General features: G+C 53.9%; 233 protein-coding genes, 8 tRNA genes and 3 pseudogenes (2 of these 244 running past the window's edge). 148 read left to right on the forward strand and 96 right to left on the reverse strand.

Translation table 11 applies throughout. The features are described from left to right. From IPM31_12510 to IPM31_12530, 5 genes are all read left to right on the forward strand, one after another. Positions 1-1,466: the 3' portion of an adenosylcobalamin-dependent ribonucleoside-diphosphate reductase gene (locus IPM31_12510; GenBank protein ID MBK9007805.1), read on the forward strand. It extends 2,479 nt beyond the left edge of the window; the window shows 1,466 of its 3,945 coding nt (coding positions 2,480-3,945); its start codon lies off the left edge, out of view; its stop codon occupies positions 1,464-1,466. Positions 1,467-1,537: 71 nt separating this feature from the next. Continuing rightward, positions 1,538-1,912, forward strand: a complete 375-nt coding sequence (locus IPM31_12515; GenBank protein ID MBK9007806.1) for a nucleotidyltransferase domain-containing protein — start codon at positions 1,538-1,540, stop codon at positions 1,910-1,912. Continuing rightward, a complete protein-coding gene (locus IPM31_12520) occupies positions 1,896-2,285 on the forward strand; it encodes a HEPN domain-containing protein (protein ID MBK9007807.1) in 390 nt (129 codons plus the stop codon). Before IPM31_12515 ends, IPM31_12520 begins: the two co-directional genes overlap by 17 nt. A gap of 122 nt (positions 2,286-2,407) precedes the next feature. Beyond that, the gene (locus tag IPM31_12525) at positions 2,408-2,659 is read left to right on the forward strand and encodes a type II toxin-antitoxin system prevent-host-death family antitoxin (GenBank protein ID MBK9007808.1); all 252 of its coding nucleotides are present in this window, start codon (positions 2,408-2,410) and stop codon (positions 2,657-2,659) included. Continuing rightward, positions 2,659-3,069: a type II toxin-antitoxin system VapC family toxin gene (locus IPM31_12530; GenBank protein ID MBK9007809.1), complete on the forward strand. Its 411-nt coding sequence runs from the start codon at positions 2,659-2,661 to the stop codon at positions 3,067-3,069. The genes IPM31_12525 and IPM31_12530 overlap by 1 nt, the downstream gene beginning before the upstream one ends. Before the next feature lie 22 nt (positions 3,070-3,091). Here the strand turns inward: IPM31_12530 and IPM31_12535 are convergent, their stop codons facing one another. Beyond that, on the reverse strand, positions 3,092-4,492 hold the full coding sequence (locus IPM31_12535) for a LysM peptidoglycan-binding domain-containing protein (GenBank protein MBK9007810.1): 1,401 nt from the start codon (positions 4,490-4,492) through the stop codon (positions 3,092-3,094). Positions 4,493-4,763: 271 nt separating this feature from the next. Between IPM31_12535 and IPM31_12540 the strand changes: the two genes are divergently transcribed. From IPM31_12540 to zwf (IPM31_12565), 6 genes are all read left to right on the forward strand, one after another. Beyond that, positions 4,764-5,570 (forward strand): SDR family NAD(P)-dependent oxidoreductase, encoded by an 807-nt coding sequence (locus tag IPM31_12540; protein MBK9007811.1) that lies wholly within the window; start codon positions 4,764-4,766, stop codon positions 5,568-5,570. A 123-nt stretch (positions 5,571-5,693) separates the two neighbouring features. After that, positions 5,694-5,954 (forward strand): hypothetical protein, encoded by a 261-nt coding sequence (locus IPM31_12545; protein MBK9007812.1) that lies wholly within the window; start codon positions 5,694-5,696, stop codon positions 5,952-5,954. Positions 5,955-6,055: 101 nt separating this feature from the next. Beyond that, positions 6,056-6,322 carry a DUF4404 family protein gene (locus IPM31_12550; protein MBK9007813.1) on the forward strand — a complete coding sequence of 89 codons (267 nt, stop codon included), beginning with the start codon at positions 6,056-6,058 and terminating at the stop codon, positions 6,320-6,322. A gap of 415 nt (positions 6,323-6,737) precedes the next feature. Continuing rightward, entirely contained in the window at positions 6,738-7,364 is a 627-nt protein-coding gene (locus IPM31_12555; protein ID MBK9007814.1) for an HAD family phosphatase, read from the forward strand. Between the two features lie 53 nt (positions 7,365-7,417). Continuing rightward, entirely contained in the window at positions 7,418-9,151 is a 1,734-nt protein-coding gene (locus tag IPM31_12560) for a molybdopterin-dependent oxidoreductase (GenBank protein ID MBK9007815.1), read from the forward strand. 118 nt (positions 9,152-9,269) lie between these two features. Next, on the forward strand, positions 9,270-10,703 hold the full coding sequence (zwf, locus tag IPM31_12565; protein ID MBK9007816.1) for a glucose-6-phosphate dehydrogenase: 1,434 nt from the start codon (positions 9,270-9,272) through the stop codon (positions 10,701-10,703). Positions 10,704-10,755: 52 nt separating this feature from the next. Here the strand turns inward: zwf (IPM31_12565) and IPM31_12570 are convergent, their stop codons facing one another. Continuing rightward, positions 10,756-11,493: a hypothetical protein gene (locus IPM31_12570; protein ID MBK9007817.1), complete on the reverse strand. Its 738-nt coding sequence runs from the start codon at positions 11,491-11,493 to the stop codon at positions 10,756-10,758. A 103-nt stretch (positions 11,494-11,596) separates the two neighbouring features. On the opposite strand from IPM31_12570, the gene IPM31_12575 reads away from it, so the two are divergent. The 6 genes from IPM31_12575 (at position 11,597) to vanZ (ending at position 17,560) form a co-directional block, all read left to right on the forward strand. After that, a complete protein-coding gene (locus tag IPM31_12575; GenBank protein ID MBK9007818.1) occupies positions 11,597-12,745 on the forward strand; it encodes a cysteine desulfurase in 1,149 nt (382 codons plus the stop codon). Positions 12,746-12,805: 60 nt separating this feature from the next. Then, complete coding sequence (gene mnmA, locus IPM31_12580) at positions 12,806-13,891, forward strand: tRNA 2-thiouridine(34) synthase MnmA (protein ID MBK9007819.1); 1,086 nt, start codon at positions 12,806-12,808, stop codon at positions 13,889-13,891. Between the two features lie 224 nt (positions 13,892-14,115). Further along, positions 14,116-16,026 (forward strand): S9 family peptidase, encoded by a 1,911-nt coding sequence (locus IPM31_12585; protein MBK9007820.1) that lies wholly within the window; start codon positions 14,116-14,118, stop codon positions 16,024-16,026. Positions 16,027-16,168: 142 nt separating this feature from the next. Beyond that, a complete protein-coding gene (locus tag IPM31_12590) occupies positions 16,169-16,447 on the forward strand; it encodes a hypothetical protein (GenBank protein ID MBK9007821.1) in 279 nt (92 codons plus the stop codon). A 76-nt stretch (positions 16,448-16,523) separates the two neighbouring features. Further along, the gene (locus tag IPM31_12595) at positions 16,524-17,183 is read left to right on the forward strand and encodes a DedA family protein (protein MBK9007822.1); all 660 of its coding nucleotides are present in this window, start codon (positions 16,524-16,526) and stop codon (positions 17,181-17,183) included. Between the two features lie 17 nt (positions 17,184-17,200). After that, positions 17,201-17,560, forward strand: coding sequence for a VanZ family protein (gene vanZ / locus IPM31_12600; GenBank protein MBK9007823.1), 360 nt, complete (start codon positions 17,201-17,203; stop codon positions 17,558-17,560). Here the strand turns inward: vanZ and IPM31_12605 are convergent. Further along, positions 17,557-18,192 (reverse strand): FMN-binding negative transcriptional regulator, encoded by a 636-nt coding sequence (locus IPM31_12605; protein MBK9007824.1) that lies wholly within the window; start codon positions 18,190-18,192, stop codon positions 17,557-17,559. The genes vanZ and IPM31_12605 overlap by 4 nt on opposite strands. A gap of 67 nt (positions 18,193-18,259) precedes the next feature. Beyond that, a pseudogene (locus IPM31_12610) lies at positions 18,260-19,401 on the reverse strand (ISAs1 family transposase). A gap of 146 nt (positions 19,402-19,547) precedes the next feature. Between IPM31_12610 and IPM31_12615 the strand changes: the two are divergent. Next, the gene (locus IPM31_12615; protein ID MBK9007825.1) at positions 19,548-21,098 is read left to right on the forward strand and encodes a fused MFS/spermidine synthase; all 1,551 of its coding nucleotides are present in this window, start codon (positions 19,548-19,550) and stop codon (positions 21,096-21,098) included. A 500-nt stretch (positions 21,099-21,598) separates the two neighbouring features. Here the strand turns inward: IPM31_12615 and IPM31_12620 are convergent, their stop codons facing one another. Then, positions 21,599-22,396, reverse strand: a complete 798-nt coding sequence (locus IPM31_12620; protein MBK9007826.1) for a hypothetical protein — start codon at positions 22,394-22,396, stop codon at positions 21,599-21,601. 81 nt (positions 22,397-22,477) lie between these two features. Further along, positions 22,478-22,684, reverse strand: coding sequence for a helix-turn-helix transcriptional regulator (locus tag IPM31_12625; GenBank protein MBK9007827.1), 207 nt, complete (start codon positions 22,682-22,684; stop codon positions 22,478-22,480). A 129-nt stretch (positions 22,685-22,813) separates the two neighbouring features. On the opposite strand from IPM31_12625, the gene IPM31_12630 reads away from it, so the two are divergent. The 10 genes from IPM31_12630 to IPM31_12675 all read left to right on the forward strand — a co-directional run bounded on the left by IPM31_12630 (position 22,814) and on the right by IPM31_12675 (position 33,152). Further along, complete coding sequence (locus tag IPM31_12630) at positions 22,814-23,491, forward strand: TIGR01906 family membrane protein (GenBank protein MBK9007828.1); 678 nt, start codon at positions 22,814-22,816, stop codon at positions 23,489-23,491. Positions 23,492-23,606: 115 nt separating this feature from the next. Further along, complete coding sequence (gene fabG / locus IPM31_12635) at positions 23,607-24,365, forward strand: 3-oxoacyl-[acyl-carrier-protein] reductase (GenBank protein ID MBK9007829.1); 759 nt, start codon at positions 23,607-23,609, stop codon at positions 24,363-24,365. A gap of 57 nt (positions 24,366-24,422) precedes the next feature. Beyond that, entirely contained in the window at positions 24,423-24,782 is a 360-nt protein-coding gene (locus tag IPM31_12640; protein MBK9007830.1) for an Asp23/Gls24 family envelope stress response protein, read from the forward strand. Beyond that, positions 24,779-25,210 (forward strand): transcription antitermination factor NusB, encoded by a 432-nt coding sequence (gene nusB / locus IPM31_12645; GenBank protein MBK9007831.1) that lies wholly within the window; start codon positions 24,779-24,781, stop codon positions 25,208-25,210. Before IPM31_12640 ends, nusB begins: the two co-directional genes overlap by 4 nt. Continuing rightward, positions 25,211-25,615, forward strand: a complete 405-nt coding sequence (locus IPM31_12650; protein MBK9007832.1) for a hypothetical protein — start codon at positions 25,211-25,213, stop codon at positions 25,613-25,615. Further along, positions 25,608-26,495, forward strand: coding sequence for a twin-arginine translocase subunit TatC (tatC, locus tag IPM31_12655; protein ID MBK9007833.1), 888 nt, complete (start codon positions 25,608-25,610; stop codon positions 26,493-26,495). Before IPM31_12650 ends, tatC begins: the two co-directional genes overlap by 8 nt. Before the next feature lie 21 nt (positions 26,496-26,516). Continuing rightward, positions 26,517-29,018 (forward strand): hypothetical protein, encoded by a 2,502-nt coding sequence (locus tag IPM31_12660; protein ID MBK9007834.1) that lies wholly within the window; start codon positions 26,517-26,519, stop codon positions 29,016-29,018. Positions 29,019-29,164: 146 nt separating this feature from the next. After that, positions 29,165-31,723: a penicillin acylase family protein gene (locus IPM31_12665; protein MBK9007835.1), complete on the forward strand. Its 2,559-nt coding sequence runs from the start codon at positions 29,165-29,167 to the stop codon at positions 31,721-31,723. 96 nt (positions 31,724-31,819) lie between these two features. Next, positions 31,820-32,341 (forward strand): hypothetical protein, encoded by a 522-nt coding sequence (locus IPM31_12670; GenBank protein MBK9007836.1) that lies wholly within the window; start codon positions 31,820-31,822, stop codon positions 32,339-32,341. Between the two features lie 136 nt (positions 32,342-32,477). After that, positions 32,478-33,152 carry a 50S ribosomal protein L25 gene (locus IPM31_12675; protein ID MBK9007837.1) on the forward strand — a complete coding sequence of 225 codons (675 nt, stop codon included), beginning with the start codon at positions 32,478-32,480 and terminating at the stop codon, positions 33,150-33,152. Positions 33,153-33,205: 53 nt separating this feature from the next. Here the strand turns inward: IPM31_12675 and IPM31_12680 are convergent, their stop codons facing one another. The 5 genes from IPM31_12680 to IPM31_12700 all read right to left on the reverse strand — a co-directional run bounded on the left by IPM31_12680 (position 33,206) and on the right by IPM31_12700 (position 37,858). Further along, positions 33,206-33,802, reverse strand: a complete 597-nt coding sequence (locus IPM31_12680) for a CoA pyrophosphatase (GenBank protein MBK9007838.1) — start codon at positions 33,800-33,802, stop codon at positions 33,206-33,208. A 140-nt stretch (positions 33,803-33,942) separates the two neighbouring features. Continuing rightward, entirely contained in the window at positions 33,943-34,488 is a 546-nt protein-coding gene (locus IPM31_12685; GenBank protein ID MBK9007839.1) for a hypothetical protein, read from the reverse strand. A gap of 3 nt (positions 34,489-34,491) precedes the next feature. Then, positions 34,492-35,334 (reverse strand): tRNA (adenine-N1)-methyltransferase, encoded by an 843-nt coding sequence (locus IPM31_12690; GenBank protein ID MBK9007840.1) that lies wholly within the window; start codon positions 35,332-35,334, stop codon positions 34,492-34,494. Positions 35,335-35,355: 21 nt separating this feature from the next. Next, positions 35,356-36,579: a peptidylprolyl isomerase gene (locus IPM31_12695; protein MBK9007841.1), complete on the reverse strand. Its 1,224-nt coding sequence runs from the start codon at positions 36,577-36,579 to the stop codon at positions 35,356-35,358. A 4-nt stretch (positions 36,580-36,583) separates the two neighbouring features. Continuing rightward, positions 36,584-37,858: a hypothetical protein gene (locus IPM31_12700; GenBank protein ID MBK9007842.1), complete on the reverse strand. Its 1,275-nt coding sequence runs from the start codon at positions 37,856-37,858 to the stop codon at positions 36,584-36,586. A 323-nt stretch (positions 37,859-38,181) separates the two neighbouring features. Here IPM31_12700 and IPM31_12705 point away from each other — a divergent pair, with 323 nt between their 5' ends. The 10 genes from IPM31_12705 (at position 38,182) to IPM31_12750 (ending at position 48,174) form a co-directional block, all read left to right on the forward strand. After that, positions 38,182-39,447, forward strand: coding sequence for an efflux RND transporter periplasmic adaptor subunit (locus tag IPM31_12705; protein ID MBK9007843.1), 1,266 nt, complete (start codon positions 38,182-38,184; stop codon positions 39,445-39,447). Between the two features lie 10 nt (positions 39,448-39,457). Then, complete coding sequence (locus IPM31_12710) at positions 39,458-40,144, forward strand: ABC transporter ATP-binding protein (protein MBK9007844.1); 687 nt, start codon at positions 39,458-39,460, stop codon at positions 40,142-40,144. Continuing rightward, positions 40,141-41,394 (forward strand): ABC transporter permease, encoded by a 1,254-nt coding sequence (locus IPM31_12715; protein MBK9007845.1) that lies wholly within the window; start codon positions 40,141-40,143, stop codon positions 41,392-41,394. Before IPM31_12710 ends, IPM31_12715 begins: the two co-directional genes overlap by 4 nt. A gap of 128 nt (positions 41,395-41,522) precedes the next feature. Then, positions 41,523-42,464 (forward strand): hypothetical protein, encoded by a 942-nt coding sequence (locus IPM31_12720; GenBank protein MBK9007846.1) that lies wholly within the window; start codon positions 41,523-41,525, stop codon positions 42,462-42,464. Between the two features lie 17 nt (positions 42,465-42,481). After that, entirely contained in the window at positions 42,482-43,978 is a 1,497-nt protein-coding gene (locus tag IPM31_12725) for a carboxypeptidase M32 (GenBank protein ID MBK9007847.1), read from the forward strand. Between the two features lie 69 nt (positions 43,979-44,047). Further along, complete coding sequence (locus tag IPM31_12730) at positions 44,048-44,959, forward strand: hypothetical protein (GenBank protein ID MBK9007848.1); 912 nt, start codon at positions 44,048-44,050, stop codon at positions 44,957-44,959. 49 nt (positions 44,960-45,008) lie between these two features. Continuing rightward, a tRNA-Pro gene (locus tag IPM31_12735) sits at positions 45,009-45,082 on the forward strand. Positions 45,083-45,328: 246 nt separating this feature from the next. After that, entirely contained in the window at positions 45,329-46,150 is an 822-nt protein-coding gene (locus IPM31_12740) for a class II aldolase/adducin family protein (GenBank protein ID MBK9007849.1), read from the forward strand. 75 nt (positions 46,151-46,225) lie between these two features. Continuing rightward, positions 46,226-46,663 carry a CBS domain-containing protein gene (locus IPM31_12745; GenBank protein ID MBK9007850.1) on the forward strand — a complete coding sequence of 146 codons (438 nt, stop codon included), beginning with the start codon at positions 46,226-46,228 and terminating at the stop codon, positions 46,661-46,663. Next, positions 46,663-48,174, forward strand: coding sequence for an amidase (locus tag IPM31_12750; GenBank protein MBK9007851.1), 1,512 nt, complete (start codon positions 46,663-46,665; stop codon positions 48,172-48,174). The genes IPM31_12745 and IPM31_12750 overlap by 1 nt, the downstream gene beginning before the upstream one ends. Before the next feature lie 2 nt (positions 48,175-48,176). Here IPM31_12750 and IPM31_12755 read toward each other — a convergent pair whose 3' ends face one another. Then, entirely contained in the window at positions 48,177-48,863 is a 687-nt protein-coding gene (locus tag IPM31_12755) for a TVP38/TMEM64 family protein (GenBank protein MBK9007852.1), read from the reverse strand. A gap of 136 nt (positions 48,864-48,999) precedes the next feature. On the opposite strand from IPM31_12755, the gene IPM31_12760 reads away from it, so the two are divergent. The 3 genes from IPM31_12760 to fdhF are packed head-to-tail and all read left to right on the forward strand — an operon-like array spanning position 49,000 to position 53,691. Then, positions 49,000-50,673: an NAD(P)H-dependent oxidoreductase subunit E gene (locus IPM31_12760; GenBank protein MBK9007853.1), complete on the forward strand. Its 1,674-nt coding sequence runs from the start codon at positions 49,000-49,002 to the stop codon at positions 50,671-50,673. Positions 50,674-50,723: 50 nt separating this feature from the next. Continuing rightward, positions 50,724-51,419, forward strand: a complete 696-nt coding sequence (locus IPM31_12765) for a (2Fe-2S)-binding protein (GenBank protein ID MBK9007854.1) — start codon at positions 50,724-50,726, stop codon at positions 51,417-51,419. A gap of 55 nt (positions 51,420-51,474) precedes the next feature. Beyond that, positions 51,475-53,691, forward strand: coding sequence for a formate dehydrogenase subunit alpha (fdhF, locus tag IPM31_12770; GenBank protein MBK9007855.1), 2,217 nt, complete (start codon positions 51,475-51,477; stop codon positions 53,689-53,691). A gap of 206 nt (positions 53,692-53,897) precedes the next feature. On the opposite strand, the gene zwf (IPM31_12775) is transcribed toward fdhF, so the two are convergent. The 3 genes from zwf (IPM31_12775) to pgl all read right to left on the reverse strand — a co-directional run bounded on the left by zwf (IPM31_12775) (position 53,898) and on the right by pgl (position 57,166). After that, positions 53,898-55,358, reverse strand: a complete 1,461-nt coding sequence (zwf, locus tag IPM31_12775) for a glucose-6-phosphate dehydrogenase (GenBank protein MBK9007856.1) — start codon at positions 55,356-55,358, stop codon at positions 53,898-53,900. A 79-nt stretch (positions 55,359-55,437) separates the two neighbouring features. Continuing rightward, positions 55,438-56,346, reverse strand: coding sequence for a decarboxylating 6-phosphogluconate dehydrogenase (gene gnd, locus IPM31_12780; GenBank protein ID MBK9007857.1), 909 nt, complete (start codon positions 56,344-56,346; stop codon positions 55,438-55,440). A gap of 55 nt (positions 56,347-56,401) precedes the next feature. After that, positions 56,402-57,166 (reverse strand): 6-phosphogluconolactonase, encoded by a 765-nt coding sequence (gene pgl, locus IPM31_12785; protein MBK9007858.1) that lies wholly within the window; start codon positions 57,164-57,166, stop codon positions 56,402-56,404. Between the two features lie 317 nt (positions 57,167-57,483). On the opposite strand from pgl, the gene IPM31_12790 reads away from it, so the two are divergent. After that, complete coding sequence (locus IPM31_12790; protein ID MBK9007859.1) at positions 57,484-59,565, forward strand: elongation factor G; 2,082 nt, start codon at positions 57,484-57,486, stop codon at positions 59,563-59,565. A 98-nt stretch (positions 59,566-59,663) separates the two neighbouring features. On the opposite strand, the gene IPM31_12795 is transcribed toward IPM31_12790, so the two are convergent. Next, on the reverse strand, positions 59,664-60,509 hold the full coding sequence (locus IPM31_12795; GenBank protein MBK9007860.1) for a hypothetical protein: 846 nt from the start codon (positions 60,507-60,509) through the stop codon (positions 59,664-59,666). A gap of 574 nt (positions 60,510-61,083) precedes the next feature. Between IPM31_12795 and IPM31_12800 the strand changes: the two genes are divergently transcribed. The 7 genes from IPM31_12800 to IPM31_12830 all read left to right on the forward strand — a co-directional run bounded on the left by IPM31_12800 (position 61,084) and on the right by IPM31_12830 (position 66,163). Next, positions 61,084-62,082, forward strand: coding sequence for a cysteine synthase family protein (locus IPM31_12800; GenBank protein ID MBK9007861.1), 999 nt, complete (start codon positions 61,084-61,086; stop codon positions 62,080-62,082). Positions 62,083-62,088: 6 nt separating this feature from the next. Next, positions 62,089-62,520 (forward strand): M67 family metallopeptidase, encoded by a 432-nt coding sequence (locus IPM31_12805; protein MBK9007862.1) that lies wholly within the window; start codon positions 62,089-62,091, stop codon positions 62,518-62,520. Further along, entirely contained in the window at positions 62,520-62,765 is a 246-nt protein-coding gene (locus tag IPM31_12810) for a sulfurtransferase TusA family protein (protein ID MBK9007863.1), read from the forward strand. The genes IPM31_12805 and IPM31_12810 overlap by 1 nt, the downstream gene beginning before the upstream one ends. Positions 62,766-62,890: 125 nt before the next feature. Then, positions 62,891-63,415, forward strand: coding sequence for a DsrE/DsrF/DrsH-like family protein (locus IPM31_12815; GenBank protein ID MBK9007864.1), 525 nt, complete (start codon positions 62,891-62,893; stop codon positions 63,413-63,415). A 120-nt stretch (positions 63,416-63,535) separates the two neighbouring features. Then, positions 63,536-63,808 carry a MoaD/ThiS family protein gene (locus IPM31_12820; GenBank protein MBK9007865.1) on the forward strand — a complete coding sequence of 91 codons (273 nt, stop codon included), beginning with the start codon at positions 63,536-63,538 and terminating at the stop codon, positions 63,806-63,808. A gap of 79 nt (positions 63,809-63,887) precedes the next feature. Beyond that, the gene (gene moeB / locus IPM31_12825) at positions 63,888-65,039 is read left to right on the forward strand and encodes a molybdopterin-synthase adenylyltransferase MoeB (protein ID MBK9007866.1); all 1,152 of its coding nucleotides are present in this window, start codon (positions 63,888-63,890) and stop codon (positions 65,037-65,039) included. A gap of 140 nt (positions 65,040-65,179) precedes the next feature. Beyond that, positions 65,180-66,163 carry a hypothetical protein gene (locus IPM31_12830; GenBank protein MBK9007867.1) on the forward strand — a complete coding sequence of 328 codons (984 nt, stop codon included), beginning with the start codon at positions 65,180-65,182 and terminating at the stop codon, positions 66,161-66,163. A 146-nt stretch (positions 66,164-66,309) separates the two neighbouring features. Here IPM31_12830 and IPM31_12835 read toward each other — a convergent pair whose 3' ends face one another. Together IPM31_12835 and IPM31_12840 are read right to left on the reverse strand one after the other, a co-directional pair. Next, positions 66,310-66,708, reverse strand: a complete 399-nt coding sequence (locus IPM31_12835; GenBank protein ID MBK9007868.1) for a type II toxin-antitoxin system VapC family toxin — start codon at positions 66,706-66,708, stop codon at positions 66,310-66,312. Further along, positions 66,705-66,947: an Arc family DNA-binding protein gene (locus tag IPM31_12840; GenBank protein ID MBK9007869.1), complete on the reverse strand. Its 243-nt coding sequence runs from the start codon at positions 66,945-66,947 to the stop codon at positions 66,705-66,707. Before IPM31_12840 ends, IPM31_12835 begins: the two co-directional genes overlap by 4 nt. A gap of 117 nt (positions 66,948-67,064) precedes the next feature. Between IPM31_12840 and IPM31_12845 the strand changes: the two genes are divergently transcribed. The 8 genes from IPM31_12845 (at position 67,065) to ltaE (ending at position 74,150) form a co-directional block, all read left to right on the forward strand. Further along, positions 67,065-68,474: a pyridoxal-phosphate dependent enzyme gene (locus IPM31_12845; GenBank protein ID MBK9007870.1), complete on the forward strand. Its 1,410-nt coding sequence runs from the start codon at positions 67,065-67,067 to the stop codon at positions 68,472-68,474. A 176-nt stretch (positions 68,475-68,650) separates the two neighbouring features. Continuing rightward, positions 68,651-69,436 carry an NACHT domain-containing protein gene (locus IPM31_12850; GenBank protein MBK9007871.1) on the forward strand — a complete coding sequence of 262 codons (786 nt, stop codon included), beginning with the start codon at positions 68,651-68,653 and terminating at the stop codon, positions 69,434-69,436. A 180-nt stretch (positions 69,437-69,616) separates the two neighbouring features. Then, positions 69,617-69,925 (forward strand): RNA-binding protein, encoded by a 309-nt coding sequence (locus tag IPM31_12855; GenBank protein ID MBK9007872.1) that lies wholly within the window; start codon positions 69,617-69,619, stop codon positions 69,923-69,925. Positions 69,926-70,010: 85 nt separating this feature from the next. Continuing rightward, a complete protein-coding gene (locus tag IPM31_12860; protein ID MBK9007873.1) occupies positions 70,011-70,490 on the forward strand; it encodes a GNAT family N-acetyltransferase in 480 nt (159 codons plus the stop codon). A 43-nt stretch (positions 70,491-70,533) separates the two neighbouring features. After that, positions 70,534-71,631 (forward strand): alanine racemase, encoded by a 1,098-nt coding sequence (gene alr / locus IPM31_12865; protein MBK9007874.1) that lies wholly within the window; start codon positions 70,534-70,536, stop codon positions 71,629-71,631. Positions 71,632-71,666: 35 nt separating this feature from the next. Further along, positions 71,667-72,179: a signal peptidase II gene (lspA, locus tag IPM31_12870; protein MBK9007875.1), complete on the forward strand. Its 513-nt coding sequence runs from the start codon at positions 71,667-71,669 to the stop codon at positions 72,177-72,179. 1 nt (position 72,180) lies between these two features. Continuing rightward, positions 72,181-72,984: an RluA family pseudouridine synthase gene (locus IPM31_12875; GenBank protein ID MBK9007876.1), complete on the forward strand. Its 804-nt coding sequence runs from the start codon at positions 72,181-72,183 to the stop codon at positions 72,982-72,984. 128 nt (positions 72,985-73,112) lie between these two features. After that, positions 73,113-74,150: a low-specificity L-threonine aldolase gene (gene ltaE, locus IPM31_12880; GenBank protein MBK9007877.1), complete on the forward strand. Its 1,038-nt coding sequence runs from the start codon at positions 73,113-73,115 to the stop codon at positions 74,148-74,150. A 577-nt stretch (positions 74,151-74,727) separates the two neighbouring features. On the opposite strand, the gene IPM31_12885 is transcribed toward ltaE, so the two are convergent. Next, positions 74,728-77,262: a GAF domain-containing protein gene (locus IPM31_12885; protein MBK9007878.1), complete on the reverse strand. Its 2,535-nt coding sequence runs from the start codon at positions 77,260-77,262 to the stop codon at positions 74,728-74,730. Positions 77,263-77,386: 124 nt separating this feature from the next. Here IPM31_12885 and IPM31_12890 point away from each other — a divergent pair, with 124 nt between their 5' ends. The 10 genes from IPM31_12890 to IPM31_12935 all read left to right on the forward strand — a co-directional run bounded on the left by IPM31_12890 (position 77,387) and on the right by IPM31_12935 (position 88,347). Then, entirely contained in the window at positions 77,387-78,223 is an 837-nt protein-coding gene (locus IPM31_12890; GenBank protein ID MBK9007879.1) for a purine-nucleoside phosphorylase, read from the forward strand. A gap of 9 nt (positions 78,224-78,232) precedes the next feature. Next, positions 78,233-78,910, forward strand: a complete 678-nt coding sequence (locus IPM31_12895; protein MBK9007880.1) for a hypothetical protein — start codon at positions 78,233-78,235, stop codon at positions 78,908-78,910. A 14-nt stretch (positions 78,911-78,924) separates the two neighbouring features. After that, entirely contained in the window at positions 78,925-79,458 is a 534-nt protein-coding gene (locus tag IPM31_12900) for a GNAT family N-acetyltransferase (GenBank protein ID MBK9007881.1), read from the forward strand. A gap of 3 nt (positions 79,459-79,461) precedes the next feature. Beyond that, positions 79,462-81,387 carry a hypothetical protein gene (locus tag IPM31_12905; protein MBK9007882.1) on the forward strand — a complete coding sequence of 642 codons (1,926 nt, stop codon included), beginning with the start codon at positions 79,462-79,464 and terminating at the stop codon, positions 81,385-81,387. Positions 81,388-81,394: 7 nt separating this feature from the next. Beyond that, positions 81,395-83,596: a DNA translocase FtsK gene (locus IPM31_12910; protein MBK9007883.1), complete on the forward strand. Its 2,202-nt coding sequence runs from the start codon at positions 81,395-81,397 to the stop codon at positions 83,594-83,596. Positions 83,597-83,652: 56 nt separating this feature from the next. After that, positions 83,653-84,303 carry a CDP-alcohol phosphatidyltransferase family protein gene (locus IPM31_12915; GenBank protein MBK9007884.1) on the forward strand — a complete coding sequence of 217 codons (651 nt, stop codon included), beginning with the start codon at positions 83,653-83,655 and terminating at the stop codon, positions 84,301-84,303. Further along, positions 84,300-85,115, forward strand: coding sequence for a prolipoprotein diacylglyceryl transferase (lgt, locus tag IPM31_12920; GenBank protein MBK9007885.1), 816 nt, complete (start codon positions 84,300-84,302; stop codon positions 85,113-85,115). Before IPM31_12915 ends, lgt begins: the two co-directional genes overlap by 4 nt. Before the next feature lie 98 nt (positions 85,116-85,213). Then, the gene (locus tag IPM31_12925) at positions 85,214-86,152 is read left to right on the forward strand and encodes an ABC transporter ATP-binding protein (GenBank protein MBK9007886.1); all 939 of its coding nucleotides are present in this window, start codon (positions 85,214-85,216) and stop codon (positions 86,150-86,152) included. Then, on the forward strand, positions 86,142-87,578 hold the full coding sequence (locus tag IPM31_12930; GenBank protein ID MBK9007887.1) for a stage II sporulation protein M: 1,437 nt from the start codon (positions 86,142-86,144) through the stop codon (positions 87,576-87,578). The genes IPM31_12925 and IPM31_12930 overlap by 11 nt, the downstream gene beginning before the upstream one ends. Positions 87,579-87,591: 13 nt before the next feature. Then, positions 87,592-88,347 carry an MBL fold metallo-hydrolase gene (locus IPM31_12935; GenBank protein MBK9007888.1) on the forward strand — a complete coding sequence of 252 codons (756 nt, stop codon included), beginning with the start codon at positions 87,592-87,594 and terminating at the stop codon, positions 88,345-88,347. Between the two features lie 32 nt (positions 88,348-88,379). On the opposite strand, the gene IPM31_12940 is transcribed toward IPM31_12935, so the two are convergent. Further along, positions 88,380-88,883 carry an HNH endonuclease gene (locus IPM31_12940; GenBank protein ID MBK9007889.1) on the reverse strand — a complete coding sequence of 168 codons (504 nt, stop codon included), beginning with the start codon at positions 88,881-88,883 and terminating at the stop codon, positions 88,380-88,382. A gap of 94 nt (positions 88,884-88,977) precedes the next feature. On the opposite strand from IPM31_12940, the gene IPM31_12945 reads away from it, so the two are divergent. The 3 genes from IPM31_12945 (at position 88,978) to IPM31_12955 (ending at position 91,885) form a co-directional block, all read left to right on the forward strand. Continuing rightward, a complete protein-coding gene (locus tag IPM31_12945; GenBank protein MBK9007890.1) occupies positions 88,978-89,868 on the forward strand; it encodes a TIGR01777 family protein in 891 nt (296 codons plus the stop codon). 13 nt (positions 89,869-89,881) lie between these two features. Beyond that, positions 89,882-90,547, forward strand: a complete 666-nt coding sequence (locus IPM31_12950; protein MBK9007891.1) for a hypothetical protein — start codon at positions 89,882-89,884, stop codon at positions 90,545-90,547. Positions 90,548-90,685: 138 nt separating this feature from the next. Next, positions 90,686-91,885, forward strand: a complete 1,200-nt coding sequence (locus IPM31_12955) for a tyrosine--tRNA ligase (GenBank protein MBK9007892.1) — start codon at positions 90,686-90,688, stop codon at positions 91,883-91,885. Positions 91,886-92,028: 143 nt separating this feature from the next. Here the strand turns inward: IPM31_12955 and IPM31_12960 are convergent, their stop codons facing one another. From IPM31_12960 to IPM31_13000, 9 genes are all read right to left on the reverse strand, one after another. Further along, on the reverse strand, positions 92,029-95,283 hold the full coding sequence (locus IPM31_12960; protein MBK9007893.1) for a GAF domain-containing protein: 3,255 nt from the start codon (positions 95,281-95,283) through the stop codon (positions 92,029-92,031). Positions 95,284-95,473: 190 nt separating this feature from the next. Further along, positions 95,474-95,544: transfer RNA gene (locus tag IPM31_12965), tRNA-Cys, on the reverse strand. Positions 95,545-95,556: 12 nt separating this feature from the next. Beyond that, positions 95,557-95,628, reverse strand: a tRNA-Gly gene (locus tag IPM31_12970). Between the two features lie 23 nt (positions 95,629-95,651). After that, a tRNA-Phe gene (locus IPM31_12975) sits at positions 95,652-95,724 on the reverse strand. A 127-nt stretch (positions 95,725-95,851) separates the two neighbouring features. Next, complete coding sequence (locus tag IPM31_12980; protein ID MBK9007894.1) at positions 95,852-98,275, reverse strand: FtsW/RodA/SpoVE family cell cycle protein; 2,424 nt, start codon at positions 98,273-98,275, stop codon at positions 95,852-95,854. Beyond that, positions 98,272-99,141, reverse strand: a complete 870-nt coding sequence (gene mtnP / locus IPM31_12985) for an S-methyl-5'-thioadenosine phosphorylase (GenBank protein MBK9007895.1) — start codon at positions 99,139-99,141, stop codon at positions 98,272-98,274. Before mtnP ends, IPM31_12980 begins: the two co-directional genes overlap by 4 nt. 15 nt (positions 99,142-99,156) lie before the next feature. Continuing rightward, the gene (locus tag IPM31_12990) at positions 99,157-99,606 is read right to left on the reverse strand and encodes an FHA domain-containing protein (GenBank protein MBK9007896.1); all 450 of its coding nucleotides are present in this window, start codon (positions 99,604-99,606) and stop codon (positions 99,157-99,159) included. After that, positions 99,603-100,472: an FHA domain-containing protein gene (locus tag IPM31_12995; protein ID MBK9007897.1), complete on the reverse strand. Its 870-nt coding sequence runs from the start codon at positions 100,470-100,472 to the stop codon at positions 99,603-99,605. The genes IPM31_12990 and IPM31_12995 overlap by 4 nt, the downstream gene beginning before the upstream one ends. Before the next feature lie 109 nt (positions 100,473-100,581). Further along, the gene (locus IPM31_13000; GenBank protein MBK9007898.1) at positions 100,582-101,169 is read right to left on the reverse strand and encodes a zinc ribbon domain-containing protein; all 588 of its coding nucleotides are present in this window, start codon (positions 101,167-101,169) and stop codon (positions 100,582-100,584) included. A 75-nt stretch (positions 101,170-101,244) separates the two neighbouring features. On the opposite strand from IPM31_13000, the gene IPM31_13005 reads away from it, so the two are divergent. Together IPM31_13005 and IPM31_13010 are read left to right on the forward strand one after the other, a co-directional pair. Further along, a complete protein-coding gene (locus IPM31_13005; protein ID MBK9007899.1) occupies positions 101,245-101,823 on the forward strand; it encodes an SH3 domain-containing protein in 579 nt (192 codons plus the stop codon). Continuing rightward, a complete protein-coding gene (locus IPM31_13010) occupies positions 101,820-102,446 on the forward strand; it encodes an SH3 domain-containing protein (protein ID MBK9007900.1) in 627 nt (208 codons plus the stop codon). Before IPM31_13005 ends, IPM31_13010 begins: the two co-directional genes overlap by 4 nt. Before the next feature lie 43 nt (positions 102,447-102,489). On the opposite strand, the gene IPM31_13015 is transcribed toward IPM31_13010, so the two are convergent. After that, entirely contained in the window at positions 102,490-102,894 is a 405-nt protein-coding gene (locus IPM31_13015) for an iron-sulfur cluster assembly accessory protein (GenBank protein MBK9007901.1), read from the reverse strand. A 265-nt stretch (positions 102,895-103,159) separates the two neighbouring features. Here IPM31_13015 and ffh point away from each other — a divergent pair, with 265 nt between their 5' ends. Continuing rightward, a complete protein-coding gene (ffh, locus tag IPM31_13020) occupies positions 103,160-104,485 on the forward strand; it encodes a signal recognition particle protein (GenBank protein MBK9007902.1) in 1,326 nt (441 codons plus the stop codon). 104 nt (positions 104,486-104,589) lie between these two features. Here the strand turns inward: ffh and IPM31_13025 are convergent, their stop codons facing one another. The 7 genes from IPM31_13025 to IPM31_13055 form a co-directional block, all read right to left on the reverse strand. Further along, positions 104,590-105,255: a hypothetical protein gene (locus tag IPM31_13025; protein ID MBK9007903.1), complete on the reverse strand. Its 666-nt coding sequence runs from the start codon at positions 105,253-105,255 to the stop codon at positions 104,590-104,592. A gap of 139 nt (positions 105,256-105,394) precedes the next feature. After that, positions 105,395-105,580, reverse strand: a complete 186-nt coding sequence (locus tag IPM31_13030) for a hypothetical protein (protein ID MBK9007904.1) — start codon at positions 105,578-105,580, stop codon at positions 105,395-105,397. Positions 105,581-105,593: 13 nt separating this feature from the next. Next, positions 105,594-105,854 (reverse strand): Txe/YoeB family addiction module toxin, encoded by a 261-nt coding sequence (locus tag IPM31_13035; protein ID MBK9007905.1) that lies wholly within the window; start codon positions 105,852-105,854, stop codon positions 105,594-105,596. Further along, the gene (locus tag IPM31_13040; protein ID MBK9007906.1) at positions 105,851-106,105 is read right to left on the reverse strand and encodes a type II toxin-antitoxin system prevent-host-death family antitoxin; all 255 of its coding nucleotides are present in this window, start codon (positions 106,103-106,105) and stop codon (positions 105,851-105,853) included. The genes IPM31_13035 and IPM31_13040 overlap by 4 nt, the downstream gene beginning before the upstream one ends. A 70-nt stretch (positions 106,106-106,175) precedes the next feature. Next, the gene (locus IPM31_13045; GenBank protein MBK9007907.1) at positions 106,176-106,523 is read right to left on the reverse strand and encodes a hypothetical protein; all 348 of its coding nucleotides are present in this window, start codon (positions 106,521-106,523) and stop codon (positions 106,176-106,178) included. Further along, positions 106,516-106,869 (reverse strand): hypothetical protein, encoded by a 354-nt coding sequence (locus tag IPM31_13050; protein MBK9007908.1) that lies wholly within the window; start codon positions 106,867-106,869, stop codon positions 106,516-106,518. The genes IPM31_13045 and IPM31_13050 overlap by 8 nt, the downstream gene beginning before the upstream one ends. Next, positions 106,842-107,129 carry a hypothetical protein gene (locus tag IPM31_13055; protein ID MBK9007909.1) on the reverse strand — a complete coding sequence of 96 codons (288 nt, stop codon included), beginning with the start codon at positions 107,127-107,129 and terminating at the stop codon, positions 106,842-106,844. Before IPM31_13055 ends, IPM31_13050 begins: the two co-directional genes overlap by 28 nt. Before the next feature lie 134 nt (positions 107,130-107,263). Between IPM31_13055 and IPM31_13060 the strand changes: the two genes are divergently transcribed. From IPM31_13060 to IPM31_13130, 15 genes are all read left to right on the forward strand, one after another. Further along, positions 107,264-107,662, forward strand: coding sequence for a hypothetical protein (locus IPM31_13060; GenBank protein MBK9007910.1), 399 nt, complete (start codon positions 107,264-107,266; stop codon positions 107,660-107,662). Positions 107,663-107,770: 108 nt separating this feature from the next. Beyond that, complete coding sequence (locus IPM31_13065; GenBank protein ID MBK9007911.1) at positions 107,771-108,457, forward strand: response regulator transcription factor; 687 nt, start codon at positions 107,771-107,773, stop codon at positions 108,455-108,457. 160 nt (positions 108,458-108,617) lie between these two features. Then, entirely contained in the window at positions 108,618-109,751 is a 1,134-nt protein-coding gene (locus tag IPM31_13070; protein MBK9007912.1) for a HAMP domain-containing histidine kinase, read from the forward strand. 22 nt (positions 109,752-109,773) lie between these two features. Beyond that, positions 109,774-110,070 (forward strand): BrnT family toxin, encoded by a 297-nt coding sequence (locus IPM31_13075; GenBank protein ID MBK9007913.1) that lies wholly within the window; start codon positions 109,774-109,776, stop codon positions 110,068-110,070. Continuing rightward, the gene (locus IPM31_13080) at positions 110,054-110,401 is read left to right on the forward strand and encodes a hypothetical protein (GenBank protein ID MBK9007914.1); all 348 of its coding nucleotides are present in this window, start codon (positions 110,054-110,056) and stop codon (positions 110,399-110,401) included. The genes IPM31_13075 and IPM31_13080 overlap by 17 nt, the downstream gene beginning before the upstream one ends. A 171-nt stretch (positions 110,402-110,572) precedes the next feature. After that, positions 110,573-110,905 (forward strand): 30S ribosomal protein S16, encoded by a 333-nt coding sequence (gene rpsP, locus IPM31_13085; protein ID MBK9007915.1) that lies wholly within the window; start codon positions 110,573-110,575, stop codon positions 110,903-110,905. A 75-nt stretch (positions 110,906-110,980) separates the two neighbouring features. After that, positions 110,981-111,217, forward strand: coding sequence for a KH domain-containing protein (locus IPM31_13090; GenBank protein MBK9007916.1), 237 nt, complete (start codon positions 110,981-110,983; stop codon positions 111,215-111,217). Then, positions 111,217-111,750, forward strand: a complete 534-nt coding sequence (rimM, locus tag IPM31_13095; protein ID MBK9007917.1) for a 16S rRNA processing protein RimM — start codon at positions 111,217-111,219, stop codon at positions 111,748-111,750. Before IPM31_13090 ends, rimM begins: the two co-directional genes overlap by 1 nt. A gap of 198 nt (positions 111,751-111,948) precedes the next feature. Next, positions 111,949-113,055: a DNA-protecting protein DprA gene (dprA, locus tag IPM31_13100; GenBank protein MBK9007918.1), complete on the forward strand. Its 1,107-nt coding sequence runs from the start codon at positions 111,949-111,951 to the stop codon at positions 113,053-113,055. Between the two features lie 177 nt (positions 113,056-113,232). After that, a complete protein-coding gene (locus tag IPM31_13105; GenBank protein ID MBK9007919.1) occupies positions 113,233-114,324 on the forward strand; it encodes a mannose-1-phosphate guanylyltransferase in 1,092 nt (363 codons plus the stop codon). Positions 114,325-114,434: 110 nt separating this feature from the next. Then, positions 114,435-116,756, forward strand: coding sequence for a type I DNA topoisomerase (gene topA / locus IPM31_13110; protein ID MBK9007920.1), 2,322 nt, complete (start codon positions 114,435-114,437; stop codon positions 116,754-116,756). Between the two features lie 8 nt (positions 116,757-116,764). Next, the gene (locus IPM31_13115) at positions 116,765-116,944 is read left to right on the forward strand and encodes a hypothetical protein (GenBank protein ID MBK9007921.1); all 180 of its coding nucleotides are present in this window, start codon (positions 116,765-116,767) and stop codon (positions 116,942-116,944) included. Continuing rightward, entirely contained in the window at positions 116,922-118,328 is a 1,407-nt protein-coding gene (locus tag IPM31_13120; protein MBK9007922.1) for an SAM-dependent methyltransferase, read from the forward strand. Before IPM31_13115 ends, IPM31_13120 begins: the two co-directional genes overlap by 23 nt. A 181-nt stretch (positions 118,329-118,509) precedes the next feature. Further along, on the forward strand, positions 118,510-119,538 hold the full coding sequence (locus tag IPM31_13125) for a hypothetical protein (GenBank protein ID MBK9007923.1): 1,029 nt from the start codon (positions 118,510-118,512) through the stop codon (positions 119,536-119,538). A 50-nt stretch (positions 119,539-119,588) separates the two neighbouring features. Then, positions 119,589-119,795: a hypothetical protein gene (locus tag IPM31_13130; protein MBK9007924.1), complete on the forward strand. Its 207-nt coding sequence runs from the start codon at positions 119,589-119,591 to the stop codon at positions 119,793-119,795. Between the two features lie 905 nt (positions 119,796-120,700). Here the strand turns inward: IPM31_13130 and greA are convergent. The 4 genes from greA to IPM31_13150 all read right to left on the reverse strand — a co-directional run bounded on the left by greA (position 120,701) and on the right by IPM31_13150 (position 123,255). Beyond that, a complete protein-coding gene (gene greA / locus IPM31_13135; protein MBK9007925.1) occupies positions 120,701-121,162 on the reverse strand; it encodes a transcription elongation factor GreA in 462 nt (153 codons plus the stop codon). 13 nt (positions 121,163-121,175) lie between these two features. Then, positions 121,176-122,327: a deoxyguanosinetriphosphate triphosphohydrolase gene (locus tag IPM31_13140; protein ID MBK9007926.1), complete on the reverse strand. Its 1,152-nt coding sequence runs from the start codon at positions 122,325-122,327 to the stop codon at positions 121,176-121,178. Positions 122,328-122,385: 58 nt separating this feature from the next. Next, positions 122,386-122,469 (reverse strand) — tRNA-Leu (locus IPM31_13145). Between the two features lie 21 nt (positions 122,470-122,490). After that, positions 122,491-123,255: a TIGR02206 family membrane protein gene (locus IPM31_13150; GenBank protein MBK9007927.1), complete on the reverse strand. Its 765-nt coding sequence runs from the start codon at positions 123,253-123,255 to the stop codon at positions 122,491-122,493. A 231-nt stretch (positions 123,256-123,486) separates the two neighbouring features. Here IPM31_13150 and IPM31_13155 point away from each other — a divergent pair, with 231 nt between their 5' ends. The 3 genes from IPM31_13155 to IPM31_13165 are packed head-to-tail and all read left to right on the forward strand — an operon-like array spanning position 123,487 to position 124,673. After that, positions 123,487-123,819 (forward strand): cupredoxin domain-containing protein, encoded by a 333-nt coding sequence (locus IPM31_13155; protein MBK9007928.1) that lies wholly within the window; start codon positions 123,487-123,489, stop codon positions 123,817-123,819. Then, positions 123,782-123,892, forward strand: a complete 111-nt coding sequence (locus IPM31_13160) for a hypothetical protein (protein MBK9007929.1) — start codon at positions 123,782-123,784, stop codon at positions 123,890-123,892. Before IPM31_13155 ends, IPM31_13160 begins: the two co-directional genes overlap by 38 nt. A 16-nt stretch (positions 123,893-123,908) precedes the next feature. After that, positions 123,909-124,673, forward strand: coding sequence for an RNA methyltransferase (locus tag IPM31_13165; protein MBK9007930.1), 765 nt, complete (start codon positions 123,909-123,911; stop codon positions 124,671-124,673). A 62-nt stretch (positions 124,674-124,735) separates the two neighbouring features. Here IPM31_13165 and IPM31_13170 read toward each other — a convergent pair whose 3' ends face one another. The 5 genes from IPM31_13170 to IPM31_13190 form a co-directional block, all read right to left on the reverse strand. After that, on the reverse strand, positions 124,736-124,960 hold the full coding sequence (locus IPM31_13170) for a hypothetical protein (GenBank protein ID MBK9007931.1): 225 nt from the start codon (positions 124,958-124,960) through the stop codon (positions 124,736-124,738). Positions 124,961-124,974: 14 nt separating this feature from the next. After that, a complete protein-coding gene (locus IPM31_13175) occupies positions 124,975-125,406 on the reverse strand; it encodes a vitamin K epoxide reductase family protein (GenBank protein MBK9007932.1) in 432 nt (143 codons plus the stop codon). Between the two features lie 6 nt (positions 125,407-125,412). Continuing rightward, positions 125,413-126,348, reverse strand: a complete 936-nt coding sequence (locus tag IPM31_13180) for a molybdopterin molybdotransferase MoeA (GenBank protein MBK9007933.1) — start codon at positions 126,346-126,348, stop codon at positions 125,413-125,415. After that, entirely contained in the window at positions 126,345-126,656 is a 312-nt protein-coding gene (locus IPM31_13185; GenBank protein MBK9007934.1) for a hypothetical protein, read from the reverse strand. Before IPM31_13185 ends, IPM31_13180 begins: the two co-directional genes overlap by 4 nt. Before the next feature lie 94 nt (positions 126,657-126,750). Continuing rightward, the gene (locus tag IPM31_13190; protein ID MBK9007935.1) at positions 126,751-128,976 is read right to left on the reverse strand and encodes a bifunctional (p)ppGpp synthetase/guanosine-3',5'-bis(diphosphate) 3'-pyrophosphohydrolase; all 2,226 of its coding nucleotides are present in this window, start codon (positions 128,974-128,976) and stop codon (positions 126,751-126,753) included. Between the two features lie 161 nt (positions 128,977-129,137). On the opposite strand from IPM31_13190, the gene IPM31_13195 reads away from it, so the two are divergent. Further along, positions 129,138-129,611 (forward strand): Cys-tRNA(Pro) deacylase, encoded by a 474-nt coding sequence (locus IPM31_13195; protein ID MBK9007936.1) that lies wholly within the window; start codon positions 129,138-129,140, stop codon positions 129,609-129,611. A gap of 118 nt (positions 129,612-129,729) precedes the next feature. On the opposite strand, the gene IPM31_13200 is transcribed toward IPM31_13195, so the two are convergent. From IPM31_13200 to trxA, 3 genes are read right to left on the reverse strand one after another with little or no spacing between them, the layout of a single operon-like run. Next, positions 129,730-130,974 carry a hypothetical protein gene (locus IPM31_13200; protein ID MBK9007937.1) on the reverse strand — a complete coding sequence of 415 codons (1,245 nt, stop codon included), beginning with the start codon at positions 130,972-130,974 and terminating at the stop codon, positions 129,730-129,732. 31 nt (positions 130,975-131,005) lie between these two features. Further along, a complete protein-coding gene (locus IPM31_13205) occupies positions 131,006-131,662 on the reverse strand; it encodes a hypothetical protein (protein ID MBK9007938.1) in 657 nt (218 codons plus the stop codon). 16 nt (positions 131,663-131,678) lie between these two features. Continuing rightward, positions 131,679-132,083: a thioredoxin gene (trxA, locus tag IPM31_13210; protein MBK9007939.1), complete on the reverse strand. Its 405-nt coding sequence runs from the start codon at positions 132,081-132,083 to the stop codon at positions 131,679-131,681. 16 nt (positions 132,084-132,099) lie between these two features. On the opposite strand from trxA, the pseudogene ftsY reads away from it, so the two are divergent. The 6 genes and pseudogenes from ftsY to IPM31_13240 all read left to right on the forward strand — a co-directional run bounded on the left by ftsY (position 132,100) and on the right by IPM31_13240 (position 138,763). After that, positions 132,100-133,013, forward strand: a pseudogene (gene ftsY, locus IPM31_13215) (signal recognition particle-docking protein FtsY). Between the two features lie 119 nt (positions 133,014-133,132). Beyond that, positions 133,133-134,164: pseudogene (gene prfB / locus IPM31_13220) on the forward strand (peptide chain release factor 2). Between the two features lie 131 nt (positions 134,165-134,295). Further along, a complete protein-coding gene (locus IPM31_13225) occupies positions 134,296-135,708 on the forward strand; it encodes a hypothetical protein (GenBank protein MBK9007940.1) in 1,413 nt (470 codons plus the stop codon). After that, entirely contained in the window at positions 135,672-136,814 is a 1,143-nt protein-coding gene (locus IPM31_13230) for an SGNH/GDSL hydrolase family protein (GenBank protein ID MBK9007941.1), read from the forward strand. Before IPM31_13225 ends, IPM31_13230 begins: the two co-directional genes overlap by 37 nt. An 18-nt stretch (positions 136,815-136,832) precedes the next feature. Continuing rightward, positions 136,833-137,081 carry an acyl carrier protein gene (locus tag IPM31_13235; protein ID MBK9007942.1) on the forward strand — a complete coding sequence of 83 codons (249 nt, stop codon included), beginning with the start codon at positions 136,833-136,835 and terminating at the stop codon, positions 137,079-137,081. After that, on the forward strand, positions 137,078-138,763 hold the full coding sequence (locus IPM31_13240; protein ID MBK9007943.1) for an AMP-binding protein: 1,686 nt from the start codon (positions 137,078-137,080) through the stop codon (positions 138,761-138,763). Before IPM31_13235 ends, IPM31_13240 begins: the two co-directional genes overlap by 4 nt. 37 nt (positions 138,764-138,800) lie before the next feature. On the opposite strand, the gene IPM31_13245 is transcribed toward IPM31_13240, so the two are convergent. From IPM31_13245 to IPM31_13255, 3 genes are all read right to left on the reverse strand, one after another. Beyond that, positions 138,801-139,208: a DUF4332 domain-containing protein gene (locus tag IPM31_13245; protein ID MBK9007944.1), complete on the reverse strand. Its 408-nt coding sequence runs from the start codon at positions 139,206-139,208 to the stop codon at positions 138,801-138,803. Between the two features lie 279 nt (positions 139,209-139,487). After that, positions 139,488-140,255 carry a S1 RNA-binding domain-containing protein gene (locus IPM31_13250; protein MBK9007945.1) on the reverse strand — a complete coding sequence of 256 codons (768 nt, stop codon included), beginning with the start codon at positions 140,253-140,255 and terminating at the stop codon, positions 139,488-139,490. Between the two features lie 72 nt (positions 140,256-140,327). Further along, positions 140,328-140,597, reverse strand: coding sequence for a hypothetical protein (locus tag IPM31_13255; GenBank protein ID MBK9007946.1), 270 nt, complete (start codon positions 140,595-140,597; stop codon positions 140,328-140,330). 45 nt (positions 140,598-140,642) lie between these two features. Between IPM31_13255 and IPM31_13260 the strand changes: the two genes are divergently transcribed. The 18 genes from IPM31_13260 (at position 140,643) to IPM31_13345 (ending at position 162,390) form a co-directional block, all read left to right on the forward strand. Beyond that, positions 140,643-141,137, forward strand: coding sequence for an Lrp/AsnC family transcriptional regulator (locus IPM31_13260; GenBank protein MBK9007947.1), 495 nt, complete (start codon positions 140,643-140,645; stop codon positions 141,135-141,137). A 193-nt stretch (positions 141,138-141,330) separates the two neighbouring features. Then, positions 141,331-142,629, forward strand: coding sequence for an aspartate aminotransferase family protein (locus IPM31_13265; GenBank protein MBK9007948.1), 1,299 nt, complete (start codon positions 141,331-141,333; stop codon positions 142,627-142,629). A gap of 82 nt (positions 142,630-142,711) precedes the next feature. After that, positions 142,712-144,040 (forward strand): aminotransferase class III-fold pyridoxal phosphate-dependent enzyme, encoded by a 1,329-nt coding sequence (locus IPM31_13270; protein MBK9007949.1) that lies wholly within the window; start codon positions 142,712-142,714, stop codon positions 144,038-144,040. A gap of 30 nt (positions 144,041-144,070) precedes the next feature. After that, positions 144,071-144,829, forward strand: a complete 759-nt coding sequence (locus IPM31_13275) for a hypothetical protein (GenBank protein MBK9007950.1) — start codon at positions 144,071-144,073, stop codon at positions 144,827-144,829. Positions 144,830-144,877: 48 nt separating this feature from the next. Beyond that, positions 144,878-146,344 carry a CoA-acylating methylmalonate-semialdehyde dehydrogenase gene (locus IPM31_13280; GenBank protein ID MBK9007951.1) on the forward strand — a complete coding sequence of 489 codons (1,467 nt, stop codon included), beginning with the start codon at positions 144,878-144,880 and terminating at the stop codon, positions 146,342-146,344. 212 nt (positions 146,345-146,556) lie between these two features. Beyond that, positions 146,557-147,027 (forward strand): endonuclease domain-containing protein, encoded by a 471-nt coding sequence (locus IPM31_13285; protein ID MBK9007952.1) that lies wholly within the window; start codon positions 146,557-146,559, stop codon positions 147,025-147,027. 81 nt (positions 147,028-147,108) lie between these two features. Next, positions 147,109-148,464 (forward strand): aminotransferase class III-fold pyridoxal phosphate-dependent enzyme, encoded by a 1,356-nt coding sequence (locus IPM31_13290; protein MBK9007953.1) that lies wholly within the window; start codon positions 147,109-147,111, stop codon positions 148,462-148,464. A 97-nt stretch (positions 148,465-148,561) separates the two neighbouring features. After that, positions 148,562-149,674 (forward strand): spermidine/putrescine ABC transporter substrate-binding protein, encoded by a 1,113-nt coding sequence (locus IPM31_13295; protein ID MBK9007954.1) that lies wholly within the window; start codon positions 148,562-148,564, stop codon positions 149,672-149,674. 12 nt (positions 149,675-149,686) lie between these two features. Then, positions 149,687-151,096 (forward strand): APC family permease, encoded by a 1,410-nt coding sequence (locus tag IPM31_13300; GenBank protein ID MBK9007955.1) that lies wholly within the window; start codon positions 149,687-149,689, stop codon positions 151,094-151,096. Between the two features lie 14 nt (positions 151,097-151,110). Beyond that, on the forward strand, positions 151,111-151,536 hold the full coding sequence (locus IPM31_13305) for a universal stress protein (protein MBK9007956.1): 426 nt from the start codon (positions 151,111-151,113) through the stop codon (positions 151,534-151,536). 247 nt (positions 151,537-151,783) lie between these two features. Continuing rightward, a complete protein-coding gene (locus IPM31_13310; GenBank protein MBK9007957.1) occupies positions 151,784-152,896 on the forward strand; it encodes an ABC transporter ATP-binding protein in 1,113 nt (370 codons plus the stop codon). Between the two features lie 4 nt (positions 152,897-152,900). After that, the gene (locus IPM31_13315) at positions 152,901-153,824 is read left to right on the forward strand and encodes an ABC transporter permease (GenBank protein ID MBK9007958.1); all 924 of its coding nucleotides are present in this window, start codon (positions 152,901-152,903) and stop codon (positions 153,822-153,824) included. After that, positions 153,821-154,714 (forward strand): ABC transporter permease, encoded by an 894-nt coding sequence (locus tag IPM31_13320; GenBank protein MBK9007959.1) that lies wholly within the window; start codon positions 153,821-153,823, stop codon positions 154,712-154,714. The genes IPM31_13315 and IPM31_13320 overlap by 4 nt, the downstream gene beginning before the upstream one ends. Before the next feature lie 101 nt (positions 154,715-154,815). Further along, positions 154,816-155,976, forward strand: a complete 1,161-nt coding sequence (locus tag IPM31_13325) for a spermidine/putrescine ABC transporter substrate-binding protein (GenBank protein MBK9007960.1) — start codon at positions 154,816-154,818, stop codon at positions 155,974-155,976. 425 nt (positions 155,977-156,401) lie between these two features. Continuing rightward, entirely contained in the window at positions 156,402-157,604 is a 1,203-nt protein-coding gene (locus IPM31_13330) for a saccharopine dehydrogenase NADP-binding domain-containing protein (protein MBK9007961.1), read from the forward strand. Positions 157,605-157,867: 263 nt separating this feature from the next. Continuing rightward, positions 157,868-159,310 carry a gamma-aminobutyraldehyde dehydrogenase gene (locus tag IPM31_13335; GenBank protein MBK9007962.1) on the forward strand — a complete coding sequence of 481 codons (1,443 nt, stop codon included), beginning with the start codon at positions 157,868-157,870 and terminating at the stop codon, positions 159,308-159,310. A gap of 120 nt (positions 159,311-159,430) precedes the next feature. Continuing rightward, on the forward strand, positions 159,431-160,855 hold the full coding sequence (locus IPM31_13340) for an aldehyde dehydrogenase family protein (protein ID MBK9007963.1): 1,425 nt from the start codon (positions 159,431-159,433) through the stop codon (positions 160,853-160,855). A 92-nt stretch (positions 160,856-160,947) separates the two neighbouring features. Next, positions 160,948-162,390, forward strand: coding sequence for a gamma-aminobutyraldehyde dehydrogenase (locus IPM31_13345; protein MBK9007964.1), 1,443 nt, complete (start codon positions 160,948-160,950; stop codon positions 162,388-162,390). A 113-nt stretch (positions 162,391-162,503) separates the two neighbouring features. On the opposite strand, the gene IPM31_13350 is transcribed toward IPM31_13345, so the two are convergent. Further along, positions 162,504-164,078 carry an aldehyde dehydrogenase family protein gene (locus IPM31_13350; protein MBK9007965.1) on the reverse strand — a complete coding sequence of 525 codons (1,575 nt, stop codon included), beginning with the start codon at positions 164,076-164,078 and terminating at the stop codon, positions 162,504-162,506. Between the two features lie 270 nt (positions 164,079-164,348). Here IPM31_13350 and IPM31_13355 point away from each other — a divergent pair, with 270 nt between their 5' ends. From IPM31_13355 to IPM31_13400, 10 genes are all read left to right on the forward strand, one after another. Further along, complete coding sequence (locus tag IPM31_13355; protein ID MBK9007966.1) at positions 164,349-165,596, forward strand: aminotransferase class III-fold pyridoxal phosphate-dependent enzyme; 1,248 nt, start codon at positions 164,349-164,351, stop codon at positions 165,594-165,596. 84 nt (positions 165,597-165,680) lie between these two features. After that, positions 165,681-165,935, forward strand: coding sequence for a hypothetical protein (locus IPM31_13360; protein ID MBK9007967.1), 255 nt, complete (start codon positions 165,681-165,683; stop codon positions 165,933-165,935). 10 nt (positions 165,936-165,945) lie between these two features. Continuing rightward, a complete protein-coding gene (locus IPM31_13365; GenBank protein MBK9007968.1) occupies positions 165,946-166,182 on the forward strand; it encodes a DUF2283 domain-containing protein in 237 nt (78 codons plus the stop codon). 31 nt (positions 166,183-166,213) lie between these two features. Continuing rightward, positions 166,214-166,423: a DUF2281 domain-containing protein gene (locus IPM31_13370; GenBank protein MBK9007969.1), complete on the forward strand. Its 210-nt coding sequence runs from the start codon at positions 166,214-166,216 to the stop codon at positions 166,421-166,423. Positions 166,424-166,433: 10 nt separating this feature from the next. Continuing rightward, positions 166,434-166,736 carry a hypothetical protein gene (locus IPM31_13375; GenBank protein MBK9007970.1) on the forward strand — a complete coding sequence of 101 codons (303 nt, stop codon included), beginning with the start codon at positions 166,434-166,436 and terminating at the stop codon, positions 166,734-166,736. Next, positions 166,733-167,086, forward strand: coding sequence for a hypothetical protein (locus IPM31_13380; protein MBK9007971.1), 354 nt, complete (start codon positions 166,733-166,735; stop codon positions 167,084-167,086). Before IPM31_13375 ends, IPM31_13380 begins: the two co-directional genes overlap by 4 nt. Positions 167,087-167,103: 17 nt before the next feature. Then, a complete protein-coding gene (locus IPM31_13385; GenBank protein MBK9007972.1) occupies positions 167,104-168,462 on the forward strand; it encodes an aspartate aminotransferase family protein in 1,359 nt (452 codons plus the stop codon). Between the two features lie 34 nt (positions 168,463-168,496). Further along, complete coding sequence (locus IPM31_13390) at positions 168,497-168,790, forward strand: ribbon-helix-helix protein, CopG family (GenBank protein ID MBK9007973.1); 294 nt, start codon at positions 168,497-168,499, stop codon at positions 168,788-168,790. Next, on the forward strand, positions 168,771-168,992 hold the full coding sequence (locus IPM31_13395) for a hypothetical protein (protein ID MBK9007974.1): 222 nt from the start codon (positions 168,771-168,773) through the stop codon (positions 168,990-168,992). Before IPM31_13390 ends, IPM31_13395 begins: the two co-directional genes overlap by 20 nt. Then, the gene (locus tag IPM31_13400; protein MBK9007975.1) at positions 168,989-169,516 is read left to right on the forward strand and encodes a hypothetical protein; all 528 of its coding nucleotides are present in this window, start codon (positions 168,989-168,991) and stop codon (positions 169,514-169,516) included. Before IPM31_13395 ends, IPM31_13400 begins: the two co-directional genes overlap by 4 nt. Positions 169,517-169,597: 81 nt before the next feature. Here IPM31_13400 and IPM31_13405 read toward each other — a convergent pair. Then, a tRNA-Thr gene (locus IPM31_13405) sits at positions 169,598-169,670 on the reverse strand. 112 nt (positions 169,671-169,782) lie between these two features. Here IPM31_13405 and IPM31_13410 point away from each other — a divergent pair. Beyond that, positions 169,783-171,018, forward strand: coding sequence for a glycosyltransferase (locus IPM31_13410; protein MBK9007976.1), 1,236 nt, complete (start codon positions 169,783-169,785; stop codon positions 171,016-171,018). A gap of 55 nt (positions 171,019-171,073) precedes the next feature. On the opposite strand, the gene IPM31_13415 is transcribed toward IPM31_13410, so the two are convergent. Then, positions 171,074-171,676 (reverse strand): DUF3267 domain-containing protein, encoded by a 603-nt coding sequence (locus IPM31_13415; GenBank protein MBK9007977.1) that lies wholly within the window; start codon positions 171,674-171,676, stop codon positions 171,074-171,076. Between the two features lie 17 nt (positions 171,677-171,693). Here IPM31_13415 and IPM31_13420 point away from each other — a divergent pair, with 17 nt between their 5' ends. After that, entirely contained in the window at positions 171,694-171,891 is a 198-nt protein-coding gene (locus IPM31_13420; GenBank protein ID MBK9007978.1) for a hypothetical protein, read from the forward strand. Between the two features lie 211 nt (positions 171,892-172,102). Here the strand turns inward: IPM31_13420 and IPM31_13425 are convergent, their stop codons facing one another. The 7 genes from IPM31_13425 to IPM31_13455 form a co-directional block, all read right to left on the reverse strand. Further along, positions 172,103-172,969 (reverse strand): NAD-dependent epimerase/dehydratase family protein, encoded by an 867-nt coding sequence (locus IPM31_13425; protein ID MBK9007979.1) that lies wholly within the window; start codon positions 172,967-172,969, stop codon positions 172,103-172,105. Between the two features lie 495 nt (positions 172,970-173,464). Next, positions 173,465-174,475: an alpha/beta hydrolase gene (locus IPM31_13430; GenBank protein MBK9007980.1), complete on the reverse strand. Its 1,011-nt coding sequence runs from the start codon at positions 174,473-174,475 to the stop codon at positions 173,465-173,467. 12 nt (positions 174,476-174,487) lie between these two features. Continuing rightward, positions 174,488-175,246 carry an NYN domain-containing protein gene (locus tag IPM31_13435; protein ID MBK9007981.1) on the reverse strand — a complete coding sequence of 253 codons (759 nt, stop codon included), beginning with the start codon at positions 175,244-175,246 and terminating at the stop codon, positions 174,488-174,490. A 68-nt stretch (positions 175,247-175,314) separates the two neighbouring features. Beyond that, a complete protein-coding gene (locus IPM31_13440) occupies positions 175,315-175,983 on the reverse strand; it encodes a hypothetical protein (GenBank protein MBK9007982.1) in 669 nt (222 codons plus the stop codon). Between the two features lie 63 nt (positions 175,984-176,046). Further along, on the reverse strand, positions 176,047-176,310 hold the full coding sequence (locus IPM31_13445; GenBank protein MBK9007983.1) for a glutaredoxin family protein: 264 nt from the start codon (positions 176,308-176,310) through the stop codon (positions 176,047-176,049). A 102-nt stretch (positions 176,311-176,412) separates the two neighbouring features. Then, positions 176,413-176,640 carry a hypothetical protein gene (locus IPM31_13450; protein MBK9007984.1) on the reverse strand — a complete coding sequence of 76 codons (228 nt, stop codon included), beginning with the start codon at positions 176,638-176,640 and terminating at the stop codon, positions 176,413-176,415. Positions 176,641-176,824: 184 nt separating this feature from the next. After that, positions 176,825-176,900, reverse strand: a tRNA-Arg gene (locus tag IPM31_13455). Between the two features lie 218 nt (positions 176,901-177,118). Between IPM31_13455 and IPM31_13460 the strand changes: the two genes are divergently transcribed. From IPM31_13460 to IPM31_13470, 3 genes are read left to right on the forward strand one after another with little or no spacing between them, the layout of a single operon-like run. After that, positions 177,119-178,099, forward strand: coding sequence for a MoxR family ATPase (locus tag IPM31_13460; protein ID MBK9007985.1), 981 nt, complete (start codon positions 177,119-177,121; stop codon positions 178,097-178,099). Continuing rightward, entirely contained in the window at positions 178,096-179,418 is a 1,323-nt protein-coding gene (locus IPM31_13465) for a DUF58 domain-containing protein (GenBank protein ID MBK9007986.1), read from the forward strand. The genes IPM31_13460 and IPM31_13465 overlap by 4 nt, the downstream gene beginning before the upstream one ends. Then, on the forward strand, positions 179,385-180,290 hold the full coding sequence (locus IPM31_13470) for an MBL fold metallo-hydrolase (GenBank protein ID MBK9007987.1): 906 nt from the start codon (positions 179,385-179,387) through the stop codon (positions 180,288-180,290). The genes IPM31_13465 and IPM31_13470 overlap by 34 nt, the downstream gene beginning before the upstream one ends. 29 nt (positions 180,291-180,319) lie before the next feature. Here IPM31_13470 and IPM31_13475 read toward each other — a convergent pair whose 3' ends face one another. From IPM31_13475 to IPM31_13515, 9 genes are all read right to left on the reverse strand, one after another. After that, on the reverse strand, positions 180,320-181,000 hold the full coding sequence (locus tag IPM31_13475; GenBank protein ID MBK9007988.1) for a DUF805 domain-containing protein: 681 nt from the start codon (positions 180,998-181,000) through the stop codon (positions 180,320-180,322). A 214-nt stretch (positions 181,001-181,214) separates the two neighbouring features. Further along, positions 181,215-181,775, reverse strand: coding sequence for a dihydrofolate reductase (locus IPM31_13480; GenBank protein ID MBK9007989.1), 561 nt, complete (start codon positions 181,773-181,775; stop codon positions 181,215-181,217). A 159-nt stretch (positions 181,776-181,934) separates the two neighbouring features. Beyond that, on the reverse strand, positions 181,935-182,822 hold the full coding sequence (locus IPM31_13485; GenBank protein ID MBK9007990.1) for a hypothetical protein: 888 nt from the start codon (positions 182,820-182,822) through the stop codon (positions 181,935-181,937). Between the two features lie 167 nt (positions 182,823-182,989). Next, positions 182,990-183,409 (reverse strand): hypothetical protein, encoded by a 420-nt coding sequence (locus tag IPM31_13490; GenBank protein MBK9007991.1) that lies wholly within the window; start codon positions 183,407-183,409, stop codon positions 182,990-182,992. 18 nt (positions 183,410-183,427) lie between these two features. Then, entirely contained in the window at positions 183,428-183,724 is a 297-nt protein-coding gene (locus IPM31_13495) for a class I SAM-dependent methyltransferase (GenBank protein ID MBK9007992.1), read from the reverse strand. Positions 183,725-183,810: 86 nt separating this feature from the next. Then, on the reverse strand, positions 183,811-184,233 hold the full coding sequence (locus IPM31_13500) for a DUF1801 domain-containing protein (protein ID MBK9007993.1): 423 nt from the start codon (positions 184,231-184,233) through the stop codon (positions 183,811-183,813). A 207-nt stretch (positions 184,234-184,440) separates the two neighbouring features. After that, complete coding sequence (locus tag IPM31_13505; protein ID MBK9007994.1) at positions 184,441-184,863, reverse strand: DUF1801 domain-containing protein; 423 nt, start codon at positions 184,861-184,863, stop codon at positions 184,441-184,443. A 226-nt stretch (positions 184,864-185,089) separates the two neighbouring features. Beyond that, on the reverse strand, positions 185,090-185,716 hold the full coding sequence (upp, locus tag IPM31_13510) for a uracil phosphoribosyltransferase (GenBank protein ID MBK9007995.1): 627 nt from the start codon (positions 185,714-185,716) through the stop codon (positions 185,090-185,092). 348 nt (positions 185,717-186,064) lie between these two features. Further along, positions 186,065-186,715, reverse strand: coding sequence for a TetR/AcrR family transcriptional regulator (locus IPM31_13515; GenBank protein MBK9007996.1), 651 nt, complete (start codon positions 186,713-186,715; stop codon positions 186,065-186,067). A 331-nt stretch (positions 186,716-187,046) separates the two neighbouring features. On the opposite strand from IPM31_13515, the gene IPM31_13520 reads away from it, so the two are divergent. The 11 genes from IPM31_13520 to queA all read left to right on the forward strand — a co-directional run bounded on the left by IPM31_13520 (position 187,047) and on the right by queA (position 196,976). Then, entirely contained in the window at positions 187,047-187,733 is a 687-nt protein-coding gene (locus IPM31_13520; protein MBK9007997.1) for an ABC transporter ATP-binding protein, read from the forward strand. Further along, on the forward strand, positions 187,730-188,911 hold the full coding sequence (locus tag IPM31_13525) for an ATP-binding cassette domain-containing protein (GenBank protein MBK9007998.1): 1,182 nt from the start codon (positions 187,730-187,732) through the stop codon (positions 188,909-188,911). The genes IPM31_13520 and IPM31_13525 overlap by 4 nt, the downstream gene beginning before the upstream one ends. A gap of 331 nt (positions 188,912-189,242) precedes the next feature. After that, positions 189,243-191,675, forward strand: a complete 2,433-nt coding sequence (locus tag IPM31_13530; protein ID MBK9007999.1) for an ABC transporter permease — start codon at positions 189,243-189,245, stop codon at positions 191,673-191,675. Positions 191,676-191,895: 220 nt separating this feature from the next. After that, positions 191,896-193,062 (forward strand): efflux RND transporter periplasmic adaptor subunit, encoded by a 1,167-nt coding sequence (locus IPM31_13535; protein ID MBK9008000.1) that lies wholly within the window; start codon positions 191,896-191,898, stop codon positions 193,060-193,062. A 130-nt stretch (positions 193,063-193,192) separates the two neighbouring features. Further along, positions 193,193-194,212, forward strand: a complete 1,020-nt coding sequence (gene ruvB, locus IPM31_13540; protein MBK9008001.1) for a Holliday junction branch migration DNA helicase RuvB — start codon at positions 193,193-193,195, stop codon at positions 194,210-194,212. Between the two features lie 51 nt (positions 194,213-194,263). Continuing rightward, positions 194,264-194,539, forward strand: coding sequence for an AbrB/MazE/SpoVT family DNA-binding domain-containing protein (locus IPM31_13545; GenBank protein MBK9008002.1), 276 nt, complete (start codon positions 194,264-194,266; stop codon positions 194,537-194,539). Further along, on the forward strand, positions 194,526-194,915 hold the full coding sequence (locus IPM31_13550) for a type II toxin-antitoxin system VapC family toxin (protein MBK9008003.1): 390 nt from the start codon (positions 194,526-194,528) through the stop codon (positions 194,913-194,915). The genes IPM31_13545 and IPM31_13550 overlap by 14 nt, the downstream gene beginning before the upstream one ends. 4 nt (positions 194,916-194,919) lie before the next feature. Next, positions 194,920-195,147 (forward strand): DUF2905 domain-containing protein, encoded by a 228-nt coding sequence (locus IPM31_13555; protein MBK9008004.1) that lies wholly within the window; start codon positions 194,920-194,922, stop codon positions 195,145-195,147. A 72-nt stretch (positions 195,148-195,219) separates the two neighbouring features. After that, positions 195,220-195,465, forward strand: coding sequence for a hypothetical protein (locus IPM31_13560; protein ID MBK9008005.1), 246 nt, complete (start codon positions 195,220-195,222; stop codon positions 195,463-195,465). Positions 195,466-195,467: 2 nt separating this feature from the next. Next, on the forward strand, positions 195,468-195,875 hold the full coding sequence (locus IPM31_13565; protein ID MBK9008006.1) for a type II toxin-antitoxin system VapC family toxin: 408 nt from the start codon (positions 195,468-195,470) through the stop codon (positions 195,873-195,875). 36 nt (positions 195,876-195,911) lie between these two features. Further along, positions 195,912-196,976: a tRNA preQ1(34) S-adenosylmethionine ribosyltransferase-isomerase QueA gene (queA, locus tag IPM31_13570; GenBank protein MBK9008007.1), complete on the forward strand. Its 1,065-nt coding sequence runs from the start codon at positions 195,912-195,914 to the stop codon at positions 196,974-196,976. Here the strand turns inward: queA and IPM31_13575 are convergent. Beyond that, positions 196,924-197,919, reverse strand: coding sequence for a patatin-like phospholipase family protein (locus IPM31_13575; GenBank protein MBK9008008.1), 996 nt, complete (start codon positions 197,917-197,919; stop codon positions 196,924-196,926). The genes queA and IPM31_13575 overlap by 53 nt on opposite strands. Positions 197,920-197,944: 25 nt before the next feature. Between IPM31_13575 and IPM31_13580 the strand changes: the two genes are divergently transcribed. The 5 genes from IPM31_13580 (at position 197,945) to ndk (ending at position 204,812) form a co-directional block, all read left to right on the forward strand. Continuing rightward, positions 197,945-198,631, forward strand: a complete 687-nt coding sequence (locus IPM31_13580; GenBank protein MBK9008009.1) for a uracil-DNA glycosylase — start codon at positions 197,945-197,947, stop codon at positions 198,629-198,631. A 30-nt stretch (positions 198,632-198,661) separates the two neighbouring features. Continuing rightward, positions 198,662-199,696: a cysteinyl-tRNA synthetase gene (locus tag IPM31_13585; GenBank protein MBK9008010.1), complete on the forward strand. Its 1,035-nt coding sequence runs from the start codon at positions 198,662-198,664 to the stop codon at positions 199,694-199,696. Between the two features lie 79 nt (positions 199,697-199,775). Then, positions 199,776-201,071 (forward strand): thymidine phosphorylase, encoded by a 1,296-nt coding sequence (locus IPM31_13590; protein ID MBK9008011.1) that lies wholly within the window; start codon positions 199,776-199,778, stop codon positions 201,069-201,071. Between the two features lie 33 nt (positions 201,072-201,104). Continuing rightward, on the forward strand, positions 201,105-204,299 hold the full coding sequence (locus IPM31_13595) for a tetratricopeptide repeat protein (GenBank protein ID MBK9008012.1): 3,195 nt from the start codon (positions 201,105-201,107) through the stop codon (positions 204,297-204,299). A 60-nt stretch (positions 204,300-204,359) separates the two neighbouring features. After that, complete coding sequence (gene ndk, locus IPM31_13600) at positions 204,360-204,812, forward strand: nucleoside-diphosphate kinase (protein MBK9008013.1); 453 nt, start codon at positions 204,360-204,362, stop codon at positions 204,810-204,812. A gap of 137 nt (positions 204,813-204,949) precedes the next feature. Here the strand turns inward: ndk and IPM31_13605 are convergent, their stop codons facing one another. From IPM31_13605 to IPM31_13665, 13 genes are all read right to left on the reverse strand, one after another. After that, entirely contained in the window at positions 204,950-205,855 is a 906-nt protein-coding gene (locus IPM31_13605) for an EamA family transporter (protein MBK9008014.1), read from the reverse strand. Continuing rightward, entirely contained in the window at positions 205,852-206,598 is a 747-nt protein-coding gene (locus IPM31_13610; protein ID MBK9008015.1) for an SGNH/GDSL hydrolase family protein, read from the reverse strand. The genes IPM31_13605 and IPM31_13610 overlap by 4 nt, the downstream gene beginning before the upstream one ends. Positions 206,599-206,680: 82 nt before the next feature. Then, complete coding sequence (locus IPM31_13615) at positions 206,681-207,367, reverse strand: esterase (protein ID MBK9008016.1); 687 nt, start codon at positions 207,365-207,367, stop codon at positions 206,681-206,683. After that, positions 207,364-208,083, reverse strand: a complete 720-nt coding sequence (locus IPM31_13620) for a glycerol-3-phosphate acyltransferase (protein ID MBK9008017.1) — start codon at positions 208,081-208,083, stop codon at positions 207,364-207,366. The genes IPM31_13615 and IPM31_13620 overlap by 4 nt, the downstream gene beginning before the upstream one ends. Then, complete coding sequence (locus IPM31_13625; GenBank protein ID MBK9008018.1) at positions 208,080-210,503, reverse strand: hypothetical protein; 2,424 nt, start codon at positions 210,501-210,503, stop codon at positions 208,080-208,082. Before IPM31_13625 ends, IPM31_13620 begins: the two co-directional genes overlap by 4 nt. Beyond that, positions 210,500-213,085 carry an FtsX-like permease family protein gene (locus IPM31_13630; protein ID MBK9008019.1) on the reverse strand — a complete coding sequence of 862 codons (2,586 nt, stop codon included), beginning with the start codon at positions 213,083-213,085 and terminating at the stop codon, positions 210,500-210,502. The genes IPM31_13625 and IPM31_13630 overlap by 4 nt, the downstream gene beginning before the upstream one ends. 100 nt (positions 213,086-213,185) lie before the next feature. Further along, complete coding sequence (locus IPM31_13635) at positions 213,186-213,941, reverse strand: ABC transporter ATP-binding protein (GenBank protein ID MBK9008020.1); 756 nt, start codon at positions 213,939-213,941, stop codon at positions 213,186-213,188. Positions 213,942-213,944: 3 nt separating this feature from the next. Further along, positions 213,945-215,327: a BCD family MFS transporter gene (locus tag IPM31_13640; protein ID MBK9008021.1), complete on the reverse strand. Its 1,383-nt coding sequence runs from the start codon at positions 215,325-215,327 to the stop codon at positions 213,945-213,947. A gap of 15 nt (positions 215,328-215,342) precedes the next feature. Further along, the gene (locus IPM31_13645; protein MBK9008022.1) at positions 215,343-215,642 is read right to left on the reverse strand and encodes an antibiotic biosynthesis monooxygenase; all 300 of its coding nucleotides are present in this window, start codon (positions 215,640-215,642) and stop codon (positions 215,343-215,345) included. A gap of 121 nt (positions 215,643-215,763) precedes the next feature. Continuing rightward, the gene (locus IPM31_13650; protein ID MBK9008023.1) at positions 215,764-216,810 is read right to left on the reverse strand and encodes an efflux RND transporter periplasmic adaptor subunit; all 1,047 of its coding nucleotides are present in this window, start codon (positions 216,808-216,810) and stop codon (positions 215,764-215,766) included. Between the two features lie 41 nt (positions 216,811-216,851). Beyond that, entirely contained in the window at positions 216,852-217,169 is a 318-nt protein-coding gene (gene rsfS, locus IPM31_13655) for a ribosome silencing factor (protein MBK9008024.1), read from the reverse strand. 78 nt (positions 217,170-217,247) lie between these two features. Then, complete coding sequence (thpR, locus tag IPM31_13660) at positions 217,248-217,859, reverse strand: RNA 2',3'-cyclic phosphodiesterase (GenBank protein MBK9008025.1); 612 nt, start codon at positions 217,857-217,859, stop codon at positions 217,248-217,250. Positions 217,860-217,863: 4 nt separating this feature from the next. Further along, positions 217,864-218,235: a response regulator gene (locus IPM31_13665; protein MBK9008026.1), complete on the reverse strand. Its 372-nt coding sequence runs from the start codon at positions 218,233-218,235 to the stop codon at positions 217,864-217,866. Between the two features lie 98 nt (positions 218,236-218,333). On the opposite strand from IPM31_13665, the gene IPM31_13670 reads away from it, so the two are divergent. After that, on the forward strand, positions 218,334-218,840 hold the full coding sequence (locus IPM31_13670) for a DUF1684 domain-containing protein (protein MBK9008027.1): 507 nt from the start codon (positions 218,334-218,336) through the stop codon (positions 218,838-218,840). Between the two features lie 214 nt (positions 218,841-219,054). Here IPM31_13670 and IPM31_13675 read toward each other — a convergent pair whose 3' ends face one another. The 11 genes from IPM31_13675 to IPM31_13725 form a co-directional block, all read right to left on the reverse strand. Next, complete coding sequence (locus tag IPM31_13675) at positions 219,055-219,345, reverse strand: hypothetical protein (protein MBK9008028.1); 291 nt, start codon at positions 219,343-219,345, stop codon at positions 219,055-219,057. 37 nt (positions 219,346-219,382) lie between these two features. Continuing rightward, positions 219,383-220,021 carry a sigma-70 family RNA polymerase sigma factor gene (locus IPM31_13680; protein MBK9008029.1) on the reverse strand — a complete coding sequence of 213 codons (639 nt, stop codon included), beginning with the start codon at positions 220,019-220,021 and terminating at the stop codon, positions 219,383-219,385. A 154-nt stretch (positions 220,022-220,175) separates the two neighbouring features. Continuing rightward, positions 220,176-220,249: transfer RNA gene (locus tag IPM31_13685), tRNA-Val, on the reverse strand. 88 nt (positions 220,250-220,337) lie between these two features. Further along, complete coding sequence (locus IPM31_13690) at positions 220,338-221,471, reverse strand: peptidoglycan DD-metalloendopeptidase family protein (protein MBK9008030.1); 1,134 nt, start codon at positions 221,469-221,471, stop codon at positions 220,338-220,340. A 75-nt stretch (positions 221,472-221,546) separates the two neighbouring features. Then, a complete protein-coding gene (locus IPM31_13695; protein MBK9008031.1) occupies positions 221,547-222,815 on the reverse strand; it encodes an MFS transporter in 1,269 nt (422 codons plus the stop codon). Between the two features lie 147 nt (positions 222,816-222,962). Further along, on the reverse strand, positions 222,963-223,634 hold the full coding sequence (locus IPM31_13700; protein ID MBK9008032.1) for an SOS response-associated peptidase: 672 nt from the start codon (positions 223,632-223,634) through the stop codon (positions 222,963-222,965). Continuing rightward, positions 223,634-225,529, reverse strand: coding sequence for a selenocysteine-specific translation elongation factor (gene selB, locus IPM31_13705; GenBank protein MBK9008033.1), 1,896 nt, complete (start codon positions 225,527-225,529; stop codon positions 223,634-223,636). The genes IPM31_13700 and selB overlap by 1 nt, the downstream gene beginning before the upstream one ends. A 105-nt stretch (positions 225,530-225,634) precedes the next feature. Beyond that, a complete protein-coding gene (locus tag IPM31_13710; GenBank protein ID MBK9008034.1) occupies positions 225,635-226,831 on the reverse strand; it encodes a hypothetical protein in 1,197 nt (398 codons plus the stop codon). Between the two features lie 40 nt (positions 226,832-226,871). Beyond that, positions 226,872-228,362, reverse strand: coding sequence for a hypothetical protein (locus IPM31_13715; protein MBK9008035.1), 1,491 nt, complete (start codon positions 228,360-228,362; stop codon positions 226,872-226,874). Next, entirely contained in the window at positions 228,359-228,952 is a 594-nt protein-coding gene (locus IPM31_13720) for a hypothetical protein (protein MBK9008036.1), read from the reverse strand. Before IPM31_13720 ends, IPM31_13715 begins: the two co-directional genes overlap by 4 nt. Before the next feature lies 1 nt (position 228,953). After that, a protein-coding gene (locus IPM31_13725; protein MBK9008037.1) for a hypothetical protein crosses the window boundary here: on the reverse strand, positions 228,954-230,089 show its 3' portion. It continues 424 nt past the right edge of the window; the window shows 1,136 of its 1,560 coding nt (coding positions 425-1,560); its start codon lies beyond the right edge, outside the window — the gene reads right to left on this strand; the stop codon is at positions 228,954-228,956.

Raw genomic sequence — 230,089 nt, forward strand, 5'->3', positions numbered from 1 at the left:
TTCCGCAATTGACAGAAGCCGCGCACAAGGCGCGTCGCATCGGGCTTGGCATCATGGGTCTCGCGGACTTGATGTATCACGTCGGCGTGCGATACGGATCGAAGGAGGGGCAGGAGTTCGGCGCGCAGGTGATGGAGTTCGTCCGTTATCACGCGATGGTCACGAGCGTCGAGTTGGCGAAAGAGCGCGGCGCGTTCCCTGCCATCGAAGGAAGCATCTACGACAAGAAAGATATGAAGTGGGCTCCGCCGAAGAGTTTGGTCAACTATCAGAATAACTGGAACAAGCCGCCCGTCGAGTGGGACGCGGTGGTGGATGGAATCCGCAAACATGGAATCAGAAATGCCGCGCAGACCACCGTCGCTCCAACAGGCACGATCGCAACCGTCGCGGGATGTGAAGGTTATGGCTGTGAACCCGTCTTCGCGCTCGCGTATATTCGTCATGTCAATGATAACGGCAAAGATCTGAAACTCGCGTATGCCAGCCCGCGCTTCGATGAGGCGTTGAAAAAATTGGGGCTCGGCGAAGAGAAGCGGCAGGAGATCGTCGAGCAGGTGATGCGCGAAGGCACGTGCCAGCACATCAAAGAAATTCCGCAAAGCGTGCGCGATACGTTCGTTGTGTCGGCGGACATCACTGCCGATGAACATGTGCGCATGCAAGGCGCGTTGCAAGCGTTCGTGGATAATTCGCTGTCGAAAACCGTGAACTTCCCCGAGGGCGCAACCGAAGCGGATATTGCCACCGCGTACATGCTCGCGTGGGATCTCGGATGCAAAGGCATCACGGTGTATGTGACGGGCTCGCGCGATAAAGTGGTGTTGGAGACGAACGCCACTGCGGATAAAAAGACGCCTCAATCCCAGCCGACAGTTGATTCTGTTTCGAAACCCGAACTCGCCCCGACGTTTTCTCACGACCCGAAGAAACCGCGTCCCCGCGCGTTGACGGGAAAAACGTACAACGTCGAGACTCCCGTCGGCAAGGCGTTCATCACCATCAACGAAAACGGAGGCGAGCAACCGTTCGAGGCATTCATCAACACCGCGAAGGCTGGCTCTGAAACTGCCGCCGTCTCCGAAGCGATCGGCAGACTCATTTCGTACATCCTGCGAATGACCTCAACAGTGAAACCAACAGACCGAATGCGCGAGATCGTGCGTCAACTCATCGGCATCGGCGGCGGTCGCTCGCTGGGATTCGGTCCCAACCGCGTGCGGTCACTGCCCGATGGGATCGGTCAAGTGCTCGACACGTACCTGCGCGAAAAAGACGGATTGAAAACCGACTTGGATGAAAAGAAATCGAACGGCAACGGCGGTCACACGATTGAGGAAGAAGTTAGCGCAGCACAAGCGCCCAAAATGAAGATCGGCGACCTGTGCCCCGAGTGCGGAGAAGCGGCCGTGGTGAATGAGGAGGGTTGCAGGAAGTGTTATGCGTGTGGGTTTAGTGAGTGTTAATGTTGTATGAAATGTTCCGCCCGCAGTTTAACTGCTGGCGGAACAGATAAAGCGGATGGTAAAATGAAATTATGAATCGGACAATGACCTCCGTCAAAACGAAAATTCGCCCGGTTGGGTTTCCGCCTGTGGCAAGCACGTTGCCGCTGGCAATTCAACGGATTGTTTCCGAACTCAAACCAGAAAAGATCATTCTGTTCGGTTCGTATGCGTATGGGAATCCTACACCGGACAGTGACGTGGACTTACTGGTCATTATGAACACGAAGGAGAAAGATGTTGACCGGTATGTGGCTGTCTCGAACTTGCTTTATCCGCGCCAGTTCCCGGTGGACATTCTGGTCAAGACGCCGAAAGAAATCGAAACGGAAAAGAAGAAGCGGGGAAATTTTTTCCTGCGCGAGATTTTGACCAAGGGGAAGGTATTGTATGAGCGACGCGGATGACGCCCTGGAATGGGTGAAGTACGCCGAAGAAGATTTGATTCTGGCGAAAAGCGCGCTGAGGCGGAGCAAGCCGCTTACCATGGGCTCTTGCTTTCACAGCCAGCAATGCGCGGAGAAGTATCTCAAAGCGATTCTGGTTTCAAAAGATGCTGAATTTCCGAAGACGCACGACTTGTTGATCCTTGATGGGCTTTGCAAGGCGGCAGGTATTCTCACAGGATTTACCAAAGAAGATTTGGGCAGGTTGTCGGGATATGCAGTGCGGACTCGATACCCGGGAAACCAGCCTGTTCCAAAAGAGGCAAGAGAGGCGCTTGAGATTGCGATGCAAATTCGCCGTTTTGCTCGGGCTTTCCTTGGGTTGAAGAGATGAAGATCGGCGACCTGTGTCCAGAGTGCGGGGAAGCCGCAGTTGTGAATGCGGACGAGGAGACTCGTCCGCTTTTTGTTATGCTATAATGTATCCACAATTGTAGGCACAGACAGGAGATTAAAATGGTCACTGTTGGAATTCGAGAACTGAAACAGCAAGCCAGCGAACTTGTCCGTGTGGTGCGTGAGACAGGGAAAGAAGTGCAGATCACGTATCATGGGGAAGTGGTCGCGTTGTTGATCCCCGTCAAGAGCAAACGAAAAAAAGATGACGCGAAGGCTTGGGCGAAGCTCGACCATCTTGCCGCGGAAATCGGCGCGCGCTGGCCCAAGGGCGTCTCTGCCGCGCGTGCGGTATCTGAGTCGCGGCGATAATGTTTATCGTCCTAGATGCCAGCGTTTGGGTGGCTCGGCTGGTCTCTGAAGATGTTTTCTATGAGCCTGTGAAGAAGTGGATGTCTGAACGCATCGAAGCGGAAGATCAGTTCCTTGCGCCGTCGCTTCTTCTGGCTGAGGTCGGTGGCGCGATCAGTCGTCGCACATCCTCATCATTAGGATTGGAAGCGGTTGGGCAATTACAGAACCTATCAAGTTTACAGTTGATTGAAATGGAACATTCCCTGATACAGGAAGCGGCTCGACTCGCGGCGGATTTGGGTCTGCGCGGAGCCGATTCTGTTTATGTGGCAGTCGCGGCGCGGTTAGGTGTTCCGCTGGCGACACTGGATACAGAGCAAAGAGAAAAATCTGTTTATCAAATCACATTGTTGGATATCCCCTCATGATGCTTGTTACTTTGTAACGACCTTAATTCTTCCGCCCAAACCTCCACCACAACAACCCGCCGACCAAAATAATTCCCAAAACCAAAACAATACCCAACCCAGAACCGCCCGTGGATTCTTCAACAGGGACAACTTCTGTCGCCGCGATCTCGGTAGGCGGCGCCGATGTCACGGACGGACTCGGCGCCAACGTAACCGTCGCTGGCGCGAGTGTGGATGTCGCTGTCGCAGGCGGCGTGACGCGCAACAGCAATTTCTGATTCGGGATGATGACCGATGCCGCGCCGAGTTCGTTCCAGTTCATCAAGTCTGCGAGCGGCACGTCGTATAAGTTTGCGATGCCCGAAAGCGTTTCTCCGCTTTGCACAACGTGATAATAATTACCGCTCGCGTCTGGCGTGAGTTTTTGGATCGCGCTCAACGTGGGGCTTGGCGTCACATTGCCTGGCGAGATCACAAGTTTCTGCTCGATCTGCAGGGGCACATCCGCTTGAAGACCGTTCAACTGCAAGATGCGATCTACTGAAACGCGATACGCCTCGCCGATGGTAAACAGCGACTGATACGGCTGAACCACGTGGACGATCTTTCCGTCCGCGTCGGGAGTTTGCGTTACCACCATCCCGCGCGGAGTCGGCGTGGCGAATCCCGCCGTGTTTTTGTTCGGAATGAACAATCGTTGACCCGATTGCAAAGGCGTGTCGCGCGTGATGTTATTCCACGTTTCGATATCTTGAATGGTCACTTGATACGCGACCGCGATTGCCCAGAACGATTGTCCCGCCTGCACCACGTGAAAAATTTTCCCGTCCGCATCAGGCGTGGCGATCTTTACGGGGAGGATCAATTGCGAGACAGGATTCGGAACCGTGCTTGTTCCTGGAGTCCCGCCCGATGGGGAGGAGGAAGTTGTACTCCCACATGCCTGCCCCGAAACATACGCGGCTTGCAGAATGAAATACGTTTTGCCATTGACTGTCGCAACCCCCGCGCCGACATGACAATACTCAGGCGTGACGGCTGGTCGCATATGATCGGGGTCTGCCCAAACTGCCATGATCTCGTCAATGCCCATGCCGCCGTTCCAGCTCACGGCGAAATTTTCAGTCGCCCAGACTGTCCCGCCTCCGCCGTATCCCGCCGCCGCGATTCGTCCGCGCACATCGCCGATATGCCACGACATATTATTTGCCGCCATCGTCTGCGCCGTAGATTGGGCGACCGCATTGATGATCGGGTCTTCGATGAGCGCGGGTAGTCCGTATGAAACGCGCAAGGTGTTCATCGCGAGAATTAATTCAAACGCGCTGACTTGGGCGGCAGGCGCGTGAATCGCATTCGCGCGAACGGTGTGAGGGGGAGTGAAAATTCCCACGCCAAGCGCGAGGAGAATGATACGAGTGAGTAAGCGGTTAAAACGCATGCGATGATTATAATTCTGACTCGTTGGCGCCTGTATTTTCCAAATAAGATAAAAATAAGTGACTTTCGCAGGATAAAAGTCACTAAGCAGTAACGGAGGACATGGTATCCTAATTTTAGGTACAGAACTTACGTAGTTGGCGGGCAGTTGTACTGCCGCCGCCGCAGTGCAACTACGGCGCAACAGGTTCACCTGCGTAAGTTCCAAGGTAGTTGAGTCAAATCAAAACTGCGAGATGTAATCTCGTTGTCAACATAAAGGAGTGAACATCATGAAGGTGCAAAACAAAGTGATCGTTGTGACCGGAGCAGGCAGCGGCATGGGACGCGAGATCGTCTTGAACCTGCTTTCCAAAGGCGCGAGCGTGGCGGCTCTAGATATGAACGAGAAAACCTTGCAGGAAACAGCGAATCTTGCGGGTGACAAAAAAGAGAAACTGGCTGTATTCGTTTTGAATGTCACAGAGAAAGAGGCTGTGGAAGCGCTTCCCGACAAAGTGATCGCCCGCTTCGGCGCGGTAGACGGCATTATCAATAACGCCGGCATCATCCAGCCCTTCGTCCGCTTGAACGACCTGAAATTCGAAGCCATCGAGCGCGTGCTGGATGTGAACTTATATGGAACGTTGTACATGGTAAAAGCGTTCCTGCCGCATTTGCTCAAACGTCCCGTCGCGCATGTTGCGAACGTTTCCAGCATGGGCGGTTTCCTCCCGGTGCCCGGTCAAACTGTCTACGGCGCAAGCAAGGCGGCGGTCAAACTCCTGACCGAGGGCTTGTACGCCGAACTCCTGAACAGCAATGTCAAAGTGACGTTGGTCTATCCCGGCGCGATTGCCACGAACATCACCACCAACTCAGGCGTTTCGATTGCCGCCTCAACCGACACTAAGTCTTCTTCTTTCAAAGCCTTGCCCGCCGACAAAGCCGCGGAGATCATTGTGGATGCCATCGAAAAGGATCGCTACAGTGTGCTGGTCGGTTCGGATGCCAAGTTTATGGACTTTATCTACCGCTTGAATCCGAAAGGCGCGGCGGGCTTCATCTATAAACAAATGAAATCGCTGTTGCCCGCCTAGCCGCTCGAGTTCGCGTACTGAATCCGACAGCCTCTCACCTCGCCATGAGAGGCTGTTCTTATCGAGTATGAATCCTTATAATGCGATGGACTTCGACTATCAAGTGAAAGAGGAACCCCAACCATGCCCAAACTCATTCCCGCGCCGGAACGCCTCCTCCGCGCCCGCAAGCTGATTCAGCAGGCGCGAGATTTGCCCGTCCCTTCGACCGGGCTCGGCAAATCCGATTTCTCCTACATCGCCGAGGTCAAAGACTTGTTTCGTCAGGCAAAAGATATGGTGAAATTCATCCCTCAAACCGCAGGGGTTTCAGCCGAAATGAAAGAGGAAGTGAAAAAGGTTTACGAAGAAGTCGAGCAAGCCAATCGCGACATCTTGTATTGATGGCAAGGTAGGCGTACAATCGAAATACAAAAGCGTAGTAACGACTTTAGTCGTTTGGTTGTATATGACTGAAGCCGCTACTACAAGAACCGCGAGGCAACATGGCAGATAAAAAACTCACCAAACTACTCGAAGAATTGCACACCACCCTCGACGCCACCGAAGCCGTGGACGAAAAAGGACGCGAACTTCTGCGCGCGCTCAACGAAGACATCAAGGAACTTCTCGAACGCTCCGGGGATGCCGACGCTGACGACTCAGTTCTCGGGCGGATGCGGGAAACGATGAGTTACTTCGAGCGCACCCATCCCGAGATGGCTTCGGCGCTATCCAATTTGCTGACCACGCTCAGCAACGCGGGAATATGATTGACTTAAAAGCCCCTTCGTCTAAAAACGGCGAAGGGGTTTTTATTGACAGGCTCAGGACAATATCTGCGGACTGATTACCTTACGCAATGGCTTTGGGACGCAGACCGCGAAGCGCGCTGGTTTTCGCTGATTCAGAAAGAAAAATCTGCGTTTTCAGCGTAAATTAGGGTCCCGATTTTGAATATAAGGTAATCAAACCTGCGGAATATTCTGCGGAAGGCGAGTTACCGCTCGCCCGCCCCATTCGCGTTAAACTTTCCTGGCTTTACAAAAGCCATGGAAGAGTGTGTGATCGCGGCGATTCCCAGAAACCCTGAAAATTCCAATCGTCTGCTTTGGGTGTATACTTTTCAAAGCGAAGAGAAACTATGATGACAGAAAAAATTGCGCCACAAGATGAATGGGGAAGCGTATGACCCTGCCTCTGGTCATCACAACGTTATTTCTGGATATCGGCGGCGTTCTACTGACAAACGGCTGGGACCGCAAAGCGCGAGTCCGAGCGGCGGAAAAATTCGGTTTGGACTATGACGAGACGGACGAACGTCATCACCTGACCTTCGATACATATGAGGAGGGCAAACTCAGCCTCGATGAATATTTGAACCGGGTGGTGTTTTACGAAAAACGCCCCTTCTCGCGGGAAGAGTTCAAGAGTTTCATGTACGCGCAATCACAGCCTTTTCCAGAGATGATCGAACTGATGAAGAGCCTCAAACGGCAATATCACCTTCGAATCGCTGTTGTCAGTAATGAAGGGCGCGAACTCACCACGTACCGGGTACGGCAATTTCAATTGAACACATTCATAGATTTCTTCGTTTCATCCTGCTTTGTCCATTATCGCAAGCCGGATGCCGATATCTACCGCATGGCGTTGGATATTGCGCAGGCGAGTCCGGAACAGGTAATTTATGTTGATGATCGTCCTTTGTTTGTAGAAGTTGCCCAGGGACTTGGGATTCGCGGCGTCATCCATAAAGAATACAAAACCACACAGAAAGCAATGGAGGGATTTGGGCTGTCACTGACACGTTGATGTTTCGCGCGCCGGTCGGAAGTCGGGGGCGTCCATTGTGATTGGAGCAAAATATGAAAAGCACGCAAGCAAGTCAAATGTTAAAGTCCGCCATCGAGTCGAATTTGAGCGGCGCGGAGGACAGTGTCAGACTGGGGCATTGGATGCCGTATCACGCCGGCATCGTGCCGCAAGTCCGCATCGGCAAACGCTGGTTCAGCGTGTTATGGGCAATCCCCATCGCCTTTGCGGCGTTCCTCTTTGCTGTTGCCATCGCCCAGCAACTACGAACGCTTCCAGCCGTGCAAGAGTTCATCCTCCGTTACCCGGGAGACGCGTCTCCGATTTCGGTCACATCGGGCTTTCCGTTGTGGCTTCGATTGCAACATCTATTCAACGCGTTCTTCATGTTGTTTATCATCCGCGCCGGTATTCAAATCCTTGCGGATTTTCCGCGCCTGTTTCTTCGGCGAAATTGCACACCGGGAGAAGAATGGTTTCGTTTTCAGCGCGATGTTCCGACAGACCGTCTCTGGACTTCGAAAGACGATTCGGTGACGATACCGGGCTGGCTCGGCGTCCCCGGCGTTCGTCACTCAGTTGGGCTTGCCCGCTGGTGGCATTTCACCTTCGATCTGTTATGGGTACTGAATGGCTTGCTCTATTACGTTTTACTTTTTGCCACAGACCAGTGGCAACGAGTGACGCCAACTAGTTGGACAGTATTTCCAAACGCGCTCTCGACCATGATCCAGTACTTGTCGTTAAATTTTCCCGTCGAGCATACATGGACGGTGTACAACGGCTTACAGCAATTGACCTATTTCATCACCATCTTCGTCGCCGCGCCTCTGGCATTCATCACCGGTGTGATGCAAGGACCTGCGTTCTCGAACAGGTTGGGCGGCTTTGCAAAATTCTTGAACCGCCAACTCGCCCGCACGATCCATTTCGCCGTGCTGACCTGGTTTCTCTTCTTCATCTTTACGCACACTACTCTCGTGTTTATCACAGGCTTGCGCAAAAACCTGAACTACATGTTTGCCGGCGTCAATGACAGTTCGTGGGCAGGTGTGCTGATTTATATTCCAGTGATGCTCCTGCTGATCGCCGTCTGGCTCGCGCTAACGCCTCTTACGATCAAGTATGCTCGCGTGGTTCAGATGACCGGCGAGAGATTCGTGGGATACATCAAATCCTGGGCTGAACTTTGGGATCCGCATACCCAGTATAGCGAAAAAGACATCTCACCGTATTTTTGGGTCAATGGAACCTTGCCTGTCTCCGAGGAATACAACCGGCTCAAGGAAGGCGGGTTTGCCGATTACAAGATCGCCATTGGCGGGCTGGTGGAAAAACCGCAAGAACTTTCGTACGCGGAACTCAAAGCAATGCCAAAGCAGGAACAGATCACCAAACATTTCTGCATTCAGGGCTGGTCAGGCGTCGCAAAGTGGGGAGGCGTTCCCGTGCGAGACATCCTGAAGCTTGTCAAGCCGAGGCCTGAGGCTCGTTATGTGGTCTTTTACTCGTTCGCAGAAGGAGCGGACGGAGGTATCTATTATGACGTTCATTCCCTTCGCAATATGCGTCATAAATTATCGCTCCTCGCCTACGAAATGAACGGTGAAACGCTCAATTTTCTTCATGGGGCTCCGCTTCGCCTGCGCTGTGAAAATCAGCTGGGTTTCAAGATGGTCAAGTGGATACGGGCGATCGAGCTGGTGAGTGATTTCAAACATCTCGGCGCGGGGCATGGCGGCTATAATGAAGATCATGAATTTTACGGGTACCGGATGCCGATCTAAAAACTGATGTTGCGCTGGCTGACCCCAGAGTCGCGGAGAAAAAAATAAACAAAGGAATTCTCTCAGCCTCTCTGTGACTCTGTGGCAAATTTTATATGGTGAGTTAACAAGTGAAACTATGACAACAAATCGCAAACAAACAGTCCGCTCCGATGCGCTGGCGCTCTTTGGCATGACCGGCGACCTCGCGTACAAGATGATCATCCCCGCGCTGTATGCGCTGGTCAAGCGAGGCGTTCTCACGATTCCAATTGTCGGCATTGCCCTTGAAAAATGGGATATGGCGCAATTGCGCGCGCGCGTAAAAGACAGCCTTCAGCGTAGCGGAGGCATAGACGACAAAAAGGCATTCGATAAACTCCTTTCCCTTCTTCGGTATGTCAGCGGAGACTACGCTCATCCGGAGACCTTTACAGCCATCAAAAAAGCCTTGGACGGCGCTCAGAGACCGGCTCACTATCTTGCCATCCCGCCGTTTCTCTTTGAAAATGTTATCCAGGGGTTGGGGTCTGCCGGCTTAGCCAAAGACGCGCGCGTGATTGTCGAAAAACCGTTTGGGCGCGATCTCGCTTCGGCGCGCGAACTCAACCGCGTGGCGCATGCCGTCTTCCCGGAAGATGCGATCTTTCGCATTGATCACTACCTCGGCAAGGAAGCGATCATGAACATCCTCTATTTCCGATTCGCCAATTCGTTTCTCGAGCCGATCTGGAACCACAACTATATTTCCAGCGTGCAGATTACATTGGCGGAGGATTTCGGCGTCAAAACACGCGGCGCATTTTACGACACTGTGGGTTGCCTGCGCGACGTGATTCAGAACCATCTCTTTCAAATTGTTGCCCTGCTGGCGATGGAGCCGCCGACGCGTCAAGACCCCGACGCGGTGCAAACAGAAAAGGTCAAGGTTTTTCGCGCGATGCGTCCGCTCGCGCCCGGCGATTTGATCCGTGGTCAGTACACCGGCTATCGGAACGAACCGGGTGTGGCAAAAAAATCGGATGTGGAAACTTTTTGTGCCCTGCGGCTCTTCATTGATTCGTGGCGTTGGGAAGGGGTGCCGTGGTATCTGCGGTCAGGCAAAAATCTGGCGCGAAGCGTAAACGAGGTGATGGTCGAACTAAAGCCGCCGCCGCAAAAACTGTTCGAGGATTCACCGGCAGGCGCCGGGCAGACAAACTATCTGCGCTTTCAACTTGCTCCACATTCCAGCATTGGGCTGGCGGCGCGGGTGAAGCAAAAGGGTAAAAAATTCATCGGCGATCAAAAAGAACTCTTTGTCATCGAAGAGGAGCCGGGCGAGCAGTCGCCGTACGAAAGGCTTTTAGGAGACGCCATTGCGGGTGATCGCACGCTCTTCACGCGCGAGGATGCGTCGGAGGCGGCTTGGGCTGTGGTTAATCCGGTGCTCAAGAAACACCCTCCCTCGCTTCTCTATCGACGGGGTAGCTGGGGACCCAAAGCGGCAAATGCGCTGATTGCAAAAGACGGTAGTCGTTGGCATAACCCGCCATTAGAGTTGAAAAAGGCTGGGCGATCGCGTTCGGCATAGCGCAACTTGATATGAAAAATCCTTCGCCGTGATTGACGAAGGATTTTTAGTTTTACGGGGAGGATGGAGGACTTGTCGTTCCATCCGCTGTAACGGTGACGGCGGGCGTGATTGTCGCGGTTGCAGTGACGGTTGCTGTCGATCCCGAGCCCGTCGTTGCTGTGCCTGTTACCGCGCTACCGCCGACAACGATCTGCACATACACCTCATCGCCGAAGAACTGTCCGCCTGCGGTTTGCATGCGCCAGTTGCCGCGTAATTTTCCCGTTTTCGCAGGCGCGATCATCGCCACTGAAATATCCAGCGTCGCATTAGGTGGAACCGCCGACGGGAGCGTGAATGTCACGCCGCTCATCTGCTCTCCGCCGACAAACACGAATTTGAATCCCGCGTCCCATGCGCACGTGCCGGAATTAAGTACCTTCCATGTCTTCGTAAAATTCTGTCCGGGAGTCACCGCCGTATCGTCAGGGATTGACACATCGTTGGCAAACGTCATCCGATAGCACGAGTTCACGCCGCCGCTTGTTGTCGCGGATGCAAGCGGTAGCGCGCCTCCCGTGCTGGTGACAAACGGTTCGAACGTAGCCGACGCGGTCAAAGTGGGGAAGGGAGTCTCCGAGGGTGCGGCAAGCGCGGTCTGCGTAAGAGCCGCTGAGAAAGTCTCGATGGCGAGCGCTTGGATTTCATCCACGCTGAGTGTGTTTGTCGGCGTGGCTTCCGCTTCTCCTCCGCCGCACGATGCGATTAGCAACGCGCATAATCCTACAACGATCAATTGTTTTTTCATTATTCTCCTTTCAGCGAGCCGCAATTTTACTTGCTTTCGCCCGACAGTTAACGGACGATTGCCCTACGAAGTTCCTATTCTCATCATGCTATAATCTGCCGCGATGATTTACTTGGATTATTCCGCAACAACGCCTGTGGATTCTCGCGTCGTGGACGCGATGACTCCCTTCTTCAACGCTTCTTTCGGGAACCCTTCGTCTGTTCACCGCTTCGGACAGATCGCCGAATCTGCGATCGATTCGTCGCGCGAATCGGTTGCGCGTGTGTTGAATTGCAAGCCCGATGAGATTGTTTTCACCTCCTGCGGCTCCGAATCGGACAACCTTGCGATTCGCGGCGCGGCATACGCGATGCGCGAAAAGACCGGCGCAAAATGGATTCTCGCCTCGCGCGCCGAACATCCCGCAGTGACGAAGACTCTTGAGCATCTTGGGAAATACGATGGCTTTCTCATCGAATGGCTCGATGTGGATGAGCGCGGCATGGTCACGCCAGAGACTGTTGCAAAAACGATCTGCGGAGACACCGCAATTGTCTCTGTGATGTATGCGAACAACGAGATCGGTACGATTAACCCAATTAAAGAAATTGCCGAAATATGCCGCGCAAATAATATTTTGTTCCACACGGACGCGGTGCAAGCCGCCGCGTATCTGCCAGTGGACGTGAACGAACTCGGCGTGGATATGATGTCGCTCGGCGCGCACAAATTTTACGGACCGAAAGGCGTCGGCGCGTTATACGTCCGCAAAGGGACGCCGCTCGTTCCGCATCTTACCGGCGGAGGGCAGGAGTTCAACCTCCGCGCGGGAACTCAAAACGTGCCATACATCGTCGGCTTTGCAGAGGCGTTACGGCTGACTCACGAAGAGCGCGAACAACGTGTAGCGCACGTCCAGCCATTGCGCGATAGAATCATCGGCGCGGTTTTAGAATCAATTCCTGATTCTCAACTCACTGGTGATATGCAGTCGCGTTTGCCTCACCACGCAAGTTTCGTCTTCAAAGATGTAGATGGAAATTTATTGCTCACGCTGTTAGATTCGGCAGGATTCGCCTGCTCGTCTGGCTCTGCCTGCAAGACTGGCAACCCCGATCCCAGCGAAGTGATGAACGCGATCGGTTTGTCACGCGAGTGGGGACTTGGATCGTTGCGCGTGACTCTCGGAAAAGATTCTCTGCCTGAGCATGTCGAATCGTTTTTAACCGCTTTGCCTACCTTGGTTGAAAAAGCGCGCCGATTGAAATAATTTCATGCTTAATCGTTTACATATTTACCTGTCTACGTGTCTACTTGTTCACCCCCGCCCATGACAAAAGCCGTCGTTGCCATGTCTGGAGGAGTGGACTCCTCCGTTGCCGCCGCCTTGCTCAAAGAGCAGGGCTATGAGGTTATCGGCATGATGCTCCGTTTGTGGAGCGAGCCTGGCAAGGAAGAGTCGAATCGCTGTTGCACGCCCGACTCGATGGCGCAAGCGCGGCGCGTGGCGGCACTATTGGATATTCCATTTTATGTGATCGATGCGAAAGATGTCTTCCGCGAAACCGTTGTGGAATATTTCCTCGAGGGGTACGCGCGCGGCGAGACACCGAATCCATGCCTGGTCTGCAACCGCAAGATCCGCTGGACGTTTTTGCTCGATCACGCGCTTGCTCTCGGAGCGGATTTTATGGCGACGGGACATTATGCGAGAGCGAGGAAAGTGGAAAGCGATGTCCTGAGCCTGTCGAAGGGTGGAAAGGTGGAATTACTTCGAGCCGTTGATCGAAACAAGGATCAATCCTATGTTCTGCATGTGTTGGATCAGGAAAAGTTGAAGCACGCATTGTTCCCTGTCGGTGAATATACCAAGCCGGAGATTCGACAGATTGCTGAAAAGCACGGACTGCCAACCGCCTCGCGAAAAGACTCGCAGGATCTGTGTTTTCTCGCGGGCGAGGATTATCGCAACTTCCTGCAACGCAACGCGGCGGATATGCTCAAATCTGGCGAGATCGTCACGCGTGAAGGTGTAGCGATTGGCTCGCACAACGGACTTGCGAACTACACCATTGGTCAACGCAAAGGGTTAGGAGTCGCGTCACCCGTTCCGCTGTACGTCATTACGAAGGACGCAGTACGCAATACGTTAATCGTTGGCACGCAAGATGAACTTGGTTCGATAGAATTGACTGCGCGCGATGTCAATTGGACTTCGGGCGAAATACCGCGTGAGCCGTTCCGCGCGGAGGTGAAGATTCGCTACACTGCGAAAGAGGCTGAGGCGTGGGTCAAGCCAAATGGGGAGGAACAGGTACAAGTCACGTTTGACGCGCCGCAACGTGACATCACAGCAGGTCAGGCGGCAGTCTTCTATCAAGATGATGTAGTCATTGGCGGCGGGATTATCCTCTAATTTCCTGCGCGTAGCCAATTTGGTTGATTGAGTATTGAGTCAAGGATTTGAAATTTTTCAAATGATCCTCGTAACGCGACATTCATGTCGCCCTTGTGTTTGTACAACCTTATTTACGAGACGGCAAATCATCACACATTGCAATCTTTGAGTCACCCAGAGGACGTCGCGTTCTTGCCAATCAAAGTAAAATAAATAAATCAAATTTCAAGAGGAGCCTTGCCATGTCGTATCGTGTCGAATCGTTGATGTCTGCCCGATTGTTCGTTGTGCCGCAATATGCCGACAAAAAAGTTTTCTTTTTGAGCAACCTGTCTGGGCATTTGAGTTTGTATGCGATGAAGTTCGGCGGAAGCGTGCCTGAGCCGTTGTTGCCGCCGCACATCGCGTTGCAGAATCCGCATTTGATCGGCGGGTTATCGTTTTATGTTTTTTCCAAACTCAAGAAAATCCTTGTGATGATAGATAAAGACGGCGATGAAAATTATCAGCCGATGTTGATCCCGCTGGACGGCGGTTTTCCTGAACCTGCGTTCGGCAATTTCTTTGCATCGTATCGCGTTCATTTAGGCGAATGCGATGCGGAAAAGGGATTTGTGTACTTGGGCGCGGAACGGCGTGACATTGCCTTGATCGAAACTTATCGCGGCGATTTGAAGACAGGCAAGTTGACCAAGATCGCTGAGTATCCATTTGGCTTGGGCGTCGGCGCGCATAGCAAAGATCACAACAAGTTATTGCTCGGCACAGGGTATGAGGTCGGCGATAGTGTGTTTCGTTTATGGGAAAAGGGCAAACAAAAAACTCTCTACGGAAAAATGATGGAAGATCGCGCCGAAGGCGAGAACGTTCCGCTCAACGGACTCGGCTCTGCAGTGTTCTCTCCAAGTGAAAAAGGCGCGGTGGTTGTCTCTTCGGTTTTTGAAGACACATACAGTCTCGGCTATCTCGATCTTTCAAAACCAGGCGAGCTTGAGCGCGTGCAATTGAAAGGGGTAAAACACAAAGGCGTTGGCGAACTTGTCGAAGTCGCGCATCTTGGCAAAGATCGCTATTTGCTTCAGTTCAACATTGACGGCTGTTCGTGGGTGTATGAAGGCGTGTTCGATGAAAAGAAAAGATTGATGACCCTCGCGCATGTTTTGGTCGGCGCGAAACCGCTCGACGGCGGAATGCTCGAGCGCGTTCACTACGACTCCAAAGCGGACTCGTTCACCTTCTCATTCTCAACCGCCACATCGCCGACACAGCTCTACACGGTCAGCGGCAAAAAACGGAATGTGGTTACAAAGCATACCAGCGAAAAGATTCTTGGGATTCCCGACTCGCTTCTTTCAAAAGGGGAGGACGCTTCGTTCCTCTCGCACGACGGACTGCGCACCTCCGCGCGGCTTTATCTCCCCGCCAAGGGACTCGGCTTCAAGGGCGCGCGGCCCGTTGTCTATTACATTCACGGCGGTCCGCAGGGACAAGAACGCCCCGACTTTGCGTGGTTCTCAATGCCGTTGATCCAATATCTCACATTGCGCGGATTTGCGGTCTTTGTGCCGAACGTGCGCGGTTCCACGGGTTATGGACTCTCCTACACCAAACACGTTGACCGCGACTGGGGCGGGCAGGATCGCCTCGATCATGCGTATGCGATGACGAAGGTATTGCCAAAAGATAAACGGCTGGATGTTTCCCGCGCGGCGGTAGTTGGTCGCTCGTATGGCGGCTACATGACGTTGATGCAGGCGGGACTGCATCCCGACTTGTGGAAAGCCTCATGCGATATGTTCGGTCCGTATGACTTGTTGACGTTCTCGGAACGAATCCCCGCGACATGGAAGCCCTATTATAAGATCGCGTTGGGCGACCCCGAAAAAGCGGACGAACGCGCCTTCCTCGTTGACCGTTCGCCGAAGACGCATCTGCACAACATGTCCGCGCCGATGCTCGTCATTCAAGGACGCAACGATCCGCGTGTGGTCGCCGCCGAATCCGAAGACCTCGTGCGCGAGTTAAAGTCCAAAGGCAAAGATATCGAACTGCTCGTCTTTGAAGATGAAGGTCACGACGTCTTGAAATACGAGAACCGCGTGACCTGCTACAATGCGATCACCGATTTCTTTGCGAAGTATTTGAAACCGTAGAGAGTAAACAAGGAAACACGTAGATAGGTAAACACGGAGCGAAAATTCTCTAATTCTCTAATTCTCTAATTCTCTAATTCTCTAATTCTCTAATTCTCCGATCTCTAATCTCCAGTCTCCAATCTCTTCTCTTTCCCGATCCATGACTATCCCCTCCCTCCTCTTCGCCCTCCTCATCGCCGTGCTCCTCGGCTCGCTTTATCATTTGATTCGCGGCGGAGGTTTTTGGCGGTTCATGTTGTATCTCGGCTTGAGCGTTCTCGGTTTCGCCGCAGGTCATCTCGTTGGTCTGTGGCAGGGATGGGTATTGTTCCCTCTTGGTTCGCTTAATATAGGTATGTCTTCGTTGGGAAGCATTATCATTCTTGTGATCGGAGACTGGCTCAGCCGAATCGAGCCGAAAGAGGAAAGCACGGTATAATCTGCGCCTGTTGAATACCCAAAACTTCGGAAGTCGAATATAGACTTCCGAAGTTTATATCTGAAAAGAAAGCGCCATGGAACAAATAAAATTTTTAATTGACTTCATCCTGCACATTGACGATCACTTGAGAAACATCATCATGGATTACGGCGTCTGGACGCACGGCATCCTGTTCGCGGTGATCTTCATCGAGACAGGCTTGGTCGTCATGCCGTTCCTGCCCGGCGATTCGTTGTTGTTCGCGGCGGGCGCCTTCGCGGCAGACGGCTTGCTGAACGTTTGGGGCTTGATCGTTTTGCTGATCATCGCGGCAGTGTTGGGAGACGCGGTGAACTATTCCATCGGTCATTATCTCGGCGAGCGCGCATACAGCATCAAATGGATCAAAAAGGAATACATCGAAAAGACCCACGCCTTTTTTGAAAAACATGGCGGCAAAGCGATCTTCCTTGCGCGCTTTGTTCCCATCGTCCGCACATTTGCGCCGTTCGTCGCGGGCGTCGGAAAAATGTCGTATGCTTATTTCGCCACGTACAACATCGTGGGCGGTATAACTTGGGTTCTGCTATTCACCTTGCTCGGTTACTTCTTTGGCAGACTCGAATTTGTGCAAAAGCACTTTGAACTGGTCATCATCGTCATCGTTCTGATGTCCGTCGTTCCAATGTTTGTCGAGTGGTGGAAGGCGCGGCGCGAATCGAAAATGGAAAAGGCAAACGCAGAGACGCCCTAAGGCGTCTCTTTTTTCATATGAAATGGCTTGCGATTCTTTTCGCGCTCTTCATCGCCCTCATCATCATTCTTGCAGACACTGGGAATCTTGGCATCCTCGGATTCATCAACTCGATTCCCTATGGCGATAAAGCGGGACACTTCATCCTCTTCGGGATTCTTACCCTGCTCCTCGACCTGACCTTTCTCCGCTCGCTTCCAAACCGTGACCCGAAACTGGTCGCAGTTTCAATCGGCTTGACCCTCGCCCTCGTCATCGGCGCGGAAGAATACTCGCAACAATTTTTCCACAGCCGCACATTCTCTTTGCTCGATCTCGCCTTCAGTTACCTCGGCGTGCTTTTCTTTTCGTGGGTGGCATTAAGAATCAAACGTTAGGGGCGGGGGCTTCGTCTCCGCGTTTGTCTATTGCTCTTCATCGCCTCCGCCACTTCGTGCGACATTTCATCCTCTCGTTCTTCGAGCATCTCAACGATATTTTGGTAATCCTCGTCGTTGCGATTCTGGCTCAACTTGTAATTCGCTTCGATTTTAGTCACCTCGATTTGAAACGCAACGATGCCCTTGATCTCCTTCGCCACAAAATCTTGCGGGAGAGTTTCCAACTTGTAATGGCTTGCCGTCTCGTGACGATCGGTCAGCCGTTTGAGAATTTGATACGCCTCATCATAGTCTTCGACAATGCGCAGCTTGCCATACACATGCACCGCCTGATAATTCCACGTCGGCACGTTGACGTGGTTGTACCACGTCGGCGAAATGTACGTGTGCGGTCCGTGAAAGATGGCCAACACCTCCGCGTTCTTCTCAAACGTCTTCCACAACGGATTCGCCCGTGACATGTGTCCATTGATGAAAAGTTTTTCGCCCTCCTCAAATATCTCAACCAACAAATGGCTTGCCGTCGGCTTCTCGCCATCGTACGTCACCAGAATCGCAAACTCATTCTGTCGCAGAAACTTGATAATTTTGGCGCGGTCTTCCTCGCGATACAACTTCGGTGTATACATTTTTCTCCTTTGAGCAATAAAAGTATATCACCCCACTTCCAGAACAATCTCTATAGGGCAATCGCATCTAAATCGGTGAGGCGAGGACTTTGAGGAGGTAATCCTGGTTCCAAGCGGCTTGGAGTTGCTTGGCATGCATACCGCCTTTGGCGGTTTTCTCCTGTTTGAGCAGATTGAGCGCAATGTGGCGAAGGACGGCGAAGTTTTCAGGAGCTTGATCTTTACGCACACGACTATGGTCTTCCCGCAAAGCCACATCCAAGACCCAGTGCAGTTCATTTTCAATCGCCCAGTGTCTGCGCACCAGATGTAACAATCGTTTCGGGTGACTGGGCAGGCTGGAGATATAGTAGCGTACTGTTTTGGTTTCCTTGCCAGCCACGTTCCGCGTGCACACGAGCATGACAATGCTTTGCAGACCAGGCCAGTTTTCTTTGTTACGAATCAAGTTTAGATAGGCAGGATCAGAGGTACTCCAGCATTCTCGAATTTCTATGCGCCCATGTCCCTTATTCGCTGTCTTGTCATAGTCCAGGAAGCATATTTGAAGTTGTGGGCTTGATCGACCGCAAACACGACCGAAATATCTTCAAACAGACGCCCCTGGTTCTCTTTCACACTCAAAACATAATCTGCCTGAGCTGCGACGATGGTTTGGGCAATATTGGTTTGGGTTCCTATGGCATCTATGGTCACAATACAGCCTGCAAGCGCCAGAATCTTGAGTAATTCGGGGATGGCGGTGATCTCGTTCGACTTTTCGTCCACTTTACGCTGTCCCAGAACAATCTCGTTTTCTTCCGCCCAAGCGCTGACCATATAAATGGCTCGTTTGCCCAGTAGCCGATCCTGCGAGCCACCCAAACGCTTCCCATCAATATTGATGATTTGCCCTGGGATGATCTCATTGACTGCCCAGACCCATTCGTAAAACGCCAACTGGAACTGTTGGGCATCCAACTTCGAGAAGACCCGACCAAAAGTGTCATGCGACGGGATACCATTCGGCAATTCAAGAAACGTGCTCAGCCAGACTATCTTGCTATGCCCAAAATGCTCAATGTCCGTCCAGCCTTCCGCTCCACAGATCACCGCACATATGGCGATGCTGATCAAATCTATGAGTTTATGTTCCTTCGTTCGATCCACCCGCGGATCGCTCACTTTGCTAAAATGCTCGGCGATCGCCTCCAATGGCTTCTTTGTCATGGCTATCTCCTTCAAGATAGCCCTTTTTTACCTCAATTTAGATGCAATCGCCCTAACAATCTCTAGTCTCCAGTCTCTAATCTCTGCTCCTCAAATTCTCTAATTCTCCCAATTACCATCCCCGTCAAACGGTATAATCCTCCCCAATGAAAAAATACCTCCTCTTCACCGTCTTCATCTCAGGCATGACCACCCTCGCCGCCGAACTCGCGGCGGGACGACTCATCGGCAACGTGTTCGGCACGAGCAACATCGTCTGGGCAAGCATCATCGGACTGATCCTCATCTACCTCACGCTCGGATATTTCCTCGGCGGCAAATGGGCGGATGCGAACCCGACTCCCGCCGCAATGTATCGCGTCCTCGCGTGGGGCGCGTTCACGCTGGGACTCGTCCCCTACATTGCGAGTCCCGTTTTGCGAGCCGCGGCAACTGCGTTCGATTCACTGCAAGTGGGAATCCTCGGCGCGTCGTTCATCGCGGTGTTGATTCTGTTCATCGTTCCCATCACTTTGCTCGGAACAATCTCTCCCTATGCGATTCGACTAACCGTTGACGACACCTCCCGCGCGGGACAAATTTCGGGACAAATTTATTCGATCTCGACTCTCGGCTCATTCATCGGGACGTTCCTGCCCACCCTCGTCACCATCCCCGCGATTGGAACGAAAAACACGTTTCTATTATTCAGCATGATCCTTTTGTTGGTCGCGCTCATTGGGTTGGCGCGGTTTGCTAGTCAACGCGACATGCTCAAGCATGTTTGGATGCCGTTCATACTAGTTGCGCTTGCTCTGCTTACCGCGAATCAATCCATGAAGGCGAGCGCGGCGCAAGTCTACGAAACTGAATCCGCGTACAACTACATCGAGGTGTTGAATCAAAACGGCTTCACGGTCCTGCGTCTCAACGAGGGACAGGGCGTTCACTCGATCTACAGCCCCAACACGCTTCAATACAACGGGCCGTGGGATCAATTCCTCGCCAGCCCGTATTTTTATGCAAATAAAAAACCATCGGACGTTAAGCGCGTCGCTATCGTTGGTCTCGCGGCGGGGACAACTGCCCGGCAAATGACCGCTGTGTACGGCGACATTCCCATTGACGGCTACGAACTCGACCCGAAGATCGTCGAAGTGGGGCGCAACTATTTTGACATGAACATGCCCAACCTAAATGTCATCATCGGCGATGGTCGTCTCAACCTCGAACGAAGCGAACAAAAATACGACATCATCGCCGTGGACGCGTACCGCCCGCCGTACATTCCTCCGCACATGACGACGCAAGAATTCTTCGAGATCTGCGCCTCCCACCTGACGGAGAACGGGGTGCTCACCATCAACTCTGCCTCCGTCCCCGGCGACCGCCGCCTCATCAACGGACTCGCCACCACGATGGCGACTATTTTCCCTTCCATATATACAGTGGATATTCCCGGCTCGTTGAACACGATGATCTTCGCCACCAAGCAGAAAACCATCCCTGAGAATTTTGCGATGAACTTGTTGGCGTTATCAAGTGACTCCACAGTCAATCCACTGCTAATCACAACCATGACTGTGACATTTGCCAACCTCAATACGGACTACGAGCCAGCCACCGTCTTCACCGACGATCACGCGCCTATCGAATGGATCGTCAATGATATGGTGATTCGATTTATTCTCGAGGGTGGGACGGAGTATTTGGAGTAAAAAAGCCCCGAATGGAAATTCGGGGCTTTTTGGTTTCATTGAGACATTCAGCGCCTTCTAGTAATGTATCTCGTAGCGATTTACAGTGGGGCGCCACGTATTATTTATCGTTTTAAAATCATGTTGACCAAGGTCTTGCAATTGTATCGAGGATGTGCAACCGGCATACGCTATACCCGCAAAGGATCGCTGAAATGAATTTGCGTTGGTGTTTACTGCGCCTACTGACGATTGAAAACGGGTAGTATATGCGTTAGAAGGAGCGCAATATTGCCGAACTGTCCACCACGTATAACCAATTTGCCCTATTCCAAGATCACACTGGCTTCTTACGTACGCAGTCCAAGTAGACCCTTGCGTGATGGTTTTCGAAGCCGTGCAATTGGCATCCCCTACTCCACCGTTCGTCGAAGATGTTCCTGCAAGAACACCAACTGGAATTAATACGCTTGTGATTATGACCAATAGAATAGCAAGATGGAAATTTCGCTGGAGCGATATCATTGTTGCGCCTCCCGATTTTCTTTTAGGGTGAAATACTCAAGGACGTCGCTGGGTGGCTCGTAATCAAGTCTTATCTCTTCGATTTGAAGATTCATTAATACACGCCGAGATCCGTCTTCTAAGTTTACAGTGCTCATTTCGCTAACGATAAAACCTGTGGTGGCGTCAAACACAAATTCATATTCCATGGAAAGAAGTTTTTTTGAATAATCCAGCATTTTCAAAGGTTGCTTCTCGACATATTTAATTTTGAACTGGATAGATTCTTTTCCGTCCTTGTCGATTTGTTCGCTTTTGAGGTCGGGGAATTTTAGATGATAGGCTAATCCATAATCAGGCACAAGTATATAAGGTTCGGTTGGGATAATCTCATCTACTGTCGTATTCCATGCTGTACCATTACTAAACATGCCTACCTGGATAACTTGGCCATCCTCTGTCCTTTGAATGCTTATTGACTTCTCCACCATACCTGCGGCGTTGATGTACCACCACGATTCCGATCTAGAGTTTACAAGAGGCAGGACATCTTTCTCTGTAGGAGCATCAACATCATATTGAACATGCTCGCGAATATAGAACCATCCTTCCTTGATTATATTGTTGAGTACTTTTATTTTCAATTGATCGTAGAGCGCTTTATTTGGCGATAAAAGCGAGTCTTCGCTAGTCTTCACCGCCTTTCGTGCAGAAACCTCGCTGATATTGGTATTCACCGCAACAGCGCTGCTTATGACAAGACTTACCGCTACTAGGGCGACCATCATTATCAGAATCAGCCTTGATATTTTCATATTTACTCCTTTAAATAATCGTGAACATTTTAGATCATATCAGTGTAGGGTTTGTTGTCAACTACGGATTCCCGAATCTTGTTACTTTTTGAACAAAGTAATGAGTTTCAACACTGCTTCGGTTCGAGAACATACCTCCAACTTTTCATAAATATGGGTCAGGTGGTGTTCAACTGCGCGCGTCGAAACGCCAAGTTGCAAGGCAATCTCTTGTGTGCTTTTGCCTTCGAGCAACAGGTGAATTACTTCTACTTCCTTATCGGTAAATTGGCGCTGTTGATTTTCCATATCACTGCCTCCTCCAATGAATTAAAACTTCCCTATCAGCAAATTTTCTTATACCACAGTGTTTTTTTTTTTTTTTTGCATAGCCTATTTGTACCCACAACTTGGAATTTGTCTTACAATAAGACAAAAATGAAAACAAAAATGTTCCCTTTTTTCTCCTGGCTCGTTACTATTCTCGTCCCCCTCGTCCTCATCGGGCTGGGACTGCGGTTACTGTTAACTACTGCCTTCCTCCAAGTCGAATACAACATGCCGTACTTTCCGCGTGATGAATACGGCTTCACAAAAGAAGACCGTTTGAGGTGGGCGCCATACGCGTTGAAGTTTCTCATCAACAGCGCGGAAATTTCGTATCTTGGCGATTTGAAATTCGATGATGGGACTCCCTTGTACAACGAGCGCGAGTTAAGTCACATGGAGGATGTCAAGCAGGTGACAAAGGGCGCGTTGAATCTGTGGTATGCGACCCTGGCGATCTTGCTCGGGCTGGGGATTTGGTCAAAGGTTTCCCACTGGGAGCAGGCATACCGTCAAGGCTTGATGCGAGGTGGATGGTTGATGGTTGGGTTGGCTGGTGTCATCGGGTTGATCGTTGCGATCGGTATTGTTATCAATCCAAATGTCTTTTGGGGTTTCTTCACGGCATTTCACAAATTATTTTTCGTTGGCGACTCGTGGTTGTTTCTGTATTCGGATACCTTGATCCGCCTGTTCCCCATCCGTTTTTGGCAGGATGCGTTCTTGCTCGCGGCAGTCATCGCGCTGGGGGGAGGGGTTGCGTTGGGCATGGGGTTGAAAGGCAAATAGTGAAGCCGTGCTGGTTACTGCGTATTGCGTACTACATAGTACGCAATACGCAGTATGGAAAACGCAGTACGTAATACAAAGTACAGTGTATAATTTCGCGCGAGGAGACTCATACATGGCAGAATCGTTATCGCTTGAAAACAAAGTTGCGGTGGTGACGGGCGGTTCGCGCGGGATCGGTCGCGCGGTGGCGCTCGAGCTCGCGGCGCGCGGCGCGGCAGTGGTCGTCAACTACAACAAATCCTCCGATGCGGCGGATGAAGTGGTGAAAGCCGTGCAATCGTCGGGAGGAAAAGCCGCCGCGTTTCAAGCGGACGTGTCCGACTTCAAACAAGCCGAGGCGTTGATCAAGTTTGCGATTGACACATTCGGCGACCTGAGCATCCTCGTCAACAATGCAGGCATCACAAAAGATACTCTCATCATGATGATGTCTGAATCCGATTGGGACTCGGTCATCGCGACGAATCTCAAATCCACGTTCAATTGTTCGAAAGCCGCGGTCAAACATATGATGCGAAAACGCGCGGGACGCATCATCAACATGGCTTCGGTGGCTGGGCAAATGGGGAACCCGGGTCAGGTAAATTATTCCGCATCCAAAGGCGGGCAGATCGCGTTCACAAAATCATTGGCGCGCGAAGTTGCGGCGCGAAATATCACCGTCAACGCGATTGCGCCCGGGTTTGTGGACACAGAAATCCTCGACGCGATGTCGCCGGAAACGCTCGAGGCGTCGCTGAAATTAGTCCCGCTGGCGCGCAAAGGCAAGCCTGAAGAGATCGCCTATGCGGTCGCGTTCCTCGCCTCCGACCAAGCCGCGTTCATCACCGGTCAGGTGTTGGGCGTGGATGGCGGCATGGCGATGATGTGAGAAGAACAGAGATTAGAGACTGGAGATTGGTCGCCAGTCTCTGTTTGTGGAGAATCTATGACAGACTTACCCTCCCTCGATAAAACCACCATCGCTCCCGATGTGCTTGTGACCATCGTGAGATTATCCGCGTTGGGGACGCCGGGCGTCAGCCGTATGGCAGGCGTCACGGGCGGAGTGAACCGTCTGTTCCGTCGCGGAGTCCATGATGGAGTGCGGATCGAAGTCGAAGATAATTTGGTTGTCATCGACTTGCATTTGATCCTCAAACGCGATGTGAATATCCGCGAAGTGAGCCGTAACGTGCAGGAACAGGTGACGCGGGCGGTGACCGAAACGGTTGGCATGGATGTGGGCGCGGTGGATGTGCATGTTGAGAATATCGATTACGAAGATGGAGAGGCTGGTCTGGCATGAAATCCCGCACCAGGGCGCGTTCGATCGCCCTGCAAGTACTTTACGAAGTGGATATTGCAAATCATATTCCGGGCGATGTGTTGAAATTGCGGCTGGAAGATTTTCCGCTGTCGGACGATCTCTCGGAGTTCACGCGCAAGATCGTCTTTGGAGTGCTTCCGCTCTCATCTAATTTAGACCTGCTGATCTCGAAGTATGCGCCGGAATGGCCCCTCGACCAGATCGCGGCGATCGACAGGAACATCTTGCGGATCGCGCTGTGGGAGTTTGCGGTCTTTCACGAAACGCCGATCAAAGTTGCCATTAATGAAGCGGTGGAACTGGCGAAACTCTACGGCTCCGATTCCGCGCCGCGTTTTGTGAATGGGGTGCTTGGCGCGTTGGCAGATCACCAGCACGAGATCAAACAAATCCTGCAAAAGGCATAAATGGAAATTTTAGGCGTTGGACCTTCCGAGTTCTTTTTTATCGTTCTCATTGCCATCATTGTTCTTGGACCGAAAAACATGAAGCAGGCGGGGCGCACCATCGGTCATCTCCTCAACCGTTACGTTACTTCCGACGCGGGGAAAGTGATCGCGAACACCTTCAAAGAGGTTACCAATCTTCCACAGCGGTTGATGCGCGAAGCAAACCTTGAAGACTTTCAAAAGGAAGCGGATTTGACAAACGTCATCGCTCCGCCGGCCGCCAAACGCTCCCCGACTTCCACGATGAAAGCGCCTCAAACCAGAAAACCGCCAGCGCCGAAAAAGCCCCAAGCCACCGATTCGGTTTCGCGCAACTCTACTGAGACAATTGAGGAACGGGCAGACGAAACAAAACATGAGTAAATTTTTTAATCGGTTGTGGCGGGCGCTGACGTTCCCGTTTGTTCTTCTGTACAAGATCATCCTCTTTCCTCTTCAAGCCCCGGCGCGGGCGTGGAAATACCTCAACACCGACCCGGATGAGACCTCGGAAAAAACGCTGATCGATCACGTGGAGGATTTCCGCGCGCACCTGCTGTGGATATTGGTCATCATCGCCGTGGCTGTGGGAGTGTCTTTTTATTTCACCATCCCGTTGATGGAATACCTCGCCATTCCCGTGGGCGGGCTTACGAAATTGCAGGCGATTGAGGTGACCGAAGAGATCGGCGTTTATATGAGGGTGGCATTGACCAGCGGCTTGACGATTTCCATTCCCTTCATTGCTTTTGGTTTTTGGCAGTTTGCCGCGACCGGGTTGAAGGCTCGCGAGAAGAAATTCAGCCTGCTTGCCATTCCGGTCGCCACGATCCTTTTTGTGGGCGGAGTCTGGACGACCCATCGTCTTTTGATTCCAGCCGCCCTGCCGTTTTTAGGCGGATTTACCGAGATCGCCCAAGTGTGGACGGCAAAGGAATATTTTGGTTTTATCACAGGCTTGATGTTATGGATCGGACTGTTCTTCGAATCGCCGCTGGTGATTTTTGCCCTTACGTATGTTGGCATTGTCCAACCGAAAGTATTAGTTGAACAATGGAGACTTGCCATTGTGATCATTGCCATTCTTGCCGCCGCGGTCACGCCAACCATCGACCCGGTCAACATGGGTTTGGTGATGTTGCCGATGACCCTGCTTTATTTTTTCAGCATCCTGTTGAGCTACTTTGCCGCGGCGTTGCGCGGGAGAAGCGCGAGGGCTGTGGAACCTGTTGAGGAGTTCGGAGCAGGCAAACCCGTCGGATGAAGCGATAGATCGAGGAGAGAAATGAACGCGCGTATTCCCATATCCCAGCGGATGCTTCTTGTGATGACTGTTTTGGCGTTGGTCAATCAAGCCTGCGCCATTTCATTGATCAAGTGGCCCACGTTTCCGACGGCAGTCGTCAACACGCCGCTCCCCGGCGGACCAACCGCCACGCCCGCGCCGCGCGCCGATGTGACCTTTACCGTGCGCGTGCCAGACCCGCTTCTGCCGGGGGAAAAGGTTGTGATCCGCGTGTTGGATGAAGTTGCCGGGCTGGCATACAACCCGGTGGATTATGAACTCAGCCCGATCGATACCGTTACCTATACGCGGACCTTGCAGATCCCCGATCAGGCGGTGATCCGTTATGTTTATGTTCGCTACCCATCCGCCACGCAAGAAGACACGAATCTCGACCAGCCCATTCGCTACCGGTTGTTTTACGCCAGCGGAAATACGCAGATCATCGACACGGTCAGCAGTTGGACGGACAAGCCGGTCAACACGCTTTCGGGGAGTATTTTCGGCGCTGTAGTGAACGCCGACACCAACCAGCCGATCCCCGATATTCTTGTAACCGCCGGTGGCGAACAATCCTTGACCGACTCAGCCGGGCGGTTCCTGCTTTCCGGTTTGCGCGCCGGCACGCACAACCTCGTCGCCTACGCGTTGGATGGTTCGTACCAGGTCTTTCAGCAAGGCGCGGCAGTGGCAGATAACCAGGTCACCCAAGCCGCCCAGATTCGACTCAAGCAACTGCCGCAAGTGAACGTGACGTTCATCGTCTCCATCCCGCAGGGGACTCAAGGCGCGCTTCGCATCGCGGGAAGCCTGCTTCAGTTTGGCAACACCTTCGCCGACCTGCGCGGCGGACTCAGTACCGTCGCCGACCGGATGCCGATTCTGCAACTCGGCGCGGACGGCAGATACACCACCACGATCCGTCTCCCTGTTGGCGCGGATGTGCAATACAAATACACCATCGGCGATGGGTATTGGAATTCGGAATTCACTTCGGAGGGGAGGTTCGTCACGCGCCGCATCCTTGTCGGCTCGCAGGATATGACCATTCAGGATGCCGTTCACTCGTGGCAAAACGGGCCGCCCAACGCGCCGATCCTTTTTGATGTGACCGTGCCCGCCAATACTCCGCCGGGCGATATCATCTACATCCAGTTCTCGCACAATGGCTGGACTCCTCCCATCCCCATGCAAAACGCCGGTGGAAACCACTGGACGTTCAAGTTATACGGTCCGCTCCGCGACAGTTCGACGTTCGCCTATCGTTACTGCCGCAACGCCCAATGCGACTCGGCGGACGAATCGAAACAAGTCGGTCCCACAGCGCATGGGCGCAACATCTCGGGCACGATCACGCCGCAATTCCTCACCGACACGGTCGATGCGTGGGCTTGGCCCCAGGTTGCCGGCAGCGCCACCCTCGTGCAAACCAACATCCCGTCGCGCGGAGCCGGGTTTATAGCGGGCATCGAATATCAGGCGTATTACGATCCCAACGTCCCGCGCTTCAATGATGCCGCCCTCCAAAACATCAAAGGCATCGGCGCGAACTGGGTGATCTACACTCCCTCGTGGACGTACGAACGGGTCAGCCCGATCGTGTTCGCGCAACAGCCCGGCAAAGACGCGTTTTGGAAAGACACCCTCGACGCGGTCACCCAAGCGCGCGCGCAAAGCCTCAACGTTGCCATATTTCCACAACCCCGTTTCGCTACGAACGCCGCCGATTTTTGGAGCAAAGCCCCGCGCGATGGAACCTGGTGGAACGACTGGTTCGACCACTATCGCGCCTTCGCCATCCATTTTGCCGACCAGGCAACACAATCTGGCGCGCAGGGCTTGATCATCGGTGGAGATTGGATTCTCCCGGCTCTTCCCAACGGGAAGCTTGCCGATGGCTCCCCCAGCGGAGTCCCAGCCGACGCGGACGCCCGTTGGAAATCGATTATCGCGGAGATTCGCCAGCGCTTCCGCGGAAACCTGCTTTTTGCAATCCCATACAACACCACCGATTTCACGCCGCCGGTGACGGTCTTGCAAGACACCGACGCCGTATACCTGTTGTGGTTCGCAAAAATAAGTTCGCTTGCCGCCCCCAACAAGACAGATATGATGAATGAGGCTGGCAGACTCCTCGACCAGAATATTGCGCCGTGGCAACAACAGATCGCCAAACCATTTGTGATCGCGCTATCGTACCCGTCTGCGACAAATTCAGCCACAGGATGTATTCCCAGCGCGAGCGGGACCTGCCTCGATTGGACCGCCCTCAGCCGCCCCAACGCAGACCTCGCCACCGTAAACATCGACCTGCAACAACAAGTGGATATCTACGATGCCATCTTCAACGCCCTGAATGCGCGCTCATGGGTGAGCGGGTTGGTCAGCCGCGGATATTTTGCGCCGGTTGAGTTACAGGACAAATCCGCGTCGGTGCATGGCAAGCCCGCGCGGGATGTGTTATGGTATTGGTTCCCAAGATTGTTGGGAATTACACAATAGACCTCTGGCGAAAATCATTTTCGCCGCAGAGATCATAGAGAAAAGAGCATTTCTCAAAGGTTCCTGCGAATTGCGTGGCTGAACAAATAAAACCCATCGAGCCGAGGTGAAAGATTCGCCTCGATACATTACATATGGAGGCTACCATGTCAAAAACAAAGACCATTCTCAAACGCGCGGGCTTGGGCGCTTTGATTCTCGCCGTGCTCCTTGCCGGAGGCGGCGGGTTCTATTTCAAAAGTTATCTCCCGAACACCGTCGCGCCGAAATCGTTCCCACAAATTGATGGGGAGATTCAACTTGAAGGGCTTGATGGACCTGTGGATGTGTATCGCGATAGCGTGGGCATCCCTCATATTTATGCGACCACCCAGCACGATTTATTCTTCGCGCAGGGATACATCCACGCGCAAGACCGTTTCTGGCAAATGGACTTCTGGCGTCATGTGGGGTCCGGCAGAATTGCCGAAATGTTCCCATCGCAAGCCGATACCGACGCGTTCCTGCGCACGCTGGGCTGGCGCGTCACTGCCGAACAGGAGTATGAACTGCTCGACGCCGAGTCGAAAGCGCTGGTGAATGCCTACACGGCCGGCGTCAACTCCTATATCGAAGGCAAAGACGCTGTTGACCTCAGCCTCGAATATGCCCTTCTGGGTTTGCCCATCCTTGCGCCGGATTACAAGATCGAACCGTGGACGCCGGTGCATAGCCTGACCTGGGGCAAAGCCATGGCATGGGATTTGCGCGGCAACATGGGCGAGGAAATCGAACGGGCAGTGTTAATGAAGACGCTTACGCCCGAGCAGGTTGCCGAACTATTCCCTGAATACCCGTCGGATCATCCGGTGATCGTCAACAAGATCGGCGGCGAGACGGTTGCTCGCAATGCGACTCCTGCCGCGGCGTTCAACATCCCTGACGATGTGCTCGCCACTCTTCAGAACAACGTGTCATTGTTAGACGTTGCGCTGGGTCCGCTGGGGGATGGGGTTGGGTCAAATTCCTGGGCGGTGTCCGGAAGCCTTACCTCTACCGGTGAGCCGTTCCTCGCCAATGATCCCCATCTTGGTATACAGATGCCGTCCATTTGGTATCAGGTTCACTTGGAATGTAGACCGGTCTCCGATGCCTGTCCGTATAATGTGGCGGGTTTCTCGTTCCCCGGCGTTCCCGGTGTGGTGATCGGGCATAACGAGCAGATTGCCTGGGGTTTCACCAATGTGGGTCCCGATGTGATGGATTTGTATATCGAACGGGTCAACCCCGAAAACCCGAATCAATATGAGGTCAATGGCGAATGGGTCGATTTCGAAACCCGCGAGGAAATCATCCACGTGGCGGGCGGCGAACCGATCAGCCATACGGTGAGACTGACACGTCACGGTCCCGTGATCTCTGACGATTACGGTCCCTTGAAAGACAAAGGGGAAGCGGGCGACGAGGAATTTGTGCCCTTTAAAGATCGCGCCGGTGTGGATTTACCGGAACAATATGTGATCGCCCTCCAGTGGACGGCGCTTGCCCCCTCCACGCCTTTCAAAGCCATCTGGGGGTTTGACAAAGCGAAAAACTGGGATGAATTTCGAGAAGCGGCAAAGGATTTCCACGTGCCGCCGCAAAACTTGATCTATGCCGATGTGAATGGCAACATTGCCTACCAAATGCCCGGCGACATTCCGATTCGAGCCAAAGGAGATGGGACGCTCCCCGTTCCCGGCTGGACGGATGAATACGAGTGGACGGGCTATCTTCCCTTTGAAGAATTGCCTTATACGGTGAACCCGGACGAGGGATATATTGTCACTGCCAACAACCGCGTCCCGCCGTTCGATTACCCCAATTGGATCACCTATGATTGGGATTACGGGTTTAGGGCGCAACGCATCGTGGATATGATTCAGGACGCGCCGGGAAAAATCGACATCGCTTATATTCAACAGATGCAAGGCGATTCGTTCGATGCTGTCGCCGCCCAGTACGTCCCAATTCTTTTAGAGACGGAAGGGCTGTCCGAAAAACATGCCAGCTTGCTGACAGGTTGGGATTATCAGGACAGTATCGACTCCTCCGCGGCGGCGATGTTCAACGCCTTTTGGCGGCGCATGCTCAAAAACACATTCAACGATGAGATGCCCGAGGAACGTTACTACCCGGACGGCGGCTCGCGCTGGAACGAAGTGATGCGCCACATGGACGAATCGAGTCGCTGGTGGGACGATACATCCACTACCGAGGTTGTAGAAACACGCGAAGAGATCATCAAAAAATCCTTTGCCGAAGGAGTGTCTGAACTGGAAGAGAAGTTTGGCAGTGACACATCGAAATGGAAATGGGGCGATATGCATGCCTCCACATTCCGTAATGGCACTTTGGGCGAGTCCGGTATCGGTCTGATCGAAGACCTGTTCAACCGCGGACCTTTCCCGACAGGCGGCGGCGAGGCGATTGTCAACGCCACCGGCTGGTCGGTGCGCGATGGGTACGAGACCAATTGGCTGCCTTCGATGCGTATGATCGTGGATTTGGGTGTATTGAGCAATTCGGTTACCGTTCATACCACTGGGCAATCTGGTCACGCGTATCACCCTCACTACATTGATCTCGCCCCGCTTTGGGCAAATATAGAATACTATCCCATGTTGTGGGAACACTCCGCGATCATCGCGGATACCGAAGGGCATCTGGTGTTGACTCCGAAATAATGACGGCAGGGCAGGGGCAGGCATGTGGCTTGCCCCTGTTGTTGAGCGGTTTCGTGATCGTTAGGCAAGGTTTCTTGTGGTAAAATCTCGCCCGCTATGGTCGAACCCGAAGAACTTCCTGAATTCGAATCGCCACAGGTGACGAACGTCATGCACGCCGATGTGAAATCCGTTCATGCGGAATTGGTGCGGATGCGCCAGGCGGACGCGGAATTCATCCGCGCCGAGGAAGTGGAAATGCAAAATAGCGCGGCGGCGAATGTGAAAGCCAACCAAGTTACCACGCGGCAGTCTGCGTTAGGAATGGTGAACGCCACCGAGGCGCAGTTGGAGAACACGGCAACGGGGATCGTCCAAGCGGAGAACGTGTCGATCAGCGGGTATACAGCCGTAATCGGCGCGGGAAGTGCGGATATCCATCACAGCACGGTGGGCTATCTGGCGGCGCAGGAAGTCCACGCGCAGGATGTGCGCGCGGTTGTCCTGCTGGCGCGAAATGTGAATGGAAACGTCATTACCACCCTCGATACGCGCGGCGTGGTGATTGCCGGGCTGATCGGCGGTTTGTTTGGCGGGTTGATGTTGCTGTTGGGTCGGTTTTTGATCCGGCGAAGTTAAATGTAGTAGCGACTCAGTCGCTTTAAAGATGACGAATGAATTCGTCACTACAGAAAATCATTTCATAGAGCGAAGGTAATCCGGAGCGCGGGCTTCAGTCCGCAACCGACGGGTGAGAGGCGCTCAAGGAGTAACGATGGAGAAAGTTGTACTAAAAGCGGAAAAGCGGGGAGTGGTTGGCAAGCAAGTGAAGGCATTGCGGCGCGAGGGGAAATTGCCGGCCGTGATCTATGGTCGTCACACAGACCCGATCAACATCAATCTGGAGGCGCACTCCGCTTCGCTGGCATTGGCGAGGGCAACCTCCTCCAGCCTGGTAACGATCGATGTGGAAGGCACGCAACATCTGACGCTCGTGCGCGAAAAACAACGCGATTTCATCAAGAACCGTTTACTGCATGTGGATTTTCTCGCGGTTTCGATGAGCGAAAAACTTCGCACAGCGGTTTCGATCCATTTTGTGGGCGTTTCTGGCGCGGTGAAAGATCATGGCGCGGTGATGGTTCATAACCTGGAACAACTACACGTGGAATGTTTGCCCGCCGACCTGCCCGAACGCATCGAGGTCGATATTTCCAGCCTCGCCAAAATCGGCGACGGCTTGCGTGTGCGCGATGTGGTCGTTTCAGACAAGGTGCGCGTGCTCGAAGACCTCGACACAATGGTTGCCGTGGCGACCATGCCAAAGGTCGAAGAGGAAGCGGCGGTACCGGGCGCAGAAGGCGCGGTGGCGGCTGTCACCCCGACCGAACCCGAACTCTCGGTGGAGCGCGGCAAGAAGGAAGAAGAAGCCTCCGACGAGAAGAAGTAAGAATCGTTTCGAACAACGCAGGGGCGAGTTTCAGACTCGCCCCTGCAAGTTTTTTAAAACCCCAACACCTTCAACAAATCGACGGTCATACGCGCCGTCGCGCCCCAGAGCAACTCGCCATCGTAGGGATGATACGCGATGACGGAACGCTTCTTTTCCCCTATTTCAAATTGCCACCGGTTGGACGCGTTCGCCAGCCACCCCAGCGGGATCGTGAAAACACGCGCCACTTCATGCTCGCCTACGCGGAACACAGTGGGCCATTTCACCACGCCCACCACCGGCGTAACCCGAAAATAGGAAATGGTGATGAGGTTGGCAAGCCGTCCTAAAATTTTCACATTGCCGGGGCGTATCCCGATTTCTTCCTCAGCCTCGCGCAGGGCTGTTTGCTCCGGCGTGGATTCGCCCTCGTCGCATGCGCCGCCGGGGAAGGAGACCTGCCCCTTGTGTGATTCGACGTGGTCGGTGCGGCGGGTGAAGAGCAGATGCCATTCGTCATCCTGCCGCACCAGCGGCGCCAGAACCGCCGCGCATTTCAGACGCGTTTCGTCTGTGAGTTCCAATTCCGCGTACCCATCGGAGGATGTGCCTGCGGATTGAAGCGCCTCGCACAGTCGCTGGGAGATAAATTCTTCAGTGAGGTTCATTTCGCGCATTGCAGCACAAATTAAGGGTCGGTAAATTAATAACTTGTATGTTTGTTCGCAGTTGCACTGCGAACGGGATGCACGATTTGCCAAGCAAATCGAACTGCATCCCTAACTGTTCGACAAAGTGGAACTTTGTCTTACGAATCTGCTTCCCTCACCGGGCTTCCGCAATACCCGCACTCGGCGGTGATCTCGTCCAGCCACTCCACTTCATCGGGTCGCAGAACCGCGCCGCATTGCGGGCAGTGCGTGGGCAGGACGGGCTTTTTACCTTGTGGTATTTGGGTATCCAGTTCGGAGGATTCGGGGGAGATCGATTTCAGCCATGAGTCGATGGCGGCGGCTTCCTCGTGCAACCCGCGTTCTTTCAATTCGGTGAGCGCGCGGCGTCGCGCTTGAAGCAGGCGTTGAAATTGTCCTCGCTCAGCCAGCAGGGACAGCCCGCGTTTGATCGAAGGGATAGCCAACGCTGTTTGCCCGGCGTATATCCGCGCTCGCCCAGCCTGAAGATGAAAGAGCGGCGCGCGCGGACCGCCGCGCGCATCGGCGGTTTGGGCGATCTGTTCAAAGAGTTCTCCAGCGCGTCCATACTCGCCTTTATCAAAAGCAAAATTGGCTTCCTGCAAAATTGGCGGGATGTGCCCGGCTCTCTTTTTGGCTTGGCGGCGAAATAGGCGGCGCATTGGCTACGAATCTCCTTTTTCTATTTCTTCGTTGAGTTCCCTCCCGCGCGGATCTTCACTGGGTTCGATCTTTCTGCCGAAGAGCAAGAAGCCGGTGTGCGCCACCATGCGGTCGGTCGGGCGCAGGCGCGTCGGTTCGGGTTTGTAGTAGCGCAATAAAATTTCACACACTTCGATGAACGCAAAGTTCGTCTGGCGCAACGATTGCAGGGTCTTCTCCACTTGATTAAAGGTGGGGATCAAACAACACAAGAATCCACCGGGTTTGAGCGCGGCGCGGATTTGTGAGATGTAATCGTACGGGTTGGGCACATCGAGGAAAAATGAATCTGCGTTGGTTTCGTCGAAGCCTTCGCCGATGTCGCGCAATTTGAACTCTACGCGGGTATCGAGCCCAAAGCGGGCAAGATTCTTGCGGGCAAGGTTTTGCATGTCCGGGCGGATTTCATACGAGATCACGCGCCCCTCCGCGCCGAGGGCGTAGGCAAGGGCGGTCGTCATCGAACCGGAGCCGGAGCCAGCCTCCATCACGGTCTGACCGGGTCCGACGCCCATCGTCACGAGAATGAAGCCGATATCCTTCGGATACATAATCTGCGTGGTGCGCGGCAGGTTGGTGAGCAGGTCGCCGAGCGAAGGCTGGAGGAGAAAGAATGGCGAGCCGAGGTGGCTGAAAACCTGCGTGCCCCATGCTTTGCCGATCAGGTCGTCGTGTTGCAAGACGCCGCGATGCGTTTCAAATTTTGCGCCGGCTTGCAGGTTGAAGATGAAATGTTTGTGGCGCAAGCCGACAAGTTGAACGAGGTCGCCATCGCGCGCGGTGGAGGAATAGGTATTGAGAGGCATGAGAGGTATCTTACCATAGCCTTATTTTTCTTCGATTTCCACGCTGAGCAGTGTGTCGCCTGGCGGAGTGTCGCTTCCCGGTTGAGCGTCGCGCGGGTTGAGCGAAAGTAGAACATCCATGCCGGTGAGTAATTGACCGAAGATCGTGTATTTTCCATTGTATTGCGCGATTGGAGTGAAGGTGATGAAGAATTGTCCGTCGCTGGCGTTGGGACCGGCGTTGGTCATCCCCACCACGCCGGGACGGTTGAATTGCAGGGATGGGTCGAATTCGTTGATGATATAGTAGCCGGGATTGCCGTCGCCGGTGCCGCTTGGGTCGCCGGTTAACGCGAACAGGTCGAGAATGACGCGATGAAAGGTAATGCCGTCGTACCATCCATTGCGCGCGAGAAAGATGAATGAATTCACAGTGACGGGCGCTTTGTCCGCAAAGAGTTCGAGCGTGATGTCGCCTCTTTCGGTGCGCAGAGTGGCTATATATTGCCGGTCGGGTTGAACGGTTAACGGAGGGCAGGATGTGAACTGACGCTTGCCCATGAGGATCAACGCGATGATATCCCTGAGACTGCCATGATCGCGCGGTCCGCCGTAGATTTGCCCGTTGATGAGGACAAGCGGCGTGCCGGGGATGCCGATGGATTTTCCATCGTCGGCATATTTTTGGACTTGCGCGACGGTTTCCCCGCTTTTGAGATCGGATTGGAACTGCTCAACGTTCATGTCCAACGTGGAAGCTTGCGCGGTGACCCACTGCTCGAAATCCACCGCCGACAAGTTTGCCCAGTTCTCGTGTTGCGCGAACAGCAGGTTGTGCATATCCCAGAATTTGCCCTGTCTGTTTGCGGCTTCGATGGCTTGCATGGCAAGGGCAGATTTGTCGTTTACGTCCACAAGCGGGAACGGGCGGAAAGTGAACCGCGCGTCTTTCGGGAATTCTTCGAGCAATTGATTCGCCACGTCGACAAAAAAATCACTGCGCGAATCTTGATAGTCGATGTAGACGATGAACGAAACCGTCGCTTCGCTGGCTCCCAGCGAGCGGTCGGTTGCATTCTCAGGCGGGAACAAGGATGGAGCCTCCGGTCCCGGCGTGGGTTCGATGTTGACCGTGGCGCAGGATGGCTGGGTGGGAGCCACAAGATCGAAAGAAGGGGTGAGGTGGATCGTGGGGGTGGCGGGGGCAGGCGAGCAGGCGGTTGCCCATAGGCATAGAAGAAATAGCGATGAAGTTTTTTTCAGCATGAGGTTAATGTTGTATGGCGCGTTGCAGTTCCTGAAAGGACGTCATCTGCGCGATGGTATTAATGAAATCTGCCAGCGAGTCGCTTTGTTCGCGCAGTTCTCGGACGGCGGGACCGACCGGGTCTTCTCCCGCCGCGCCGCCGGGCATATCGGCATACGCGCCATGAAAAGCGAAGTATGCCTGATTGAGTTTGCGGAGCAAATACCCGTTTTGCCAGAAAACCTGACGGCGTTCTTCCATGTAGGCTTCTGCTTCTTCGATTTTCCCCTGGGCGAGCAGTTCGTCGGTGGTGACGCGCGTCTCGCGCATTTCGGCGCGGAAGTCGAATGGGGGCGGGTCGTCGTGATTGCCGAGGGTGGGAGGCGTTTGAGGAAAGACGACCAAACCGAAATGGGGATTCGAAGCGAGCAGTTCGGGGTAATAGTTTTCGATGAGGAAAGTCCCCACCTCGTTGCCCGCGATGGACGCGGTCGTTTCGTTCATCGTGCGTAGTTCGGGAGTTGTGCTGTAATTGATTCCCAGCGGGCGGATGTTGAGATAATTATGCGTCCATTCGTGCGCGATGGTTTCAAGCAGCCACCGCAGGTCGGTGGTTTCGGTGACCATGGTGGGATACACGCCTACGCCGCCAATGGGGACGATGAGCGTGGAGACATCCAGCGCATCTGCCACGTTGTTTTCGAGTTTGATCTGTTCGTCGATGGTGAGGGTGGGGAGGATTGAAATGTTCGCGATCTGTTCGATCGCATCGCGGCGCGAGACGACGAGAGCGAGCGGTGTGGGGGAGGTGTGATATAAGACAGGCGGAATGGGCTGGCCGCCGCTGGTAAGGTTGAGTTCTGCCAATGCTTCGGAGATTTGACCTTGCAAGGTTGCCTCAGCCAGCGGAGCCAGCGCCTCCTGCCGTTTGAGCAGGATATCTCTGTTGGCGCGGAGTTGCGCGCTGGCAGTTTCTTTGTCGGTGACGGCGGGGTCGGCGATGACGAGTTCGAGGGAATACTCGGTCTGCATCAATTGTTGTGTGGCGCGCAGGTATTCGAAAACAATCTGTTTGTTTGCGCCGCGATCGAAGAGGTAGGGTAAGCCAATCACATTTTGTTCGATCTTTATCCATGTGGCATTCCACACCCAGTTTGGGTAATCGAACTCGATCTCGCGCGTGTAGAGGCGCGCGCGGTCGGTTTGACCGGTCAGGCGCGGCGCATCGCCTGAGACCGCAAAGATGACGAGGAGTGTGATGGCGAGGAAGTCGAGGATGCGCGCGATTCGATATAACACAGGAAAATTATATCAGCACGGATGCGCTGGAACACGAGCGGACGGGTTTCCTTTGTTTGTCAAAGAGAGCGATCCTGCTCTGGTTTTCTACGGTGGCGCCTGTAAGCCGTTCAGCGGTCGTCGGAGAAACTTCGGCTTCATAGTTGCGTATATCTCGTTGAGTAATTCGCCTTACGCGAAACGACCCGAAGGCTCTCGCGCAATACGCCTATTTTTCAACCCATCCTTCGGGACGGCGCGGAATATCACTTAAGTAATTCATTGGCAATTCATATTTGTCGGGTAGAATTTTCCCGGCTTTAGAATTTTGTTGGAGGAACCTCATGCGTGATTTTTTCAAGAAACGAAAATGGTTGTGGATCGTACTGCTGATCTTGATCTTGGGAGTGGGCGGGTCTTTCTATCTGCGCAATTCCCAGCCAGACACTGCCAGCCAGTTCCAAACCGCTTCGATCGAACGGGGAAACCTGGTTGCCACCATTGGCGCGACGGGAACCGTCCGCGCGAAACAATCGGCGACCCTGATCTGGCAGGCGGCAGGCACAGTGGATGTGGTGAATGCGAAAGTGGGCGATAACGTCCCCGCGGATTTCGTGCTTGCCTATCTCGAGAAGACCTCCCTGCCGCAAAGCATCATTCTGGCTGAGGCAGACCTCGCCAGCGCGCAACAAGCATTGGACGATCTCACCAATTCTGATACCGCGCTCGCCCAGGCGACGATCAATTTGCGGGATGCGCAGGCAGTGTACGACAAAGCCGCCAACTGGCGGAAAGAATTGAACGGAAAAATTCACATCAAGGAAATCATCTACAAAACATTTGGCAACCGAAAAATTCCAGTCCTGAAGGAATATCGCGGTTATGCCGGCGCCGAAGCCATCGCCAAAGCGGACGAGGACCTTGCCCTGGCAAAAGCAAAGCTAGACGATGCCCAACGCGAATTTGACCGGCTGGCGGGGGGTAACCTCACCGAAATCGCCGCCGCGCAAGCCCGCGTGGATGCGGCTCAAGCCACCCTCAACCTGGCTCGAGTGTCCGCGCCGTTTGCCGCCACGATTACCGAAGCCAACCCGCTCCCCGGCGATCAAGTCAGCGCGGGCGCGACGGCTTTCCGTCTCGATGATCTGACCAGCCTGCTCGTGGATGTCGAAGTTTCTGAGGTGGATATCAACAGTGTGGCAGTCGGTCAACCCGCCACGCTTTCGTTCGACGCCATCCTTGACAAGGATTATCACGGCGAAGTGGTTGAAGTTGCCAAAGCCGGCACAAATGTCAATGGCGTGGTGAATTTCAAAGTCACCATCGAATTGACCGATGCCGATGCGGAGGTGAAGCCCGGCATGACCGCCGCTGTCAATATCACGGTGGAGCAGATCGACGACGTGATTTTGATTCCGAATCGCGCGGTGCGTTTGCTGGATGGGCAACGCTATATTTATTTGATGGTGAATGGCATACCGCAAAAAACCGAGGTCAGCCTGGGCGCCTCCTCCGACACGATGAGCGTGCTGGTTGGCGGCGATGTCTCGGAAGGCGCTTCGATCATTCTCAATCCGCCGGTCGAAGTTGGAGGTCCATTTGGAGGCTAGCATGGATTGGGTGATTCAAACCCACGATCTACGCAAGGTCTACCAGATGGGCGAAGTGGAAGTGGAGGCATTGCGCGGCGTATCGTTCAATATTCGGCGCGGCGAAGTGGTGGCGATCATGGGTCCCTCGGGTTCGGGCAAATCCACATTGATGAATACGCTCGGCTGTTTAGACCGCCCCTCCGCCGGAGAATATGTGTTGGACGGCGAGACGGTCGCCAACTTGAACGACGATCAATTGGCGGATATTCGCAATCGTAAAGTGGGCTTTGTCTTTCAAAGTTTCAATTTGCTGTCGCGGCAGACTGCCATCACCAACGTGGAACTTCCACTGCGGTATTCGAGTAATTCCAAATACGCCGGGAACGCGAGGGGCAGGCGCGCGCGGGCGATAGAGGCGTTGAAAGCCGTCGGTTTGGAAAATCGGATGACGCATCGCCCCGCCGAACTCTCCGGCGGACAGCAACAACGCGTGGCAATCGCGCGCGCCATCGTCAACGACCCAGCCATCATCATGGCAGACGAACCGACGGGCAACCTCGATTCGAAAGTCGGCAAAGAAATTATGAATTTACTGCTCGATCTGAACAAAGAGAGCGGAACCACGTTGATCATCGTCACTCACGACCCAACAGTTGCCGAACAAACCCAGCGCGTCATCCGCTTGCGCGATGGGCTACTGGATGGCGCCACATGAGCATTGCGCAAGCCTTCCTGGAGGCGCTCGAATCCATCAGCGGGAACAAGTTGAGGTCCGGTCTGACCGTGCTGGGGATCGTGATCGGCGTCGCCGCGGTGATCGCCATGTTGGCGGTGGGCAACGGCGCGGAGGCGTCCATCACCGGTTCGATCAGCAGTATCGGCACGAATTTATTGTTCGTGTTTCGCGGCAGTCCTGAAAGCCAGCAAGAAGCGCCAGATCGAAGCAGCGCGCGGAACGACCGCCCGTTGACTCTCGCCGATGCCGAAGCGCTTGCCGACCCGTTTGCCGCGCCTTCGGTGGCGGTTGTCGCGCCGGCGATTCAAGGCAATGGGATCATCACCTTTGCCGGTGAAAACGCGTCCACCACGATCACCGGCGTCACCCCCGAATATTTTTCCGTTCGCAACCTGGAACTTTCAGAAGGCGAGTTTATCAACCAGGAGCATTTGCTGGGGCGCATGTCGGTTGTGGTGCTTGGTCCCGAAGCCGCCGATGTGATCATGGGCAGGCATGACGGCATTGTGGGCGAAACGATCCGCATTGAGGGACAGCCCTTCCGCATTATCGGCGTGTTGGTGGCGAAAGGGGGCGGCGCGTTTGGCAGTGAGGATAACAGCGCCTACCTCCCGTTTACCACCGCGCAGGCGCGTCTGCTCAAACGTAACGCGCGCGATGAAGTGGATGTGATCTTCGTGCAAGCCACAAGCGGAGAGACCGTTCCCCAAGCCTCGGAGGAGATCGCAAACATTTTGCGCCAGCGCCATCGCACGCCGATCGGCAGTGACGATTTCACCGTGTTTACCCAGCAGGATTTTCTGCAAACGTTCGCCGCCATTACCGGCGTGCTCACCATCTTCCTGGGCGGCATCGCGGGAATCTCCCTGCTCGTGGGCGGCATTGGCATCATGAACATCATGCTTGTTTCGGTCACCGAACGCACGCGCGAGATCGGCTTACGTAAAGCGCTCGGCGCGCGCAGGCGCGATATTTTGATTCAATTTCTCACCGAGTCTTCTTTGTTGAGTCTCATCGGCGGGATCATCGGCATCCTACTTGGCTGGGTGATCGCCTACGCAGTGGGGCAGATCGCCGCGGCAAACGGCACAGACTTCATCCCGGTCGTCACGACCGATGCGGTGGCGCTTGCCACGATCTTTTCGGCGGCGGTCGGATTATTCTTCGGCATCTACCCCGCCAACCGCGCGGCGAACCTCGAGCCGGTCGAGGCGTTGCGATATGAATAGTCCTCGTTCATGCGGCAGTTCAACTGCCGCATGAACGAGACTGCCGCCTGAACAGGGGGCGTTCGCCCAACAGTTCAACTGATGAACGAACAGAGATAGCATCTCACCCTACGTGATAAAATTCGAGTATGACACCATTAAAAATCCTCATTACGGACGGACTCGACCAAAGCGGTTTGAATGTTTTGCGCTCCCACGCGGATGTGGATGATCGCCGCGATATTTCAGCGGACGACCTCCTCAAAGCGATTCCCGATTACGATGGACTCATCGTTCGCGGTCGGACGAAGGTGACTGCCTCTGTTGTGGAAGCGGGCGCCCGCCTCAAAGCCATCGGCCGCGCCGGCGTCGGCGTGGACAACATCGACCTCGACGCGGCAAAAAAGCGCAACGTCGTGGTGGTCAACGCGCCGATGTCCACTTCGATCGCCGTTGCCGAATTAACCTTCGGGTTGATGCTTGCCCTCGCCCGCGAAATCCCCCGCGCCGATGCGGGCATGAAGCAAGGCAAGTGGCTCAAAAAAGACCTCGAAGGGGTGGAGTTGAACGGTAAAACGCTCGGCGTGATCGGCTTTGGGCGCATCGGCGTGGAGTTGGGCAAACGCGCCGCCGCCTTCGGCATGAATGTGATCGCCTACGACCCGTTGATCTCGGAAGATGAAATTTCAAAACGCGGAGCGGAGCCTGTCTCGATACAAGATCTGTACGGGTGGTCTGATTTCATCTCCTTGCATCTGCCGCTCAACGTGCAAACGCGCGATATGATCGGTCCGCTGGCGTTTTCACAGATGAAAGACGGCGCGCGCATCGTGTGCGCGGCGCGCGGAGGCATCATCGACGAAACCGCGTTGGTTGCCGCGTTGAACAGCGGCAAGGTCGCTGGCGCCGCGCTGGACGTGTACGCGGCGGAACCGCCCGGGGAAACTGAAGCAGTCCTCCACCCAAAAGTGATCGCCATACCTCACATCGGGGCGCAGACTGCCGAAGCGCAATCCCGCGCCTCGGAGGATATCGCCAACGAGGTTTTATCCGCCTTGCAAAATAAACCGCTTCGTTGGAAGGTCAATTAAAAATTTCAGGAGTTGCCGTGTCTGAGAAGCTTATTCGCTTGAAAGAGATACTTGGGGAGGTTTCCGATCTCGCTAGAGCCACATCGGTGCTGGATTGGGATCAGCAGGTAAACATTCCGCCGATGGGCGGAGACGCGCGCGGTCAACAATTGGCGACGCTGGGAAAGATCAGGCAAGAGAAATTCACATCCGATGAGGTGGGACGCTTGATCGATGACCTGAAACCCGAATTTGCCGGCGTAGATTCGGATGACGCCGCGATGATCCGTGTTGCCGCCCGAAATTACGATAAGGCGAAGCGCGTTCCACCGTCTTTCGTGGCGGAACAGGCAGTAGCCACTTCGAAATCCTTTGAAGCGTGGGTGGAAGCAAAGGGAAAATCGGACTATTCGATCTTTCTGCCACATCTGCAAAAAATGGTAGAACTTGTTCACAAGTACATTTCATTCTTTCCGCCTGCCGACCACCCCTACGACACACTGCTGGATGATTATGAACCCGGCATGAAGACCGCCGATGTGAAAGCCATCTTTGAGGGATTGCGCCCCAAGCAGGTGGAGTTGATCAAAGCCGTAAGCGAGGCAAAACAAGTCGGCGATGGTTTCTTGCGGAAAAAATATAACGAGAAAAAATTGTGGGATTTTGGCGAAGAGGTCGTCAAAAGTTTCGGCTACGATTTCAGCCGCGGCAGGCAGGATAAAGCCGCGCATCCGTTTGAAACCACGTTCAGCGTGAACGATGTCCGCATCACCACGCGTTTTGAAGCCGACAACCCGCTGGCGATGATCTTCAGTACCATGCACGAAGCGGGACACGGCATGTACGAGCAGGGCGTGAACCCCGCGTACGAACGCACCGCCTTGGAAAGCGGCGCATCGCTTGCCGTTCACGAGTCGCAATCTCGCCTGTGGGAAAATCTTGTTGGGCGGTCGCTTCCGTTTTGGGAACACTTCTACCCGAAACTCAAAAAGACTTTCCCGAGGCAACTCGATGGCATCGGGCTCAAGGCATTCTATAAAGCCGTCAACAAGGTTGCGCCTTCGCTCATCCGCGTCAATGCCGATGAAGCCACGTACAACCTGCACATCATGCTCCGCCTCGAGCTCGAGATCGCCATGGTCGAGAACAAGATCGACCTCAAACACCTGCCTGAAATTTGGAACACAAAGATGCGGGAATATCTCGGCGTCACTCCGCCGAATGACGCGCAGGGCGTGTTACAGGATATTCACTGGTCGGCCGGGTTGGTCGGATACTTTTCCACATATGCGCTGGGTAATCTCATTTCTGCCCAGTTGTGGGAAAAGATCAACAAAGATATTCGCAACCTCGACGATCAATTTCGCGCGGGTAAATTCGATGCCCTGCTCGGCTGGCTTCGAGAGAACATCCACCAACATGGTCAAAAATACGATCCGCAAGATCTCGTCCGGCAAGTCACCGGTTCAAAGATCACAGCGGAGCCATATGTTCGCTACCTGACGAAAAAATATAGCGAGATATACTCTTTGTAAATGTGTCTGGTGCGTATAGAAACAAGTCCAATGATTCTTTCATGGGTCATTGGACTTGTTCATGAATAAATGAAATTTCGACTCCTACTCATCGCCTCTCTTCTCGGACTTGCGGCCGGTTGCGCCTCCCCGGCCTCAAGCCCCATCCCGACCCCGATTCCGCCTGAACAACTACCCCTTGTCATCGCTCAAACTGCGGAAGCGGCGAACCTCGCCGCCACGGAAACCCACCTCGCGTCTCTTTCCACACTGGCGCCCACAATGCCTCCCGCGCCAACGTTGACCATCACGCCGGGTCCATCTCCTACCGCAACCAGCATTCCCGGGCACGACCGCGCGGAGATCGAGATCAGTTCGCCGGGTCCGTTTTCGAAAGTGATCTCGCCGATCACCCTCAAAATGGATATTACGACCGGCGCGAGCGAAATTGTGCAAGTGGACCTGTTCGGCGAAGATGGGCGATTGATCACGCGCCTGCTCAAAAAGAATGTGCCCACCTCCAACAACGGCATCCAGCAGACCATCAAAGTCGCATTTGAGATTCCCGGCGCGGCGGAGGTGGCGCGGCTTACCGTCAGCACCTTCGATGAATTTGACCGCGCGCAAGCCGTAAATTCCGTTCGGCTGTTGTTGCTCTCCTCGGGGGAAAATGAGATCACCACGCCGGGAAATCCCTCTGAGCCGATCCGCGTCTTTTTCCCAACCAAAAAAGATTCCGCGTCGGGCGGCAATCTCGCCGTTCGCGGGGATGTCTGGCCCTTCAGTGTGGAGCCGATCATCCTCGAGTTGATCACGCCGGATGGAAAGTCGCTGGGGTTGCGCGTGCTGAATATCGCACAAGCCTCGCCGCAGTTGTTTGAAACGACAATACCCTATCGAGTTTCGGAGCCGGTCACCGCCCGCCTGACCATCCATCAAGAAGATGACCGCATTCCCGGTGTGTTTTATGTGTTCACTCAGGAAGTCCTGCTCAACCCGTAACTTGTCAATTCACAATCCGGTGTGTATAATTCGCACGCTTTGCAGTAATCGGGGTGTGGCTCAGACCGGTAGAGCGCACGGTTCGGGTCCGTGAGGTCCCGAGTTCAAATCTCGGCACCCCGACAAAACAAGACTCCCGAAAGGGAGTCTTGTTTATTAATTGCAGGTAAGCGCAAGACATTGAGCTTTTCTCTACCGTACATCTGCACCGCTAAGTGTCGCCATGCGACACCCGCAAAGAACGCAAAGAAAACCTTTTTAACTTGGCGGTCTTAGCGTGCTTTGCGGTAAAAGTCTTCTCATGTATGGTAGAGAAGAATCTGAAAAATCTTGCAATCCTGAACGGGGTGAGTGATAAAATCGCTCCAAATGGCAGATCATACCGCGCTCGAACTTGACACTATTCTCTATCACCTGGGGCAGGCAGGCTTGCGGCTGGCTGAGATCGGCGCGGCTGAGGGGGCGGCGGGCAATATTTCGGTCTGCCTGCGGAAGCCGCTGGAGGTTCGCGCCCAATTCCCTCAAGAGCAGGAGATCGAGTTGCCTCATGCCTCCCCTGAATTGGCTGGGATGATGCTGATCGTCAGCGGATCAGGCAGAAGGTTGAGAGAGATCGCCGAATCTCCGTTGGGAAACCTTGCCTGTGTCACGGTCGACCCTGGCGGGCGGACCGGTAAGTTGCACACATCGTCCCGGCGCCAGTTTCAGCGGGTGACGAGCGAATTCAACTCCCATCTCGGCGTCCACGCGGACCGGATGCGCTCGACAGATGTCGCCCTTCATGCCGTCATCCACGCCCAGCCCGTGCATCTCACGCACCTCAGCCACCTCGAAGAATATCAGGATGAGAAAACGCTCAGCCGGCGGTTGCTCCGTTGGCAACCCGAAGCCATCCTCAACATGCCGGAGGGGATCGGGGTAGTCCCTTTCCTGTTACCCGGCTCCGCTCAGTTGGTGGTGGAGACCAAACTCTCGCTTCGAACTCACCGAGTGGTGATTTGGGCGCGTCATGGGGTGATGGCGCGCGCCGATCATTCGATTTTGAGCGCCTCCGACCTGATCGAATACGCGGAAACCGCGGCTCACTACGAGACCTTGAACCGGTTCGCCGACTCGCCGGGCGGCGGGCTTAGCGCGGAGGAGATCCGCGAAATCGCCAAATCGTGGAATGTGGCGCAGTCGGTTTTTTGACGTGTTTCCTTGTCAGCGCGGGCGTTTGAGCCTATACTTTGACCTATCTTCCAAGACGCGAAAGGAGAGCGAACCATGGCTACTGTGCAGGATATGATCCGTAAAAAAGGAACAGAAATCTTTATGATTACGCCTTCGGCTACCGTGCTGGAAGCCATGAAATTGATGGAAACGCACAATACCGGCGCGGTTTTGGTCATGGATGGCGGAGAGGTGAAGGGGATATTGTCTGAGCGAGATTGCGTTCGGAAGTTGGAACTTTCGGGGAAACAGGCAACGGACACGAAGGTCGATGAGATCATGACGGGGAAGGTCATTGCCATCGATACGAACGAGGAACTCGAAACCTGCATGGCTCTGATGCTGGAGAAAAATATCCGTCACCTGCCTGTGTACTCTGAGGGAAAACTCGAGGGGTTGATCTCGGTGCGCGACGTGCTCCGCGAGGTGGTGGAAGTGCAGAAGTCGATGATCTCTCAGCTGGAACATTACATCACCGGGGGGGGACGGTAATGATCCTGCCAGAGTGGACAATCGCCGACCTAAAGCAGAAATTCGAAGCCGACGAACTGACGGCGCGTCAGGTGGCGGATCTTTATTTGTCGCGCATCGAGGCGGTGGATAAGAACGGTCCTCACGTTAATTCGATCATTGAATTGAACCCGGACGCGCTGGAGATCGCTTCCGCGTTGGACGCCGAGCGGAAAAAGGGGAAGGTGCGCGGCGCATTGCATGGAATCCCGGTTTTGTTGAAGGATAATATCGACACACACGACAAAATGCAAACGACCGCCGGGTCGCTTGCTCTTGAGGGGAACTATGCCGCGCGGGATGCGTTCATTGTGAAGCAACTTCGCAAAGCGGGCGCGGTGATTTTGGGCAAGACCAACCTCAGCGAGTGGGCAAACTTTCGCGGAAAGAATTCGGTGAGCGGATGGTCCTCGCGTGGCGGCTTGACACGCAACCCGTATGCGTTGGATCGCTCCGCGTGCGGGTCGTCCTCCGGATCGGGGGCGGCAATTGCGGCGAATTTATCCGTCGGGGCGGTGGGCACCGAAACCGACGGCTCGATCATTTGCCCCGCGCAGACGAATGGAATTGTTGGAATCAAGCCGACGCTTGGTTTGTTGAGCCGCAGCGGAATCATTCCCATCGCGCACAGCCAGGATACGCCCGGTCCCATGACGCGGACGGTCGCCGACGCCGCGATCCTGCTCGGGGCGATGACGGGAGTCGACGCGGGCGACTCAGTTACACGTCCGAGCAAGAAGCGGGGCTTGTCCAATTACGCAAAGTTTTTCGATCTGGATGGACTCAAAGGCGCGCGGATCGGAGTCGCGCGGAATATGGCGGGCTCGAATCCGCGCGCGCTCAAGATTTTGGAAAATTGTATCGACGTGATGAAACATCTTGGCGCGATCGTGATCGATCCTGCCGATGTGAAAAACATCGATAAGTTTGCGGAAACAGAACGCGAGGTGTTGTATTACGAATACAAGGCGGATTTAAACGCGTATTTGAAATCGCTTGGCGCGGAAGCGCGCGTTCATTCCATGGAAGATGTGATCAGGTTCAACGAAGAAAACCGCGATCTTGTCCTGCCGTATTTTGGTCACGAACGGATGACGACCGCCCTGGAAAAAGGCTCGCTGAAAGCAAAAAAATACAAAGATGCCTTGAAGAAGAATTTGCGCCTGACGCGAAAAGATGGGATCGACGCAACCTTGAAGAAATATAAGCTCGATGCCATCGTCGCCCCTTCAGGCGGGCCAGCGTGGATGATCGACCTCGCCAACGGCGACGCGATCAACTGGGATATGGAATCGACCTCTGCCGCGGCTGTGGCGGGGTATCCGCACATCACAGTCCCTGCGGGGTATGTGTTCGGTTTGCCGGTGGGCATTTCATTTTTCTCAACCGCCTGGCAGGAACCGACATTGATCAAACTCGCCTACGCCTTCGAACAAGCGACGCAATACCGCCGCCAGCCGCGTTTCCTCCCGACGGCGATATTGAATGTGTAGAATTATTTCATTTTGAGCTTGTGTTTGCGCGCATAGATCACCCATGCGGCGTAGAGCCCAATCACTGTCAATAGGACGACCACCCAGAACGCGGGCGGCAGAGTCAGCCCATAGGCTCCCACCATCACGGTGAAGACGGTTGAAACGGTTCGACCGAAAAGATTCGCGATAAAAAAGCGCCGCGCAGAGATGGACGCCAACCCCGCCACGTAGCACATCGCATCGGAGGGAAAGATAGGCAGGTTAAACGCCAGGAAATAAAAAAAGATCCCCTGATTTTTCGAGATCGATTCCCAGCGGTCGATTGCCCGTTGCGTTGCCAGCCGATAGGCGAGAGGCCGCCCATAACGACGAGCAAGATAAAACGCGACCTGGCTTCCGATCACAGCGACGGGAATGGTGATGAATAAAGATTTCCAAAACCCGAAGACATAACCGCCCGCAAACACGAGCGCCTGCCCGGGCACAAATGCGACAATCAACTGCAACACCAACAGCGCGGAGTATACTGCAACCCCCCAGTTTCCATACTCTTCGATCAAGCCGGCAACAGCCTCCCGGTTGCCGAACCAACCGATAAACTCGACGAACGGTTCGCGCCACCACCAAAACAACAACACACAGATACCGCCGATCAGTATCGTTTTCCATGTTTGATGAACGAAGCCTGTTATTCCGCTTGGTTTCACTCGTCTGCTCCGATGGAGATTAGGGCTATCGCCTCGCGTGAGTATACCCGAATGAAGTTTGCGTGGTGATTTTTGTCCTCCAAACGTCACTGTGCCGGTGTAATCATTTTAGGCTATACTTCTGCGCGGAGATTTCATGGCAGACCATACCCTTGCTTCCCTCAAACCTGCAATCGAATCCTACCTCCCGATGGGCCGCGCGGGGCTGTTGCCAGCCTTGCATGCGGCTCAAAAAATATATGGTTGGATCTCCGAGCCTGTCGCGGCAGAGATCGCCCGGTCGTTGCGCGTGCCTCTTGCCGATGTGCACGGCGTGATCGAGTTTTATTCCCTCTTCTATAACGAACCAACCAGCCGTCGCGTTATTCGCGTGTGCGCGGATGTGGCGTGCGCGCTCAAAGGCGGAGACAAGGTGTTGGAGCAATTGTGTTCGCAACATGGACTCAAACCGCGTCAAACGACGGGCGACCTGTCTCTAACCATCGAGCCGAGTCCCTGCCTGGGGCTGTGCGAACACGCGCCAGCGGTATGGACGATGGACGAAGGGCGATCGACGACCGGAGATGGAACGAAAGCGGAAAGTCGTCCCTTGTCCATGGTCTATGGCTCAATTCGTATGCTCACCGCAAACTGCGGCAACGGCACAACATCACTCGAAGCATACGGCGACTATGTTGCCCTGAAAAAGGCATTCACGATGAAACCCGAAGAGGTTGTCGCGGAAGTCAAGGCTTCAGGCTTGGTGGGGCGCGGCGGCGCGGCATTCCCGACAGGAATCAAATGGGAGGGCGCGGCAAAAGCGGCAGGCGACCAGAAATACATCATCTGTAACGCGGACGAATCCGAGCCGGGCACGTTCAAAGATCGAATCTTGTTGCTCGACGACCCGCATCGCACCATCGAAGGGATGCGCATTGCCGCGTTTGCCATCGGCGCAACGAAGGGATACATTTACATTCGTGGAGAGTACCCGTACATTGCGCCGGTTTTGGAAAACGCTTTAACCGAAGCGCGTTCTGCCGGGTACCTGAACGAAAAATTCGATATCGAAATCCGTGTCGGCGCGGGCGCCTACATTTGCGGCGAGGAGACCGCGCTGTTTGAGTCCATCGAAGGCAAACGCGGCTTTCCGCGCATCAAGCCGCCCTTCCCAACGACTCACGGCGTGTTCGGCAAACCGACCGTCGTCAACAACGTTGAATCGCTCTGCAATATCCCGTTAATCATCGGGTTGGGCGCCTCCGCATATCGAAAGATCGGAACTGAGAAATCGCCGGGACCCAAATTGTTCTGCGTTTCCGGTGACGTGACGAAGCCCGGGTTGTACGAAGCCCCGTTTGGCATGACTTTACGCGAACTGCTTGACCTGGCGGGCGGTGTTGCGAATAACAAGAAGTTGAGATCCGTCTTGTTCGGCGGCGCGGCGGGAGCGTTTGCCACATCCGAACACCTCGATATGAAAATGACCTTCGAAGATTTGCGCGCGGCTGGCTTGCCTCTTGGTTCCGGCGTGGTGATGGTCTTCGATGAAACGCGCGACATGCGGGCGGTGTTACAGAGCCTCGGTCACTTCTTCGCGCACGAATCATGCGGCAAGTGTTATCCCTGCCAGATGGGCACACAGCGTCAAATGGAAATTTTAGATCGCGTTGCGGCGGGGAAAACTCTCGACGGCGATTTGATCCGCTTGCAGGATGTCGGCTGGACGATGACGGATGCGAGTTTATGCGGCTTGGGTCAGACCGCGGCAAGCGCCACCCTCTCTGCAATGAAGTTATGGCCAGAATTGTTTGAAGGTTCGAAAGATTGAACGTTGAAAGTTTTCAACTTGCCGACTTTCGCCTTTCAAACGGAGTATCTATGGAAATCAAATTAACGATTGACAACCAGGAAGTCACCGCCGAACAAGGGAAAACCCTGTTAGACATTGCCCGCGAAATCGGGGCGGATGTGCCGACGATCTGTTATCACGACGCCACGACGGCAAATGGGTTATGCCGAATGTGTGTTGTGGAGGTGGAGGGGCAAAGGACGCTTCAGCCGGCGTGCGTTGTTCAGGCGGGGGAGGGGATGAAGGTCCGCACGCGAAGCGAGAAGGTCGTCCGCGCGCGCAAGACGATTCTGGAGATGCTCGACTCTACGATGGACTTGTCTGAAGCGGACGAAATCCAAGGAATGCTGAAGACGTATGGCGCGGAGGCGAATCGCTTCCCCGATGCCGAGCGCCGCGAGTCGGGCGTCAAAGACGACAACCCGATGTACATCCGCGATTACTCGAAGTGCCTGTTATGCTGGCGTTGCGTGCAAGTCTGCGCGGAGGACGCGCAATACACATACGCCATCAACTTTGAGGGGCGCGGGTTTGAAACGCAGATCGGCACCTTCTTCGATAAAACCATCCCTGAAACAACATGCGTGTTGTGCGGTCAATGCGTGGCGGTGTGCCCGACGGGCGCGTTGAAGCCGAAGCGCGAGTATTTGTTGCAACAGGGGATGAGCCCGAGCGAGATCAGCGTGTTGAATACGGGAAGAAAAAAGAGAAAGGTCAAAAGTTGAGAGTCGCAAGTCATCCGACTTGCGACGGTAGACCTTTGACGCGATTGGAGAGACTATGATCAAACCCGACCGCATGACCACCACCACCTGCCCCTACTGCGGCGTGGGATGCAATTTGCAGTTGCACATCAAAGACGACTTTATTTACAAAGTCACCTCGCCGTTCGATTCGCCTGTCAATCAGGGAAATTTGTGCGTGAAGGGACGCTTCGGCTACGACTTTATCTATCATCCCAAGCGTGTGACGACGCCTCTTGTGCGAAGATACCTGCTCGAAGGCAAGCCGAAACCCGCAGGGCGCGAACAAGTCTTTGCAGTCAGCGTCGACGGCGCGCCAATCACTGATTCGCAAATCTCCAATCTTTGGGATTGGGTCGTCACAGACTGGGAAACGGCATTAAACATCACTGCCGATCACCTCGCGCGCATCTACAAACGCGACGGCTCGGACGCGATGGCGGTTTATTGTTGCGCCAAAGCCACCAACGAAGATAATTATCTCCTGCAAAAAATGTGGAGGGCGTTGTTCCGCACGAATAATGTGGACCATTGCACGCGCCTATGTCATGCGGGGAGCGTGGTTGCCCTGCTTCAGGCGCTGGGAACGTCGGCGATGAGCAACACAGCCTCACAGGTGGCGTTGAACGACGTGTTCATCGTCACCGGCTCGAACACGGGCGAGAATCATCCGATCATCGCCCTGCAAATGAAAGAAGCGGTCAGGAAAAACGGCGCAAAGATGATCGTTATCGACCCGCGCCGCATCGACCTGGTGGATTTCGCAGAGTTATGGCTCCCGCTCAAGCCCGGCACAAACGTTCCTGTTTTTTCCGCGATGGCGCATGTGATCGTCAAAGAGAATCTCATTAACGCAGAGTTCATTGCCAATCGCGCCGAAGGGTACAACGAATTCGTCGAGTCGCTCGAAAAGTTCACGCCTGAATTTGCGGAGGCAATCTCCGGTGTGCCCGCCGAGGATATTCGCAAAGCGGCGCGTTTATACGCCACAGCAAACAATGCCGCAATCTATTGGGGCATGGGTATTTCGCAACTTTCACACGGCACGGCATCGGCGCTTGGGCTTGTGAACCTTGCGTTGCTCACAGGGCATATCGGGCGCGATGGAACGGGGTTGAATCCGTTGCGCGGGCAAAACAATGTGCAAGGCGCGAGCGATATGGGGGCGATGCCGTTCTTTTATCCCGGCTATCAGCGCGTGGATAATGAGGAACTCGCGGCGAAATGGGAAAAATTATGGAATATCGAACCCAATGGGCTTTCGCGCAAGCTTGGGCTCACCACCACCGAGATTTTAAGTCACGCGCATGAAGGCGGCGTGCGCGCGCTCTTCATCATGGGCGAGAACCCGATGATGTCTGAGCCGAATCTCAACGAGACGCGCAGACACATGCAAGAGTTGGAATTCCTCGTCTCGCAGGATATTTTCATCAACGAGTCCGGCGCGTTTGCCGACGTCTTCCTGCCTGCGACTCCGTTCGCCGAAAAAGATGGAACATTCTCCAACACAGACCGTCGCGTGCAACGCGTGCGTACGGCTCAACCTCCGCGCGGAGATTCGCGCCCTGATTGGAAAATTCTCTGCGACTTGGCGCTTCGCCTCGAATCTCGACTGGGGGTTGCTACAAGCCATTGGGCATATTCCCACCCCGAGGAGATCCTGCGCGAGGTTGCCTCCTTGAGCAAAGATTATGCCGGCATTACCTACGAACGCATCGAGAAAGTCGGCTTGATCTATCCCGTGCCGACGCTCGACCACCCCGGCACCCCGACGCTGTTCAAGGAAACCTTCCCGCGCGGCAAGGGTAAATTCATCGGCGTGGATTATGTGCCGGTAAAGGAACCTGTGGATGACGAATATCCGTTCATCCTCACCACTGGTCGCCTGCTCGAGCATTGGCACGGCGGCACAATGACGCGCCATTCGGCGATCGACGAGGTGTACCCGGAGGCGCGAGTCGAAATCCATCCTGCAGACGCGGAGATGCATGGCATTGCGAATAACATGCCTGTGCGCGTCACCTCGCGCCGCGGCGAGGTGGTCGCCCGCGCCACCGTCACCGAAAAGACCACAGTGGGCGTGGTGTTTATTCCCTGGCATTTCCACGAAGCCGCCGCGAACCTGCTGACGAATGACGCGCTCGATCCGCAGGCAAAGATTCCCGAATTCAAAGCGTGCGCCGTGCAGGTATTCCCGGCGCGGGAGAGCGAGTTGGCGAATCCGGAGAATGTTTTGGCTAGAGGGAGATATTAGGGTTCGTAAAAATATAAATTCCCTGGTGAGGATGCAGTTCGATTTGCTTGGCAATTCGTGCATCCCGCTCGTAGTGCAACTGCGAGCGAACAAACATAGGGGAAGTTATTAATTTATCGACCCTTAGCTTGGCGTCCAAAAATCAAACTGTCAAACGGCGGGTAAAATCAAAACTCGGAGATTTTGAAAATCTCCGAGTTTTTTCGCTACTCCTTCCTCCCATCTAACATAGACCAAATCCTTCCATCCCGCGCCAGCAACGCGTCCGCTTTGGCGGGACCCCACGAGCCGACATCGTATGCGGCGAGGGGTTGACTTGTGGACTTCCACGCTTCGAGGATCGGGTCAATGAGTCCCCAGGCGGTTTCTACTTCGTCGGCGCGCGTGAATAAAGAGGCGTCACCAGTGATCGTGTCGAGTAAGAGGCGTTCGTAGGCTTCGGGGATTGCCGCCTTGCCGAACGAGTCCGCGTAGTGGAATTCCATGTCTACTGGGCGCGTCTCTGAAATTGTATCGGGGACTTTCGCCTCAAATCGCCAATGCACGCCTTCATCGGGTTGCAGAAAGAGGACGAGCATGTTCGGGTTGAGACCGCCATCGGACGCGTTGAACAACATGTGTGGCGGTTCTTTAAACTGGACCGTGATCTGACTCACCTTTTCTTTCAACGCTTTCCCCGACCTCAAATAGAACGGGACTCCCTGCCAGCGCCAGTTGTCCACTTGTAGTTTGAGCGCGGCAAACGTGGGAGTTTTGGAATCGGGGTTGACGCCGTCCTCTTTCAAGAATCCCTTGTATTGCGCGCGGACGGCATTCTGCGCGACCGCCTCCGAGTTCATCGGGCGGATCGAACACAAGACTTTAACTTTTTCGTTTCTCAGCGCGTTCGCCTCGAACGACGAGGGCGGCTCCATCGCAACGAGCGAGAGTATTTGCAAAAGATGATTCTGGAACATGTCGCGCATCACGCCGACGCCGTCGTAGAAACGTCCGCGATGTTCCACGCCGACTTTCTCCGCGACGGTGATCTCGACATGGTCAATGTAGTTGCGGTTCCACAACGGCTCGAAGATGGTGTTGGCAAAGCGCGTGACCAAAATATTTTGCACGGTCTCTTTGCCGAGGTAGTGGTCAATGCGATAGATCTGATTCTCGTTCAAGGTTTTGTGAATTTGCTCATTGAGTTTCCGCGCCGAGTCGAGGTCTATGCCGAACGGTTTCTCGATGACGACGCGCCGCCAACCGCCGTTTTCTGTCAACTGTTCGGTGATGCCCAACAGGTCAATGATGTGTGGGAAAATCCCCGGCGGCGTTGCCATGTAGTAAATGCGATTTCCCGCGTCGCCCTCCCATTTGGTGGTGGCTTCACTAAGTTTTTCGAAGTCGTCGAGTGTGTCGTAATTGCCTTGCAGGTAAAAAAGATGCGGCGCGAAATCTGCCCACTGTTCAGGCTTGAACTCGAACGAAGCGAACTTTTTGACGCCCTCTTCAAGATGCGCGCGAAATGCTTCGTCGGTGAACGCAGTTCCGCCGTAGCCGATGATGCGGAATTGTTTGGGCAGCCGTCCCTTGCGGCAGACGTTGAACAGCGACGGGATGAGTTTGCGCTGGGTGAGGTCGCCCGACGCGCCGAAGATGATGATGGAAGTGGGGAGTCCGTTTGCCATTGAATCCTCGTTTTGCCACAGAGACACAGAGTCGCGGAGAAATTATTTTTTCTCTGTGTCTCAGCGACTCTGTGGCAGATCACTCTGCTTTCTTAATTGCATGCCCGCCGAATTGATTGCGCAACGCGGACAACATACGCGCGGTGTAGTTCTCTTCATCGCGGCTGGCGAGTCGCATTTGCAGCGCGAGAGTCAGCACGGGCGCAGGCACATTGAGGTCAATTGATTCGAACACCGTCCAGCGCCCCTCGCCCGAATCAGCCACCCACGGTTTGATCTCTGAAAGGCTCGCGTCCTCGTCCAATGCGCGCGCGGCGAGGTCGAGCAGCCACGAGCGGACAACGCTTCCGTATTGCCAGATGTGCGAGATCTGCGCGAGGTCCAAGCCAAACTCCTCTTTCGCTTTCATTACGCTGAACCCTTCCGCGTATGCCTGCATCATGCCGTATTCGATTCCATTGTGAACCATTTTGACGAAATGACCCGCGCCATGCGGACCGACTCGTCCCCAGCCTTGATCGGCGGCGGGAGCCAACGTCTCGAAAATAGGACGCATCTTTTCCACGACTTCGGGCTTGCCTCCAACCATCAGGCTGTATCCCTCCTTCAAGCCCCACACCCCGCCGCTTGTGCCGCTGTCAATGAATTCGATTCCCTTCGCTTCGAGCAACTCCGCGTGACGGATCGAATCTTTGTAATTGGAGTTTCCGCCGTCAATGACGACATCGCCCTTTGAAAGTAGTTCCGACAATTCTTGAATCGTATCGTCCGTTGGTTTCCCAGCGGGAATCATCGTCCACACTACACGCGGGGCTTTCAATTTCCCTACTGCTTCTTTCAATGAACTTGCGCCGTCCGCACCGACTTTTTTCGCCTCTTCGACATTCGCGGCTGTGCGGTCATATCCCACCACGCGATGCCCTCCTCCGATGAGACGTGTCGTCATATTCAACCCCATCTTCCCAAGTCCGATCATTGCGAGTTCCATTTTTTCTCCTCTTTTCAGACCTCACAGGTCTTAAAGACCTGTGAGGTCTTTTATATCAACCTTCACAAATCTTCAATCCCTTTAACTTCCTCGGCAACTTGCTCGCCGCGGATTCGTCCACTAACCAAATCAATTGACCATCTTTCGGGTCAATGCGTTGCGCGGGATATACCTCGGGATTATATCTTTCGCTCAACACATGCGCCAACGCTTCAGCCTTCTTCTCGCCTGTCGCCATGAAGACGATCATCCGCGCTTGGTTGAAGACGAGTTGAGTCAGCGTCACGCGGTTGGCGGGGCGGTCTTGATACTTCGCAGTGACTGCAATCACAGGCTCATCCACTTGCACAAGCGAGTTGGGAAACAACGACGCGGTGTGCCCATCTTCGCCCATGCCGAGGTAGATGAGATCGAAGCGCGGAAAATCTAAATTTGAATCGGCGAATGTTTTCAATGTTCCAGCATATTTTTTCGAAGCAGAGGCTGGGTCGAGTTCGCCCAACACGCGATGGATATTTGATTCAGGGATCGCCACCTTGCTCAACAAAAGTTCATCCGCTTGACGAAAGTTGCTCCCCGCATCGTCGGGCGGGACACAGCGCTCATCGCCCCAAAAGACATGAACCTTGCTCCATTCAACTTGATCGCGATAGTCGGAGGCGAGAAGTTGAAAGAGGCGTGTTGGTGAATTGCCTCCGTTTAATGCGACGAGGAAACGAGTCTGTTCGAGGAGGGCGCGATGACTTTGCTCAACGAACAGATTCGCGGCATGTCGGCTGAGTCGTTCGGAATCGTGGAAGATGCGGAGTTCGGGTTTCATGTTTTCTTACCGCTAAGAACGCGAAGAGCGCAAAAGTTATAGGTTTTCTTGGCGAACTTCGCGTGCTTTGCGGTTGATAAAGTTGTATCGAGTAGAAGTCACTAAAAGCGTGACCTACATAAGACTGGTAAGGAAAAGCGAATTTCGCGGTTCAAAGAGGAGAAAAAGGACGAGGGGGAGAAAATGTTGATCGAAGCGTGAACAGGCAGAGGCGGCGAGAGATGCGATGCACTTCATCCTGCTTTGACAATTCAATTGAGTTTGTTTACAATCATGCGACTTGCATCACATCCCATCTGCATAGGAAGGGCTTTTCGATGAAAGAGTATACCACTGAGTTTTTACGTAACGTTGCGCTGGTGTCGCATGGCGGCGCGGGGAAAACCATGTTGGCGGAATCGTTTTTGCATGTAACGGGGGGGACCACACGGCTTGGAAAAGTGGAAGACGGCGCGACAGTCTCCGATTATGACGATGAGGAACATCGTCGAAAAATTTCAATTTATTCCAGCGTTATCCCAATCGAACATCGCGATCACAAGATCAATATCATCGACGCGCCGGGCTACACCGATTTCGTGGGCGAAGCAATTTCCGCGTTGAGTGTTGCCGATGGCGCGATCATTGTCGTGGACGCGGTTGCCGGCATCGAGGTCGGCACCGAGTTAGCGTGGCGTTATTGCGATGAGTTCAACCTGCCGCGCTTTTTTGTGATCAACAAGATGGATCGCGATAACGCGGACTTTCAAAAGACATACGACGCCATCAAAGAATTTATAGAAGTGCATGGCAAGCGCGTGGTGCAAGTGCACATTCCCATTGGTGAGAAGCAAAATTTCAAAGGCGTGGTGGATGTCATCGGCATGAAAGCATACATGGGTGACGGCAAAACAACGGCTGACATCCCCGCTGAATTAAAAGAAGCGGCAGATGCGGCGCACTTTGCGATGGTGGAAGACGCGGCGGAGGGTGAGGACGAACTGATGGAAAAATATCTCGAGAACGGTTCTCTCTCGGACGAAGAGATGGTTCGCGGACTTGAAGATGTTGTCTACGCTGGAAGTTTTGTCCCGGTCTTCTGCGCGGCAGGCGCGCGGGAGATCGGAACGATTGCCCTGCTCAACGACATCATTGACCTGATGCCGCCTCCCGCGCAGGGACCGAAACGAGTTGCGCAAGGGAAGGATGGCGAGGAAGAATTGAAACCGTCTGATTCTGAACCGCTCGCCGCGTATGTGTGGAAGACGACTGCTGACCCGTTCGTCGGCAAGATGACGTACTTCCGCGTGTTGCAAGGTTCGATCCAAGCCGACGCGCATGTGTGGAATCAAAACAAAGGCGCGGACGAACGCATGTCGGGCTTGCATTTTCAGCGCGGCAAAGAAGTCATCCCTGCGAAGGTTGTCCACGCGGGAGACATCGCCGCCGTCTCAAAGTTGAGCGTCACCGCGACAGGCGACACGTTCTGCGACAAGGGACATCCGCTCATGGTTGCCAAGCCGCATTTCCCCGCCGCGTTGTATCGCGTGGCAGTGACTCCCAAGACGCAAGCCGACGCCGCGAAGATCTCGCCAACGCTCACCAAGTTGTGTGAAGAAGATTTGACGTTGACCTGGCAGAATGATCCCATCACTCACGAAACCGTGTTGCAAGGCATGGGCGATCAGCACATTGACGTGGCGATCAACCGCGCGCAGACGAAATTCCAAGTGGGGCTGGGAACGCATCAACCGAAGATTCCATATCGAGAAGGAATCACGCGCAAAGCATCCGCGCAATATCGCCACAAAAAACAGACAGGCGGCGCGGGCCAGTTTGGCGAAGTGCATCTGCGCATCGAGCCTCTGCCCTCCGCCGATTTTGAATTCGACGATGAACTCGTGGGGATGAATCTTTCCAAGTCCTATTTGCCGCCCATCGAAAAGGGAATCAAAGCCACGATGGAGCGCGGCGCGTTCGCAGGCTACCCGATGAGCAATGTAAAGGTCATCGTGTTCGACGGCAAAGAACATGAAGTGGATTCAAAACCTGTCGCGTTCGAGATCGCGGGACGCGAAGCGTTCAAACTCGCCGTGCAGGATGCGGGTCCCGTGTTGTTCGAGCCGATCATGAATGTCCGCGTCACCATCCCTGATGCAAACATGGGCGATGTGATGAGCGACCTCAACACCCGCCGTGGGCGCGTCCAAGGCACCGATTCGGAACGCGGCAACACGGTCATCGTGGCGCACGTCCCAATGGCGGAGATGACGCGCTACACCACGCAACTCCGCTCGATCACAGGCGGGCGCGGTTACTTCACGATGGAACTCGATCATTACGATGTTGTCCCGACCCATGTGGCGGGTGCGATCATCGAAGCGCATAAGAAGGAAATGGAGGGGAAGAAGGAGGAGTAGACCAGAGATTAGAGGCTGGAGATTAGAGATTAGAATCCCCTGAAGCAATTGTTTCAGGGGATTTTGTTTACGTGTCTGCTTGTGTACTTGTTTACGTTCTACTTCGGGTTGAACAGAATATCCTCAGGCGGCGTCTTCAACTGGATTCGCCGTCCGCTGATCTTCATCAAGTCTGCGAGCGAATCTTTCTTTGTCCCATCCCAGAGTTCGAGTTTGTCCTTTTGCCGTTTCATGTAATCGCTCAACATCCCAAAATCGGAGTTGTTGTCGAAGAATTTCACGAGCCTGCGGAACAACTTGGGCAGGATCAAAATATCTTCCTGCAAAGTGCGGATGTCGTACAGAGTGAAATCCGAAGTGCGGTCAATAGACCAGATGCCGCGCTTGGTCTTGCGCGCGCGTGCCACCACGGCGCGAATCTTTTCGGCGAAGGCGCGATCTGTGCCGATGTAAAACGTGGGGTAGACCAGTCCCTCGCGCGCGAGTTCAAAGTTGAGCGAATCTTCGATAGGCAAACTGTTTGAGTCCATGATCGCGCCGTCTGTCAGGTTGGCTGACTTGGGGAAGAGATAACTCACGGGTCGCCCGAACGGGTCAATGGACGCGGAGGCGATGAAACCAGATTTACCATCGTCTGCATCCACGATTTTTGTCTGACTCAAACTGTAGATCACATTTTTGATGCCGATCATCTCCAGGAGTGACTCGAGCGCGGCGAGCGCGAACGTGCGTGGCTGGTGATAGCCCTCGTAATGAGTCTCCAGCGCGTCAATCGACTCCACGCGGAGTTGTTTGCGTTTGTCATCCTTTTTTGCGGCGGCTTCCCCTTTCCATGTAAAAAACTCCCAGTGGCTTTGATCCTTCGCCTGAAAGCGGATCGAATCGCCGTCGGGCGAAAATCCCTTCACGTGGAATGTCCCTGCGATCACTTTGTATTGAGCCATATCTGCCTCCGTTGGTTGAATTCATTATAGAGATTTCTTGATGCAAATGCAACAGTAAAAATGATCGAAGTGTCCAAAGTCAAACACATCACCATCATGTCACCCTGAGCGTTAGCGAAGGGTCTCTGAGACGGTCGTGGAGATTCTTCGCCGCAAAGAGCAAGAGCGCGGCTCAGAATGACATAGAATTTAGTGTGTCTTTTGTGTTGGACACACGTAAAATGAACTGCAAAGAGCGCGAAGAACTTCTTGCTTTTCTTGGCGGACTTAGCGCGCTTCGCGGTAAAAACGAACGAAAGCGATATTTGTCTGACAAGTCTTCACGAACGCTGTACAAATTTAACTTGACAATCTCGGTAAGAACTGTAAAATAGCGAGCATCTGATTGCCAAACTATGAAAACACTTAACTATTGCTTGTGTCTACGGCGGGGCTCGTAACCACCGCCTGAGACACAGACCGCAGTCAACGACTTACTCAGAACGGTGGACGACTCCCGCGTGCTTCATTCCGCGAGGCGTTTGTTCGCCGTTCTTTTATTTTGTCTGTTGACTGCTTTTGATTTAAGGATGCAATGACTCTACTCGATTACAAAATTCCTCAGACCGATTCGGATTCGACGGGAGACATCACGTCGCTTGTTGGGGATACGCCTCTCATCCCGCTTCGCCGCCTCAGTGGAGGCTTGCCTCAGGCGGTGAGAGTTTTTGCTAAGGGCGAATGGTTCAACCCGAGCGGCTCCGTCAAAGATAGACCCGCGCTCAACATCATTCAGTCCGCGCTTGCGGATGGCGACCTCGGAAACGGAAAGCGATTGCTCGATTCAACGTCGGGCAACATGGGCATCTCGTACGCAACCTTCGGCGCGGCGCTTGGGATTCCCGTCACATTGACCATCCCTGCCAGCGCCAGCCCCGAACGACTCGCCATCTTGCGCGCGCTCGGCGCGGAGCTGATCCTCACCGATCCTAGCGAAGGTTCAGACGGCGCAATTGTTGAAGCGCGGAAGTTGGCAATCGAAAATCCGAGCCTGTTTTGGTATGCGAATCAATACATTAATCCCGCCAACTGGCAGGCGCACTACAAGTCAACGGGACCCGAAATCCTTGCCCAGACGAACGGCGAGATCACGCATCTGGTCGTCGGGCTCGGCACATCAGGGACGTTGATGGGCACAGGCAAATATTTGCGCGAGCAATTGCCCGATGTGAAAATTATCGCATTTCAGCCTGATGCCGCGTTTCATGGATTGGAAGGACTCAAGCATATGCCGTCGGCGATCAAGCCGGGGATTTACGATGAAACATTTGCCGATGAGACTCTTGAAATCAAAACCGAAGACGCGCGTGAAATGGTCGCGCGGCTGGCGCGGGAGGAAGGTCTGTTTGTCGGCATCTCGTCTGGGGCGGCGGCGGTTGCGGCATTGCGAGTCGCTGAACGATTGGATGAAGGTGTTGTCGTCACGGTCTTCCCCGATTCGGGCGATAAATACTTGAGCGACAAAAATTTATGGGAGTCAACGCAATTCCGCGCTGAGCGGCGCGACAGCGAAGTCGAAGCGGGGAGAGGGTGAGGCAATATGTTGAAGATTTCGAATGACCTACTCGTTCGCATCAACGCGCATTTGGAAGCGGCATATCCCGATGAAGGCGCGGGATTCTTGCTGGGCGAGGAAGGCGAAGTGAAAGAGATTCTCACATTGCCCAACGCGCGCGAAGACGGAGCGCGGCACAATCGCTTTTTGATCACGGCTGAGGAGTACATGAAGGCTGAGGTGAGGGCAGACAGCCTCACCCTGAGTCTGATCGGCGTCTTCCACTCGCATCCCGATTGCCCCAACGTCCCATCCGAATATGACCGTGAGTGGGCGCAACCGTTCTTCTCGTACATCATCACGCGCGTGGACGATGGCAAGGCGGTCAGCCATCGCTCGTGGAGATTGACGGAAGATCGCTCGAAGTATGACGAAGAAGAAATTTATATTTTTGAAAACGAACAGGAGAAAAAATAATGGAAGCGTTTGAAGTGATCAAAGAAGATCGGCTGTTGGATTGCAGTGATCTGTTGTGTCCGATGCCGATCGTGAATACGACGAAGGCGATGAAGGAATTACAGCCCGGTCAAATTTTGAAGATGGTCTCCACCGACGCGGGTTCGCCGCCTGACATCGAAGCGTGGAGTCGGCAAACTGGTAATGAGTTGTTGCTTTCGACCGTCGAAGGCGGCAAGTTTGTATTCTTTTTAAGGAAGAAATAATTTTCTTACCACAAAGGACCCGAAGGTCACTAAGGTTGGATGAGTGACGAGCGAATCGCCTTTCTGTAGATTTTCTCTTTGTGTACTTTGTATCCTTCGTGTTGGAAAGTTTTGGAGAATTTACTATGTCTAAATCAAACCCGAACGCGCCGAAGAGGCTCGCGTTAATTTCCAGCAAAGGGACGCTGGACTGGGCATACCCTCCGTTCATCCTTGCGAGCGCGGCTGGCGCGATGGGCTGGGAAGTGGGCGTGTTCTTCACGTTTTATGGACTCACGTTGCTCAAGCCTGAACTCACTGCGGCGGTCTCGCCGTTGGGTAACCCCGCCATGCCGATGAAAATGCCCTTCGGTCCCGAAGCGTTCCAAAATATTAATTGGGCGATGCCGAATTTGCTCATGGCAAATGTGCCGGGCTTTGAAGGCGTGGCGACCAATCTAATGAAGAAGACGTTCAAGAATAAAGGCGTCGCTACCATTGAGGAACTGCGCGAGGTCTCCATTGACTTGGGCGTTCGCTTGATCGGTTGCCAGATGACGATGGATGTGTTCGGCTTCAGCAGGGAAGATTTCATCCCGCAGGCAGAGATCGGCGGGGCGGCGACTTTCCTCGAATATGCCGCCGATGCGGATGTACAATTGTTTATCTAGAACTCCTTAACCACAAAGGACACTACGGTCACTAAGGTTTAAAACCTTAAGGCGAAACCGCCTTTCCCCTTTGTGTACTTCGTGTCCTTTGTGGTAAAAAGAAACGAGAAAATATACCTTATGACCATTTTGAGAATCCCAACCCCCTTGCGCCCGTACACGAACGGCAAGAATGAAGTCAACGTGAACGGCGCGAACATATCCGAAGCGTTGAACGACCTGACCAAGCAATTTCCGAACATCAAGCCGCATTTGTTCAATGAGGGCGGCGAACTGCGTCCATTCGTCAATATTTTTATCGGCGAGAACAATATCAAAGATTTGCAAGGCGTCGAAACGCCGATCAAAGATGGGGAGAGGTTGATGTTGATCCCGTCCATTGCGGGCGGTTGAAGAAACGGAATGCGGACTTGAGTCCGCAAGAAAATAATGGTGCGGACCGAAGTCTGCGCTCCGAATGAAAAGAGATTTTATGACCCAAGAACTTTCTCGCGATGAAATCCTGCGTTACTCGCGCCACTTGTTGATTCCCGAAGTTGCGCTCGAGGGTCAGCGTAAATTGAAAAATTCCTCCGTGCTGATCATCGGCACAGGCGGACTTGGCTCGCCTGTCGCGTTGTATCTCGCCGCGGCGGGCGTCGGTCGTATCGGGCTCGTGGATTACGATGTGGTTGATTCGTCGAACCTGCAACGGCAGGTGATTCACGGCACGTCTACGATTGGAAAGTTGAAAGTGGAAAGCGCCAAAGAAAAATTACTGGATTTGAATCCCGACATTCAAGTGGATGTGTTCAACGAGCCGTACACCTCCGAGAACGCGCTTCGAATCGCCCGCGACTTCGACTTGATTCTCGATGGCACCGACAACTTCCCTACGCGCTACCTCACCAACGACGTGGCGGTCTTCCTCGGCAAACCGAACGTCTACGCCTCGATCTATCGCTTCGACGGGCAGGTGAGCGTCTTCTACGCCAAAGAGGGACCGTGCTACCGGTGTCTCTTCCCCGAGCCGCCCCCGCCGGGACTCGTCCCTTCGTGCGCGGAAGGCGGAGTTCTAGGCGTGTTGCCCGGAACGATCGGCACACTGCAAGCCACAGAAGCGTTGAAACTTTTACTCGGCATCGGCGAGCCGTTGATCGGAAAACTTCTGCTGTATAACGCGCTCGACATGTCGTTTGACTTTGTGAAGTTGAAGAAGAATCCAAACTGCCGCGTGTGCGGACCGAACGCCGACATCAAAGAGTTGATCGATTACGAAGAATTTTGCGGTGTCCCGAGTCACGACCACGACGAAGGGTCTGCTGGCGCCGGTTTGGATATCACCGCCCCCGAGCTTTCTGAACGATTGAAGACGAATCACCTCAAACTGCTCGATGTCCGCGAACCGCACGAGTTGGAAATTTCCGCACTGCCGAACGCGATCAACATTCCGCTGGGCGAACTGGCGGGCAGGCTCACCGAATTGGACTCTGCCGACGAGATGGTCGTTTTTTGCAAGGGCGGCTCACGCTCCGCCCGCGCGCTGGAGTTGCTGGCAAGCGCCGGGTTCAAGAAGGCGAAGAACCTCAAAGGCGGCATCAACGCCTGGGCGAGGGAGGTGGATGGGAGTTTGCCGTTGTATTGATTGAGCTTAAGCAAGAACTTAGGCATGAACTTAAGCATGAAGACCAGGTTGAAATTTAGGAACTTTTCCAACTGAACATTCGTTTACTTTGGTGATGTGTCAAAGATTGAACAAAGTCACCTATATTTGAAGGAGCGAAGATGAAAAACACTAATCGACGCAGGTTTCCAAAAATAGTGACCATCCTCTCACTAGGGCTTTTAATGTGCATTGGCGTCTTGTCTAACCCGGAAATGATCGCAAAAGCAATCGCTCGCAATTTCGATATTGTTTTGTTCTGGCGGGTTCGTTTTGAACTCCTTGGTCAGTCGCCAAAGGGACATCACTATATAGACTTATTCGATCAACATGGCAGAGAGATCACGGATATCTTATTTGCACATCGGTCTCCGCTGCTGCTTGATTCATTGTCCTTGTTAAATTTATGGACTCCAAATCTCAATGCCCTTGTAAACGGAAATGGTGATGATGTAAAAATTACTGATGCTCAAGTAAATGCAGTGCTCACCTACCTGGATAAAATTAGTCAATGGGCAAGCCCGGAGTTGAAAACCACAATCGTTACTGAAATGTCAATCACGCCGCTGGAAATGACTGTAGGATTGACAATGGATCAAGCGTGGATTTTCCTCAATCAAGACCCTCGTTATCCTGTTCCATCCGATTTATCTAGTGCGTCTGTTTCGCAACTCGAATCAATAGACATAGATCGTTTCCATTGGGCGGTTCAAGAATTTCCCGATTATTCAATTGATTTTGAGAACACTGTTTGGGATTTTCTGTCGTGGCATAATGGGGTTTCCCATTCTTGGGAGTTTGTGAATCGATCTGTTCCTGATTGCGTTGTGACGATGCCTAAAACGCTATCTGACCCATATTCTAGGTATATCGTCGAATCCAAAGTTTTAGGTGATTTTCAATATTACTCTCGGTTATCAGGTGATCCTGATCTTATCTTCTATATTCTTTATGAGCAGTTCGATGCCACTTCTGCAGGAAACGATCAACTGTCGCAAGGGTTGATGTTTATTATTTATCCGGGTTATGTGGATAGCGAAAATTGCATTGCGCAAAGCGAAACTCTAATTAGCAATGTTCATTTCACAGCTGCGCCTCATAGGTGAAGATGGATTTCCCCAGTCATTAGATCGGTTTGAGTTGTTTCTCAAAATTCTATTAAATCCGAGTGACGTGCACGCGGACGTTAGAGAACATCCGCTTTCGGAGCAAACATTTCCACCTTTGAAAAAGGTCTATTAGAGATATGTGCTTACTTTATAAACTCTTTTAATGCAATCGCTGAACCTGGAAATCGTTGTAATAATTGCTTGTCCGATGTTACGAGCAATATATTAAGTTGCTGGGCTAGGGCAATGAACTCGCAGTCATAAGCGGTGCAGTCGCTTTTTGAAACCAGTTCAAACACCTTTTCAGACGAAGGCGCCACCTGCCGGTTTTCTAATGTCAACAAAGCATCCCTCATAATTTCTTGCGCTTGAGATAATTCCATGCCCCGGCGAATGTACCCCGCAAGAACATTTCGGAATTCGCTTTGCCACAAAGGCGGAACGATCCAATGAGGGTCTTTTGCTAAAACATCTTGCGCTAAAGGTGTTTGGTCGCCCGTAATAAAGAGATACACGATCAAGTTCGTGTCCGCAACGATCATTCCCTGCCCTCGTTGATCAATTTTTCAATTTCATCTGCCGTAATTTTGTATTGGGCGGTGAGTTCGCGCACCTTTCGGGCGCGTTTCAAGGTTTCTTGAATATCAAGCGGCGGAATGGAAATTGCCTGCTCAAGAATGGACAGGATTTCTCCGTTGATGCTGCGATGATTGGTCTTTGCCTGATTTCTGATCATGTCATAAACGGCTTCTGGAATATTTTTGATTGTCACAGTGACCATTTTTGCCTCGCGGTTCCATTTTGGAACCATTATGGTTTACTGGCGATGTTCTGTCAAGTGTGATTTTGTTTCTAAACGAAACTGGTAAAATACCAGCATCCCAACGAAGGAGCGAGAATGGCATTACCCGTCTCAAAGGAAAAACGAGTCTATGACAATATCCTAGGCGCGATGGGGAACACCCCGCTTGTACGATTAGGGAGGATAGCCAGAGATTTACCGGTTCCGTTGTATGCAAAATTGGAATGGATGAACCCAGGCGGTTCGGTCAAAGACCGGGTTGGGGCGTTCATCATCGAACAGGCTGAAAAGCGCGGAGAGATCAAACCGGGCGGGACAATCGTTGAGGCGACATCGGGAAACACAGGCGTGGGTCTTGCCATTGCGGCGGCGTTGAAGGGCTATAAAACCATCTTCGTCATGCCGGATAAAATGAGCAACGAAAAAATTTTGTTGTTACGCGCGTATGGCGCGAAGGTGGTCATCACACCGACAGCGGTTGCGCCGGACGATCCGCGCTCGTATTATGAAGTGGCAAAGCGATTCGTCCGCGAAACGCCGAACGCGATCCTTGCCAACCAATATCACAACCCCGATAACCCAAAGACGCACGAACTGACAACCGGTCCCGAGTTGTGGGATCAGACCGATGGGCGTGTGACCGATGTCATCATCGGCATGGGGACCGGCGGAACGATCACAGGTGTCGGGCGTTTTCTCAAGTCGAAGAATCCGAAGATCCAAATCGTGGGCGTGGACATCGAAGGCTCGATCCTCACAGAGATTTGGCAAAACAAAGGAACGATTCCCGATGGCGCGTATCCCAAAACATACAAAGTGGAGGGGATTGGCGAGGACTTTCTTCCAACCGCGCTCGATCTTTCGGTTGTAGATGCCATCGAACGCGCGGGCGACCGCGAATCGTTTTTGTGGGCGCGTCAACTGGTGAGACAGGAAGGAATCTTTGCAGGCGGCTCGTCTGGGTCGGCGCTGGCTGGCGCGATCAAATATTGTCGTAAGTTAAGAGGAGCTCGTTTGCCGGTTGTGCTTCTCCCGGATTCGGGCTCGCGTTACCTTTCAAAATTTTACGACGACAAGTGGATGCGCGAGTTCGGTTTCCTCTCGATGGAATTCGGCGAAACGACGCTGGGCGATCTGCTCATTGCCAAACCCGACAAAGTTTTGTACACCGCCACGATCGGCGATTCAATTCGCAAGGTTGTCGCCATCATGCACCAGCATGGGATTTCACAAATGCCTGTCGTCGGCGCGGATGGAACGCTTGTCGGCTTGATCGAAGAAGTGGATTTGCTCAATCACATGCTCGATAAACACGAGCATACACAGGATGAGGCGATCGATCCGCTTGTGCAACACGCTGGCGCAGTTTTTCCCTCAGAGACGTCGCTCGAAGAAGCGATGCCATCGTTGAAAGTTGGGCTGGCTCTCATTGTCATCGATAACAGCCGCCCGCTTGGGATCCTCACCAAGATCGATGTGCTGGATTATGTGGCGGGGAAGATCTAACCGCGCTCATGGCGCCCTTGCGAGTGGAACCGTTTCGGGCGCGATTGGATAGGTCGATCCATGCGAAAAGCGGGCGCAATCCGCGTCCGCTTTTTTGATTCAAACTTTAAGTTTCAAAACCTTGACGAGAAATTCATGGCGATTAAAATAGAACATAAGTTCTAAAGGAGCTTGCCATGACCCACGACAATCATCGTTACGCACAGCTGTTGGATGCGCGGATGGAACTCAAAGCGGAAGCCGCTGCGCCTCATCCCGCGCCTCTGCCTGCTTTGCCCACCCTCGACCAGATTCTCGCCCAAATTGGTCCTCTACCGCGCGAAGCATTATTCCTCGGCATGGCTTCAGACGGCTTGCCGGTGTTGTTGAACATGCGCGATCCCGCGGTGGGACCGATCCTCATCGCCGGCGACGCCGGTTCGGGGAAGACCGCATTCTTGAAAAACATTGTCCGCGCGCTGTCGTTGACTCATGAACCATCAGAGGTTCAGTTCGGAGTGATCACGACGCATCTTAATGAGTGGGAAGACGAGAGGATTTCGCCGTATCGCGTGGCGATTTTCTCGGCTCATGAAGATGGCGCGCCGGAGTTGTTGCTTTCACTTGCCGCATGGGCGCGCGCGAACACAAGCAATAAACAATCCGTGCTTTTGCTGATCGACGATCTCGAGGCAGTGGCAGGATTCGACTTCGACTCCCTGCAAAACTTGCGCTGGCTCCTCGCGCATGGGGCGTCTCGCCAGGTTTGGGCTTTCCTCACTATGACCGCGCCACGCTATGGAAGAGTCATTTCGTGGATTCCCATTTTTCGCACCCGTATTTTTGGGCGAGTTGGCGATGCGCGGATTGCGAACGCGCTTGGCGGAGACGCCTCGTCACGGTTGGACCAGTTGCAGGTGGCGAACCAGTTTTCCCTGCGCGAGAACGGGAAGTGGCTGAGATTTTGGTCGATGAATTCGTAGTCCGTCAAATCCAGATTGTGCTAAAATTTAGAGGTCGTTGCATGAGAAATGGCGGTCCGACAATCAGAGGGAAACTCGCTTCCTGGCACCTGGGTGTCTGTGATCACTACGTCATGCACTATCGTTCCGTCTCGCTTCGGCGGTTGCTTCACCGTCGAAGCCCACACTCAGGAGAATAGCATGGAAGCAAAATTGTATGTCGGTAATCTGCCGTTCAACACAGGCGATGCGGATTTGCAGGACCTGTTCGCGCAGGCGGGCACGGTGAAGTCGGCGCAGGTCATCCGTGACCGCGCCAGCGGACGTTCCAAGGGCTTTGGCTTTGTGGAGATGAATTCGGCTGACGAAGCCCAGAACGCCATCTCCATGTTCCATGGCAAAGATTTCAATGGCCGCGCGATGACCGTGAACATTGCCCGTCCGCGCGAGGAACGTCCCGGCGGTTTCCGCGGCGGCGACCGTAACCGCGAGCGCCGGCGCGATTACTAAGCCATCTCGTTCGGTTTGATGTTGAGCCAAATGGGCGGTGCCAGCCATTTGGCTCAATTCATTTTTAGCAGGCAAGGTGTATCGAATGATTGAGAATTTGACGATCCGTGAATACATCGACGCTGATTTTGATTCGGTGACGATCTTGTGGCGTGTTTCTCGTGAAAAATCGTTGCCCGATCTTCAGCGCGAGAAAGGTCATTTCTTCTTCGAAGACCGCGATTATTTTCAAAATCGAATACTGGCTACGAACAAAGTTTGGGTTGCTGTGACGGACGGTCGTATTGCGGCGTTTATGGCAATGGAAAACGAGTTTATCGACCAGTTATACGTCCGCCCTGATTTTTGGCGGCAGGGAATTGGCGAAGCGTTGCTCGAACATGCGCGAAAGATCTCGCCTGCGCATCTTTGGCTTTACACGTTGCAGGTCAATCGGAATGCCCGCGCGTTTTACGAAAAACACGGGTTTATCGCCGAGAAGTTTGGAACAAGCCCGCCGCCCGAAAGCGAGCCTGATGTTGAATATCACTGGCGCAATCCGCCAATCGTAAATCGCCAATCGTAAATCGCCAATCGTAAATCGTAAATCGTAAATCGTAAATCGAATCATGCGACCTACCTTCCTTGAAGTAAATCTCACTCAACTGAAAAAGAACATCGAAGCGATCCGCGCGCGGGTTGCCCCCGCAAAGGTGATGCCGATGGTGAAAGCCAACGCCTATGGGCACGGTGTGGATGGCGTCGCGCCGTTCATCGAACCCTTTGTGGATTATTTCGGCGTTGCGATCGCGGAGGAGGGAATCCACCTTCGCGCGTTGGGAATCAAAAAGCCGATTCTGGTCGCGGGCGGGGCGTTTGCGGAACAACTTCCCTTGTTTGCCGAATACGATCTGACGCTGACTGGCTCTTCCATTGCTTTGCTTTCCGCCGCGGAAGACTTCTCTCGAACTTCGGGCAGGCGCGTCAAAACTCATTTGAAATTCGATACCGGCATGGAGCGTATTGGAGCCCATGAATATGAAGCGCAGGAATTCATCGAGTATTGCCTGCGCCTCCAGCATGTCGACGTGGAAGGGATGTACACGCATCTCGCCAATTCCGAACTGGCTGACCGCAGTTATTCCTTGATGCAACTGGAGCGTTTTCAAGGCATCCTGCGCGTGTACGAAAAATTGAGCGAACCCCCGCCCGCGTTAAAACACATGAATAATTCGGGCGGAATTTTGAATCTTCCCGAAGCAAATTTTGACATGGTGCGCGCGGGTATACTATTCTATGGCGTGTCTCCGGGCGATGAAACGCCGCGCGACCCAACGATCCAGCCAGCATTGACATGGAAATCGAAAGTGGCTTACTCGAAGCGGACCAAGCCGGGGAGGTCGGTCAGTTATGGCTCGTTGTGGCAGGCTGAAACAGAGACGCGAATCGTCACCGTCCCTTGCGGGTATGCCGATGGCTACTTCCGTCGTATGACGAACAAAGCTCAAGTAGTCATACGAGGAAAGAAATATCCGCAAGTGGGCAGGATCTGCATGGATCAATTCATGGTCAACACAGGAGACGACGCGGTCGAGACCGGCGAAGAAGTTGTGCTGATGGGCGAGGGGATTTCCACAGCCGATTTTGCCGAATGGATGGGCACGAATGAATACGAAGTGTTGACCAGTATCGGCGCGCGCGTGCCGCGCCTGTTCGTGAACGAGTGATGATAGAATAGCGCAGTTTTATTTTGAGGTGATGAGTGAACCGTTTGTTTGAAAAGTATGGAATGCTATTTTTGGTGGCGGGGTTGATCGTCCTGTTCGACCAGTGGACAAAATCGCTGGTGAGAACAAACCTCCCTCTCGGCGCAACCTGGTTGCCCGAATCGTTGGAATGGCTCAGCCCGTACGCGCGTTTTGTGCACTGGCATAACACCGGGGCCGCGTTCGGTATGTTCCAGAACGGCGCCATGGTGTTCACGGCGCTTGCCTTCGTGGTGATCGGCGCCATCATTTTTTACTTTCCCCAAGTGGAACAACACGATTGGACTTTGCGGCTTGCCATGAGCATGCAACTGGGAGGCGCGCTTGGCAACCTGATCGACCGCCTCATGCGCGAAGGGCGCGTGACCGATTTTATTTCCGTCGGCTCATTTGCGGTGTTCAACATTGCAGACGCAAGCATCAGCATCGGCACGGCAATCCTTCTGCTGGGCGTCTACTTGCAAGAGCGCGCCGCAAAACGATCAGCCGCCATCCAAGCGAGCCAATAACGTGACCGTCGAGCGCGTATTCCAAATTCGCTATGACCGACAGCCCGGCGAACGGCTCGACAAATTTTTAGCGGAAGTTCTGCCGGAGTTTTCGCGCTCGCGGATTCAACAGCTGATCGCAGGCGGATGCGTGGACGTGAACGGTTCGCCCGCCCGTAAGGCTGGTCAGCCCGTAGACGCCGGCGCCGCCCTTACTGTTCGTGTCCCTCCCGCCGCGCCGACCGATCTGGTCGCGGAACAAATTCCCCTCGATATAATTTTTGAAAACGACGAACTGATGGTGGTGAATAAACCGGCGGGCATGGTCGTACACCCTGCGGCGGGACACGCCCGTGGAACGCTGGTTAACGCCGCGCTGGGGCATGACCCGGACATCGAAGGCATCGGAGGCGAGGAGCGCCCCGGCATCGTCCACCGGCTGGACAAGGATACCTCGGGGCTGATCCTTCTCGCCAAAAACGAACGCGCCCATCGTTGGTTGCAGGACCAATTCCGCTTACGGAAGGTGGAGAAAACGTATCTCGCGCTGGTAGATGGCAAACCGCCGACTCCATCCGGTCGCGTGGAAACGTTCATTGGCAGGGACCCAAAGAACCGAAAGCACATGGCGAATGTTTCCAAGACAAAAGGGCGCGAGGCTGTGTCGGAATACAAGACCTTGCAGAGTTTTGAACATCACACCCTGCTCGAGTTTCATCCCCTGACCCGGGCGCACGCATCAAATCCGTTTACATTGCGCATTTCTGAAATGCCCGATAGCGGGCGATCGCGTGTATGGCAGAAAGAATTCTGTGTTGCCAATTAAACGACATATCCTTCATGCGCTTCGCTTGAAGATTACTTTGCCATACGAGCGCGAAGCGCGCGTCTTTGAGGCGCCTTTGCCCGGAGAACTGATTCAAATATTGAAATATATAGAATAGGAAATGCGACATGGAGTACATTGACCTTCGTTCCGATACCGTCACCAAGCCCACGCCTGAGATGCGCGAGGCGATGGCGGAAGCCGAAGTGGGCGACGATGTGTACGGGGACGATCCAACCGTCAATCGGCTCGAAGCGCTTGCCGCGTCCATGCTGGGCAAAGAGGCTTCGGTGTTCGTCCCCTCCGGCACGATGGGGAATCTGCTCGCCCTGCTGGTCCACTGCCAGCGCGGAGACGAAGCTATCGTTGGGAGCAAGTCGCATATTTACTTAAATGAGGCAGGCGGGATGTCTGCGTTGGGCGGGATTCAACCGAACCCGATCCCAAATCAAAAAGATGGCACGCTTGCGCTGGAGGGGATTCGCAACGCGATCCGCCCGGAGGATGTGCACCAACCCATCACGCGCTTGATCTGTATCGAAAACACCCAAAACAATTGCGGCGGGGTGGCGTTATCCGTCGAATACACGCGGCAGGTGGGTGAAATTGCCAGAGCCAACAACTTGAAATTTCACATCGACGGCGCGCGGATTTTCAATGCCGCCGCTGTCTTGGGCGCGGAGGTGAAAGACCTTGTGTCTCCCGCCGATTCGGTCATGTTTTGTTTGAGCAAGGGGCTGGCTTCGCCGGTCGGTTCGATGCTGGCGGGAACGAAGGCGTTTATCGCCCGCGCTCGTCACCTGCGGAAGATGCTCGGCGGCGGCATGAGACAAGCCGGCGTTCTTGCCGCGGCGGGGATTGTTTCGCTCGAGAAAATGTCGCGGCGGGTGGGGGACGATCACGCTCGCGCCAAAAAATTGGCGGATGGTTTGCGTAAGATACCGGGCATCCTGCTCGATGAAGGCGCCCCGTTCACAAACATGGTGTACTTCGATATCGCCGACAACGTCCCATTCGACGAAAAACAGTTATGCGAGAAAATGTTAAACCATAAAGTCTTGATTGACTGGGCGGGCGCGCGCCGTATTCGTCTGGTGACCCACTATGCGATCGATGATGCGGGAGTTGAGAAAACCGTTCAAGCGTTTACAGAAGTCTTCCGCTAAGAGACTGTTTCTTACTCCTTCGTTGCCATACTGTTCGTGCCGCGAGTGGCGCCCTGCGCCACGAGACGGCAGAGCGCGTAGAGAACTTTGAGAGGTCGCTGCTTAACTTCTTTTGGGTCTCCCATAATTAACGGGAAAGAGCTTCACCACGAAGGGCACAAAGTCTTGCGCTGAGTTCGTCGAAGCGACACAAAGGCAAAAAAAGAGCCTAGATTCCTTGCGTTTTCCTTTGTGACCGTCGTGTCCTTTGTGTTTGAAAAAAAAGGTTTCCCGTTAAAAACGGTAGAACCCTTCTTTTATTAGACACGGACGCCACGGAGGGAGCGCTCAAGGTTGTAATATCAACAACAAATCCGGCACGGAGTTTTTTAATTGTTTTCTCCTGTTTCGGACCGTGGTTAGGGTTTCCTGTCTGTAGTGAAACTCATCTACATACTTTTAGCGCACCCACCACGGATTTGACTGATTTTCACGGAAAAATCTTTAGAAAAACGTCTTTTTTCCGTGTGGTCCGTGAAATCCGTGTGCAAAAAGAATAAGGGTCAGACTTCAGAAACACTCTCTAACAGAAACGCGTTTATTGCGCGTTCGCGCTCTCGGTATATTCATGATGCGAAATGCGCGTTAAGGCTTCGATGATATCGGGATCGAACAAAATATCCGCGTTGTCCTTCATAAACTGGAGCGCTTCTTCCGGGGTGGACTTTTCACGATACCTTCGCCGGCTGGTCAGCGCGTCGAAAACATCTGCAACAGCGAAGATGCGCGCCTGCGTGGGAATTTCCCTGCCTTTTAGCCCGGCAGGATAGCCACTCCCGTCCCAGCGTTCGTGGTGATGCCGTATCAGAGGCACGGCGTCATTCAAGAAGGGGATACCTTCCACAATCCGCGCGCCGATATCAGGGTGCACGCGCATGATCTTCCATTCATCATCGGTCAATTTATCCGGCTTGTGCAGGATGGTATCGCTGATGCCGATCTTTCCAATGTCGTGCAACAAGGCGCCGCGCTCGAGCGATTTCAATTGCGGTTCCGACAATCCCAATGCCTTCGCCAGCGTGCAAGCAAGACGGCTGACGCGCACACTGTGTCCTTCTGTTTCGCGGTCCCGCGCGTCCAACGCGGACATCAGCGAAGTCAACGTGCGATCATAGGTGGTTTCCAACTCCGCATATGCCCGCTTGATCTCCTCCGCCTGACGCCGCGACTCCGCCAGCAGGATGGCGCGCTCAAGCGCAATGGCGGCTTGATTCGCCAGCGTCTGCAGATTCGCAAAGTTCTGCCCGCGACTCTCAGGGATATTCATCCATAACGCGCCGTACGTTCCGCCAACGGTCAATAGCGGATAGCAGACGATGGAGCCGTTTTCGTTCGAGATGATGATGCTTTGCCCGGTCTGAATTGCCTGGTCGATACTGGTTTGCGGATGTTCGCGGCGGTTGTGGAATCCATTCGCGTCGATGCCAACTTCCGCTTCGATCTTCCCCGACTTCGACAACAAGGTGATACCGGTCTCGCTTGCGCTGGTGAGTTTATGCGCGGCTTGGGCGATCAGTTCCGCCGCGTCGCTTAATTCCTCCGCCTGAATAACATCCACGCTCAGTTGATATAACATGGAGGTTGTGTTGAGCGTGTTGCGTAATTCCTGATACAGCCACGAACTCTCAATGGACGCCGCCGCTTGCGAAGACATCAAATCGGCGAGCGATTCGTCGTTCTCTGAAAAGGAAACGCCATCCTGCTTGCCAAACGCAATGATGGTGCCAATACTCAGCCGGTGCAACCGGATGGGGATGGCGAGCGCGCTTCTCAAGCCCGTTGTGTCCACGTCCATTTTTCCCGGTTGCGCGTATTTGCGTATGTCGCGGATGCGGAAAGGTCTCGTGGAGTTCAACGCGGCTTGGATGATCGGTTCGTTTGTGGAATTTTGGCTCAATGCGGCGAACAAGCGCGGGGCATTGCCTGCCGCCGCAATCCGCGAGAAATTTCCCTGTTGGTCAAGCAAGGTGACGAATACAAAGCGCGCCTCCAGCGTTTTCTGGGCGATCAACGCCACCTCCTGCACGGCGGCTTGCGGGTCGAGCAAAGTGGTCAGCGAGGTGCCCGCTTGAATCAACTCCTTTAACCGCTGGTGATAACTAACCCGCTCCCAAGCCCGCGTTAATTCAAGCGCCACATCCTCAGCAATACTTACATCGTCGCTTGAAAATGCCGAAACTTTGTCGGAACAGATCTCGATGACACTGCGGATCTTGCTGTGCTGGAGGATCGGCACGCTGATCATGGACCGCACGGTGAACGAATCGACCGGCAGAAAATCGGCATCGGTTCGCGTATCGTGCACGATTTGGGTTTTTTTCAAGCGCGTGGTTCGCCCCAGCACGCCTCGGGTGGAGTCTTGTTGATACCCCGGCGGAATTGTTCCGATATCTTTGCCTGAAGCGGTGAGCATCACATAGCGCTTATGTTCCGGTTCGTGCCATAACAGCGATGCGAACGAAGAATCGATCGCATGGGCGAGCGTGTTTACAGCGAGTTGCGCGGCAACTTCCAATTCCAATTCGGCTTCCAACTGCTTGCTGAGCTCGTTCAGGAAGGTGAGTTGCGTGTTCCGATGTTTTTCGACAGCCAACCGTTCGTTGAGCGATTCGATCTGGGCGCGAAGCGCTTTTGCCTCATTGCCTTCCGCCATAGGATCAAACCTCCCGACATCTTCCCCGATGGGGATGCTAAAGTTAAGATAGAGACCGATGCTGGTTAATAGGGTAATCGTCCCGCTTAGCAAGAATCCCATCTGCTTGATCCCCGCGGGAAAATCCATTAACAGAAGCAAAGTTCCCACCGTGGCGACACATTGAATGGAGAGCAAGGTTTCGGTCTGACGTTTGATGCGCTCCTGCGAAAGGCGTATGCGCCGCAGGGACTGAATGTATAACAACCATGCGAGCGCAAGGAAAACGCCGCCTGGGATGATGTTCCCCACAGCGGAAAAAGAAATTAGGATGAACTCAAACCTGCCAGGAGCCAGCCAAAAACCCTGACCGAGAAGCGAAATCAACGTTGCGAGGAGCAACATGAATCGGCTTGCGGGCGGGAGCATGTTGTTTGTCATGAGGGAAGTGAAAATTCGCCGTTATTGTACTTCATGAGCGCGAGGGATTTGTAACCTTCTAATCTGATATAATTTTTTTGCCGTGAGATAATTGACGGCAAAATTTCTTAGCGAGAAGATACCTATGAATCAATTTGTCACTCTCGAACAAATCGACCGGGCTGTGGAAGCCGTCCGGGCGCGAACATCACATAGCCCGCGAATCGGGATCGTCCTCGGTTCCGGGCTCAACAGTCTGGCTGATTCTGTCCAGAAGGCGGATTCCATCCCCTTCGGCGACCTTCCAGATTGGCCCCGTTCCACGGTGCACGGGCATGCCGGCAGGCTGGTCATCGGCGAGTTGGAGGGGCAATCTGTGATGGTAATGCAGGGACGGGTTCACTTCTATGAAGGTTACAGCATTTCACAAGTGACTTTGCCCGCGCGCGTGATGGCGCGCATGGGCATTGAGATCCTGATCGTCACAAATGCCGCGGGAGGCGTAAACCCAGGCTTTGCGCCCGGCGATGTGATGCTCATTACCGATCATTTGAACCTCATGGGCATGACCGGCGCTAACCCTCTCATGGGACCCAACATTGAAGAACTCGGTCCGCGCTTCCCGGATATGAGCCAAGCCTATGATTTGCCATTGATGGCGCAAGCCCGTAAAACTGCCGCTGAATCGGGTATCGCATTGCGCGAAGGAGTGTATTGCGGCTTGAGCGGTCCTTCGTTCGAAGGTCCTGCCGACTTGCGCTTCCTCCGCCTTGCCGGCACAGACGCGGTGGGAATGTCCACGGTGCCGGAGGTGATCGTTGCCCGTCATGGCGGGATGCGCGTTCTGGGTTTTTCGGGCATCAGCAACAAGGCCAACCTTGATGGCTCTACGGTAACCACTCATGAGGAGGTCATCGAAGCCGGCAAGGTGATCACGCCAAAAATCGAAAAAATCATTCGCGGCGTATTGCGTGCCCTGTAAGTTCGTGGAATGAGTCAGTTTTATCGTTCCCTGGAAACTTATCAGCCCCTGATCTATATCGGGTTGATCCTCTGGGGTCTATTCATTGCCCGTAACATGGTTCGCTATTGGCTGGAATGGCGGAATTCGGTGTACGGGCTTGAGCGTGAATTCGCCTTACGCCGGCTGATACGATCAACATTATTTGGGTTTGCCGTCCTTGGGTTGATCTTGGCGGAATTCTTCATCGCCTCATTCGTTGTTCCATCGCTTCCCGGCTTAGATGTGATTGCGACCCCCACCCTCGACCTGCTTCTTACACCGCCGAACACACTTGCGCCTGATGCGGCAACTCAAGCAGCCTCGTTGCCCACCCAAGCGGCCCCCAGCGGCATGAGCGGATGTGTGCCGAACCAGATTATACTCACAGCCCCAGAGCCGGGCGCCGTGGTCAGCGGCAAGATCGAGTTGACCGGCACTGCGGATGTCCCAAATCTTGCGTTCTTTAAATATGAAGTTTCCTCGATGGGCTCAAATATTTGGGCGACAATTTCGGCAGGAGATAAGATCGTGAAGAACGATACGCTCGGCGAATGGGACACAGTCACCCTGCCCAACGGCGATTACTTCCTGCAACTTGTAATCATCGATAATGCCGGACAAACTATCGGACCCTGTGTGATCGTCGTCCGAGTGGAAAACCAGTAAATTGGAGAACTACCTTGTTTGAAATTCGACCCGCTGTTGCAGCCGATATTCCCCGCCTGATGGCGCTCGATCATAAAAGTCGAAGCGACTACGTCTGGCAATTAGATTTGAAGCGCGAGACAAACCAGGTTGTTGCAAGTTTCCGCGAGGTGCGCCTGCCGCGCACGGTGGATGTGGCCTACCCGCGAAATCAATATGCGCTCGCCGACGAATGGACCCGCCGCGACCTGACGTTGGTAGCTATCGATGAAGGCGCAGTTATCGGTTATTTGTGCGCAAAAGAGGAACATTCTTCATCGGTAGCTTGGGTCACCGATCTGATAGTCACGTCGGAGGTACGGCGCAAAGGCGCGGCTTCCGCTCTCCTAATGGCAGCGCAGGCTTGGGCTTCCGTAAGAAACGCGCGTCGGTTGATCCTTGAAATGCAATCGAAGAACGAGGGCGGCATCCGTTTGACGCAAAAATTCGGTTACGAGTTCTGCGGGTATAATGACCATTACTACCCCACGCAAGATGTAACTTTATTTTTCGGCAGGACGATCAAGTAATCTATGTTCTTCGGCTGGCTGGATGGATTGCTCACAGCGCTTCAAACGCTGAATAATATTTTGACGGCGGGGATCGCCATTACAGCATTCTCGCTGTTGATGTATGCTTTCTCTTTTAATTTGCGCGATCGTGTGGCGCGTTCCTTTGCCATCATCCTGCTTTGCGTGGTGGCGGTCTTTACGACCGAGGCTCTGCAGAATAAAACAGTTCCGAATTGGGGAATCGAATATCTCCTTCAATTGCAATGGATCGGGATCATCTTTCTTCCCCCGGCGTATTTGCATTTCTCCGACGCGCTGTTGGTAACCGCGGGGCGTCCCTCGCGCGGGCGGCGCAGGTTTGCCATTCGCCTTGTCTATGCAGTCGCGTTGGGGTTTGTCGCTCTACTAGCCTCGGGCTTGCTGGTTGGTCCCCTTGTACCTGATGGAAAACCCGCGCCTCACTTGCAACACACGCAGTGGACGCAACTTTTTACCGGTTTTTATCTGCTGATCATTGCCCTGGCGGGATATAACTTCATCCGCGCCTACTCGCGCATGTTGACGCGTTCCGGCAGGCGGCGCATGATCTACCTGATGGCAGGCGCCACCGCGCCGGCGCTCGGTTCGTACCCGTACTTGTTGTTTGGTTCAAGCCTTGCGGCACAGTACCCGCTTTTATTTTGGAGCATCGCCTTTATCAACAATTTGCTCGTGGCGATTTTAGTAGTGGTGATGGCTTATGCGGTTGCCTTCTTCGGCGTATCGTGGCCTGACCGCGTGGTAAAGAGCCGCCTGTTCAAATGGCTCCTACGCGGACCGGTGACCGCTTCTCTCGCATTGACCACAATGACGCTTGTTCGGCGCACGGGCGAGTTCCTCGGGGGCGAGCCGTATTCGGGATTTGTGCCGCTGGCGGTTGTGGTTACGGTGCTGTTGTTCGAACATGCGGTGACGTTGTTCTCTCCGCTGTGGGAGCGATTTCTTTTTTACGGGCGCGACCGCGAAGAACTTCAACTTTTGCAAAATATTGAAGAGCGCCTGCTCACTCGCGGCGACTTGCAACAGTTCCTCGAAACCGTGCTTGCCGCTGTGCGCGACCATTTACAATCGCCGTGCGCGTTTGTCGCCGCCTTGGATGGCGATGAATTAACTTTGAGTGTGGTCGCCGGGAACCGTTCCATGCTTGAGAATGAGAACCTGGATGAAGCGTTGAAGGTCGTTCACTTGAACGGTCAGGGCAAGCGGCATGAATACACCTGGGGAAACTTCTGGATACTCCCGCTTCATAAACAAACCGAAAATGGCGACCGTGACGAGATCCCGCCGTTGTTGGGCTTACTGGGGATCGCGCGCAAAGCAGACCGACCCATGGACAGAGACCAACGCGATGCGCTGTGGTTGCTCGCCGACCGCGCCGCGCTTGCCCTTGAAGACCGCCTCCTGCAACAACGCGTTTTTCACTCGCTCGAAAATTTGCAACCCCAGATCGACCTGCTCCAACGAATGCGCGCGGCTGGGCGTTACGACTCGAAGGCAACTCTCCTTACCGAACCTCTTCCCCAAGAATCAGACCTTGCCGACTGGGTGAAGGACGCTCTCGCGCATTACTGGGGCGGACCGAAATTATCGAACAGCCCGCTCATGCGGTTGCGGGTCGTCCAAACGCTGGTGGAGCAACACGAAGGGAACGCCGCGAATGCGTTGCGCGCCCTGCTTCGTAAAGCGGTGGATCAGGTCAAACCGGACGGCGACCGCCGCTTCACCAGCGAATGGATCTTATATAACATCCTCGAAATGAAATTTATCGAAGGCAGAAAAGTGCGCGAAGTGGCGGGCAGGCTTGCCATGTCTGAAGCCGATCTGTACCGCAAACAGCGCGTGGCTGTCGAAGCCGTTGCGCGCGCCATCCTGGACATGGAAACGAACGAAGGGGTAAGCGCGACCTGAGCCTCTCATGCAAAAACATTCCAACCTGCCTCCCGCCCCTGAGCCGCGCAACGATTGGCTCACACAACTTGCGCGGCTCAACGAGCGCTTTGGACGTTTCGCGCGCGACGCCTTCGGCATTTTACTTTTCGCCGCAGCGCTCATGACCTTCCTCGCGTTGCGAAACTTCACCGAAGGCTCGGCGCTCTCGCCCTGGGTTGATTTCCTGTCGCTTTGGTTTGGCTGGGGAGCCTACCTCGTGGCGGTCGGGTTGGGATATTTCGGATTCCTAGCCGTTCGACGTAGCGGACCTCCTCTCGGGTGGGGGAGGCTTTCCGCGCTGTTGCTCGCTTCTCTCCTGACGTTGGGTTTGCTCGCCGCCAGCGGAGGCGGATCGCTCATCCGCGCGGAGGCTGGAGCAGACGGCGGCCGGATCGGTTGGGGACTCGTCACTCTATTTTGGCGGATCGATCGATTATGGGGCGCGCTGTTGTTGGCGGTCCTCTGGTTTTTCTTTGCGATGACCGGCTTGGAGGTATGGGCTTTTCTCGAAAGATGGTTGTTGAAACTCGCAGGCGAGGCGCCACCTCCCCAACTGGCGACCCAACTTGAAATCCCGGTGGAAGCGAAGGCGGAGGAGAAGCCGGAGCGTTCCACGCGCAAAAAATCATCCGCGCCGGCGTTGCCTCCGGAATTTAGAAAGTCTCTGCGTATTGCCGATCAAAAAGATAAAAAGCCTGCCGCCCCGCGAGACCGCGATGATCGCCTGCCCTCGTTGAACGTGTTGCTCGCCGACCAAAACGCCCGCCCCGATGAACGGACGATCAACCAAACCGCCGGCATGATCGAAAAGACGCTTGCCGAGTTTGGCGTTGCCGCAACGGTGATCGGTTTTCGCGTGGGTCCGACGGTGACGCAATTTGCCGTTCAGCCCGGCTTCATGAAAAAAGCGGGCGCCACCGAGGAAGAGGCGCAACAGATGAAAGTGCGCGTTGCGCAGATTGCGTCACTGCAAAAAGATTTGGCGTTGGCGCTCTCTGCCGAACGGTTGCGCATCGAAGCGCCGGTGCCAGGCAAGCCTTATGTGGGCATCGAAGTGCCGAACACGCATACTTCGGTCGTGCGGATGCGTTCGATCCTCGAAACCGACGCGTTCCACAAGATCGGCGCGCCTTTGGCGATGGCTCTTGGGCGCGATGTTTCAGGTCAACCGTTGGCGGCGGATCTGGCGCGCATGCCGCATCTGTTGATCGCCGGCGCGACCGGCTCGGGCAAGTCGATATGTATCACGGCGTTGGCGGCCTGTTTTGCCATGAACAACCCGCCCGAAGATTTGCGCATGGTGATGATCGACTCAAAGATGGTCGAGTTGCTTCGCTTCAACGGTTTGCCGCATTTGTATGGGAAGGTCGAGACCAACGTTGAGCGCATTCTCGGCGTGTTGCGTTGGGTGGTGGTGGAGATGGAACATCGCTATCGCCTGCTCGAAGGCGCGCATGTCCGCGATTTGGAAACCTATAACCGCCGTATTTCGAAGAAGAAAGACGGCGTCACCCTTCCGCGCATTGTTGTGTTGATCGATGAACTCGCGGACTTGATGATGTCTGCGCCCGACCAGACGGAACATAACCTCGTCCGTCTGGCGCAAATGGCGCGCGCGACGGGCATCCATTTGATCGTCGCCACGCAGCGCCCGTCAACCGACGTGGTGACCGGCTTGATCAAAGCGAATTTCCCGGCGCGCCTCGCCTTTGCCGTTGCCTCCGGTGTGGATAGCCGCGTGATCCTCGACACCACCGGCGCGGAAACATTGCTGGGGCGCGGCGATATGTTGTTCTTGAACCCGGAAAGCGGCTCGCCTGCGCGCGCGCAGGGAGTGATGATCACCGATATGGAGATCGAGCGGATCATCGCGCATTGGCAGAAGAATGCCGAGGAGAAAGACGCTACCCCGCCCTGGGAGAAATTGTTGAGCGAACCGGATGAAAACGAAGACGAAGGTCTCATCGAGCAGGCGGTCACGATCGTCCGGCAGAGTCAACGCGCGTCGGCGTCGTTACTGCAAAGACGGTTGCGAATCGGCTACCCGCGCGCGGCGCGCTTGCTCGACCAGCTGGAAGAGATGGGCGTTGTGGGTCCCTCGCAGGGAGGCGGCAAGGAACGCGATGTGTTAGTCGGTCCGTTGGATGAGGAATTGGGAGACTCTGGTAAATCATCGACGCTCCCGTAAATCACAAGGACTAAAATGATCGTAAAACCCTGATATGATTGCTGAACGTATTCGCTATGGAAAATAAATCCTCTCCTGCGGCAACGCGAAAGACATTGACCGATTATTTGCGCCTGTGGTTCAAGTGGGTGCTCGACCCGCTCGGCAGGCTTTTCAACCGTTTGGGTCTCACGCCGAATATGGTGACCGTCATCGGAATGATCGGCAACTGCATCGGCGCGTATTATCTGGCGCGAGGCGAGATGTTTACCGGCGGGCTTTGGGTACTGATCATGACGCCCGTCGACGCGTTAGACGGAACCATGGCGCGGTTGCGCGGCGAGCCGGGCGATTTCGGCGCGTTCGTCGATTCGGTCAGCGACCGCTATTCCGAATTGATCATCTACGGCGGGTTGTTGTATCATTTTCTGACCCTTGGCGAACCGTTAGGCGGCATGTTGACTTTCATCGCCGCCGCGGGATCTGTGCTCGTCTCATACGTGAAAGCGCGCGCCGAAGGGCTGGGCTACGGAGCAAAAGTGGGTTTGCTCACGCGGGTGGAGCGATATCTTGTGCTTGCGCCTTCCCTGGTTTTCAATAAACTTTACCTTGGGCTGGCTGTCATCGCCATCTTCGCTAATATTACAGCGTTTCAAAGGATTTGGCACGTCCGCGCGCAGGCGCATGCGCGCATGAGAACGGCAATGCTGGAAGAGAAAAAACCATGAGTATTCAATTTGACGGCATCCATTACTTTCTGTTTGGCGCGGAACAGGTCCTTCGTTTTTATGGCATCATCCTGATGCTTGGCGCGGTGGCTGGCGCCTGGCTTGCCTCAAAAGAGGCGCGTCGGCGGGGGTATGAATCGGAAATCGTTTGGGACCTGCTCATTTATTTGATCGTTGGCGGCATTATTGGCGCGCGTGTCTGGCATATCCTCACCCCGCCTCCTTCGTCTGGCATCACCGCGGCGTGGTATCTGTCCCATCCGCTGGATGCGATTGCGATCTGGAAGGGCGGGTTGGGTATTCCCGGCGCGGTCATCGGCGGCGCGATCGTTCTATTTTTTTATTCCCGCAAGCACAACTTGAAATTTTCAGAATGGGCGGATATTTCCGCTCCATGCCTGGCGCTCGGTCAGGCGATTGGTCGCTGGGGAAACTTCTTCAACCAGGAACTCTACGGTGCGCCCACAAACCTGCCGTGGAGGTTGTACATCGAGCCCGAAAAACGCCTTGCAGGGTACTTCGACGTGGATTATTACCACCCGCTGTTCTTGTATGAGTCGATTTTGAATTTTGCAAATATGCTGTTGCTGTTATGGGTTTCTCGCCGGTACGCGGATCGACTCAAGTCGGGCGATATCTTCCTCGCGTATTTGGTCACCTACCCGGTCATCCGCTTCTTTCTCGACTTCTTGCGACTCGACGCCTCCCTGGTGGCTGGCATCAACATTAACCAGACGTTTATGGCGGTCATCGCGGTATGCGCCGGCGCGGCTTTGTATTGGCGGCATCGCCGGGATTCCATTGTACATTAATGACTTTTCAAATTTGCGGGGGGACTGTTGTCTGATTGACTGTACAATAGGCGCTGGCTATGCTCGCCAACAAAACGATCGGAAAATAAATTTATCTTATGATCGAAACAAACGATTTAAGCAAGCAGTTCAATAACAATTTTTGGGCAGTGCAGGGCGTAACGCTGAACGTTCAACCCGGTCAGATCCTGGCGTTGCTGGGGCAGAACGGCGCGGGGAAGACAACCACCGTCCGCATGTTGACCGCGTTGCTTATGCCGACGCGCGGGTATGCTCGCGTCGCCGGGTATGATGTGACGCAGAACCCGAAAGAGATTCGCATGAACGTGGGGGTGTTGACAGAACAGCACGGCTTGTATTTGCGCATGACCGGCGCCGAATACCTCGATTACTTTGGGAAAATTTATGGATTGGATGTTCAGGCGCGCGCTACGCGTAGTAAATATTTGTTCGATTACTTCGGGCTTACCGAAGCGTCGCAACGGCGCTCAGGGGAATATTCAAAAGGGATGAAGCAAAAACTCGCGCTCGCCCGCTCGTTGATGCATAATCCGTCTGTGTTATTGTTGGACGAGCCGACCTCCGCCATGGACCCGGAGTCGTCGCGATTGGTGCGGGATGAAATTGCCCGTCTGCGTTCATCCCAGCGGACGATTGTCATCTGCACGCATAACCTTGCGGAAGCCGAAGCGTTGGCGGACCATATCGCCATCATTTATCGCGGCAAGATTCTTTTGAGCGGCACGCTGGATGAATTACAGCGTCGTGTGTTGGGTCCTGTGGAATACGAAGCAAGGTTCGCGGAGGTTTTCGATGCAAGCGGGTTGAGCCTGCCTGCCGGGGTGGAGGTCGTTTCGAGGGGCGGGACCAGTCTCAAATTCCGAATTGAAGCGCCGCAGGTTGCGAATTCCAAACTTGTCCACTCGCTCACGTCCATGAATGCGCCATTGATATCCTTTCACGAAGTCCCTCGAAAATTGGAGCAGGTATATTTGAAGACCATGGCTGAGGCGCAGGGGTTGGCGTATGCGGCGTAACTGGGATGCCATCTGGATGGTGGCGCGGCGCGAGTTCGTCGACCAATTCCGCGATTGGCGCATTGTGGCGCCGATGACGTTGCTGATGGCGCTGTTTCCATTCGTTGCGGACGATAGCACGCAGGAAGCCATTCGATTCATGAATCGCTTCGGCGGCGGCTTGATCCTCGAGCGTCTTGTTCCTTTCGTGATTCTGGTGATCGGGTTTTTTCCGCTTTCGTTTACTCTGGTGGTTGCGTTGGAAACCTTCGTGGGTGAAAAAGAGCGCGGCACCATCGAACCGCTTTTGAGTTCTCCGCTTGAAGACCATCAGCTCTATTTGGGAAAAATGTTGGTGGGGATCACAACTCCGCTTGTGTTTAGTTTTGTGTCTATTGTGATCTATCTGGTGTTGATCACGTATCGCGACGTGGCGTTCCCCAGCCCTTATTTGCTTGCGCTGGTTTTGTTGCTCACATTCGCTCACGCTGTCTTGATGGTGAGTTCGGCGATCGTTATCTCTGTGCAAGCCACGTCTATTCGCGCCGCAAATCTGTTGGCGTCGTTCGTGGTGGTGCCGGTTGCGTTTTTGTTACAGGGAGAAACCGCGCTGATCTTTTGGGGCAACGAGAGCGTGCTCTGGTACGCGATTGCGGGCGTTACCCTGCTGTCGGTGTTGATCGTCCGTCTGGGAATTTCACACTTTCGGCGCGAGTATTTATTGGGTAGGGAGATCGACACCCTGAACTTCAGACAGATGTGGCGGGTCTTTACCGGGCGGTTTATTGGAAAGGCTGAATCGATCCGCGCTTGGTACGCGGTTGAATTGCCTGAAACCATTTCACAGATTAAGCGCCCGTTGGCGCTTGTGGCGGCGCTTGGCGTTGCGGCGATCGCGGCGAGTTATCTGTGGGTGGTTATCAATGTGCCTGCCTACCTGGATCTTTCACCGGATATTGCGGATCGAATCAAGACCTTGATGAACCAAAACCTAATGGATTTTGACGATTTGAGCGCTCAGATTCCCATGCCTGTGTTGTTTTATCACAATGCTCGCGCGGTCGTGATCATGTTGTTGCTCGGAATTGTATCGTTCGGGACGCTCGGCGTCACTTTATTTCTGATCAATATGGGATTGGTGGGCGGCGTGCTCGGCGGGGCAAGTGTGCTGGGGTTTTCGCCTGGTTTGTTGTTCGTGGCTGGGATTCTGCCTCACGGCATCTTCGAGTTGTCCGCTGTGTTTCTCTCGGTCGCCGCCACATTGAAGGCTGGCGCGTTGTTGGTTACCCCACAACAGGAAAAGAGCCTGGGCGAACTTTTGCTCGTTGCCCTTGCAGATTGGCTCCGTATTTTCATCGGTATTGCCCTGCCGCTTCTTGCCATTGCGGCGATAATCGAAGTGTACGTCACTCCACAACTCCTACAATTGTTCGTCCCATACTTTTAAAGAAGAGGGGCACATGCCAAAAATCATCATCCTGGGTTCGTCCAACGCGGTGCCATCGATCGATCACGAAAACACCCACCTCGTTATCGTGGGCGAGGAGCGGACGATTCTTGTGGATTGCGTCAGCACTCCCGTCGTCCGACTCGAACAAGCGGGCGTGGACTTCAACTCCCTGACCGATATTGTGATCACGCATTTTCACCCGGACCACGTGGCGGGTGTTCCGCTGTTGCTCATGGATATGTGGCTGATGGGACGGACGAAGCCAGTCAACATTTACGGCTTGCACTACACCATGGATCGACTCGAAGACCTGATGGGTTTTTACGGCTGGGACGAATGGCCCAACTTTTTCCCCGTTGGTTTTTATCGCCTGCCCGAAGCCGAAATGTCGTTGGTGTTTGATAGCGCCGAGTTCCGCGTGCGCTCGTCGCCGGTTCACCATATGATCCCGACCATCGGCTTGCGTGTGGAATGCCTGACCGATGGCAAAGTGCTAACCTATTCTTGCGACACTGAGCCATGCGAGCAGACCGTCCGCCTTGCCGCGGGGGCAGATGTGCTCATCCATGAAGCCGCTGGAGCCGCGTTCGGTCACTCCTCCGCCGAACAGGCGGGAGAGATCGCCGCGAAAGCCGAAGTGGGGAAGTTGTATCTGATCCATTATCCAACGGGGCGGTTTGCCAGTGGAGACATCGCCGCAGACGCTCGAAAAACGTTTACCGGCGAAGTGATCGTGGCGAAAGACTTTATGACGATCGAGCTATAAAAAAAACAATCCTCTCCGACGGAGAGGATTGTTTACCAGCCTGCGATAAAAGGCTCCCATTCTTGATACTCATTCAAATGCTTGCCGAAAATATACGCCGCATTGGCGGGAGGCTCCTTGGGCAAATGATGTAACCGCATGTGCGCCTCTTCCACGCGCCTGCCGCCCTTCCGGTGATTGCATGAAGGGCACGCCGCGACCACGTTCGTCCACACGTGCGCGCCGCCCATGTGTCGGGGCATCACGTGGTCCACTGTCAACCCGCCTTCGCGCTTCCCGCAATACTGACAGGTATAATTATCGCGGCGAAACACTTCGCGCCTCGTCAACTTGACGTGCGGGCGCGGTCTATGAACCTGGCTTTCAAGCCGGATGATCGAAGGGCGCGGGAGCAACTCTCGAATGGTCCGAATGTGACCGCGACCGTTCAATACCATATCCGCCTTGCCAGCCAGCAACAAACCGACTGCCCGTCTTGTCGTGCACACGTTGATCGGTTCGAAATTAGCGTTCAACACCAATACAGGCTCGTACATTCTGGCTCTACAAACAGGCACGATTATACTGCCGAATATTTGAAAGCGTTAAAGTCGCTCCTCGAGATGTCATGAATCTGTTACAGGAAAGTTTGTGAACATACTAATCGCCGGCGGGACCGGGTTCCTCGGCTCAGCCCTCGCCGCCAGCCTGCAAGCGGATGGACACCAAGTGACCATTTTGACGCGGCGAAAGCCGCGCGCCGCGAATCACGTTCACTGGGATGGGCAGACTGCCGGGAGGTGGGGGCAGATCATCAACGAGATGGACGCGCTGATTAACGTTTCAGGATACAGCCTCGACCACGCGCCTTGGACTCAACAACGCAAGCGGCGATTCGAAGACTCGCGTGTCCTTCCCGCCCGCGCGCTTGTCTCTGCCATCGCCGGCGCTGACCGCCGCCTGAGTGTGTACCTCCAGACCTCTGGCATCAACTATTACGGCTTGCGCGGCAATACAGTCGCAGACGAATCGACCCCGCCCGGAGATGATTTCCTCGCTCAACTTTCGGTCAAGTGGGAGGATGCGTCGCAACCGCTTGAACAACTCGGCGTTCGCAGGGTAATCTGCCGTTCCGCGGTTGTGCTTCATAAGAGTAAAGGGTTATTCCCGTTGATGAAACTACCCGTCAACTTGTTTTTTGGCGGCAAGTTTGGCGATGGGCGCCAAGCCATGCCTTGGATTCATATCGTGGATGAGATCGATGCCATGAAATTTCTGCTCACGCACAAATCTGCTTCAGGCGCATTCAACTTGATCTCCCCCGCGCAAACTTCCAATGCAGAGTTTATGCGCGGGGTCGCGTGGATTCTTCACCGCCCATATTGGTTTCATCTGCCGTCGTTTCTGTTGCGAGTGATGCTGGGTGAAATGAGCGTACTGCTGACCGAAGGACGATACTCCCAACCCAAGCGGCTTCTTGATTTTGGTTTCACGTTTGAATACGATACATTGAAAAAAGCGCTGGCAAATTTGTCAGCCTAAAAGGAGTTTTAGCATGAAAAGAACTTTGGTTGCGATCCTGTTGTTATCTACGGCGTGCGCCCCGGGCGGATTCCCTCAAGGGGCTGTTCAACCCTTGCCGACAGCGCTCATCGATCAATCTTACCCGACGATTGAATCGGCTCCTGCGGCGCCGGTTCAATCCTCCAGCGGAATCAATGTGAGCGCAACCCGCGCCTGGCGCGATGGAAAAAACGTCAACGCGGAAGTCTGCTTCACGTTGATCGACGGGTCAGACTGGTCGATTTGGGGCGCAAGTTTGCAATACGGCGGTGTGGCGTTGTTCGACTTCGCCTCGACCCTGCTAAGCATTCAAGAACCTGTGGAGGGCGCGTCTGGCCTTCGCTGTGATATGTTGTCCTTTTTCAACGTTCCGCCCGATGCCGATCTCTCGGCGGTAACGATCACTGTGGACGCCATTGCCGCCCTGCCGCGCCCGGAGGATTATTGCAACATTTACATTTCAAAAATTCAGCAGACCATGAACGAACGAGGCACAGGCATCACGCTCGGATGCTCCGATGTGAATGGGGCGCCGGTCATGCAGGTGGTGGGCAAACCAGACAGCCTGTCGCAGGAAGAGGCGGAGCAGATCGTGTTTAGCGATGAGTTTTACACGATCCGCGGTCCCTGGTCGTTTGTCTTCAATCTTGGGCAGTGATGGTTTATAATCGGCGCATGTCTGGTTTCTCGCGCGTAGAAAAATCCTATGACTACCGCCGCCCCTAACTCAGCGATGGCGACTTGAACGCGTGGCGCCGTTGCGCCGCGCGTTTTTATTTGTGCCCGGAGGTTGTTCGTGAATATCGAAGAACAAGTTGAATTATTGATGCAAGGCACCGAATACGGTGACGAAGATACCAAGAAAGCAATGACTGCTGAACTGCGCGCGCGTCTCGCAGAAGGCAGACCTTTGCGCGTGTACTGCGGCTACGACCCAACCTCCACCGACTTGCATCTCGGGCATACCATCTCCATGCGAAAACTTCGCCAGTTTCAGGATCTGGGTCATGAGGTCACGTTTCTGATCGGCAGTTACACGGCGTTGGTCGGCGACCCGTCTGACAAAAATAAAGCGCGCCCGATTCTGACGGAAGCGCAAGTGGCTGAAAACGCGAAGACGTATTCCGATCAAGCCTTCCGTGTTCTCGACAGGGAGAAGACGCAGGTTCGATATAACGGAGAGTGGCTGAGTGAACTCTCCCTGCTCGATCTGATCCGCCTGGGGCAGAACTTCACGGTTCAGCAATTCCTTGCCCGTGAAAATTTTGCAAAACGCCTGGAAAAAGGCGAGGCGATCTACCTGCACGAAACTTTTTACGCGTTGATGCAAGGCTATGACGCGGTTGCCATGCAAACCGACGTTCAAGTTGGCGGCTCGGACCAGTTATTCAACATCATTGTGGCGGGGAGAAAATTGCAGGAGGCGCTTGGGCAAAAGCCGCTGGTGGGCATCATCACGGGAATCTTGCCCGGCACCGACGGCGTGCTACGCATGTCCAAATCTATCGGGAATATCGTGCCCATCAACACCGGTGCGGACGATATGTATGGCAAGTTGATGTCCATTCCCGATTTTGCCATGGGCGTTTATATGCGGCTTGTCACGCGCTGGAGTCCGGGGGAGATCGACAGCCTCGAAAGAGAATTATCCGAAGGGAAAGCGCACCCGCGCGATGTGAAGATGAGGTTGGCGCGCGAGATTGTTTCGATTTTCTATGGCGACGCCGACGCCGCGTTGGCGCAGGAATCTTTTGTGAAGATGTTCCAGCAAAAAGAGATTCCCGATGAAATGCCCGAGTTCCAATTACAGCCGGGGCAAACCGTGCTGGATGTCATTCTCGCGGCGAAACTCACGGCAAGCCGGTCAGACGCGAAGCGGTTGTTCGATCAGAGGGGAGTGCGACTCGATGGGGAAACCATTGAGCGCGGAGACATACCTTTTCCGCATCCTGGCGTAATCCAAGTGGGTAAACGCAAATTCTTGCGGGTCAAATAATGCGCCCCAGTACCTTCAGGCGGAAAACGCAGATTTTTCCCTTTGGATCAGCGACGCGTTTTCACCTGCCCTTGTGGGCGGTGCAAGGGGTTGCATCCAAACGCACTCTGTAAGGTAATCAGGGCCCCAGAGTCGAATTGCGATCAATCATCTTTTTGTTCATCTTCGGCGATCATCGCGAGAAACACATTGACCACCTCGGGGTCAAACAACGCGCCGGAGTTTTCGCGGATGTATTGGATCACCTTTGGGCGGGGCCAAGCCTTTCGGTATGATCGGTCTGAAAGCAGGGCGTCCCAAACATCGACGACAGAAAAGATCCTCGCAGAGATCGGGATTTGTTCGCCCTTTAATTTATTTGGATATCCGCTACCGTCCCAGTGTTCGTGATGGCAGTAAGGAACGTCGAGCGAGTGGCGCAGGAATGTGATGGGGGCGAGCAAATCATAGGCATATTGCGGGTGGCGTCGCATTTCATCCCATTCATCGGCTGTAAGTGGTCCTGTTTTTTTCAGGATTTGGTCTGGAACGCCCATTTTTCCGATATCATGGAGGAGCACTCCGCGATAGATATTTACGAGGTCTTCCTCTTTGATACCCATGGCGCTTGCCAGCCGCAAGGTCAGGTCGGTTACGCGGCGGGTATGTCCTTCGGTTTCGCGGTCTCTCAGTTCCAGCGCGCGCGCCCATCCCTCAAGGGTGGTATCGTATGCTTGGGTGAGTTCCTGATTCGACTTTTGTAAATTTTCAAATAAGTGCGCGTTGTCGATGGCGATGGCGGCTTGACCAGCGAGCGTTTGGAGAAATTGCATCCAATCTGCGTTGGGGGAAAGCGGCGAACGATGGAACACCTCAAAGACACCTTTGATCTGTCCTTTGACGATCAGCGGGATGCCGATATATGTAACAAATCCCTCGCGTAACAAGAATGGATCTCGACGGGCTTCAGGAGAATTTTTCAAGTCGATCACATGATCGATTCTTCCCTTCATTACCACCTGCCCAGCCAATCCCTCGCCGATTCGCACCAGTGGGCGGGTGGGCGTGATCGTTTTGAACCCAGCGCTAGACAGGTAGGATAAACTCTGGATCTCCGGTCGATAAATAAGGATCTCGGCGGCGTCGACTTTCAATTGTCTGACAGAATATTCCGTCAGGATACTAAGCGTTACTTTCAAATCGGTGGAGGATGCGATCGCCGAATCGATATCGCGCAGGGTTGTCAGGCGGCGGATTTGTTCCTGCCCCTGTTCGAACAATTCCGTGCGGTGAACGGCATTGCCGGCGATCTCCGCCAGAATGGTCATCAGGTTTACTTCGTCATTCGTGATGTGCCGCTCCGAATCGATGAAAATCGCCAAAACGCCCACAATTCCCGCTGTCGAGTGAATCGGAATGGCGACCCCTCCCAGGCCGGGTAAAATGCTATCGCGGTTTTTCTCGTAGGTTAATGGATCGGCTCTTAAATCGCGCGAAATATACTTTGTGCCGGTGACGAAGGTTCGCCCAACGATTCCTTCCGTGGGTTTTAATTCTTTCACAGATATATTCAGTTCGTTCCCTTTGGCGATCCGTTGAACAAGGAGGTTGTCCGTCTGGCTGAAGAGCCAAATCGAACCATGCTCGGTGTTCATCAAACGCATTGTTTCATCCAGCAAGATTACGAGCATTTCATCCAGGGTCTGGGCAGTGCGCAGGTCGGCGGAGATCTGGTTGATGATTTCCAATTCTCGCACGCGGCGTTGTTCCGCTTTATAAAGGCGAAGCCGCTCAATGGCGCTTCCAAGCCCTCCCGCAATGGTAACCAGGAATCGCTCATCGCCATCGTCGAACGCATCCGGCGATCTGCTCTCCACGTTGATTACGCCGATGGTCCGCTCATTAACCTGGATCGGCACACACAACTCCGAGCGAATTTCGGTTGCGATCGGCACATAAACATCTTCTTTACTTACATCGCCGGTCCTGATGGGTCTTCCAAGGCGAACGGCTTTTCCGGTGATTCCCTGAGAGATGTGGAATCCATCCCTCCAACTGGAGATATTCGCCCCGCGGTAGGAGGGATGAGGAAACAAGACTTCGCCGGAAGAATCCAGCAAAAGGATGCCGCACACCTCTGTGTGAACATGGCTTATGATGCTGGTAATTTTTTCGATCAATTCATTTTCCGAGGTGGCAATTTCCGCCTCGGCCGTCGAAGCCATGTGCAGAACCGTCAACTCCTTCACTTGCCGGGAAAGCGACGACTCCGCTTTCTTAATGGCAGTGAGATCAGTGATCACCGCAATCGCGCCCCGCTTTCCAATCTCGTTTGAACGCGGCGCGCCGCTGATAATCACAGGCACGGTATGACCCTGTTTATGGAGCAGTATGGATTCGTAGGTTGAAGACTGCCCGCGCTGACGGATTTCACTCTGTCGGTTAAGCGCCGCGCGCATGGACGGATCGGTAAAATCTGAGGGTCTTTGTCCGATAATGTCCTCTTGACTCCGCCCGATTATTTTCGCATACGCAGGATTGACGTATTCAAACACGCCTTGTTCATTGGTGATGGTAAGACCCTGCGCCATGGTATTGAGGATTTGCAGGGCAAAATCTCGTTCATTTTGCAGGGCGGTTTGAATTTCCCGCTCTTTCGTAATATCCACTAGGATGCCGTGCCAGTAGATCGGGACCCCGTGATTATCACGGATCAGGCTGGTATCCTCTTTGATCCAGATCACTTGGCCATCGCGCCGCACGATCCGATATTCTTCACGAAAGGGCGTTTCCTTGTTATGTGATAGGACGAACGCCTGTCTGATTCTCTCTTGATCGTCGGTATGAATGGTTTTGAACCAGTGGGTAGGATCCGAATACCAATCGGTTGGGGTGAAACCGGTCAATTCCTCGTAACGAGGCGAAACATAGACCCCTGTTTCCTTGTCGTCTGCATTGCTAAGAAAAACGACGGCCGGCGTTTGTTCAATGAGCGTTTGGTATTTGATCTCCGTATCGCGTAATGCCGCTTGTTCCTTCAGCAATCTGCTCTGGGCAATGGCATTGGTGATCACCACCGACAGGCGCAGTAAATAGTCGCTTTGTTTGACGAGATAGTCGGTGGCTCCACCCTTGAGCGCCGCAACCGCATTTTCCTGATCGCCCTGGCCAGTAACGAGAACAACCGGCATGATCGCCGAGCGGCTTTTGACATGCGTCAACAGATCTAGCCCGGTCCCGTCCGGCAGGCGAAGATCGGAGAGCACCAGATCGATATCGGTTTGCGAATCGAGGATATCCAAAGCGGCAGAAAGCGTCTCTGCGTGGATTAATTCAAACCCGCGCTGAAACGCATCTTCAAGCGCTCGCTCGGTGAGAGCTACGTGAGCGGGATCGTCTTCAACGTATAATATTTTCATCGATGGAATTGTAATCTTGCGTCGTCATAAATGCATGATCGATCAGCGACAGGATAAGTTACTAAGGCAATTATATGCTGAAATGAGCGGTTGAGGTTTGCAATTCTTGCGCATCATGCTGTGGCAACAAAAAAACGCCTTGCGGCGTTCATTCTTCAAAAGTTTGTAACCGTCTATCAAAACTTGAGAGAGGCGTCGACGGGATTTGAACCCGTGGTGAGGGTTTTGCAGACCCTTGCCTTACCACTTGGCCACGACGCCATAAAAAAACTGAGCGGGCGATGGGATTCGAACCCACGACCTTCTCCTTGGCAAGGAGACGTACTACCACTGTACTACGCCCGCATTCGGTTAACGTTCACCGATAGTGCCGAGACACAGAATCGAACTGTGGACACCGCGATTTTCAGTCGCGTGCTCTACCAACTGAGCTATCTCGGCGATGTTCCTTTGGTTAAGCGTGCGGAATTTTACTTTGGGAGTAGGGGATTGTCAAGCAACGCCCTGCCAAACCTGCTCGATACCCCTGTTTCGTTTATCGCCAAATAAAACATCTTGGCAGGCGCTACTATGGACTCATCGCATCCACAATGAGTTCGCGGCCGACCCGCTCGGCAAGGCGCTCATTATCTTCCTCGATCAATACCACCACGACGAACGGCGTGCCCTGCCAGTTCCCCGGCGTGCCAGCCAGGAACCACGTTACGGATGTATCGCCCTCGCTAGCCTTCCCAAGATGCGACCAAAAATTGTCGCCCTTCTGGATGAACGACAAAGACGCCTCATCCGCCATTTCCGCCTGCATCGCCCTCACCGGCGTTCCCAACACCGGGAGCACCACCCAACCCTCCACTGGAGTATTGACCGCCGATGCGATACTCGGCGCGGGGATAACCCCATGATTGCTCAACGCGGCAGATGCCAGCGCAACTTGCAGAGGCGACACATGGAAATGTTCAAGCTCACTGGTAGAAAGCGACTCAGCCGCCGGCAATTCAAGTTGCGGCGGCTGTAGAAAACCCATCGACTCATGCAAAGACGAAAGTTCCTCGCTTGTAACAAATTGTCTGCCAAACAAAGCCGCGGCAAACGGATCGATAACCGAGCCGGTGGGGTATAGCCCCTGGGTGGCGCGGTTAATCAACGGCTGATCGGGATCGCTGGTCAGGCTCTGCCCGATCTCGTTCAGGTGATTTGGATTGAACGTAGGATGCGAAGACATCACAAGGATTTCGCCTGTCTGCGCGTTCATCATCACCACCGCGCCGGAATGACCCAGCAACATTTCATCGGCGCGAAATTGCAGGTAGAGATCGATCGTCAACCGCACATCCAACCCTGTGGGCGACATGCCGTAGAGCAGGTGGTTCCACCAAATGGTAGTCGCCGGCGTGCCTTTATTGCCGCGCAGGTATTCATCGAGCGACGCTTCCAGCCCAGCCTGCCCGTATTTGGCGTGGTTGTAACCGGTCACAGGCGCAAGATCGGGGTATTTATACGAGCGTTCCAATTCGCCAACCTTGCCAATGGTGGTGGTGATAATGGTATCGGAACGATCCAGGAGCGCGCCCCGCCGCACAAATTGATCTTCGATCATTCGCCGAGGATTATCCACGCGGGTCAATAAATCTGGTCCGCGAACGACAGACCACCATCCGGTTACGAGCGCGGCAATACACAACCCCAATGAGAGAACGCCGCTCACGAAAAGGTAAGGTTGATGATTTTGTAGAGGCGCGGGTTCTTCGTCCAAGTGGTTGCTAATGTGCATGAGAAACAACAACCCGATATACGAAACCAACAGGGATGAGCCGCCATAGGAAACAAAGGGAAGCGTAACACCGGTCAATGGCAGGAGGCGAATATTTCCCCCGACGATCAGCAATGCCTGAATGCCAAAGTACGAGGTGATTCCCGCCGCGAACAACCGTCGAAAGAGATCTGGCGCGCGCAAAGCCGCGCGAAAACCTCGCCCGACGATCAAGATGAAGAGGGCAAGCAGGCCGAGGGTCCCGAAAAGACCCGTTTCCTCCGCTATTGCCGCATAGATGAAATCCGATCCTGCCACAGGGATGATCCCGGGGTTGCCCAACCCGGGTCCGCGCCCTTCGATGCCCCCGTTTGCGACGGCAAGCAAAGCCTGAATGATCTGATACGAACCGCTGATCGGGTCATCCCATGGATGAAGCCAGGAGTCGATACGCGCCTGCACGACCCCAATGAAGTAATACCCGGCGATTCCAAACAGGGCGATAAATAAGACACTGACCAATATGGCTCGGCGCCGCCCGGTGGCAAGGTAGATGATGATCGTGTAGAGCGCCATAAAGATCAAGGCGGTGCCCAAATCGCGTTGGAAGAGGAGCAATAATACTGCCAGGTTGCTGATGATGAAAGCGGGCATGATGATTGCCAGCATTCTTCCGCCTAACGCGATGCGGTCTGCCAGAAAAGCCGCAAGATATGCCACCAGCAAAAGTTTGAGCGGTTCGGAGGGCTGAAAATATAACCCACAGCAACCAAACCATAATTTCGGACCGATACCGATGGGGTTGGTTCCAAAAAATAATGTGAGCCCCACAAGCGCCAGCGCGCCGGCAAACAGGAGATATTTATACCTGCGCAGAAAAACAAGTTGCGAGGAGAGGCGCAAGCCCAGCAAAAAAACAAGCAGGCTAACCACAAGCCATAGCGCCTGGCGCGGCCCGATATTGGAAGCGTCCAGCCTCCAGATGGCGAGCAAGCCCCATCCGCTCAGTAGCGCGGCGGTAGGGAAGAGGAACGGGTCGGCGTCTGGCAGGTATTTAACGATGGCGCGGTGGATCAGAAAAACAAGCAACCCCCAAACGAACAAAGCGATCCAATGCGAGAATCGCAAATCGGCATCGAGCGTTCGCATCTTGACGGCGGGCGCAAGCGTAAGGATGATGGACTGTAAAACAAGAAAGACAGCCGCTAATTTCAGCAGGTTGCTTTGGATAACGCGATTCATTCTTCGAGATATTTATGCGCGAGCAGGTCTAATTTTCTACGAGTCTCGGCAGGGATGGCGTCTTTGCGCGTGATGAGCGCGGTAGCAAGCGCGCGTTCGCAATCGCAGTTGCGTTCTGCCGTGAAGTTCCGCGCGAGCGCGCGAATCGCTTCTTGCGCCAGCGATGTATTTCGGTTCAAGGTTTGGATGACCATGTCCACAGTGACAGGTTCCTCGCTCACATGCCAGACATCGTAATCGGTCACATGCGCCATCGTTGCGTAGCAGATTTCAGCCTCGCGCGCCAGAAAAGCCTCGGGCGCCGCGGTCATCCCGATGATCGACATGCCCCAGGAGCGGAAAGTATTCGACTCGACGCGCGTGGAAAAGCGCGGACCCTCGATCGTGATGAATGCCCCTCCCTTATGCACAACGCCTCCCGCCTCCCGCGCGGCTGATTCAACTTGGGAAGAAAAATCCCCACAGAACGGGTCTGCCACGCTGACGTGCGCCACAAACCCTTCGCCGAAGAATGAACGCGGGCGCAGGCGTGTATTGTCGTAGAGTTGGTCAGGGATGACAATATGCCCCGGCGCAAACTCTTCCTTCAGCGACCCGCATGCGCTGATGCTGACGATCCGCTCCACGCCGAGGGATTTCAACGCAAAGATATTGGCTTGATACGGCACTTCCGTTGGCGTGATGTGATGCCCGATCCCGTGACGGGCGAGGAAAGCCACCGGAGCGCCTTCAAGAGTCCCAGTGACGATCGGCGCGCTGGTCTTCCCGAACGGGGTATCGATCGCTTGTTCCCGCGCGTGTTGGAGACCGGGAATTTCATACAAGCCCGAACCGCCGATGACGGCAAGTTTGATGGTGTCTGCCATGGTTTTATTCATATCCTATTGGGTGGAAATCGGTTCTTCGGTGTCGATGCGGATCACGAACGCAACGTTTCCGCATTGGAATTCGTCATCCGAGATCACGACCGTCGGCGTCGTGAGCGGATTCTCGTTGAGGCTGGTGCCGTTCGTGGAATTCAAATCCTCCAGCCACCATTGACGGTGATGATATGTGATGCGCGCGTGCTGGGCAGACAGGGTTTCGTCCATCAGCGAAACGTCGCAAGAGGCATGCCTGCCGATGATGATCTCCGACTGCAAAAAAGAAAGAGTGCGATCGTTTCCCCATTCCGGTTTGTAACGCAGAGAAATCCGCGGTTTTTTCTGAACAGCGAGCGCTTTTCCTTGCTGGTCAAGTTCCCGCCAGAGCGTCCACAGCGCCCAGCCAAGAAATACATAAAGCGCGATCGACAGCGCAAACCGAAGAACCAAAACAACGGTAGCGATCATCGTCCTTGTTGTTCTTGTTTCAGGCGGTCTGTTTTAATGTCGACTGTTTTTTGGTCCACTAATGCGGTGGGGCGTTCGCTATTGCCTATACCGTTGGGATTCAAAGGAGAGGTTTCCGCCATATCGGGGCGCACAGGAGGATTGTCCTGCCCAAAGATGAGCGCCACGCCGGCGAGGGAAATCACATCTCCGGGGTAGAGCACGGTCTGGCTGGTGCGCTGTCCATTGACAAACGTGCCGCCGGTGGAATTTAGGTCGAACAACACGAATCTCCCTTTGATGGAGCGCAATTGGGCATGATTTCTCGAAACCCGCGGATCATCGATGACGAGTTGATTGTCTAACCGTCTCCCAATATTGGCAACCGGCTCGGTGAGCGGGAACACTTTCACGCCTTCGACGATTAGGAAGGCATTATCCGGCACATACGCGTCATCTTCGAGTTCTTTGGTGACCCCGCCTTTATTTTCCATGCCCTGTGTATCGGCGACCGGTTCAAGTTTATGCGAGGCAACCACGCTAATATCGTCGTTCGTATATTTGTCGTCTGTTGAGATTGTAATCGTGGGGTTGCCGGTGAATTTCAACCCGGAATCTCGCACGGCTGTGGTAATAATGGCTTTGAGTGTATCGAGCGTGCGCTGTTCCTTCCACATGGGGGAAGATTCGGGGGCGACGATGAGCGTAAAAACATTTGGCGCAACGCCCTCCGCGTCTTTTTTATCGATGATATTTTGTTTTAACGCCGCAGAGAGGCGTTGGATAACCCGGTCCTCCAACTTCAAACCCGGTAAGATCCCAACCAATTGGTTTTCAACGAGTGATTGTAATTTGGCTTCCAACAGGTCCAGATTCAGTTTCGTCATTTTCCTGTACCGCGCATTTTGATTTGCAACTTTTGCGAGTATTATAGAAGCGGAGACAAAAAACTGCAAGGCGGCAAACTTACAATTTCAAAACCGACAGGCAGGTCGCCTAATGGAGTTTTTGTCCACAATTCGGGCAAACCGCTTCGTCGCCCCGCACGATAAAGCCGCACGCCCTACATGCGCTGGGTTGGGCGTCGCCGAGCGGCGCGCCGCACGCCAGACACGCCCCCTCGCCTACCGGGTTTGCCACACCGCAGTAATCGCACGTCAGGCGGGCAAAGCGTTCAGAGAGCTCGTGTGACGCGCCAAAAGCGGCGACGGTTCGGTCGATCAACTTCCAGACCCTGTCGCTAAGCTGGATGCTTTCAACATCCTGCGCCAGATCGTCCAGTCGACTAAGCAGATTGAACGGATTCCTCAGCGCCGACCACGCCGTCTGACCGAGGCTCGCCGCAACTCCCAGCCACGCTTGCTCGCCCACCTGAACCATGATCCCATCCTCGGTTTTTTGGATGTTGACCGTGAGCGCGGTCTGCCCGCCCGACATGGAACCCGTTCGCGTGGCGATCTGTACTGACATCTTCTCCGGCCCGCCGACGGTTTGCGCAAGCATATTGCCGCGGTTGAATTCTGCCAAAAGCGCATGCGCAAGATCGGCAGGTTTTATACTTCCGTGAAAAATTCGTCTGTCCATGATTTCGATTATAATCCGCTTCATCAGCGACGACTACGAGTCGTCGCGTTTTGTCTCTCACAGAAGTTATACGTAATGAAACAAATTTGGTTTAAGTCTTTCTCAATCTTGCTCGCCGCTCTTTGCGCGGGGTTGGTCATGTTTCCGCTGGCGGGGCAGGCGGAGGCTTATCAAGATGCGCCTACCCCGGGCGGCATCGTCATCACCGTGACGTACACCGACCCAATGAATGTCCGCAATGGGCCCGGAACCTTCTACGATATTGTCGGGCAAATTTTCCCGGGCGATGTCTTCCCCGCGCTGGGAATTTCGCCGGGACGGGAATGGATCCAAATTTCTTATGAGGGCGGTATCGGATGGGTGTACGCTTCGTATGTGGCGGTCTCTGGCGGCGAATTGCAGGTCGTCGAGTCGCCTCCGACACCGACGCCGCTAATCACCAATACGGTGGACCCAACCCTTGCCGCCCAATTCCACCTCACGCCGACGGTGACGCGGTTGCCGACCTTTACGCCTCCTCCGCCGATGACCGAGTTGTCGTTTGAGGAAGGCGCGCCGGTTTCACCGTCCGGGGTTCCATCCGGTATATTCATTATGATCCTCGGCGTGTTCGGCTTGATCGGGCTGGTTTTTTCATTTACCGCGCGAAGATGAACGCTCGTAAAGTCCGGGTATTCCCTGTTTTCTTTATTATTGTTGTTTGCCTCCTGCTGGCTTTGTTCGATTATACAGAGCCGGCGGTTGTCCGCGCGCAACAGCCGACCGGCAGTATTCCGACCGTGACAGGCACGCCCGCAGGTCCAACGGTCAAGGTTGACCCAAGTATTCCCCAAGTCCGTGTTTATGCGGGACCCAGCTCTTTTGATTATCCCGCAGTGGGGGTTTTGGTAGCCGGCGAGACAGTTCCCGCGCTGACGCGCGCGCAAGGCCGGGAGGATTGGATTAAGATCTATTATCCGGGCGTGCCGGGTTCAACGGCATGGATATTCGGGTTATATGTATCTTTATCTCCGGGCGCGGTTCTACTGCTAGAAGAAATTCCTGCCACACCAACGCTTGCTTCAACGCCGACGATCAACCCGACACTGGAGGCGGCTTTTATCGGTCAGCAAACAGCAACCCGCTTACCGACATTCACTCCACCTGCTGTGATCGAGCCGCCGACCTTCAGCGATGTGACCGAAGCGCAACCGCCAATTCCTGCCGGGCTGGCTATTGTCTTGTTGGGATTGGTGGGGTTTATGGGCGCGGTCATCTCATACCTGCGCGGCAGATAAAAAAAAGACCGAGAGATCGGTCTTTTTTCTTTTCGTTTAGCGGTTAGTTTTGGCAGGAGCATGAACCGCCGCAACCGCAACCGCCTTCTCCGTGCTCATGCCCGTGCCCTTTTGCGTTGGGGCTATCCACTGCGAAGCCGGCGCCGCGTTCAGGGTCGTCGATGAAATCGATCGTCGCGCCGTGAAGGTATTCCATCGAAACTTCGTCGATCACCACTTTGACGCCATTCAGTTCGAGCGTGGTGTCTAGATCGCGGAAGTTGTTATCTAACGCCATGCCGAAGTTCACACTACAACAACCGCCGCCTGCAACATACACGCGCAAAGCGTAACCTTCCAATTGACGTTCGGCAAGGATATTTTTGACAGCATCCGATGCGGCGCTGGAGAGGGTGATCTGGGGCGTATCGGTTCCTACAATAACCTGAGTGTTGATTTCTTCTAACATTGCTACTCCTTTGAGAAGGTCTTTTCGTAATTTGTAGAGAGATTTTATCCCCTTCAAGGTGGGATGTCAACAGCCCCAGATTGTACGATTCTGTTTGTCGTCTAATCGCCTATTAAGCCCGAGCGCGGTGACGTAACTCGAAAGGGCGACGGACGTAAAGTTTGCGGAACAAGAACGGGAAGAGCCGCGCTTCTCTCTTGGCGTCGGTCTGGTTCGCCCTCTTCGACTTTATCTCCCCTTCAACTTGATGACGTATAATTGACCTATGTTTGAAAACCTCACCTCACGACTCAACCAAGTATTCGACCAACTGCGCCGACGCGGCAAACTCTCCGAAGCGGATGTGGACGCGGCGATGCGCGAAGTGCGCCTTGCCCTGCTCGAAGCGGACGTGCATTTCAGCGTCGTCAAAACATTCATCGCGCGTGTGCGTGAACGCGCCGTCGGCGCGGAAGTGTCGAAGGCGTTGGTTCCAGGTCAACAAGTAATCAAAATAGTCAACGAAGAGTTAATCGCGACTCTCGGCGAACCCGCGCCGCTGAAATTCTTTGGTCCCAAGCCGCATGTGATTATGATGGTGGGTTTGCAGGGATCGGGTAAAACGACTCACGCGGGCAAGATCGCAAAGATGCTGCGTTCAAAAGGGGAGCGGGTAATGCTCGTCGCAGGCGACCCGTATCGCCCCGCCGCGGTGACTCAACTGCAACAACTCGGCGAACGGATTGATGTCCCCGTTGAGTCTGATTTGAATGTCAAGCCGCCAGAACTCGTCCAACGCGCGTTCGAAAAAGCCCAAAAGGGCGGATACGGCGTCGTGATCGTGGATACCGCTGGACGGTCGCAGTTGGACGCGGAGTTGATGAGCGAGTTAAAGTCCATCGTGGCGAAAGTCCCGCCTGTGGAGACGTTGCTCGTGGTCGACTCAATGATCGGGCAGGAAGCGTTGAACATCGCGCAGGGATTCCGCGATAACGTTTCGATCACGGGATTGGTGATGACGAAAATGGATGGCGATTCGCGCGGCGGCGCGGCGATCTCGATCCGTTCGGTGACGGGTGTGCCGATTAAGTTTATCGGCACGGGTGAAAAATTGGATGCCCTCGAAACATATGACCCCGCGCGGTTGTCGTCTCGCATTTTGGGCATGGGCGACATGATCGGCTTGATCGAAAAAGCCGAAGCCGCGTTCGATCAGGAAGTGACGCAAAAATCTGCCGAGCGCATGATGAAGGGACAGTTCTCGCTCGAAGATTGGCTCGACCAAATGAAGCAGATGAAAAAGATGGGACCGCTCGCGCAGATCATGGACATGTTGCCTGGGCAAATGGGACAAGCCGCGCGTCAGATTGACCCGAAGGATATCGAAAAGAATTTCAAGCAGACCGAAGCCATCATCCATTCAATGACATTGAAAGAACGCCGCGACCCTGACATTTTGAACGCCTCACGCCGACGTCGCATCGCGGCTGGCTCTGGCATGGAAGTGCAGGATGTGAACCGCCTGATCAAACAGTTCCGCGAAGCGCAGAAGATGATGAAGATGTTGACGAAGACGGGAGGAAAAGGATTGGGGAGGTTGTTTGGGGGTTAGTTGGATAGTTTATTAGTTGGGTAGTTTGATAGTCGCGTGATTGCGGTTTGGCTGATTAATGTTGTAGGTCACGCTTAAAGCGTGACCTACTTTTTTGCTGAGATTTATTGACAAGCCCGCTCGGGGATTCTCGAATCGCAGACTTTCACATCACGCAAGTAGTTCATCCATTGTGTAATTTCATCCTCTGACGGTTTATGCCTGAAGGCGACTTGCACAAGATAAAAACTGTCGTTGCCTTGAATCGCCTTCATGTAAGTAAACTCCACTTTTTGCGTGGACGGGTTCAAGGGGCAATATAACATCCAAAGCACGAAGTTGTATCCGTTTTCAACGCCATCGGCTACAGGATAAGACTCGCTGTTCTCACACGCGCCGAACCAGCGATTCGTCATGGTCTCTTGGGCTTGTTGCGGGGTGGTATTCTTTTCGCCCAGATAAACCAGAACCGTGACCATGGTTGTCCAGTCTTCGACAGTCTCGTTTTCTGCGATCATCTCGGTGATGGTTTCATTTCCCTGCTCTGCCTGATAGCCGATCTTGAATCCATCGGGTAGTCCTGCCAGGAGATTTTCGTTTTCCAACCCTATTCCAGATTCAGGCGTATCCGCTGGAGGAGGCTGAGTGAAAAACTCGGTCGGCATGGGCGGGATAGTGATGATTGTTTGAGGGGTTGCCGTTGCCAGGCTGGGCAGGTACGCCGATGAACAAGCAAGGATGAAAATGCTGGTAATGAAGATTGCACTAATCGCTGCTGTTGATTTTTTCATAGGAACTGACTCCTAACAATGTGATGCCCTGTTATGCCATGCCATGCCCGTCTCGCAGCTTTCCTCCCTCCTCTCTTCACACCGAAGTCACAACCGAATTGAGCTGGTCGTAGTGAATTCACCGAGGGAGCATTTTCTCCTACACAACATCCCACGAAGTCAAGCGCGGCTTCTCATCTATTTCCTGTCCCGTTTTGATAGCCTGCTTGGCTGAGCGGCGATACTTTCGATGCGCGCTGGATTTCATCCATCGCAACGTCTTGCGAAAAGAGCGCGTGTGGCAACGGTGTCGTTTTGCTTTGTTGAGTTTTGTAACAACAGCCATGTTGGGCATCGCTTTACTTCGAGTAATGATAGCGGCAGGAAATAATCACGAGATCTGTTTTTGATACCCCATAAACCAGACGATGTTCGTCGTCAATTCGTCGAGACCAATAACCCGATAGGTCCGCCTTTAACGCTTCGGGTTTTCCAATCCCTTCAAATGGTGTGCGTACTGTGTCTTTGATCAGTTGATTGATCCGTTTCAGTAGCTGGCGATCTTTCTCCTGAAACCATAGATAATCCTCCCAAGCCGATTCGGTGAAGACCAGCCTCATGCCTCATCCAGTTCGCGCTCGGTTACCTTTCCTGCTTGCGCCTCCGCCATGGACTTTCGAAGACGCGCGGCGTTTGCAGGATTAGACAACAGGTAGGCTGTTTCCTGCCATGAATTGAATTCATCCAAAGATAGAAGGACAATTTGCTGACCCGTTTCGGTCGTGATAATCGTCGGCTCGGCGTCTGAAAAGATTTTCTTGATCAGCGAGTCGAGATTGCGTTTTGCCTCGTTAACTGTCACCATGTTCATGGTTCACCTCAGGCAGATGATAAGCATCTGCAAACGCTTCCGCGTGTGCCATTTTTCATCGCTAGGAAGATTATACACCCTCCACATCCGTGGGCTGAAAGCGCAAGTTTGCCTTGCGGGTACGCGAGGAGTTCCCGTTCTTTGTGCTGACCTTCCTCGCCGTCTCACGTGAGATAACTTTTGGATTTTTTACGCGAGAACGAATAGGAGCAAGTTCGCCAACATCCACAAAAACAACATTTACATCTTTCTTTGGGGCGTGCTTGAGCATAAAGCGCGTATAGCCCTTGTCGCGGGAATCGAGCAAAATGACTTCCGCGCCATCGGGAATCTGTTCGCTGAATTTGGGATGCATGGCAATAAAGCGCGTGAACTCAACGAAGAGGTCTCCATGCTTTAGGGTATATAGATCACTCATAGTTCATCTCCTTCAAAAATCGCTCGATTTCCAAACGAACAATTTCCAGGTCGTTATTGGGATCACCAGTTAGCGCCGAAATGGCAACGATTCCGTCTGCGTTATGAAAGTGATGAGGAAAACTTGACAGATCGGAATGATGAGGGGCATTATCCCAGCCTAAAATTCGCTTCTCGCCCTGTGTGAGAGTGTAAGAGTATTTATCGTTGCTCTCGTTGAAGTAAATATCGAGAATATAGCCGCCCTTAAGTTGAATCCGCCACTTGGTCAGAAGATCATGTACCGAGACGACAAGAGCGCAGGTTGCGACGAAACGGTTTAATGCGGCTTCGATTGGAGCAGCCATTCCAGCACCCGCTTCATCAGGTCTGCTTGCTTTAAAGCGTCAAGCGCATTTCGCCACTCGATGGAATCTTCCCAGTCGGGGTGCTCCCGTCCTTTTCCTTCTGCGAGGCGCGTCTCAAGCGATTCCAACGACACGTTGTATTGCGTCTCAAAGCGTTGGATCATCGCTTGCAAGACCGACTCGCGGCGCGACAAATCGTCGCGCAGGCGGGTCAATGCGTTGCGTGAGATATTTTTGGGGAAAGGGGCGAACGCTTGCATGGGGCGATTATAGCATTGTTGGGAATGATGGGAAACTGTGGAATTTACGAACTACAAAGTTCCCTCCTCTCTTCACACCGAATTCACAACCGACTCCTATACTCCGAGCATCAGTTCAAAACAAAGGAGTAAACATGAACGGAAAAATTGCACTACGTGTCGTTGCGGGGTTGGTCTTGCTGGCGGTCATCGCCGCCATCGGCTTCTTCGCGTTTCAGGCGGGAGTCGCCCAAGGCTCGCCGATCACCATCGAAGCGCCTTCGGGCGAAGGGATGCCCATGCCGTATCCGCATTACGAGTATGGATACGGGATGCGCGGTCATCATCCATTCGGATTTGGCTTCGGATGCTTGATTCCCCTCGTTGGCATCTTCCTGCTTGTCCTCGCGCTCAAGTCATTCCGCGTGATGATGTGGGGTCCGCGCTGGGGCTGGGGAGGTCGTCATGGCTGGGGCGAGCACAACGTCCCGCCAATGTTCGATGAGTGGCATAAGAAAGCGCACGGTGAGTCGGCCGAAGAAAAGAAAGAATAAGAACGTATAATGGTCGTGAGGCGGCAAGATTCTCCGCCTCACGATCTTTCCACTTTCCACTTTCTTCACCAATGAAAGTAGAAAGTGGAAACTCGACCATCCCTCACCATGAAAACCATCCTCGTTGTAGACGACGAACCCAAGATCACCCAACTCGTGCGCGATTATCTCGAACGCGCGGGATTTGGCGTTTTGATCGCGCATGATGGGAAGAATGCCTTGTCGCATGCAAAAACGGATAAACCCGACGCGGTCATTCTGGACCTCGGCCTGCCTCAGCTCGATGGGCTGGATTTCACCCGCGAGTTTCGCAAAACATCCAACGCGCCGATCATCATGCTCACCGCCCGCGCCGACGAATCGGACAAACTCATCGGGCTCGAACTCGGCGCGGACGATTATATGACCAAGCCATTCAGCCCGAAAGAATTGGTGGCGCGTGTCCGTGCAATGTTTCGACGGATTGAGAATGCGACCAGCATGAGCTCAGAAATGATCCGCGTGGCAGACCTCACTCTCGATGTGCCGCGGATGCGTGTCACTGCTGAGAAGCACGAGATCGAAGAGTTGACTCCCACCGAATTTGAATTGCTCGCCACCCTCGCCCGCCAGCCTGGGCGAGTCTTCACCCGCGCCCAATTGTTGGATGCGATTCACGGCGTGGCATTTGAATCTTATGAACGCGCCATTGACGCGCACATCAAAAACATCCGCCGCAAAGTGGAAGTCAAAGCGAGCGAGCCGAAGTATGTGTTGACTGTGTACGGCGTTGGATACAAATTTTCGGATAAATAAGATGCCTCTGCTGGTTGAGTAGCCCTGAGCGTTCGTTGCGAAGGGCGTATCGAAACCAGCATGTAAGCAAAGCAATTTCTGTTTGAAGAGTATGTCTGTAACTGGTGGTTTCGATACGGCGGACGAACGCCGCCTACTCAACCACCGAAGTATGAATGAAATGACCCACTCCCACCCTCACCGCTCCAAACCACCTTGGTGGCCCGACAACGAAGAATGGCCCCCCAAACGTTGGCGTCACATGCGCGGCAAACCTTTCTTCCGCAGGATGGGATGTTTTTTCATCCTGTTCAGTTTCTTCGCGTGCATCGGCGTGATGGCGATGCTGCGATTCTTCCTCGATCCATTCGTTGAATTTCATAACATGCCGCCGATGATGCCGCCAATGGATCGCCCAGGTTTCATCGTGCCGTTTGGGTTTATCGGCTTCCTCATTTTGATAGCAACTGTATTTTTTGCCGTTCGCAATTTGCGGCGAATGTCCATGCCGTTGGATGAATTGCTCGAAGCGTCGAGCCGCGTGGCGGATGGCGACTTTGCCGTGCGCGTGGAGGAGCGGGGACCGTTTGAAGTCCGCGCGTTGTTGCGGGAGTTCAACTCGATGGCACAGAAATTGGAGTTGAACGATAAACAACGCCGCAACATGCTGGCGGATATTTCCCACGAACTCCGCTCGCCGATCACGATCATGCAGGGCAACCTCGAAGGGATGATTGACGGAGTCTACGCGGCGGATACGGAGCGATTGAAGTCGCTGTACGATGAGACGCAAATCCTTTCGCGGCTGGTGGACGACTTGCGGACTCTCGCGCTCGCCGAAAGCGGGTCACTGCAATTGAAGCGCGAGGCGACCGATTTGGGTTTGTTGATTCGTGAAGTCCTTTCGGGTTTTGAATCACGGGCAAATGAAAAGAAGTTCAGGTTTGAGTTTCAACTAGATGATGTGGAAGCAATTGAAATTGACCCATTGCGCATCCGCGAGGTGTTGACGAATATCGTGGCGAATGCGGTGAGATATACCCCAAGCAGAGGGGAGATAAAGGTTGGGGTGACTGAATCAGCTGTCCCTGAGATTCGAAGCGTGACGGTCTTCGTCCAAGATAGCGGGGAGGGAATCCAAGCCGACGATCTGAGTCGTATCTTCGACCGATTCTACAAATCCAGCGATTCGGGTGGGATGGGGCTGGGGCTGTCCATTGCGAAATATCTGGTTGAGGCGCACGGCGGCAAGATTTGGGCGGAATCCGAAATGGGGCAGGGGACGAGGATTTCGTTCACGTTACCGATTCTGTAAACCTGAGGGGTATAATTTGGACATGAAGTATATTTTTCAGTGGGACGACAATAAAGCGCGCAGTAATCTGGCGAAACATAAAGTGAGTTTCGACGAAGGCAAGACAATTTTTTACGACCCGTTCATTATTACGTTTGACGATGAGTCTCATTCGCGTCATGAAGAGCGGTTGATCAGCATAGGCACATCGTTCAACGAAAGACTTTTGCTGGTTGTCCATTTGGAAAGAGAAGAGACATCCGAAGGCGTGTTCATCCGAATGATCAGTTGTCGCAAGGCGACTCAACTTGAAAGAAATTTATATGAAGAAGGCGAATAACACATCTAAAACTTTTGATGACGACATGCTCCCTGAATATGATTTCAAGGGGCAGAAGGGCGCGCGAGGCAAATATTATCTTGGACCGAAGCAGGCTCACTCGGTTCATGTCCGTCATGCAGACGGCACGATCACCAGGCAGAGTTTTGATTCTCTGCAAAAGGTGATTTTGCTTGACGCCGATGTCGCGGCGCGGTTCCCTGATTCGGAGAGCGTAAACCGCGCCTTGCGAACGTTGATCTCGCTTGTGCCTGAGAAGCAAGTCGGCGAGAAGAACGCGGGCTATCGAACTTCCAAGCCTGCGAGGCGGAAAACGGCTGGCAGAAGATAGGCAAATGAGCGGGGAGAAAGTCTGGTAAAATGGCGACTGCGATTTCAGCCCGCATGTGTTCCTTTCACACACACCTCTCTATGCCTGCCTGAAACGTAAATCAAAATGTGTCGCGTAGTTGGCGTTCTCTAACGCCAGCGGATGCACAAAAATTTATAGGAGAAAAGCAAGATGGTTCGTTTACGTTTACGTCGTATCGGTTTGAAGGGTCAGCCCACCTATCGCGTCGTCGCCGCGGACAAAGAGTCCCCTCGTGATGGCAAGTTTCTGGAAATTCTGGGCTTTTATAATCCCCGCACCCAACCTGCAACAGTCCATTTAAAAGAAGACCGCGTGTATCACTGGATGAAGAACGGCGCGTTGCCGACCGAGTCGGTGGCGCAGGTGTTCAAAGCCTCTGGCACGCTCGACCGCTGGGAACGCTTCAAGAAGGGCGAGGCAGTTGAAACGCTCGTCAAAGAAGCGGACGAGGCGGAAGCCAAACGCAAAGAAGTGAAGAAGTAAATTTATTGATTACGCAATACGCGGTACGAAGTAAGAAATACTGCGTATTGTGTACTTCGTAAAGAGCGCAATACGATGAAAGAATTAATCGAGTACATCGCAAAGTCGTTAGTGGATCATCCTGAGGAAGTGCACGTGACTCAATCGGGAGGCGGTTCGCGCGCGCGCATCGAGTTGAGCGTGTCGAAAGACGACATGGGGCGCGTCATCGGCAAAGGCGGCAAGGTCGCCAACTCCATCCGCGCGTTGTTGCGAGTGGCGGCGGAGCGCGAAGGCAAGCAAGCCACGCTCGATGTGGTCGAGCCAGAATAATGGCAAAAGAAAAAGTCACAGGCTCGCCGAAAGGCGAGCCGCTTTATTTGAGCGTGGGATTTTTACGGCGTCCGCATGGGTTGCACGGCGAGATCATCATGGACTTGCACACGGATTTCCCCGAACGCATGAAGAGCGGGCGAAAACTTTTTGTCGGCGACGAACACAAGCCCGTCACTCTTGCCAGCGCGCGCCCGCATCAATCGGGTCTGCTTGTGAAATTCAAAAATGTTGAAACGCCCGAAGACGCGGGGATGTTTCGCAATCAATGGGTCTTCGTCAAAAAAGCGGATGCGCCTCCACTGCCAGCGGGCACGATCTATCAGCACGAAATGATCGGATTCAAAGTTGTGGATGAAAACGACAATCCGCTTGGCGAGTTGGTCGAGATTCTGGAGACAGGCGCGAACGATGTCTATGTAGTGCGGGATGACTCAGGCAAGGAGATTCTCCTCCCCGCGATTCCCTCGGTCATTCTGGACCTTCAGCCTGCCCGCCGTTTGGTGAGGGTTCATCTGTTGGATGGTTTATAACGGTGGTCGAGTAGTTTGTTCCCCCGCAGTTAAACTGCGGGGGAAACGATACGGTGGTCGAGTAGGGCGGAGCCTGTATCGAGACCACCATGCCGTAAAGCAACTCTTGTTACAAAAAATTGTATGCGTACCTGTGGTTTCGATACGCCCCGCGAAAAGCACGCGGGACTACTCAACCACCGAGTTAGAATCAAATTTATGGACGACAAAAAATTCTGGGTCGGCTTCAACTTGATCAAAGGCATCGGCGCAGTCCGCATGCAGGGACTGGTCGCGTACTTCGGCGACTTGGAGTCCGCGTGGGGAGCCGCGCCGAACGAATTGGCTGAGGCAGGCTTGGGGTTGAAGGTGATCGAGCGCGTGGTGCAAGCGCGCGAAAATGTCGACCTTGATAAAGTCTGGGACAAAATCGAAAAGCAAGGAATCAAAATCCTGACATGGCAGGATGAAGCGTATCCGCAGCGACTGAAAGAAATTGACCAGCCTCCGCCTGTGTTGTACATCCGCGGTGAATATCTGCCTGATGATCTATTCGCAGTTGCCATCGTCGGCACGCGGCGAGTGACTCCGTATGGACGACAGATCACCGAAGAGTTGTCCGCTTTTCTCGCGGCGAACGGCATGACCGTCATCAGCGGACTGGCGCGCGGCGTGGACGCGGTCGCGCATCAATCCACGTTGAAGGCGGGCGGACGAACAATTGGCGTGTTGGGTTCGGGTGTGGACAAGATCTATCCGCCTGAACATCGCGCGCTCGCGGAACAAATGATGGAGCGCGGCGCAATCATCAGCGATTACGCGCCAGGCACGCCGCCCGACGCGTCGAACTTCCCGCCGCGTAACCGAATCATTTCGGGCTTGTCGCTTGCAGTCGTTGTCGTAGAGGCGGGCGAGACAAGCGGCGCATTGATCACCGCCGAGTTTGCCGCCGAGCAGGGACGTGAAGTCTTCGCCGTCCCTGGGAGTATCCTTGCGCCGCAAAGCAAAGGCACGAATAAATTGATCCAAAACGGCGCGCTTCCGCTGTTGAGCGTCAACGATTTGATGCAAGCATTAGACATCACGCGCGTCGGTGAACACAAAGCCGCACGTAAGATCATGCCCTCTGATGCAATCGAAGCAAAACTATTAACTGTGTTGACGAACGAGCCGATGCAGATTGACGAGATCCGCAATCAATCCGAGTTGCCCATCGAGAAAGTGTCCGCGTCTCTGGCGCTTATGGAATTGAAAGGAATGGTAAGGCAGGTCGGTGGTATGAATTACGTCGCAGTGCGTGAGGTACAATCGGAATATAAAACATAAGTGCTCCGTTGGTTGAGTAGGGGCGAGCGATAGCGAGACCCGTATCGAAACCAACGATGTTCAAGAGGAATTTTGTAACAAGAATTGCTTTACGACGTGGTGGTTTCGATACGTCCCGCGACGAGCATCGCGGGACTACTCAACCACCGAATTACTCTGGGATCAAAATATTTGCTAATGAATCCACACACATACGCTGTCATCATGGCTGGAGGCGGGGGGACTCGTCTGTGGCCTCTCTCACGCAAAGAAACGCCGAAACAATTATTGCCTTTGCTCGGCAAAGAGACTCTTTTTCAAAGCACGGTTGCGCGGCTGGAGGCGTTGTTTCCGCCTGAACGAATCTTGATCGTCACCGTTGCAGAGCAAGCGCGTGTGATGCAGGAACAAGTCCCTGCCATCCCCAAAGAGAACTATTTGATCGAGCCTGCGCCGCGCGGGACGGCGTCTGTGGTAGCATTGGCGGCGGCGGTTTTGCAAAAGCGCGATCCGCAAGCGATGATGACGATCCAAACAGCGGACCATCACATCCGCAACAAGGATCTGTTCAAGTACCTCATCGCTTCTGCATTCGATGTGGCGGAAAAAGAGTATCTCGTCACGCTGGGAATCACACCGACGTTTCCATCCACTGGATATGGGTATATTCAACAAGGCGAGCCATTGCCTGACGAATACAAATATCCTGTCTACACAGTGAAGCGATTCAAAGAGAAGCCCGATGAAGTCACCGCGCAACAGTTGCTTCAAAGCGGCGACCATTCATGGAACAGCGGCATGTTCGTTTGGAAAACAAACGTGATTCTCGCCGAAGTTGAACGTCAAATGCCCGAACTCTTCAAAGTTGTTAGCGAAATTTCGTCCGCGTGGGATACTCCAAAACGCGAGGCTGTGATACAAGAGCATTGGTCGGGGCTGAAAAGCCAGACGATTGATTACGGGATCATGGAACACGCGGAGAAAGTTGCAGTCCTTCCCGCGGGCGGACTCGGTTGGAGCGACGTGGGCGCGTGGGATTCGTTGTTCGAAGTGTTGATGCCAGACGCGAATGGAAATGTCGCGGTCAATACCGAGCATATCGAAATCGACTCGCATCACACGCTCGTCTACAGCGCAAACAACGGACGCTTGATGGTCACTATTGGTATGGATAACGTGATTGTGGTAGATTCGGGCGACGTGCTGTTGGTCTGCAAAGCGGATCAAGCCCAGCGCGTGCGCGATGTTGTGGAAAAGTTGAAGAAAGCGAAACAGGAGAAATTTTTGTAACTCGTCATTGCGAGGAGGGCGTAGCCCGACGAAGCGATCTCCGTCAACGTGTTGGAGATTGCTTCGGGCGGAAGAACACCGCCCTCGCAATGACGGTGTAAAGGTAATTTATGGAAGCCTATTGTATGAAATGCAAGACCAAACGTGAGATGAAAGACCCTGTCGCGGGTTTCAACGCGAAGGCGTCTCCTGTCACGATTGGCACTTGCTCAGTGTGTGGAACAAAACTATATCGCATGGGAAAGACCGACGCGCACGCGGGACTCGTCCCGCCGCCGAAGCCTGAGAAGGTGGCAAAGGTGGAAAAGCGCGACGGCAAACTCGTCATCGTCGAATCGCCCGCGAAGGCGAAGACCGTCGGTCGTTTTCTCGGCAAGGGATACACAGTCCGCGCATCGGTGGGGCATGTGCGTGATTTGTTGAAGTCGCAGTTATCGGTGGATGTGGACAACGGCTTCACGCCGAAGTATCGCGTGCCAAACGAGAAAAAAGAAGTCGTCAAAGAACTCAAGAAGTTGGCGCAAAAAGCCGAAGAGATTTATCTCGCAACCGATCCCGACCGCGAAGGCGAATCGATTTCGTGGCATTTGCTCGAGTCGGCAGAGATCGAACCTGCGCGCACGAAGCGCGTCGTCTTTCACGAGATCACCGAACCCGCCATCAAAGAAGCGTTCTCGCATCCGCGCGACATCAACATGGATTTGGTGAACGCCCAGCAAGCGCGTCGCGTGCTGGATCGTTTGGTCGGCTACAGCATCAGCCCGATCCTCTGGGAGAAGGTGCGCGGACGCCTGTCGGCGGGACGCGTTCAATCGGTGGCGCTCAGGCTGATCGTCGAGAGAGAACGTGAGATCGAAGCGTTCGTGCCTGTCGAGTATTGGTCCATCCATGGCGAGTTCCAGCCCGAGGGATTGAAATCCAATTTTCTTGCGAAGCTGGCGAAGATAGACGATGCCGATCCCGAACTGCCCAACGAAGAAACGGTCAAGCCGATCCTTGTGGATATGGAGACTGCCGCGTACACGGTGACGAAGGTCAAGCGCGGCGAACGCCGACGTAAGCCTGCCGCGCCGTTTACGACTTCGACCCTGCAACAGGAGGCTTCGCGCAAACTCGGCTTCACCGCCAAACGCACGATGGCGCTGGCGCAGGGATTATATGAAGGGCAGGACGTGGGCAACGGCGGCACGACGGGTCTCATCACCTACATGCGAACCGACTCGACCAACGTTTCCGCTCTCGCGCAACAGGAAGCGCGGCAATATGTGACGGGAAAATACGGCGCAGACTTTTTGCCTGACGAACCGCCGCAATATACAAAACGCTCCGCCAACGCGCAAGAAGCGCACGAAGCGATTCGCCCAACCTCGGTGATGCGCGAACCTGAATCGGTGAAAGAATTTCTCGAGCCTGCCATGTTCAAGTTGTATCGTTTGATCTGGCAACGCTTTGTCGCTTCGCAGATGGAAGCGGCGGTATACGACACGCTACAAGTAGAAGTGACAGGCAAAACAAGCGCGCACGAATATTTATTGCGCGCCTCTGGTTCTGCGGTGAAGTTCGCGGGCTTTTTGGTCGTGTATGAAGAAGCCAAGAACGAAGATAAAAAATCGGAAGAAGATGAGGAAGAGAATGTCAAAATCCCTGCGGGCATTGCCGAGGGACAAAAGCAGGAATTGATTCGCCTCATCCCCGAACAACATTTCACACAACCGCCGCCGCGTTATTCGGAAGCGTCGCTTGTGCAAGCGCTCGAAGAAGATGGCATTGGTCGCCCGTCCACATACGCGCCGACGATCTCCACGATCCAAGCGCGCGGATACGTCTTGCGCGAAGAAAAACGACTCGTGCCGACGGAGATCGGAATCCAAGTCAATGATTTGATGGTGGAATACTTCCCCGACATCGTTGACCTGAAATTCACCGCGCGTATGGAAGAAGACCTCGACATGATCTCGAACGGTCAAGCCGAGTGGACGGAAGTGATGCACGAGTTCTATCATCCGTTCGCGGAAGACTTGAAAAAAGCGCAGGCAGAAATGCCCGTCACAAAAAGCGCGCCAGAAAAGATCGGGCGCATCTGTCCCACCGACGGCGGCGATCTCGTCATCCGTTATGGTCGCTTCGGCAAATTTATTTCGTGCGCGAACTTCCCCAATTGCCGTTACACCGAACCGTGGCTCGTCAAGATCGGCGTGCAATGCCCCAAAGACGGCGGCGACATCGTCGAAAAGAAAACGCGCAAAGGGCGCACGTTCTACGGATGCGCGAATTATCCGAATTGCGATTTCACCTCGTGGAAGCGCCCGCTCAAACAGCCCTGCCCAAAATGCAACGGCTTGCTTGTGTACGCCAACAAACGCGAAGCGCAATGCACGAACTGTCAGGAAACTTTCCTGCTCGAAACGATTATTCCCGAAACAGTTGAATAGGAGTCACCATGCACTTTGCGCCTCTTCCATATCTCGATCCTGGCTCTGGCAGTTTTTTGATTCAACTCGCCATCGCCGCACTGCTTGGTTTAGGGGTCGCATTCCGCGCCTCGTGGAGCAAGATCAAAGGATGGTTCGGAGTCAAACCGAAGCCGACCGAAGACGATGACGAATCAGAAAACGAATAGCGGAGGACTACCCGCTTCTTTTCGGGACCCCAGCGGGTTTTTGTTTTCTCGAGGCGGAGTCCTGTACCGACAGATTAATCGCGCTTACGAGCGCGATTATTCGCGTTTGATGGAGTCGGGGTTGTACGAGAGGCTGGTGAAGGCTGGGTTTTTGATTCCGCATGTCGAAGCGAATCAGGTTGCCCCTGAGAGCGAAGCGTCCCCTAAAGGGGATGTAGCATTTAAAGTCATCCAGCCTGAGCGCGTGCCGTTCATTTCGTATCCGTATGAATGGTCGTTCGGGCAGTTGAAGTCTGCCGCGCTGGCGACGTTGACCATCCAAAAGCGCGCGTTGAAAGCGGACATGTCGTTGAAAGACGCGAGCGCGTACAACATGCAATTCGTGCGCGGCAAAGCGACGTTGATCGACACGTTGTCGTTTGAAGTGTATGAAGAGGGACAGCCGTGGGTGGCATATAAACAATTCTGCCAACATTTTCTCGCGCCGCTGGCGTTGATGGCATTGCGCGACGTGCGCTTGAGTCAACTTTTGCGCGCCTACATTGACGGCGTGCCGCTTGACCTTGCGAGCGAATTGCTCCCAACGAAGACAAGATTTAATTTTGGTTTGCTTACGCATATTCACGTTCACGCGGGCGCGCAGAAAAAATATGCGGGTGAGGAAGTCAAGTCGCGTGGAGGTTCGATGAGCCGACAAGCGATGACAGGTTTGATCGAGAGTCTCGAGTCTACGATTCAAAAACTCGATTGGACTCCGCGCGGCACCGAATGGGGAAATTATTACGACATCACCAATTATTCCGACGCGGCGTTTGAACACAAAAAGCAACTCGTGGGCGAATGGTCGGCGCGACTCAAGCCCGCGCTCACCTGGGACTTGGGCGCGAACAACGGCGAGTTCAGCCGCGTGGCTGGCGCGAACAGCGCGTTCGTTGTTTCGTTCGATATTGATCCCGCCGCCGTCGAACAAAATTATCGGCAGATGAAGCACGATAAAACTGAGAATCTTTTGCCGCTATTATTAGACCTGACGAATCCGAGTCCCGCCATCGGCTGGGCGAACCGTGAGCGCGATTCGTTCGGTGGGCGAGGTCCCGCCGATCTGGCGCTGGCTCTGGCGGTCATTCATCATCTCGCGATTTCAAACAATGTGCCGCTACCTCAACTCGCGGACTTTTTTGCCGAAACCACAAAATGGCTGGTGATCGAGTTCGTCCCGAAGCAAGATAGCCAAGTGCAGAAACTACTCGCCTCGCGGAAAGATATTTTCCCCTCGTACACACGCGAGGGATTTGAAGCGGCATTTGTTGAACGTTTCGCAATTCGAGAGGCGGTTGAGATCCGCGAATCGGAACGGGTGTTGTATTTGATGGAGAGGAAGTAAGTCAATAACGGCATGTCATGCTGAGGGACACCTCGCGCCCCGAAGCATCTCTGTTATTGCGATCGAGACTCTTCGGTCGCTGAAGAACGCTCCCTCAGGGCGACATGGTAGGTAATTCAGGTGTTGTATTGAATGTGGGATGGTATATAATTAGCGAAACCTGCGAAAAAAGGAAAAGGCTATGGAAGCGATAATCGCGATCGTGAAAAACCTTCTAAAGAATAATCGGATCGTATTCATCCTCGGAGTGCTTTTAGGTTTGGCGCTTGGGATTACGTTCGCGTGGGGAATTTGGCCCGTTGAAGTGGTGGATACCACGCCGGACGTGATGCGCTTTGATTTGCAACAAGACTTCCTGCGGATGACCATCGATTCCTATAACAAGACCGGCGATGTGGACGCCGCCATGCGCCGTTGGGACAGCCTCGGCGCCTCCGCCGCTCCCGCGTATATCAGCTTGCAATCTGATCCGGGGAACCTGACCTCACAGGAAGTGCAAGAGTTTGGGGTGCTGGTGCAGGCGGTGAAAGGCGCGCCTATTCAAAACCCCCAAACGCCTGGCGCGGAGGTCCCATCTTCTGGTTCGGTGTCTTCCGGCATAGGTCGGTTCGTCCTGTACGGAGCGATCGCGGTGGTTGCTATCCTCCTGGCGGTTGCCGCATTCTATCTGTTCCGTTTGTTCCGCAAAGGGAGCGGCACGGTCACCCCGGCGATGGAAGCGACCAAACTCAACAAGAGCATCGAGCGCACCGATTATCAGCAACATGGCCTTGAGCCCCCGATCACGCAATCCCTAACAACGTATGTGTACGGTTACGACCTGTACGATGAATCGTTCAGCATCGACACGCAGGCGGGGAAGTACCTCGGCGAGTTCGGTGTTGGCATTTGTGAAAAGATCGGCGTCGGCGAGCCGAAGAAGGTCACCGCGCTGGAAATCTGGCTCTTCGAGGAAAACGATATCAAAACCGCCACCAAAGTGCTGATGTCTGACCATGCCTTCAACAACCCGGAGATTCGCGACCGGCTCGAAGCCAAGGGAGAGTTGGTCTTGCTTCAGCCGAGGGAACAAATCCTGTTGGAGACCGCCAATCTGCAACTCCTCGCCACCGTGGTGGATTTGGAATACGGAATGGGCTCGATGCCCCAAAATAGTTACTTCCAACGCGTCACGCTGGAATTTGCGGTCTGGCCCCGCGCCGCGAAATAACCCCATCCTCTTCGACGAACAGGGGCTGTCTAAAAAGGGGAGGACAGCCCATGGGAAAAGTTAATACAGGAGAGACCAACCTCACCTTCAAGCCGTACGCAATGGAGCAGTTGAGTCCTGCCGCCAGTTTGGAAGAATTAATCCTGAAAACATCGGACGGGTGGTCAATCGCGTCGGGAGAGCTGGACCGAGCCGCTTTACAAATCAAGGGGGGGACGGCAGTTATCATCCGCGAGATGTTGAAGGTGATTGTGTAGCCTACCCCAAAGTCATTCTGCGGAAGATCGAAAAGGCGGGGGAATATTGGCTTCAGTGGATCAGCGGGGACTTTCCTGGCGAGTTGAAGGAAGGGTGCGGAAAGTGTTCGCTTGATGATGGAGCTTCTGGTGGAAGGGCTACGTGAAGATGGAGATTACTTTGTGGATGGGAGCAGCGGGCCCAACTCCACCGCACAAAGTGGTGTGGGCGAGAAGACGCGAAATACAAGGAGAACTACAACAGCAAATTCAGGCGTTGCTGGATGAATCGAGCAGGTGAACGAACGCGAGAATGCAGTATATGGGGAGGAAAACCTGGGAGACTGGCGAGCAAAGCGAGTTAGCGAAGGGAGCAGGGGAATCAACCCCAGTTGAAGGAGGGCGCGCAAAGGCAAGAAATTAGCAGAGATGCCGCGTTTGGAGAAGTACGAGAGCAAGAACGCTCGGGGGACCCGCTGAACAGCCAGTCGCGCAAGGGGGGGCGCGGCTAACGGCAAATAGGACCGAAGCGTGGTGGGCTAGCCTCCCCCAGACAGTTGCTTATGCAACAACACGTCCCAGGCAACCGGCGACAGGCTACGCACAGAAAACTGCCAGAGGCGGGGACTACCTCAAACAACACCTCCAGGGCGCCGGCACGCTGAGAGAGCGCTTCAGTCACCTGCTTTCCGGGCAGGGTCGTGTGTCCCCCCCCATGGTCTATATCGAGACCAAACCCTACCAATCCAAAAAGGCCTCCTAACCGAACGGCGGGTTTAGGAATGTTGGAGTGGCCGCCTGCCTCTCAACCCAAATGCCCAAAGCCAAGGCATCGCCAAAGCAAGTCGGATTGAACTCCGCCGCTATCGTCAGCAAGCCAAAGGCAGGGGCGCCGGGGCGGCCGGGGTTTCCTTTAAACCCTGTTTTTATTCCACGTTGAGTATCTTTATTTGTAGTGTACCGCCGGGGGTTTGCGCCTCCACGGTTTCGCCTGCCCGGTGATTCATCAACGCCCTCCCAATCGGCGACTCGTTCGATATCTTGTTGTTGCGCGGATCCGCTTCCTTCGCTCCGACCATGGAGAAGGTCTCTGGGTCAAAACCTGCCTCCTGCACAGTGACGCGCGAGCCAACCATCACCACGTCGCTTTGTTTCTTTTCGACGATCACAGCCATGCGTAGAATGGCTTCGATCTCCTGAATGCGTCCTTCGAGAAAGGCTTGGTCCTCTTTTGCTTTGTGATAATCCGCGTTTTCAGAAAGGTCGCCCATTTGAATGGCGGATCGCAGGCGCTGGGCAAGTTCTTCGCGTCGCGCCCCGGTGAGTTCCACTAATTCGGTCTTTAGTTTTGCCTCCCCTTCGGGAGTGAGATACATTGGTTGAGACATTCTTCACCTGTTCCTATGGCTTTTCGAGCGGACTAAAAAGTTTCTGATGTTCTTCGATGGCATAACGGTCGGTCATGCCGGCGATGTAATCGCAGATCGCGCGTTCCAGTCCGCGCTTGTCGATCAAGGTTTGTACCGAGTCGGGAAGCATCAACGGCTCCGCCTGATACGCATGGAACAGATCAGTGATCAGCCGTTCCGCTTTAACCTGCATCCGCGCCACGCGATAATGGCGATAGAGTTTCTTGTACAGGAAGTCTTTCAGTTCGCGGTTGCGGCGCTGCATGTCTTCGCTGTGCCCGATCATATTGTGTTTCAGTTTCTGAAGATCGAGCGCGGACTTTGCCTTGCTTTCTTTCAGGCGTTTGTCAGTCGCTTCGACCATATCGGTGATCAGGATGCCCACAAGTTGGCGGATCATGCGGTGACGTTCCATCTCCTCCAGTTCGCGCCCGCTCCAGTTGTAGGTTTCGCGCAGAATTTCCCACAAGGCAATGCCATCGAGCATCTGCGGCGTGATCATGCCTGAACGCAAGCCGTCATCAAGGTCGTGAGTCGTGTAGGCTAGTTCGTCGGCGACATTGGCGATCTGTGTTTCGAGGTTGCCGCGCAGGTCGGGCTGATACTCGCGCGCGTCAGAAATGTCGTATTCGGATTCGTGTTTGACCATCCCTTCGCGGACTTCCCACGTCAGGTTCAAACCCGGGAATTCGGGGTAACGCTGTTCGAGTTCGGTGACGATACGCAGGGATTGTTTGTTGTGGTCGAATCCGCCATGATCTTTCATCAATCGCGCCAATGCGGCTTCGCCAGAATGACCAAACGGCGAGTGCCCCAGGTCGTGCGCGAGGCAGACCGCTTCCACGAGGTCTTCGTTGGCGCCGAGGGCGCGGGCAAATGTTCTGCCGATCTGGGCAACTTCGAGGGTATGGGTGAGGCGGGTGCGGAAGTAGTCGCCTTCAAAGTTGATGAAAACCTGTGTCTTGTATTCGAGGCGGCGAAAGGCTGTAGTGTGGAGAATACGGTCGCGGTCGCGTTGGAACGATGTGCGGTAGTCCGGTTCGCTGTCCAGGTAGGCGCGTCCTTTTGAGTCTTTGCTCCGCATGCCGTAGGGCGCGAGGCTTTTATCTTCTATTTCTTCAAGTTGCTGGCGCGTAAAGTACATGATGGTTAACTCTCGCCCCTTGCCTCTCTCTCGTGGGAGAGAGGGCGGGCGCGGAAAATGGGGCGAGAGGGGGTCGAACCCTCACGATATCACTACCGACGGATTTTAAGTCCGTTGCGTCTGCCGATTCCGCCATCGCCCCGATGGGGATTGATATTCTACCTTATTTTGAAATGCTTTCCAGCCGCGAGGCGCTGTCTTTGTTTGCTTGATTCTTGTTGCGCCAATCTTTGATTGCGAAAGGAAGATATAAAAGCAGGCAAGTCACAATGCCGATCCCTTCCATATAAAGCACATAGAGGGGCCAATCGGGGAGCAGGCTGAGCAGGCTGGACGTGTTCGGCTTGTAATTGATCATCAGATAATTACTGCCAATGGCTGTGTTGATGAAATAGATCGTGACAACATAGATGTTCATCCAAATCGCCACCCTGACGATCGACTTCCACGTGGGACGAAACCGTTCCACGGCGGTCATGTATATTGCGGAGGTAACGATCAATCCATGCGAAATAAACGTTTGAAAAAACCTGAAGTGTGGGAAGCCATAGATGCCGAGATCGGGCGTGATCAATGCCTGTATCGCGCCGCCGATGCCGAGAAAATACGCAAACTCGTAGATGGCGTAATTTTTTGTGACCAGCATCAACGCGCCCATCCACACCAGCAGGCTACACAAGTGAAGTGGAAGCATGGTCTGGATCGTCCACCAGCCGACGGCGTAATTCCATGCGTGCCAAGCGACCTCGTTGACCAGCAGAATCAACGCCAGTGTCCAGCGGATTTTGCTCTTGGTCGCGTTGCTGGCGTTCTTGAAATGGATGAGGAAAAGATTCAAGAAAAGGATAAAGGTCAACCCGCCGATGTGCGCGATGCCGAACAGGTTGAAGGCAGAACCGAGGTAGTTTTCTGCAAAGAACTGGCTCATGAGCACATTCTACCGCCTAATGTACACGGAACTGAATTACAATGACTCTATCGAAATACATCGGGGCTGACCATGCGGAAGCCGCAGATTTTCTTTTCTTGCATCAGCGAAATCAGCGTTTTCAGCGTCTCGGCCACTTTTGTTTATTGGGATAAAGTCTATTGTTTACGCCAACGCCGGTTTTCATACGATTATCCCTGAATTAACGGATCGCTTTCCCCGGAGAGAACCATGAAAATGTATGCGGTCATCACCGTAATGCTCGTATGTTTACTATTGACTTCCTGTAAAGACGGCGGGTCATCCGCCGCCATCGATGTAACCCTGACCGACTTTCAATTCACGCCCAATTCCTTTACGATTATGGCGGGGCGGGAAATCACGATCAACGCGGTGAACAATGGAGTGGTGGAGCATGAATTTGCCATCCTAAAATTTGGCGCCGATGCGGGCGATGAGTTTGACGAAGAAGATAAGCAGAATATCTATTGGGAGGTGAAAGTGCCTGCCCGGGCAATCGGTCACGTTGACGTTCACTGCTCCGTCCGCGCCGGGCGAGTATAGCGTTGTCTGTGGGATCCAAGGACATCTCATGGCGGGCATGGTTGGAAAGTTGACCGTGGTAGCGGGTGAGTGAAGCATGAGCAAGCCCTTTGATCGTCAGCGCGAATAACGAACTTGTGAAGCGCGCCCGCTCATTGCGGCAGAAAAAGCATCGTATTGAAACGGGTTTGTTCCTCGTGGAAGGGATCCACCACATCGGGCAGGCGTTGGATGCGGGTTGGAATGTGGAGTCGATTTTTTACGCGCCTGATCTGCTTGCGAGTAAATACGCCAAAGAACTCATTGCCCGGGTTTCGGAAAAGGCGCTTCCTGTTTCAAGAGACGTAGCCAACTCTCTGGCAGAGAAAGATAACCCACAAGGCATTGTCGCTGTGGTTCGCCAGAGACAAACCCTTGCATCGAGCCTCACGTCATCCAGCCCTGTTGTCGCGCTGGTTTCGCCACAAGATCCGGGCAATGTCGGGACGATCCTCCGCACGATGGACGCGATTGGAATCGACGCCTTGTTTCTTTTGGATGGCGGGGTCGAGTTATATCACCCAACCTTGATCCGCTCCAGCATGGGCGCGATCTTTTGGAAGGGCATTGCGCAAACTTCATTCGAAGAATTTCGCGTCTGGGCGCAAACGGCAGGGCGTCAATTGATCGGCGCGTCTGCCCATGCGGATGTGGATTATAAGTCTCTCGTTCCGCAAACCCCGTGGGCGCTTGTGCTGGGTAGCGAACAAAAGGGTCTGTCCGCGGAGCAGGTTAACGCTTGCGATGTGACAGTATCCCTGCCGATGCGGGGGAAAGTCAGTTCGTTAAATTTAGCGGTGGCGGCGGGCGTGTTGTTATACGAGTTAAAAACATAAAGGCAGACGACGCGTCGTCTGCCTTAGTTTGGGCGACCAGATTTCACTTGGGGAACGATGCGTTAGAACTCATCTTCCTCTTCGTCCCAAGATTCATCCTCGTCATCATCTTCCTCTTCGTCCCATTCCTCCGCTTCTTCTTCGTCCCAATCTTCTTTGGCGGCGGCTTCGTCGCTGGGGGTGTAGGTGGCGCAACCGGTGTCGGGGTCGAACTCTACCGCAGCGGCTGAGCAATAACCTTCATCAAGAAAGACACAATCGGTGTAATGACATTTGATACGGGGCATTCAATCCTCCTGAATTAGGGTTGTTTGATAAGGCGAATGACTGAGATGACAAACAGCAGGGTCATCGCCACTTGTGATGTGATGCAGAACGGACAATAGGCTTTGATCAGCGCGACCTCGACAAAGACCAGATACACTGTAAACAAAAACCCGGTCACTGAAATCCCGAAGAAAATCATCGCGCCATTGTCTTGAAACATACCGGGTCGGCGCTCAAGGATTTGCACAGCCAACAAAGCAAGGTACCCGACCACCCCGATGATTGCCACGGGAACGCCGCGCACTTCAGAGTAAGGGCTGGCGTTCACCACCGAGCATCCTTCCGAGCCAACGCACATGGCGGCTTGAAGTTCCTTGCTTGTAAATTTGTACACTGTCATGTAAGACGCGACGAGCAACCCGATAACGGTGATCGCCAGTGAAATTTGCGCGAGCCGCTTATTCATAAATCCTCATAATAACCAAGCCTCAACTTCCTGACCAGCAGGCACGCATTTTACACCAGCGGGAATAATTAGTAAAGCATCCGCCTGCACCAACGATAGAATGTTGCCCGAACCCTGGTGCCCGGTCAAGCGCGCGACGAGAGACCCGTTTTCGTCGCGGAGATTGGCGCGCAGATAACTCTCTCGTCCATCGGAATTGATTTCCTCCTCGCATCGCGCGCGGACGGTGAGCCTGTTTCTCTCCCTCAGCCCTGCCAGCCGCCCCAGCGCCGTGCGGACAAATACCTCAAACCCCACAAACGCCGACACGGGATTACCCGGCAAGCCGATGAATGGAATGCCATTGTATTCGCCGAAAGCAAGCGGTTTGCCGGGGCGCATGTTCACGCGCCAAAAATCCATTTTGCCGTTCGACTCGATCACGCTCTTCACGTAATCGAACGCGCCCACGCTCACGCCCGCCGAAGAGAGGATCAGGTCCACTTTCAGCGCGGACGTTTTGTCGAGCGCCGCTTTGACAGATTCGTAGGTATCTTTTGCTGTGCCAAGTTTTTCCACCTCCGCGCCGGCCGACTCGATTAGCCCAGCCAGCATGGGCGAGTTTGAGTCGCGGATCTTGCCCGGTTCGAGAGGCTGGCTTGCGTCTAGCAATTCATCGCCAGAGGAGAAGAGTGCCACGCGGGGCTTGCGGAATACTTCCACAGTGGAGTACCCCAAAGATGCCAAGAGCGCGACATCTTGAGGTTTTAATTTTCGTCCTATACGCAAGACGATGTCGCCTGAGCGTACATCCGCGCCGCGCTGACGAGTGTTCTCGTTTTGGATCACGTTTTTGAACATCGTCACCTCCGGCGGGGGCGCGCCAGCAGCTCGGTCTTGAAAATCGGTATCTTCCACGGGGATCACCGCGTCGGCGCCCAGAGGCACCGGGGCGCCAGTCATGATGCGAGCCGCTTCGCCGGGGCGATGGAAACTGTCGGCGGCGAGCCGGCAGGGATGTCTGCGATCACGCGTAAAGTCCGTGGTGAAGCGGGTTTTGCATCGGCCACATCGATCGCGCGAATGGCAAAGCCATCCATCGAGGAGTTGTCAAATGGAGGCAGGTCGTCCAACGCGGTCACGTCTTGCGCGAGGATGCGATTCAAAGACTCTGCCGCAGGCAAGGCTTCGGTTGTGCCAGGTTGAAAGTGGGAAAGTATGCGCTCGCGCGCTTCACGGACGCTGAGCAGATTCATAGGAAGCGGCGACATTATACTGTGTAACTTGCGATTGGCACGAATGGTGATATTCCGCGAAATCCGTCCAATCCGTGTACAGAATCACGGCAACTACCGAGGAACCAATTTACCCCGGCTTTGTTCTCTGCGCCTCCAACACATTTGGCACGCTTTCAATACGCGTGAGCACGCGGCTTAACTGCTCCAGGTCGCGCACATCAACTACGAGGCGCAGATCGGCAACGCTTCGGTTGTAACTAACAGACACATCTTTGATATTCACGCTCTCGCCTTGCAGCAGGGTTGAAATATCACCGAGCAATCCATCGCGGTCGTATGCTTTCACGGTGACGGGCACGGCGTAGGTTTGTTGGGTGGTTCCCCAATCCACTTGCACGAGCCGCTCGGTATCCTCTCTGTGTAAAATATTCGGGCAATCTTGTCGGTGAATTGTCGCGCCGCGCCCGCGCGTGATGTACCCGATGATCTGGTCTCCGGGCATGGGCGAACAACATTTTGCCATTTGCCAAAGCAAGCCTTTCAGTCCGACAACCTGAATCGCATCGGGGGAGGTTTTGGTCTCTGGCGCGGGGGTGGCTTGCAGAATATCCGCGGTTTCTTCCGTCCCTTCCAATTGTTTGATGATTTTGCTGAGGGAAAGATCGCCATTACCGAGGGCGATGAACATTTCATCGGAAGTTTTGTAGGCAAGTTCGCACGCCATCTTTTCGAAATTCAATTCGGAAATTCCAAGGCGGCTCAATTCGCGTTCGAATCCGGCGCGTCCCTGGGCGAGGTTTTGTTCATCCTCCTGCTTTTTGAACCATGCTTTGACTTTGGATCGCGCTCGTTGCGTCTTGACCAGCCCCAGATTCGGATTTAACCAATCGCGGCTTGGACCCCCGCGCTTCGCTGTCAAAATTTCGATCTGGTCGCCCGTCTTCAACGCTTGTTGCAAGGGGACGAGTTTGCCGTTCACCCGCGCGCCGCGACAGCGGTGGCCGATATCGGTGTGGACGTGGTAGGCAAAATCAATGGGGGTTGAACCGACAGCGAGATCGTAAATGTCTCCGCGCGGGGTGAAGACGTAGACGCGGTCCTGGAATACATCCGATTTCATACTCTCGACGAATTCTGTCGCGTCGTGCACGTCGGTCTTCCATTCCATCATGTTGCGGAGCCAGTTAATGCGCTGTTCGTAGCTTTTATCGCGCTTGGCGCCTTCTTTGTATTTCCAGTGGGCGGCGATGCCGTATTCTGCGTTTTCGTGCATCTCCTGCGTGCGGATCTGAATTTCCAACGGGCGGCCGTCTTCGTAGATGACGGCTGTGTGAAGCGATTGGTAGAAGTTTTCTTTTGGCGCGGCAATATAATCGTCGAATTCGCCGGGGATGGGTCTCCACGTGGTGTGAATTACTCCAAGCGCGGCGTAGCACGAGGGGATGTCCTGAACGAGGAGTCGCATGGCGCGCACATCCCGAACCAGATCGAACGATTTTCCCTTCTGCGCCATCTTTTTGAAGATGGAATAAATATGTTTAGGACGTCCGCTAACTTCGGCTTTGATGTTGTTTGCTTCAAGCAAACGGGTAAGGGCTTCTTTGATGTCTACGATTTGTTTTTCCCGCTCGGGTCGTTTTTCTTGCAATTCTTCGGCAATTTCCTTGTACTTTTCCGGGTTGAGGTATCGGAAGCCAAGGTCTTCCAATTCCCATTTGATCTGCCAGATGCCGAGGCGGTTCGTGAGCGGGGCAAAGATTTCGAGAGTCTCTTTGGCAATGCGCTTTTGTTTGGCTTCGGGCATGAAGCCGAGCGTCCGCATGTTGTGGAGGCGATCTGCTAGTTTGATCAGCACGACGCGCACATCGTCGCCCATGGCGAGGAATGTTTTCCGTAGGGTTTCAGATGCCATATCTTGTTTGCGTGCGCGCGCGTTAGCAGGGATGATGTCTGGATCCAATGCGTCGTCGGATGATTCGGGTCTTTCTGCGTGCTGGTCGCCGCGCGAGACTCGCGGAAGTTTTGTCAACTTTGTCACCCCATCGACGAGAGTCGCGATGGTATCCCCAAAATCTCTGCGAATATCGCCGAGGCTGATGGGGGTGTCTTCCACTGTGTCGTGAAGCAACGCCGCCGCGATCACCTCGGATGGTACTTTAAGATCTGCCAAAATGCCTGCCACCGCCAGGCAATGGTTGATATACGGTTCACCGGAATGCCTCTTTTGGTCGCGGTGCGCCTCTTCCGCCACTCGGTAGGCGCGCTGGATCAACTCCTTCTCAGAGAAGCCATACGATTCGGGGAGTTGCCCCATTAATTTTTCGAGCGGGACCGCATTGTGCGCCGATTTCATGCGTGGTATTGTACTACTGAAAAATTTTCCCATCCCCGTTACAATTCAGGTTCTATGAGAGTTGCCTGATTCCTGACACAATGGGTTTTGGACGAGTGCCCTTGCGCCGGCCCGCAGTTCGTAACGCGGCGAAAACGCTGATTTATTTGGGAGAGTTTGAAATGACGATCGTCAATAATGTTACCCGCTTGCTTGACTCGCGCAGAATTCCATACATCGCGTATGAACTTTCACCGGAGAAACATGGCGCGCAAGAGACCGCGCGCCTGCTCAACGCGGATCCCGCGTCTATTTTCAAAACGATCGTTGTGTTGCGAGATAAACCCAAAAAACCTTTGTTGGTCTTGGTTTCCGGCGATTCGGTTGTGGATTTGAAGTTGCTTGCTTCTGCGCTCGGTGAGAAAAAGGTTCACCTGCCGACTGAAAAAGAAGCGGAGCACATCACTGGTTTGCAGGCGGGAGGTATCTCGCCGCTTGCCCTGCTCAACAAGGGGTTTCAGGTTGTCCTCGATTCGTCGGCGAAAAATTTTGAGCAAATCCATATTTCGGGCGGGCAGAGAGGACTCAACATTAAGCTGCCTGTCGTTGATTTGATCAAACTGACGAAAGCGCGGGTTGAGGCGGTGAGTACATAGATCGCCTTGGGCAATTCGCCCGTACCGCTGTTTTCCTTGTAAAACGCAGGCAGTAGCATGACAAGGAATAAAAAAACGCCCTGAAAGATTTCAGGGCGGGTCATTCTGGTTCGCAGGATTATGGACCAATAAACTTGATCATCTCTTCGGATATTTGAAAAGTCCATTTATCTGGATTATTGATACACCCAGAGCCGGAGGAATTGAAAGGTTTCCCATCGAGATTCCATGCCCAGAGGTTGTAGCATCCAATGACCAAGTCGGTGATTACCGTGGATCCGTTTTTTGGTAATTCGTAATACCGATAGCCGCATTCGTTATGACTCGCCGTTTCGTTCAAATACAAAGAAACAGCCACCCGCGATTTTGTCAAATTATCGATTTTGATCGTCGTATTCTTGCCAAGTGGTTTCCCAAGAACGCGAGTATCGCACGGATTCCCTCCAACGCTGGCGGGAGTATTGGTCAGCGTCGATTCCAGCGTGGGCAAAGGGACGGAGGTATTCGTCGCCGCGGGCGTTGATGTGGGGGTTTCAGTGGGAGGCAGGGGCGTGTTGGTAGGAATCGCCGCTTGAGTCTCTGCCACGATCGTAAACGCCGCCGACACCGCAGTGGATTGCACATCTGCCACGCTCAGGGTTGGGACAGTTGGTTCGCCGCCGCCGCACCCGGCGATCATGGCAGAGAGAGACAGAAGAGAGAGGAGAACGGTTAACTTTTTCATCATACCTTTCTTGTATTGGTTGTCACGATCAGCAGTTCGGGTAACAACCACCCTTGGCAACGATTGTGTCATTTCGGACGACGATCGTCCAACTGCCGCCGGTGAGCAGGAATCCGCCGAACGTTTTGAAATCCTTCTTACCATCCACGAAAGCGGCGGCGCTGTAATATCCTTCGGGCCCGAGAATGAACCTCCGTATGCGGGGATGAATCCGCATTCGTTCTGGACTGTGGTCACATATAAAGAAAGTGTTATCGTGCCTTTCGGTTTTGTCTCGTTTTCCACAAGAATTTTAATAGTAGGCACAGACCATTCCGAGAGAATCTTATTGCAATTATCCTGTGTGGGCGCGGATGATTGAGGGGCAAGTGTAAAGGTCGCCGTGGGAAGTAACGGATCGATCGTCGGGGTTGGGGATGAAGTCTCAGTGGGGAGGGAGGTGGACGTGAACGTTGCTGTGGGTGGGAGGGATGTTTCTGTTGGGATGGCGGCTTGTGTTTGGGCGATCATGGTGAATGCCGCCGCTTGCGCGGTGCCGGCAACGTCACCGGCGTTCAGGGTTGGCGCTTCCTGCCCGCCGCCGCATGCGGAAAGCAGAAGCGCCAGAATCGATACAAATAGAATTAACTTTTGCTTCATTTGCGAATTCAAAATCCTTTTTCATGGTTTATTACTTGATGACAACTTTATCTTTGAACAAATAGATCACTAAACCGTCCGTCGATGTCAGACGGAATGTGCCGGTCATTTTGTTCCCGCCAACCCACGCCACGTATATATAATACCCTAGCGGCGCTTTGATCTTCACCTGACCATAAACAGGATATTCGATGATCGAATATCGACCATCGGGCATCGTAACCTGCAAAGAGATGTATGCCTGCCTTTTCGAACGATTGACCAGGGTGATCCTGTTAAATGGAACTTCAGGCGGAAGCGTTCCATATTTCAGAATACCGAGGGTGGGCGTAAGCGACGGCCCGCCCGGCGTGCCCAATGTTGGAGTTGAAGTGGATTGCGCCCCGGTAGCCGTAGACTGCGCCAGCGTGGCAGGCGCGTCAGTCGAGGTTACCAGCGTGGACGTCAGGTTTGGCAAAGGCGAAGAGGTGACGGTCGATTCAGGTGTGGAGGAAGCCGAAACGGCCGTAACTGATGGGTTGAAGACGACAGGCGTTTCAGACGGAGGGGCCGTGTTGGAAGGCGCAAGCGTGGGGGTGTTTGAAGATCCGATCACCGCGGTGGCGGTTGGTGAAATTGGCGTTGGAACCGTTGGCAGGCAGGCGCCGACAACCAAAAGAACAACGAGCGCGGGAATGACCTTCTTCATTGCGACTCCTTGTGTTTTACGAAGCGGATACGGTCTCTAAAAATTGGGTGACTGTGTCGCGCAACATGCGTTCGGGAAGCGCTCCAACCTGACGATGGACAATCTTTCCATTTGCCACGAACAGCATGGTCGGAATCCCCTGAATACCATACTCCATCATCCAATGGGGGTTTTCATCGGTGTTGATTTTTGCGACCAGCAATTTTCCCTCGAACTCTTTTGCGAATTTATCGAGGATCGGCGCGACCATTTTGCAAGGTCCGCACCAGGGCGCCCAAAAATCAACGATTACTGGGATCGAAGATTGCAGGACAGTTTTTTCGTACGTTTCATCTGTAATGTGAATGGGTTCGTTGAACATGAGTTGCCTTTTTTTCTTTTGTTTTGCATCAAGCGAAAAGAGTATAACACAAACCCACATGTTATAATCGCCCGTCATGACCGACCTGTTTGCAAAATGGAAGACGGGGCTTGCGAAAACAAGCAAAGCAACGTTCGGGCGTATCGCCGCCCTCGTTGGCGCAACTGAAATCACCAACGACTCGTGGGATGAACTGGAAGCATCCCTGATTCAAGCAGATTTGGGAATCGAGATTGCCGGCAATATTCTGGATACGCTTCGCCGCGTCGTTCGGGAGGGGGGATTGACTCGCTCCGATGAGCTTTCGCGCGCCCTCCGCGAGGAACTCCGCTCTCGCCTCGAAACCCCGTCGCCGCTCGAATTGAAATCCGCCCCAACCGTGATCATGGTCGTCGGCGTCAATGGCGCTGGCAAAACAACCACGATCGCCAAACTGGGACAGCGGTATCAGGCGGAGGGAAAATCCATTCTTTTTGGCGCGGCGGATACGTTCCGCGCCGCGGCGGTGGACCAGTTGCAAGTCTGGGGCGAACGCATCGGCGTCGATGTGATATCCAGCGCCCTGGGTCCGACCCGGGCGCGGTCGCATTCAGCGCGGTGCAGGCGGGCATCGCGCGTAAAATGGATATCGTCTTTATCGATACCGCCGGTCGCTTGCACACGCGCTTCAACTTGATGGAAGAACTCAAGAAAGTGTATCGCGTGATCGGCAAGGCGCTGCCTGGCGCGCCTCATGCCGTGTGGCTGGTGCTTGATTCCACCACCGGTCAAAATGCAATGCAACAGGCAAAAGCATTCAAGGATGCCGTTGGCGTGACCGGGGTGATACTATCCAAATTGGATTCGTCTGCCCGCGGCGGATTTGCTTTCGCCATTCAACGCGAGTTAGGTTTGCCGATCCTGTTTGCCGGTCTCGGCGAAAAACCCGAAGACCTCGCGCTGTTTGACCCGGACGCGTTTGTAAACGGGATTATGGGCGCAAGTGATTAATCATTCCGAGACTAGAGACTGGAGACTGTCTCAAGTCTCTAGTCTCTAATCTCTGTTTTTTGGAGCAACCATGCAAGACCTCGTCAACCGACTCAAACCCCTGCAAGACCTAACCCAGCAATTAATGGTGCGTCTTTGACTTTGCGTCTAAAGAATCGCAACTCTCCCAACTCGACAAAGAAATAGAAGCGCCCGATCTGTGGAATAATCCCTCGCGCGCGCAAGGGATGATGAAACAACACAACTCCCTGAAAACCGAAGTGGAATCATGGCGGGCATTTTCGCGCCGACTGCATGACGCGTTTGAACTCGCGCAACTCGACGATGAAAGCCTGCGCGGCGAATTGGAAGTTGAACTCTCCTCGCTCGAAACCGAACTGGAAAAGCGTTCCTTTACCGCCATGTTCTCCGGCAAATACGACCGCGACTCGGCGATCCTTGCCATCCACGCCGGCGCGGGCGGAACCGACTCGCAAGATTGGGCGGCGATGCTTCAACGCATGTACCTGCGCTGGGCGGAGGACCGCGGCTTCCAAACGGAAATTCTCGATTCAACTTCGGGCGAGGAAGCGGGCATCAAAAGCGTCACCATCGAAGTGGACGGCGAGTACGCCTTTGGGTATCTGCGCTCGGAAAAAGGCGTGCATCGCCTCGTGCGCCTCTCGCCGTTCGATTCGGCGCACCGTCGGCACACGTCGTTTGCCCTCGTAGAAATTTTGCCTCAAGTCGCCATGGATGAAGCGGAGATCCAAATTGACCCGAGCGAGATCAAAATGGACGTGTTCCGCTCCTCCGGCGCGGGCGGGCAAAACGTGCAAAAGAACGCGACGGCTGTGCGGCTGACTCACATCCCGACGGGCATCGTGGTCACATGTCAGAACGAACGCTCGCAGACGCAGAACCGCGAATTCGCCATGCGCATCTTGCGAGCCCGCTTGCTGGAACTGAGGCAGGCTGAACGGGAGGAAGAACGGGCAGTCCTGCGCGGCGAATACACAAAAGCCGAGTGGGGGAGTCAGATCCGCTCGTATGTGTTGCATCCGTATCAAATGGTGAAAGATCATCGCACCGATCATGAATCAGGCAACACGCAGGCTGTGCTCGACGGCGAGTTGAACGAGTTCATGGAAGCGTTTCTTAGAAAGGCATAACGATGAAGCGAATCTTCAACATTTTATTTTCGCGTGAAAATATGCTGGCTCTGATCCTTTGCCTGATCCTCATCGCGCTGACGATCTTTACAGCAGACACTTCCCCCACCTGGATCTACCAGGGATTTTAAATGTCTTTGTTTGAAATTGCGGCGCTTGCCTGCATCGCAGTTGTTGTTGGCTGGCTGGGCAAGGGACGCAACTTGGCGTTGTTGGCGGTCAGCGCGCTGGCGTTGTATTGGCTCCAGCCGGATCAAGAGCCGGTCAACCTGATGTTTTGGTTGCCGACATTGACGCTGACCTTGACGGTCTTGTCGTGGCTTATCACCGCCAAGCCCGAATCTCGCGGCTGGAAGGAGAATCGCGCGGCAGTGACGGTCTTATTGGGGGTGATCGTGTTTGTTGACCTGAATCGTTTTTTTCAATTCGAATGGTTCTTTCCCGTGGAAACCCCGAGGGTTCAATGGATCGCGCTTGCCTTTCTATTCGCCTTTGGTCTTTCCTTGATTCTGGCGCGGCTTGAAAAACGAAACCGTTTTGTGTTGACGCTGGCGGTCATTGGGTTGATCGGGTTGTTCTTGCTGATCAAAACGCCGTCGGCGACGATGGGGTTGTTTGACATGATGGCAACCCTTCGCGGAAAAGAAGCGGGCGGGCAATCGGCATTGGCGTGGCTGGGATTTTCCTACGTCGCGTTTCGCCTCATGCATACGATCCTCGACCGCCTCGCGGGACGCTTGCCGTCCGTGTCCTTGGCAGAGTACGCGAACTATGTGATTTTCTTTCCCGCGATCACGGCGGGTCCAATTGATCGACTTGAGCGATTCGTTTCTGGATTAAATGCCCCGCTTCGTTTAGACGCCGACGGATGGTTGGACGCCGGTCAGCGGATTTTTATCGGCTTGTTTAAGAAATTTGTCATCGCCGACGCGCTGGCATGGATCGCCTTGAACGAATCCTTTGCGCGCGATGCCCAGTCGGTGGGCTGGTTGTGGACTCTGCTGTACGCCTACTCTTTGCGAATCTATTTCGATTTTAGCGGGTATACCGACATTGCCATTGGGCTTGGACGCCTGCTGGGCATACGCCTGCCTGAAAATTTCGATTCGCCGTACCTCAAGCCGAATCTCGCCCAGTTTTGGAACTCCTGGCATATCACATTGACGCAATGGTTTCGGTCGTATTTTTTCAACCCCCTCGCCCGCGCTCTGCGTTCAGCCTCCAAGCCCGTTTCGCCGTGGATGCTGATCCTGTTTTCACAAGTGACGACGATGGTATTGATCGGTCTGTGGCACGGCGTGACGATGAACTATATCCTATGGGGGTTGTGGCATGGATGCGGGTTGTTCATCCAAAACCGTTGGAGCGAGTTTGCGCGCGCGCGATACTCTCAGCGAGCGTTACCTGTCTCTCTGCAAAGAGGCATTCAGTTTGTCGGAACTTTCCTCACGTTTAACTTTGTATCGCTTGGCTGGCTGTTTTTCGCGCTCCCAACTCCCGAATCGGCATGGAGCGCAATGTTGAAATTGGCGGGCGGTTTATGAAGGCGCATGTTCGCCCGCTTCGTTTGGTTGTGAAAGCCTTGTTGTTATTTGCGCTCGTCAATGTCGCGTATGCGGTGATACAACCGCCTGTTTCGCGCCTGTCCTTGTACAATGTGATATTTCCCGGTCGCATCCGCTTTCCTTTTGACGATGGCTCGAGTTTATACACCGTTATGATCGACGATGCGGGCGCCATGCTGGCTTCTCATGAGGTTGCGCGTCCAAAACCGGAAGATGAGTACCGCGTGTTGTTGATCGGCGACTCCTCGATTTGGGGCGAAATGCTTCCCCCGCAAGAATCGATTTCCGCACAGTGGAATATCTTAAACGACCAATGCAAAGGCAAGACGATCAAATTTTACAATCTGGGGTATCCGCACCCCTCAGTGATCAAAGACCTGATCATTTTGGAGGAGTCGGTTGACTATGATCCCGACCTGATCGTTTGGTTCACCACCCTCAATTCACTGATCCCGCGCCGCATCAGTGCGTTCATGGAAGCGAACCGCGAGGACGCATTGCGGATGATGGACGAGTACGATCTCGCCTTTCCTGAAAAAGATGCCCTCGCGCAAATGAACCCATCCTTTTACGGACGGACTTTGATTGGACAGCGGTCGAATTTGAATCGTTGGTTCAAATTACAAATGCTCGGGTTTGTCTGGTCTGCCGATGGAACGGATCTTGATCTTCAATATGCGCCTGAAACCCTTGAGGAAAATTCGCCCGATGTTGAGTCTCATGTTTTATATCGGCAAATGGAACCGACCGCCGATCTGCAAAAACTGATGGTGTTCGAAGCCTTTGCGGCAGGGCGGGAGATCGCTGGCTCCATTCCCATCCTGATTGTCAACGAACCCATGTTTATTGCAAGCGGAGAGAACAGCGATCTGCGGTACAACAAGGGCTATCCTCGCTGGGCGTACGACCAATACCGCGAAGCCATGCAGGCGGAAGCGATTCGCTCGCAATGGAATTATCTCGATTTATGGAATACAATTCCGCCCGAATATTTTTCAGACACCGCATTGCACCTCTCTGCGGAGGGGGAGCGCCTGCTGATCGAGCAAGTGGATCCGCTGGCGCAGTCGCTCGTATGCAAATAAACTCAAAAAGGAAACGCTATGCCTGAAACAATGATCCAACAAATCGGCTCGTATCTTGCCTCTCAAATCTTGAAACAACCCAACCGAACCATCACCGCCGACGAGCCGTTGATCTCCAGCGGCTTGATCGATTCGTTCAGCCTGATGGATGTCGCTTTGTATGTGGAAGACACCTTCGGCGTCCGCATCGAGGACACCGAACTGAACGCGGATACATTCGACACGCTGACTCAACTCGCCGCGCTCATCGACTCTCGCAAGAAATGACGACCTTCCCCGAGCGGCTCAAAACGCTTCATTCGCGGACTTCGGACCGGGTCGCCCTCACCCTGCAATTTTCCAACGCCGACGATCTCTCGCTTACCGTGGATCAACTCCTCTGCGGCGCGAATTCCTACGCGCGCGCGTTGACCCTTGCAAAGATTCAGCCCGGCGAAGTGGTTGTTTTGATTCTCCAACACGGCGAGGACTTGGTCTATGCTTTTTGGGGAACGATCCTGCACGGCGCGATTCCCTCCATCATGCCGTTTCTCACGGAGAAACTTTCTCCCGAACGTTATCGCGCGGACTTGTCTGCGCTGATCTCGGTCACTCAACCCACCGCGATTATCACGTATCCCGAATTTGAAGCGGAGGTGCGCGGCGCGTTACAAGAGGGGGATTCGGTCCGTGAAGTGATCGTCACCGATAAAGTTGATAAACAAATTGATTTGGAGTTCGACTCGCTGGCTGGTTTCCAGCGCAAGCCCGAAGATATTGTTATCCTGCAACATTCCTCAGGGACAACAGGTTTGCAAAAAGGAGTCGCGCTTTCGCATCAGGCGGTCTTCAATCAATTGGACGCTTATGGCAAGGCGTTGAGTTTGAACGAGAATGATGTGGTTGTCTCATGGCTTCCGCTATATCACGACATGGGATTGATTGCGGGCTTCATCATGCCCATCCTCTCAGGGATTCATCTCGTTCTGCAATCTCCATTCGACTGGGTGCGCGCACCGTACAAGCTGATGCAGTCTGTGACGAAATATCGCGGCACGCTTTCGTGGCTTCCAAACTTTGCGTACAACTTCTGCGCGCAAAAGATCCGCGAACGTCACCTTGAAGGCGTTGATTTATCGTCATGGCGTGTGGTCACCAATTGTTCAGAGCCAGTCCGCTGGGAGAGTCATCAGGCATTTTACGAAAAGTTCAAAAGTTATGGCTTGAAGCGCGAGGCGTTGCAAACATCGTACGCGATGGCGGAAAATGTCTTCGCGGTGACGCAAAGTCCGCTAGGGGGCGAACCAGCCGTCCTTGAGATCGAGCGAAAAGCGTTCATGTCGGAGCGCGTAGCCAAATTAACGACTGACGCCAATGCGCATGAACATCCAACTATGAAAATGATGTCGTCGGGGCGTCCGTTGGAAAATGTCAAAATCAAAGTGTTGGACGAGAATCGAAGCGAATTGCCCGAGCGCGTCATCGGCGAGGTTGCCTTGCAAAGCAACAGCATGTTGACGGGTTACTACCACCGCGAAGATGCGACGCAACAAGCTTTTCATGAGGGCTGGTATCTCACAGGCGATTACGGATTTATCAGCGACGGTGAAGTATTTGTCTCAGGTCGTAAAAAAGATATGATCATCGTTGGCGGGAAGAATGTGTATCCGCAGGATTTGGAATCTTTGACCTATGAAGTGGCGGGAGTTCATGCGGGGCGTTCGGTGGCGTTTGGCATATTCGATGAGGAACAAGGCACCGAAGATGTTGTAATCATCGCCGAAGTGGATTCGGAAGACCCTGCCGAACAGCAAAAAGTGGCAGACGCGATTCGTTTGCATGTGACGAAAAATTCCGCCATTGCATTGCGCTATGTCAAAGTGGTTGACCCGAAGTGGATTCTGAAAACATCCAGCGGTAAAACAGCGCGTTCGGCGAATAAAGAGAAATTTTTGAAAGAATTGAATTAAATAAAAACTTCCGATAGATTATCGGAAGTTTTTATTTTTAGTATTCTACTGTGCGCTTCAAAGATTTTGCGCTTTTTACCCAAGTCTTCACTTGGCTAAGGCTGGGCAATTGACGAACCAATCGCTTCTTACCCGAGTTTGCTTTTTCAAATGCGGCTACCAACGATTCGGGTTTTCGCTTGCCCAGTTCGACAACGGTATCAACGCCGACCGCTTCGAGCAGATCGGAAAATTGCGAGCCAATACCTTTGACGCGAAATAGATCGGCGCGGTTGACCCATTCAAGGATCGTCTTCGTGCTAAAGCCTGTGGCTTTGGCAAGTTCCAAGCGACCCTTGCGAGTGCCGCCCATTTGTAATAATCCACTGATTCCTCGCACGCCCGCTTTATTTAATTTTGCGGCATACGATGCGCCAATCCCTTCAATTTCTTTTAAAGTCGTCATTACAGTTTCTCCTTTACGATTAACTATACTGTATATTTGTTGAAACATATAAATATAACATTAGAAATTTATACCGATACAATTTGCGATTATGTTCATTGAACTACTTTAGATACTCAAATCTTTTAGGGGACAGATGATATATTCTGCCAACAAAGAATTTTTTCAGCGGGAACTTGAAGAGGAAAAATCTTAACCGCTAAGAACGCAAGGAGCGCTAACAGATATTCACGGTAAAACAATAAAAAACAGCCAAGTGATGACTTGGCTGTTTGTGTTCTATCCGCCAGTGGGGAGGCGCTTCTCAAGCGTGCGGTTGAGAATTTCTTCCCGTTCGTCCGAAATGCCAGACTTCGCCCGCTTCACCCTGAAGGCTTTTTCCGCATTCGCCCTGCTCATCGCTTCCTGCCAGGCGACCTGCATCCCCGTCAATTCGGGTTCTTTCGGCTCCTCGGGTTCAACGGCTTCCATCATTTCTTTTTTCGCATGACGCTTGCCATGTCCCTTTTTCTCTTCTTTTGCAGGCTTGAATTCTTCGATCACGGGCTCGAGCGCTTTGATGCTGAGTTTGATCTGCTTCTTCTTGCGGTCCACATTCAGGATCTTCGCTTCAACTTCATCGCCCTCTTTGACCACTTCGCTCGGTGACTTTACGTAACCATGCGTCAACTCGCTCACGTGGATCATCGCGGGACGTTCCGCGCCGATCTCGACGAACGCGCCGTAGGTTTCGAGTCGAATCACTTTACCTTTCACGGTCATCTCGGGCTCGAGGTCTTTCCAATCGTACGCGAGCGGTTCGATCATCGTCAATTCGATGCGATCTTTTTTCACGCGGCGCACCCACACGTCAACCGCTTGTCCTTCCTTCACGACATCGTCCACTTTGTTCACCGAGTCTTTGCTCAATTGTGAAATGTGAAGAACGCCTGGGATGTTTTGTCCAACATCCACGAGCGCGCCTGCGAGTGTGGTCTTCAAAATTTTTCCGCTGAGTTTTGTTTTGGGTTCAAGCGCCGCGGTGGGCGCGAGGTCTGGTGTTGTCATTTTTTGCTCCTGTTATCAAATCGTTGCGAAAAAGCATTATATCTTCCGCGTAAGTTTGCGTCAATGTGAAATTTAGTACATTTTCAGATTATCGAAGCGGATTCTGCTGGGGCTGAGAAAAAAGTTGACAAGCCGAATCAGCCTCACCCGTCGGATGAAGCGGGCGCGTCCTCCGCAGGGGATGCCTGATTCAGTCACCCCATCCTTTTCTAAACCTGACAGGTTTTTTGTGACTCGAGGCGGTTGTGGCGCAAACGAATCCGAAGAATCTTGACGAAGCGAGCCGATCGAAAACCTGTCAGGTTTTAATTTGTACTTGACGCCTTTCGACCCATCGGGCATAATTCGGCGAATTCCAGCCCTTTTCGGAAGCGAAAAATATTAGCCATGTATGAATTCGACAAAATAGACGTGAAGATCGTCAATCTGCTCTTGGAAGACGGGCGTATGTCTGCGTCGGAGTTGGCGCGGCGTATCGGCGACATTTCGGAGCGGGCGATCCGCTACCGCATCGAGCGGATGATCGACGACGATGTGATCCGCATCAGCGCGGTGATTCGACCTGAGGCGTTTGGCTTGACCATCAAGGCGGACGTGTGGCTTGAAGTCGAATCGGATCTGATCCTGGAAGTGGCGAAGAAAATGGCGGAGTTCGAAAATGTGACGTACGTGGCGTGCGCGATCGGGCAAAACGACATCAGTATTCAAGTGGTGGCGAAAGACACGGCGGAAATTTATCACTTCGTGACCGAGGTGGTTCGCAAAGTGCGCGGCGTGCGCAAGACGACCACGTCCATTGTGCCGCTGGTGTTGAAGGATGTGTATCAATGGCGCGTGCCTGAGCGTATTTCGCAAGAGTTGGATGAGAAGCAGGCGATTTAGTCTTTACCACGAAGGACACTAAGATCACAAAGGTTTATCGGTTGAACGATTCAATCGCATTCCATCGGCGAAGTTATGAAAAAGTAAAGGATGAAGGATTGGTTGAGTAGCGGTCAACTCGTTCGTGGGCGTGGATAGTCTTCATCGTTCCTGACGGGTCGCCTTTACTACAAATCTATTCGGAGGAAAATTCATGTTCGGTGCAAAGACGCAATCGTTACAGAAACGCGCGATGGAAGTTTTACCGCTGGGGGTGAATTCTAATTTTCGTTTTTGGGGGGAGGGGATCACGCCGTATGTTGAAAAAGCAAAAGGGGCATATTTGTGGGATGTGGATGGAAAGAAATATATTGATTATCGCATGGCGTTCGGTCCGATCATTTTGGGACATTCGTTTGACGAGGTTGACCAAAAAGTAATTGAAGAAATAAAAAATGGATTGTTGTTCGCCATGACGAGCGAACTCGAAGTCGCCGTTGCGGAGATGATCACCGAGATGGCTCCCGCAGTCGAGATGGTTCGCCTCGCGTGTTCTGGTACCGAAGCGACGATGCACGCGATCCGCGTCGCGCGAGCGTACACAGGACGCGACATCATTCTGAAATTCGAGGGCAACTACCACGGAATGCACGATCACGCGCTGTGGTCAACGTACGCGCCTGTGGATGCGTATGGAAATTCTCGCAGTCCGATTCCCGTGCCTGGTTCATCGGGCATTCCGAAATCCATGCGCGAATTTATCATCACGCTTCCATTCAATGACTTCGAGGGTTTCGAGCGCGTGATGAAATCTTACGGCGAGCAAATCGCGGCGGTCATCACCGAGCCGTGTCAGGGAAATTGCGCGGCGATTAATCCGCAGGATGGATTCCTGCAACTTATCCGCCAGAAGACTGAAGAGTATGGCTGTGTCTTTATTCTCGATGAAGTGAAGACAGGCTTCCGCATTGCGAACGGGGGAGCGCAAGAGTATTACGGAATCAAACCTGATTTAGCGACATACGCGAAAGCGTTGGGAAATGGCTATCCCGCCGCAGCGTTTGGCGGGAAAAAGGAGATCATGTCCATCATTGGGCATGGAGTGGCGATCGGCGGGACGTACACAAATAACAAACCAGGTATCGCGGGCGCGTATGCGACGTTGAGTCTTCTGAAATCGAAACCGATTCTGAAATCCATAGCCCAGCGCGGACAGCGACTCATGGACGGGTTGAAAGATATCTTTGAAGAGAACGATATTCCCGTTGTGATGACGGGCTATCCCGCGATGTTCTCATTCTCGTTGAACATTGATGAAGTGAAAAGTCAACGCGATTGGGCGAAGAGTGACCACAATCTCTACCTTGAACTTGTCGAAAAAGCCATCGAACGCGGAGTCATGCCTGACCACGATGCGCGCGAGCCGTGGTTTATGTGTTACGAACATTCGGATGCGGATGTCGATGAGACGTTGAATGTGTATGCAGAGATTGTCAAAGAGGTCAAAAGTTAGCAGGTCGAAGGTCGAAGGTTGAAGGTCAAATTCAACAATGACCTGTGACCTTTGACCTTCAACTTTAAACAAGGAAATCAATATGCCAAACAAACTTTCTTCAAAAGAAATCATTGACCTCAACAAGGAATACACCTTCTTCTCCTGGTCCGTGCAGGGACAAGTGAATCCCATCCCTGTGACCAAAGCCGAAGGCGTGTACTTCTGGGACGCGGACGATAAACGCTATCTCGATTTTTCGTCGCAGTTGATGAACACGAATATCGGGCATCAACATCCCAAAGTCGTCAAAGCGATTCAAGATCAAGCCGCGAAGTTGACGTTTGTCCATCCAGGCAACGCCACGGAAGCGCGTGGATTACTCGGCAAGAAAATATCTGAAGTGACGCCAGGCGATCTGAAGAAAACCTTCTTCACGCTCGGCGGCGCGGAAGCAAACGAGAACGCCATCAAGATCGCGCGTTTTTATACGGGGCGACACAAAATATTGGCGCGGTATCGTTCCTATCACGGCGCGACGCACGGCTCCATCGCGTTGACTGGCGATTACCGTCGCCTCGCCGTCGAACCCGTCATGCCAGGCGGAGTCCACTTCCTTGATCCGTTCTGCTATCGCTGTCCATTTGGGCAGAAACCTGAGTCGTGCAAGCGGGAGTGTATCTCGCATCTCGAAGAGGTGATCAAGTACGAAGGTCCCGACAAGATCGCCGCCATCATCATGGAGGGCGTGGTCGGCTCGAACGGACTCATCATCCCGCCCGATGATTATTGGCCCCGCGTGCGTGAGATCTGCGATAAGTACAGCATCCTCTTGATCTCCGACGAAGTCATGAGCGGATGGGGTCGCACGGGCAAATGGTTCGCCGTCGACAACTGGAACGTCGTCCCTGACATCATCACCACAGCGAAAGGCATCACCAGCGGATACGCTCCGCTCGGCGCGGTGATTGTCTCTGAGAAAATTGCCAAGTTCTTCGACGACAAATATCTGTATGCAGGTCTGACCTACAGCGCACATGCACTTTCTTGTGCAACCGCGTTAGCAACAATTGAAGTCTACGAAGAAGACAAACTCATCGAAAACGCCGCCTTGCTCGGAAAATATCTCGGCGAAGCGTTGGAAGATATCAAAGCGAGACACGTCTCCGTTGGCGATGTTCGTTACATCGGCTTATTTTCCACGATTGAGTTGGTGACTAACCGCGAGACAAAAGAAAGTTTCTCGCCCGCCGTCATGGCGGAGGTGGGAAAAGTTCTGCGCCAAAATGGACTGTTCACCTTCATCATGGCGAACAACATGGGAAGTATGGTCTTCGTTGTTCCGCCGTTGTGTATCACGCAGGAACAAATTGACGAAGGGCTTGCCATCGTGGAGAAGGGGTTGGAAGTGGCGGATGGGCAGGTAGAGTAAGGCTATAAATTAAGGCAATGGAGCAAAATCATGAATGATTCCCAAGATCGTGACCAAATGTCAAAACCTGAATTAATTGCTTTATTGATTGCTCTTGGTCAATGGTTATTGCCGAATCTTAGTTGGGTCGCAATAATTACTGTTGTTTTGCTGATAATAATTGGAGTTTACGGGTTTGGTAACAACCGTAAAAATGAAACAAATTTAGAACCAAGTTCGTGGACTACAATTTTTACTACGGCTTCACTGTCAGCAAGAAGACTTGTAGACAATGTAATTAATTTTTTTACACCATCTGCCACTACACGTCCTTATCCACAACAAGAGTTACGTGGTGGCAGATTGTCTCAATTTCCTTTAGCTATCTTTTTAATTTTTTGGGGAGTTACATGGAATAAGTACCTTTACGGCGATTTTTATGACTATAGGCTTTTAATATTGCCAATTGCATTGTTAGTAATTCTTGTTACTATAAAAAAACAGGCGTTTGTTTCTAATAGGTACTTTCGGTTTTTCTTTGTTGTATCTCTATTTCCAACAGTCACTTTTAGCAATGATATTCTGGTGTATTCACCAATTGTTGCAGGTTTGATTCTGGTTTATTTCACTTTGTTTTTTGATGATAGAAAGACCTTTAATGCTCCAGTGACTTCGTGGTTTTTAGCAATACACATATTAACTATATGTATTGTTTATATTTTGAAACTCAATAATTTTTTCGATCTACTATTTTTGATGCCCTTTGTTACGGGCTTAGGAACGGCGTTTATGTTTTACAAAAGAATGTAGATGTCAAATTTCTTGTCTGCAATCTCTAATCCTTTACCTAGGTGAAACATGGAAATCCTCAACTACATCAACAACCAATGGACAAAACCCAGCACAAAAGAATACTTCGACGTCATCAACCCCGCCACAGGGCAGATCATCGCCAAGACTCCCCTCGGCACAAAAGCGGATGTGGACTCAGCGGCGAGGGCGGCAAGTGAGGCGTTGCCTGCGTGGCGACGGACGCCCGTCAACGACCGCGTGCAATATTTATTCAAGCTGCGGAATCTGATGCACGAGAACGCGGATGAGATCGGCAGGCTCATCACGAACGAAGCGGGCAAGACGTTCGAAGAGGCAAAAGCCGAGATGGTGCGCGCGTACGAAAATATCGAAGTGGCGTGCGGGATGCCGATGATGATGAAGGGCGAGTTCGTCGAAGACATCGCCACAGGCATAGACGAGTTGATGATCCGTCAGCCCGTTGGGGTGTGCGCCACGATCGCGCCGTTCAACTTCCCTGGCATGATTCCGTTTTGGTATCTGCCGTATGCGCTCGCGGCGGGCAACACGTACATCATCAAGCCGTCTGAAAAAGTTCCGATGACGATGCAGTTCATTATGAAACTCATCGAGCAGGTTGGTTTTCCGAAGGGCGTGGTCAATCTCGTCAACGGCGCAAAGGATGTGGTGGATGCGATCCTCGAACACCCGTCCATTCGCGCGGTGACGTTCGTCGGCTCGACCAATGTCGCAAAATATATTTACGCCACCGCCGCCGCGCATGGCAAACGCGTGCAGGCGCAGGGCGGAGCGAAGAATCCCGTCATCGTCTTGCCCGATGCGGATATGGACATGGCGACGAAGATCATTGCGGACTCCGCTTTCGGATGCGCGGGACAACGCTGTCTCGCCGTTTCTTTCGCAGTGACAGTTGGTTCAGCCCGATCAACTTTTAGTGAAGCGATCTGCGACGCCGCCTCGTCGCGCGTCGTCGGCTACGGACTCGACTCAGGTGTCCAGATGGGACCCGTCATCAACGCGGCGTCGAAGGCGAGAGTCGAGTCGTTGATTGGACTCGGCATCAAAGAAGGAGCAAGCCTCCCCGTAGATGGACGCGGGGTTTCCATCCCAGGCTATGAAGCAGGTAATTTCGTGCGTCCGACCATTTTGGCAGATGTCCCGCGCGGGAGCGAGATCGCAAAAACAGAAATTTTCGGACCCGTGTTGAGTCTCATGCACGTCGAGACGGTGGACGAGGCGATTGAATTGGTCAACAGCGGACAATATGGAAATCAGGCGAGCCTGTTCACGTCGTCGGGTTCTGCCGCGCGGAAGTTTCGCTACGAAGCCGAAGCGGGCAACATCGGAATCAACATCGGTGTCGCCGCGCCGATGGCGTTCTTCCCGTTCAGCGGCTGGAAGGATTCGTTCTTCGGCGACATGCACGGGCAAGGCATGGACGCGGTGGAGTTCTTCACGCAGAAGAAGGTGGTGGTGGAGAGGTGGCCGAAGGAGTGGACGAGGAAGTTCTGAGGATTAGAGGAGTGGCGAGCTCTTGACCCCCATCCCGTCCTTCCCCCATTCAAAGAGCATGAATGGGGGAAGGGGAACAGAATTTATTATGAAAACATTTGTCACCTCCCTGCCGTTGCTCTCCCTCCCCCAAAAGCGGTGTTTGCTTTTGGGGGAGGCAGGGTGGGGGTCGCAACTGACCCCATCCCGCCGAAGTGGAATGAGAATTTTTCATGAAAACAATATTCGCATCCCAACTCGTGTTATACCCTCCCCCAATTGTGTTCTTCAATTGGGGGAGGGCAGGGTGGGGGTCGGAGGTCCAATTGCATAAACGCACCACGCCGAAAATCTTCGGGCGCGCCAAACAACTTCATCGCAACGTGACCGAAGCGGAAGCCAAACTTTGGAAACACTTGCGAGCGCACCGTATGGGCGATGTCCATTTTCGGAATCAACATGCCATCGCCAACTACATCGTTGACTTTTGCTCTCCACGCAGGAAACTGATTATTGAATTGGATGGAAGTCAACATTTGGAGCAGGAAGAATACGACGAAGCAAGAACAAACTATCTGAAATCCAAAGGATTTACCGTCCTGCGATTTTGGAATAACGACGTTATGAACAACATTGAATCGGTCTTGACTGTAATTTGGAATACCTTGAAAGAGCAAGCGCCCATCGAAAAAGAATCACCCTGATGGAGAACCGCCAATTACCAATTCTCTAATTCTCTAATTCTCGCAATCTCCAATCTCCAATCTCTACCCTCAAGGAATCTTATGAACTACACCAACGCCCTCAACTACTCAAACACCTGGCTCGACATCATCAAACAAGACAACTTTCCTCAACAAGACCAAGCCAAATGGATCATCGAAGAATCGAAAAACAACTTTGCCGAGCATTTCAATCGCGGCTGGCTGGAATATCGCAAGTCCGTGACGGAGGCGGGCGATTGGGCTTCGGTCGAATGGTCGGGCAAAGGCTCCACGTTCACCGATGTGATGGGACGCAAATACATTGACTGGCTCGGCGGCTTCGGCATGTTGGACTTGGGTTGGTGTCATCCCGAAGTTGTCGAAGCGGTCATCGCGCAAGTGAAGCGCGCGCCCATGCCTTCGCAGGAATTGCTCGATCCCTTGCGCGGCGCGCTCGGCAAACTCATGGCAGACATCACGCCAGGCGACTTGAAATATTCCTGGTTCGCGGCGAGCGGCACCGAAGCCATCGAAGCGGCGATCAAGATCGCAAAACTCTACACGGGCAAGTCCGCGTTCATCGTGGCGGTCAAGGCGTTTCATGGCAAGACGATGGGTTCGCTTTCGATGATGGGCAAAGCGGATTATCGTCAGGCGATGGGCTTGCTCTACGGCGGGCAAATTTATCACGTCCCGTTCGGCGATGCGGACGCGCTCGAACGTCAACTCGACATTTGCGCCAACGTCGGCATCGGCGTGGCGGGCGTTTTATTCGAGCCGATCCAGGGCGAAGCGGGAGCCATCGTCCCGCCCGACGATTTCTGGTCCCGCGTCCGCGCCGCGACGAAAAAACATAACGTCCTGCTCATTGCGGATGAAGTGCAAACGGGTCTCGGTCGGACGGGGAGGCTGTGGGGCGTTGACCATTGGGACGTCGCCCCCGATATCCTCGCCACGGCGAAATCCCTCGGCGGCGGCGTGATGCCCGTCAGCGCGGTGACGACCACCGAAGAAATCTTCAAGCCGATGATGTATCCGAATCCGTTCATGCACACGACGACGACAGGCGGGAACGCGCTCGCCTGCGCCGCGGCGATAGCGACGATCAACATCACGCTTCGTGACCGACTTTGGGAGGGCGCGGCGACGAAGGGCAGTTATCTCATCGAAAAAGTGACCGAACTCGCCGACGAGTTTCCGCAGTTGTACAAAAAAGTCACAGGCAAGGGACTGCTCATCGGTCAACACTTCCAGACTCCCGAACTCGGCTACAAGGTCGCGGCAGAATTATTCAAACGCGGAGTGCTAGTCGCTGGCACACTCACCAGCGCCCAAACCATCCGCATCGAACCGCCGCTCATCATCGAACAGAGTGAAATAGATGAAGGACTGAATCGCTTGCGAGACGCGGTTGATGTTGTGGTGAAAGGTTTATAATTTAGAAGTTGCATCCGTAACGCGACATTTGTGTCGCTCTTGCGCAAGGACAACCTTACCGCGTAACGGTGAATTACAGAGTTGGAAGGAGAGAATAATGCACAAACGGTTACTGGCAATATCGTTATTGTTCGTCGTTGTAGGCGGCGCGCTTGTTGCGTGCGCGCCCAAGGCTCCCGAAGTCACCTCCACAGAATTGAATCTGTATGGATTCACAGAATACGTTCCTGAAGAAGTGATCGCGGGCTTTGAGAAGCAAACGGGGGTTAAGGTGAATTATGAAACCTATTCCTCCAACGAGGAAATGCTTGCGGGGTTGAAAGATAAGCCTGGCAAGTACGATCTGATCCTTCCCAGTGATTATGCGGTGGAACAACTCATCAATCAAAATGCCCTGCTCGCGTTGGATTTGGAAACCATCCCAAATTACACCAACATTGACTCTGCCTTTTTGCATCCGTACTTTGACCCGCGCGGTGGCAACAGCCGCCGACCTGGGGTGAAAAACGATAAATTCAGCCTGCCCTATTTGTGGGGGACAACTGGCATTGTGTACGACTCGACGAAAGTTTCGGAGCCGATCACCAGTTGGAGCGATCTCTGGCGGCCCGAACTGGCTGGTCACATTGTTGTTTTGGATGACGCCCGCGAGATGATGGGTATCGCCTTGTTGTCGTTGGGATATAACAAGAACGAAACCGATCCAAAAAGGCTTGCCGCCGCCCGCGATACATTGATCGAGCTCGCGCCAGGCATCGTCGCGTTCGACGCGGACGCTCCCGAGGATTACTTGCTGTCGGGCGACGCGTGGGTGGGCGTGATGTACAACGGCAATGCCGCTCTGGCGGAAATCGCAAACCCGAATCTGGTCTATGTCCTGCCTGAGGAAGGCGCGGGTATCTGGTTCGATAACATGGCGATTCCCGCCGACGCGCCTCATGCTGATGCCGCCATAGCCTTTATGAATTACGTGCTCGAGCCAGCGAACGCGGCGCTCATCATTCAAGCATACCCGTATTCCACTCCCAACGCCGCCGCCCTCGATTATTTGAGGGAAAACAACGCGGCGTTTTACGATGGATACATTGCCAGCCTTGCTTCGAATCCTCCGCAAGATGCCTTGCTGGGAGCCACGCTGGTTAAAAATCTGAACCCGACCGCCGCGCAGTTATATGAAGAGTATTGGCTCGCGGTGAAGTCCAGCCGTTAGGAGAGAGACACCATGACAACCACAGCAGATATTTCTACTGGCAACATCCCCATCCGAGTCATACAACGGCGGCTGACGCTCCTGCCGTTGGTGATGATCATGTTTTTCAGCGTGAGCGGCGGCGCGTATGGGCTTGAAGATTTGGTCGGCTATTCGGGTCCTGGCATGGCGTTGTTGCTCATCCTGCTTACGCCGCTGATCTGGAGCCTGCCCACCGCGCTGATGGTGGCGGAACTTTCAACCGCCATGCCTGTTCAAGGCGGCTATTACGCGTGGGTGAAGAAAGCGCTCGGCCCGTTCTGGGGATTTCAAGAAGGTTGGTGGAGTTGGGTCACCTCGTTTGTAGACATGGCGATCTACCCTGTGCTGTTTGCCGATTACCTTTCCACGTTGCTTGTCCAACAATTCAACGTCCATGCGCTGGAAAACGAATGGATCCACTGGGGCGTCACCCTGGTCGTGATCTGGGTGTTTACTGCGATTAATATCCGCGGATCAAAAGGCGTCGGGGATTCTTCCAACTGGTTCGGCATCTTCATCCTTGCCCCGTTTGCGGTCATGTCCGTCATCGGGCTGTTTCGCCTCTTTCAGAATCCTGTCCGCGTGTGGGAGCCGTTCATCCCGCCCGACTCCACCTTCCTCGGCGCATTCGGCGTAGGCTTGTTCGTAGTCATGTGGAATTACCTCGGCTGGGATGGCGTGTCCACGGTCAGCGAAGAGATTGACAATCCGCGCCGCAATTACCCGCGCGCGCTGGCGTGGACAATTCCGCTGGTGACCATCGCCTATCTGTTGCCTGTGCTTGCGGGTCTGGCAGTCGCCTCCGATTGGAGCGGTTGGACGGCGGGATACTTCCCCGAAATTGCGGCGCAGATCGGAGGTCAATGGTTGGGGGCGTGGCTGGCAATCGGCGGCTTGGTTAGCGCGGTGGGTTTGTTCAACGCGTTATTGCTTTCCATTTCGCGCCTGCCCTTCGTTATGGCGGAAGATGGGTACTTGCCGAAAGCGATTACGAAAGTGCACCCAAAGTTCGAGACTCCCTGGGTGGCAATCATCGTGTGCGCCACGATCTATTCGTTCTTCACGTTGAGCGCGTTCGCCAGTCTCGTCGTTGTGGATGTGATCGTCTATTCGGCGGCGTTGCTGTTGGAGTTTGCCGCGTTGATCGCGTTCCGCGTCAAATACCCGAAGATGAAGCGTCCGTATCGCGTGCCTGGAGGTTGGTTTGGGATATTCTTGATTACCATCTTCCCTGTCGGCGTCCTTGCGCTGGCTGTGGTCAGCACCATTCAGGAGGAGGGTATCAGCGCGTTATATTTGTCCATTGCGGCGATAGCCACGGGTCCTATTTTGTATCCGATCCTGAAAAAGTTCGTGAAGAAGGACCAGCCCGATGTGGAAGTTCCGATTGAGGAAGATTAACAGAGGAGAACCCCATGATCAAAAAAATCTTATTACCAACCGACGGCTCGGAACACGCGGCGAAAACGGTGAAGTACGCCAGCGATCTGGCGAAGACCTTGAATGCCAGCGTGGAAGTGATGTATGCCTACCAATCGTCTGTTGTGTTGCGCAAACGCGCCGCCGCCATGACGGAAGAATATAAGCAAGCCCTCTCGGAAGACGCGAAAGAGATTGTCGAAGAAGTGGCTGAAAAACTCAAGGCGGATGGCATCGCAGTCTCTGCCGTTGTGGTGGAGGGTCCCGCGGCGGAGGCCATCCTGCGCGCCGCGGAAGAGTCACAGCCAGATTTGATCGTGATGGGCTCGCGCGGCGCAGGCGGCTTCGCCAACATGCTGTTAGGCGGCGTCGCGGAGCATGTGATGCGTTATTCCACAACGCCTGTGCTGGTTGTGAAATAGCTGAAATCACGCACCGTCCCGCAGGGTCTGCGGACTGAGCCGCGTCGCGCGAGGCAACCCTTCGATGAACTCAGGACAAGTCTGCGGGACGTTTTGTGTAGAGCAAGTAAAGAAATTAGGACTGACGCAGTTGAACCTGTTGCGCCGCAGTTGCACTGCGGCGGCGGCAGTGTAACTGCCCGCTAACTGCGTAAGTCCTGCAAATTATTGTACAATCAGCAAATCCTGCTCTGAGGAGAAGAGTATTATGACAGCCGAGTTTGCAGTGGAATTGCAAGATGTCGTAAAGAAGTTCATCACGCCGGAGGGAAACGAACTGAATGCCGTTGATCACGTCACCATGCAGATCAAGAACGGCGAATTTTTCTCGATGCTCGGGTCGTCGGGGTGCGGCAAGACCACCTCGCTGAGAATGATCGCCGGGTTCGAGTGGCCCACCGAGGGGGAGGTGTATATCGAAGGAAAGGCGATGGGGCGCACGCCGCCTTTCCAAAGAAAGGTCAACACCGTATTCCAAAGCTATGCTCTCTTCCAGCATTTGACCGTTTTCCAGAACATTGCCTTCGGTCTGGAGATGGAAGGCGCGCAAAAGGATGAGATCGAGAAGCGCGTCAAGCATGTGTTGGAGATGGTCCAACTGACCGGCATGGAACGCCGCAAGCCCAAACAACTCTCCGGCGGTCAGCAACAGCGCATCGCGGTGGCGCGCGCGCTGGTCAAAGTGCCGGACGTGTTACTGCTCGATGAGCCGCTCGGCGCGTTGGATTTGAAACTGCGCAAAGACATGCAACTCGAACTCAAAGCGTTGCAACAGCAACTGGGCATCACCTTCGTCTACGTGACTCACGATCAGGAAGAAGCCATGACCATGTCCGACCGCATCGCCGTGATGAGCAAGGGCAAGGTCCAGCAGATGGGGACACCGGTGGAAATTTACGAACGCCCGGCGAACAAGTTCGTGGCAGACTTTATCGGGGAGTCGAACTTCTTCGATGGGCGAATCAAGTCGCTGTCGAAAGAGGAAGCGGTGGTTTCTATCCCCGAATTGAACGCCGAGGTGACCGGCATCCCCGTCTCACCGGGTTTGGTTAACGGAGAGGAAATCACAGTTTCGATCCGCCCGGAGAAAGTGCTGATCTCGGAGAAGCCGATGAATCAAAATACGTTCAAGGGCAAAGTGACGAACACGGTGTATATCGGCACCGACACGCACGTGTATGTGGACTTGATGGGGAAGCGCGTGAAAGTGTTCGAGCAGAATCGCATTTCGCGGCTCGACCCCGGCTCGTTCTACACGGTCGGGCAGGACGTGACGCTGGTGATGATGCCCGAAAATGTTCTCGTGTTGAAAAAGGAGTAGCGCCATGTTGAAACGATTGCGTGAGAATAAATCGGCGCAAGGCACGCTGTTGGCAAGCCCAACCATGTTGTGGATGATCGGCTTGTTGATCATCCCGCTGTTGCTTACTTTGGTTGTTTCTTTCGGGCAACGCAGCCCCGACGGCGATGTGATCTATTCGTTCTCGCTGGATAATTACATTCGCCTGCTCGGCTACAGCACGGATTGCGACAATGGACAGGCTTCATGCTTCGACCCATTGTATCTGCAGATTCTTTGGCGTTCGCTGTCGCTGGCGTTCAACACAACGGCGCTGGTGATCCTTTTGGCTTACCCGCTGGCGTATTTTATCGCGCGCGCACATCCCTTGCGTCGGAACACCTTTTTGTTCATGGTCTTGATTCCGCTGTGGACGAACTTCGTCATCCGCGTGTATGCGTGGATGATGTTACTGCGCACGCAAGGCGTGATCAATTTGGGTTTGGGCTGGCTGGCGGGCTTGTTCAACATCCCTTTCACGCCGTTGGAAATGTTGTACACGCCGGGCGCTGTGTTGGTGGGCATGGTCTACGAATTTCTGCCGTTCATGATCCTGCCGATCTACACTTCCCTTGAAAAAATTGACAACTCCTTATATGAAGCCGCGGCCGATCTCGGCGCGAACGGACTCAAAACCTTTGCGCGGGTCACGCTTCCGCTCTCGATGCCGGGCGTGGTGGCTGGCACCATTTTGGTGTTCATCCCGGTGATGGGCACCTTCATCGTCTCCGATATTCTCGGCGGAAGGCAGGTGATTCTGGTGGGCAACCTGATCCAACGTCAATTTCTCGACGCGCGCGACCCAACCTTCGGCAGCGCCGCTTCGTTGATCCTGATGATCATGACCCTGATCGTGACGTATTTCTACACGCGCAAATTCGGCTTCGGAGAGGAGATCGTTGCGGCATGAACCCCCATCGTCGTCACCCCTTTATCTTTTCTACGGCAATGTTGGTGTATGTGTTTTTATATGCGCCGATCATTGTGCTGATTCTGTTCTCGTTCAACGCGTCGCGGGCGAACGTCACGTTTGAAGGATTCGTTCCGACCTTTAGCGACAAAACCGTGATGGACGGCAGTCTGGTCATTGCCAGCCCGTGCGGACCGTTCCACTGGTTTTGCGAACTTGCAAAAGACAAGGATGTCGCCGAGGCGGCGGGGAATACCCTCACGATTGCCATCGTCTCCACCCTGATTTCCTCGGTCATCGGCACCATGGCGGCGTTGGCGCTTCAACGCTACGAGTTTAAACTTAAACCCTTCTCGCAACTTTCGCTATACATCCCCATCGTCATACCAGAGATCGTGATGGGTATCGGCATCCTGACGCTCTTCAGTCAGTTGTTCGGTGTCATCAACGGTTCGCTCGGTTTGACGGGCGATTCGAGACTCAGCATGGGCTTGGGTACCGTCATCGTCAGCCACATCGCCTTTAGCGTTCCGTTCGTGACTCTCGTTGTGCAGGCGCGTTTGCAGGGCTTCGACAAATCCTACGAAGAAGCCGCCATGGACCTCGGCGCCAACGAATGGACGACGTTCCGCCGCGTCACCTTCCCCATGATCCTGCCCGGCGTTCTTTCCGGCGCGTTGCTGGCGTTCACCCTGTCGCTCGACGATTTCGTCATCACCTTCTTCACCAACGGGCCGGGCTCAACAACATTGCCAATTTACGTCTACGGTCTGCTTCGCAGGATCATCACGCCGCAGGTCAACGCCCTGTCCACTGTTTGGATTCTGACAGTCTTTTCCGTGGTGTTGATTTTGCAATGGCTCCAAAACCGCGAGGCGAAACAGCATTAAATGAAAGTCTCGTCATGCGAACTTCAGTTCGCGCGACTTCAGGTATTTCGCGGAGTCTCCGCGTTGCCAATGTAACAAAATCTTTTTAGAAGGAGAGAGAAATGAATCACAAAAGCACCATGAAGTGGCTGGGATTGGTCATGGCAATCAGCCTGATCCTCACAGCCTGCGGCGGCGGAGGCGAACAACCTTCGGAGCCTCAAACAACAGACGGCGCAAAGGTTACCTCCAGCGGCTTTACATGCCCGGAGCCAAGCCCGCGCGTAGAAGTGACCTCGACCGAGTTGAACGTCTTCGTGTGGACGGAATACTTCCCGCAAGACATGCTCGATTGCTTCGAACTCGTCTACGGTATTAAGTTGAACCGCGATGAATATTCCAGCAACGAAGAAATGTACGCCAAGGTCTCTGCGGGCGGCACGGCGTACGATCTCGTCCAGCCGACCGACTACATCGTCCCATTGATGATCCGCCAGGGCTTGTTGCAAGAGTACGATCAAGCCAAACTGCCCAACTTGAAGAACATCGACACGGGCTGGTTGGACAAAAGCTTCGACCCGGGCAACAAATATAGCGTCCCCTACCTTGCCGGCACCGATGCGATCGTGGTGAATACCGACGCGGTTGATAACGTGCCCCAATCGTGGGCAGACCTGTGGAAACCGGAGTACGCCGGGAAGATGGTCTTCATTGACGATTCGCGCGCGGTCATCGGTATCACCCTCCTCACGCTTGGGTACGATGTCAACACCACCGACCCCGCTCAACTCGATGAAGCCAAGGCAAAACTGGCTGAACTCGTCGCCAATATCAAAGTGTTCGATAGCGATAGCCCCAAGACCGCGCTAATCGCCGGCGACGCGGACCTCGGCATGGTCTGGACCGGCGAGGCATATATCGCCAACCAGGAGAATCCAGCCATCCAATACATTTACCCGACCGAAGGTCCCATCCTTTGGCAGGATAACTTTGTGATGCTAAAAGACGCCGCTCACGCCGATGCGGCTTATGCCTGGCTGAACTACATGATGCAAGGCGATATCTTCTGGCTCACCATGCGCGATTTCCAATACACGAACCCGAACAAAGCCGCGTTGGAATACGCCAAAGCGAATCAACCGGAAGTGTATAGCGCCTACGCCGATTCGCCGATCACCAACCCGCCCGCCGAAGTCGTGGCGAACGGACACGGCATCGAAGATGTCGGCGACGCCACGCCGCTCTACGATGATATTTGGGTGGAAGTAAAAGGCAGCAACTAGATTTAAAGAAGAGAGATTGGAGACTGGAGACTTAACCTCCAGCCTCCAATCTTTATCCACCCCCGCTTCAATCGCCGGGGACGGCTGATTCGGTTTCGTCGATTTTATTCAAACCTGACAACGTAGTATCGACTTCAGTCGTTTCCATATCTGAACGACTGAAGTCATTACTACCGCTACACAAACTTGTCCGCCCCCCGATACCGTACCGCAAAGTTCACTTTGCGCTTGCGGGTCGCTAGATCAATTTAGGAACGTACAAAAGCCAGTTCAACACAAACTTGTCCGCCCCCGATACCGTACCGCAAAGTTCACTTTGCGCTCGCAAGTTGCTAGATCAATTTAGGAACGTACAAAAGCCAGTTCAACACAAACTTGTCCGCCCCCGCGCATAGATGGGACGCGGAGCCAACCGAAAGGATTTTATGCGAGTCTTACTCGTAGGGGTTGGGGGAGTGGGGGAAGCCATTGCCGCCATTGCAAAACCACGTGAGTGGATGAAGTTAATGGTGCTTGCCGATTACAACATCAAACGCGCCGAGGAGGTGCAAAAGAAATTGGGGGATGCGGAACGATTCCCGATCGAAGCGATTGACGCCAGCAAACAGGAAAGCATCGAAGCGCTGGCGAAGAAATACAACGTTGACCTCATTATGAACGCGGTGGACCCCGTATTCAACAAACAAATTTTCGACGCGGCGTACAATGTTGGCGCGAACTACATGGATATGGCGATGACCCTCTCCGAGCCGCATCCGACCGACCCATTCAATAAGGTTGGAGTCAAACTCGGCGATTATCAGTTCGATAAAGCGAAGGATTGGGAGAAAAAAGGTCTGCTCGCCCTCGTCGGTTTCGGCGTGGAACCTGGCATGGCAGATGTGTTCGCGCGTTACGCGGCAGATCATCTCTTCGACGAGATTGACGAGATCGGCGTGCGCGACGGCGGCGACCTGTATGTGGAAGGCTACAAATTCGCGCCGACATTTTCAATTTGGACGACGATTGAAGAATGTTTGAATCCGCCCGTTGTGTACGAGGAAGGCAAAGGCTGGTTCACCACCGCACCGTTCTCCGAACCCGAAATGTTCGACTTCCCCGAAGGCATCGGCAAAGTGGAAGTGGTCAACGTGGAGCATGAGGAAGTCCTGCTTGTGCCGCGTGGAATCAAGAATGTCAAACGTGTCACATTCAAATACGGTCTCGGCGATGAATTCACTGATGTGTTGCGGACCCTTCACAAGTTAAATTTAGACAACAAGGAAAAGATCAAAGTCAAAGGAGTCGAAGTCTCACCGCGCGATGTGGTCGCCGCGTGCCTGCCCGATCCCGCGCACCTCGGCGACAAGATGCACGGCAAAACCTGCGCAGGGACGTGGGTGAAAGGCACAAAAGATGGAAAGCAAAAAGAAGTTTACCTTTATCAAGTCGCCGATAATCAAGAGTGCATGAGCAAGTGGAACTGCCAGGCGGTCGTCGCGCAGACCGCGTTCACGCCCGTCATCGCGATGGAGTTACTCGAAAAAGGAATCTGGAAGGGCGCGGGCGTGCTGGGACCCGAAGCGTTCGATCCGATCCCGTTTATGGAGCGGATGGCGGAGTATGGGTTTCCGTATGGGATTCGGTAGACAGGTACACAAGTACACAGGTAAACACGTACACATGGGAAACTTGTTTACTTGTCTACGTGTATACGTGTTTACCCTCCCTCGTCCATTTCGGAATAAATGAATTGCCAACGATTAATCGTCTCTGTATAATTTCAACATCATCAGAGCCTATGCGGAACCATGCGTAGGGAGCATTCTCTAACGCGCCGAGTGAATAGTTGGCGTTAGAGAACGCCAACTACACGTAAGCCATGTTCCTAAAATTCTCACGAGGAGAAAAGATGGACTATAAACTTTGGATCGACGGCAAGTGGGTGGATTCGCAAGGCGGCGAGAAGATGCAGATCGAGAATCCTGCCACGGGCGAAAGAATCGCGGAGGTGCAGGGCGCGTCGCGGGCGGATGTGGACAAGGCTGTGCAAGCCGCGAAGTCCGCGTTTTATGATGGGCGTTGGTCGCGCAAGACGCCGAGCGACCGCTCGAAGGCGATCTGGAAACTGGCGGACTTGCTCGAAGCCAATTCGGAGGAATTTGCGCGCGTCGAAAGTGAGAACACGGGCAAGCCGTATAAATTTTTGAGTCTTGCAAGCGACGTTCCGTTTACTGTTGACAACCTGAGATTTTTCGCCACCGCCGCGCGCGATACGCATGGATCGCACGCGGGCGAGTTCATGGCGGGATACACGTCCATCTATCGGCGCGAGCCTGTGGGAGTCATCGGGCAGATCACGCCGTGGAATTATCCGTTGAACATGGCGGGCTGGAAGATCGGTCCCGCGCTCGCGGCGGGTTGCACGATCGTGTTGAAGCCCGCGCCTGGGACTCCGCTCACCACGTTGATGCTTGCTGAATTAATAAAAGAAGCGGGGATTCCCGACGGCGTGGTCAACATCATCGCTGGCGGCAACGACGCGGGTCAGGCGTTGACAGAGCATCCCGACGTGCGCATGATCTGCGTGACGGGTTCGTCAGGCACAGGCAAAAAAGTGATGAAGACCGCGGCGGATACGTTGAAGCGCGTCCATCTTGAACTGGGAGGCAAAGCGCCGTTCATCGTGTTCGACGATTCGGATCCCGAACTCGTCGCGGCGAAAGCGTCCTTTGCTGCGACGGCGAATACAGGGCAAGATTGCACCGCCGCGACGCGTATCTACGTGGAAAAAGGTCGCGCCAAAGATATGCGCGAAGCGGTTGTCGAAGCGATGAGGAATACAAAAGTCGGTCTGCCGTTTGACGATGGCGTGGTGATGGGTCCGTTGATCTCTGGCATTCAACGCGAGCGCGTGAGTGGATTTGTTGATCGTGCAAAATCACAAGGAGCAAAAATCCTCACAGGCGGCGGCGTGCCGAAAGATTTGCAAAAAGGTTATTACTACGAGCCGACGGTCATCTCGGATGTTCAACAGGATTGGGAGATCGTGCAAAGCGAAGTGTTTGGTCCCGTCATCACCGTGCAGGAATTTGACAACGAAGAACAGGCGTTGCATTTCGGCAACGATGTGTTGTACGGCTTGGCGGCGTCTGTGTTCACCAAAGATGTCGGTCGCGCCATGCGGCTCACGAGTCAACTGGAGTTTGGCACGGTCTGGGTCAACGACCATTTGCCGATCACCTCCGAAACTCCGCACGGCGGGTTCAAACAATCGGGTTTCGGCAAGGATCTATCGGCGGAGGCGGTTGGCGATTATCAGATCACGAAGCATGTGATGGTTGCGCAGGGTTAGAGCAGAGACTGGAGATTAGAGATTAGTCTCTAGCCTCTAAAAGGTTTGCAAAGTTTTTGAAAGTATCATCGCGTACACTAATAACCATGCTTTACGCAAATCAATTTCATGGAGAACGAAATGGAATACAAATTGTTGATTGACGGTCAATGGGGCGGGAGCGGGACTCCGCTGGAGGTGAAGAATAAATACAGCGGCGAAACGGTCGGTGTGGTTCAAACCGCCACTAAAGAGGATTTGAACAAAGCCATAGATGCCGCCGAACGCGCCGAAGATGTGATGGCAGATATGCCCGCGCACAAACGCGCCGATATTCTGTTGCGCGTGGCGAGTCTGATCCGCGAACGATCCGAGGATTTGTCAAAGACCATTGCCGCGGAGGCGGGCAAGGCGCTCAAGTTTGCGCGCGCCGAAGTGGATCGCGCTCAAAGCACGTTCACGATCGCTGCTGAGGAAGCAAAACGATTGCACGGCGAAACGATTCCGCTGGACGCGGTTCCAAGCGGCGAAGGATTCTTCGGATTCTGGACCCGCCGTCCCGTTGGTGTGATCGCGGCGATCAGTCCGTTCAATTTTCCCCTCAACCTGGTCGCGCATAAAGTGGCTCCCGCGCTCGCTGCGGGCAACACGGTGGTGTTGAAGCCCGCCACGACGACTCCGCTCGCGGCGGTGAAGTTGTGCCAAATTTTGCATGAGGCGGGAGTCCCTGCTGGGGCGATCAATCTCGTGGTCGGCGGCGGCGGGACGGTGGGCGAGTGGCTCATTACCGACGAGCGCGTGGACAAGATTACGTTCACGGGATCGCCTGAAATTGGTCGGCATATCTTGGCTGTGGCTGGAATCAAAAAAGTGACTCTCGAACTCGGCAACACATCACCTGTGGTCGTCGCGCCCGATGCGGATCTGGATTTCGTCGCCAAACGCTGCGCGGTCGGCGCATATTACAACTCGGGGCAGGTTTGTATTTCGGTGCAACGGATTTACAGCGAGAAGAAAGTGTTCGAACCGTTCTCGGAAAAGTTCGTCAAAGCGACGGAGGCAATGGTGGTGGGCGATCCGCTCGATGAGCGCGTGGATGTGGGACCGATGATCGACTCAAAGGAAGTGGATCGAATCGAAAGTTGGGTCAACGAGGCGCAAGGGTCGGGCGCGAAGGTGTTGACGGGCGGCAAACGCGAAGGCGCTGTATATTATCCGACGGTGCTCACGAACGTTGAATCGGATATGAAAGTTGTGGCGGAGGAAACGTTCGGTCCTGTGGCATCCGTCATTTCGAGCGATGATTTTGAAACGGCGTTGAAGCAAGCCAATGATTCAAAGTTTGGTTTGCAAGTCGGCGTTTTCACCAACGATGTGAACCGAGTGCTCAAAGCGGTAAAACGATTGAACTTCGGCGGTGTTATCGTCAATGACACGCCGAACTTCCGCGCCGATCACATGCCCTACGGCGGCAACCGCCAAAGCGGACTCGGGCGCGAGGGCTTGAAGTTTGCGATGGAAGATATGACGAATATTCAATTGGTGGCGATACGGTTGGGTGCGTAAATCACCCTCACCCTAACCCTCTCCCGTTGGAGAGGGGACTCCCTTCTCCCTTTGGGAGAAGGGTTGGGGATGAGGGAATACAAGGAGAAACCATGAACTACAAACTTTGGATTGACGGCAAGTGGGAGGATTCCAAGGGTGGGAAGATGATGTCGATTGAAGACCCTGCGACGGGGAAGAATATCGCAGAGGTGGTGGACGCCAGCCGCGAGGATGTGGATCGCGCGGTGCAAGCCGCGAAGACCGCGTTCTATGATGGTCGCTGGTCGAAGAAGACTCCGAGTGAGCGTTCAAAAATTATTTGGAAACTCGCCGACTTGATGGAAGCCAACGCGGAAAAATTGGCGAAGGTCGAATCGGAGAACACGGGCAAGCCGTACGAGTTCGTGAGTCTCGGCGGCGATATTCCGTTTGCAGTAGATAATCTCCGCTTCTTCGCAAGCGCGGCGCGTGATACGCACGGCTCGCACGCGGGCGAATTCATGACGGGCTACACGTCCATTTATCGGCGCGAACCTGTCGGCGTGGTCGGGCAGATCGCGCCGTGGAATTATCCCGTGATGATGGCGGCGTGGAAGATCGGTCCCGCGCTCGCGGCGGGATGCACCATCGTGTTGAAGCCCGCGCCTGGCACGCCTCTCACGTCGTTGATGCTCGGTGAAATTATCAAAGAGGCGGGCATCCCCGATGGCGTCGTCAACATCATCTCTGGCGGCAACGACGCGGGTCAAGCCATCGTCGAGCATCCCGATGTGCGCATGGTGAGTCTCACTGGCTCCACTGGCACGGGCAAGAAAATTATGAAGACCGCGGCGGATACATTAAAGCGCGTGCATCTCGAACTTGGCGGCAAGGCTCCGTTCATCGTGTTCGATGATTCCGATCCCGAACTTGTCGCGGCGAAGGCTTCGATGGCGGCGACGCTCAACACGGGGCAGGATTGCACAGCGGCGACCAGACTCTACGTCGAGCGAGGCAAGTCGAAGGTCATGCAAGAAGCGGTTGTCGAGGCGATGAAGAATGTCAAAGTGGGGCTTCCGTTTGAAGATGGAGTCCAGATGGGTCCGTTGATCTCCAAAGTCCAGCGCGAGCGCGTGTCTGGATTCGTGGATCGCGCGAAATCCGCTGGCGCGAAAATTCTCACGGGCGGCGGCGTGCCGAAGGGATTTGATAACGGCTATTACTACGAGCCGACGGTGATCGCAAACGTGCAACAGGATTCTGAAATCGTGCAACAGGAAGTGTTCGGACCCGTTGTGACCGTGCAGGAATTTTCGGATGAAGCAGATGCGCTGAGCAAGGGCAACGATGTGTTGTATGGACTCGCCGCCTCGATCTTCACCCGCGACATCGGACGCGCGATGCGCCTCTCTTCGCAACTGGAATTTGGTACAGTTTGGGTCAACGATCATCTCCCCTTGACCTCCGAAACCCCGCACGGCGGATTCAAGCAATCGGGCTTCGGCAAGGATTTGTCTGCGGAAGCGATCGGCGATTATCAGATCACGAAACATGTGATGGTGGCGCAGAGTTAAGAGAGAATTGGAGGATTGGAGAATTGGTTTTGGTAATTGGTAAATAGTAATTGAGGATGAGACGATCAACGTCTCATCCTCAATTCTCCTAATTCTCTAATCCTCGTTTGTTTTTACTTTGTGCCCACAGGTTCAGGTTTTACGCTCGAAGCAACTTTGTCTTTCTTGCCTCTGTGTAAAAATTGGGAAAGCGTTTCCCATTTTTGTTTCAACGTCGTGCCGTAGACGACGCCCATGATCGCCACGCCGAGATCGTAGTTGCCGAGTTTGCGCATGATGGTGGCGACGTCCCATTTGGGAGGAGCGCCGCCGATGGCGTAACTGTACGGACGAGTGAACTCTAACAATCCCTCGCGCCCGTGCGTTGTGCCAATCCCAGAATCTTTTACGCCGCCTAAAGGAAGCATGGGTATTCCATATTGAGCAAGACTGTCGTTGATAATAATAGAAGAGGCTTCAAGTTTTTCTGCTACTCGTGTTGCGCGCGCTTGATCTCTGCTATACACCGAAGCGGCAAGCCCAAGCGAATTGTCATTAGCAAGGCGGATGGCTTCTTCTTCATCCCGCACCTTCATAATCGGCATGATCGGACCAAAGGTTTCCTCTTGCATCAATTTCATGGAATGGTTCACATCCACCATCACCATGGGTTTGTAAAAAGCGCCAGATTCTTTGCCGCCGCAAAGCACGCGCGCGCCTTTGTCAACGGCGTCTTTTACATGCTCATCAATGATTTGAATTTGGCGCGGGTCAGTGATGGGACCAAATTGATACGGACTGTTTTCGTCTAAGGTAAATCCGCTATTGATCTCTTTTGTGTATTGAACGGAGCGTTTCACAAACTCATCATACTTGGACTCAACCACATACACGCGCTCCACAGACATACATGCCTGCCCCGCGTTAAAGTATGCGCCCCAGGTTCCCCAGTGAGCGGCGGCGTCAAGGTCTGCATCCTCTAAGACGATCATCGCATCTTTACCGCCCAATTCAAGCGTGACTGGAATGAAACTATCGGCGGCGGCTTGCATGATCTTTTTTCCAGTAGCGGTAGAGCCTGTTACAAAAATATAATCTGGTCTGCTGTTGGTCAAAGCCGCGCCGACTCTCCCGTCTCCATGCACCACGCGCACGTAAAGAGCGAGTTCGGGAATTGTTTTGAACAATGTTTCGAGTAATACGCCAACAGCAGGCGTTATTTCCGAAGTTTTTAGCACAACAGTGTTTCCTGCCAATAACGCTGAAAGCATTGGCGTTAATGAGATCATCAATGGATAATTCCATGGAGAAATCACCGCCACCACGCCGTGCGGACGATGTTCAATAATACACTTCTTCATAAAATACAAGCCCGATGAAACGCGCCGTTTCTTCAACCACTTCGCGGCGTTGGCGCAATTCTGTGCGAGCATGTCCACAGTGACGAATAATTCGATTAAACTATCCTGGCGGCTTTTGCCCGTGTCCTGACTCACCACACTGGAGATTTCGTTGCGCTGGTCGATCAACAGGTTTTGAAATTTTCTCAGGATGCGCACTCGCTCTTTGACAGATTTTCCGCTCCATGCAGGAAAGGACGCGCGCATCTCGTCCACAGCCTGCTTCACCTCCTCAGGCGTGGACATCGTCACCTCGCCAAACTGGTTTCCTGTGGCAGGGTTAATGAATGCAAGTTTTTCTCGGTCCATGGATTGCTCCTCGGTGTTCAAACGAGTATGATGGAATGAATGATGCAATTATAAGCCTGATGGACTTACCTAGCCATTCGCAATGAGCGGGGCTGAAGCCGCCTGCTCAGTGCATGGAAGCCCCTTCGGGGCTGGCGCCAAGAGTCCGCTTGAGCGGACTTTCATGAACTGAGGCAGGATGCTGCGCGACCCGCCGAAACAGCCTGATAGCCAATACCCAGAAAAGGATTATTTATGACCAGCCAACTTTATCAAGACAACTTCCATCACATGACCCCCGCGTGGAGTCGTATCTTCAACTTCGTCGCCGACCGCGCTGAGGGATCGTACATCTACACCGACGACGGGCGCAAACTGCTCGACTTCACCTGCGGCATCGGCGTGGCGAACACGGGTCACTGCCACCCGAAAGTTGTCGAAGCGATTCGTGAGCAGGCGGGCAACTTCATCCACGCGCAGGCGAACATCGTCATCCACAAGCCGATGCTAGAACTCATCGAAGAACTGCGGAAAATTTCTCCACCCTCGATTGATTCGTTTTACTTCGCCAACTCAGGCGCGGAGGCGCTGGAGAACTCGGTCAAGATCGCGAAAGTCGTCACGGGCAGACCGAACGTGATCGTCTTCAACGGCTCGTTTCATGGACGCACACACGCCACGATGTCGCTCACCACCTCCAAGACGATTTACCGCGCGGGTTTCGCTCCGCTGATGGCGGGAGTGTACGTCGCGCCGTTTCCGTACGCGTACGCGATGAACATGACCGAAGAACAGGCGAGTCAATATTGCCTTGAACAACTCGAATATCTGCTCGCCTCGCAGACCGCGCCGAAAGAGACTGCCGCGATTCTCATCGAGTCCGTTTTGGGAGAGGGCGGATACGTTGTCCCGCCGACATCCTTCATGAAAGGACTGCGCGAGATCTGCGACAAGCACGGCATCATGCTCATCTTCGACGAAGTCCAATCGGGATTCGGCAGAACAGGGAAGTGGTTCGCGCTCGAACACTTCGACGTTGTCCCCGACATCATCACCGCCGCCAAGGGAATCGCCTCAGGTATGCCGCTCTCAGGCGTCTTCACGCGGACCGACATCATGAAAAAAGTGGACACTGGCTCCATAGGCGGCACGTACGGCGGAAACGCCATCGCCTGCGCGGCGGGAGTCGCCACCATCCGCGCGATGCGTGATGAAATGATGCTGGAGAACGCCGCAGATAAAGGAATCCAATTGATGACGGGACTCCGCAAACTGCAGGAGGAATATCCGCAGATCGGCGATGTGCGCGGCAAGGGACTGATGATCGGCACGGAATTTACCGCGAACGGCAACCGCGCCAAAGAAAAGCAGATGGTGAAAGATGTCATCCACGCCGCCGAAGAAAAAGGAATGTTGCTCCTCTCGTGCGGAACGTACGACAACACCCTCCGCTGGATCCCGCCGTTGAATGTGACGAGCGAGCAGGTCAACGATGGGTTGAAGATATTTGGGGAAGCGTTGAAGGATGTGATTAAGTAGACACGGAAACTCGTACACAGGAAAACGGGCGAATCCACTACGGAAAAGAAGTTCATCCTTGAGTGATGTATAATGCCTTCAGCAATGAACGTCCGCTTTCATCATCACGCACTTGAAAGGCTGGCGGAACGCGGCGCAACTGAGGAAGAAGCCCGCGCGACGGTCGAACTGGGCGAGCGATTTCCCGCAAAGTTCGGACGTGTTGGTTTTCGTCGAAATTTTCCCTTCAACGATCAATGGCGAGGCCGCGCATACTCGACAAAACAAGTTGAAGTTTTTGCTGTTGAAGAGAATGTCGAAGATTGGCTCATCATTACCGTGATCACCCGTTTTTTCTAGGAGTCTTGCGATGAAATTTACTTATGACCCTCGTTACAACATTGCTTACATCCGTTTTCAAGAAAAAGTCGCGGAGGTGGAAGCAATTCGCCTGAGCGATGAGCTGGTTGTTGACATTGCCCCCGACGGCACGATTTATGGCATCGAATTGCTCAACGCCAACGAACAAGTGGGGCGCGAAGACGCGGGCGAATTGATCGTCGTCAACGAAGCGACGGGGAAACGCGCAGAAGTTTCGTTGACATAATCATGTGACCACACTTGATGGGATGTGACTCATGGTAATGAATCAAACGATCCAAAACTATATTGAAAAACTCCCCGCTTCCTATCAGGAAACGGTGGTTGATTTTCTCGAGTTCCTTCTCTCCAAAGCGGAGCGCCAGGAGGAACTGGAATGGTCGCGATTTTCGCTCGCCTCCGCCATGCGCGGCATGGAAGACGAGCCATCCGAATACACGCTTGACGATTTGAAGGTTAGATATTAATGAGGCAGGCATGACCCTCCATACACTCGAAACCAGCGCCAAACGACTTTTTCCAAACCGCAAACCTGAACAGGCGATGGCGGAATTGTTGCTTGAAAAAGCGCAGAAAAACCTCATCAAATATCAAAGCATGACGCGGCAGTTCCATGAAAAATATGCCGTATCGTTCGACGCGTTCCGAAAGAAGGCGCTGGCGGCTAAATTGGATTCCAAAGCCGAGCAGGATTACTTTGATTGGGAATTGGCCGTAACTGCCATCGAAGACATGCAGGCTGAAATCAAAAAACTCAAATCCTTGAGTGGAAAAGCATGAATGTCTCTGGCATCGCGTCTGATTTGCTGAGGGAATATAAACACCGCAAGTATTTTGTGGATCTGGAAATCCTAGAACAAACGCGAAACCTGATAAAAGCGCGTCTATCCATTTCGGCGGATTTGTTCGTGCAGGTCTATCGCAACGATCCCTACCAAACCACAAGCCTGGCTTTAATTCACAACGGGATCAGGTTATATGCGCGTGATGAAGTGGACGGGCGATGGCACAGGCACATTACAACAGCGCCCGACGAGCACGACTTTAGCAAAGAAGGACAGAGAGCAGTCAAACTGTCTGAATTTTTGGATGAGGTGGAAAAAACATTGTCAGAATTAGATTTACCCTAACACAGATGAATAGCATCATGCCCCCAAGCCTCAACCGCTCCCGCCTCGCCCAACTCCTCCAAACCGAAGAACAGCTCTTCCATCAGAAACACCCCAAATCACACGAACTCTACCAACGCGCGCGCAAGTCATTGCATGGTGGCGTGCCGATGTTGTGGATGATCCGCTGGGCGGGATCGTTTCCTGTTTTCGTCAAATCGGCAAAGGGCGCGCGTTTCACAGACGTGGACGGCAACGAATACATTGACTTCTGTCTCGGCGACACGGGCGCGATGACGGGTCACTCGCCCGACGCGACAGTCAATGCCGTCACCGAGCAAATTCAAAATGGCATCACGCTCATGCTTCCGTATGAAGATGTGATCTGGGTTGGCGAAGAACTTCAAAGAAGATTCAAACTTCCCTATTGGCAATTCGCCCTCACCGCCACCGACGCGAATCGATTCGCCCTCCGCATGGCGCGTCTCATCACGGGTCGCCCGAAAATTCTCGTCTTCAATTATTGCTATCACGGCTCGGTGGACGAAACCTTCATCACGCTCGACGAAGAAGGCACGCCGATTTCGCGCCCCAACAACATGGGTCCGCAAGTGGACCCGCGCGAAACGACGAAGGTCATCGAGTTCAACGACATCGCCGCGCTCGAAACCGCCCTCTCTGCCCGCGACGTTGCCGCCGTCCTTGCCGAACCTGTGATGACCAACATCGGCATCATCCATCCCGACGCGGGCTATCACGATGCCCTGCGCGCGATCACAAAAAAATACGGGACGTATCTCATCATTGACGAGACTCACACCATCTGTACGAGTCCAGGCGGATACACCGCTTCATTCGCCCTTCAACCTGACTTCCTCACCCTAGGCAAACCTCTCGCTGGAGGAGTGCCCGCCGCAGTCTACGGCTTCACTGAAGAAGTGAGTAAACAATTCTCCGCGCGCCTCAACACAGACGACGCGGATGTCGGCGGAATTGGCGGGACATTGGCAGGCAATGCTTTATCAATTGCCGCGATGAAAGCGACGTTACAAAATGTTTTAACAGAAGATTTTTATGCAAAAGCAATTGCCCTGCAAGAGAAATTCACCGCAGGCGTTGAATCGGTCATCGAAGAATTCGAACTGCCATGGATCGTCAAACGTCTCGGCAACCGCTCCGAATACTGGTTCCGCCCCAAGCCTCCCCGCAACGGGGGAGAGGCTCACGCCGCCATTGACCCCGAACTGGACCGCTACATGCACCTCTTCGCCCTCAACCGCGGCATCTTGCTGACTCCCTTTCACAACATGGCATTGATCTCGCCCGAAATCACCGAAGAGGATGTAAATTACCATACGAAGGTATTCCATGATGCGGTACGAAGTCTGTTTTCGTGATGTATAATGTGATGTATAGTCACAGGAGCACCAAATGAAAAAGATGGTTCGCAAGCAGATCTACATCCAAAAGAGTCAAGAAGAACGGCTAAAACGAGTTGCCGAAACAAGAGGCGTCAGCGAAGCTGAGATCATTCGCCGCGCCCTCGACAATGAGTTGAAACGCGCTGGTTATCGTTTGGCTTACGACAACGATGCGATGCAGCGTCTTTACAAAATGATGCGCGATCAGGACAAAAAACATCCTGTCCCTCGAAAAAAGCGTGACTGGATGCGCGAAGATCTTTATGAAGACCGAATGAAGCGATATGACCGTCGTTCTTCTTGACACCAATGTGCTGGTGTACGCGTTTGATCGCGGAGAACCCGAAAAGCGCGAGCGGGCAATGCAACTGGTGCTTGATCTGCAACAGAATGCAGTTGGTTGTTTGAGCGTGCAATCGCTTTCTGAGTTTTTCCATGCAGTGACGCGCGGATCAAAGCCCAAACTCTTTTTAGATGAGGCATTGGGTAAGGTGGTAGAGCGATGAACTTCCTAGAGAGCGTTGGTCTCCTTGCTATCCTGATAGTGGTCTATATCGGGTATCTCTCGCAAAACAAAGTAAGGCTCCCCTCCAGGCTTGAAGGCGCGCTCATTCTCCTCGTACTGTTCGCGGCGTACATGATTATCGCAAACACGTGGAGCGCGGCTGTGAGTTTCTTTTCTCCCTCTTCAACCAACACACCTACCCCAACTTCAACCAACACACCTACCCCAACTTCAACCAACACACCTACTCCAACTTCAACCCCTTCTTGTTTATTGTGGTCAAAGGTCACGCCTTCAATGGAGGGTCAAACAGTTTGTGTTCATGGTGTTATCAAGGAATACAAAGAGAAGGTTGGAAACTTCTACTTCAATTTCTATTTTGGAACGAATGAACAATTTTATCTCGTAAGCAACAACCTTTCATCTATTCCATTGAAGGGTTCTTGTATGTCGTCAACGGGGCGAGTTCAGCTCACCGCAGAGCATATCCCCTTTATGGAAATTACATCCTTCCAATTTTGCTAATAAGGTCTTATGCTAGTTGACAAAACGTCTTCGAATAAAACAAGACCTCCGAGTTCTTCAAGAACTCGGAGGTCTTTATTGAGCCACCGACGAGAGTCGAACTCGTGACCTAGCGATTACGAATCGCTCGCTCTGCCAACTGAGCTACGGTGGCGAATGTAACGCAAAATTAATTTTGCGTTACAGCGGCGGGATTATAAAGGAAACCAAATAAACCCGCAAGTTTTCAACCCCACGCATCGTCTGTGTCGTGAGAAAATAAACCCATGCTTCGCATCGCAATGCTTTCCTATCACACCTGTCCGCTTGCCACGCTGGGCGGCAAAGACACGGGCGGGATGAACGTCTACGTCCGCGAGCTCACGCGCCAACTCGGCAAAATGGATATCCATGTAGATGTCTTTACTCGCTCGCAAGACGATCACGTGCCGCACGTCTTGCACGAACTCGGCTACGGCAACCGCGTCGTCCACATCCCTGCGGGACCCGAACACCCCATGCCGAAACAGGAACTTGCAAATTACATCCCGCAATTTGTGGATGGAATCAGAGCCTTCGCATGTGATAAAAAGATTCACTACGACATCATCCACAGCCATTACTGGATGTCTGGGATTGCCGCCGCGTCTCTTTCCGACGGGTGGGCTGGTTCGCCCATCGTCCACATGTTCCACACCCTCGGCGAGATGAAGAACCGCATCGCGCGCACGGACGAGGAGCGCGAAGGGGCGTACCGAATCGAGGGTGAGAAGCAGGTCCTCCGTCGAGTTGACCGGGTGATCGTCGCCACAATCGCCGAGTTAACGCAACTCCGCTTCCTGTACAAGGCAGACGCGAAGAAACTTGTAGTCATCCCGCCCGGCGTGGATGTCAGCCACTTCTATCCCATCCCCGCCGATGAGGCGCGGTCGTACATTGGCTTGAAGCCTGAAGATCGGATGATCCTGTTCGTGGGGCGCATCGAGCCGCTCAAAGGCGTGGACACTCTGCTCGAGGCGATGTCTTGTTTGCAAATGAAAGAGTCGCGCCCGGTGCATCTTGCCATCATCGGCGGCGATCCCGCGGCAAGCCCAGAGATGATGAATGCTGAAATGGCGCGCTTAAAAAATTTGTGCGAGGTTCTTGGCTTGGACCAGTCGGTGGTGTTCCTGGGCGTGCGCGATCAGGATAAACTACCGTATTATTATTCGGCGGCGGAGGTGGTGGTGATGCCGTCGCATTACGAGTCGTTCGGCATGGTGGCGCTCGAGGCGATGGCGTGCGGCGCGCCTGTCATCGCCTCCGAAGTGGGCGGGCTTGCCTATCTCGTGCGCGATGGCGAGACAGGATTCACGATTCCCGCAGAAGAACCCGAAACGCTGTGCGAAAAATTATCGTGGCTGTTGAACGATGACGAGTTGCACGCAAAGATGAGCGCCCAAGCCGCCGCGTACGCGCAAGATTACGCATGGGAGAAAATTGCGAAACAGATCGTGGATGTGTACGAGGAATTGAAGAAATGATGCGTTCGTATTATCCTCTTCTCGCTTGGATCATTTATTCGGCGCGCATTTCTATTTATGTTTTATTCTCGCCTCGTGGAAGGAAAATTCGCATGCCGTCTTGCTCGTCAACAATATAAGCATGTTTAGGATAGCGAAGCGCTATGGCGGTTATCCATAAATCGCCAATCGCTGCGCCGCCGTTGATCGTCGCACAAATTGCCCATAACCAGACGCTGGGCGAGCCGGCTTGTATAAGAATACCCAGGCATGCTGCGAGGCTTATAGCCGCGAGGGGCGCCAGAACGATAACAAGGTATTGGTTGCGTTGGAATGCATACCCCGGAGCGGTCGCGTAGAGCATCAATCCTTTCCAGTTGATCCCATATTTCGGGCGCGCACCAAAGATTTGCATTGTCATGCCGTGTATCAGCTCGTGTATTATGATCGTCAGCAGCAGGGCGAAGAGAAGGGTTGTCGCAGCGCTCCCAAAAAAGAATCCGGTTGATTTACCGAAGACGCGCGCGATTGTAAAGAAAACAATTCCGAAGACAAAGGCGAGCGGGATTGACAATAAATTTATGATAAGAATGCGGCTGGTCTTTTCGGCGATTTTCCAATACAACGCTTCCGCATAGCCGAGCGGCGGTTCTCCTGAAGTCGTTTCTAAATTTGGCATGCGTATTGATTCCCTTCATGAAGGCGCAGACATCGCTTTCAAAAATTAAACGGCTGAAAAAGCGTGTGCCAAATTTCCGACGAGAATACCTTCAGATTCGCCGCCTGAGCTTGAAAATGCCTTTAGGAACAAATTCTTTATTTCCGCGGATTGATCTGGCGCGTATGGCGTTAGATGCATTAATAAAAGCCAAGCGTTGCGCTGCCGAAGGTTAAAATTCCTATTCCTTCATCCTCACATAAAAAATCTGCTGGCCTTCCATATCTTTCGTGCGCATTTCGAAGCGGTCTTTCGGGCTGGAGATCATCTTCGAGAACTGTTCAATTTTATCATCGCTCTCAACCTCATCAGCCCGCGGACGGCGATCTTCGTGCCAGCCTTTCGTCAGCGCGCGCTTTGTTGTGCGGCTTTGACCTTGCAATCACCTTATCTTGGAATGATGTTATGAGTAGGCTGCCAGTCTAGAATTGATTTTGCAAGTTGATTGCTGCAACGCCATGAGGGAGGACAGGCTGAATTCGTATCTCGCTGAGGTTTGTCTGCTCCGATTGAAATAGCCAAACGATCGCTATACTCATGTTGCCGCAAGGGTTCGTCAACAATATTGAAAATCGAGCCAGCAGGGGCGTGATTGAGCGCCGCAACCGTTGCGGTTGCCATATCTGCAACATGAATTAGCGAGATAAAGTTTCTTCCATCACAAGGAATAATTTCTTTACCTGCGCGTATGTTTTCAATAACCTTGTCTTGAAAAGTGCCATGACCGACGAACGAACCTCCGCGAAGGATGCTCCAATGCAAATGGCGAGTCGGGATATTTCGTATCATTTCTTCCATTGCGATGACAGGAGCGCAAGGCGATGCGCGTTCTGGCGAGGTATCAAGGGAGATATCTTCAGAAATCCAGTTTTCGCCGCAATCAGGATAAGCCATTGTGATGCTTTGTTGAATATATTTTTTTATTCCGACTTCAGCAGATGCCTTAAGTAACAATCTTACTACCTCTGTGCGCAAGCGGGTATTAGCGTCCCATGCGTTAGGTAGGGTAAAGTTTTGAGGTATGGATGTGGCTAGATGCAATATTGCTTCGCAGCCTCGAATAGTTGATGCTATCGTTTCGCTGATGCGGGGCGATAACAAATCGCACTCCACTATCTCAACACGTTGAGGGAGTACATTTTTGGCTTTTTCCGCTGAACGCGCCAAGGCACGCGCTTCATGTCCCTGTTGTAAAAGCAAGGGTATGACGGCGCGTCCGAGAACTCCTGTTGAACCTGCTATGGCTATTTTCATCTTTGTAATTTCTCCGAAATAAGATTCGATCTGATGGGGCTTGCCGCAGAACGAGACTGTCGAAAAAATCCCCCGCAACAGATCAAAAAATGGCTAACATGTTGCTCCGGGCATAAAAACAAGATGCTTTTCTAGGGCTTACGCAGTTGAACCTGTTGCGCCGTAGTTGCACTGCGGCGGCGGCAGTCCAACTGCCCGCCAACTGCGTAAGTCCTGTTTTCGATGTTTTTCTCACTTTCAAATCAACAGTTTTTGAAATGGGACTTTTTCGACAGTTTCAACGCCTTGCGTCACGCCTGCTTTGCATTTCACCGCCTTCGTGATTTTGAGGTTCTTCCCCGCCCGTCTCGTTGACTTTGTCTGGATGAGCCTCCTCGAGGACTCTTGAAACCGCTCTTGTGACGGGCCGGTTTCTTAGGACGCTGTGTTGGGCGCGGCTACAGATGTTTATCCTTCCGACCATAGCGACAAGGATGACGAATGCTGGAAACCACTCTATGGCTGAAGCCTCTCTCCGGTTTGTGCCGCTTCCACGATACGAAGAATCTTCTCAACACTGATTTTCGATGTCTCCGGATCAAGCCAGAAAGCGACGTGGTTTGCCCCTGTTACGATTTGTTGAACGTTGTTCGTCGAAAGCAAGGCCAGTTCTTTCTGCCAACTTTGCCACAGTTGCTCCTGCTCTGCTGAAGCGCCATGTTCCGTAGCGGTCAACACGAATAAAGGTATGTCGTTCAACGATCCCAGGTTGCGCACTTCATCATTGGTGGCAGGCGATGCCAAAAACTCCGCGCTTTGAGCGTCCCAATCCTTTGTCGCTGCGAAGAATGCCTTGATCGACTCGTTCTGGGGAGAGGGCAAACCTGGATCTGGTTGAAACTGTCCCATCACTCGCATTACACCTATCCGGGCTAGCCAAGGCGCGATTTTGTAGATACCCGCGTTCGATTCAAACTGGGACTTACCTGCCGCCGTGCTCGTCCACTGATCAGGATGCGAACTGTCAAGCAAAACAATGCCGGCAACATCAGTTGGATATTTTCCTGCATACATACGGACATACAGCCCTCCAAATGACCAGCCTACCAATACGTATGGTCCAGGAATATTGGCATTATGCAAAAGGGTATGTAATTCAGTCGCAATATGTTGAGCATCGCGCGGCTCGCTACCAGGGTCGCTCCAGCCCATACCCGCGCGATCGTATGCGCACACGCGCGTTGATTTGGCAATTTCTGGTTGCACTCGCGCCCACGCCGCAGATGTTCCGCCAAGACCCTGTTCGAGAATCACCGTAGGGCTACCCTCTACGGTCTCGCCAAGGCAATAGATATGAAGTTTGTAGCCTCCAATATCCACGAGTTGTCCTAAGGCAAGGTAATTTCGTTGGTCAGATTTTGTCGAGACAGCCTGATAGGTTGCGCCCAGAGCGCTCAGAACCAAGATGCCGACACTCAGCCATATCATTATGCGCGAGATTCGTTTGAGGAGAGGACTAGTTTTCACGAATGTCAATCCTTATTCCTTCATCTTCACATAAAAAATCTGCTGACCTTCCATGTCTTTCGTGCGCATTTCGAAGCGGTCCTTGAGGCTGGCGATCATCTTCGAGAGTTGTTTGTGACCGTACGTGCGCGGGTCGAAGCCGGGGTCGAGTTGGTAGAGCGCGTTGCCCATCCCTGCGAGGGGAGCCCAGCCGTCTTGTCCCGCCGCCATTTCGAAGGCTTGACTGAGCATCGGCATCGGGTCTGTTTCTTCTTTGCCGTCTTTGCTTTTCGTCGTTTTCTTCGCGTGCGCCTGCTTCTGTTGCGCGGCTTTCTTTTCCGCTTGCAAGTTCTCAGTGTAGACAAACAGATCGCAGGCGTTGACGAACGCCTTGGGCGTTTTCTTTTCGCCGATGCCCATCACGAAGATGCCCGTCTCGCGGATGCGGGTTGCCAGCCGCGTGTAATCCGAATCGGAGGAAACGAGGCAGAATCCATCCACGACTTCGGAGTGCATGATGTCCATCGCGTCGATGATCATCGCGCTGTCGGTGGCGTTCTTGCCGACGGTGTAGCGGAATTGTTGGATAGGCTGGAAAGCGTGGAAGTTCAGCGTGTCTTTCCACGAATTCATGCTGTTCGTCGTCCAGTCGCCGTAGATGCGGCGGACGGTGACTTGTCCGTGACGACCCGCCTCCACGAGCATTTGCGTGAGCAGGGAGGATTGCGCGTTATCGCCGTCTATGAGGATGGCGATCTTATTGCGGAGTGTGTTTAAGTTTTCGTTTGCCATGGGTTGATTATAGTGGACTTTATTGAGAATATGCTCGGAAATTTGAGCGCTCTGCGGATTTGCCTCGATTATGGGGTTGAAGGAATCGGGGTGTTGAGTCCCGTGGGGTCGGGGGCGCCAAATCCAATGTCGGTGCACGAAGGAAGTCCTTCGATCGGAAACTCGCCCTGATCGCTTGTCACTTTGACTTGAATCGGCGTGGGAGAATTGGTGGTGGTATCTGCGGTGAGTTTTATCGTAACCTGATACCCAACCGGAAGCACAGCAGTCATGATCGACTGGTCAGGGTGGATCTGCAAGCCGGGGTCGAGCACGTTGAGGGTCGTCTTGATATTTGTCAACTCAATACCGCCGGTGTTTTTCAGTAGGATGAAAGCGTTGGTCACTTCTCCCATGCCATGCGAAAAGTCGGCGCTGGTATTACAGCGAAGCGGCTTGATCGCCAACCCAAGCGTCGTGGGGAGCGGCGTAGAAGTGTTTGTGGATGTCAAAGTAGCAGGCGCGGCTGAGCCGGTCAATGTGGGGAAGGGTGTTGTGCTTGGGGTGAGCGTGGCAACCGAAGGCGCGGGCGTAAGGCTTGCCACACCGATAATTAACGGCGTGGGGCTGAACACCGAGGGCGTCTGTGTGAACGGCAGAAATGGCGTAGGCGGGTTGCCCGGCAGGGGTTGGATGATCCAGCCATTGCACGATGCCAGCAGGAACGCAATTAGAATGAAAGTCGTGACTCGTTTCATTTTTACTCCTCGCCCTCATTGTATCGCTGTTGACCTGCTGAGAATAGTCCCCTATGTATCATGTCAATTCATGAATTTCTTGTTTAACTCCTCCCAACTCGGTTCGACGAGCACCGAGCCGTCGGGAAACACGATGGTCGGCACGCTTCGGAATCCACGGTTGATCTGGGTCACAAATTCGGCGGCTTTCGCGTCCCCTTCAAGCCCCACGCGAACATAGGGGATACCTTTCGCTTCAAAATATTTCTTCACGCGGACACAATCGGAGCAATGTTCGGTGACGTACATAATAATCTGGCTTGGGTTGAGCGTGTAAAGGTCTGGCATGTTCCTGCTTTTCTGTGATGTTTATTTTGTCCTGAGCGTAGTCGAAGGATGAGCGTAGTCGAAGGACGCTCCGCACACCAGACATGGCGTGGCAAGGTCTACTTACCTCATCTCTCTCGCCGCCTCCCGGAGGATTTGAAAGGCGATTCGCATCACAGACTTGAACTCGGCTGGCTCTGGGGGCTTTCCCTCTTCGAATTGCTCCAGCATGCCGAGCAGGCTTCCGCGCAATCCGCTGGCGCGATGCGCCCACACCGAATCGACTGAGATCCGCTCGAGGCGGTTAAGGAGCATCTGAATCAATTTTGCTTCGGAGGGAAGATCGCGCATGAACTGGGATGTTTAGGACGCTGATTTGCGCCGACGAACGCAGAGTTTTTAGGGCTTACGCAGTTGAACCTGTTGCGCCGTAGTTGCACTGCGGCGGCGGCAGTCCAACTGCCCGCCAACTGCGTAAGTCCTGGTTTTTATATTAGCGTAGGTCGGCGTTTTTCTGCGTCTAAAAAATTAAAGATGGCGTCCCCGGCGCGGGTCGAACGCGCAACCACCAGATTCGAAGTCTGTTACTCTGTCCATTGAGCTACGGGGACGGGCGACGCAGATTATACACGAAAGTTCATGGCGAAATCTCGCCCTCAAGAAAGTAGCCGCAAAGCGCGCGAAGGACGCCAGGAAAGTCCCATGAAACTTCGCGGTTAATTAAACCAACACCCCTCCACAGAGGGGTGAATTTCACTTGCCCATGCCATCGAATACCCGTACAATCGGGGCGGTAAAGCAACCCAATAACAGGAAAGGGCGCTTCTTCATGGAAGACCTCAAACAATTCAGCGAGCATATCGTTCAAAATTTGGAGCAAGTGATCGTGGGAAAATCGCAGGCGTTGGAGTTGGTTGTGATCGGCTTGCTTTGCCAGGGGCATTTGTTGATAGAAGATGTGCCGGGAGTGGGGAAGACCATGCTGGCGCGCAGTCTCGCCAAATCGCTCGACTGCACGTTCAACCGTATCCAGTTCACGCCGGATATGCTTCCCAGCGATGTGACAGGCGTTTCGATCTACAACCAGCAAAAGCAAAAGTTCGAGTTCCGCGCGGGTCCGATTGTCGGGCAGATCATTCTGGCAGATGAGGTCAATCGCGCCACGCCAAAGACCCAAGCCGCGCTACTCGAAGCCATGGAGGAAAAGCAGGTCACCGTGGATGGAGTGACGCATGCGCTTCCAAAACCCTTCATGGTGCTTGCTACGCAAAACCCCATCGAATACGAAGGGACATTCCCGCTCCCCGAGGCGCAACTCGACCGTTTTCTGCTCCGCATCCGCATGGGTTACCCCAGCGCGTCGGAGGAGATAAAGGTGCTGGGCAGTCAGCAACTGAAACACCCAATCGAAGCGTTGAAAGCGGTCGTCAAGATCAAAGAGTTGTTGGGCGCCATCGAAGAAGTTCGAAAAATCCATGTTTCCCCAGCAGTGCAAAAATACATTGTAGACCTCGTCGGCAAAACCCGTCAGAACAACGATGTGTACCTCGGCGCCAGCCCGCGCGGGAGCCTGGCATTGTTTCGCGCCGGTCAGGCGCGCGCCGCCATACACGGGCGCGACCATGTGTTACCCGACGATATCAAAGTCCTTGCGATACCGGTGCTTGGGCATCGCCTGATCGTTTCACCGGCGGCGCGTTTGCGCGAGTTGAGTTCCGATCGTATCGTGCAAGAGATCCTCGCCAGCGTACCGGTGCCAGGCGGAGATTACCAGGCTGTCAACTTGAAGGCGAAGGACAAATCAAAGTGACGCCTGGGCGCGCCTTCGTTCTTTTGACTCTGGGAGTGGGCGGTATCGGCGCGGTTGTGAACGGTTCTTTGCTTTATGTTCGACTGTTTTATTTTGGCTTGTTATTGATCGCCCTGGCATGGTTGTTGACAAACTTTGCCTTGCGCGGAATCACAGTGGAACGTCGGGCGCGTTCGCTCCGCGCGGCAGTGGGAGATATCTTCGAAGAACATTTTGAGATCGCCAACTCCAGTCGAATCCCCAAACTGTGGCTGGAGGTCTTTAACGAGACCACGATTCCTTTTGCGACGGGTTCGCGTGTTCTGACCCTCGTCAACGGGAAACAAAAACGCTCCTACACAGCCCGCACCTGGCTCACCACCCGAGGCGGATTCCTGCTTGGACCCACCCGCGTCAGTTCCGGCGATCCGTTCGGCATCTTTCGCGTTTCCAAAACATTCCCCGCGCGCGATTCACTGGTTGTATTGCCGATGCTCGCCAATGTCTCCGAATTCTATTCGCCGCCGGGTTTGTTGCCGGGCGGGCAGGTGATCCGTCGTAAATCACAAGACGTGACGCCTCACGCGGCGGGCGTGCGCGAGTATGTGCCGGGCGATCCGCTCAAACGCATCCATTGGCCCACCAGCGCGCGCCGCGATAAATTGATGGTGAAAGAATTCGAACAAGACCCGCAATCGGAAGTGTGGCTATTCATCGACACGCATCGCAGCGCGCATATCTCAAAGCCGGGTGACGCGCTCGAAGCGCCGCCCTCCGACGATCTCTTTTTGTTGCGCCGCCGCAAAGTGAAACTGCCGCCTTCCACGCTTGAATATGCGGTTAGCGCGGCGGCGTCACTGGCGCACTATTTCATCGCCGGGCGCCGGTCGGTGGGGCTGGTGAGCGCCTCGGGTCGTTCGTACAAAATTATCCCGGCGGAAAGAAGCGAGCGTCAGGAGGCGAAGATCCTTGAGGCGCTGGCATTCCTCAATAACGAGAGTTTCTTCACCCTGCCGGCGCTCGTCACCGCCCAGATGGGACAACTGCCGCAAGGCTCAAGCGCCATCCTCGTCACGCCGATGATCTATCCTGAGCTTCTGATCGCTGTGGATAGTTTGCAACGCCGAAGCTTGCGTCCAACCGTAGTCTTGTTGATGACGCTTTCGTTCGGCTCGCGTGTTGGCAACGAAGATCTTGCGAAGTCGCTTGAGGAACGCAAAGTTCCTGTTTGCCGTGTATACTGTGACGAAGACTTGGGAGCAACGCTCTCGTCGTTCTACTCGAAAACCAACGCACAGGAACACTCATGGCGCAAACCCGTATTGTCACACTTGACCTGAATTTTCAAGGGCGGACTCATGCCATCGCCTCTTATTTGATTCGATTGAGGGATGCCGTCGTCCTGATCGAAAGCGGACCCGGCTCGACTCTTTCTTCACTTCGGGCTGGTCTCACAGCGGAGGGATTATCCACCCGTGATGTGACTCACGTCCTGCTCACGCACATCCACCTCGATCATGCGGGCGCGGCGGGCTGGCTTGCCACTCAGGGCGCGGAGATTTATGTGCACCCTGTCGGCGCGCCGCACATGCTCCACCCTGAAAAGTTGATCGCCAGCGCAACGCGCATCTATGGAGATCGAATGCAAACGCTGTGGGGCGATTTCCTGCCCGTGCCTGAAAATAAGCTGCACATTGCGAATGATGGCGAAGGGATTCGTATTGGGAGCGCGGAATTTATTCCGCATAACACACCCGGTCACGCGGAGCATCACTTCGCTTATCAATTCGAAGAGATCGTCTTTTGCGGCGACGTGGGCGGCGTGCGCATCCCCGGTTGTCAATATCTGCGCGTGCCAATGCCTCCGCCTGAACTGAACCTCGAACGCTGGAAGGAAAGTGTTGCAAAATTACGCGCGCTCAAATCCCCGCGCATTGCGCCGACTCACTTTGGGATCTACGATGATGTGGATTGGCAACTCGCCGAAGTGGAAAAAGGACTCGACTCCGCCGCGCGTTGGATGGAACAGTCCATGCAGAACGAGACATCCATCGAAGAACTGCGCGAAAGTTTTACAAAATGGGTGATGGATGAGGGCAGAGCCATCGGCTTGAGCGAAGATGTGGTCAAAGCCTACGAGGTGGCGAATCCCCTCGGCATGAGCGCGGATGGGTTGTTGAGGTATTGGAAGAAGGGAAAAAAGCCAGGATGATACATGTCGTATCATCCTGGTCCATTTTTCTACGAAAGGTTTTTATCTGTTTGCTGTGCCCACAAAATGCCTAGTATGACAATGCCGCCCACTGGAATGAGCAGGTACATTTGCCACCATCCGCTCTTGCCGATATCGTGAAGGCGGCGCGCGCCCGCCGCCAACAGGGGAAGCAGTGTGGCAATCAAGAATACGCTAGCCAGAGACTCGCTCAGGTATGCCATTGCCGAGGTAGCCAATGTAACGAACAGCGCGAACCACCAAAACTCGGACCGCGCCGCCCGCCCATTGAAATCCGCATATTTTGCCAAGCAGACGCGGATCGCGCCAAAGAACGTGGACGAGTCCGCTTCGCTGTTGGCTTTTGAATTCAACAAATTTTCCATTCCTAACTCCTTGCTGATTATAGAGACAGCTTCTCTCAAAGGTGTGACCCAGTTCCTTGAACTGGGCTGGTCTCTATTTTCGGCAACTTCTACTCCGGGCGCAACTGTGGATTCCCCTAGTTTTTGGGGTTTGGACTTTCCCAGCTTCAATACCAATTCCATGCGAGAGCCGACCTGATATTTTGTAAAGATATTTTTCAAATGAAATTCGACCGTGCGCTCGGATATATGAAGGGAAGAAGCGATCAGCTTGTTGCTGTTGCCCTCGATGAGTAAATTGACCACATCCTGTTCCCGTTTGCTCAATTGATTTGATCGCGTCATTGTAGTTTTTTCTTTCGGATGGTTATGTATAAGACCTCGTGCGAAAGTCATTTTTGCCGCAGAGATCACAGGGAAAATGAGCATTTCCACCTGCCCCGAACGCAGGCGCTGGGTCAAGGGTCTCTGTGGACTCTCCCGAAGAACATCAGGACGATGTGTGGCTGAACGAGAGACTCTTATGCAAGAGGTCTATTTATGAAATACTCTCTACGAATTATTTCTGATATCGCAACGCGACAACCCCCGAACGGAACGTTTTCGATCCGATAAGTTTCAACGTCAGGTTCGCGCCCGATTCAAACAAGCGCGGACCTGCTCCTGCAATGACGGGGTGGACGACAAAGTGATATTCGTCAATGAGGTCCCATTGCGCGGCTTGCGAGGCGATGTTGAGACTGCCGATGGAGATATTTTTCCCTGGCTGTCCTTTTAACTTCATGATCTCTTCCCGAAGACCTCCGTGCAGGAGCGTGGTGTTGTTCCATTCTACGCTCTTCATCGTCGTTGAGAAGACGATCTTCGGCACGGAATCGAATACCCGCGCGAATTCGTTGACCGTTGGCGTTTCCGATTGATCCACCGCAACATCGTGCCAGTATGGATACATCAGGTGATACGTGTTGCGCCCGAAAATATCAACGCCTGTGTTACGCAAGAGTTCGGTGAAGTACTCATGTACTTCGTCGTCGGGGAGCATCGCTTCATGTCCGCAGTAGCCGTCTATGGTGATGTTGATCGCAAAGACAACTTTTCTGATTGGCTGTTCTTCTGACATTTTTGATCCTTTACGAATTCGGTGAATTTTCGATAGCTTAGCTTCTTTTGCAAGACGCGAGGCTTTTTTTGATCTAGTTTCTCCTCAACCCTTGACACCGCTGTTCATAGGCGGGCGCATTTTGCAAGTTTGTTGTCCTTCAAATAAAAAATTCACAGATTATTTCCAAGCATTTTTTGACATTTCAAAGCATTGGTGGTTCTTGCTTTTGAATCTCTCATAGAATGAGTTTGGATTTAGATCAGAAAATTCATCTAACGGTTTAAGAGTGGAAAGATCTGTACTTATTTCTACCTCAGATGACCATAAATGCATCTCTTGTGGGCTAAGATGCTGTAAGCATAAATTCACGGCGTCTGTCGTTTCGCTTCCCCAGAAGACATAGCTTGCAAGAATATGTTTTTGTTCGTACACTAAATATAGTGTAGCATCATAGGTGCTATTAATTTTATCGCGGTCACTAATGTATACCAAAACCTTATCTGGCTCATCAGATGCTTCAAAAAATTTATGAAGAGGAAAGAATAGAGTGAATAGGTCTTGAGCGACTCTTATCGCCATTACGACATTATTTTGAACCTCTAAATAAACAGACGCAGATGTATCTGCATTCGGAAGCCATACAGACCATACGTACATTTCCGATTGTGTAGATTTCGTAATAGGTATTTTAAAATTTGTTACTTTTTCAACGCCAAATGAACGGGATGGATTGAAATGGGCGATGTATTGCTGTGCTTCTGTCCATGTCGATACACCTGGAGTAATGCCCCACCAGCAAGGCAAACCACATATGTTATTAGCCTCATACATTTGGTATGCCGTCTTGTAAAAAGACAAAGTTGGTAAAGGAGTCAAATATAACGTTGGGGTAGGAACTTTTGTTTCAGTAGGGATGAGAGTTAAAGTCTCAGGTGGCAATGGTGTTGAAGATGGAATAGTTGCAGTTGGTGCCGCTAGATTTTCTTTTGGTGTATTTTCTGAAATACACCCGATAAGGGTCAACAGCATTAACAATACCAATGGAAGAGATTTCAGCTTTTTCATATACATATCAAATTCGGGTTTCCAGGGGAGCGCCTAACTGTGCCTTAACCAGCCTGTATCTGTATAAGACACTATTTGGATGGTTAAACTGCCCACAAGCCGTCTAACTTCCTATGTACAGCATTATACGCCCGCCGTCATCAATTCTCCAATCCTCCAATTCTCTATCATCCCCTCCTCCACCTCCCGATCAACATCTTCATCCGCAACTGCGCGCGCGCATCGCCGTCTGAAAGCGCCCAAGCCGAGCGCGTGGCGTGTTTCGCCTCTTCGTCCAACTCGATGAAATCGTTCCATTCGTCGTCAATCCACTCTTCCATTTCGTGCGGCGTGTCCCACGAGTAGACGTACGCAAAGAATTCCTCGCGCTCGCGGATGAACCATCCATTGGACTCAGCCTCCGCCATCGAGCGATTCGCGGCGGTGTCGTCTGCGATGCCGACTTCGAAATCGTTCACTCTGCCCGTGAGCTTGCTCTCACGCGCGGACGCCACTTCCACCTCCCAGCGACTCAGCAACGGGCGCAAGTCAATCAAGATGCCGTTTGGAATCAATACGCGCCGAATTTCACTCAGGGCATGGACCATGCCCTCATGCGTGATACATCAAAGCGACCATGCGAGTATGGCAATGTCGAACGTCTCTTTTGAAAAGGGGAGACGCTCCGCTTCGGAATGGACGAAATGGATCTTGTGTTTTCGGTCGTGAGGCGCATCAATCGAAGCGACGCGCAACGCGTCATGGTCAGAGTCCAGCCCGATGGTTAGGGAGGAAGCATGGGTGTACTGCCACGTCAACCGCCCATCGCCGCATCCGATCTCGAGGACGCGCTTATGTGAAAAATCCGCAAATTCATGCAGATATTTTTTCTCGTTGCCTTCGACATCTTTTTGGATCGTCATTGAGTAACTCGCATTGCGCAGAACGTCCCGCAGGTTTCTTGCATGAACAGAGTCCTGCAAGAAAACCTGCGGGACGGTCTGTACTATCATTGATTGAGTTGTTTCATCCGCTTCACAGACGCGGCGACCAGGTCTTTCAAAACTTTTTTATCCACATCGTCTAACTTCTTGATGTACAAACATCCGACGCTGGTGGTGAATTTGCCGAGTTTCTTGAGCAGGTCTTTGTGCGTGTCGAATCCGCCCATGAGATAGAGCGTGAGATTTTGTTTGCGCGGCGAAAAACCTGTGAGCATCCAATCGCCTTCGCGCCCGCTTTTGCTTTTGTAGTGATAACTGCCGAAGCCGACGATGCTCGACCCCCACATCTTTGGCTCTTCTTTCGTGACCTGCTTCATCAATTTTAGAATCTCGAAAGAGTCTGTTCGTTTTTGCTCATCATCCACCTTGTTCAAAAATGCCGTCACGCTCGCCTTGTTGACTTTGGTTTTCAATTCAGCCTTCGCCATGTCAGCCTCCGATCAACTAACAAGATTGAACTACTTTAAATATCAATCATGAATATGCCAAACATACAACCATGTCACCCTGAGGGAGCCCTTCGATAAACTCAGGGTAAACTCCGCGACCGAAGGGTCTCGGATGAGTCTCTCAGAGATGCTTCGGGGCAAAAACCGCCCCTTAGCATGACATGAAATTGTTATCCACTATTCACATTACTTCAACGCCTTCGATGCTTGGTATGTTTTGGTGATCAACTCTTTTAGCGTTTTCATATCCACGTCGCTCAATTTTTTGATATACAGGCACACCTTGCTTGTGGTATGTTTGCCAAGTTTTTCGAGCAGTGGTTTTTCGTAATCGTTCCCCATCAGAAGATACAGCGTGATGTACTGCTTGCGCGGAGAAAAAGCGATCAACGGCATGTCGCCTTCGCGTCCGCTCTCGTACTTGTAATGCAACGACCCAAACCCGATGATGCTTGGTCCCCACATTTTCGGTTTTTCTTTCGAGACCTGTTGCATGATCTTCACCAACTCGAAAGAGTCGTTTCGCTTTTGCTCACTCTCAACCTTATTTAAAAACGCCGTTACGCTTGCCTTATTGACTTTGGTTTTTATATCCGCATTCTTCGCCATATCAGCCTCCGATTCAGTTAATCCATGCAAGCCAAACGCAATTCTCTGATCCTGCTGCGCCATCAATCAGGTTACTTAACCGCCAATTACCAATTACCAATTACCAATTACCAATTACCAATTACCAATTACACTATCTCTCAATCTCTAGTCTCCAGTCTCCAATCTCTTTTCTCAATTCTCCAGTCTCTATTCTCTAATTCTCCAATCCTCTAATTCTCTCCCCTCACCCCGTCCCAAACTGCCGATCCCCCGCGTCTCCCAGCCCTGGCACGATATACGCGCGCTCATTGAGGTGACTGTCAATTGCGCCGATGTGGATGTCAATATCGGGATGCTTATCCTGCATCGCCTTGATTCCCTCAGGCGCGGCGATGAGACCCACAAATTTAATTTTCTTCACGCCCCATTTTTTTAACACGTCTGCCGTTGCTGTTGCCGAACCGCCTGTAGCAAGCATGGGATCAAGAATCAAACAGACAGAAACGGTCGGTTCGGTGGGGAGTTTGTTGTAATACTCGACGGGTCGCAGTGTATGTTCATCGCGATACAAGCCGATGTGCCAGACTTCGGCAACAGGCATAAGTTCCCATATCCCTTCCACCATACCAAGTCCCGCGCGCAAAATGGGCACGAGTCCGATCTTCTCTTTCAACTCGGAGCCTGTCATTTTGGCTAGCGGAGTTTCGAATTCGCGCGGCGCTACAGCCAAATCGGCGGTGGCTTCGTATGCCAGGAGCGCGGCGATCTCGCGCACCAGTTCGCGGAATTTCTTAGGCTCGGTGATTTTGTCGCGCAGGCGCGAAAGTTTATGCGCGACCAGCGGATGATTGGATGCGTATACATTGGACATTGTATTCTCCTCGAGATTGAATGTTTCGATTATAGCCCCGTTTAATCAAAATCATTCTTTGCTAAAGATTACACGGATTTTCATGAATGTATTTTATTGTTCTTTTGTCAATTAATCGAGTAATAAATTGAACCACTCCCGAAACACATTGGGACATGTGAGATACGGAGACACTGAGCAAAGCCAATTAAAATCTCCGTGACTCAGTGTCTCAGTGGTTCAAAACGAAAAGGCAGGGTCGCTCGGTTAAATTCTTAATCTACAAGAAATCCGTGCGAAGTCGTGTAATCCGTGACTAGGGTTTGCCGAGATTTTGGTGCAATTGAACTGCGTCAACGTAGCCGCAGATCACTCCGTGCCTGCTTGCAGACCGAGCGTTTTCTCGGCGCCGCTAAAGAATAGGCTTCGGAACATACTCGTCACCTCTTCGGGAGAATGACGCATGTCTTCCTTGATCCACCAACTCACCACGCTGAGTAACGCTCCGCTGAAAAATGCCGCAAAGAATTCGATCGGCACCTCGAAGAGGAGGGGGATCGGGTCAGACTTCATCTTGTTCTCGACAAACCTGACAATCGCCTCCGTGCTGACTTTGCGAATGCGCTCGACGATCTTGCTCGCGTTGGCGCTCTTCAAAAGCAAGTAATAAAGTTCGGAGTGATCGTGAACGTGTTGAAACACCAGCAGGAGGGGCTGGAGCGGCTTGTTTTTTCCGCTGTCTTTTGTTGAAGCGGGCACCCATGCGGAAAATGGGACTTCTGACAGAACCTGCGCCTGATCGTAGATCGTCTCGCTGAACTCTTCCAACAGCAGGTCTTCCTTATCTTTGTAATGCAGGTAGAACGTGGCGCGTCCCACATTGGCGCGCTCCGTGATCTCCTCGATGGAGATATCATCGTAGTTTTTTTCTTTGATGAGTTCAAGCAGAGCGGCTCGCAAAGATTGGAGCGTGCGTTGCACGCGGCGATCCGTTTTTGTTTTCGATGTGGAGTTCAACATTGGCAGCCTTTCTTAGTCTTGACACCAATAGTCTATTGCATATAATAGACACTGTTTATTATCAAACAGTGTCTGGAATATACTATACTTTTCCCGAAAAATAAAGGAAAGGACTAACGCAGTTGGCGGGCAGTTGTACTGCCGCCACCGCAGTGCAACTACGGCGCAACAGGTTCAACTGAGTAAGTCCTAAAGGATTTTGAAAGTCGTGTCATCGGTTCGGCAATCTCCGGTTGAAAGCAAAGTCGCATCCTCCCTGATCGAACTGCGCGACGTGGTGAAGACCTACGCCACCGCGGCGGGCGATTTCACCGCGCTCAAAGGCGTCAACATGAACATCGGCGCGGGCGAGTTCGTTGGTATCGTCGGCAAATCGGGCGCGGGCAAATCCACACTGCTCAACATGATCACAGGTGTGGATCATCTCAGCGAGGGCGAAGTCATCATTCACTCAAACGGTTCGCCTGTTTCGGTGCACAAGAAAAAAGAAGACGAGATCGCGTTATGGCGCGGGCATACGATGGGCGTTGTGTTTCAGTCGTTTCAACTTTTGCCGATGCTCACGCTCGTCGAAAACATCACCCTGCCTATGGACTTGTGCGGCAACTTCAGTCCGAAACAATCGCGTCAACGTGCGCTCGAGTTGTTGCGCCTCGTCGAGATCGAAGAACATGCCGAAAAACTTCCCGCGCTCATTTCGGGCGGACAGCAACAACGCGTCGCCATTGCGCGCGCGCTGGCGAACGATCCGCCCATCATCATCGCGGACGAGCCGACGGGCAGTCTCGACTCGGTCACTGCCGATCACATCTTCGAACTCTTCGCGCGTCTCGTCGCCGATCAAGGCAAAACGATCGTGATGGTCACGCACGACGAGTCGTTGTCAACGCGATTCACGCGCGCGCTCCAGATCGCGGATGGGGAGTTGATCTCTCGCCCTGAGCGGAGCGGAGCGCAGTCGAAGGGCGATAACGATGCGGATTTGAATCCCAAAAAATCTTGGTGGAGGCGGAAGTGAGTCCGCGTCGCGCCAAGGGGAAGTCTGGTTCTAACCCTCATGCGATGTCATCGCCTGAGGCGATGATCGATATGCACGGGGTCGTCAAGCGATTCAAAAACGCGGCGGGCGAGTTCACCGTGCTCAAAGGCGTTGACCTGACCATCAATCGCGGCGAGTTTGTTTCGATCGTTGGGAAATCGGGGAGCGGAAAATCTACACTGCTCAACATGATCACAGGCATTGACCATCCGACGGATGGCAAGGTGGTGATCGGCGGCACGGACATTTACACGGGCGTGAGCGAAAGCCAGCGCTCGAAATGGCGCGGACGCAATTTGGGAATCGTGTTTCAGTTTTTTCAATTGCTTCCGATGCTCACATTGCTTGAGAATGCGATGTTGCCGATGGATTACGCCGACATGTACGACTTCGATGAACGACCCGCGCGCGCGATGGACATGTTGAAGTTGGTTGGGCTGGAAGAGTTTGCGAATAAATTGCCTATGCTGGTTTCAACGGGACAACAACAACTCGCCGCCATTGCGCGCGCGTTGGCATGTGATCCGCCGTTGTTGGTTGCAGATGAACCGACGGGTAACCTCGATACAAAATCAGCCAACATCATCATTGACTTGTTCGAAGAGTTGGCGCGGCGCGGCAAGACCGTGTTGATGGTGACGCACGATCCGTCGCTCACGTCGCGCACCACGCGCAACATCATCATCGCCGACGGTGAACTCATCAACGAGACGATTGCCAAATCCCTGCCGTGGCTGAGACATCGTCACATGATGGAGTTCACCAAACTCGCCGAAGAGCGGACGTATCAGCCGAAAGCCACGATCATCTCGCGCGAGGAGCCAATCGAAAATTTCTTTATGATCCGCAAAGGCGAAGTGGAAGTGGTGTTACACGACCGCAAGAACGGAGAGAACGTCATCTCGCGTTTGAAGCCTGGCGAATTTTTTGGCGAGATCGAACTCTTGCGCGGAGGCAAAGCGATTGCGAATGTCCGCGCAAGCGAGGAAGAACCCGTTGAAGTTTTGACGATAAAGCGCGAAGATTTCAAGCGCGTGATGGACGTGTCGCCAAGAACCGCCGACGCGGTTGGCAAGATCGTGCAGGAGCGCCTCGAGGTCCATCGCGCCGCAGACAGCCGCAAAGGCGGGCTGTTCTCGTTGTTTAAGAGGAAGTAAAGATTTTCTGAGTAACCATAATCGCCCGATGTCGTAGTAGCGACTTCAGTCGCTTTTTCGCCGCAATCAAACGACTGAAGTCGTTACTACGGTAAAACAATTCATGTTACTCACCTTGATCGGTGGTCGAGTAGTCCCGCGTGTGCTGAGCGGAGCGATAGCGAAGACGAAGCATCGCGGGACGTATCGAGACCACAAGTACGCGAACAAACTTTTGTAACAGAAATATTTTACGGCGTGGTGGTCTCGATACGCCCTTCGCTATCGCTTCGGGCTACTCGACCACCGTACATAAAAAATCGTAAATCTGAAATCGTAAATCAAAAATCGTATGAAACCTCGTTGGCGAAAAGTTCTGCATGACCTCATAGATAACAAAGCCCGCACACTGCTGGTGGTATTTTCCATTGCGGTGGGCGTGTTTTCGATTGGCGTGATCGCGGGCGCGTATCAGATCATCTCGCAGGATATGGGCGTGTCGTATGCGGCGAACGTGCCAGCCAACATCGAACTGCGGATGACGAACTTCAACGAAGACGTTCTCGATTCCATTCTCAACCAGCCGAACGTGAAAGATGCCGAGGCGCGGCGCGTGTTCAACATGCGCGTGCGCGTGCCAGGCACCGAAAAATGGGTGACGCTCGACATGAACGCGTTCGAGAGTTTTGAAGATAACAGCATCAACTTGTTGACCCCGCTCGAGGGCGCGTCCATCCCAGCAAAGCGCAAAGTACTGCTCGAACAAAAAGCGTTGACCAACCTCGATGTGAACGTGGGCGACCTGCTCGAATTTCAACTCCCCGACGGTTCGATAAAAACTTTGCCAGTGACTGGAATTGTGCAAGACACCGCCTCCGCCGCAGGGGACTTCCTCGCCTCGCCGTTCGGATACGTCACCATGGATACGCTTCCATACCTCGGTCAGCCTGAGTCGTTCAACCGAGCCTTGGTCACCGTGACGGGTGACGGCGACGACATTGCCTACGTCCGCGAGGTGGGCGCGGCATTGAAGGAGAAACTCGAAAACAACGGACAACTTGTCGTCCGTTCGCGGTTTTCCGAATCGCATAAACATCCGCTGGCAGATACGATCAACGCGGTGCTCGGCATCCTGTTGGCGTTGGGAATTTTGATCGTATTCCTCTCCAGTTCGTTGATCGCCAACACGTTGAGCGCGTTGTTGAACCAACACTTGCGGCACATCGGCGTGATCAAGCTCGTGGGCGGACAGCGCAATCAAGTCTTCGTGATGTACATTACGCTCATCATGGCGTTCGGAGTCATCGCGTTGCTGATCGCGGTCCCGTTCGGCGGCGCGGGCGCGTATGGTCTGGCGGAATTCATCGCCAACGAACTGAATTTCAATTTGCTCGGCTATCGCATCGTGCCGCTGGCGTTCCTGATTCAAATCCTCGTCGGCTTGTTTGTTCCGCTCATTGCGGGGCTCGCGCCTGTGGTCAACGGATCGCGTATCACGGTGTTGCGCGCTCTCAGCGGTGGGTTGGCTGACGACGAGCGACCAGCCCGAAGCGGCGAAGAGAAGCGTCTGTCGCGGCTGGATTGGATCCAAGTCAAGGCGACGCGTCTGCTTGCCGCGCGCGGAATCCACATCCCGCGTCCGTTCGTCATATCACTGCGCAACACATTCCGAAGAAAGAGTCGGCTCATGCTGACGTTGTTCACGCTGACGATGGGCGGCGCGATCTTCATCGCGGTCTTCAATGTGCGCGTGTCGTTGCACGAGTACATCGGGCAGATCAGCAAATATTTTTCCGCCGATGTTTCGCTGGATTTCGATGAGCCGTATCGTTTGCGAGAGATCGAACAAATTGCGATGAAGGTGAACGGCGTGGAGCGCGTGGAGGGTTGGCAGTTCGTGAGCGGTGAACTGCTCGACGCGAATGGGGACGTGATGGAGAATCTCAACATGTTCGGTCCGCCCGCGGACAGCGGACTCGTCCAGCCGAATCTTTTGGATGGGCGTTGGATCCGCGCGGACGATGTGAAGAAACTTGCCATCAGCGAAAGCGCGCGTAAATATTTTCCGAATCTCAATGTCGGCGATCAGGTGCATCTCAAGATCGAAGGGCGTGAAGAACTGTGGGAAGTGATCGGCATTTTTCAATTCATGGATCGCGAGGGCGTGCTGGCGTACGCGCCGTACGAATATGTTTCGCAGATGAACGATCTTGCGAACCGCTCGTATTCATTCAGGCTCGAAACGGAAGAACACAGCCGCGCCTACCAAGACGCCAAAGCCGAAGAGTTGGATAAATTCTTCCGCGATCAAGGTTTCAAAGTCCGCGTGGCAGAGTCGGGACGCGCGTCGTTGGATACGGCGGTGGAGAGTCTCGACACGCTCGTCGTGTTCCTGCTCATCATGGCGATCCTCACCGCCATCGTCGGCTCAATGGGACTCACAGGCACGATGGGCATGAATGTCCTCGAACGCACGCGCGAGATCGGCATCATGCGCGCCATCGGCGCAGACGATCGCGCCGTAATGCGGACGGTCATCGCCGAGGGCATCGTGATCGGCATGATGTCGTTTGCGCTCGCGGTGATTCTTTCCATCCCATTTTCGTATTTGCTGTCAACCATCGTCAGCCTCGCAATTTTCCAATCGGCAATTGACGTGGTCTTCACGTATCAAGGTTATGTCATCTGGCTCGCGCTGGTGTTGGCGCTCTCGACCCTCGCAAGCGTCATCCCTGCCCGCAACGCGGCGCGGCTGACGATCCGCGAGGTGTTGGCGTATGAATGAGGTAAACACGTAAACAGGTAGACAAGGAAACAGGTAAACACGGTGGTCGAGTAGCCCTGAGCGCGCTGAGCGGAGCGCTAGCGAAGACGAAGCGTCGAAGGGCGTACCGAGACCACAAGTATTCATGAAATATAAAGTTTGAATCTAGCCTGCTGGTTTCGATACGGGCTTCGCCCTACTCAACCAGCGAATTTATTATGGAAACAGAAAGAAGGATGCAATGAAAAACAAAACGAAAATTTTTATGATGATCTCCCTCATCGCCGCTTTGATCCTGACCGCCTGCGCGAATCAGGCGACGGGGACGCCTGCTCCTGCTTCGGAGAGCGTCGCGGCGTCTGAGGGCGTGATCGCCGAAGGGCGGCTCGAACCCGTCCACGCGGCGAACCTGACGTTTCGAGCAGTTGGCATCGTGGAATCGGTCAACGTGATGATCGGCGATTCGGTGAAAAGAGGCGATGAGTTGGCGCGTCTCTCGAATGCCAGCGTCGCGGAAGCGCAATTCCGCGCCGCGAATCTCGAGCTGGTCGGCGCGCAACAAGCGTTGGACTCGTTGAACCGCAACGGCTCTGCAAATCTCGCCGCCACATGGACGGCTTACATGAACGCGCAGGAAGTCCGCGAGACAGCCGAGCGCGAGTGGGAAGATTTGAACGTTGACTCCATCGAAGACCGCATCGAAGACGCGAGAGCCGACGTGGAAGATCGCAACGCCGATCTGCAGGACGCGAAGGACGAGTTTGGTAAGTACAAAGATTTGGATAAAGACAATTCCAAGCGCGTGACTGCCGAAGACGCGCTCGAAACCGCGCGGGAGGATTACAACGAAGCGATTCGCAATCTGGATGAGATCACGCGTGAGCGCGATACCGTCCGCGCCGCGTTGGATGCCGCGCTTGGGACCGAAGCCGAAGCGAAATATCAATACGAAACTTCCGCCAGCGGAGTTAACGAAGATCAACTTGCCTTGGCAACCGCTCGTTTGGAGAACGCGCAGGCGCAAGTGACAGCGGCGCAGGCGAATCTTTCCAATTATGTTCTCACCGCGCCGTTCGATGGAGTCGTCGCTGAGGTGGCAGTCAAAGCGGGCGAGCAGGTTTCCCCTGAGACTCGAATCGTGAGCGTGGCGGATACGTCCGCGTGGGTGATCGAGACGACCGACGTGACCGAACTCGAAGTGGTGAAATTGTCCGTTGGGCAAAATGTCACGTTCACTGCCGATGCGTTGCCTGATGTGACGATGAATGGCGTTGTCACAGAGATCAGCGGTTCGTCCGTGTTGCAAGGCGGTGACGTGATCTACACTGTGCGAATCGCGGCGCATGATGTTGATCCGCGCCTGAAGTGGGGGATGACAGTGGAAGTTACGTTCGAGCCATCGGAATAATTTCATTAGCCACAGAGAACACGGAGACCTTTGAGAAAATCTCAGAATCTCTGCGCGCTCTGTGGCTAGGTTTGTCATTTCCTGTCGGGCGGCTCATTGGGTCGCCCGTTTTATTTGCTATAATCCCTCCATGCCGAAACAACGCCCTCTCGACCCCGAATCGAAACCCGACGACCGCGTGGACAACGCGCTTCGGCCGCAACAACTTGCCGACCTCATCGGTCAGGATCAAGTGAAAGAGAATCTTTCGATCCTCATTGATGCGGCGAAACATCGCGGCGAGGCGTTGGATCATGTGTTGTTTTACGGTCCGCCTGGTTTGGGCAAGACCACGCTCGCGCATGTGTTGGGCAACGAGATGGGCGTCAACGTCAAGGTCACGGCGGGTCCCGCCATCGAACGCGCGGGCGATCTCGCCGCCATCCTCACCAACCTCCGCGCGGGCGATGTCATTTTTATTGATGAAATTCATCGCCTCGGACGCGCGGTGGAGGAAGTGCTCTACCCCGCGATGGAAGATTTCTCGTTGGACATCGTCATCGGCAAGGGACCCTCGGCTCGTTCTCTGCGCCTCAAACTGCCTCGCTTTACTGTCGTCGGCGCGACAACCCGACTGGCTCTCGTCACCGCGCCGTTGCGCGCGAGATTCGGCGCGGTCTATCGTTTGGATTATTACGACATCGAAGCCATGCGTCAAATTGTCGCGCGCGCCGCAGGGATGCTCAAAGTCTCCGCTGACGAATCAGGCATAAGGGAAGTGGCGAAGCGGGCGCGTGGGACTCCGCGTATCGCGTTGCGACTCCTGCGCCGCGTCCGCGACTTTGCCCAAGTCCGCGCAGATGGGACGATCACGCAATCCGTCGCGAAAGAAGCGTTGGACTTGTTGCAAGTGGACCCGCTCGGGCTCGACGATGTGGACCGCCGCGTCCTGCGGACGATCATCGAAAAATACAACGGCGGACCCGTCGGCTTGAACACCATCGCCGCGTCCATCAGCGAGGAACAGGACACGATCATGGACGTGGTCGAGCCATATCTTTTGCAACTCGGATTTTTAGACCGCACGCCGCAGGGACGCGTCGCGACAAAGTCCGCGTATGAGCATTTGGGGTTGGATTATGTGGAAGAGGGTCAGCCGAGGTTGTTGTAGGGGCGGGGTTTTCCCGCCCAGTTGTATAATGGCGTTGTATCGGAGGTTCGCATGGTCGTTACGAAGATCACTCAAAAATATACGTTGAGCATTCCCGATGAATATCGAAAAGCGTTACCTGCGGGGCAGGAGGTGGCGATCACGATTGATAAATTGGGACGCATGGTCGTCACTCCCATCGAGAAGATTCGCGAAGCGCTGGCTGAAAGTTTTGGGATGTGGGCGGATCGAACTGACATTTCCGCCGACTCGCTTAGGTATGTGCGTGAAATTCGCAAAGGATATCGTTTAGATTCGACGCGGACCGACTCGGATGAAACTGATTGACACCGATATTGCCATTGACCATTTTCATGGTCATCGCCAAACGTTCGAGTATTTCACCCAAACATTGGCAGACGGTGAAATTCTAGCCATGTCGGTGGTGAGCCTGACGGAGATTCTGGCGGGGATGCGCCCTGGTGAACAAGAGCGAACCGAGAAATTATTTAACCTGTTTCTCGTTATTGATGTGGACGAAGCAATTGCTCGTAAAGCGGGAGAGTACTTAAATCAACACAGAGCTGTGCGCAAGATGGAATTGGCAGATGCCCTGATCGCGGCAACCGCATTTGTTACGGGCGCTGAGGTGGTGACAAGAAATGTGAAGCATTATCCAATGGGGGACGTGCAGATCGCATCGCCGTATGAACGCGGAAGTTAGAGGCATGGATTCCGTTGCCCGCTACTTGATGCTCGGCGGAATTATCCTCTTCCTTATCGGCGGAGGCGCCTACCTCGCCGCGAAATTCGGCTTGCCGCTGGGACGGTTGCCGGGTGACATTCGCATCGAAGGCGAGAACGGCTCGTTCTATTTTCCGATTGCATCTTCGATTTTGGTGTCGGTGGTGTTGACCATTGTCCTCAATTTAATCTCTCGCTTTATACAAAAATAATATTGCAAACCTCCCCAAATCCTCCTTCGTGCGCTCGGTGTATAATTACCGCATAACGAAAGGCTATTTACTATGGCAACTCCACGCTTGGTTACTCCTGCTGGAAAAACAATAGAGCTCTCTCCAGAAACCTACAGGCAAATCCAAAAGATTTTGCGCGCTAAGAAACCTGCAATGTCGAAGGCGCAGCGTCTTCGACATATCGAAGCGACATATGGAAAATACGCGGGGAAGAAATCCCTGACACAGGCGCTGCTCAGAGAGCGAAAAGAGGAATTGGCGCGTGAAGAAGCCAAGATCAAGCGATTCCGATCATAAAGATGGCGCAATTTTTTGTGTTGGACGCATTCGCCTTGGTCGCTCATTTTGAGGCTGAGCTCAGTGGAGAAAAAGTAACTCAGCTATTAAAAGATGCGGGAGATGGGGAAATAAGTCTTGCAATGAGCATGATGAATGTTGGAGAGTTGGTTTATATCGTCAGCCGTGAGCAGGGAATCGATAAAGCCAAAACTGTATTAGCAGATTTGCAAGCCTTCCCGATTGCTTTCTATGATGCAACCGAAGAAAGAATCCTTGCCGCGGCATGGCTAAAAGCGAAATACCCAATTTCCTATGCCGATGCTTTTGCCGCGTCTCTAGCTATTGAATTAAATGCCTCTTTGGTTACAGGTGATTCTGAATTCAAAACGTTCAAAGAAAAACTCTCTTTGTTCTGGCTTGATCAGTAAGCGTTTGGATGCAGGGACATAGATCATTCAAACGAAATGCAAACCTCCGACTTCGACTACAACCTCCCCGAATCTTCTATCGCGCAGACGCCTGCTGAGCCGCGCGATTCGTCGCGCTTGTTGGTGTTGCATCGTGAGAGTGCAAAATTGGAGCATCGCATCTTCCGCGATGTGACGGATTACCTCAACGCGGGGGATCTGCTGGTGTTGAATCATACGCGCGTCATCCCTGCGCGGATCTTTGCGCGGAAGGAAACTGGCGGGCGAGTGGAACTCTTGTTATTGCGCCGCCGAGATGAAGTCACATGGGAGGCGTTGGTCGGAGGAAAAGGTCTGCGCGTAGGCAGGGTGGCGAAAGTGGACGAGGGACCCGAAGTTCAGATCATCGAAGAATTGAACGGATCGGAGCGCTTGATAAGATTCTCCGAACCCATCGAGCCGTATTTTTCCACAGTGGGGAATGTGCCGCTTCCGCCGTACATTCACGAAAAATTGGATGACCCCGAACGTTATCAAACGGTCTATGCCAAAGAGCCCGGTTCCGCTGCCGCGCCGACGGCTGGACTCCACTTCACGCCGCGCTTACTCGAAGAGTTGCAAGTCAAAGGTATAAGAGTCGCCTATGTTACATTGCATGTCGGCTTGGACACTTTCGCTCCGGTGAATGAAGATAACCCCGAAGAACACAAGATCCACAGCGAATGGTGCGAGTTGACTCAAGAAACAGCGGATGCAATTAACGAAACCCGCGCGCGAGGCGGGAGAGTTGTTGCGGTGGGAACAACATCGGTGAGAACGCTTGAATCCGCCGCCAGCCCTTCGACTTCACTCAGGACAAGTCTCCAGTCTCCAGTCTCTGAATCTCTAATCTCTAATTCTCCAATTCTCCCTTTCCTCGGTCCCACCTCTCTCTACATCCTCCCCGGCTATCAATTCAAGATCGTGGACGCGATGATCACCAACTTTCACCTGCCCAAGTCCACGCTGTTGATGTTGGTCAGCGCGTTCGCGGGGCGCGATATGATTCTCGCCGCCTATGCAACTGCGGTCAGCGAGGGTTATCGCTTCTATTCGTTCGGCGACGCGATGCTGATTTTGTAGTCTGCGCTTTGTTCATCTTGGGCACTCGCGGAGCAGGCGCCATCTCGGCTTCATCAACTTGATCCTTTAGCAAATGATTCCCCATTTCTTCGCCATAGATCAGCAGTTCGGGCGACTTGTGGTAATCGTCCACGGCGATGGGTTCTTTCAGATCGACCTGATAACGCCGAAAATCCAGGTCGGGATACATGGTTTTCACCAGAATGATCTGTTGGTCGCTGGCGTCTTGTGAGTGTGTTTCAAGAACTTTTGGCAGCCATTGGATCGCGCTGTAGCGAGTCGGTTCGCCCACTTTGATATGTTCGGGGGCGCGCCCGGTGCCGAGGCTGATGAGCGTGGTCTCGCTATGTTTCCAATGCAGGATATGTGTCAGCTCATAGGCGGCTAAGAAGCAGGGGTTGTCATACGAGCCGATTCCCCCGTCAGTGAAGCGGCCGTCTAAAACTGGAAAATAAGTAGGCGCGGCGGACGAAGCGAGGACGGCATCTAGCACGCTCCAACTCTGATATTCTTCCGACCACGATTTGATAAAACGCGTTCGATTCGAGACGAGGTCGTAGGTGGTTGTCACTAGCGCGGTCGAAGGGGATGCGTTCCACAAGTCGCCGAGAGTCTTGCCCTTCACGATCTCTCCAAATTGCTGAACGAGCGGTTCGCGCGAATAGCGATAGCCGCGAACCAGCCACAACATTGTCCAGAATGATCTGCGAAACAAAACGGGACACATATTAAGATAGAGTTGAAGGAGGCTCGTTGCGTCCGCGCCGCTTGCGATTCCCGCCGCCAGCATCGAACCCGTGGACGTTCCGGCGCACAGTCGGAAGATCTGATGAACTGATTTGCCGACCTCAGCCTCCAGCATGGTCAGGGCTTTGGCTGGGATGATGCCGCGAACGCCGCCTCCGTCGATCGCAATGGCAACGTTTTTACGCAAAGGCTTCATCTTGGCTCCTGATACAATCGAAGGTATGAAACTTGATGAGTTGAATGCCGAGATTATAACCTGCCGCAAATGTCCACGTCTCGTTGCGTGGAGGGAGGAAGTCGCCCGCGTCAAGCGCAAGGCGTATCGCGATCAGGAATATTGGGGCAAGCCGGTGCCGGGATTTGGAGACCCGAAAGCGCGCGTCCTCGTGGTGGGACTCGCCCCCGGCGCGCACGGTTCGAATCGCACTGGACGCGCGTTCACCGGCGACGCGTCGGGCGGGTTTTTGTACCCGGCGTTGCACAAGGCTGGGTTTGCGAATCAGGCTGAGGCGACGTCGAGAAGCGACGGTCTTCGTCTCAACGAGTTATACATCACCGCTGTCGCGCGCTGCGCTCCGCCAGATAACAAGCCGAGTCTCGAAGAATTGAATACCTGCCAGCCGTATCTCGAACGTGAATTGGAAATTATCAAGCCGAAGGTGATCGTTTGTCTTGGTCGTATCGCGTTCGAGAGAATTTTGAAAATCTATTCGATCCGCAATTCGGAATGGAAATTTTCTCATGGAGCGGTGTATCCATTGCCGTCTTCATCTTTCATCCTTCATAATTCATCCTTGATCTGCTCCTATCATCCCAGCCAGCAAAATACGTTGACTGGGAGGCTGACCGTGAAAATGTTCGATGCGATTTGGGCGAAAGCAAAAGAATTGCTGAAACAAGAATCGTAATAGATGAATTAACCGCATCATCCAATTGATATGACGATCGGACAAATCGCATTTCTCGGCTCGGGTGAAACTTCGCTGGCGGGCGGACGTATTTTTGAATCGCTTGCAAAACGGATCAACGATCCGCTTCGCATCGCGTTGCTTGAAACGCCCGCAGGTTTTGAACTGAACTCGTCGCAGGTGGTTGGCAAGGTGGGGGAGTTTATGAAGACTCGTTTGCAAAACTACAAACCTATCGTGGATGTCGTCTCTGCCCGCAAGAAAAATTCCGCGTTCAGCCCCGATGATCCTGAGATCGTAAAGCCATTGTTGTGCGCAAACATGATCTTCATGGGACCGGGCAGTCCCACGTACGCGATTCGCAATTTGCAAGGGACTCTCGCGTGGGATGTGATTCGCGCCCGCCATCGCCTCGGCGCCACGTTGATCTTTGCCTCCGCCGCCACGATTTCCATCGGCGCCCACGCGCTGCCGGTGTATGAAATTTACAAAGTGGGGCAGGACGTTCACGCGGTGGATGGGTTGAACCTCTTCGGCGATTTCGGCTTGCACATTTCATTCATCCCGCATTGGAACAACGCCGAAGGCGGCGCGGACCTCGACACGAGCCGCTGTTTCATCGGCATGGATCGCTTCGCCGAATGGTGCGACCTCGTCCCGGTCGAAAATCAAACCATCGGCTTGGATGAGCACACCGGTCTCGTCGTGGACATTGAGTCGAATCAATGCGAAGTGAGCGGGGTGAGCAGTGTGTCCATTGTCCGCGAATGTGACCCGGAGATGTACCCAACTGGCTCGAAGTTCAAACTGAGCGAGTTGGGCGAGGTGGAGATTCCAAATCCGCTTGAAAAAGATATTCCGCCTCATGTGTGGGAGATGGTTGTCAGCGCGGCGACTCTAGGGGATGACAACCCTTCGGATGAAGTGACCGCGCTGGCGGAAGAACGTCTCGCCGCGCGGGTGAATAAAAATTGGGCAGAGTCGGATCGCCTGCGGGATAAAATTTCCGCGCTGGGGTGGACGGTGCAAGACGCGAAAGATGGATACAAATTAGTGAAATCATAAAAGTAGGTCACGCTTCAAGCGTGACCTACTTTGCAGAATCGGATACAATAAATTTGCAATTCTGAACAAGGAGCCTCCCATGCGCGCTGTAGACATCATCATCAAAAAACGCGACAAGATCGAACTTACCCGCGAAGAGATCGAATTTTTCATCAAAGGATTTGTGTCGGGCGACGTGCCTGATTATCAAGCGTCGTCATTTGCGATGGCGGTCATGCTCAACGGCATGACGCCGCGCGAGACCACCGACCTCACGCTGGCGATGGCGTATTCAGGCGACACGCTCGACCTGAGCGACGTAGTTGACCTCGCCGTAGACAAACACTCTTCGGGCGGCGTGGGAGATAAGACCAGTATCACGGTTCTTCCCACCGTGGCGGCGTGCGGACTGCCCGTCGGCAAAATGTCGGGGCGCGGACTGGGCTTCAGCGGCGGCACGCTCGACAAACTCGAATCGATCCCCGGCTACCGCGTGGACTTATCCACCGAAGAATTCAAAAAACAACTCAAAGAGATCGGCGCGGTGTTGACCGGTCAATCCCTGGCGTTGGCTCCAGCCGATGGAAAACTGTACGCCCTGCGCGATGTGACGGGAACCGTCCCTTCGACGCCGCTGATCGCTTCATCTATTATGAGCAAGAAGATCGCCGCCGGGGCGCAAGCAATTGTGCTGGATGTGAAGGTGGGACTCGGCGCGTTCATGGCAACTCTCGATGAAGCGCGTGTGCTTGCAAAACTCATGATGGACATCGGCAAGCTGGCGGGGCGCGAAACAATTGCCCTGCTTTCCGATATGAATCAACCGTTGGGACATGCGGTGGGGAATTCGCTTGAAGTGGTTGAAGCGATTGAAGCCTTGAAAGGCGGAGGTCCGCATGACTTCCGCGAACATTGTTTGCATGTGTGCGCCCACTTGCTGGTGATCGGCAAACGCGCCAAAGATTTGGGCGACGGGCGCGCCCAAGCCGAAAAAGCGATGGCGAACGGCTCTGCCCTCGAGAAATTCCGCTTGTTGGTGCAGGCGCAGGGCGGCGACGTGTCCTACGTGGACGACACCTCCAAATTCCCGCGCGCGAAATATGTCGAGGTGGTGGAGTCGCCGATGGACGGGAGCCTCTCCCAAGTCCATGCGCGAAGCGTGGGCGAGGCGTCGGTCATCCTCGGCGGCGGACGCGCGAAGAAATCCGATGCGATCGATCACGCGGTTGGCATCGTCGTCCATCACAAGGTTGGCGATAAAGTTCAAAAGGGCGAACCGCTCTTCACCATCCACGCCGACGATGAGGCGAAACTGGCGGAGGCGCGCGAAATGACTCTCGCCGGGCATACATGTAGCGCAGATGACGTCCAGCCGTTGCCGTTGTTCTACAATTAAGGTGAGTTATAATAGCGGCAGGAGTTGACACTCATGGCGAAAATATCCCTGCGGGCATACAACCGCGAAATCGAAACCATGTTAGACCGCGGTCAGGTGGACGAGGTAGTGGCTCATTGTCTTCACATCCTGAAATCTCATCCAAAACATCTTGACACGTACCGCCTGCTCGGCAAGGCGTACCTCGAAATGAAAAAATACGGCGACGCTGTGGATATTTTCTCGCGCGTCCTCGTGTGCGCGCCGAGCGACTTTGTCTCGCATGTGGGCATGGGCATCATCCGCGATGAGGAGAATAAACTCGATGATGCCATCTGGCACATGGAGCGCGCTTTTGAAACCCAGCCCTCGAACGCCGCCGTGCAAAGCGAACTGCAACGACTGTATATGGCTCGAGGCGATTCGCCGTCTCCGCGCATTCGCATGACGCGCGGCGCGCTTGCCCAGATGTATGTGAAAGGGGAGTTGTACCCGCAAGCGATCTCTGAAATCAAGAGCGTGCTTGCCGAAGATCCCGGGCGCAGTGATATGAGCGCCCTGCTGGCAAAAGCCCATTACAAAAGCGGGCAAAAGACCGACGCCGCGGAAGCGGCTTCCTCCTTGTTGAGGCGGTATCCGTATTGTTACGATGCCAATGCCGTGCTCGTCGAAATTTTCAGCGCGGATAAACCCGACAACGTGCAAGCGTACCGTCAACGGGTGATTGAACTTGACCCCTACGCCGCGCATGTGAGCGGCTCGCTCTTCGATACCTCCAAAGCGCCCGACTCTGCCATCTCGATCGAGAAACTCGATTGGAGCGGCCAGCCTGTGGGGATGCCGGCCGATTGGCGCGAATCACGCGGGATCAGCCTGGAGCCGAAAGATGAACCTGAACCAACCTGGCTCTATAAAGGATTTGAGACGGAGACTCAAGTTCCGCCTCAACTCGCCAGTGCGGCTGTTTCACCATCGGACGACAACATCCCCGACTTTCTGAAGGATGCCGGCTGGGGTCAATCGACAGGCGAGTTCGATGAAAGTAAAGCGTCTCTTGTCAGCGAAGAGGAGACACTGCCTCCCACTGCCGCCGCCCCTCTGGCGGCTGGAGAAATGCCCGATTGGGTGAAGCAACTCAAACCGGCGGATGAATCGCCCGCGTCTGTCCCGGCGCAGGAGTCCGAATCCACCCCGGATTGGATGAATCGTATCGATCCCAGCATCCTGCCCGGGAAAGAATCGGCATCCTTTGATGAATCTCCAGATTGGATGAAAGACCTCGGTCAACCGGCGAACGCCTCAGGCTCTGCGTTTAGCGATGAGCCCGATTGGCTGAAACCGCTGGGCGGCACAGAGGCTAACGCCGCGCCGCAGTCCTCAGCCTCCGAACAACCCGATTGGCTGAAATCATTTGGCGAAGAGCAACCAGCCGCACAACCCGCCGCAACCGAACAACCGGATTGGATGAAGTCGTTCGCTGAAGAAGAAAATGCCCAGCCTGCCGCGACTGAACAGCCGGACTGGATGAAATCGTTAGGCACCGAGAGTGTGAGTCAACCCACTGCGAGCGATCAACCGGATTGGTTAAAGAATATGGAAAGCGAGTCTGCCATGCCCACTCCTGCCCAACCTGCCGAGGAACTCAACTTTCTCGATGGGGTGGGAGAGCAACCCACAGCGGTGGAAGGTCCGTCTGTTGCGGCGCCGATGGGCGCCGCTGGCTTGACGCCGCAGTCGGAAGATGATGCTTTTGCGTGGCTGGAGAGCCTGGCTGTCAAACAAGGCTCCACCGAGGGGTTATTGATGAAACCCGAGGAACGCTCCTCGGAAGAACCGGAATGGGTGAAGCAAGCGAAGGGGTTGACTGATGAGCCTCAGCCCGAAGCCAGTGTTCCGACGATGGCGGCGCCCGAAGTGACAGCCGAAGTACCCGCGCCTGCGGTGGAAGAGCCGGCAAAAGTTCCAAGCGCCGAAGACGATGCCTTCGCGTGGTTGGAGAGCCTCGCCGTCAAACAAGGTTCCACCGAAGGGTTGTTGATGAAACCCGAGGAACGTTCGGCGGAAGAGCCTGATTGGGTGAAACTAGCAAAGGAAACCGGTGAGTCTGCACCGGTGGAAATGCCTGTGGCGCAAGAGTCGCAATCTGCGGTGGATACGGGCATGTGGCTGAAGAGTCTGGACGATGAAGCCCCGGCAAGCGAGCCGGTTGCCGAAAGTAAAGCCGATGAAACCGCCATGTGGTTGAAGAATTTGGACGCGGAAACCCCGGCAAGCGAGCCGGTTGCCGAAAGTAAAGCCGATGAAACCGCCATGTGGTTGAAGAATCTGGACGCGGAAACCCCGGCAAGCGAGCCGGTTGCCGAAAGTAAAGCCGACGAAACTGCCATGTGGCTGAAGAGCTTGGATGAGCCTAAATCTGAGCCGCTTTCTGGTTCGGGAGATGTTGATGTCTCGAGTTGGTTGCAAAATCTGGAAGAGTCGGAGACCACGCCCGAGCCTATGGTTGAACCCGCAACAGGTGACGATTTACCTTCATGGTTGCAAAGCGCTGGGGAGGGCGACTCTGCTGTGGCGGCAGAAACAGAACTCCCTGTGAGCGCGAGCGCAGACGAACAATGGCAGGGACAAGGCGAGCCGGTGGCTGAGTTGGAAGAGGCGCCGCGGCCCAATACCGGCAGTCTGCCCAGTTGGTTGAGCGGAGTCGATGAAGAAGACAAACAACCGCTGACCGGCGAACTCCCCTCATGGTTGAGCGACGATAGCGGTGAGGCGATTGCCGAGCCGACGAAGATCGAACCGACACGCGCCGAGGAATGGCAACCCGCCGAAACACCGGCGCCGGTATCGTTTGAGGAGCCGAAGGAAGAACCGAAAGCGGAGCCAAAGCCCGCGCCGCGCAAACCCGCCGTAAAGAAGGCGGAGCCGCGCCCGGCAACGCCGGTATCCACCTATCAGGAACCTGTCACTCGCAAAGCGACGGGCATGTTGACCGCGCCTGTCGATATGACGCTGGGCAACGCGCGTAATGAACTCTCGCGCAGTAACATCCCTGGCGCGCTCGAGACGTATGCGAAGCTCATCAAGAAAGGCAAGTATCTCGATGAGGTGATCTTCGACCTGCGCGAGGCATTGTACCGTTACCCGGTCGAGGTGAGTATTTGGCAATCGTTGGGCGACGCGTATATGCGCGCCAACCGTTTGCAGGACGCGTTGGATTCGTATACGAAAGCGGAAGAGTTACTTCGTTAAATCAGACCTCACAGGTCTCGAAGACCTGTGAGGTCTAAAAATTATTATTTGGAGGAATCTGTGGAACGTTCGCTCGTGTTAGTTAAACCCGATGGTGTGCAGCGCGGATTGGTCGGCGAGGTGATCGCTCGTTTTGAGCGGCGCGGACTGCGACTGGTCGGCGCAAAATTTATGCAGGTGAGTTTGGATCTGGCGAAACAGCATTACGCGGAGCATGAGGGGAAGCCGTTCTATGACGGTTTGATCGCGTACATCACGTCCGCGCCGGTGATGGCGATGGTGTGGGAGGGACCGAACGCGGTCGCCGCCATCCGTCAGACGGTGGGTTCGACCAAGCCGGTCGAGTCGGCGCCCGGCACGATTCGTCACGACTTTGCGCTGGAGGTGGGACGTAACCTCATCCACGCTTCGGATAAGCCCGAGACTGGCGTCCGCGAAACTGCGTTGTGGTTCAAGAACGATGAACTCGTGGATTGGACGAGGGATGTGGATCGGTGGGTGTTTGAGAAGTAGAAGAGCAGAGATTAGAGATTGGGGTGTGTGTAATTGGTAAGCCTGCCCTGAGCCTGTCGAAGGGTGGTAATTTGTACTTGGAGAATTAGAGAATTGGATATTCATCCCGCTGGCGAGAGTCGGCGGGATATTTGTTTTTATGAGTCTGTTAGATTCCTCGGCGATGGAAATTTCCTGAGTTGCACGATCAATGTCCCTATGCCTGTTACGACCAAGCCGATAATTTCTTTGCTCGTGATGTTTTCTCCGATGAATAAGTAGGCAAGGATGGGAACCCAGATCATCATCGTCCCGCCGATGACGCTGGATTGGGTTGCGGTCAGCGTGCGGAGGGTGTGATTCCACAGTGTAAAGGCGAAGGCGGTGTTTGCCAGCGCCAGCCAGAGGATGATGCCCCAGCCTTGCAGAGTCATCACCGGCGGTTGCTCGATGGCAAAGCCCGCCACAAGTAAAAGGATGGAGCCTGCGCCCATGCTGATGACTGTCACAAGAAGGGGATGATGCGCCTCCGCGCGGTTGATCTCTCTGCCCAGCACAGATGAAATCACATTTGTCGTCATGCCGGCCAGGCCGACGATCACGCCGACCATTTGACTTTGCCGAATGGAGACCGGCAGGAAGTAGATCATCGCGCCGCTGATCGCCAGCAGGATGCCACCCCACTGCAACCAGTTTGGTTTTTCGGAAAGCCAGAAAATACTCAACGTCGCCACGCCGATCGTGCTGAAACTCATCAGCAGGTTGGTTGTCACTGCGGGGAGGTAGTCCAGCGTGACGAAGACCGCTCCCTGCGTGGCGGCGTACATGAGGATGCCGAGCAGGACTAGTCTTTGCCACATCCTTTTCGAGAGTTGCTTTACCTCATGTTTTGCCTCGCTGAAAAGTAAGAACACTGCCAGAATGAGGAAGGCGGTGAAATATCTCAGCCCTGCAAAGGTGATCGGCGGTATATCTTGCAGCCCGATTTTGACAAACACCCAGGAGGTTGCCCAGAGGAATACGACGAATAACGCTTGAAAGACAGCGATGCGATGAGATTTCATTTTGGTATTTTGAGACTCTCCAGTAATTTTACAAGCTCAGTGTTTAATGCGCTGTAGCCAGCGTCATTTACATGTAGAAGATCGCGCGCGTATCCGCTTTTCACGTTGCCTTCAGGGTTCGAAAGGATGCCCGCCGCGTCGAAAACGACGACGCCCTCGGCTTGGTAATTCAGAATGAAGCCGTTGACCCGGTCGATGGCTTCATAGACTTCGTCTGACCAGACGAGGCGACGCGCGAGCGGAACATTCCCAGACGTGGGAAAGACCGTCGTCAGGATGACAACCGAATCAAGCCCGCGCGATTTCTGGATGATCGCTTCGATGTTATTCTCGCACGCGGCGATGATTTCATCTTTTGAGTCGGGAAACAGCGGAATAGTTTTCAGGTCGTTCACGCAAACCTGGAGGATGATCGCATCGGGTTGCAGGGGTTGAATATGCTCCTCGAATCGGAGCAACACCTGCGCCGACGTTTGATTGCCGATCCCTCGATTGATAAAAGCGTACTCGTCAGTCTGGGGGGCGATCCATTGCGCCGCTCGTGAATCGCCGTAGAAAACCACCGTTGGCTTGTCTCTGGTGGTCTGGTCCGTTGCCTCTTGAAAATATGACAGCCCGATGGGGTCGAGTTGCGAATTGTAGAGCAAGGCGTAATATTTTCGTAGTTCCCGATACAGAAAAACGTTGGTTGTGAGTAACCCGAGGATCAACATCAACAACAACCAGATCATGATAATTTTCATTCGATGCGTCACAGTCACCTTCTTGCGATGGATGCTCTCAAACTATCCAGCTACGCAACTATCAGACTACCCAACTACGTGACTACCCAACCGCCCTCCACCACTCCTCCACAAGGGACGGCGTCCCGTACCATAAATTGCCTTTCAAGCCAAAATGATGCGCGCCCTCCAGCACGATCTGCTCGGACCCTTTCAGCAAAGCGGACTCGATCGGCACGAACCCGTCGCCCCATGCAGAGCCGTCTCCGCATAGGCGTTTGTATACGCCATAGAGTCGACGCTCCGCAGAGGAACCCTCGCGCTTGCCTTGCAGGGATTTCCCCGCCACCGAAATATATTTCACCTGCGGCGCGAAGAACGCATCGGGGTACATGGCATTGACCCGGTTGCGCAACCTGCCGCCGCGATGGTTGTAATGCGGACTTCCCAACGTGACCAGCGTATCCACCCATTGCGCGCCGTTGAACGCGCGCCCGCTAAAAGGCTTTGCGCCGAGGTACAGCCGCGCCATCACTCCGCCCGAGCTGTGACCGACAACTGTCACTTTGCCGGTGGCGGAAAACTTCACCGCCTCGCGCGCCGCCTCATCCAATTTGCGGATGACGAGCGCCCAGCCCGCGGCAGTGACCGTCGTCAGCCAATGATGCGTGCGCGCCTGCGCAATGAAGACTCGTTGCCCGCTGACGCGCGCGATCTCCTCCGCCATCCCCGCGTAGATGGCGGGAACGCTGAGGAAGCCGCCGAGAAAAACTACAGGCTGTGGATTCACTTGCTATCGCGAATCAGCTTCAATCGCTTGGCGAAGCGGTAGATGCCGCGTCCCATGCCGGTCAGTTGCACCGTCTCGCCGATATCCGCGCCAAATCCGCGCCGCCTCAAGTCGAGGTATTGTTTGATCTCGGGGATCATCGAAAAAAGAAAGATCAAATTGGCGGCAAGACCGTACCACACATACGCCATCTCGTGCGTGCGGAACCAAAGCCAGATCACCAACAACCACAAGCCGGAGAGATACGCCACGAGCAAATCGCGGATCACGATGATGCCCAACAGCATCCCGCCGAAGAAGGTGACGAATGTGCCAACCCAGTCTACGGTGAACATGGCGCCGTACACGGCGGTCAATCCGCGCCCGCCTTTGAAGCGATACCACACGGGCCACACGTGACCGACCATACCCCCCAGCGCGGTGACGAGGAAATAAAATTCGCCGGGATATTGCGTTTTGAAATACAGCGTGGGCAGAGCCACTTTGAGCATATCGAGCATGGCGGTGAGGAACCCGAGTTTCGGACCTCCCTGCATCGAAAGCGTGGTCGCGCTCGTCACGCCCACTTGGAATTTCTCATCGGTGTTTTGAATGCTGAGCCTCACATTCGAGGGGTCGATGCCCGGCGCAAAGAGCCGCGCCACCACGCGCGCAAACGAGACCGAGCCAAAGAGATAGCCGATCCCCGCCGCTATCAAGACCAAACTTGTATTCATGGTTGAGCCTCCTGATTCAAATATACGCGCCCTTGCGCGCCATCCACAAGAATCCATTCGCCTTCGCGCGCGCGTTGCGTGGCGCGCTTCACGCTGACCACGGCTGGCAAGCCGTATTCGCGCGCCACGATGGCGGTGTGCGAAAGTTGCCCGCCCGTTTCTGCCACAATGCCGCCGATGCCGGCCAGCAGGGGTGTCCAGCCCACATCGGTGAAGGGCACCACGAGAATATCTTCGCGGCTTAGGTCCTGGGGCGCATGCGCCGGGTCGCGCACGATCCGCGCCCGCCCGAGCGCCACGCCCGCGCTCCCGCTGATGCCGGTTAACACATCGGATGATTCGCCCTCGACTGTTTCACCGCGCCGGACCGATACGCCCCCGCGAATAACCTCCGGCGGATCGAACTCCGCGTCTCTCGCCAATTCAAACTGCCTCGCCGCCACCAGCCGATTCGCCTCCTCCTCGTCCATCCCCTCGCGGGCAAGCCTCAGCGCTTCCTCGTGGCTGAGGAAGAAAATATCGTCACGCGCCCGGAGTTTTCCTCGTGTGACCAATTGTTCTGCCAGGGCGAGATACACGCGCCGCATGAGATGCGCGTCCTCCGAGATCAACTGGCTGGCGCGTTCGCGCAGATCGATGTACTTCAGCGTTGCGGCGTGCAGGCGCTCGAACCGCCTGCGCTGAACCGCCGTGAGATGCGATTTCACTTTTTTGAGCGCGAACGCCTGCCGTTCCGCCGTATTGGTAAAGGTGGGGTTGGGCTGGTTGGCAAGCCTGCCCACCATCTGCCACAACATCGACGGCGTTTCGCGCCAGGAGGGCAGTGAAAAATCGGTGCCGTTCGCGCTGAGGAAACCAAACCGCGCTTTGAAATTTTCCATGGCGGCAAGCAGGCGTTTGCCATCCTCGTTCCTGTTCAGCGATGCTTGAATCGCGGCGGTCTCGCCGGCGGCAATGATTTGTTTTTCATGGCTGTTCAAAGCGCGGACGAGGTTCGCCATGTCCAGCAAGGCTTGGTTTGCGCCAAGCGCATGAGATGGCGACGAGCCGTTCAACAAGTCGCCAGGCGACACCTCCGGCGCGTTGCGCTGAACCATCCTTCCCAGCATGCGGTTGCGCACGCTCATATTCAACGCTGTAATGAACACATTCCACTGCGCTTCTTTATGATACCTCTTCAACTGCTCGAGCGCGGCTAGCAATTCTTCGATCCCCAGCGTGGAGGTTTCCAACCGGCGGAACGGCTCGAGTTCCGTATGGCGGCGCGAGATGAACGTCTCGGCGCTGGGCGCGATGCGGCTGTTCCGCCACACGAAACGGATCAAACGGATTTTTTCAGGGAGGTTGTTAAAAGAGAAGAATGATCTGCGCGCGTTGGTTGGCTTCTCGCCGCGCGTGACAGTCTCGAAGAAGTTGGCGGGCAAGCCAATCTTTTCGCAGGCTTTGCCGAGCACGGTCACGTTGGCGTACACCCGCGAGTTGATGCGCCGCACCAGTTTGGACGTATCCACCCTGCCTTTGCCCAGCAGTTCATCGAAGATGCGTGTGAAGACATTGTCCACCATGGCGGTTGTGGTGGTGGACCACACCAGCGGTTTGACCAACCCCGGCACCATTTCAGAAACGAACCGGTTGGAGTACGTGTCGCGGTCTTGAAGCGTGGTGATCGGGCGGGCTTGCAAAAGAAGAAAATCGCGCCCATCCCATGCCCATTCCACATCTTGGGGCGAGCCGGCTTTCACCCCCACCTGCCGAACGATACGCGCAAATTCGACTGCCTGCTCCTCGGTCAGCGAGGGAGCGTCCGCCGAATGTGTCAGCGAGTCGATGATTCGATCCTCCGCCGAAACGACCCAGCGATCCGGGTTCACCATGCCAGAGGCGACCACATCGCCCAACCCGCGCACTGCTTCGATAACGACCAGGTCCTCGCCGGAGATCGGGTCGGCGGAAAATGCCACACCTGCCGCGCGCGCCTCCACCATCCGTTGCACCACGACCGCCATCGAAACATCGAAGATGCCGTTGTGTTGTTTGATATATTCGCTGACGCGCGGGTTCAACATCGACGCCCAACACGCGCGGACGGTTTTCACAACCTCGTCCGCGCCTGTGATGTTGAGATGAGTGTCCAATTGACCGGCGAACGAAGCCTCGGCGCCATCTTCCCCGACCATCGAAGAACGGACGGCGACGCGCCCGCCAAGTTTTTTATACGCCGCGCGAATCGTCGCGTCGATTTCGGGTTGAAGCGCCGCGCTCCCGAATTGACCGTCCAGAAAGGCTGCGGTGGTGACGATGAAGCCCGGCGCGGTGCGGAATCCCTGCTGGGCGATCCATAATAAACTCAGCCCTTTGCCGCCCACGTCTGACTTGGCGGCTTGACTCTCAGCATCCAGCGGGGTGATGTACGATTTCATTCGAATTGAATCGCCTCGATGATTCGTAATCGCGCCGCGCGCGCCGCGGGGAGGATCGCCGCCAATTGCGAGACGAACAACGCGATGATCAGGCTCACAACGATTCCCTGCGTGGGGAGGATGTAGGTCAGGTCGTAGCCCGCTGTGGAATTCACGGTCGAGATCACCACCCGCGATTGGAACAAGCCGAAGAGCAACCCCAGTCCGCCGCCGATCACGCCGATGAGCAGGGCTTCGGCAAGGATCATCTTGATCATCTGCCAGCGCGTCATACCAAGACTGCGCAACATGCCGAGTTCGCGCGTGCGTTCGAGCACGTTCATGGTCATGGTGTTCACCACGCCCAGCGACGCGACGATCATGGCGATGAACGCCAACACATCGAACAGACTGCTGGTTTGCCCGATCAGGTTTAGCGCGCTGGATTTCAGCGTCTGGTTCGATTGGATGGTCAGGTTGCGGCGCTTGCCGTAGAGTTTGTCGATCTGTTGTTGCACGGCGGTTTCGTCGGCGTCTGTCTCCACTTGCACAAGATACGCGCTGGCGTCGTTGACCTGGAAGTATCGTTTCAAGTCGCGCCAACTGCCTTGCACGACCATGCCGCGATTGTAATAATCCACCACAATGGCGGCAATTTTGAATTTTCGTTCACCGCGCCTCGTTTTCAGCGTAAGCGTATCGCCCTGCTTTAACCCATATTTTTCGGCGAGCACGCTCGAAATGAAAATGGTATCCCCACCGGCAAGTTGGGCAAGGAAGTCTGCCGGCTCGCCTACGCTGTCGGTGAACGCGAACGAGGTGACCTGCGAATACGACGCGGGGTCGACGGCGGTGAGGGCAAGCGGCTCAGTTTCCCCGTCGGGTTTGACGCGCTTGATGTCGAGGTAGCGGATGGGAGTCACCGCGTCTACCCCGGGGACAGCGGCTAACTTCGCCTGTAGATCGTTCCGCATGGGGATGGAGGAGAACACGAAGAGGTCGCCGCCGATATACACGTCGATCCAACTGCGGATGTCGCGGTCGAAGGCGATGGTCACCGCGCGGATGCTGAGGATCATTGCCACGCCGATCATCAGCGCGGCGACGGTGAGCGCGGTGCGCCAGCGCGAACGCTCGATGTTGCGGCTTCCCAGTTGCCCCTCGCGCCCATACATGCGACGGACTGTGGCGCGCGTGAAGCGTTCCCATAAACCAACCGAGGCGGGGATGAGCAACGCGCCGCCGAACATCATGCCGAGCACTGCCATGTTGTTGATGCGGCTTCCAAACGGTTCGGGGATGGGGAGCAGAAAGATCACGATGAGCGAGATCAGCATGAAGGCGGCGCCCACTCGCAGTCCGCGTTGGATGGCTGTGGTGTCGTCGCTGTTGCCGCGGATGCGCAACGCCTCAAGCGGAGAGATGCGCCCCGCCTGCCACGCGGGGATGACCGTTGCCAAGAGCGTGACGATCATGCCGATGCCCGCGCTGGTGACCAGCGCCGAAGCGGGGATGGCGACATCGCTCACATCTTGCGCGAGGAAAACCTCGGTCACGCGGATCAACCCTCGCGCGAGTAAAATTCCCAAACCGATGCCGATGGCAGAGCCTGCGATGGAGAGCGTGACCGCCTCCAGCAGGATCTGTTTCATCACTTGCCAGCGGGTCATGCCGAGCGTGCGCAACATGCCGATCTCGCGCGTGCGTTCGATGACGGTCATCGAAAAGGCGTTGTAGATCAGGAATGCCCCCGCAAAGATGGCGATGATGCTGAAAATGTTCAAGCCGGTTTGATATCCGCTCACCATTTGCGAGACGCGCTTGCCTTGCGTGGCGGGGAAGATCACTGAATATTGCACGCCAATGCGGTCTTGCAGGGCGGTTTTCAGCGCGTCCAGTTCCTGCGGCGAGCGGTTTTCCTCTGCGGCGAGGATATCCACCTGGTCGAGTTCGTTGGGGCGTTCGAAGATTTTTTGCGCCGTGTCGAGCGGAACGACTCCGAATGCGCCGTTGTTTAACTGTCCCGGTCCCTCGCGCGAGATCAAGCCGATGATCTTCAAGCGGGCGCTCCCCGCCGGTGTGCGGATGGTGACGCTCTTCCCCAACTGTAGGTTGTTCTCTTCGGCGAACTCGCGCGCCAGCACGATGTGAAATTCGTTGAGGTCTTCGGTGAGGAACGTGCCTGCTTCGAGTTTGTAATCGCGCACCAGCGTGTCTTTTGCCGGGTCGATGCCGTATACCAGCAGTCCGCCCGGCACAATGCCGAAGAAACTGACATTGAATTCATTGCGTTGGGAATCGTCGGCGAGCAGGGTCTGCGATTGGATAAGCGGCACGGCGGCAGACACGCCCGCAACCGATTCGATACGATACAAAATCCCCTCGTCGAATCCACCCAGGGTTAGGTCGGCGTTGGTGACCACCAGGTTGGTTCTGCCGGAGGATTCGCTGAATAACCGCGTGATGGCGGCAAGCGTGCTTCGGTTGGTGATGTTGATGCTAAGGATCACTGCCACGCCAAGCACAATGCCAAAGGTGGTGAGCAGTGTGCGCAGGGGGCGGGCAATCAACGAGCGGATCGCCAGCAGGATGTTTTGTATCATGTTGGTTTCTCTGCGGCAAGAACCTGATTTCGCGATCTATTGATTCTGTGAAGCGATTGTTTTGCTTGATTCTCATCCGCGCTTCTTTTCGGACGCGAGGTTAATTCTGCTCGGGGAGGTTTTCCATCGTTTTGAGAATCGCGCTCAGGCGCTCAGCCACTTTCACCGCCTTCTTGAAGCGGAGTTCTTTGGCGATGAGTCCATCTCGCAGGAAGACTGCCCGATCGGCGTATGCCGCGGCGCGCGGATCGTGTGTGACGACGATGGTCGTTTGCTGGAGTTCGTCGCATGAACGGCGCAGAAGTTCCATGATGGCTGTGCTGTTCTTTGAATCGAGGTTGCCTGTCGGCTCGTCTGCCAGCACAATGGAGGGTTGTGTGACCAGCGCGCGGGCAATTGCCACGCGTTGTTGTTCGCCTCCTGAAAGTTGATCGGGCTTGTGGTGGCGCCGTCCCTCCAGCCCCACGTGTCGAAGTAGCGTGGTGATTTGCTCTTGATAAGCGTTCAGATCTTTGCCGTCGATGGTAAGAGGCAGAGCTACGTTCTCCTCAGTAGACAAGGTGGGTAACAAGTTGAAGAATTGGAAGATGAAACCGATGTTGCGGCGTCGGACGAGCGTCACTTTGTCGTCGTCGAGCAGGGAGAGTTGCATGCCCGCGAGAGTCACTTCGCCGTCGGTGGGGCGGTCGAGTCCGCCGATGAGATGCAGGAGCGTGGATTTGCCGCTCCCGCTCCTGCCCATGAGCGCGACGAACTCGCCTTTTTCGATGGCGAAATCCACGCCTGCCAGGGCATGAACGGTATGCTCGCCCAGTTGGAAGATTTTTCGCAGAGCTTTCGCTTCAAGGATCGGCATGGTTTATAAACCGAGTTCGGCGGTGGATAGGTCAGAGTCGGCGGAGAGGCGCCCAACGCGTTGCCCGAACCCGATCACGTCCACACGCGCGAGCGCGTAGATGGAAACTACAAGCCCGAGGGCTTCCAATAGGAAGATCAAGCCGTAGGTGGTGGTTGCCGAACCTGTGAGGGAGAGGAATACGTCGCGGAAAATGCCGCCGAGGGCGATGCCAACTCCACGAGAGAGGAGAACGCAGATCGTCCACAAGCCGAGGTACATTCCCGCTTCCGAGTCGGAGGTCATGGCGACGAGCAGGCTGAATGCGCCAAAGGTGTATAAACCAAACCCGGCGCCGAAGATCAGCAGTGACAGTTGCAATAAGCGCAGTTGCGCGCCAAACGCGGCGAGTGCCAGAATGCCCATTCCTGCCGCCATGATTCCCAGCCCGATCTTGGTCAGGCGCGTATTTTTTTCCGCGGCTCGCTTGCGGAAGCGGACTGCGCATCCGATCAGAAAGATCACGGTGGCGGTTTGCCAATAAGCGGAGTAGCGCGTGGTCTGTTCGATATCCTGCCCTAGCACGTGCGCACCGAAGGGTTCGAGGATCGCCTCTTGCATCCATGCGGCTAGGGTGGCGATTGCCAGGAAGGCGAAGAAGCGGCGCGTGTCCACATCCTGCCAGATTGTGCGGAGCGCTTTGCCGAAGTGGAGGGTGGATTCCGCGTTGCCCGCGCGGGGGTTGGCGAACCTGCGTTCGATTCCGGCAACAGCGAAGAACCAGAAGAACGCGCTGATCGCCATGACCGCGAGAGATACCGACCAGAACGTGTCGAGGTTGAATTCGCGCATGGCTCTGCCGAGGCTGATCGCCGCGATCGGGAACATGATGATCAGCGCCGTTTCGATCACGCTGACCGCGAACCCCTGGCGTTGTTTGGGAACAGAATCTCTTACGAGGGCAAGAAAGTTTCCGCCGGAGAGCAACGTGCCGGTGCCGTACATTAGGAAGCAGGCGATGGCGATCAGCCAGCCGCTTGGATCGTTGCGATCGGCGACGAAGCGCGACAGGCTGAGAGGCAACAACGGATAGGAAAGGACGATCAATAGTCGTCCGCCCCAGACATACGGCGTGCGATGGAATCCCAGCCATGGGCGCGTGTCGGACCAATAACCAGCCAGCAGGCTGAGAGGCGCGAGCAGGTAGCGCAGGGCGATCAACAATCCCACCGGCGCGGCGTTCAGCCCCAATTCGTTGATCATAATGCGGTTCCATACGCTGGTGACGAGGATATCTCCCAATGCGGAGCCGATTTGAAACGTTGATAACCGCAAGAGGCGCGCGAATCGATATGTCGCTTCGGCTGACCCTGTCTGCGCCGCCACCTTGGATGAGGTTGTGCTCATGGGATGTTCATGCGTTTAGCGCATGTCGCGTTCGTGACCGTAGACTTTATGGCTGGGGCGTCGCACAAGAAGTTCCGCCTTGCCCCAGTTGGTCACTTGCCTGAACACATCACTCTGCACGAAGGAACTGAAGGCATCCTTCGACGACCATTCTGAAATGATCGCGTACGAGTTTGGTTCGCGCACGCGGTGGTACAGGTAGCTGTTCACGTGTTCAGGGGTTTTTGACAGCAGGTCGAGAATTTTATCCACTGCCTCTTCGAATATCTTTTCCTTGCCGAGGATCACATCGTAGTAAAGACCAACGGTAACCATGGGGTTGCATCTCCTTTTGAAAAAATATTGTCGGGCGCTTAAATTTTATGCAGAAATCCGATAACTCACAAGAAGATTATCAGATTTTGTAACCTATTTTCATCGTGAAGGATTTGTCTTTTTAGCGCGAGGCTTGAATTTCGACGAACGCGCTCATTCCCCATCGCAACTGTTCGGGGATTTCGTCTAACGAAATCGTAACATTGAAATACACGCCGGACCCCGGGGCATTCTTCAAGGAGACGTTGGATACTTTGCCGTTCACTTCCGTATTGGGCAGCGCGTCAAACGTGACGCTGACCGGGTCGCCCATTTGGACGCGCGCGGCATCCACCTCGTTGAGGTCTGTGGTTTGCACCTGCAGTGTTGTAAGATCGGCGATCAACACCACGGGCGCGCCCGGTGAAACCATCTCGCCGGTGTTTACGTAGGTTTCCACCACCACGCCATCGAAGGGGGCGAATAATTTGGACTGGTTCAAGACCGCTTCGATGGCTTCGATGCGGGTTTGCGCGGCGATCACATCGGGAGAGTCTTTGATGTTGGTCAGGCGGTCCAGAGCGCGTTGCGCGTCGTCGAGCAGTCCTTTCTTGAGCACAAGGTCTTCTTCGGCTTTGGCGATCGTTTCCTTATCCGCGTAGCCCTGATATTCTTTTGTGACGGGCACCTCCACCTTGCCGAACGGGGTGTCTTCCACCTTGGTTGTGACCTCGGTGATCGTGATGGGGTCGTTCAACGAGTCGCGGTAGTCGAAGGCTTTGTCGTATGCTGTCTGCGCGGCGCGGAGGGCAATGGTCGCTTGCGCCAACGCGGTTTCAGAGGCGAGTAAATTGTCAAGCGATTGTTGCGCAAGGAGGAGGTCCGCTTGCGCGTTGATGATGTTTTGCGGCAGGGCATTTTCCGGCATCGAGGCGAGGAGTTCGCCTTTCTTGACGGAATCGCCCACGCGGACCTTGATATCCACCGTTTGCGCGCCGACCATGAAGGCAAGGCTTGCCCATTTTTCAGCCACCACTTCGGCCGAGGATGTGAGCAGGCTGTCGTCTACTGGAATGATGGGCGCTGACGCTGTGGCAGAGGGGTCTTCTCCTTGCGGCGCGTTGCATCCAGCCAGCCCGATTGAAAGGATCAATATGACGGACGTGAGTGTCGAGAATCGTTTGTTCATGGATCGGTTTTCCAGTCGCAAAAGTATGATTGTGCCGCGCGTTATCGCACTCTTAACAACACCTTGCCGTCGCTCCACAGTTCTTCAAGGTCGTAATATTCGCGCTGGTCGGGCGAGAAAAGATGCACCACCACATCGCCGTAATCCATCACGAGCCAGCCTTCCTGCGAGCGCCCGTCGATGCGGCCCTTTTTCTTATAATCCGATTTGGTCGCTTCAAGCACGCCTTTGGCAAGCGCGTCTAACATGCGGTCGCTGGTGCCGTTGCATAGAACGAAATAATCTGTGAACGATGCGATACCTTTGATGTCGAGAAGTAAAATATCCTCGCCCTTTTTATCTTCAAGGGCTTCGATGATCTTGCGCGCAAGTTCGAGTGTGTTCAGGTTTCACCTCTTTAAAGTGTGTGCTTTAAGCCGCAGGGAAGGTTCTCCGCTTTATGAAGGGGGATGCTTCGCTTCGCTCAATAAGACACCGCGTAGCGGCGCGGAGAAAAGTTTTGTGTATACCGCGCCGGTTGGTTTTAGTTCGCTTTTGAATAGATATACTGAGTCTACCCTTGCAGTGCCGAGTACGTCAATTGTGGCCGCTTCGAGCAGGCGAGTGGTTTTGTTACGGTCTGCCGAGGATGCGTCCGCTTTGACGCGGGCAACTGTGAGATGCGGGGAAAAGGCGCGAGGCTCGGGCGCGAATCCCAGATGGGCGCAGGCAGACTCTACTTCCCGAAATACCGCGTCCAACTCTGTGGAGGCTTGGGCGCCCACCCACAAGATGCGCGCCCGTTTGAAATTGGGAAAGGAACCGAAGCCGCCTATTTGGATATCAAAGGCTGGGATGGAGTCTACCGAGGCGCGGATCGCCCGCGCCAGTTCGTCCACGCTGGCAGGGGAAATGTCTCCAAGAAATTTTAGGGTGAGGTGGATGTTTTCGGCTGGCGTCCAGCGGATGTGTTGACCGAGTTCGTTGCGGAGCGGGGAAGTTGCCTGCCAGATAGCGAGTTGTATTGCGCGGGGGATTTCAATGGCGAGGAAGGCGCGGAGCAAGCTCATACAGTTATTCGCCAATGGCGCGGGTCACTGCTTCTTTCAATTCCAGGAACCCGACCGGTTTCGTCAGGTAGATCTTGGCTCCGGCTTCCATGCCGCGTTTGATGTCGGCGGGGGTGCCTTTGGCTGACACGACTACAACAGGTATGTTCGTCAAGGCGGGGTCGTGATGCATGTGATGGAGAATATCAAGCCCGGAGATGCCGGGCATCATGATATCGAGGATGATGAGATCGGGCTTCTCGGAGGAGATCAAATCGATGGCGGGCGCGCTGTTCGAGACTTTTAACACGCGAAAGCCGCTGACGCGCATCATCTCGGCAAATAGTTCGGCGGCGTCGCCTTCATCTTCGAGTATTAATACGGTTTTGTTCGTCATGTGCAGGTAACGATAGCACAGGGAAAGTAATTGTGCAAGAGGGTGTAAGAATTTGGCTCATGCTCCATTCTAGGAACTACAATCACACGGAGGACCCAATGAGCGAATTGACAGAATTTCGGAAAGAAAAAGATGAATTCTTTGCGCGGCATCCGCAAAGCCCGCTGACCCCGGAACAAAAACACGATTTTCACGGACTGAATTATTTTGAAGAGAATGCCGCCTTACGGCTTGAGGTGAAGGTGGAGCGTTTTTCCGAACCGACTCCGATGGCGATGCAGACTTCCACCGGTGGGGCGCAAGAGTATGTTCGCTATGGGCGCTTCAAATTTCAAGCAGACGGGCAGGATGCCGAACTTACGATCTATCAGGCGAGTTATGGTTTTTTTCTGCCATTCGTCGATTCGCTCGCAGGGACGGAAACCTACCCAGCCGGGCGTTATCTTGAGCCTGAGCCGTTGCCCGGCGATCGCTTCCTGGTTGATTTCAACATTGCCTATAACCCGTATTGCGCCTATAACGAGATGTGGTCGTGCCCAATCACGCCGGGCGAGAATCGACTGAAGGCGCCGATCCGCGCGGGGGAAAAATTGTTCCACCCATAATTACCTGGCCAAACGCTTTTTGTTAAACACCCCCCCCCCCCCCCCCCGGGGGGGGGGAAAAAACCCCGCCCCCCCCCCCCCCAAAAAAAAAAAAAACCCCCCCCCCCCGGCGCCCCCCCCCGGGCCGGGGGGGGGGGGGGGGGGGAAATCCACCCAAAATCGACAGTTGACTATCCCTGGACAAATCAAAACCGACAGGCGCGCGCCTGTCGGTTTAATTTTCTTCAGTCTTCTTTACCACGTCGAGCAGCGCTTCGTATTCTTCACAGCAATCGGGGCATAGGTCGAGGTGGTCGCGGATGAGAGGCATGAGGCGCGCGGCGTCTTGGCTGTGCGCTTCCTGCTCCACGTATTCATCCAATTGAGCGTAGATTTCATCGCAGGTGAGTTCTTCTGCGGGCAGATTTTCCAGCACGCGGAGAAAGCCGAGCACAGCCTCGTGGGGGAGTTCCTGTTTCTTGCCTAGGTTGGCGCGGACGCGGTTGACAAGGTCTTTGATGTTCATGGTTCCGATTGGTTTGACGGTTGGGCTTGAGGCTATCTTACTTTTGCTCGAAAAGGGCAAGGACTTCGTGCGGGGCGATGTCTTCCATCGAGAGTCGGCTTTTGAGGCGGACGCGCGCGTCGTGCAAAAGTTTGTACAGGGCGTTGCGGTTGGTCTTGAGTTTTTTTGCCGCGTCTTCCATTGGCATGTCGCGCACGCCTAGCAGGATGAGCGCCTCGCGCTGACGGTCGGTTAGTTCTTCCTCGATAATACGCCGGACATGGGTCAACATATCCGCGCGTTCCGCCGAAGTTTCGGGCCCGGCGTGGGTGTCTGCGAGCAGTCCGGGCGGGGGAGGAACGTCTTCATTTTCCGTAAGTTCATCCAACGATGAATCGCGCCAGCGTTTGCGCCGCAGTTCAGTCAGGGCGATCCGCACGGCGATCTTGTGCACCCACGTGGTGAATTGACTGCGTCCCTCGAAGGTGCCGAGTTGGTCGAGCACGCGCAGGAGGGTCTCTTGTGTGACTTCCTCCACGAGGGCATTAAATTGTGGTTGGTCGGGAGACAGCCAGCGCGACAGGGCGTAGGGCAAGCCTTTTTGAATCACCGCGCGCAGATCTTCGAGAGCGGTTTCGCGTTCCAATCCCGATGCCCTGAGTTCTGCGAGCCATTGTTCATTCGTCCGTGAGGTCATGATCGAAAATTATAAAGCAAGTTTGAGTTGTTTTGTCGCATTTCTTACTACTCTCTTATACATTAGGAATGACGCAGTTGAACCTGTTGCGCGCCAACTGCGTAAGTCCTGCACAAAACAAAAAACGAGTCAAACCGACTCGTTTTTTGTTTTGTGGGCGCTAAGGGACTCGAACCCCTGGCCTCATCTGTGTGATAGATGCGCTCTAACCAACTGAGCTAAGCGCCCTTTCTTGTTGCGGGTGACGGCATTATAGCCGAGATAAAGTTCTTCGGCAAGACGCTATTTGCATACTCGCTCGTGTGTGGTTCCTCCATTATGGCGGCGGCAGCACATCCCACGGGTTGACCCAGGATGAGATGGCGCGGATCTCAAAATGCAGGTGTGAACCGCTTGACCGCCCTGTGTTGCCGATGATGCCGATCAGGTCTCCCTGTCCGACGCTTTGTCCGCACACCACGCTGATTCCGCTGAGGTGCGCATAGAGCGATTGGAAGTTATTCCCATGATCCACCATGATCATATTGCCGTACCCGTAGTTGTTCCAGCCCGCATACACGATCACGCCAGCGTCTGTGGCGTATGCGCCTTCGCCCTCATTGCCGGCGATGTCGATACCCCAGTGATTTGTGCCGGGCGAATAATCGAAACCGGAGCGGGCGTGCTGGCTTGCGGGCCAAACGAATGTTCCAAAGCCCACTGCGCCTCCGGTCACCGGTTCGCATGCGCCGGGTCCCAACACGCGCGCCGAAGCGGGGTTTTCGCGCGTCACCCCGAGCGGGGCGCTCCATGAAATGAACTCGCGTTTTCCGCCCGGCACGATCAGCCAGGTGCCCGGGGCAATGTTGGGAGCGGCGAAGTCGCCAACGGTGGCGGGATCCAGCTCATTCGGCGCGTAATTGATGATGTCTTCCGGGGTCACGCCATAATATTTTGCCACGCCGTTCAACCCCTCGCCTTGTTGCCATTCATGATACGTTCCATTGACGGGGAGGATACTCAATTCCTGCCCGGGCTTCAACGAGTGCGGGTTATCGAGTAAGGTGTAATAGTTGCTCCAGAGAACGGTTTGCGGTTCGAGCCCGTAATTTTGGGCAATGCCAAAGATCGTATCGCCTTCGACAACCGTATATTCGATCACCTTCTCGCGCGGACGCGAGGGGATCGTGGTATGCACTTGCGCAAGACGCGGAACTCCGCCGAATGAATTTTCCCCGCCGATGGATTCGATTCCCGCCACGATGACAGGCGCCTCAGTTGCCTGAGAGAGCGCCTCAGCCCCGGCGGGAACGTTCTGCGCGAAGAAGCCCCGCGCGAGCCAGATGACCGCGCCGATCAACGCCATCGACAAAATCAGCGTTCCGATGCGAAAGAATGATTCGCCCAGCCCAATGCCGACCAGTGTTTCAGTAATGCGCGCGAACACCCCGCGCTTTTCGTTATTGCTCATAGGCGTATGCTCAAAATTATCATAACACGTTCAAAAAATCGAAGTCAACCACGCCGCTCGAACGCTAACCTGACGTTAAGCCGCCGACCTGCGCGCGGCGGGGAAAAACAGCTGAATCCCGCCCAAACCGAATAAGCACACCACTCCGCAGACCATGGCGGTGACTGGGAGCGAAAGGTTTTGCGTCATCCAGCCGATCAGCAAACTCCCGAACGGCGCGATGCCCTGAAACGACCATAAGTACACGCTATACACGCGCCCGCGCAAATCATTTGCCACTTGTGTTTGGAGCAGGGTATTCATGGTGGCAAATTGAGTCACGCCGCCCCAGCCCATGAGCGCTACCAGCGCGACTGCAAACCAAAACCGATTCAAAAATGCGATGCCCAACAATCCGACAATGAAAGCCGCTTCTCCCAAAACGAGCCGCGCTCCCCTCTGATGCGCGGAATTGTTGAACGCGATCGACAAAGCCGCCGTGAGCGCGCCAGACCCCAGCGCGAGATACAACGCGCTATTGCGGGCATCCACAATGGATTTGGTGTCGCCGACCTGCGCAAGAACATCTTTTGCCAGCACGGGGATCTGTTGCATGACCGGCATTCCGAAAAGTCCCAGTATGGCGGCGAGCAAAATGATTGCCGCGATATTGCGATGCGCGAGAATGTACCTGCCTCCATCCAGAAAATCACGGGCAATCGATTGATTCGACGGAGTCGGTTCCACTCTGTGCATCAACCGAACCGAAAACAAACTGATGAGTATCGCCCCGAAACTCAAGGCGTTCAACAAGAATATCCACCCTTCTCCGTTTGAGGGAAGAATCAAGAGCAGGGGCGCCGCCAGAGCAGGACCAAGCACACGCGACATGTTGAAAGCCGTCGATTGCAACGCGATGGCATTGGGCAAAAGGTCCCCGCCAACCAGTTCGATCAGCATGGATTGCCGCGCAGTGATCTCGAAAGTGGTGGCGATTCCCAAGACCATCGAAAGAACAATGATATGCCAGATTTGGATTCTTCCGGTCAGGGTAAGAACAGCCAGAACGAGAGTCTCGATCATCATCACTGCCTGCAGAATCATGACCGCTTTACGTTTATCCCACCGTTCGACTAAGACGCCGGAAGGAAATGCCAGAAAAAAAGTTGGCAGGGCGAATGCAAGCCCGATCAAGCCCAAGTCGAAGGGGCGTCCGCTAAGGCGATAAGCGAGGAGAGGCTGGGCTGTGTTCTGCATGGATGTTCCCACCAGCGAGAGCAAATGTCCCAGCCAGAAAATCGCAAAGTCGCGCGAGGTCAGCGCCGGGAATCGCCCGGCGAGCGATAATCGAATTTGATGAATCATAACGCGGATCGCACAGCGAAATTCATTTTGCGCCCTTGCCGCGCTCGTCGGGGCGAAAGAATGAACGTTTGTGGAACTCCTATAAAATTTCGGACTCCTCTGCGGCAGAGGCTCTTTTACCGCGCCTTTCCGAAGCGCGCTTACAGGCTACTTCGCCGGCGCGACCAGTTCGGGCTTATCGTTCGACGCCTTGTTGACCAGCGCGCTGACCGGGTATGCATCCATCATCTCGGCGGGGAAAGGTTTGATGATGGGAAGCAATTGGTCGGGCGTTTGCGGCGAAGGATCGAGCCATTTGGCGTAGTCGCGCGGGTGCACGATGACCGGCATACGGTCGTGGATCATTTCCATCAACTCGTTTGGTCCGGTGGTGATGAGCGCGCAGGTTTTGATCGAAGACCCATCCGGGCTGTTCCACGTGTCCCACAAGCCCGCAATGGCAAACGGCTGGCGGTCTTTCATGTGGATATAAAACGGCGTTTTCGTTTTCTTGCCGGGTTGCGCTTTCCATTCGTAAAAACCATCGGCGAGCACCAGACAGCGCTTGTATTTCAAACTGCCGCGAAACGACGGCTTCTCGGCAACTGTTTCGCCACGCGCGTTGATCAGACGGGCGCCGATGCCGGGGTCTTTCGCCCACATGGGAATCAGCCCCCACACAAAAAAATCTGCCTTGAACTTTTCCGTGTTCGGGATCGCCAGCACAGGCTGGGTTGGCGCGATATTGAATCGCGGCGCAAATTTTTTCGGAAATGTATAGTTGCCGAATTTTTCCTGTAATTCAGCGGGGTCAACCGTCAATGTAAATCGTCCGCACATTAGTTCCTCAACTTCCTGAAATCGCCATCGCGTTTGGTAAAGCCGATCGCGTCAAAATGTTCGAGCAAAGCCTGCGCATACTTTCGGCTGGTGTTGAATATATCTCTGACTTCCGCGAGCGAAATTTTACCGTGTGTCTCGAGGTTGCGCTTGATCTTTTCCTTCATCGAATCATACTCGGATGCGCGAAAAATGACATCGGCTGACACCGGCATAAACTCGCCGAGTTCGATCAGCGCGTTGAGGACGCCCTCCCCAACTTCCGCCTGGCACTCTTTGACGCTTGGCGGGCTGAACGGATTTGTCTCGAACTTGCGCTTCATTTTCTCAAGTGTTGCCTGCTCGCCCGCCGTGAAGCGGACCTCATGCCCCGGCAGGGAAATCGTTGAGGCGTGATCCACGATCGAACGCTCGGCGCCCATTCGCGCAAGAACAGCGTTAAAAATACGCGGCGTCACCTTCGACTTGCTTTTGAGTTCTTCGCGCGGTATGCCGCGCCGCAGTGGAAAAGACTTATGATACTCTTCAACGAAGCGGACGATCTGTTCGCGTAGTTGAGTCCAGTGCTTCATTGTGCCTGCGAGAATTTCACTGCTGGCTGTGAGGCGCCCGCTTTCGATCAGCACAAGGGCATTCATATCCAATAATTGTGGAAGAGAATTTTCGGCGATGCGCGAATCCAGCCGCGAGCGTAAAACGATTTCTTTGACCGACGCGATGCCAAGGGCGTTCGCGGCTTCGAGCAGAACCTCTACGGGCGAGCCTTCTGCCAGCGACTCCAATGATCGCAACACGGATTCGTCGAAGCGTTTATGCCTGCCCTTGGGCTGGTGATCCACGATCCTGCCGCCGCCTAAAGTTTCGCCGGGCGACGGGCGCCGCAGGATATAACGGTCGCCGCGCACGGCAACGATCGGCTCGCGCAGTTCAAGTTGTATCCAACCTTCACTGCCGGGCTGTACTTCTTCTGCCCCCAGCAATCGAACTGTGGCAACTGCCTCGCTCGCGCCGACAAAGAATTTGACCTCGTCGTTGTGTTTCAAGCTTGTCGTTGCATCGTGTAGTATTCGGATTCGCGCGTCGAGTCTGCGGGCAGGTTGATATTGATTCGGGCGGGCGAGCACATCTCCTCGGCGGATGGATTCTGCTTCCACGCCGGAGATATTCACCGCCGTGCGCGAGCCGGGGATGGCGTTATCCTCTTTTCTCTTGTGCGTTTGCAAACCACGCACTCGTCCTTGAGTTCCGGAGGGCAGAATTTCGATTTCATCGCCGACAGTTAATTGTCCATCGCTCAATGTGCCGGTGACGACCGTGCCGAACCCGCTCATGCTGAAGACGCGGTCGATAGGCAGGCGGGGACGATTGAGATCGGGGCGGACGGGTTTATTTTCCAACAGAGATTGAAGATTGGAAATTAGATCATCGAGTCCCGTTTTTGTCTTGGCAGAAACGCGGACGATGGGCGCGTGGCGCAGGGCGGTGTCCTTCACGATGGCGCGAATGTCGGCTTCGAGCAGATCAAGCCACCCTGGGTCTGAAGCGAGGTCGCACTTGGTCAGCGCGATCAAACCGGCGGGAATCTCCAATAGATCCAAAATGGCGAGATGTTCTTTTGTTTGCGGCATCACGCCTTCATCTGCGGCGATGATGAGGAGCGCGGCGTCGATGCCGCCCACGCCTGCCAGCATGTTTTCGATGAAATCGCGGTGACCCGGCACGTCTATGATACCGATCTCTTCTCCGCTTGGCAGGGTGAGCCAGCCAAAGCCAAGTTCGATGGTCATTTCGCGCGCCTGCTCTTCTTTGAGGCGGTCGGGATGTGTGCCCGTGAGCGCGGCAATGAGCGTGGATTTCCCGTGGTCAACGTGACCGGCTGTTCCGATGACTCGCATGACAATAAAATCTTTCCTCCCCTCGATATACTCAGGGCGGGCTTTTCTCTCTTTGGTTATGACAGAAGAAAGAGCAAAGTTATGATGGAAAGTTGAGGCTGCTTTCTACTTTTTACTTTTTTTCGCCGTTTTGCCGTGACCCATAATGCGCTCATACGCAGACATCCACTCGTGGGCGACGTTCATCAACTCCTGAAGTTGTTGCTCGGTGGCATCCGTCGTCTGGTGGACCTGGTCTTGTATGGTTTGGATCGACTCGACCAGCGGATCGATGCGTTCTTCCAGTTTTTGCATCACGCGGCGGACATCTTTTGTGCCTTCGTCTTGCGATAGTGTATAGCCCGTCCAACGTTTCTGGTCGTCGGCTTTGAAGGTTACCCATTCCTGCCGCAGGCGGTCTTCTGTCAGGCGCTGCATTTCGGTCACTTCGTTGATACGTCGTTCGAGTTTGGTGTTGAGTTCGTTGTAGGTCTCCTGCGCTTTCTTTGCGGAGCGCAGGGTTTCTCCAAGTTGAACGATCTGCTGATCAAGCGTTTCGGCTTGTTGTTTGACCGTGTCGAATTTTTCTTTCCATTCTTTGTAAGTATGCTCGCGGTCGATCTGCGCAACGGTCTGGCTTTCGATAAATGTGGTCTGCGCTCTCTTGCGTTCAGATTCAGAGAGCATGAGTTCGTTCATGCGGCTGTCGATGGTTTTCAGCCCGTCTGCGCTAAGGTCTGCTTTGGCGCGGGCTTCGTCGATTCGTTTGCGAACGGCGGTCAACTCGCCGTGCAGGTCGGCGACTCGTTTTGTATCTTGTTTGCGCGTCTCTTCAAATGCTTTTTGCGAGCGCAGGGCTTCATCGGCGGCGCGGATGGCGCTGTCGATGTTGGGATGTAATTCTTTGATGGCGAGTTGCAGGCGGGCATCTTCGTTGGGCAGGGCTTTGAGTTGCCGCTTGATGTCGGTGAGGTCGGTGGCTTTTTTCAACGCCTCGAGCGATTTGGTTAACGGTTCCAAATCTTGGGCGTGTCGCTTGATCAATTCCTTTTCGCGTTTTTCGATCCGTTTCTCAACCGTATCGATCGCCTTGTTCATATCTTCGCGTTGTTTGGCGAAGATCGAGTCGAATTGGTCCAGGCGCGCCGTAGTGGATGCGACCTCTGCGATCTGTTTGTTCAGCGGCTTGATCTGTTTGGCAACTGCCTCGATGTTTCCCTCTAGCGCCGCCATGCGTTCTTCGAGCGTGACGAGGGTCCTTCGTGTTTTGCGATGTTCGTCATCCAACCAGGCAATGCGTTTTACGATCTGTTCAAAATCCATAACTTCCTCCGAAATCAGGCAGGATTATACCGTAGCCATCCTAAGAGACTGTATTGCTGCCACATATCGTCCCGATGTCCTTCGGGAGAGCGCACAGAGAACTCTGAGAAAACCTGTAAAAGCTCTGCCAACGACCCAGATGCTCGAACATCAATGGGAGTTGCGCGAGAAAAACTTGCACGGTCTGTGGGAACAACCCCAGGATGAAAAGCCCGATCATCCCCAGCCCAAGCATAATCATCTGCGGGAGGTTTTCGCGCGGTTTCCAACTGGCGAACTCATCTGCCATCGCGAACACCGCCAGCGAACGCACGGCACTCACTAGAAACCCTGCCATACCAAGACCCATCCAAATGGCAGAGGCGGAGGATGCGCGTGAAATATTTTCCCAAAGCGCCAGCCGCGGCGGGAAACTTGCCAAGAGGGGGAACGCGCCTGTGGATAACGTGGCGAGGACGATTCCCGTTGCGGCTAACGGCGTATTCCTCAACATACCGCGCGTCGATGAAAAGCGCATCGTTTCGGCGTTTTCCTTGATGATGTTCAGCGCGAGCGACCATAAGGCGAGAGTTAATGCGCGCGCGGGTATCAATAAGAACAGGATCGGGATGCCATACCGGGAATCAACGCTGAGCGCCAGAATGGAGAACCCGGTTTCTGCGATAGACGCATACGCCATGATGCGTCCGAAGTGACGTTGAAAAGCCGCCCACAGCCCGCCTGTCGTTACCATGAGCAAGCCGGCAAATTGGAGCGCTGAAATGAGTTGCGGCGAGGAGCGTATCCACGAATAGCGGTCGAGGAACCCCGCGCCGAAGAGGATCGTGATAGTGGGCAGAATCCATAACAGGAAGCCGACCGTAAATGGAGGCGACTCCTCCATCAGCATGGGAATCCAGTTGTACAGAGGAAAGATCGCGAGTAGGAACGCGAAGCCCAGTCCCAGCACGGAAGCGGATTGCGCCGCGAGAGCGAGGTCGCCGGGGCTGGCTTCTACGCCGGCGAGTAACCAGCCTGCCAATAAAATGAATGGCATGGCAAGCGTCTGATAGATCAAGAAACGAACGATACCTTTGCCGGGTGTTGCATACAAGGAGGAGAGCATGGGTATCGATATGAGGATCGCCATCTCGATAAATAATGCCGCATAGAGGAATGGTTGCACTGCCAGCGCGGCGACCATCAAAGCGGTGATCATGAGTCCGACGGGCGCCACGCGCGCTGAGCGTTCAGCCGCGAGCGACCCAAAAAACCAGAGCGATGAGCCGGCATAGATCAACGCGAGCAATGACCCCTCGGCGGGCGAGATCAAGAGCGCGCGCCCGAGTATGGATATGGACGAATCGATTTTTACGGAGAATTCTCCAAACCGCAACGCCGTTTCGATCGGGATGAACTGCGCGAGAAGCGCGAGCAGAACGGCAAGCGTTCCTCCGAGCGCGCTGATGGCGCGCGCATTACGGACGAATAGAAGCAGGATGCCAAACCCAAGCGGTACGAGGATCCAAATCGTGGGCGCGTTTGTGGTCACAATGCCTCCGGTTCACGGTGTTGTGAAGCGATCATCAGGTAGGAACCGACCAGCGCCAGCCCCAGGTTGATGACCACCAACAGGGCAACCACCAGCGCGGAAGATTCAACGGAGGAATAGATGATTTCAAAACCGGCAATGACGGTGAGCAAGCCCTGTGTTACGCGCAGAATGTGCGATGTGATGCCCAGGTGAAGTAAACCCAAGCCAACCAGCAATAATCCGCCCGCAGTGACTGCCGCGCCGGCGTCAGCCATGATGTTGTTTATAGAGGGCGTTGCGCCTGCCACGATCAAGACGACCATCCCTGCGGCAAACAGGCTGAACAGCCTTCCCCGGGGCCAGAGATTTTCCTCCGAATCATCGTCTGTCATGTCAGACCGCGTCATGCCGAGGATCGCGGAGCACATCCACCCTGTCACCACTTTGACGGAAGCCATGCTAAGCGGCAAATGGGGGAGGAGCAGGATGAACATGGCGAAATACTGCGCGGCAAGGAAGACAATGCTGATTCGCCAGTCTCGCGCGGTGAGCAGTCCCACCGAGGTGACGAGGATGACAACGACCGCGACCCAAACAAGGATGTTCATCTCAAGGAATCCTTTGGGTGAAGAAAGAGATGAAGAGGGCGAGAAAGAGCAAAGTCCACATAATTCCGCTGTCGCCCTCGAGGATGTTCGAGAAGATATTGCTCAGTCTGCCTAATTGACGATATACATTCCATGCGGATTGATATAACCAATCGAGCCACGTCAGGTTGGCGGGGCGCACCCAGTGCGCGCGGACCGGGTTGAGGATGCGAATACGCGGGGTGAACCAGATCAAGCCGAAAGTGAGGGCAGAGGCGGCAAGTCCCGCGATCACGTTGCCGAATTGCAGCGAGCCGTCCCCGCCAAACCATCCTAGAAAGACGATCACCGCCAACAGCAAAATGATTCCGATAGGGTAGATATTTTTTCCCCAAAGTGGTTGATCCTCGTAATATTCGCGCGATGCGGGTGGGCGAAGAATGTGTCGGATAAACCCAGACACCAGCATGGCTTGCGCAAGCAGGAGCGGAAGCCACGCCAGGAAGAAGCCGGTTCCGCCGGACCATCCGCTGGCGGTCAGTGAAAATGGGAGCGCGGAAATTCCAAACACGGCGATCCATAGCGAGCGCACGAGCCATTTGTTCGGCTCCGAAGACAAAAACAAAACGCCGCCGCATAGGATGAGGGCGCAACTCCATGCCGCCGCGCCGATGGGATTTGCGCGCAAGGCGGCGGCAACTGCCAGCGAGCCAACACCGATCAACCAGAATGGGCGCCCTGTTAATTCATCCGGAGCGCGCAACCACATCCACCCGCCGTATAACGCGGCGAAAGCGATGAGTATCAGAATGTATGGGGTGAAAGGCGAGTTGATACTGCCGGCGGGAATGCGCGCCAGCAAAATGAGGCTGGATCCTGCGGAGATCATCCGCAATACAGTGCCAAAGCCTCGGCGTAATGCGGATCTGCCGGGATATGGCAGATGCAGAGGTAAAACGCCGATCCGCAACGCCGCGGCAAGCGGGAGGAATAAAGAGGCTTGTGATGTCAAAGCGTGGAAATCCAACGTAACCCCTTGAGCCGCGCTCGCCACATTTGCCCAGAGTAAAACCAGGGTGCCTGCAATGCGCGCTGCGAACGAAATCACTACTCGTTCGCCCAGCGTTGGCTCTTCGACAAAACGTAGTTGAACGATGA

This window comes from Candidatus Defluviilinea gracilis, assembly GCA_016716235.1.
In the GTDB taxonomy this organism is placed as follows: Bacteria; Chloroflexota; Anaerolineae; order Anaerolineales; family Villigracilaceae; genus Defluviilinea; species Defluviilinea gracilis.

Coding starts and splice junctions, on each gene's coding strand:
- IPM31_12515 (MBK9007806.1), top strand. CDS start 1,538: ATGAATCGGACAATGACCTCCGTCAAAACGAAAATTCGCCCGGTTGGG.
- IPM31_12520 (MBK9007807.1), top strand. CDS start 1,896: ATGAGCGACGCGGATGACGCCCTGGAATGGGTGAAGTACGCCGAAGAA.
- IPM31_12525 (MBK9007808.1), top strand. CDS start 2,408: ATGGTCACTGTTGGAATTCGAGAACTGAAACAGCAAGCCAGCGAACTT.
- IPM31_12530 (MBK9007809.1), top strand. CDS start 2,659: ATGTTTATCGTCCTAGATGCCAGCGTTTGGGTGGCTCGGCTGGTCTCT.
- IPM31_12535 (MBK9007810.1), bottom strand. CDS start 4,492: ATGCGTTTTAACCGCTTACTCACTCGTATCATTCTCCTCGCGCTTGGC.
- IPM31_12540 (MBK9007811.1), top strand. CDS start 4,764: ATGAAGGTGCAAAACAAAGTGATCGTTGTGACCGGAGCAGGCAGCGGC.
- IPM31_12545 (MBK9007812.1), top strand. CDS start 5,694: ATGCCCAAACTCATTCCCGCGCCGGAACGCCTCCTCCGCGCCCGCAAG.
- IPM31_12550 (MBK9007813.1), top strand. CDS start 6,056: ATGGCAGATAAAAAACTCACCAAACTACTCGAAGAATTGCACACCACC.
- IPM31_12555 (MBK9007814.1), top strand. CDS start 6,738: ATGACCCTGCCTCTGGTCATCACAACGTTATTTCTGGATATCGGCGGC.
- IPM31_12560 (MBK9007815.1), top strand. CDS start 7,418: ATGAAAAGCACGCAAGCAAGTCAAATGTTAAAGTCCGCCATCGAGTCG.
- zwf (MBK9007816.1), top strand. CDS start 9,270: ATGACAACAAATCGCAAACAAACAGTCCGCTCCGATGCGCTGGCGCTC.
- IPM31_12570 (MBK9007817.1), bottom strand. CDS start 11,493: ATGAAAAAACAATTGATCGTTGTAGGATTATGCGCGTTGCTAATCGCA.
- IPM31_12575 (MBK9007818.1), top strand. CDS start 11,597: ATGATTTACTTGGATTATTCCGCAACAACGCCTGTGGATTCTCGCGTC.
- mnmA (MBK9007819.1), top strand. CDS start 12,806: ATGACAAAAGCCGTCGTTGCCATGTCTGGAGGAGTGGACTCCTCCGTT.
- IPM31_12585 (MBK9007820.1), top strand. CDS start 14,116: ATGTCGTATCGTGTCGAATCGTTGATGTCTGCCCGATTGTTCGTTGTG.
- IPM31_12590 (MBK9007821.1), top strand. CDS start 16,169: ATGACTATCCCCTCCCTCCTCTTCGCCCTCCTCATCGCCGTGCTCCTC.
- IPM31_12595 (MBK9007822.1), top strand. CDS start 16,524: ATGGAACAAATAAAATTTTTAATTGACTTCATCCTGCACATTGACGAT.
- vanZ (MBK9007823.1), top strand. CDS start 17,201: ATGAAATGGCTTGCGATTCTTTTCGCGCTCTTCATCGCCCTCATCATC.
- IPM31_12605 (MBK9007824.1), bottom strand. CDS start 18,192: ATGTATACACCGAAGTTGTATCGCGAGGAAGACCGCGCCAAAATTATC.
- IPM31_12615 (MBK9007825.1), top strand. CDS start 19,548: ATGAAAAAATACCTCCTCTTCACCGTCTTCATCTCAGGCATGACCACC.
- IPM31_12620 (MBK9007826.1), bottom strand. CDS start 22,396: ATGAAAATATCAAGGCTGATTCTGATAATGATGGTCGCCCTAGTAGCG.
- IPM31_12625 (MBK9007827.1), bottom strand. CDS start 22,684: ATGGAAAATCAACAGCGCCAATTTACCGATAAGGAAGTAGAAGTAATT.
- IPM31_12630 (MBK9007828.1), top strand. CDS start 22,814: ATGAAAACAAAAATGTTCCCTTTTTTCTCCTGGCTCGTTACTATTCTC.
- fabG (MBK9007829.1), top strand. CDS start 23,607: ATGGCAGAATCGTTATCGCTTGAAAACAAAGTTGCGGTGGTGACGGGC.
- IPM31_12640 (MBK9007830.1), top strand. CDS start 24,423: ATGACAGACTTACCCTCCCTCGATAAAACCACCATCGCTCCCGATGTG.
- nusB (MBK9007831.1), top strand. CDS start 24,779: ATGAAATCCCGCACCAGGGCGCGTTCGATCGCCCTGCAAGTACTTTAC.
- IPM31_12650 (MBK9007832.1), top strand. CDS start 25,211: ATGGAAATTTTAGGCGTTGGACCTTCCGAGTTCTTTTTTATCGTTCTC.
- tatC (MBK9007833.1), top strand. CDS start 25,608: ATGAGTAAATTTTTTAATCGGTTGTGGCGGGCGCTGACGTTCCCGTTT.
- IPM31_12660 (MBK9007834.1), top strand. CDS start 26,517: ATGAACGCGCGTATTCCCATATCCCAGCGGATGCTTCTTGTGATGACT.
- IPM31_12665 (MBK9007835.1), top strand. CDS start 29,165: ATGTCAAAAACAAAGACCATTCTCAAACGCGCGGGCTTGGGCGCTTTG.
- IPM31_12670 (MBK9007836.1), top strand. CDS start 31,820: ATGGTCGAACCCGAAGAACTTCCTGAATTCGAATCGCCACAGGTGACG.
- IPM31_12675 (MBK9007837.1), top strand. CDS start 32,478: ATGGAGAAAGTTGTACTAAAAGCGGAAAAGCGGGGAGTGGTTGGCAAG.
- IPM31_12680 (MBK9007838.1), bottom strand. CDS start 33,802: ATGAACCTCACTGAAGAATTTATCTCCCAGCGACTGTGCGAGGCGCTT.
- IPM31_12685 (MBK9007839.1), bottom strand. CDS start 34,488: ATGCGCCGCCTATTTCGCCGCCAAGCCAAAAAGAGAGCCGGGCACATC.
- IPM31_12690 (MBK9007840.1), bottom strand. CDS start 35,334: ATGCCTCTCAATACCTATTCCTCCACCGCGCGCGATGGCGACCTCGTT.
- IPM31_12695 (MBK9007841.1), bottom strand. CDS start 36,579: ATGCTGAAAAAAACTTCATCGCTATTTCTTCTATGCCTATGGGCAACC.
- IPM31_12705 (MBK9007843.1), top strand. CDS start 38,182: ATGCGTGATTTTTTCAAGAAACGAAAATGGTTGTGGATCGTACTGCTG.
- IPM31_12715 (MBK9007845.1), top strand. CDS start 40,141: ATGAGCATTGCGCAAGCCTTCCTGGAGGCGCTCGAATCCATCAGCGGG.
- IPM31_12720 (MBK9007846.1), top strand. CDS start 41,523: ATGACACCATTAAAAATCCTCATTACGGACGGACTCGACCAAAGCGGT.
- IPM31_12730 (MBK9007848.1), top strand. CDS start 44,048: ATGAAATTTCGACTCCTACTCATCGCCTCTCTTCTCGGACTTGCGGCC.
- IPM31_12740 (MBK9007849.1), top strand. CDS start 45,329: ATGGCAGATCATACCGCGCTCGAACTTGACACTATTCTCTATCACCTG.
- IPM31_12745 (MBK9007850.1), top strand. CDS start 46,226: ATGGCTACTGTGCAGGATATGATCCGTAAAAAAGGAACAGAAATCTTT.
- IPM31_12750 (MBK9007851.1), top strand. CDS start 46,663: ATGATCCTGCCAGAGTGGACAATCGCCGACCTAAAGCAGAAATTCGAA.
- IPM31_12760 (MBK9007853.1), top strand. CDS start 49,000: ATGGCAGACCATACCCTTGCTTCCCTCAAACCTGCAATCGAATCCTAC.
- IPM31_12765 (MBK9007854.1), top strand. CDS start 50,724: ATGGAAATCAAATTAACGATTGACAACCAGGAAGTCACCGCCGAACAA.
- fdhF (MBK9007855.1), top strand. CDS start 51,475: ATGATCAAACCCGACCGCATGACCACCACCACCTGCCCCTACTGCGGC.
- zwf (MBK9007856.1), bottom strand. CDS start 55,358: ATGGCAAACGGACTCCCCACTTCCATCATCATCTTCGGCGCGTCGGGC.
- gnd (MBK9007857.1), bottom strand. CDS start 56,346: ATGGAACTCGCAATGATCGGACTTGGGAAGATGGGGTTGAATATGACG.
- pgl (MBK9007858.1), bottom strand. CDS start 57,166: ATGAAACCCGAACTCCGCATCTTCCACGATTCCGAACGACTCAGCCGA.
- IPM31_12790 (MBK9007859.1), top strand. CDS start 57,484: ATGAAAGAGTATACCACTGAGTTTTTACGTAACGTTGCGCTGGTGTCG.
- IPM31_12795 (MBK9007860.1), bottom strand. CDS start 60,509: ATGGCTCAATACAAAGTGATCGCAGGGACATTCCACGTGAAGGGATTT.
- IPM31_12800 (MBK9007861.1), top strand. CDS start 61,084: ATGACTCTACTCGATTACAAAATTCCTCAGACCGATTCGGATTCGACG.
- IPM31_12805 (MBK9007862.1), top strand. CDS start 62,089: ATGTTGAAGATTTCGAATGACCTACTCGTTCGCATCAACGCGCATTTG.
- IPM31_12810 (MBK9007863.1), top strand. CDS start 62,520: ATGGAAGCGTTTGAAGTGATCAAAGAAGATCGGCTGTTGGATTGCAGT.
- IPM31_12815 (MBK9007864.1), top strand. CDS start 62,891: ATGTCTAAATCAAACCCGAACGCGCCGAAGAGGCTCGCGTTAATTTCC.
- IPM31_12820 (MBK9007865.1), top strand. CDS start 63,536: ATGACCATTTTGAGAATCCCAACCCCCTTGCGCCCGTACACGAACGGC.
- moeB (MBK9007866.1), top strand. CDS start 63,888: ATGACCCAAGAACTTTCTCGCGATGAAATCCTGCGTTACTCGCGCCAC.
- IPM31_12830 (MBK9007867.1), top strand. CDS start 65,180: ATGAAAAACACTAATCGACGCAGGTTTCCAAAAATAGTGACCATCCTC.
- IPM31_12835 (MBK9007868.1), bottom strand. CDS start 66,708: ATGATCGTTGCGGACACGAACTTGATCGTGTATCTCTTTATTACGGGC.
- IPM31_12840 (MBK9007869.1), bottom strand. CDS start 66,947: ATGGTCACTGTGACAATCAAAAATATTCCAGAAGCCGTTTATGACATG.
- IPM31_12845 (MBK9007870.1), top strand. CDS start 67,065: ATGGCATTACCCGTCTCAAAGGAAAAACGAGTCTATGACAATATCCTA.
- IPM31_12850 (MBK9007871.1), top strand. CDS start 68,651: ATGACCCACGACAATCATCGTTACGCACAGCTGTTGGATGCGCGGATG.
- IPM31_12855 (MBK9007872.1), top strand. CDS start 69,617: ATGGAAGCAAAATTGTATGTCGGTAATCTGCCGTTCAACACAGGCGAT.
- IPM31_12860 (MBK9007873.1), top strand. CDS start 70,011: ATGATTGAGAATTTGACGATCCGTGAATACATCGACGCTGATTTTGAT.
- alr (MBK9007874.1), top strand. CDS start 70,534: ATGCGACCTACCTTCCTTGAAGTAAATCTCACTCAACTGAAAAAGAAC.
- ltaE (MBK9007877.1), top strand. CDS start 73,113: ATGGAGTACATTGACCTTCGTTCCGATACCGTCACCAAGCCCACGCCT.
- IPM31_12885 (MBK9007878.1), bottom strand. CDS start 77,262: ATGACAAACAACATGCTCCCGCCCGCAAGCCGATTCATGTTGCTCCTC.
- IPM31_12890 (MBK9007879.1), top strand. CDS start 77,387: ATGAATCAATTTGTCACTCTCGAACAAATCGACCGGGCTGTGGAAGCC.
- IPM31_12895 (MBK9007880.1), top strand. CDS start 78,233: ATGAGTCAGTTTTATCGTTCCCTGGAAACTTATCAGCCCCTGATCTAT.
- IPM31_12905 (MBK9007882.1), top strand. CDS start 79,462: ATGTTCTTCGGCTGGCTGGATGGATTGCTCACAGCGCTTCAAACGCTG.
- IPM31_12910 (MBK9007883.1), top strand. CDS start 81,395: ATGCAAAAACATTCCAACCTGCCTCCCGCCCCTGAGCCGCGCAACGAT.
- IPM31_12915 (MBK9007884.1), top strand. CDS start 83,653: ATGGAAAATAAATCCTCTCCTGCGGCAACGCGAAAGACATTGACCGAT.
- lgt (MBK9007885.1), top strand. CDS start 84,300: ATGAGTATTCAATTTGACGGCATCCATTACTTTCTGTTTGGCGCGGAA.
- IPM31_12925 (MBK9007886.1), top strand. CDS start 85,214: ATGATCGAAACAAACGATTTAAGCAAGCAGTTCAATAACAATTTTTGG.
- IPM31_12930 (MBK9007887.1), top strand. CDS start 86,142: ATGCGGCGTAACTGGGATGCCATCTGGATGGTGGCGCGGCGCGAGTTC.
- IPM31_12935 (MBK9007888.1), top strand. CDS start 87,592: ATGCCAAAAATCATCATCCTGGGTTCGTCCAACGCGGTGCCATCGATC.
- IPM31_12940 (MBK9007889.1), bottom strand. CDS start 88,883: ATGTACGAGCCTGTATTGGTGTTGAACGCTAATTTCGAACCGATCAAC.
- IPM31_12950 (MBK9007891.1), top strand. CDS start 89,882: ATGAAAAGAACTTTGGTTGCGATCCTGTTGTTATCTACGGCGTGCGCC.
- IPM31_12960 (MBK9007893.1), bottom strand. CDS start 95,283: ATGAAAATATTATACGTTGAAGACGATCCCGCTCACGTAGCTCTCACC.
- IPM31_12980 (MBK9007894.1), bottom strand. CDS start 98,275: ATGAATCGCGTTATCCAAAGCAACCTGCTGAAATTAGCGGCTGTCTTT.
- mtnP (MBK9007895.1), bottom strand. CDS start 99,141: ATGGCAGACACCATCAAACTTGCCGTCATCGGCGGTTCGGGCTTGTAT.
- IPM31_12990 (MBK9007896.1), bottom strand. CDS start 99,606: ATGATCGCTACCGTTGTTTTGGTTCTTCGGTTTGCGCTGTCGATCGCG.
- IPM31_12995 (MBK9007897.1), bottom strand. CDS start 100,472: ATGACGAAACTGAATCTGGACCTGTTGGAAGCCAAATTACAATCACTC.
- IPM31_13000 (MBK9007898.1), bottom strand. CDS start 101,169: ATGGACAGACGAATTTTTCACGGAAGTATAAAACCTGCCGATCTTGCG.
- IPM31_13005 (MBK9007899.1), top strand. CDS start 101,245: ATGAAACAAATTTGGTTTAAGTCTTTCTCAATCTTGCTCGCCGCTCTT.
- IPM31_13010 (MBK9007900.1), top strand. CDS start 101,820: ATGAACGCTCGTAAAGTCCGGGTATTCCCTGTTTTCTTTATTATTGTT.
- IPM31_13015 (MBK9007901.1), bottom strand. CDS start 102,894: ATGTTAGAAGAAATCAACACTCAGGTTATTGTAGGAACCGATACGCCC.
- ffh (MBK9007902.1), top strand. CDS start 103,160: ATGTTTGAAAACCTCACCTCACGACTCAACCAAGTATTCGACCAACTG.
- IPM31_13025 (MBK9007903.1), bottom strand. CDS start 105,255: ATGAAAAAATCAACAGCAGCGATTAGTGCAATCTTCATTACCAGCATT.
- IPM31_13030 (MBK9007904.1), bottom strand. CDS start 105,580: ATGGCTGTTGTTACAAAACTCAACAAAGCAAAACGACACCGTTGCCAC.
- IPM31_13035 (MBK9007905.1), bottom strand. CDS start 105,854: ATGAGGCTGGTCTTCACCGAATCGGCTTGGGAGGATTATCTATGGTTT.
- IPM31_13040 (MBK9007906.1), bottom strand. CDS start 106,105: ATGAACATGGTGACAGTTAACGAGGCAAAACGCAATCTCGACTCGCTG.
- IPM31_13045 (MBK9007907.1), bottom strand. CDS start 106,523: ATGAGTGATCTATATACCCTAAAGCATGGAGACCTCTTCGTTGAGTTC.
- IPM31_13050 (MBK9007908.1), bottom strand. CDS start 106,869: ATGGCTGCTCCAATCGAAGCCGCATTAAACCGTTTCGTCGCAACCTGC.
- IPM31_13055 (MBK9007909.1), bottom strand. CDS start 107,129: ATGCAAGCGTTCGCCCCTTTCCCCAAAAATATCTCACGCAACGCATTG.
- IPM31_13060 (MBK9007910.1), top strand. CDS start 107,264: ATGAACGGAAAAATTGCACTACGTGTCGTTGCGGGGTTGGTCTTGCTG.
- IPM31_13065 (MBK9007911.1), top strand. CDS start 107,771: ATGAAAACCATCCTCGTTGTAGACGACGAACCCAAGATCACCCAACTC.
- IPM31_13070 (MBK9007912.1), top strand. CDS start 108,618: ATGACCCACTCCCACCCTCACCGCTCCAAACCACCTTGGTGGCCCGAC.
- IPM31_13075 (MBK9007913.1), top strand. CDS start 109,774: ATGAAGTATATTTTTCAGTGGGACGACAATAAAGCGCGCAGTAATCTG.
- IPM31_13080 (MBK9007914.1), top strand. CDS start 110,054: ATGAAGAAGGCGAATAACACATCTAAAACTTTTGATGACGACATGCTC.
- rpsP (MBK9007915.1), top strand. CDS start 110,573: ATGGTTCGTTTACGTTTACGTCGTATCGGTTTGAAGGGTCAGCCCACC.
- IPM31_13090 (MBK9007916.1), top strand. CDS start 110,981: ATGAAAGAATTAATCGAGTACATCGCAAAGTCGTTAGTGGATCATCCT.
- rimM (MBK9007917.1), top strand. CDS start 111,217: ATGGCAAAAGAAAAAGTCACAGGCTCGCCGAAAGGCGAGCCGCTTTAT.
- dprA (MBK9007918.1), top strand. CDS start 111,949: ATGGACGACAAAAAATTCTGGGTCGGCTTCAACTTGATCAAAGGCATC.
- IPM31_13105 (MBK9007919.1), top strand. CDS start 113,233: ATGAATCCACACACATACGCTGTCATCATGGCTGGAGGCGGGGGGACT.
- topA (MBK9007920.1), top strand. CDS start 114,435: ATGGAAGCCTATTGTATGAAATGCAAGACCAAACGTGAGATGAAAGAC.
- IPM31_13115 (MBK9007921.1), top strand. CDS start 116,765: ATGCACTTTGCGCCTCTTCCATATCTCGATCCTGGCTCTGGCAGTTTT.
- IPM31_13120 (MBK9007922.1), top strand. CDS start 116,922: ATGACGAATCAGAAAACGAATAGCGGAGGACTACCCGCTTCTTTTCGG.
- IPM31_13125 (MBK9007923.1), top strand. CDS start 118,510: ATGGAAGCGATAATCGCGATCGTGAAAAACCTTCTAAAGAATAATCGG.
- IPM31_13130 (MBK9007924.1), top strand. CDS start 119,589: ATGGGAAAAGTTAATACAGGAGAGACCAACCTCACCTTCAAGCCGTAC.
- greA (MBK9007925.1), bottom strand. CDS start 121,162: ATGTCTCAACCAATGTATCTCACTCCCGAAGGGGAGGCAAAACTAAAG.
- IPM31_13140 (MBK9007926.1), bottom strand. CDS start 122,327: ATGTACTTTACGCGCCAGCAACTTGAAGAAATAGAAGATAAAAGCCTC.
- IPM31_13150 (MBK9007927.1), bottom strand. CDS start 123,255: ATGAGCCAGTTCTTTGCAGAAAACTACCTCGGTTCTGCCTTCAACCTG.
- IPM31_13155 (MBK9007928.1), top strand. CDS start 123,487: ATGAAAATGTATGCGGTCATCACCGTAATGCTCGTATGTTTACTATTG.
- IPM31_13170 (MBK9007931.1), bottom strand. CDS start 124,960: ATGCCCCGTATCAAATGTCATTACACCGATTGTGTCTTTCTTGATGAA.
- IPM31_13175 (MBK9007932.1), bottom strand. CDS start 125,406: ATGAATAAGCGGCTCGCGCAAATTTCACTGGCGATCACCGTTATCGGG.
- IPM31_13180 (MBK9007933.1), bottom strand. CDS start 126,348: ATGACTGGCGCCCCGGTGCCTCTGGGCGCCGACGCGGTGATCCCCGTG.
- IPM31_13185 (MBK9007934.1), bottom strand. CDS start 126,656: ATGTCGCCGCTTCCTATGAATCTGCTCAGCGTCCGTGAAGCGCGCGAG.
- IPM31_13190 (MBK9007935.1), bottom strand. CDS start 128,976: ATGAAATCGGCGCACAATGCGGTCCCGCTCGAAAAATTAATGGGGCAA.
- IPM31_13195 (MBK9007936.1), top strand. CDS start 129,138: ATGACGATCGTCAATAATGTTACCCGCTTGCTTGACTCGCGCAGAATT.
- IPM31_13200 (MBK9007937.1), bottom strand. CDS start 130,974: ATGAAGCAAAAGTTAATTCTATTTGTATCGATTCTGGCGCTTCTGCTT.
- IPM31_13205 (MBK9007938.1), bottom strand. CDS start 131,662: ATGAAGAAGGTCATTCCCGCGCTCGTTGTTCTTTTGGTTGTCGGCGCC.
- trxA (MBK9007939.1), bottom strand. CDS start 132,083: ATGTGGGTTTGTGTTATACTCTTTTCGCTTGATGCAAAACAAAAGAAA.
- IPM31_13225 (MBK9007940.1), top strand. CDS start 134,296: ATGTCTTTGTTTGAAATTGCGGCGCTTGCCTGCATCGCAGTTGTTGTT.
- IPM31_13230 (MBK9007941.1), top strand. CDS start 135,672: ATGGAGCGCAATGTTGAAATTGGCGGGCGGTTTATGAAGGCGCATGTT.
- IPM31_13235 (MBK9007942.1), top strand. CDS start 136,833: ATGCCTGAAACAATGATCCAACAAATCGGCTCGTATCTTGCCTCTCAA.
- IPM31_13240 (MBK9007943.1), top strand. CDS start 137,078: ATGACGACCTTCCCCGAGCGGCTCAAAACGCTTCATTCGCGGACTTCG.
- IPM31_13245 (MBK9007944.1), bottom strand. CDS start 139,208: ATGACGACTTTAAAAGAAATTGAAGGGATTGGCGCATCGTATGCCGCA.
- IPM31_13250 (MBK9007945.1), bottom strand. CDS start 140,255: ATGACAACACCAGACCTCGCGCCCACCGCGGCGCTTGAACCCAAAACA.
- IPM31_13255 (MBK9007946.1), bottom strand. CDS start 140,597: ATGCCCGATGGGTCGAAAGGCGTCAAGTACAAATTAAAACCTGACAGG.
- IPM31_13260 (MBK9007947.1), top strand. CDS start 140,643: ATGTATGAATTCGACAAAATAGACGTGAAGATCGTCAATCTGCTCTTG.
- IPM31_13265 (MBK9007948.1), top strand. CDS start 141,331: ATGTTCGGTGCAAAGACGCAATCGTTACAGAAACGCGCGATGGAAGTT.
- IPM31_13270 (MBK9007949.1), top strand. CDS start 142,712: ATGCCAAACAAACTTTCTTCAAAAGAAATCATTGACCTCAACAAGGAA.
- IPM31_13275 (MBK9007950.1), top strand. CDS start 144,071: ATGAATGATTCCCAAGATCGTGACCAAATGTCAAAACCTGAATTAATT.
- IPM31_13280 (MBK9007951.1), top strand. CDS start 144,878: ATGGAAATCCTCAACTACATCAACAACCAATGGACAAAACCCAGCACA.
- IPM31_13285 (MBK9007952.1), top strand. CDS start 146,557: ATGAAAACAATATTCGCATCCCAACTCGTGTTATACCCTCCCCCAATT.
- IPM31_13290 (MBK9007953.1), top strand. CDS start 147,109: ATGAACTACACCAACGCCCTCAACTACTCAAACACCTGGCTCGACATC.
- IPM31_13295 (MBK9007954.1), top strand. CDS start 148,562: ATGCACAAACGGTTACTGGCAATATCGTTATTGTTCGTCGTTGTAGGC.
- IPM31_13300 (MBK9007955.1), top strand. CDS start 149,687: ATGACAACCACAGCAGATATTTCTACTGGCAACATCCCCATCCGAGTC.
- IPM31_13305 (MBK9007956.1), top strand. CDS start 151,111: ATGATCAAAAAAATCTTATTACCAACCGACGGCTCGGAACACGCGGCG.
- IPM31_13310 (MBK9007957.1), top strand. CDS start 151,784: ATGACAGCCGAGTTTGCAGTGGAATTGCAAGATGTCGTAAAGAAGTTC.
- IPM31_13315 (MBK9007958.1), top strand. CDS start 152,901: ATGTTGAAACGATTGCGTGAGAATAAATCGGCGCAAGGCACGCTGTTG.
- IPM31_13320 (MBK9007959.1), top strand. CDS start 153,821: ATGAACCCCCATCGTCGTCACCCCTTTATCTTTTCTACGGCAATGTTG.
- IPM31_13325 (MBK9007960.1), top strand. CDS start 154,816: ATGAATCACAAAAGCACCATGAAGTGGCTGGGATTGGTCATGGCAATC.
- IPM31_13330 (MBK9007961.1), top strand. CDS start 156,402: ATGCGAGTCTTACTCGTAGGGGTTGGGGGAGTGGGGGAAGCCATTGCC.
- IPM31_13335 (MBK9007962.1), top strand. CDS start 157,868: ATGGACTATAAACTTTGGATCGACGGCAAGTGGGTGGATTCGCAAGGC.
- IPM31_13340 (MBK9007963.1), top strand. CDS start 159,431: ATGGAATACAAATTGTTGATTGACGGTCAATGGGGCGGGAGCGGGACT.
- IPM31_13345 (MBK9007964.1), top strand. CDS start 160,948: ATGAACTACAAACTTTGGATTGACGGCAAGTGGGAGGATTCCAAGGGT.
- IPM31_13350 (MBK9007965.1), bottom strand. CDS start 164,078: ATGGACCGAGAAAAACTTGCATTCATTAACCCTGCCACAGGAAACCAG.
- IPM31_13355 (MBK9007966.1), top strand. CDS start 164,349: ATGACCCCCGCGTGGAGTCGTATCTTCAACTTCGTCGCCGACCGCGCT.
- IPM31_13360 (MBK9007967.1), top strand. CDS start 165,681: ATGAACGTCCGCTTTCATCATCACGCACTTGAAAGGCTGGCGGAACGC.
- IPM31_13365 (MBK9007968.1), top strand. CDS start 165,946: ATGAAATTTACTTATGACCCTCGTTACAACATTGCTTACATCCGTTTT.
- IPM31_13370 (MBK9007969.1), top strand. CDS start 166,214: ATGGTAATGAATCAAACGATCCAAAACTATATTGAAAAACTCCCCGCT.
- IPM31_13375 (MBK9007970.1), top strand. CDS start 166,434: ATGACCCTCCATACACTCGAAACCAGCGCCAAACGACTTTTTCCAAAC.
- IPM31_13380 (MBK9007971.1), top strand. CDS start 166,733: ATGAATGTCTCTGGCATCGCGTCTGATTTGCTGAGGGAATATAAACAC.
- IPM31_13385 (MBK9007972.1), top strand. CDS start 167,104: ATGCCCCCAAGCCTCAACCGCTCCCGCCTCGCCCAACTCCTCCAAACC.
- IPM31_13390 (MBK9007973.1), top strand. CDS start 168,497: ATGAAAAAGATGGTTCGCAAGCAGATCTACATCCAAAAGAGTCAAGAA.
- IPM31_13395 (MBK9007974.1), top strand. CDS start 168,771: ATGACCGTCGTTCTTCTTGACACCAATGTGCTGGTGTACGCGTTTGAT.
- IPM31_13400 (MBK9007975.1), top strand. CDS start 168,989: ATGAACTTCCTAGAGAGCGTTGGTCTCCTTGCTATCCTGATAGTGGTC.
- IPM31_13410 (MBK9007976.1), top strand. CDS start 169,783: ATGCTTCGCATCGCAATGCTTTCCTATCACACCTGTCCGCTTGCCACG.
- IPM31_13415 (MBK9007977.1), bottom strand. CDS start 171,676: ATGCCAAATTTAGAAACGACTTCAGGAGAACCGCCGCTCGGCTATGCG.
- IPM31_13420 (MBK9007978.1), top strand. CDS start 171,694: ATGAAGGCGCAGACATCGCTTTCAAAAATTAAACGGCTGAAAAAGCGT.
- IPM31_13425 (MBK9007979.1), bottom strand. CDS start 172,969: ATGAAAATAGCCATAGCAGGTTCAACAGGAGTTCTCGGACGCGCCGTC.
- IPM31_13435 (MBK9007981.1), bottom strand. CDS start 175,246: ATGGCAAACGAAAACTTAAACACACTCCGCAATAAGATCGCCATCCTC.
- IPM31_13440 (MBK9007982.1), bottom strand. CDS start 175,983: ATGAAACGAGTCACGACTTTCATTCTAATTGCGTTCCTGCTGGCATCG.
- IPM31_13445 (MBK9007983.1), bottom strand. CDS start 176,310: ATGCCAGACCTTTACACGCTCAACCCAAGCCAGATTATTATGTACGTC.
- IPM31_13450 (MBK9007984.1), bottom strand. CDS start 176,640: ATGCGCGATCTTCCCTCCGAAGCAAAATTGATTCAGATGCTCCTTAAC.
- IPM31_13460 (MBK9007985.1), top strand. CDS start 177,119: ATGGAAGACCTCAAACAATTCAGCGAGCATATCGTTCAAAATTTGGAG.
- IPM31_13470 (MBK9007987.1), top strand. CDS start 179,385: ATGGCGCAAACCCGTATTGTCACACTTGACCTGAATTTTCAAGGGCGG.
- IPM31_13475 (MBK9007988.1), bottom strand. CDS start 181,000: ATGACGCGATCAAATCAATTGAGCAAACGGGAACAGGATGTGGTCAAT.
- IPM31_13480 (MBK9007989.1), bottom strand. CDS start 181,775: ATGTCAGAAGAACAGCCAATCAGAAAAGTTGTCTTTGCGATCAACATC.
- IPM31_13485 (MBK9007990.1), bottom strand. CDS start 182,822: ATGAAAAAGCTGAAATCTCTTCCATTGGTATTGTTAATGCTGTTGACC.
- IPM31_13490 (MBK9007991.1), bottom strand. CDS start 183,409: ATGGTCCATGCCCTGAGTGAAATTCGGCGCGTATTGATTCCAAACGGC.
- IPM31_13495 (MBK9007992.1), bottom strand. CDS start 183,724: ATGACGATCCAAAAAGATGTCGAAGGCAACGAGAAAAAATATCTGCAT.
- IPM31_13500 (MBK9007993.1), bottom strand. CDS start 184,233: ATGGCGAAGGCTGAATTGAAAACCAAAGTCAACAAGGCGAGCGTGACG.
- IPM31_13505 (MBK9007994.1), bottom strand. CDS start 184,863: ATGGCGAAGAATGCGGATATAAAAACCAAAGTCAATAAGGCAAGCGTA.
- upp (MBK9007995.1), bottom strand. CDS start 185,716: ATGTCCAATGTATACGCATCCAATCATCCGCTGGTCGCGCATAAACTT.
- IPM31_13515 (MBK9007996.1), bottom strand. CDS start 186,715: ATGTTGAACTCCACATCGAAAACAAAAACGGATCGCCGCGTGCAACGC.
- IPM31_13520 (MBK9007997.1), top strand. CDS start 187,047: ATGAACATCGGCGCGGGCGAGTTCGTTGGTATCGTCGGCAAATCGGGC.
- IPM31_13530 (MBK9007999.1), top strand. CDS start 189,243: ATGAAACCTCGTTGGCGAAAAGTTCTGCATGACCTCATAGATAACAAA.
- IPM31_13535 (MBK9008000.1), top strand. CDS start 191,896: ATGAAAAACAAAACGAAAATTTTTATGATGATCTCCCTCATCGCCGCT.
- ruvB (MBK9008001.1), top strand. CDS start 193,193: ATGCCGAAACAACGCCCTCTCGACCCCGAATCGAAACCCGACGACCGC.
- IPM31_13545 (MBK9008002.1), top strand. CDS start 194,264: ATGGTCGTTACGAAGATCACTCAAAAATATACGTTGAGCATTCCCGAT.
- IPM31_13550 (MBK9008003.1), top strand. CDS start 194,526: ATGAAACTGATTGACACCGATATTGCCATTGACCATTTTCATGGTCAT.
- IPM31_13555 (MBK9008004.1), top strand. CDS start 194,920: ATGGATTCCGTTGCCCGCTACTTGATGCTCGGCGGAATTATCCTCTTC.
- IPM31_13560 (MBK9008005.1), top strand. CDS start 195,220: ATGGCAACTCCACGCTTGGTTACTCCTGCTGGAAAAACAATAGAGCTC.
- IPM31_13565 (MBK9008006.1), top strand. CDS start 195,468: ATGGCGCAATTTTTTGTGTTGGACGCATTCGCCTTGGTCGCTCATTTT.
- queA (MBK9008007.1), top strand. CDS start 195,912: ATGCAAACCTCCGACTTCGACTACAACCTCCCCGAATCTTCTATCGCG.
- IPM31_13575 (MBK9008008.1), bottom strand. CDS start 197,919: ATGAAGCCTTTGCGTAAAAACGTTGCCATTGCGATCGACGGAGGCGGC.
- IPM31_13580 (MBK9008009.1), top strand. CDS start 197,945: ATGAAACTTGATGAGTTGAATGCCGAGATTATAACCTGCCGCAAATGT.
- IPM31_13585 (MBK9008010.1), top strand. CDS start 198,662: ATGACGATCGGACAAATCGCATTTCTCGGCTCGGGTGAAACTTCGCTG.
- IPM31_13590 (MBK9008011.1), top strand. CDS start 199,776: ATGCGCGCTGTAGACATCATCATCAAAAAACGCGACAAGATCGAACTT.
- IPM31_13595 (MBK9008012.1), top strand. CDS start 201,105: ATGGCGAAAATATCCCTGCGGGCATACAACCGCGAAATCGAAACCATG.
- IPM31_13605 (MBK9008014.1), bottom strand. CDS start 205,855: ATGAAATCTCATCGCATCGCTGTCTTTCAAGCGTTATTCGTCGTATTC.
- IPM31_13610 (MBK9008015.1), bottom strand. CDS start 206,598: ATGAAAATTATCATGATCTGGTTGTTGTTGATGTTGATCCTCGGGTTA.
- IPM31_13620 (MBK9008017.1), bottom strand. CDS start 208,083: ATGAATACAAGTTTGGTCTTGATAGCGGCGGGGATCGGCTATCTCTTT.
- IPM31_13625 (MBK9008018.1), bottom strand. CDS start 210,503: ATGAAATCGTACATCACCCCGCTGGATGCTGAGAGTCAAGCCGCCAAG.
- IPM31_13630 (MBK9008019.1), bottom strand. CDS start 213,085: ATGATACAAAACATCCTGCTGGCGATCCGCTCGTTGATTGCCCGCCCC.
- IPM31_13635 (MBK9008020.1), bottom strand. CDS start 213,941: ATGCCGATCCTTGAAGCGAAAGCTCTGCGAAAAATCTTCCAACTGGGC.
- IPM31_13640 (MBK9008021.1), bottom strand. CDS start 215,327: ATGAGCACAACCTCATCCAAGGTGGCGGCGCAGACAGGGTCAGCCGAA.
- IPM31_13645 (MBK9008022.1), bottom strand. CDS start 215,642: ATGGTTACCGTTGGTCTTTACTACGATGTGATCCTCGGCAAGGAAAAG.
- IPM31_13650 (MBK9008023.1), bottom strand. CDS start 216,810: ATGAACAAACGATTCTCGACACTCACGTCCGTCATATTGATCCTTTCA.
- thpR (MBK9008025.1), bottom strand. CDS start 217,859: ATGAGCTTGCTCCGCGCCTTCCTCGCCATTGAAATCCCCCGCGCAATA.
- IPM31_13665 (MBK9008026.1), bottom strand. CDS start 218,235: ATGACGAACAAAACCGTATTAATACTCGAAGATGAAGGCGACGCCGCC.
- IPM31_13670 (MBK9008027.1), top strand. CDS start 218,334: ATGAGCGAATTGACAGAATTTCGGAAAGAAAAAGATGAATTCTTTGCG.
- IPM31_13675 (MBK9008028.1), bottom strand. CDS start 219,345: ATGAACATCAAAGACCTTGTCAACCGCGTCCGCGCCAACCTAGGCAAG.
- IPM31_13680 (MBK9008029.1), bottom strand. CDS start 220,021: ATGACCTCACGGACGAATGAACAATGGCTCGCAGAACTCAGGGCATCG.
- IPM31_13690 (MBK9008030.1), bottom strand. CDS start 221,471: ATGAGCAATAACGAAAAGCGCGGGGTGTTCGCGCGCATTACTGAAACA.
- IPM31_13695 (MBK9008031.1), bottom strand. CDS start 222,815: ATGATTCATCAAATTCGATTATCGCTCGCCGGGCGATTCCCGGCGCTG.
- IPM31_13700 (MBK9008032.1), bottom strand. CDS start 223,634: ATGTGCGGACGATTTACATTGACGGTTGACCCCGCTGAATTACAGGAA.
- selB (MBK9008033.1), bottom strand. CDS start 225,529: ATGCGAGTCATCGGAACAGCCGGTCACGTTGACCACGGGAAATCCACG.
- IPM31_13710 (MBK9008034.1), bottom strand. CDS start 226,831: ATGGATTTTGAACAGATCGTAAAACGCATTGCCTGGTTGGATGACGAA.
- IPM31_13720 (MBK9008036.1), bottom strand. CDS start 228,952: ATGAACATCCTTGTTTGGGTCGCGGTCGTTGTCATCCTCGTCACCTCG.